The following is a 224,479-nucleotide window of genomic DNA, read 5'->3' as shown; positions in this document are numbered from 1 at the left end:
TCCGTAGGTCTCCAGCTCCTCGCGCGGGAGGTCCGGCGGGAAGCGCACGAAGAGGTCGATGTCGCGGTCGCCCGCGAGCCACGTCCCCCGCGCGGTCGAGCCCACCTGCACCACGTCCGCCTCGACCGGCAGGTCCGCGACCGCCTCCCGGGCGCGGTCGGACAGCGCCGCCGCGACCGACGCGAGCCGTTCCCGCTCCTCGGCGTCCGGAGTGACGCGCTCGCGGACCGACTCCAGCACCGCCGCGAGTTCCGCGTCGTCGGCCTCGCTCATGGGCCGGCTTCTCCGCGTCGGCGTGAAAGCGTGTCGGTCGTCGGGCTCCCGGTTCGATAACTGTACGCACGGTTCGTGGCGACGCGCGACGACGCCGTCGGGCGGAAACGAAAGCCCTATCAAAACGTCCGCGCTACGAATGGATGCGTGCCGAAGTAGCTCAGTTGGTAGAGCGCCTCGCTGTTAACGAGGCGGTCCCAGGTTCGAGTCCTGGCTTCGGCGTCTTCTTTCGATCTCACCCGGACAGTTCCGACCCTGTGTCTCCGGTCCGATACGCTAAAGGGACCGCTCCGGCTACCTCGGAGTGCGGGCCTTTAGCTTAGTCTGGCCGAAAGCCCCCCGCTCATAACGGGGTGAGCGCCGGTTCAAATCCGGCAGGGCCCATGCCTTCTCCAGTCGCTGCGCGTCCCGTCGCACGCCCGCTCCCCAGAAGGCTTATTGCCGGTACTCCACCTTCACCGGTAGAGATGGACCGCGAGCCACGGCCGACGAACGCGTGTGCGCCCTCCACCAGCCATGACCGGTGAGGACGCCCCCGGCGTCGACCGTCGGACGGTCCTCGGCGCGGTCGCGGGGCTCGGCGCCGCCTCGCTGTCGGGCTGTTCCGCGCTCGACCGCGGGGACGACGCCGAGACCACGCCCGCGGACGACGACCGCGCCCGCGAGCTCGCGGAGCGGTTCGCGCCGACGCTGTACTTCGACGCCCACGAACGCTGGTTCCCGACGGACCCGCGTCCCTACACGAGCGAGGAGGAGGGTGAGACGGTCGTGGACGGCTTCGACGCCTTCGACGGCTACCACGAGCGGTTCGACGGAAGCGCCGACGGCGAGGACGGCTCTCCGACCCCGCCGAACCCGACCGTCTTCTACCGCGCGGTCGAGTACGCGGACTCGCCGCTGTCGGTCGCCCAGTTCTGGTTCTACTCCGCGTTCGACCAGTTCACGACCAACTTCCACTGGCACGACTGGGAGGTGTTGCACGTCTTCGTCGACGACGAGGCCGACGAGCCGCAGCTGTTCGTCGCGAGTTCGCACTCCCGGAAGGTGCCGAACAACGAGTTCCTCGACCCGGAGCCGGACGCTGTCCCCCGGATCCTCCCCGAGTTGGGGTCACACTCCAGCACGCTCTCGATCAACGACGTGCCGGACCGGTTCCAGCGCCTGCCGGACGGCGACCTCCTCGCGGACGTCACGAACACCGCCATCGAGGGGATCGAGGACCTCTCGGAGGTCCCGCTCGCGTACGGGCTCCCCCGGGACGAGGGATGGCGGCTCCCCTACGTCGTCCCCGAGTACGAGGGCGCGCCGCTCCACGAACACGAACGGCTCCCGTCCGTCACCCGGGAGTCGCTGGTCGACGAGGCGCTCACCGTGCGCTCGCTCGACGCGCTGCAGTCGCCGCCGACCGACCTCCCCACGCGCGAGACGGGGCTGGTGTTCCGCCCCGCGGCGAGTGAGGGAGCCGGCGGAAGGAGCGACGCCGCGGGCTCCGAGGCCGACCTGGAAACGGACGTTGCCTACGACCTCGTCCCGACGAGCGAGATCGAGCACATCGCCGCCTTCACCGGTCCGCAACTGAGCTTCGAGTTCTCGGTCCCGGAGGCGGTCGAGGACGCGGTCGCCGGCCACATCACGACGACCGGCGTACCGTGGGACCAGCCCCGCTACGAGAACCCCGCGGCGGACATCACCGCCCGCAACCACCGGGCCGAGCTGGCCGACCGCTACGACGCCGTCGGCGAGGCGGGCGGGCTCAACGCGGTCGTCACGCGGGTCACCGAGGCGGTCACGAACGAGGACGCGCCCGACGGCGAGGGGCTGACCACGGTCGCCGGCGGCGTGGAGTCGGTCGTCCTGCTGGAGAGCGACCCCGAGGCCGTCCCGACGTTCGGCGGCGTCGCGGCCGTGCAGGACGTGGCCGCGGGCGAGCACCGCCTCACCGTCAACGGCGCCGGCCGCGCCCCGCACAGCGAGCGCGTGACGGTCGCGGACGAGGACGACGCGCCCACGGTCGCCGGCGTCGCCGGCGAGGTCCCGCTGGTCGCCCGCGAGAACGCGACGAAGCTGACGGTCGGCGGGGACGCCGGGAGCGACGACGGGGGAGCGGAGACGGCGACCGACGAAACGGCGACCGACGGAACGGCGACCGAAGCGACCGCGACGGAAGGAACGGCAACCGAGGAGACGGAGGGGGCGGAGAGCGCCTCGGGGGCGGCCGCGTCCCTCGCCGCGGTTGCGGTCGAGGACGACTTCGCCGGCCGGATCTACGACTCGCCCGCCGCGGGGAGCGACGCGCTCTACGTCCACGCGGGCGGCGCGTACACGACCGAGGTCCGCGACGTCGACGACGCGGTGGGGGCGTACCGCGTCAACCCCGACCCCGACTCGGAGGACGGAGTCAGCATCGACCGACCAGAGACCGGGAAGGCGCCGCTGGCGGCGTTCCTCGCCGACATCGCCGCGGAGACGCGGGCGGAGGTCGCGGCGCTGGTCGACGAGGACGGCGACGAGGATGACGACGACAACGGAACCGGTGGCACGGCCGGCGGCTCCGGGAACGCGGTGCAGGGGCTCGCTCGCGCGTTTCAGGCCGTGGTCGACGCGGCGGAGAAGGCGGCCGAGCGAGCGCAGGCGGGCGACCGCGGCGGCACGGACCGCCAGCTGGAGGTCGTCGCGGAGCGGCTTCAGCGGGCCGGCGACAGGCTCGCGGAGGCGAGCGACGACGTGCCGGACCCCTTGTCGCGGGCGGCCGAGCGCCGACTCGAACAGGCGGACCGGCGGGCGACGCAGGCGCGGGAGTCCGAGAAGCTCTGAGCCGGGCCAGGGCGGTCCGAGCCGGCCGGCCCTCAGAACCGGTCCGCGAGCTCGCCGCGCAGGTCGTCGAGGTCCACGTCCTTCATCGCGAGCAGCACCAGCAGGTGGTAGACCAGGTCCGCGCTCTCGGCGGTCAGCTCCTCGCGGTCGTCGTCCTTCGCGGCGAGGATTGTCTCGGTCGCCTCCTCGCCGATCTTCTCGAGCACCTCGTTTTCGCCCTTCTCGTGGGTGAACAGCGAGGCGGTGTACGACCCCTCGGGGAGTTCGCGCTTCCGGGCCTCGATGGTCGCGAACAGGTCATCGAGCACGGCGTCGGGGAGCTGCTCGGCCGCGTCCTCGGCGACCGTGGTTCCATCGTCGGCCCCCGGCTCCGGGTCGCTCACGCCTCCACCTCCGCGTGCTCGTCCGGGAAGAAGGCGAGCTCGTGGATCCGGTCGTCGCCCGTCAGTTCGGGGTGGAAGGAGGTACCGACGATCGGTCCCTGCCGGACCAGCACCGGTCGGTCCTCGACGGTCGCGAGCGTCGTCACGTCGTCGCCCACCTCGTCGATCAGCGGCGCGCGGATGAACACCGCGGGGAACGGCTCGTCGAGACCCGCCACGTCGATACGCGCCTCGAAGGAGTCCTTCTGTCGGCCGAACGCGTTGCGGTCGACGGTCACGTCGAGCAGGCCCAGGGGGTCGACCCGCTCGTCCTTCGCGTCCCGGGAGCAGACGATCAGGCCGGCACAGGTCGCCAGGACGGGCTTGTCGGCCGCGACGTGGTCGCGGATCTCCGGCGCGATCCCCTCGCGGTGGATCAGCCGGGAGATGGTGGTCGACTCGCCGCCCGGCATGCACAGCACGTCGCAGTCCGGGACGAGCCCCGCGGCCCGGATCTCCACGACCTCCGCCTCCTCGCCGTGCGCGGCGGCCGCGTGCCGGATCGCGTCGGCGTGCTCGCTCACGTCGCCCTGCACGGCGATGACGCCTGCCTTCATGTGCGAACGTGCGGCGGGGACGTGCAAAAAGGGCGCGCTCGCTGGCGGCGCTCACGGGAGACGCTCACGGGGAACGATCACGAGGGCCGCTCGACGACCCGGCGGCTCGCGAGGGGTCGCGGCCGCGTCGAAAAGGGAAGACTCAGACCGCCAGCGAGACGATCTGGACGAAGACGCCGAAGAGGACGGCGAACGCCAGCACCGTCTTGGGGTCGATCCTGATGGCGTTGCGGTCCTCGGACTCGAAGTAGCGGACGAGGCCCGCACTGGACATCAGGCCGCCGGAGTTCTGACCACTGCTCATACACGGCTCTGCGCCGCGCATCCGCCTAAACGTTTCGTCTCCGTCGAGTCGCGGCCGCCGCGGGCGGGGCCCTCGGCCGCTCGTGCAGGGGTCGTGGACGGGTGGGAAACCCTTATGCGCGCGCCGCGGTTACCCGTGTTCGCACAATGACCGTTCGACTCCTGGACTTCTACGCCGACTGGTGTGGCCCGTGTAAGACGCAGGACCCGATCCTCGAGGAGATCGTCGAGGAGCGCGGGGACGCCTTCGAACTGCAGAAGGTGAACGTCGACGAGGAGCAGGACGTCGCCAACCAGTACTCGGTCCGCTCGCTGCCGACGCTGATCGTCGAGAACGACGACGGCGTCGTCGACCGCTTCGTCGGCGTCACCCAGAAGGAAGACATCGACGCGGCGCTGAGCGAAGCCGGCGCCTGAAGTCGGTTTTTCGGCCCGTCTCGCCGGACTCGTCTCGCAAGCTTTTACAGCGCCCGCGCACTCTCACTCCACATGGCCAGTTTCGACGCCGCGGAACGACGCAACCTCGACCGACAGATCTGCATGCGCTGTAACGCCCGCAACGCCTCCGAGGCGAACCGCTGCCGCAAGTGCGGCTACACGAAGCTTCGCCCGAAGGCGAAGGAACGCCGCGCGGCGTAATCGGGCGACCGCGGCCGCGATTCTCCCGACACCGAACCTCGCCAGCGACCGCGTCGAGGCGACCGCTATCGACCGCTACTCCTCGGGGTACTTCGGCTCCCGACGCGCCGCGCGCTCGCGGGCTCGGGCGATGACCTCGCGGACCGTGTCGCCGCCCTCGCTCTCGCGGTAGGGGTCGCCGTGGCCCGGATACATCGCCGTCACCGACTCCGGAAGCCGGTCGAGGATCTCGTCGAGGCTCTCGATGAGGCGCTCCCGGGACTGGCCCGCCATGTCGGTGCGGCCGAAGGAGCCGTCGTCGAACGCGCCGTCGTTGTACACGACCACGTCGCCGCTGTAGACCCGTCTCTCGCCGAGGAACGCGACGTGGTCGGTGGCGTGGCCCGGCGTGTAGACGACCTCGCAGGCCTCGTCGCCGATCAGGACCTCGTCGCCGTCGTCGAGCGCGACGTCGCGGCGCGGATGGTCGCCGTAGGCGTACAGGTCGGCGTCGAACGCGTCGAGCACCGCGTCGAGTTCCCCGACGTGGTCGCCGTGCTGGTGGGTCAACACGACGCGGTCGAGGTCGGCGACGTGGTCGGCGACGACCGCCTCGACGCCCGGCATCGTTCCGGCGTCGACGAGCGTGGTTGCCTCGCCCTCGGCGAGGTACGCGTTGCAGGTGAACGCCTCGGCGTCCGCGGTGACGTTTCGCGGTTCCATGTCGCGTCTTTGGCGCGGCCGTCGTAAAAGTGGACGCGGTCGTGGGGGCGCAGTCGTGAAGGCGCGGTCGTGGGGGCGCAGTCGTGAAGCGCGGTCGTGGGGACGCAGTCGTGAAGCGCGGTCGTGGGGGCGCAGTCGTGAAGGCGCGGTCGTGGGGGCGCAGTCGTGAAGCGCGGTCGTGGGGACGCAGTCGTGAAGCGCGGTCGTGAGGGCGCAGTCGTGGGGCGCGGTCGTGGGGCGTGTTCACATCGTCCCGGGGGTTTTTCCGTGCTGATCGTCTATACGCAAGTGTATGGGCTTTGGGAGCTACGATGAATCCGAACAGGAGAACCAGGACCTCGACGCCGACTTCGAGAACGACGACGGCGTCCGAACGTCTCAGGCCTCCCACGAGGGAGACATCAACTTCGAGAACGGCGCCTCGAACGACGAACTCCTCGACAGACTGGCGGACATCAAGTCGGACGAATAGGTGAAACCGGGTAGCCGCTCGCTCGGGGTCGCCTTCCGCGACGCCGACGAGCGGAGCCGCATCGCGGGCGCCGTCGTCCGTGCCGACGGCGTCCTCGACGGACTCGCCTACGGCGGGTGCTCCGTGGGCGGTCGCGACGCGACCGCGAGCGTCGCCGCGCTTTTCGACAGACTCGACCGCGAGGACGTTCACCGAGTCCTCTGTGCGGGCGTCGCGCCCGCGTGGTTCAACCTGATCGACCTCGAGGCGCTTCACGAGACCGTGGACCGCCCGGTTCTCTCGGTCTCCTTCGAGGAGAGCGAGGGGCTGGCGGGGGCGCTCCGCGAACAGTTCTCCGGTGACGCGCTCGAGGACCGACTGGCGGTCTACCGGTCGCTGCCGCCGCGGCGGGCGGTCGCGGTCGGCGACCGGACGCTGTACGTCCGCGCCGTCGGACTGGCCGACGCGGACGCGGCTGCGGTCGTCCGCGAACTGACGCGGGAGGGGCGCCGACCCGAACCGGTGCGGGCCGCCCGCATCGCCGCCCGGGCGTACCACGACGCGCCGGAGCGGTGACGTCCACCGGCGGCGGCCGCGCTCCCGAACCAACCCCGTTTTTGAGGCTCGGCCGCGCTCGGTCGAACATGAGCGACGACGCCCCCGCCCGAGGCCTCGACGACGACCTCTGCGTGCGCGAGTGCGAGCGCTGCCCAGCGCTCGTCGACTCCCGGAGCCGCATCGTCAACGGCGTCGGACCGACCGACGCGGCCCTGCTGTTCGTCGGCGAGGGGCCGGGCGCCACGGAGGACGAGGAAGGGGAGCCGTTCGTCGGCCGCTCCGGCGACGTGCTCGACGAGGCGCTCCGCGAGGCGGGGCTGGCGCGCGCGGACGTGCGGATCACCAACTGCGTCCGGTGCCGCCCGCCGGAGAATCGCGACCCGCGGAGCGAGGAGCTCGCGAACTGCCGGGGCTACCTCACCGAGGAGATCGACCGCGTCGACCCCGAGCTGATCGTTCCGCTCGGAAAGGTGCCGAGCGAGCATCTGCTCGACCGCGACGTGGCGATCACCTCGACGGCCGGCTCGGTCGTCGAGGCGCGCGTCGGCGGCGCGGCGCGGCGCGTCCTGCTGTGCGTCCACCCCGCGGCGACGCTGTACGACCGGAGCCAGCGCGAGGGGTTCTTCGAGGCGGTCGCGGAGGCGGCCGACCTCGCCGGCGCGACCGAAGGGACCGGCGGGCAGTCGCGACTGGGTGACTACTGATCCCGAGCCGTCGATCAAAAACGGCGGTTCCCGATCCGCCGACCGAAAGCCGCGGCTCCCGATCCGCCGACCGAAAGCCGCGGCTCCCGATCCGCCGACCGAAAAGATCTTTATAAACAGCACGCGGCCGCTCCGTCCCGTTTGATCGTCGGTCGAGGGAGTATTGAGACGTACGTTCGGCTCCGCTACAAACATAGAAAAGACTAAAAATGGTGCGTCGCTCTCAACACCCATGTCCGACAACAGGTGGTCGGCGAATCGGCGCACGTTCCTCAAGACGACTGGCGTTGCCGGAGCCGTTGGGCTGGCGGGCTGTACCGGCGGCGACGACGGGTCCTCCGGCGGGACCGAGGACGGCTCGGGTGGCGGGACCGAATCCGGCGGGACGACCGGCGAGGTCGCGGACACGCCCACCGCGCAGTTCATCCTCAACCCGGCCGAGGCGGACGTCGAGATCGAACAGCAGTACCAGCCGATGTTCGAGTACCTCGAGTCCGAGGTCGACGTGGAGATCGAGTCGGAGCGCGCGGCCAGCTACACCGCGACGCTTCAGTCGATGCGCAACGACCAGGGCGAGATCGCGGACATCTCCCCCTCGGCCGTCATCGCGGGCGAAGGCGTCGTCGACGTGGTCGGCATCCGCATCGCGTACGGTGCGGCCCAGTACTTCTCGACGATCACCACGACGCCGGACAGCGGCATCGGCGGACTCGCTGACCTCGAGGGCGAACAGATCAACTTCGGCGACATCCTCTCGGTCTCCGGGACGCTCGTGCCGCTGACGATACTGCAAGACGCCGGCCTCGACGTCGGGACCGCACCGGACGGGGACGCGGAAGACTTCGAAGCCGCCTACTCGGATCACACCACCTCCCGCACCCAGATGGTCAATCGCGAGGACGTGGCGGCCGCGTGTACGGGCGCGTTCTCCTCGGCGCCCTACGTCCCGCAGGAACAGTTCGAGGAGATGTCCCAGGACTTCGTCGACATCTCCGCGGAGTACAGCGGTGCCGGCGACGCGATCGAGGAGGAGGGCGTCGAGCTCGAACTCCTCGCCGTCTCCGACCCCATCCCGCGTGCGCCGCTCGTGACCCGGAGCAACTGGGATAGCCCGGTCAAAGCCGAGATCGAGGAGGCGATCCTCAACGTGACCGAGGAGGACCTCAGCCACGGCGAGGACTACGAGGGCGAGCCGCTATGGTTCACCGGCGTCGAGGACGGGTCCATCGAGGACTACGAGATGATCCGGACCGTGATGGACGAACTCGGTCTCGAGTTCGAAGACCTTTCCTAACCCCTCGATTAACCCCTCTTACACCCTACATGAGTCGTATTACAGTCGACGGTCTCACCAAACATTACGGTGAAACTGTCGCGTTGAACGACGTCTCTTTCGAGATCCCGTCCGGCGAGTTCGTGATCGTCCTCGGCGTCTCGGGATCGGGAAAGTCGACCCTGCTGCGGTGTATGAACGGGTTGACCCCGATCACCAGCGGCGAGGTACGCATCGACGGAACACCGGTCACGCAGCCCCGTAACGACACGGCGATGATCTTCCAGCAGCACAACATCATCGGGCAGCTCAGCGCGTACGGTAACGCGTTGACCGGCGCGCTCAACCGAAACGGGTTCCTCCAGAGCCTCCTCCAGTTCCAGCCGAAGGCCGACAAGTATCAGGCGCTCCAGGCGCTCGAGACCGTCGGCCTGCTCGACGAGGCGCGTCAGCGCGCCAGTCAGATGTCCGGCGGACAGCAGCAGCGCGTCGGCATCGCCCGCGCGCTCGTTCAGAACCCGGACATCATGCTGGCCGACGAGCCGGTCGCGAGCCTCGACCCGGGAAGCGCCCAGCAAGTGATGGGCTACCTCCGGACCGCGGCCGAGCGCCGCGGGCTCACCTCCGTCAGTAGCCTCCACCAGGTGAACCTCGCCCGGAAGTTCGGCGAGCGATTCATCGGACTCCGCGACGGCGAGAAGGTGTTCGACGGCTACCGCGACGAGGTGACGATGGACGTGATCGACGAGATCTACGGCGACATCGACACCGAGGGCATGTTCGCGGAGACGGACGAGGACACGGAATCGGAGGCGACAGCATGAGCGGCGAGAGCGCGGCCGACGCGGCCGACGACCCGACCGATCCCGAGGACATCGACGCGAGCGACGTCAGCGGCGCCGTCACGGAGCAGTACGAGCGGATCGTCCGCGCACGCAAGGTGCGGGCGCTGCTGGCCGGCCTCCTGATCCTCGTGGTCGGCTACTTCTTCGCGAACGCGCTGTACGCCGTCGAGCTGTTGCAGGCGAACCTTCCCCAGTACTTCGGCACCTTCCTCGAGGCGCTGCAGGACTTCTTCCCCTTCCTCGTCAGCGTCGAGGGGTTCCCGTGGATCACGTTCAATCCCGGCGGGTTCCTGGAGTACTGGGCGTTCATCCAGGAGCGCAACCTCATCTACAACCCGGAGGCGTCGCTGACCGACCCCAGCACGGGCGGTCCGCTGGCGCTGTTCGGTGAGGCCGGCATCACGCTCTCGATGGGCTTTGCCGGCACGATCATGGGCTTCCCGCTCGCGCTGCTGTTCGGCATCCTCGGCTCCGGCCGCGTGACGCCGTTCCCGTTCAACTTCATCTTCCGCGGCGTGATGTCCTCGATCCGCGCCATCCCGGCGCTGGTGTGGGCGCTCATCTACGTCCCCCTCGGCGGGATCGGCCCGACGACCGCGACGCTGGCCATCGCCACGGACACGATCGGGAACCTCGGTCGCCTGTTCACCGACGAACTGGAGGAGATCGAGGACGGTCCCATCGAGGCGATGCGCACCACGGGCGCGAACAAGCCGCAGATCATCGTCTTCGGGATGCTCTCGCAGGTGACGACGCCCTTCATCGCGTGGACGCTGTACATCTTCGAGATCAACGTCCGGATCGCCGTCTCGCTCGGGATCATCGGCGGCGGCGGACTCGGACAGGTACTCAACGTCCAGCAGGGGCTGTTCGCGTTCACCAACATGATGGCGACCATCCTCGTCATCCTCGTGTTGATCATCTCCGTCGAGATGTTCTCCCAGCGGCTCCGGTCCCGCCTCCGCGGCGAGGACGAGACGCAGGGGTTCATCGACCTACTGCTCGGCTTCCCGCAGCGGATGGCCGAGTCGCTGCTCAAGTAGGTCGCCGCGGTCACGTTTTCTACCTCCTTGCGCCTGGTCGGCGAGTCCCGACGCCCCGCCGACTGCCCGAAGGGAAACCGCTTTTTCCCCGCTCGCCCGAGTATCGGTATGAGCATCCCCGAGCCTCCCGCGGAGGCGCTCGCGGACGTGGTCGTGGTCGACTACGGCCTCGGCAACCTCCGGAGCGTCACCCGCGGGCTGGAGCGCGCCGGCGCGAGCGTGGAGATAACCGACGACGTCGACGCCTTCGCGGCCGCGGACGGCGTCGTCCTCCCCGGCGTGGGCGCGTTCCGCGAGGGGATGGAGAACGCCGGCCCCTACCGCGAGGCGCTCGTCGAACACGCCGAGGCCGGCCGCCCCCTGTTCGGCATCTGTCTCGGCATGCAGATGCTGCTCACCTCCAGCGAGGAGGCCGACCGGGAGGGGCAGGGCGACGTGGAGGGGTTAGACCTCATTCCGGGCACCAACCGCCGCTTCGAGGTGGACGAGAAGGTGCCCCACATGGGCTGGAACGAGCTCCGCGTCGAGCGCGAACACCCCCTCGTCGCGGGCGTCGACGGCGAGCACGCCTACTTCGTCCACTCCTACTACGCGGACCCCGCGGCCGACGACGCGGTGGTCGCCGCGACGGACTACGGCGTCCGCTTCCCGGCGGTCGTCGCCAACGAGACGGGCAACGTGTTCGGGACGCAGTTCCACCCCGAGAAGAGCGGCGAGACGGGGCTGCAGATTCTGCGGAACTTCGTCGAGTACTGCGCGGAGCAGTAGGGTTCGACGAATCGGGGCGGCGAGCGCGGCCCGTCAGGCGCCGGACCCGGCGTCGCCCGTCTCCGCGATGCGGCGCTCGTACTTCTCCATCGACTCCGCGAGCGCCGCGTCAGCGTCCACGTCCGCGGCCGCCGCGACCGACAGCAGCGCGAACAGCGCGTCCCCGACCTCGTCGCTGGCGAGGTCGACCCCGTCCGGCGCCGCGCCGTAGTCGGTCGAGACGGTCGCCTCCTTCGCGAGCTCCCCGACCTCCGACTGGAGGTCGAGCAGGCGGTAGGCGAGCGGCGCGTCGAGGTCGTGCTCGTCGAGAAACGCGGCGACGCGGTCTTGCTGATCCATGTCTCCGAGCGTGTGAGCCGGGAGTGATGAATGTTCGGTGCTGACTGATTCCGATACTGAGTGTTGCAGACCGATTCAGACACATCGCTTTTCTGAGACTCGCGGCGGTGCGGTGCAGTCGCGGAGCGTTGCGGTTGCGGTTGCGGTGCCGTACTGTCGGCGCGCGCCGCGGCGCCCCTGTGGCGCCGCGACCGCGCGAGGGAGGCGGCGGCGCGGCCGCCTGCTGTGCGGTGTCGCGGCCGCGCCGCCGCCGAGGTTGGGGAGGTGCGAGGCTGCTGTGCGGGGCGGTTGCGGTGCGGTGGGTGGGACTGAAAGGGGCAGCCGGCTCGAGCCCGCCCCGACGACGTAAGCACCGCAGCGGGCGGTGCTGAGAGCGAGGAGCGCAGCGAGGCGCGGCGCGGTCGAGCCGGCTGGGGCTTTCTGGATGGTGTTGTTCCACGCAGCAGGATCTGCAACAGAAACAAAAACCGCGTCCAGAGAGCCGGCTGGGGCTTTCTGAGTGTTGCCGTCCCGATCAGCACGATCGACAGCAGCCACAAAAACACCGCCCAGTGACACAAAAAAGACACAAACACGCCGCTATACCCAGTATCGCTGTCGAGGGATCTACCGAGACACGACCGAGGTATCGCGTTACTCGAAGCGGACGCCGAGGTCGTGCATGCGGTCGTTGTTCATCGCGACGTTGACCAGAAGCGGCGTCAGCGCCTCCACCTCGGGCGCGTTCGCGAGACCGCCGGCGTCGAGCGGGCGGAGCCCCTCGATCCCCTCGGCGAGCAGGCGGACGATGTCCTTCGCGTCCTCGTCGTCGCCGACGAGCAGGGTGTCGATGCCGAGGTCGGCGTCGAGGTTGGAGAGGCGGTCCGCCGAGAGGTTGTGGAACCCGCCGATCACGGGCGTCCCCTCGGGCGCCGCCTCGGCCACGATGCGGGTGACGCTGCCCGCGCCGGGCTTGTGGTAGTGGAACCCCTCGTTGTCGCGCTTCATCCCCACCGCGGGCGAGACGAGGACCGTGTCGTCGTCGAGCCCGTCCGCGACCGCCTCGACCGTGTCGCCGACGTGGTACGGCGGGACGGCGAGCACGACGGCGTCCGCGCGGTCGGCGGCCATCGCGTTGTCGAAGCCGAGCACCTTCGCGTCGACGCCGCGGCTGTCGAGTTCCGTCTCGTACTCCTCGGCCTTCGTGCGGGCCTTCTCGGGGTCACGCGAGCCGATCAGCACCTCGTGGTCCGTGTCGTGAGCCCACCGGAGCGCGAGGCCGCCCCCCACGTCGCCGGTGCCGCCCAGTAGCGCGATTCGCATACGGACAGTGCGCCCGGCCGCGCCTTAGGGGTTGCGCGACCGGCGGGGTTCGCCTCGGTTCACTGCCGGCTCTCGTCGTCTCCCGCGTCGGCGTCACCCTCTTCGGCCGGCGGGAGCCCCAGCGCGCCCCGGAGGCGGTCCTCGCCGCCGCGGTAGACGGTCAGGTACGCCGCGACCGGCGCGAGCACGAAGACGGGGCCGACGACGTACGGCTGGAGCGAGGGGTCCCCGGCCGCGACCGCGCTCCCGACCGCGAAGCCGAGGAAGTCGAACGCGAGCATCCAGACGACGAAGCGGCCGGTCGGGGTCACGGACGCGCCACCTCAGGGCGCCTCCAGCAGGTCGGGGAGGTCGTTGACGCTGTCGACGACCGCGTCCGCCCCCGTTTCGGTGTACTTGCGGCGGCCCTCATCGCCCGTGAGCCCGCCGGTCAGGACGCCGACGCCGTAGTAGACGCGCCCGGGGTCGGCCTCGTCGGCGTTGCGCGCGGTGCGGACGTCGTCGAGGGTGTCGCCCGCGAACGCCACGCGGTCGGCGTCGAACCGCTCCGCGAGCGTTATCAGCGCCTCGGGGTCGGGCTTGCCGGGCGCGGGGTCGTCCATCGTGAACCGGTGCTCGTCGGGGACCTCGAGCCCGACGCGTTCGAGCGCGATGTCGGCCTCCGCGGCCGGGCGACCGGTCACCACGCCGACGTCGTGGCGCTCCTGAAGGCGCTCGATGGTCTCCGGCTCCACGAGGACCGGCTCGTCGTTGATGTAGCCGTCCGCCTCGATCGGCGGCTCCCCGCCCTCCAGCTCCCCGTAAAGGTCGCTGCCGAGGTACAGCGCCTGGAACACCTCTCGAAGCCGGTCTGGCTCCCACTGGTCGCGGACGCGGGCCTGCGGGACGCTCGGGAGGGCGGCGACGACCGACTTGGCGGCCTCGAGTCCGCCGCCCTCCTCGGCGATCCGGCCGGTGAACTCCGCGACGCTCATCCGGAGCCCCTCGCGGCTCGCGAGCACGTACAGCGCCGCGGCGTCCGTCAGCTCCCAGTCGTTGTTGAACCCGCCGGCGTCCTTGAACGCCTGCACGTCCGCGCGGTCGATGGTTCGCCCGTAGACGTGCCGCACCGACTCGACGATGGCCCGCCGGTAGGAGTCGGCCACGTCGACGAGCACCCCGTCGATGTCAAGCACGACAGCGTCGACCTGCATGCCTTCGGAGGCGGCGCGTGGGAGAAAAAACGTTCCGGGTCGCCGGGGCGTCTCCCGACGAGGGAGCGATCAGTCCGAACCGATCCGACCGCGGACGACGTACAGCGTGTCGCTCCCGACCGCGTGCCGGCGGCAGATCGGAACGACCGGCTCCTCGAAGCCGAGCGTCGTGAACGCACAGACCGCGTCCAGCCGCTCCGCGAGCCGCAGGGTCGGCCGCTGGAGTTCGGCGGGGAGGTTGCAGGCGTACACGACGCCGGGCGCACGCGGCAGTGCCAGCGCGGCCATGGGGTCCGCGGCCGCCGCAATCTCGGTCACGTCCGCGCGGCGGAAACGGACGCCCTCGGGCGCCGCCTCGGCCGCGGCGTCGCTCACGTCCATCGCGGTTACGTCTCGACCGCGCGCGCGGAGGGCGGCGGCGACCGCGCCGTTCTCGCCGATCCCGACCTCCAGGGACGCCTCGAAGTCGGAGAGGCGGTCCGCGATCCGACCGCGGGCTGTGGGGTTCACGCCGTGCGATTTATGCGCGCTGACTTCAAACGACTTTCCATGCTCGTTGACGTTGTGCCGGTGGGGGAGGTCTCCGCGCGTGTCAAGCGGGAAGCCTCCGGCGCGCTGCGGTCGGTCTACGACTGTGAGGTCACGATCCACGACGAGCAGCCGGTCCCGGCCTCGGCCTACGACGAGGGGCGCGACCAGTACCGCGCCGAGGACCTCATCGAGGTCGTCAGCCGGGCTGGCACCGGCGAGAAGAACATCGGCATCACGCCGCGTGACCTGTTCTACCGCCGGCGCAACTACGTCTTCGGACTGGCGTACCTCAACGGCGGCGGCTCGGTCATCTCGACCCACCGGCTCAAGACCTCCTCGGACGGCGGCATCTCCACGAAGCCGACCGACGAGGTGTTCGCCGACCGCGTCCGCAAGGAGGTCGTCCACGAGATCGGCCACACCGTCGGCCTCGAGCACTGCGACAACTCCAAGTGCGTGATGTCCTTCTCGCCGACCGTCCGCGAGGTCGACGTGAAGGAGGAACACCTCTGCGGCTCCTGCTCGCGGCTGCTCCGGTGAGCACCGCCTCCGGCCACCGAACACGCCGCCGTACCGACCGCGCTCGCGTTCCACTACATCTATCTCCATCCCCACCGTACGTTCGGTCATGCACCGTGAGCCGGCGGACCCGGACCTCCTCAACGACGCGCTCGACCTCCTCAACGTTGCGCTGGGCACGCCCTTCGCGGTCGCCAGCCGGATCGAGGACGGCCGGTTCACCGTCGTCGGACTCGACGACCGGATCGACACCGGAATGAACGTCGGCGACGAGTTCGACACCGCCGAGACCTTCTGCCGGACCATCTCCGCCAGCGGCGGCCCGGTGAGCATCCCCCACGCGTCGAGCGACGAGCGCGTCGCCGGCATCTACGCCAACGCCGAACTGGGGCTGGAGGCGTACCTCGGCCTCCCCATCACGGTCGGCGGCGAGCAGTACGGCACCATCGCGGTCTGCGACTCCGAGCCCCGCGCGTTCGACGAGGAGGACCGCCGCCGCGCCGAGGCGGCCGCGCGCCTCGTCGAGGTCGGCGTGGCCGAAGCGGTCTGATTCCGTCGGACTTTCCGTCGTCGTCCGGTTTTTCTGTCAGCGGCCGGCTCTTCTGTCGGCAGCCGAGTCTTCTGTCAACAGTCGGGTTTTCTGTCAGCGATCGGATTTCCGACCGCCGGGTCGCAAAAAGGAAAACCGCGGTCCGACCGGCGTCCTACTCCGCGATGTCGATCGCCGGGCGGCCGGGGTCGGCCTTGTTCGCGACCGCGTCGTCGGCCTCGTCGGCGGTCAGCACGCGGACGGGCGCGTCGAACTCCCGCTCGATCAGCCACGCGGCCGCCTCCAGCGCGTCGTGTTCCGCCTCGGGCGGCAGCGTCTCCGAGAGCGCCTCGCGCTCGGCCTGCAGGTCCTGTCCGTAGGCGGCCGCGGCGTCGCCCTGCTCGCGGATGTGGGCTTCCTGCATCAGCTCCGAGATCAGGTTGTCGGCGTCGCTCTCGATGGCGATCGCCAGCGCGTCGTACTTCCACTCGGGGGCGACAACCACGTCGACGCGCTCGGGGTCCTCGATCCCCGCCACGTCGACGATCTGGCGCACGTCCTCGCGGGTGTTCTCCACGAGCCGGCGGCGCATCTCCGCGGCCTCGCGGTCGACCGACGCGGTCGGCCAGTCGGCGTCGAGGACGAACTCGGGCGCGTCGCCCGACTCGTCGGCCGCCCCGCCCACGGCGGCCGCGTCCGCCTCTGCGAGGTCGGCGTACAGCTCCTCCGCGAGGTGCGGCGCGACCGGGGCCAGCAGCCGCACCGCGACGGAGAGCCCGCGTGCGAACGTCCCGGCGTGGGGGTCGGCGTACTCGCGGTACTGCCGCAGCGTCTTCACGAGGTCCTGCGCCTCCCGGAGCGCGACGTTGAACGTGAGTTCGTCGTACTCCTCGGTGGCGACCGCGACCGCGGCGTCGGTCTCGTCGCGGACGTAGCCCGCGACCGCGTCGTCGTCGCCGTCGGCGTCGATGGCGCCGTCCGGGTCCGCGAACGCCTCGACGGTCTCCGAGAGGCGCGTCAGGAACCGGTAGGTGGACTTGACGCCCTCCTCGGACCAGTCGAAGTCCCGCTCGGGCTGGGCCGCCTGCATCATGAACAGGCGCGCGGTGTCGGCCCCGTACTCCTCGACGATGCGCTGGGGAGAGACGACGTTGCCCTTCGACTTGGACATCTTCGACCCCTCCAGCTGGACCATCCCCTGCGCCAGCAGGTTGGTGAACGGCTCGCGGTGCTCGAGCCCCTCCTCGTCGGCCAGCACCTTCGTGAAGAAGCGCGAGTAGAGCAGGTGCATCACCGCGTGCTCGATGCCGCCGACGTACTGGTCGACGGGCATCCAGTCGTTGGCGCGCTCCAGGTCGAACGGGGCGTCGGCCACGTCGGGCGAGACGTAGCGCAGGAAGTACCACGAGGAGTCGACGAACGTGTCCATCGTGTCCGTCTCGCGGACGGCGTCCGCGCCGCAGTCGGGACACGTGGTGTGCTTCCACTCCTCGGCGGCGTCCAGCGGGTTGCCCGTCGTGTTGACGAACTCCGGCAGCTCGACCGGCAGATCCTCCTCGGGGACCAGGACGGGGCCGCAGTCGTCACAGCGCACGACCGGGATGGGCGTCCCCCAGTAGCGCTGGCGGGAGATGCCCCAGTCGCGCAGGCGGTACTGGGTCGTGTGCTCGGCGCCCTCGGTATCGGCGGTGATGCGCTCGCGGGCCTCGGCGCTCGAGAGGCCGTCGTACGCGCCGGAGTTGACGAGGACGCCGTCCTCGGTGTAGGCTGACTCGGAGACGTCCGGGACCTCGGGGGCGGTCCCGGCCGCGTCGTCGTCCGGCTCGGGAGCGATGACGGGCTCGATGGGGACTCCCATCTTCTCGGCGAAGACGTGGTCGCGGTCGTCGTGGCCCGGCACGCCCATCAGCGCGCCCGTCCCCACGTCCGAGAGGACGAAGTCCGCCACGAACACCGGGAGCTCCGCGCCCGTCACGGGGTTGGTCGCGGTCAGGTCGGTGGCGACGCCGTTCGGCTCGTCGCCGTCGGGGTCGGCCTCGTGGTGGACGAACTCGTGGACCGCCTCGTCCTCCTCAACCAGTTCCCGGCTGATCGGGTGGTCCGGCGCGAGCGCGAAGAAGGTCGCCCCGTGGACGGTGTCCGCGCGCGTCGTGAACGCCTCGACGGTGCCGTGGCCGTCGATCTCGAACTCCAGCGTCGTCCCCTCCTGTCGGCCGATCCAGTTGCGCTGCATCTGCCGGACGGAGTCGGGCCACCCCTCCAGGTCGTCAATGTCCGAGAGCAGTTCGTCGGCGTATTCGGTGATCTTCAGGAACCACTGTTCCAGCTCGCGCTGCTCGACGGGCGTGTCACACCGCCAGCAGAGCTCGTCGTCGCCCTCGACCTGCTCGTCGGCGAGGACGGTCTCACAGGAGGGACACCAGTTCACCTCGTCGTCGCGGCGCTCTACGAGGCCCTCCTCGTGGAACCGGCGGAACAGCCACTGGTTCCAGCGGTAGTACTCCGGCGTGCAGGTGGTGACCTCGCGGTCCCAGTCGTAGCCGAAGCCCATCGACTTCATCTGGCCCCGCATCGTGTCGATGCAGTCGAAGGTCCAGTCGCGGGGGTTGGTGTCGCGCTCCTTGGCGGCGTTCTCGGCCGGGAGGCCGAACGCGTCCCACCCCATCGGGTGGAGCACGTCGTCGCCACGCAGCCGCCGGTAGCGGGCGTACGCGTCGGTGATCGTGTAGTTGCGGACGTGACCCATGTGGAGCTTCCCCGACGGATACGGGTACATCCCCAGCACGTACGTCGGGTCCTCGACGTCGTCCGGCGTCCGGTACGCGTCCGCGTCGTCCCACGCCTCCTGCCAGCGTCGTTCGACCGCCGCGTGGTCGTAGCCCTCTTCGGTCATCTCTTGGATAGGCGTGGTAGGGTCGGAGCCCTATACCTTTCCATCCGACAGCCGCGGTCGCTCGCGGCCGCGTGACAAAAGTGGGGCCGCCGTCGTTCGCAGCCGCGTGACAAAAATGGAGCCGCAGCCCCCGGTCAGGACCGGTCGCGTCCGGTCAGCCGAGGACGTACCGGAGCCGCGGGTATTTCTCGACGAGCGGTTCGCCGTCGACCTCGTACCGCTCGATGGAGGCGTCGAGGCCGTAGGTGCGCCCGGCGGCCATCGCGGCGACCGCGAGGAACACCGCGACGTAGATCAGCTCCGAGGTGGCAAAGCCCATCAGCACCTCGTAGGCCCCGCTCATGTCCCAGTTGCCGAAGTAGAACGCCGTGGCCTGGAGCGCCCCGAAGAACGCGGCCAACCGGAGCAGGGTCCCGGTGATCAGCCCGAGGCCGATCATGACCTGTCCGACCGGAACGGCCACGTCGACGACCGCGATCACGGTCGGGCTGGCGGCCATCGCCCCGTAGAGCCCGCTCAGGGGGCTCGCGGGGTCGACGTTGGCGAGGTAGCCCTGCGCGGTGAACCCGCCGAGGAGCTTGCCGAGCCCCGCGCTCAGGAACACCCACCCGATCAGCACCCGCAGGCCGACGCTGAACCACTCGACTCCCGGACCGACGTCTTCGAGCACCGGACGCGCCGCGCCGCGCTCGAGTTGTGTGGACATAGGTGGCACCTCCTTACAGGTGTATCTCCGGCCGGCGACCCCTTATAAACAGGACCGCGGTCCCACGGCACAGGAACGGCGGCGGCTCCTCAAGTGTCCGGAACGAGTAGCAAAAAGTACGGAAGCCGACCCGTTCCGTCCGCGGTGGCGCCGGGGGACGGTCCCCCCGGCGTCGTCGGCAGCGCCTACGCGTACGTCTCCTCGAGGTACTCGACGATGTCGTCGGACTCCGGCATCCCCTCGACGCCGTGCGCCTCGTCGACGAGCACGGGGACGCCGGTCTGACCGCTGACCGCCTTCACCTCGTCGCGCTCGCCGTGCGAGCGCGGGACCATCACCGAGTCGTACTCCAGCCCGAGCTCCGCGAGCTTGTCCTTCACCTTCGCGCAGTACGGGCAGCCCTCCAGTTCGTAGAGCGTGATGTCCGTCATCGCCGGAACGTAGGGTGGTGTCGACAAAGAAGGCGTTGGTGCCGTGCGTCGCGCACGCGAACGCGCGCCGGTGCCGTCCGGACAGTCGGAAGGGAGCGCGGAAGCGGTGGGAACCCGCCGGGAACGGAGCGGGGTCGCGTTCAGAACACGAAGCCGCCGGTCTGGAGCACGTAGTAGCTCACCAGCACGACCGCGAGCACCCACTGGCCGAGGCGCACGTCGTCGGCCTCACCGATCGCGGCCTTCACGAGCGGGAAGGCGACGATGCCGGCCGCGAGCCCGTCGGCGATCGAGTAGGCGAACGGCATGATCGTGATCGTCAGCGCGCCGGAGACGGTCCAGGCCGGGTGCGACCAGTCGATGTCGGTGACGCCCTGGAACATCATCACGCCGACCACGACGACCGCGATGTAGGAGGCGTACGCCGGGATCGCCGCCACGACCGGGACGGCGACGAGCGAGACGGTGAACAGCGCGGCGACGACCAGCGCGGTGAGGCCGGTGCGGCCGCCCTCCTCGACGCCCGTGGAGGACTCGATGTAGGTGGTCACCGTGGAGGTGCCGAGCATCGCGCCCACGGTGGTCCCGACCGCGTCGGCCATCAGCGGCTTCTCGGCCTCGGGGAGGTCGCCGTCCTCGTCGAGGAAGTCGCCGAACTGCCCGACGCCGATCAGCGTGCCGGCGGTGTCGAAGAAGTCGACGAAGAAGAACGTGAACACGACGAAGGTGAACGTCACGGGGTCGATGTCCGCGAGTCCCTCGAGGAACGCGCCCGCCAGCGGCGTGATGTCGTACTGCGCCGCGGGGAGCGTCTCGGGGGTTATCGTCCCGCGGTCGAAGAGCCCGCCGAGCGTGAGCGCCCAGCCGGTCACCGCGGTCGCGAGGACGCCGAGGATGACCGAGCCGCGGACGCCGCGGGCCCACAGGAGCAGCGTGAGCGCGACGCCGACGACGCCGAGTATCGACCACGGGTCGGAGGCGATCGGGCCGAGCTGGACGAGCGTCGCGGGCTCGTCGACGACCACGCGCATCTCCTGAAGCCCGATGAACAGCAGGAAGCCGCCGATACCGGCCCCGACCGCGTACTTCACCGGCTCGGGGAACAGCTCGATGATGTACTTGCGCGCGCCGACCGCCGTCAGGACCATGAAGATCACGCCCTCGACGAACACCGCCGCGAGCGCGGTCTGCCACGGGATCCCCAGGATTCCGACGACCGTCACCGCGAAGAAGACGTTCAGCCCCATCCCGGGCGCGAGCGCGAACGGCCGGTTGGCGTAGACGGCCATCACCAGCGTCGCGACCGCGGAGGCGATGATCGTCGCGATGGCGATCATCTGGACCACCTCGATGAACTCGTACCCCTCGATCTGGATGGCCTCCGCGAGGATGAACGGGTTCACGACGATGATGTACGACATCGCCAGGAACGTGGTGAATCCCGCGAGCACCTCCGTCCGGAGGTCGGAGTCGTGTTCGTCGACGTCGAAGTACGCGTTCAGGGAGTCTGTCAGCCCCATGTGGATGTCTGTGCATACACCTGATAACCCACATAAGCGTTGCTGTCGGAGATACGCAGATATACACAGAAATGGATCGGAACTCCCGGGACGTGTGGTGCGACCGTCAGAAAACGGCGCGAACGTGCCTATCCGGCTACTCGAAGGTGGCCAGCGCGCCGACGGGCGCGTCCACGATCTCCCGCGCGCGGTCCATCCCCTCGTCGCCGACGGCGATCAGCGTGAAGACGCCGGTCACGTCCGCGTCCGCCTGCACGGCGATGTCCAGCAGCAGTTCCTGCGTCTCCCCCGACCGGATCAGGTCGTCGACGACCAGCACCGTGTCGCCCGCGGAGACGGCGCGGGCGGGCAGGTAGTAGGTGAGTTCGATGCCGGACGCGAGCCGCTGGCGCGACTCGATGAACTCCTCGACGGCGGTCTCCTTGGACTTCTTGGCGTACGCCAGCCGCGCGTCGAAGAAGGAGGCCATCGCGGCCCCGAGGGTGATCCCGTCGGTCGCCGCGGTGAGCACCACGTCCGGGCTCTCGAAGTCGAACGACTCCGCCGCGACCGGCGCGACCAGGTCGAGGAACGACTGGTCGAAGACGACCGCGGAGTTGTCGACGTACCCCTCCTCGTCGAACTCCACGCGGGCGTCCAGCTCCTCGGCGAGGGCGTCGCGGCCGACGCCCTCGACCACCTCCCGAGCGCGCTCCGCGCCCGGAAGGACGTGCCCGTTGACGTACCTGTTGAGGTCGCCGGCGGGGAGGCCGGTCACCTCGGCCAGTTCGTCGTACGTGCGGGTCTCCTTCAGCATCCGGAGGACGGCGACCGCCTGCAGCTGCAGGGCGGCCTTCTCTGCGCGGTTCATGCCCCGGATTACGTGGTTGCACAAGTATGAACACGTCGATGCGTACCGACGCGATTCCTGCACACGTCCGTGTGCTGCGTTGGCACCGCCGAGGACGGTGGTGCGACCGGCCGGGTCAGCGCTCCCGCACGACGACGAACTCCGCGAGGTCCCGCAGGTAGCCCATCGCGGCGGTCTCGTCGAGTTCGGTCGCCGAAAGCGCCGCGAGCGCCTCGTCGGACTGCTCGCGGGCGCGGGCGTTCGCCTCCTCCGGCGAGAGGCCGGTGACCTGCACGACCGAGGGGCGGTCCATCTGCTCGTCCTGTCCGGTTGGCTTGCCGAGCGCCTCGGCGTCGGCGGTCGCGTCGAGCACGTCGTCGCGGATCTGGAAGGCGACGCCGACGCGCTCGGCGTAGTCGCCGAACGACTCCACGACGAACGGGTCCGCGCCGCCCGCGACCGCACCCAACTCCGCGGCCGCGCGGAACAGCGCGCCCGTCTTCCGCCGCGCGAGCGTCATGTACTCCGGCTCGCTGGCGGGGCGGTCCACCAGTTCGGTCGCCTCGCCCTCGCCGAGTTCGACGAGCGCCTCCGCGACGATACGCATCGCGCGCTCGTCGGCCGAGAACAGCGCGAACGCCTCCCCGAGCAGGCCGTCGGAGGCGACGATGGCGGGGCCGTAGCCGTACTCCGCCCACGCGGAGGGGGTCCCGCGGCGCACGTCCGAGCGGTCGATGATGTCGTCGACCACCAGCGAGGCGTTGTGGACGAGTTCGACGCCGACCGCGAACTCGACCGCCTCGTCGGGGTCGCCCCCGACCGCCTCGCAGGCCAGCACCGTCACCGCCGGCCGTACCCGCTTACCGCCCGCGAGCACGACGTGGGAGAGCCGCTCCGAGAGCGCGTCCGGCTCGACCTCCTCGATGAGGGCCTCAAGCCGCTCGTCGACGAGCGCGACCCGGCGCTCCAGATACTCCATTGCGTATAAAAACGGGACCCCGGCGCAAAGGTGTGACGGAAACGCGCGGATCGGCGCCGCTCCTCCCGGGCCAGTTGCGAGGGCATTCGCGAGGAGGTCGGCAGTAGCCGGGTTTTGATCGGTTCGTCCCGCAGCGGTGCGGTTGCAGGGCGAGCGCGGTGCTGTGCGGGGCGGTGCTGTGCGGGGCGGTGCTGTCCGGCACGGTAGACTCTGCGGCAGAACACGTTCCGTATCAGCGAAAACCGGCCGGGGCGCTCCGAGCGGGACGGTTCCGGCCGAGGAGATCCGCAGAAGGACCAGCGCCGCGATCGGCCCGACCACGAACCCCTACTCGTCCGCGCGGTCGGCGAAGCCGAACTTCGGCTTGATGTCGTCGACGACGACCTCCACCGTGTCGCCGGCCTCCGTACCGGGGACGAACAGGGTGTACCCCTCCACCTTCGCGATGCCGTCGCCCTCGCTGCCGACGCTCTCGATCTCGACCTCGATCCGGTCGCCCTCCTCGACGGGCGCGGTGATCTGGCCCTTGCCGACGAGGAACACCTCGGAGGAGGAGTCGCGGGAGGCCTCGGGGGAGACGGTGCGGACGTACTCGAACGCCTCGCCGACCTCCTCGCGGAAGTCGTCGAGGTCGCGGCCCTGGAACACCTTCACGACGAAATCGCCGCCGGGCGCGAGGACCTCGCGGGCGGTCTTGAACGCCTGTCGCGCGAGATGGACCGAGCGGGCGTGGTCGAGGTCGTACTGACCGGTCATGTTCGGCGCCATGTCCGAGACGACCACGTCGGCCTGTCGGCCGTCCATCCGGTCGCGGAGTTTGTCCCGCGTCTTCTCCTCGGTCATGTCGCCGCGGAGGGTCTCGACCGCCTCCGACTCCAACTCGTCGATGCGCTGGAGGTCGACGCCGATCACGGTCCCGCCCTCGCCGACCTCCTCGGCCGCGACCTGCAGCCAGCCGCCGGGGGCCGCGCCGAGGTCGACCACGGTGTCCCCGCGGTCGAAGAGGTCCGCCGTCTCGTCGATCTGCTTGAGCTTGTAGGCGGACCGGGCGCGGTACCCCTGCTGTTTGGCCCGGTTGTAGTAGTCGTCCTTGCGAGTCATTTCCCCGTGTTTGGCGGCCGCGGCGTTTATGAGCGTCGCTCGGAGCGGCCGTGTGCGGGGACGTGACGCGGCGGCGCGGGCTATCCCGACCGCTCGCCCTCGCAGCCGTGTCCGCCCGCCGGGAGCGGACGGATCCCCCGGAGGCGGTCGGCGTCGGCCCCCTCCTCGTCGCTCGCGCCGTCACTCGCGCCGTCGCCGGCGTCGTTTCCCCCGCTCTCATCGCGCGATTCGCCGCCCCGCTCGCCGATCGGTGTGGCGGAGAATCCCAGGTCCGCGTAGAACTCGCGGAGCGACGCGTCGTACGCGGCCGTCATGCGGTCGTGACCGGCCGCGGCGGCGTCCGCGAGCGCCCGGGCGACGAGCGCGGTGCCGACCCCGCGACCGCGTCTCGACCGCCGGACCGCGACCGCGTCGAGGTGAGCGGCGTCCGCGTCGCCGACGGCGGTGACGACCAGCGCGCCCGCGACCGCGGGGTCGCGGTCGCTGCCCCGCTCCGCGAGCGCGACGAGCGCGGTACCGGCGGCGAGCGCGGTCGCGAGCGCCTCGTCTGCCACCTCCAGCATCGCGCCGTCGAGCACGCGCCGCACGTCGAGTTCGTCCGCGGGGGTCGCGGTCCTGAGCCGAACGCCGTCGGGCGGCTCCGGATCCGGAAGGGCGGGCGCGTCCGTGGGGCCGCCCGAGCCGCCGGTCACGCGAACTTCCGGAGTTCGTCGAGCAGGTCGTCCACGTCGGGCCGGTCGACCGGCGTGTCGCCGGCGTGGCCCCACAGCAGTTCGGGCTCGCGCCGGAGGTCGACGAGCGCGGCAAGCGGCATCCGCCCGAGCAGGTCGAACCGCCGACCGAGCGGGCCGAACTTCACCGGCTGGCCGTATCGGGTCGCCAGCTCGCTGTCCGGGTCCGCGACGATCGGGTAGGGCGCGTCGTGGTACACCACCCACTCGGCCGCCTTCTCGCGCGGTTCGGGGAGCACCGAGACGACCTCCGCGTTCAGCTCGGCGAACTCCTCGTAGCGGTCACAGACCGCCTCGACCTGCTCGCGGCAGTTGCCGCAGAGGAAATCGCGGTGAAACAGCAGTACCGCCACGTCCGCGTCCAAGTCTGTCAGGGAGAGCGGGTCGGGACCGGGGCCGGGATTCGGCAGCGAGAAATCGAGGTCGTTGGGGTCGGTCGAGGGCTGGTCCCCGGCGGACGTGGCGTCCTCCGCCCCGCCCTTGATCAGCCGGAGGAGGGTGACGCGCTCGGCCTCGACCGGGCTGTCCTCGGGGACGGGCGAGCCGTCGACGAGGACGGACGCCTCCTGCGGGCTGTATCCGGCCTCGCGGATCACGTCGCCGTAGGTGGCGTCGTCCGCGAGCGCGAGGTCGCGGTCCCCTGCACCGACGACCTCCACGGTCACGTTCATACGCGTGACTGGGGCGGCGCGCCGTTTAAGCGGTCTGGTGGCGCGTGGCTACCGCTTCTCCAGGGTCCCCTCACAGGTGGGGCAGCGTTCGTGGGACGTGCCCGCGAGCTCGATGGTCCGGCGCTTGAAACACTCCGAGCACAGCAGCGCCCCGCACCGGGTACACTCGTAGCCGTCCCGCCCAGCCAGCCCGATCTTCGCGAGGAGTCCCTCGCTTTTCGGGTCCATCTCCGTGTCGCAGCGCACGCACCGTGGCATCGATCGATCGCCGACAGGGACGCACGCCGAAAGAGTGTGTCGGTCGTCACCACGGAATCGGTCCCCGGGCCGTGCTCACGAGCGCGGTCACGCCCTGCGCTCGGTCACCCGAACGCGTAAACCGTCCGCGGGCGAACCGCGGCCGTGGCCTACGCAACGAACGACGGCGCGCGGATCCGGTACGAGACGGACGGCGACGGCCCGGCGGTCGTCTTCTGTGGCGACGCCGGGCTCGGCGCGTGGCAGTTCGGGTGGCAGCACGGCGCGGTGGCGGGACCGTACACCACGGTCACGATCGAACCCCGCGGGATCGGCGAGTCGGACCCCCCGGAGGGTCCTCTCGACGCCGCGACGCTCGCGGCGGACGTGGACGCGGTGCTGGCCGAGGCGGGGATCCGCAAGGCGCACCTCGTGGGCTACGGGCTCGGCGGGATGGTCGCGCAGGCGTACGCGCTCGCCTCCTCGCGCCCGCGGAGCCTCTTCCTCATCGGGACGGCCGCGACCGGCGACGCGTACGACCCGGACGCGGTCTGGGCCGACCCGAACGATCCGGCCGCGGTCCGCGCCTCGCTGGAGGCCGCCTTCTCCCCCGGCTTCCGCGAGCGCCACCCGGACGTGCTCGACCGGATCACCGACTGGCGGATCGCGGAGGACGCCGACCCGGAGACGTTCGCGGCCCACCGCGCGGCCGTAGAGGCGTTCGACGTCGGCGACCGGCTTCACGAGCTAACGACGCCCGCGCTCGTGGTCCACGGCGACGCCGACGACGCCTGCCCGCCCCACTACGGCGAGACGCTCGCGGAGGGCCTGCCGCGCGGGGAGTTCCGGTCGGTCGCGGCCGGCCACCTCGCGGGGGTCGAAGCCTCCGCGGCCGTCAACGACGAGCTCCGCGGCTGGCTCGACACGCAGACCGATGAATAGGCGAGATACGTAGCCAGTTCTGGTGGAGACGTTGCTGATCGGGACGCCAACACTCAGAACGTCCTACCCGGCTGTCCGTACGACGTTTTTTGTGTTTCTGTTGCAGATCCTGTTGATCTGGACAGTAACGTCCAGAAAGCCCCAGCCGACTCGTTCTCATACGGTTTTTCTGTATCTGCTGTCGATCCTGCTGTTCGGAACACTAACGCCCAGAAATCCCCAGCCGGCTCGACCGGCCGCGGCACGCTCTGCGCGCTCGCGCCTCTCCACACCGCCCGGCGCGAGTGCTTGCGGCGCCGGGGCCGGATCGAGCCGGCTGTCCCTTTCAGTCCCCCCACCGCGACCGCACAGCACCGCAACCGAACCGCAGCCTCACACCTCCCCAACCTCGCCGGCGGCGCGGCCGAGGCTGGGGAGGGACGAGGCCTCGGTTGCGGTGCCGTGCGGTACCGTGCGGTGCCGTGCGGTACCGTGCGGTGGAGTCGCGGCGCAGTCGCGGTGCGGTCGCGGTACAGTCGCGGTACGGTGCCGGGATCTCCGAACGTCGCCGTCCCGAGAAGCCGGATCTGCGACCGAGACAGAAAGCTCGGGCACGGCGCACCGAGAGCCGGTCGGAGCGTCCGGAAGGGCCGGCCGCGATCGGCGGAGCAGCACGGGGTCGAACCTGGGCGGCGGTCCTCCGTCACCGTCCGACTCACCCGAGCACGACCCACGCCCCGAGTCCGATCAGCACGGCGCCCGCGACGCGGTCGAGCAGGACGCGCGTCGAGCGCGCGCCCACGAGCGAGGCGGCGGCGTCCGCGGCGGTCGCCACGGCCGCGAGGTAGCCCGCGGTCAGGACGGCGTAGGTGCCGCCGAGCACCGCCATGCCGAGCGTCCGGTCCGGCCCCTCGATGAACCCCGGCAGCAGCGCGAGGAAGAACAGCGCCACCTGCGGGTTGGCGGCGTTCACGAGGAAGCCGCGGCGGAAGCCGCCTGTGGCGGTCGCGCCCGCGGCGCGGTTCTCTGGCTCACTGTCCCCGACCGCTCTCTCGCCCGCGTTCCGCAGCGTGGCGGCGCCCAGCAGGGCCAGATACGCCCCGCCGAGCAGTCGGACGGCGTCCGCGGCCGCGGGGACGGTCCGGTAGACCGCTGCGAGGCCGAGCGCCGCGAGCGCGGTGTGGAACAGCACGCCGACCGCGACGCCGAGCGCGGCGCGGACGCCGAGCCCCCGCGACTGGACGCCCTGCGAGAGCACGAACAGCGTGTCCGGTCCGGGTGCGAGGATCAGCGCGACCGCGGCCGACAGGAACAGCAGGTACGTCGCCGGGTCGGGGAGCACCATCGAGGAGGGGTGCGGCCGGCGGCGGTTTCAGCGCGTCGGTGCCGGCAGGGAGCGCTCGCGGCCGGCCGGCGGCGTCCCGCCCGCGCGAACGCGACGAACAAAGCCTTTACCGCGTGGACCGCCAAGGTCGGGCAAATGGTACTGGACGACCTCGGGAGCTCCCTCCGCGGCAGCCTGAACAAGCTGCAGGGGAAGTCCCGACTCAGCGAGGACGACGTCGAGGAGATCGTCAAGGAGATCCAGCGCTCCCTGCTCTCCGCCGACGTCGACGTCTCCCTCGTGATGGAGCTGTCGGACGCTATCGAGACGCGCGCGCTGGAGGAGGAGCCGCCGGGCGGCACGACCGCGAAGGACCACGTCCTCAAGATCGTCTACGAGGAGATGGTCGACCTCGTCGGCGACTCCACGGAGCTCCCGCTGGAGCCGCAGACGATCATGCTCGCCGGTCTGCAGGGGTCGGGGAAGACCACCTCCGCCGCCAAGATGGCGTGGTGGTTCTCCAAGAAGGGGCTCCGCCCCGCCGTCATCCAGACGGACACCTTCCGGCCCGGCGCCTACGACCAGGCCAAGCAGATGTGCGAGCGCGCCGAGGTCGACTTCTACGGCGACCCGGACAACGACGACCCGGTCGACATCGCCCGGAAGGGACTCGAGGAGACCCAGGACGCCGACGTGCGCATCGTCGACACCGCCGGTCGCCACGCGCTGGAGGACGACCTGATCGACGAGATCGAGCAGATCGAGGCCGAGGTGGCCCCCGACCGCTCGCTGCTCGTGCTCGACGCCGCCATCGGCCAGGGCGCGAAAGATCAGGCCAGCCAGTTCGAGTCGTCGATCGGCATCGACGGCGTGATGATCACCAAGCTCGACGGGACCGCGAAGGGTGGCGGCGCGCTGACGGCGGTCAACGAGACCGACTCCTCCATCGCCTTCCTCGGCACCGGCGAGACGGTGCAGGACATCGAGCGCTTCGAGCCGTCGGGGTTCATCTCCCGGCTGCTCGGGATGGGCGACCTCAAGCAGCTCTCCGAGCGCGTCGAGCGCGCGATGCAGGAGACGGGCGAGGAGGAGGACGACTGGGAGCCCGAGGACATGCTGCAGGGGAGCTTCACCCTGAAGGACATGCAAAAGCAGATGGCGGCGATGAACAAGATGGGGCCGCTCGACCAGGTGATGGACATGATCCCCGGCATGGGCGGCGGGATGATGGACCAGCTCCCCGACGACGCGATGGACGTGACCCAGGACCGGATGCGCCGGTTCGAGGTGGTCATGGACTCGATGACCGACGAGGAGCTCGAGAACCCCCGCACGGTCGGCCAGGAGCGCGTCCGCCGCATCGCCCGCGGCTCCGGCACCGACGAGGAGACCGTCAACCAGCTGCTCGAACAGCACCGGATGATGGAGCGCACCATCGAGCAGTTCCAGGGGATGGGCGACGGCGACATGCAGCGCATGATGAAGAAGATGGGCGGCGGTGGCGGCGGCGGCCTCGGCGACCTGATGGGCGGCGGCAAGGGCCCGTTCGGCTGAGCTACTCGTCGTCGAGCGTCGCCGCGTCGACCGTCTCCCCCGTCTCGGGGTCGCGCTCGGCGGTCCCCGCGAGGACCTCGCGGACCGTCTCCGCGGCCCTCTCGACGGGTGCGTCGAACGACGCGGCCTCCAGCCGACCGAGCGCCAACTCGGCGCCGGTGCCGAGCGCGATGGGCGACTCCGCGAGCCGGCTCCCGTCCGCGCGCACCGCGGCCACGCGCGCCGCCCCTTCGTCGTCGCGGGCGGCCACGACGAGGTCGGCGTCCGCGGCGGCCGCGACCTCCGCGGCCAGCCGTCCGAGCGGCTCGATCCCCGGCGTGTAACCGCGCTCGGTGCGGTACTCCTCGACGGCGACCGCCAGTCGGTCGCGCACCCGGTCGACGTCCCCGGACGCGACTCCGAGCAGCCAGCCGTCGAACGAGAAGACGCGCCGCCGGTCGCGGCTCCGGACGCGCCCGTCGCGGGTCGCCAGCCGGTCCGCCGCGACGACGGCACCCCCGGCCGCCCGAACCGCGATCACTGTCGGCATGCGTCACCGTACGGCACGCGGGGGCAAAACGGCGGCGGCGGGGAGAGCCCCGTCCGGTCGGGCGGGAAGTTGTCGGAGGACGCCGCGTTCACCGATCCTACGACTCGGCGGCGCTGGCCTCGCGGGAGCCGTCGAACTTGAACTCGAAGCGGGCGCCCCCGTCGTGGCCGGTGAGCGCGCGAACGTCCCAGCCGTGGGCCTCCGCGATGTGCCGCGTGATGGCGAGGCCGAGCCCGGTTCCGGACTCGTCGCTCGAGTACCCCGTTTCGAACACTTTCTCGCGCTCGCTCTCGGGGATGCCCGGGCCGTCGTCCTCGACGTAGAACCCGGTCCCGTCGCCGCCCCGGTACTCGACGGGCCCCACCCGGACCGTGGGGGCGGCTTCGACGGCGTCGACGCTCGGTCGGGTGGCAGGCCCGCTGGCGTCAGCGTCTCCACCTCCACCCCCACCGTCGCCGGCGGTGGAGCCGTGTTCGACGGCGTTGCGGAACAGGTTCTCCAGCAGCTCCGTTGCCCTGTCGGGGTCGACGTTCAGGGTCCGGTCCTCCTCGACGACGAGCTCCGCGTCCTCGGTCGAGACGTTCCCCCACGCGCGCTCCGCGAGCGCGCGCAGCGAGGCCTCCCGCCGCTCGCCGACGACCTCGCCCTTCCGCGCGAGCGACAGCAGGTCCTCGACGAGGTGATCCATCCGGTCGAGCGCGCCGTCCACGCGGTCGAAGTGCTCCTTCTCTCCGGTCTCGCGGGCGAGCTCGAGGTAGCCGGTCGCCACCGAGAGGGGGTTCCTGAGGTCGTGCGAAACGATGGAGGCGAACTGATCGAGCCGCTCGTTCTGCCGCTCGAGGCGCTGTTCGTACTCGCGGCGCTCGGTCACGTCGGTGTAGATGGCGTAGCCGGAGATGTTCTCGGCGTCGAGCTGGACGGGGATCACGTGGATCAGGAAGTACCGGTCGCCGTCGGCGGTCCGCCGCCGCACCTCCTCGCGGACGTTCTGTCCCCGGCGGAGCTGGTCGTTGAGCCGGTCGGCGGTCTCCCTCACGGCCGTCTCGTCGGGGAGGATGTAGTCGTCGATGCTCTCGTCGACGACGGTACCGGCGCCCCAACCGAACACCTCCTCGAAGGCGGGGTTGACCTGTCTGACGACCGGTTCGTCGTCGACGTACTCGTAGGCGACGGCCGCGTCGGGGATGTTCTCGAACAGCGCCGAGAAGCGGTCGCGCTCCCGGCGGAGCCGCTCGTGAGCCTCGATGCGCGTCAGCGTCTCCGCGGCGTGAGTGGCCAGAAGCTCCGCGAGCTCGAGGTCGCGCTCGTCGAAGGCGTCGCGCTCGGTGGAGACGGCCTGGAAGACGCCGTGGTCGCCCATCGGGACGCTGATCCCCGACCGGTACTCCGGCTTGGCGGGGTCGGCGTCCTCGTCGGCGGCCACGTCCTGGACGAGCCGCGACTCGCCGGTCCGGATCGTGAGCCCCGCGAGCGTCGAGCCGTCGATCGGCATCCGGTCGCGAACGTCGTCCGGCTTCGATCCCTCCGACAGCGCCGCGGCGTGGAGGTACTCGCCCTCCGCACGGAGCGTGCTGCTGCGGTCCAGGTCGAGCACGCGCTGGGCGATCTCGACGGTCTTCGCGAAGACGGCGTCGGTCGAGCGGAGCCCCGTCAGCTCCGTCACGCCCTCGTGGAGGTCGGTCACGCGTCGGCGGCTCGACCGGAGCTCGGTCTCGGACTCGATCCGCGCGAGCGTGTTCTCCGCGTACGACAGCAGCAGCCGGAGCAGCTCGAGGTCGCGCTCGTCGAACGCGTTCGCCTCGTCGGAGGCCGCCTGGAACACGCCGCGGTCGCCGAACGGGACGCTCAGCGCCGAGCGCATCTCCGTCCATCGTGGGTCGGCCGCCTCGACGTCGCTCACGTCGTCGATGATCTGCGGCTCCCCGGTTCGGTACGTCTCGCCGAGGACGCCGAACTCGACGTCGAATCGCTCCTGCCACGCGTGACTGGGGGCGGCGGGGACGAACTCGTCGCCCTCCGCGATCCCGATGTAACAGAAATCGTACCCGAGGAGGTCGCGAGCGATCCGCGCGACCGACTCGTAAACCGCCTCCTCGTCCGAGACGCCGACCAGCTCCGCGGTCCCCTCGTGGAGTCGTTCCAGCCGCGACCGGGAGTCGTCGGAGTCGTCGTCGACCGTCGAAACCGGCGTCGCGGCCGCCGCGGAGGCGTTGAGTGCCGCACCACGGACCACGTGCGGGAGCGCGTCGAGGTCGTCGACGCGTGTCGCGACGACCTCGTCCGCGTCCACGCCGTATCCGACGATCGGGGTCGCGGGGCGCGCGTCCGCGAGCACGTCGCGGGCGGACCTGTCGGTCACGACGATGGTGTCCGCCTCGATCAGGGGGTCGAACCGCTCGGCGATCGTTGCGGGGGACCGATGGTTGACCGATCCCACCGACGACAGCCGCTCCACCAGCGGCGCGGGCGGCTCCTCGCCGACGACGAGCAGCCGTGTCGCTTCAGTCACGTCTCACTCTCCTGTTTGTTTTACCATGGCGATCAGGGGTGATAACCCTATCGCCATTCTGCCTGAATATTTCGACGCGATCGGACCACGGGGACGCCACGGGGATCGGTCCGACGTGGCCGACTGCCGCGCTGCCGTCGCGCCGCTGCCGGTCACGCCGCGGTCGGCCCGGAACCCTTTTGCACGAACACGGGCCACAGTCGGGTAATGAGCGATCTCGAAGCGGAGTACCGCCTCGACTACTTCGAAGAGGAGGGGTTCCACCGACGGGAGTGCGACTCGTGTGGGGTACACTTCTGGACCCGCGACGCCGACCGCGAGGTGTGCGGGGAGCCGCCCTGTGCGGACTACAGCTTCATCGACGACCCGGGGTTCCCCGAGTCGTACACGTTAGAGGAGATGCGCGAGGCGTTCCTCTCCTTCTTCGACGACCACGACCACGAGCGGATCGACCCGTACCCGGTCGCCGCGAACCGCTGGCGGGACGACGTGCTCCTGACGCAAGCGTCGATCTACGACTTCCAGCCGCTCGTCACCTCCGGACAGACACCGCCGCCGGCGAACCCGCTGGCGATCTCCCAGCCCTGTATCCGGATGCAGGACATCGACAACGTGGGAAAGACCGGCCGACACACGATGGCCTTCGAGATGATGGCCCACCACGCGTTCAACGTCCGCGAGGACGCCGACGCGGAGTACGCCTACGAGGGCGAGGTGTACTGGAAGGACGAGACGGTCGAGTACTGCGACGAGTTCTTCGAGCACCTCGGGGCCGACCTCGAGGAGATCACCTACATCGAGGACCCGTGGGTCGGCGGCGGTAACGCCGGCCCCGCCATCGAGGTCATCTACAAGGGCGCCGAGCTGGCCACGCTCGTGTTCATGTGCATGGAGCAGGATCCCGACGGCGACTACGAGATGAAGGACGGGAACACCTACTCGTTCATGGACACGTACATCGTCGACACCGGCTACGGGCTGGAGCGGTGGACGTGGATGAGCCAGGGAACCCCGACGGTCTACGAGGCGATCTACCCCGACGCCATCGACTTCCTGAAGGAGAACGCCGGCATCGACTACACCGACGAGCAGCAGACGATCGTCAACCGCGCCGCGAAGCTCTCGGGTCGGCTCGACATCGACGACGTGGACGACGTGGAGGCCGCCCGCGGCGACATCGCCGAGAAGCTCGGCGTCGACGTGGCGGAGCTCCGCGAACTGGTGGAGCCGCTCGAGGACATCTACGCCATCGCCGACCACTCGCGGACGCTCGCGTACATGCTCGGCGACGGCATCGTCCCCTCGAACGTGGGGACGGGCTACCTCGCTCGGATGGTGCTCCGCCGGATGAAGCGGCTCGTGGACAACGTCGGCGTCGACGCGCCGCTGGACGAACTCGTGGACATGCAGGCCGAGCGCCTCGGCTACGAGAACCGCGACACGATCCGCGACATCGTCCGCACCGAGGAGCGCAAGTACCGCAAGACGCTCGAGCGCGGCTCCCGGAAGGTCGAACAGCTCGCGGACGAGTACGCCGGCACCGGCGAACCGATCCCGACCGAGAAGCTGCTGGAGCTGTACGACTCCCACGGCATCCAGCCCGACATGGTCGCGGAGATCGCCGCGGAGCGCGACGCCGAGGTCGCGGTCCCGGACGACTTCTACTCGCTCGTGGCGGACAGACACGAGGGCGTCGACGACGCCGACGAGGACGACCGCGACGAGCGGTTCGCCGACCTCCCGCCGACGGAGAAGTTGTTCTACGACGACCAGGAGCGCACGGAGTTCGAGGCGGTCGTCCTCGACGTCTTCGAGCGCGAGGACGGCTACGACGTGGTGTTAGACCAGACGATGTTCTACCCGGAGGGCGGCGGCCAGCCCGCCGACCGCGGCACCCTCACCGCCGGCGAGACGACCGTCGAGGTCGAGGACGTCCAGGAGGTCGACGACGTGGTGCTCCACCGCACCGACGCCGACCCCGGGACGGGCGAGTTCGTCCGGGGGCAGGTCGACGGCGAGCGCCGCACGGCGCTGATGCAGCACCACACCGCCACCCACCTGATCGGCCACGCGGCCCGCGAGGTGCTCGGGGACCACGTCCGGCAGGCGGGCGCCCAGAAGGGGACCGACTCCGCACGCCTCGACGTGCGCCACTACGAGCGCATCACTCGCGAGGAGGTCAAGGAGATCGAGCGCGTCGCCAACCGCCTCGTCGCCGAGAACGTCGCGGTCCGTCAGGAGTGGCCCCACCGCCACGAGGCCGAGGCCGAGCACGGCTTCGACCTGTATCAGGGGGGGATCCCCCCGGGAACCAACGTCCGACTGATCCACGTCGGCGACGCCGACGTGCAGGCCTGCGCCGGCACGCACGTCGGGCGCACCGGCGACATCGGCGCGGTGAAGGTGCTGAAGACGGAGCCCGTTCAGGACGGCGTCGAGCGCATCGTCTTCGCGGCCGGCGACGCGGCGGTCCGCGCGACCCAGCGCACCGAGGACGCGCTGTACGACGCCGCGGACGTGCTCGACGTGGACCCGCAGGACGTGCCCGAGACCGCCGAGCGCTTCTTCGAGGAGTGGAAGGCGCGGGGCAAGGAGATCGAGCGGCTCACCGAGGAACTCGCCGAGGCCCGCGCCGGCGGCGGCGCCGACGCCGAGGAGGTCGACGTCGACGGGACGCCCGCGGTGGTCCAGCGGCTCGACGGCGACGCCGACGAGATCCGCGCGACCGCGAACGCGCTGCGCGAGGAGGGGAAGATCGCGGTCGTCGGCTCCGGCGCCGACGGCTCCGCGCAGTTCGTCGTCGGCGTGCCCGAGGGGTCGGACCTCAACGCCGGCGAGGTCGTGGGGCAACTCGCCGCCCGCGTCGGCGGCGGCGGTGGCGGCCCGCCGGACTTCGCACAGGGCGGCGGTCCCGACGTCGAGGCCCTCGACGAGACGCTCGAGGAGGCGCCCGAGATCCTGCGGCAGGCGCTGGCGTGAGCGGCGGCCGCTGCTGATAGACGACCGGCTCCGCTGGCGGGACTTTCCGTCTCTCGCGGAGCGTTCTGTCGGCGGCGGGGTTTTTCCGCCCCTCGTGGACGGGTTCCGTCACTCGCGAGCTATCGGGCGGGGCAGAGAAGGTCGGCGGCGCGGTCGGGCGTCAGTCGGCGCAGGTCGCTTCTTCGGAGTCGGCGGTGAACTCCTGGGCGGGCTCGGTGAGCTGGTAGAGGTTCTGTCGGGCGTCGGCGAAGTAGACGTCCTCGTCGACGACGTCGATTCCCTCCAGCCGTTCGAGCGCGTAGCGGACCGTGCGCGCGGACAGCATCGATTCCTGGACGATCCCTTTCTGGGTCAACGGTCCGTTGTACTCCAGTACCTTGAAGACGAGCTTCGCGCTCGGGGGGAGGTCGTCGAGACTCTCCTGTTCGGTTCCAGCCATCGTTACGATTCGAAACGGTACACACCCATAAAGGTTGATGGAAGCCCCCCGGATCACCCCCCGTTTATCGGCTTTATTCCGCTGTTCTCGGCGTGTTGCGGCAATATCATCCCACAACTGCGCCCGTAAACTGACCGGTCAGTCAGGTTCGCGGCTCGCGCGCGCCCCGTCCAGTCGCGGCCGCGGTTCGCGGCCGGAACGAACCGCTTTTCACGAGCGCAGGCGGACGGGACGTATGAGCAACGACTCGGGAATCACGGGCCACGCCCGCGGCGTGGTCGTGACGACGGTCGCCTGCCTCGCCGGCATCGCGGCGGCGCTGGCCTCGGCGATGTACGTCGGCACGACGGCGGCGGCCGCCGGATCGACGACCGCGCTCGTCGTCCTCGCGGCCTTCGTCATCGTCCAGTTCCCCGTCCTGAAGGGCCTCGGCGTCGCCGTCGAGGAGTTCGGCGTAAAGGACAACCTCTACGTGACGTTCATGACGTTCACGCTCTGGTTCATCAGCTACACCATCCTCCTCGTGGGGAGCGTCTCGCTGTAACCATGGCGGACGACAGCATCGCCGTGGTCGATTTGGACCGCTGCCAGCCCGACCGCTGCAACTACGAGTGTGCCAACTTCTGTCCGCCCAACCGGACGGGCAAGGAATGTATCACCCAGCGCGGGGAGGACGCGGTCGACGGCGACCCCGACCAGATCCGCATCTCCGAGGAGATCTGTCTGGGCGAGACCTGCGGCATCTGCGTCGAGAAATGTCCGTTCGACGCCATCGAGATCATCAACCTCCCCTCCGAGCTGGAGGAGGACCCGGTCCACCGCTACGGCGAGAACGCCTTCTCGCTGTACGGCCTGCCGTACCCCGAGCCGGGCACCGTGACCGGTATCCTCGGACCGAACGGAATCGGGAAGTCGACCGCGGTCCACGCGCTCGCGGGCGAGATGACGCCGAACCTCGGCGACCACGATGACGAGCCCGAGTGGGAGGCGGTGCTCGACCGCTTCCGCGGCACGGAGCTCCAGAACTACCTCGGCAAGCTCGTCGAGGGCGAGGTGACCGTCGCGCGCAAGCCGCAGTACGTCGACCAGATCCCCAAGCAGTTCGACGGCAACACCCGCGAGCTGTTGGAGCGCACCGACGAGCGCGGCGCGCTCGAGGACCTGATCGACCGGCTCTCGATCCGGCCCGTGATGGACCAGCCCATCGACTCCATCTCGGGCGGGGAGCTCCAGCGCGTCGCCATCGCGGCGTGTCTGGCCCGCGACGCCGACTTCTACTTCCTCGACGAGATCACCCCCTACCTCGACATCGGTCAGCGGATGACCGCCGCGCGGCTGATCGCCGAGTTGGCGGAGGACGAGGCGGCCGACCGCTCGATGCTCGTCGTCGAGCACGACCTCGCGATCCTCGACATGCTCGCGGACACGCTCCACGTCGCCTACGGTGAGCCGGGCGCGTACGGCGTGATCACGGACTCGAAGTCCGTCCGCAACGGCATCAACGAGTACCTGAAGGGCTACCTCGACAACGAGAACATGCGGATCCGGCCGAACGCGATCACCTTCGAGGAGCACGCACCGCGCGTCTCCTCGAAGGGGATGCCGCTGGTCGACTACCCCGACCTGCACAAGTCCTACGGCGAGGGGGAGTTCTCCCTCGACGTGGAGGCCGGCACCATCTACGAGTCCGAGGTGCTCGGCGTCGTCGGGCCGAACGGCATCGGGAAGTCGACGCTCGCGAAGATGTTCGCGGGCTCCGTCGAGCCGGACGAGGGCGACCTCGACTTCGAGCTGGACATCGCCTACAAGCCCCAGTACGTCGAGATCGACCAGCCGATGCGCGTCGACGCGTTCCTCTCCTCGATCACCGACGAATTCGGCAGCTCCTACTGGAACACGGAGGTCGCCCAGCCGCTCCAGCTCGAGCGGATCATGGAGCAGAACCTCACGGACCTGTCGGGCGGGGAGCGCCAGCGCGTCGCCATCGCGGCGTGTCTCTCCGAGGACGCGGATCTCTACGTGATGGACGAGCCCTCCGCGCACCTCGACGTGGAACAGCGCGTGCAGGCCACCTCGGCCATCCGGCGCTACGCCGAGAACCACGACGCGACCGTGCTCGTCATCGACCACGACATCTACATGATCGACCTGCTGGCCGACCGCCTGATGGTGTTCGACGGCGAGCCGGCCCACCACGGGCACGCCAAGCCCCCGCAGGAGATGCGCGCGGGCATGAACGACTTCCTCGCGGACCTGGACATCACCTTCCGGCGCGACGAGCGGACCGGCCGCCCGCGGATCAACAAGCCGGACTCCCAGAAGGACCGCCAGCAGAAGCGCGAGGGCGAGTACTACTACTCCGTCTGACCGTCGGTCGTCGGCGACGAGCGCGGCCGGGGTCGTGACGACCCCTCGTCAGTCGTCGGCGGGGACCGGCTCTCGCTCGCCGTCGATCCGACCGTCGCTAAAAACGCTTTCGAGCCCCACTCCGAGCGTCTCGTCCGTCCGCGCGGTCGACTCCGCGGCGTCGACGTCGGTCGCCATCGCGCGGACGGCGTCGACGTTCTCCGGCACCACGTCGGCCTCCTGGTGGACGTTCTGGAACAGGTACAGGTCCCGTCCCGCCACGTTTATCGACTCGCCCCAGACGCAGTTCTCCCAGAGGTCGCCGCGCGGGCGCCCGGCGTCCAGCGCGTAGTCCTTCAGCCGTCCGGCGCCGTCGATGGCGGCCGTCTCGGGGATGACGAACACGCGGGACTCCTCGGCCAGCAGCTCGCGGACGGCCTCGGGGTCGGGCGCATCCTCGAGCGTGACGTTGACGCTGTGGGTGTGCATCTGGGTCGTCGGCGCCTTCAGCGCGGCCGTGTCGACGGTGAGGTCGGGCAGCACCGTCGACACGTCGGGACCGTGGTGGGAGGGGATCCCCACCGGGTCCGGGACCACGTCGTTGATCGGGCCGCGCGAGGTCTCGCCCGGGTCGCCGCCGCGCCGGACGAGCGTGACCCGCGCCTTCTCGACCCCGAACCGCTCCTCGAGGGGCGCGAGGAGCCGCGAGAGCCCGGTCGTGTTACAGGAGACGACGCGGACGTAGTCGGCGTCGCGAGCGTCCTCGAAGTTCGCCCGGGAGTTGAACGAGACCTCGGCCACGTCCGCGTCCTCACCGCCCTGGAACACCGCGGGCGTGTCGCGGGCCTCGTAGAGCTCCCGGTTCTCCGCGCCGATGCCGGCCGGACAGCAGTCCACGACCACGTCGCTGGCGTCCACGAGGTCGGCCACCCCACCGGCGAGGTCCACGCCCGCGGCCGCGAAGGCGTCCGCGCGGTCGGGGACCGCGGCGTAGAGGTCGTAGCCGCGGCGGACGGCCGCCTCCGCCTCGTAGTTGGGGCTCGTCTTGGCGACGCCGACCAGTTCCATGTCGGGCTGGGCCGCGACCGCGTCCGCGACGCGCTTCCCGATGGTGCCGTACCCGTTGACGCCGACGCGTATCATACCCGAGTCTCCTCGTGTGCGGGTATAATCGTTTCGAAGGGCTCAAAAAGAAATTAACTACGCCACGAGTAACTGGTGAGTTAATTCGCGTGACGAGAGCGTGTAACTCCGTTTCGAAACGGAGTAATCTCGGCGGTGGAACGCCCCGCAGGGGGTTCACGATCGGAGCGACGGTTCGTGGGGCAGCCAACCAGGGTGCCCGGAGGAGGGCCGGAGGAACGGATCGGACGGCCGCGATGGCAAGGCCTAACGCCCGGTCGGCCGAACTCGGGTCCATGACCGACGAGGCAATCGCGGCGGCGGCCCGCACCGCCATCGAGCAGTGTCTGGACCTCGGTGCCGAGGAGTCGGCCGTGGTCGTCACCGACGAGAAGCGCCGCGCCATCGGCGAGGCGCTCTACGAGGCCGCGAGCGCGGTGACCGACGACGCCTCCATCGTCCGCTATCCGCCGGGCGAACAGCACGGCGCGGAGCCGCCGGAACCGGTCGCGGCGGCGATGGCGGCCGCGGACGTCTTCCTCGCGCCGACGACGAAGAGCCTGAGCCACACCCGCGCCCGCGGCGACGCCTGCGCGGCGGGCGCCCGCGGCGCCACGCTCCCGGGGATCACCGAGGAGGTGTTCCTGACGGGGCTGGACGCCGACTACGCCGCCATCGCCGCGCACTGCGACGACGTGCTCGATCAGGTCGCGGACGCCGAGGCGGTCCGCGTCACCACGCCCGCGGGCACGGACGTCACCTTCGAGCCGGGCGACCGCGAGTGGCTCGCGGACACCGGGATGGTCCACGACCCCGGCGACTTCTCGAACCTCCCCGCCGGCGAGGTGTTCGTCTCGCCGGAGACTGCGAACGGCACCTACGTCGTCGACGGGACGATGATGCCCCACGGGCTGCTCGCGGAGGGGGAAGAGCTCACCTTCGCGGTCGAGGACGGCTACGTCACCGACATCTCGGACGACGACGTGCGCGAGCAGGTCGAGGCCGGCGCGGAGGCGGTCGGCCGCGACGCGTACAACCTCGCGGAACTCGGCATCGGCACGAACGTCGGCGTCACCGACCTCGTCGGCTCCGTGCTGCTCGACGAGAAGGCCGCGGGCACGGTCCACATCGCCATCGGCGACGACGCCGGCATCGGCGGCGACACCGACGCGCCGCTCCACCTCGACGGCATCCTCCGCGAGCCGACCGTCTACGCGGACGGCGAGCCGGTCGAGCTTCCCTCGCCCTGATAAGGAGACGCCGTTTGGGACCGGACCGGTCGGGGATTTTCCGTCGGCTCTTTGTACGATATTTCCGTGTCTGTTGCAGATCCTGCTGATCTGGACAGCAACACCCAGAAAGCTCCAGCCGGCCCTCGCTACTGATCTGGATCTAGTTCCGATCCTGCTGATCTGGACAGCAACACCCAGAAAGCCCCAGCCGGCTCGACCGGCCGCGACACGCTCTGCGCTCCTCGCTCTCAGGCTGGCGAGACAAACTGCATCTCGCCGCTCTCCAGCGTGCAGTGGCGCGCTGGAGACACCGCGCGCTGCGGTGCTTGAGGCGTCGGGGCCGGATCGAGCCGACTGCCCCTTTCAGTCCCACCCACCGCGACCGCTCCGCACCGCCACCGCCCCGCAGCCTCGCACCTCCCCAGCCTCGGCGGCGGCGCGGCCGCGAAACCGCAGCGCGGGACAAACCGCGTCCCGCTGGCCTCCAGCGTGCAGTAGCGCGCTGGAGACACCGCAAGGCGGCCGCGCCGCCGCCTCCCTCGCGCGGTCGCGGCGACACGCGTTGCGGTCGCCGCGGCGCGCGCCGACCGCACAGCACCGCAGCCGCACCGCGGCCAGACGAACGTTTTTCTCGGAGCCCGCAGAACTCCCGCCGTGAGTGCAGTCTGATCGGTCTGGCCCCGGCGCGGCGCCTCGCCGGCTGTCCAACGTCCGGCGTGCGCGACTCCGACGCGCGCGAGGTCGCCAGCGCGCTACCGCATGCAGGCTGCTCGGAAATCTTCGATTTCCGGTGGAACCCGACCGCGGCCGGAGCACCGCGGCCGCGGGCGGCTGAGGCCGGGGAGGCGTGAGGCCACACTTGCCTCGACAGCCGAGGTAGCGACTCACCGAGCAACCGGCTTCGATGACCAACTCCACGAACCGGCCCTGGCGGACTGAAAGGGCGAGGCCGGTCGCGGGCGCTCAGACGACCCCTATCGGCGCCGGGCGTGGCGGAGAGGCGCCGATATGTCGCTGAGCGCCCGCGAGCGGTCGAGGGCTTTCTGGGTGTTGGCGGCAAGCGCAGCAGAACGCTCGACTGATACAGAAAAAGCGTAGAGCGAGCGGCGAGGGATTTCTGGGTGTGGGCGGCAAGGACAGCAGGACGCTCGATCACGCAAAACCCGGCGTCCCGCGAACATTCACCGAATTGCGTTCACTCGGATCCATCCATTCACCGATCCACCTCGCAAGCCACTCCGTACCGCACGCAGATGGACAAACGCGGCTTTTTACGCCCGCGTCGGCTACGCCCGCCAATGAGCGATCACGAATCCGGCGACCGTGTCGGTCTCGCCTGTCCCTCCTGTTCGGACGGCGCCGAGACGGTCCACGAGGTGCTGAAGCCCGGCGGGCAGGCGACCGTCCGCTGCACGGAGTGCGGCCACACGCACAAGGCCGAGATCCCCGAGGAGGAGACCGCGGAGCTGAAGGTCGTCGTCTCGCAGGACGGCGAGTCGTTCACCACCCGGATGGAGGTCCCGGCGGACACCTACGCCGAGGAGGGCGAGGAGTTCGTCGTCGACTCGCCGGACGCGCTGATGCAGGTGCGGGTCACCGGCATCGAGACCGCGCCCGAGACGCGCGTCGAGGAGGCCGACGTCGAGGAGATCGAGACGCTGTGGACGCGCGCGGTCGACAACGTGACGGTGAAGGTGTCGATGCACCCGAACGACGGCAACCGCGACCACACGGAGTCGTTCTCGATCAGCGTCCCCGGCGACTACGAGTTCACCGTCGGCGAGGTCGCGGAGTTCGGCGACCGGAAGTTCACGGTCGAGGGGGTCCAGATCCGCGAGAACGCGCCCAAGTACCGCTTCGACAAGCTCGACCACGAGGGCGACATGGCGTACGCGAAGGACGTGAAGCGGCTGTACGTGCGCGACGAGACGTCGACCGCGTGGTCCGCGTGGTAGGGGGCTTCGTTCGACGCCCGGCTGTGGGGTCCCGCGCCACGCAGCGATGACCGGCCACTCCGCCGCCCCGCAGCGATGACCGGCCACTCCGCCGCCCCGCAGCGATGACCGGCCGCCCCGCCGCCCCGCAGCTATAACCGGCCGCCCGCGAAAGCGGGGCCATGGTCACGGAATCGCTCGCGGTCGCGGGCGCGGTCATCGCGGGGCTGCTCTGTCTGAGCGCCTTCTTCTCCGCCAGCGAGATCGCGATCTTCTCGCTGGAGAGACACCGAACCGCCGGCGCGTCGGACGACGACCCGCGTGCGGCCGCGCTGGCGCGACTGCGCTCGGACCCCCACCGCCTGCTGGTGACGATCCTCGTCGGGAACAACCTCGTCAACATCTCGATGGCGAGCCTCGCGACCGCGACGCTCGCGGTCGTCTACGGGCCGGGAGCGGGCGTCACCATCGCCACCGCGGTGATGTCCGTCCTCATCCTCGTCTTCGGCGAGATCGCCCCCAAGTCCTACGGCGTGGCGAACGCCGACCGGCTGGCGCTGCGCGTCGCCCGGCCGATCGTCGCGCTCCAGTACCTGCTGTACCCCCTCGTGGTCGTCTTCGAGACGGTCGTGGACGTGATCAATCGACTCGCAGGCTCCGACCCCGCGGACGCTCCCGAACTCACGCGCGCGGAGCTGACCCGACTCGTCGCGACCGGCGAGCGCGTCGGCGCCATCGACCGGCGCGAGCGGGAGATGGTCGAGGGGATCTTCGGCCTCGGCGAGACGACCGTCCGCGAGGTGATGGTCCCGCGGCAGGACGTCGTCGCGGTCGACGCGGAGACGCCCCTCGCGGAGATCGTCGGCGTCTGCGCCGAGGCGCGCGTCTCCCGCGTGCCCGTCCATCGCGGCGACCTCGACGACACGGTCGGCGTCGTCGACATCCGCGACGCCGAGCGCGCACTGCGGGAGGGGCTGTCGCTCGAGGACGTGCTCCAGCAGACGCTCGCCGTCCCTGACTCCCGGCGCGTGGACGCGCTGCTCGCGGAGATGCAGGCGGAGCGGCTCTCGCTTGTCACCGTCGTCGACGAGTACGGCGAGGTCGAGGGGATCGTCACCGTCGAGGACATCGTCGAGGAGATCGTCGGCGACGTCTTCGAGGTCGGCGAGGAGCGCCTCCTCGACCACACCGACGACGGCCTGCTCGTGAAAGGGGAGGTGACCGTCGGCGAGGTGAACGACGTGCTCGGTACCGCGCTCCCCCGCGGACCGACCTACGAGACGGTCGCGGGGCTGATAAACGCCGAACTCGGTCGGCTCGGCGAGGCGGGCGACCGCGTCGACCTCCCCGAAGCCGGCGCCTCGCTGACGGTGGAAGCGGTCGAGCGCAACCGGATCCGCACCGTTCGCGTTCGGCGGAGTGCGCGCGACGACGCCGATACCGGCGACGGCACCGCGCGCGACGACGCGGACGGTGCCGCCGAGTGAGGTCGCGTCGCCGCCCGCGTCGCGGTTCTCACTCCCCGCCCTCCCACTCCTCGCGCAACAGGCCGTAGAACACGCGATCGACGTGCTCGCCGTCGACGTAGTAGTGGTCGCGCTGGCGCCCCTCCTCGGTGAACCCCGCGGTCTCCACGATCCGGCGCGAGGGTTCGTTGTCGGCGCGGGCGCCGGCGTACACCCGGTGGAGGCGACGCTCCTCGAAGGCGTACGCGAGCAACAGTTCGACCGCCTCGGTGCCGTACCCCTGTCCCTGCCGCTCCGGGGGGAACCACGCGGCGACCTCCGCGCGGCCGGCGTCGGGCGCCACGTCGAGCAGCGAGGCGAACCCGACGCGCTCCCCGTCGGCCCGGACCACCAGATCGGCGTCGCGGTCGTCCCCGAGGTAGCGCTCGGCCACCACGTCGCCCTCCGGCGTCGCCGGCGCGTTCGGCCGCACGCTGGACATCCAGCGGCGGACCGCGGGGTGGTTGTGGCCGCGCGCGAGGAACGCGCGGTCGTCCGCGGTCGCGACGTGGAGGTCGACGCGGTCGCCACGCAGGAAGATCGGACCGGTCATGCCCGGGGGCACGGGCGAGAGCCGGAAACCGGTGGCGGCCGTCCGGGTCCCGCGCGGGCGGTCGAAAGGGGGCCGCGGCAGCAAGACCCAAACCCGCCGCGGTCCAACGCCGGGTATGGCCACTCCACGGCTCGTCTACGACGACGACTGCGGCTTCTGCATGTGGTGTGTGCGCTGGGCGCTGCGGTTCGGCGAGTTCGAACCGGTGGGCTTCTCGGAGCTCTCCCCGGACCAGCAGGCCCGCCTGCCGGACGACTACGAGAACTGCATGCACCTGCTGACCGACGACGCCGCCTACTCCTGCGGCGAGGCGCTGGCCCAGGCGGCGGAACGCTGCGGGCCGGTGCCGCGAACCGTCGTCGGCCTCGCGCGGAAGCTCCCCCGATGGGAGGCGATCCGCGAGAAGGGGTACCGCTGGGTCGCCGACCGCCGCGCCATCTGGGGACGGTACGCCTCGGCGGAGTGCCCACAGTAGAGGCGACGCGGTCGACCGGCCGAGCTACGCGCTCGGCGGCCGGCCGCGGATCGCGGCGTTGACGCTTCTGAGCGCGGCGCGGCCGGGCGCCCGGTCGCGCAGCGGCGCGTCGCCCAGATACGTCACCAGCGCGTCACGGAGGAGCCGCAGCTCGTCGCCGTCGAACAGCCCGTCGCCCTCGAGCGTGGCGAGCGCGTCGAGTTCGGGTGGCGATTCCGCCCCCGCTTCGACCGCCTCCTCCGTCGCGGCCAGGAGGGCGACGTGGGCGACCCACGCCTCCTCGCGGCCGAGATCGGGAGCGGTCGGATCGTCGTGCGCTGGTGGGGTCACGGATGAGGGTACGCGACCCAGCATATAAATCTATGCCCGTTGTTGTCACACGTCACGAACGCTGGCTACTCGAACGCGGGGATGCCCGTCAGGTCCTCGCCGAGGATCAGCGTGTGGATGTCGTGTGTCCCTTCGTAGGTGTAGACGGTTTCCATGTTCGCCATGTGGCGCATCGGGGGGTAGTCCGTGGTGATCCCGTTGCCGCCGAGCATCTCGCGGGCGATCCGCGACTGGTCGCGGGCAGTCCGCACGTTGTTCCGCTTGGCCATCGAGACGTGCTGTGGCCGGAGCTCGCCCCGCTCCTTCAGGGCCGCGAGGCGGTGGGCGAGCAGTTGCGCGGTCGTGATCTCGGTCGCCATCTCCGCGAGCTTCTCCTGCTGGAGCTGGAACCGCGCGATCGGACCGCCGAACTGCTCGCGGTCGGTGGCGTACGCGCGGGCCGTCTCGAAGCAGTCGCGGGCCGCGCCGACCGCGCCCCACGCGATGCCGAACCGCGCCTGCGTCAGACACGACAGCGGCCCCTTCATCCCCTCCACGCCCGGGAGGACGTTCTCCTCGGGGACGCGGACGTTCTGGAGGCTTATCTCGCCGGTGATCGACGCCCGCAGCGAGAGCTTGTCGTGGATCTCCGAAGTCGTCACGCCGTCGCGGTCCGTCTCCACGAGGAACCCGCGGACGGTGCCGTCGTCGCTCGCGCCGTCCGCGGCCGAGCGGTCCTTCGCCCAGACGACCGCCACGTCCGCGATGGGGGAGTTCGTGATCCAGGTCTTCGAGCCGTTCAGCACGTACTCGTCGCCGTCCCTCTCGGCGTGGGTCTCCATCGCCGAGGGGTTCGAGCCGTGCTCCGGTTCGGTCAGCCCGAAACAGCCGACCGCCTCGCCGCGGCCGAGCGCCGGCAGCCACTCCTCCTTTTGCGCCTCGCTGCCGAACGCGTGGATGGGGTACATCACCAGCGCGCCCTGGACGCTCGCCATCGAGCGCAGGCCGGAGTCGCACGCCTCCAGTTCCTGCATCAGCAGGCCGTAGGCGGTCTCGGAGACGTTCGGCAGGCCGTAGCCGTCGAGGTTCGGCGCGTAAAAGCCCATCTCGCCCATCTCGGGGATTATCTCCGTCGGGAACGTCCCCGCCTCGAAGTGGTCGCCGATGTCGGGCCGGACGCGCTCCTCGACGAACTCCCGCGCCGTGTCGCGGATCAGCCGCTCCTCCTCGCCGAGGTCCGCCTCCAGACCCACGTAGTCGAGCATGATCGTTCGTGGGGGTGGTTCCCACAAAAGGTGTTCGCAACGTCGCGTCGGTCCGCCGCTCCGCCGGCTCGACCGTCCGAGGCCGTCGGCGGTCGGCAGTCGTCGCGATCGTCAGTCGTTGTGGTCGTCAGTCGTCCGCGGCCGCCGCGGTCCGCTCCGCCTGCAGGTCGCGGACGTGCGCGACGAAGTTGTCGAACACCTGCTTCGCCTCGCAGGCGGCGTCGTGCTTCTCGGCCGAGATGGACGCCAGCACGTCGTCGACGCGGGCGTCCCCGAGCCGCTCGCGCTTCCCGTCGGCCACCTCGCGGGCGGTCTCGATGTCGTACTCGGGGTGGAACTGCAGGCCCCAGTTGTGTCCCGCGCGGAACGCGTGGACGCCGTACTCGTTCTCCGCGAGGAGTTCGGCCTCCGGGGGGAGCTCCACGACGGCGTCGCCGTGGGAGGCGAAGACCGTGAACGCCTCGTCGACGCCGTCGAAGATCTCGTCGCCGTGGTGGGTGACCTCCGCGTATCCGAGCTCGAAGTCGTCCATGCCGGCGACGCGGCCGCCCAGCGCCTCCGCGAGCACCTGATGGCCGTAACAGACGCCGAGCGCGGGGACGCCGCGGTCGGTCGCCTCGGCGACGTAGTCGATCAGGTCCGGGATCCACGCCTCGTCCCAGTAGACCGACGAGCGCGAGCCGGTGATCACGAGCGCGTCGAAGTCGTAGTGACTCGGGAGGTCGCCGTCGCTGGCGTCGAACTCGACGAGGTCGGCGTCGATCTCTCGGCGGAAGTTGCGTCTGGTGTTCTCGCCCTCGTGGGCCGCGTTGAGCAGGGCGAAGCGGAGCCGCGTCATGGACGTAGGGAGTCGGCTCAGCCTCAAAACGGTTGTGTCGCCGCGAACGACTGCCGGGGACGCGGAGGCGGTGCCGAGCGGTTCGGCGCGGGCGGTTCAGTGCCGCGGTTCCGTCGGGCGAAAACGTCTCAGTCGATGTCGATCCGGTGCCCCTCGTCGTCCTCGGGGGCGTCCTTGGGGAGCGTCACGGTCAACACGCCGTTCGTGTAGGTCGCGGTCGCCTCCTCGTCGCGGACGGCCGCCGGCAGGTCGACCCGCCGGCTGACCGACTCGCTGCGCCGTTCGCGGCGCAGGTACCGGCCGTCGTCGCCGTCGCTCGCGTGCTCGCGCTCGGCGCGGATCGTCAGGTGCCCGTCGTGGACGGACACGTCGATGTCCGCGCGATCGAACCCGGGCAGGTCGGCCATCACGACGAGCTCGTCGTCGTAGTCGGCCACGTCGACCCCGCCGCGTCCGCTGTCGCCGCTCCAGCCCCGGTCGCCCCAGGTCCGGTCCTCGAACCGGGTCATGCGGTCGAACAGGCGCTCCATCTCCTCGAAGGGGGTTCGTCGATTCATCTGTCTATTCACCATCCACCGGAAAGCGCCGTGAGGTATTAACTGTTTCCTCAGAAAGGACAGATTTGGGGAGAGCCCGACAACGGACGAGAGAATTGGTCGCGAAAGCGGTCGGTGAGCCACCGGTCGAGACGGTGACGCACGTCAGTCGATGTCGATGCTGTGACCGCCCGCATCCCCGGTGGCCTTGGGTAGCTCGACGGTGAGGACGCCGTGCTGGTACGTCGCGGACGCCTCGTCCTCGCGGACCTCGGTCGGGAGCCGGAGCCGGCGGGAGACGGAGCGGCGGCGGCGCTCGCGGCGGTGGTACTGGGTGTCCTCGTCGTCCGCCTCGTCGGTCTCGGCGTGTTCGGCCGCGATAGTGAGCGTTCGGTCCTGTACCGTGACCTCCACGTCGTCGCGGTCGTAGCCGGGCAGGTCCGCGGTCACCGTGACCGTCTCGTCGTCCTCCGCCACGTCGACGGAGATGCCCTCGCCGACGCGCGACTCGATGCCGCTGCCGAACTCCTCGAACTCGCGGCTCATCCGGTCGAACAGCTCCTCGATGTCGCGGAAGGGGTCACGTCGCGTCATACGGTCGAAGGATCGGCGGCGAGGCTCTTGAACATTGTCGCCGGTTCGCCGGCTTCCCTTGCGTGGCGCGTGTCGAACCGGCCCCCTCGCGCCCTCGCGGACGGGGCGGACGATCAGACGACGTGTTGAGTGTCGTAGGAACCGAGCACGCGCACCCACCCGTCCGCGGCCACGAGCTCGCGGAGCGCCGCGACCGCCTCCTGCGTGCGCGACTCGTAGAGGCCCGCCTCCACGTCGAAGTGGAACAGGTAGTCGCCGAGTCGGTCGCCGCTCGGGCGCGACTCGATCCGCGAGAGGTTCACGTCCCGGTCCGCGAACGCCTCCAGCATCTCCAACAGCAGGCCGGGGTAGTTGGCGTTCGGGTAGACGACGATGGTGGTCTTGCCGCCGGCGTCCGAGCGCGCCGCCTCCGGGGCGACCACGAGGAACCGCGTCGCGTTCGAGGAGCGGTCCTGGATGTCCTCCGCGAGCACCCGGAGGTCCGGTTCGCCCTCGCCGCCGGCCGCGTTGTCGGGGTGGCCGATGCCGGCGACGCGGGAGTCCTCGCGGGCGCGCTCGACGCCCCGGGCGGTCGAGGCGACCGCCTCCTGTGTCACGTCGGGGTAGTTCGCCTCCAGATAGCTCCGGCACTGCGCGAGCGCCTGCGCGTGGCTCGCCACCACGTCGAACTCCTCCGCCTGCGCCAGCAGGGCGTGTCGGATGGGCGTGACGACCTCCTGGACGACCGCGACCTCGCGGTCGGCCAGCGCGTCGAGGCTCTCCGTGACCGAGCCCTCGATGCTGTTCTCGATGGGGACCACGCCGCGGTCGAACTCGCCCTCGTCGACGGCGGCGACGATGGCGGTGACCGACTCGCGGAACGACACCTCGTCGGCGACGGCGCGGGCGGCGCGGTGCGAGTAGGTGCCGGCCGGCCCGAGCGTGACGACGTTCATGGACCCGCGTACCCGACCGACTGTCAAAAGGATGCCGGGAGACTGCCCGGTCACGAACGGCCCGCCAGAACTCCGGCCGCCCGGCCGGACTACCCCTCGAACTCCTCGATGAGCTCCGGCACCACGTCGAAGAGGTCGCCGACGATGCCGTAGTCCGCGATGTCGAAGATGGGCGCGTTGGGGTCGGTGTTGATCGCGACGATGGTCTCGGAGCCCTTCATGCCCGCGACGTGCTGGACGGCCCCGGAGATGCCGACCGCGATGTACACCTTCGGCGTGACGACCTTGCCCGACTGGCCGACCTGCCGGTTCTTCGGCAGCCAGCCGTTGTCGACGATCGGTCGCGAGGAGGAGAGGGTCGCGCCGAGCGCGTCCGCGAGGTCGCGCACGAGGTCGAGGTTCTCCTCCTCCTCGATGCCGCGGCCGACGGAGACGAGCACCTCCGCCTCGCTGATGTCCACGTCGCCGCCGCCGACCTCCTCGAAGCCCTGCACGCGGGCGCCGAGCGCCGCCTCGTCGATCTCGAGGTCGAACGGCTCGACCGCGGCGTCGCCGGTCCCCTCCGCGGCCGGCCACTCCCCGCCGCGAACCGTGAGCGCGAAGCGGTCGCCCGCCACGTCGACGGTCGTCTCGACCTTCGAGCCGTACATCTCGCGCGTGACCGAGAGCCCGCCGTCGTACGCGAAGTCGACCGCGTCAGTGACGAGCGGCAGGTCGAGCGACTCGGCGACCGCGGGCGCGTAGTCGAGCCCGTTGACGGAGTTGGGCATCACGACCGCGGTCGGGGAGAGTTCCGCCTCGAGCGCCTCGAGTGCCTGCTGGTAGACGCCGTGGTCGAACTCCTCGCCGTTCCGTACGGTGTGGATCGTCGCCACGCCGGGACGGTCGAGCTCCTCGGCGAACCGCTCCACGTCGCCGGAAACGACCGCGAGGTGGAGTTCGCCGCCGAGCGCCTCGGCCAGTTCGCTCCCGGCGGTGATCAGCTCGAAGGAGACGTCGCGGAGGTCGCCGCGCCGGTGGTCGACGACCGCGAGCACGTCGCCGCCCGCGCCGCCGTCCGTCGCCAGGCCGTCGGCGTTCATGCGCCCACCCCCTTCTCGCGGAGGACCTCGGCGAGCCGCCCGGCCGCCTCCCCGGCGTCGCCCTCGATCATCTCGGCGTCGGACTCGCTCTCGGGCTCGTACATCTCCGCCAGCGTCAGCGCGCTCGCCACCTCCTCGGACGAGAGCCCGAGGTCGGAGAGATCCTTCGCGGCGATCTCCTTGCGCTGCGCCTGCCGGATGCCGCGCAGGCTCGCGTAGCGCGGCTCGTTGAGCCCGGTCTGGACCGTCAACACCGCGGGGAGGTCGACCTCGGTCAGCTCCTCGACGCCGCCCTCCAGCTCGCGGTGGACGTTCGCGACGCCGGCGTCGGCGTCCACCTCGAGGTCGTTGACGACCGCGGCGTGCTCGAAGCCGATCCGGTCGGCGAGCGCGACGCCGGTGGCGCCGAAGGAGTCGTCGGCCGCCTGCACGCCCGACAGAACGAGGTCCGGCTCCTCCTCGGCGACGACCGCCTCGAGCAGGCTCACCTTGCCGGCCACGTCGAGAAACTCCTCGGTCAGCGCGTCGTCCCACACGCGGACGGCGCGGTCGGCGCCCTTCGCGAGCGCCATCCGGATCGTCTCCTCGGACCGCTCCGGTCCGATCGTGACGGCGACCACCTCGTCGGCCACGTCGGCCTCCGCGAGCTGGACGCCCGCCTCGACCGCGTAGTCGTCCCACTCGTTGAGGTCGTACTCGAGGTCGCTCTCGGCGATCCCGGTCCCCTCGATCGCGAAGTCGTCGCCGACCTCCGCGACCTCCTTGACGGTCACGAGAACCTTCATGGTCGACCACTACTGGACACCCGAGGTAAGAGCTTTCGGAAGCGGCCGGCGCGGCCCGGAACGCCCGCACGCGATCGGAATTCGACCGGAGGGGTCACCCGTCACGGCGGCCGCGGGCGCCCGGGATCAGGCTTCGTCGTCCGCGTCCTCGCCCCTCGGGTCGTTCTCGGGCAGCGAGATGAGGTTCTCGCGGCCGAGCCGGAGCTTCTCGATGCGTCCCTCCTCGGCCATCGCCGAGAGCAGCTGTGAGACCTTGGCGTCCGACCAGCCGGTCTCCTCGACCACGTCCGCCTGCCGCATCCGGCCGCCGTTCCGGTCCAGCAAGCGCTCGACGCGCTCCTCATCAGAGAGCAGCGAGAGGTCTTCGGTCGGCTTCTCCGGCTCCTCCTCGCCGCCCGCCGGCTCCGGCGGCTCGGACGACCGTTCCGTCTCCGCCGACGGACCGCTGGCCCCTGACTCGGCGGCCGGTCCCTCACCGGTGCCGTCGCCAGCGCCAGCCCCGGGCTCGCGGCGCCGATAGGCGTAGAGCCCCCCGCTGATGATCGCGGCCGCCAGCACGACCGCGCCGGCGAGGAGTCCCCACGGCGGCGCGTCCGCGACGTTCGACGAGTAGACGACGCCGATCCGCTCCTCGGAACCGAAGCTCCGCGGTCCCTCGATCACGACCGCGTTCTCCTCGAAGTCGACGGAGACGCCGGGCGTCGAGGAGACGGCGTACCCCTCCGGCGTCCGGATGACCATTCGCTGGTTCGGGCCGAGCGACCGGAGCCACGACTCGCCGTCGGCGGTCCGGAACGCGTCGTCCATCACCAGCTGGTCGCCGTTCGCCTCCAGGAACGCGGTCCAGACGAACGACAGTTCGAGCGTGCCGACGGCGACGACGCTCTCGTCGTCCACGGCGGGCTCCTCGTCGACCGAGGCGGCGCGCTCCACGTTCGTGATCGACATCTCGCGGCCGGCGTACTCGCTCGCGCCGGCGGCGTAGTTCCGGTAGAGGTCCGCGCCGGGGCCGACCTCCTCCTCGCGGAAGCGCTCGGCGACGCGCCGGAACGTCTCCGTCTCGTTGGCGTTGCGGAGCCGGTACGTCACGGTGACCGTCCACGCGGCGTCGCGGTCCGGCTGTAACACGACGTGGAACTCCGTCGACGGAGCCGACTCGAAGTCGACGGCCGGGCGCGCGGCGCCGTCAGTGAGCGCGGGCGCGCGGACCGCGGTGGCGGCCGACCCGGTCGAAGCGGTCGGTCCGGAGGTGGCGGCGCCGTCACTCGAAGCGACGGCACCGGTCGCCACCCCCGCCGCCGGAACGACCGCCGCGCCGAGGAGGAGGGCGAGCGCGAGCAGGGCTGAGAACGCGGGGTGCCGCATACACGAGGGAGTCTCGGCCGCCCGGCAAAACGCTTTCCATCGTTCGGTTTCGGGCCGTTCGGTCCGGCCCGGTGTCGGATCCGCGGCCGGTCGCCCGGTCGCTGTCGACCGCCCGTGCCGGCCGAGTCGAGCCGCCGGAAACGGGCGTGTCAATGCGTTTTTTGTGACCCGGCCACCACGTGAGAGCCATGAGAGCCCTCCCGCTGCTGCTCGCGGCGCTGCTGCTCGCGGCGCCGGTCGTCGCCGGCGTCGCCCCCGACCGGCCGTCGGCCGCACCCGCCGACGCGGTCCGTGTCAACGACGGCGGCGCACTCCAGCAGTCCGATCCGGACGACACCGCCCGGGTTCCCGTCCTGTCGCATCCGGCCGACGCCGCCGTCCGGGCCGACATCGGTCGCCATGGTTCGAACCTCGGTCCGGCGAGCGGCCTCGAGGTCTCCGCGACGACGGCGGCGATGGAGACCGCCTCGGTCGTCGCCCACGTCGAGAGCGCCGGAACGAACGACGAGCGGATCCGCCGGCTCATCGAGGCCGAAAGCGGGCTCCAGCAGGACGAGCTCGCGCTACACAGCCGACAGCGGTCGGCCATCCAGGCCCACGCGGCGGGCGAGCTGACCGACGAGGAGCTCGTCGTCGAACTCGCCCGGATCTCCGCGGCCGCGGAGGCGCTCGACCGGCGGCGCGTGGAACTGGAGACCCTCGCGGAGGAGACGGAGGACTTCAGCATCTCGACGGCGGAGCTGCAGCTCCGGCTCGGCGTTTACTCCGGCCCCGTTCGCGAGCTGGCGACGGACGCGCTTCGCGGCGAGGTCTCCTCTGACCGCATCTACGTCGCATCCGGCGACAACGCGGTCGTGCTCGCCGCCGTCGTCGACGGGCAGTACGTCCGCGAGGTGTACCGCGGCGACCGCTGGGACCGCGGCGCCAGCGGCTTCGGCGACGGGAGCGAGGAGGCGATCAACGCCACCGCCGAGGCGTACGGCGAGGCCCTCGACGACCAGAGCGCCAGCACCCTCGAGTCGAACACCATCGTCCGCGTGGACACGCCCCTGACCGACGAGCGCGGCCGCGTCCGCACGTACGTCAGCTCCGGCGACGGCGGCGTGTTCGTCGAGCATCAGTACCGGCCGCTCGACCCCTTCGCCGAGGCCGAGTCGGTGGCGGTGACACAGGACGGGTACAACCTCACCGTCAACCGGACGTACCCCGGCGGCCCGGTCCGCGTCAGCGTCGTCGACGTGGAGGAGGAGGCGCCCGCCGCGGGCGTGACGGTCACGGTCGCCGGCGACGGGGCGGAGAGCGAGGAGGTCGGCACGACGAACGAGGAGGGCGTCCTGTGGACGCTCTCACCGAGCGAGCCGTACCAGGTGACCGCGGTCGAGGAGCCGCGCGTGGCCCGGATCAGCGGCATCGAGCCGACCGCGATCCCGCGAACCGACGGGAACGTCTCGACGACCGACGGCTGACCACGGCGGCCGGCGGAGCGGCGTCGCGGCGTGTGGAGAACTCGGCGAGCGACGACGCCCCGGCCGGCGAACCCTTTTGAACGATAGCGCGCCATCCGGCGCATGCTCGGAGATCCGGACCGTCTCGACTCGCGGGCGTCGGCACCGGTCGGTGCGGCCCTGCTCGTCGCGCTCGCGGTCGTCCTCGCGGCGGGCGTCGGCGGCGCGACGCTCGGTGCCGGCGAGGCGCTGCCGGCCGGAGACGGTCCGCCCGCGGTCGCGCTCGGGATCGAGGCGGCCGGCGATCGCGTGACGATCACGCACCGCGGCGGCGAGGCGCTGGACGTGCGCCCGCTCCGGCTCGTGGTGCGCGTGGACGGCGAGCCGCTCGACCGCCAGCCGCCGGTGCCGTTCTTCTCCGCGGCCGGGTTTCGTCCCGGGCCGACGGGCGCGTTCAACAGAGCGGGGACGACGACGCTCCGGGCGGGCGAGTCGGCCGCGTTCCGCGTCGCGGGGACCAACGACCCGACGCCGGAGCCGGGCGCGACGCTGACCGTGCGAGTGTTCCTCCGCGGGACGCTGGTCGCCACGCTGGAGACGCGCGTCGCCCCCGGCTGATCTGCGGTCGCCCGGGGAACACCGGCTCGAACCGGCCGCACGGGCCGGAGACGCGCCTTTCTTAACCCGGGACTGGCAACGTCCGCCCATGGCAACGGAAGCCACGGAAACCGCCGACGACGTCGACGCGCCCGACGCCTACGAGGCGTTGCTGGACCGCCGCCGCCGCTGGAGCGCGGTCGACAGCGCGTCCGGCGTGCTCGGCTGGGACCAGCAGGTGATGATGCCCGAGGGCGGCACTCCCGCCCGGTCGAAGCAGCTCTCCACGCTCTCGTCGGTCAAACACGAGATCCTCACCGACGAGGCGACCGGCGATCTGCTCGACGAGCTCGCGGACGCCGACCTCACGGACGAGCAGGCCGCGGTCGTCCGCGAGATCCGTCGCGAGTACGAGCGCGCGAACGCGGTCGACGCGGAGCTCGTCGAGGAGATATCCGAGGCGAGCACCGAGGCGCTGGCCGCGTGGGAGGAGGCGAAAGCGGCGGACGACTTCGAGGCGTTCGCCCCCTACCTGGAGCGCAACGTCGAGCTCAAGCGGGAGTACGCCGAGCAGATCGACCCCGACCGCGACCCCTACGAGGTGCTGTTCGAGGACTACGAGCCCTGCCTCCCGCTCTCGCAGGCCGAGGACATCCTGACGGAGCTCCGCGAGGCGCTCGTCCCCGTCATCGACGCGATCCGCGAGTCGGACGCCGGCCTCGCGGTCGACACCTTCGAGGGGACCTTCGACACCGACGAGCAGGAGGCGCTCTCCCGGGACGTGCTCGACCTCGTCGACTACGACTGGGACCGCGGCCGGCTCGACGTCTCCTCGCACCCGTTCACCTCCGGCAACCAGTTCGACTGTCGGATCACTACCCGGTTCGACGAGTCCGACCCCCTCGGCGCGGTCGGCTCGACGGTCCACGAGTACGGCCACGCGCAGTACAACCTCGGCCTCCCCGAGGCGGAGTTCGGCACGCCGCTGGGCGAGTCGCGCGACCTCTCGGTCCACGAGTCGCAGTCCCGGCTGTGGGAGAACCACGTCGGGCGGAGCCGCGCCTTCTGGGAGCAGCTGCTGCCGACCTTCCAGGAGCACTTCCCGAGCACCGCGGACGCCACGATCCAGGACGCCTACGAGGCGTTCAGCCAGGTGTACGAGGACAACCTCATCCGCGTCGAGGCGGACGAGCTCACCTACCACATGCACATCGTCGTCCGCTTCGAGATCGAGCGCGACCTGATCCGCGGCGACCTCGACGTCGAGGACGTGCCCGAGGTCTGGAACGACAAGTACGAGGAGTACCTCGGGATCCGGCCAGAGAACGACGCCGAGGGCTGCCTGCAGGACATCCACTGGAGCCACGCCAACTTCGGCTACTTCCCCACCTACTCGCTCGGCTCCGTGATGGCCGCGCAGCTGTTCGCGGCCGCCGAGGAGGACATCGACGACCTCGAGGGGAAGATCGCCGCCGGCGAGTTCGACGACCTCCACGCGTGGCTCGGCGAGAACGTCCACCAGCACGGCTCGCGCTACGAGACGAACGAACTCGTGAAGCGCGCGACCGGCGAGGACTTCGCGGCCGACGACTTCCTCGCGTACGTCGAGTCGAAGTACGGCGACCTCTACGACCTCGATCTGGACCTATAGGCGGGTCCGGATCGTCGTCGTGGGTCGGGCGCTGACCGCCCGCGATACGTTTGCGTTTTTGTGTGTGCAAGCGTCCTGCTGCGTTTACTGCCGACACCCAGAAGGCCCTCGACCGCTCGCCCTTTCAGTCGGCCGCGAGACAAACCCCGTCTCGCGAGCCTCCAGCGTGCAGTAGCGCGCCTGCGACGCCAGGTGTTGGACAGCCGACATTTCGATGCGCCGCAGTCGGCTCGATCGGGTTGCACTCACGGCGGGAGTTCTGCCCCATCTGGCAAAAATGCACATCCAATGTGCGGTGCTGTCGGCGCGCGCGTTCCTCGCGCGCGCCGGCGTGACGTGTTCGGACGAGCAACCCCGCCGGCGGTGAGGGACGGAGCGCGCCCGTGCCCCGCCGCCATTTATGCGTTCGCCGTCCCTGTCGCCGGTATGCTCCGGCTCGCCGTCGCCTCGCGCGCGGAGACGTTCGACCGCATCCGGGACCCCCTCGCGGATCGCGGGGTCGAGGTCGCCCACCTGCGGGCGAAGGAGCGCGCGATCCGGCTGACTGGCGAGGGTGCCGACCCCTCGCTCGACGGCGACTCCGACTTCGACGCCGGCTTCGTCTACCCCTCGCGGCTCATGGAGGCCGCGGCGCTGGACGCTCGCCTCGACCTCCCGTGGGTCAACGACCGCGCAGCGGTGGCGGCCTCGCGCAACAAGGCCGGCGTGATCGCGGCGCTGGACGCCGCCGGCCTGCCGGTCCCGGAGACGACGATGGTCTCGAACCCCGTCGACGAGGCGACCGTCCTCGACGCGGTCGAGCCGTTCTCGTTCCCGGTCGTCGTCAAGCCCAACTCCGCGACGCGCGGGGTCGGGGTGGCGAAGGCCGGCGACGTGGACGACCTGCTCGGCATCGTCGACTACCTGAACCTGGTCCACGACTACCGGGCGACCGGCGACAAGTCCTACCTGATCCAGGAGTTCCTCCCCGACGCCCGCGACTACCGCGCGATGGTGCTCGCGGACGCCGACGGCGCTCCGACCTCCGCCGGCGCCGTGGAGCGCCGCCTTCCCGACGAGCGCCTGCGGGAGGGGCGCTGGAAGCACAACGTCCACCGCGGCGCGGAGGCGGTCGGCGTCGACCTCCCCGACCGCGCCCGCGAACTGGCGGAGGGGGCGGCCGCGGCGCTGGGGATCGACTACCTCGGCGTCGACCTGCTGGAGGCCGGCGACGGTCGGCTGGTCGTCAACGAGACGAACGCGCGCCCGACCGTCGACGCGGCCACGAAGTACGAGCCGGAGTTCTACGACCGGCTGGCGGGGCTGATCCGGCGGACTGCGGACGCCGAGTGAAAGAGCGGGAGCCGACGGTGCCGCCTACTCCACGTCGATGGCGGCGGCGTCGTCCGCGCGGTCGAACGTCACCTCGAGGACGCCGTTGTTGAACGTCGCGGACGCGGAGTGCTCGTCGACGCGGGCCGGGAGCGTCACGCGCTCCTCGTACTCGCGCCGGTCGGAAACGGCCGAGATGGTGAGCGCCTCGCCGTCGCACTGCAGGGAGAGGCCCTCCTTCGAGACGCCCGGGAGGTCCGCCACGAGTCGCACGGTGTCGTCCTCGACGTACGCGCTGACGTGCGTCTCGGTGCCGAACCCGGACTCGTCGGCCGGCTCGCCGCCGGCCATCCCGTTCATCATCCGCTCGATCTCGTCGAAGATGTCCCCGAACGGATCGTCGCGGTCGTCGCGGTCCATACGCGAGACGTGGGCGCTAATCTGCATAAGGCTTCTCCCCGCGCCGGTTCTGGCCGCTGTCGGCCCGTCGACCCGAACAAAAAATCGGCCGCGGCCGCGCCCGGTGGCGCCCTCGCCGCCGGCTCAGAAGGTGATGATCTCGTAGTCGTCGTCGACGAGCGACCGGATGCTCGGGTGCCCGTCGTAGTCGTCGAGCGTCACGAGGCCGGCGTCCGCGACCGCGTCCTCGACGCCGAACGCGCCGGAGCAGTAGTCACAGACCGCCGCGTCCTCGCGGACGGCCTGGTACAGCTCGTGGTAGTCGCTCTCCGGGTCCTCCAGTTCCGGGATCCACTGCGTCCCGGCGCCGTCGAAGATCAGCTCCAGCTCGTCCCCGTCGTTCTCGGCGAACTCCTTGGCCGCCTCCAGGGCGTTCGCCATGCGACCGTAATCGGCGTGCGACTCGTTACCGGCGAGAATCACGATTGCTGCTTTTGCCATCACCCGTCGTTGGGCGGGCCGGTACTAAACCCGCCCGCGGCTGTGTGTCCGCAACGCCGAGGCGATCAGCCGTGGTGGTGCCCGCCGGCGCGGCCCGCGTCCCCGCCGCGCGAGAACTGGCCGGTGAACGCGCGGTCGACGACCTCGGAGAGCGCGGGATGGATGTGGACCGACTCGCGGATGTCCGCGACGGTCCCCGACCCCGCGGTCATCGCGACGACGACCTCCTCGATCAGGTTCGACGCCTCGGGGCCGATGATGTGACAGCCCAGGATCTCGCCGTCGAGGTCGATGAGCACTTTCACGAACCCCTCGGCGCCCATCGCGTCGCCGCGGGCCGTCTCCTCGTAGCGGTAGGTGCGCGTCGCGTACTCGCGGTCCGCCTCCCGGAGGTCACTCTCGGTCGCGCCGACCCCCGCGACCTCGGGCGAGGCGAACACCGCGAACGGCATCGCGGCGTAGTCCACCGGCTCGGGCTCGTCGCCCAGCAGGTTGCGGATGACCGCCTTCGCCTCGTGGTTCGCGCTGTGTTTCAGCAGATACTCGCCGACCACGTCGCCGAGCGCCCAGACGCCCTCCGCGCTCGTCCGCAGGTACTCGTCCGTCTCCACGAACCCGCGGTCGTCGGTCTCGATCCCGGCCGCACCGAGGCCCAGCGCGTCGGTGTTCGGACGCCGCCCCGCCGCGACCAGCAGCGCGTCGCCCGTCACGGTCACGTCGTCCGCGTCGGCCGGGTCGTCGATCCGCTCGCCACCGGCCCGGACCGTCGGGCTCTCGGGGTACGGGCGCGCCTCGACGGTCACCTCGCCGTCCGCCTCCGCGGCCGCGACCGCCTCGTAGCCCGCGTACACGTCGAACCGGTCGGCGTAGCGGTCGGTGAACGCCGCCCCTACCTCGGGGTCGGCCTCCGGCAGGAGGTGCTCGCGTCGGCCGACGATCGTCACGTCGCTGCCGAACGTTCCGAAGAAGTGGCCGAGCTCGGCCGCGATGTAGCCGCCGCCGACGATCACGAGATGGTCGGGCGGCGTCTCCAGCTGGAGCGCCTCGGTGCTGGTGAGGTAGTCCACGTCCTCGATCCCGTCGATGTCCGGGATCGACGGGCGCGCCCCGGTCGCGACGAGAACGGTGTCCGCGCGGAGCGTCGCCCCCTCGTCCGCGCCGTCGACGACCTCAACGGTCCGCTCGTCGACGAACTCCCCGGTCCCCTCGAAGAGGTCGTGGCGGTTCGAGGACTTGAGCCCTCGCCGGATCGAGTCCGAGCTCTCCGCCACGTCCGCGTTGACCTCGCGGACGATCTCCGCGAAGTCGACGCCGGTCACGTCCGCGTGGATCCCGAACTCGTCGGCGCGCTCGACCGTCTCCAGCACCTCCGCGTGGTAGAGCAGCTTCTTTGAGGGGATGCAGCCGCGGTTCAGACACGTCCCGCCGAGCGGCCCCTCCTCGACGACCGCGACCGAGTTCTCCCGGCCGGCCATCGCGTTCGCCACGTCCAGTCCGGATCCCGAGCCGATGACGAGGAAGTCGAACTCCTGCATGGGTGGACCAACCGCGGCCACGGACAAGAAGGGGGGCCGCGCCGACGCGTCGCGCGCACGACCGATGCCGGTCCGGGCGACCGCGCGCTCGCGTCACCGTCCGCAGTCCGGGAGCGTCCCGATGGTCGGCGCCGGGGGCGCGCCGGCCGGAACGCGCCGCTACTCGGACGCCCTCGCGTACAGCACCGCCAGCGGGACCGCGTAGACGACGTGGCCGACCGCCGAAACGATCGTCGCCGGGATGCCGAAGTTCGGGAACGGCGGCGCGTTGGGGAAGCCGACCGCGGAGAGCCAGATCGGCATCACGAGCACGGCGAGCACCGCGGTCGTGAGGACGCCGTACGCGACCGCCAGCCCGAGCGCGCCCGGCAACTCGCGCGCCGTCTCGCGGAGCGCCGGCGCCTGTACGAGCGCGACGTAGGTCAGCCCGAGCACGACGCCGTGGAACTGGTGGATCGCCCACCCCGCGACCAGCGCCGGGCCCTCGATGCCGTACATCGCGGGGATCACGACCTCCAGTAGCGGCGGCGGCATCACGTACAGCATCATCAGGCCGAACGGAATGCTGCCGATGAAACCGCCCGCCGCGCCCGCGATCCACTGTTTCGACGTGACGCCCGCGGTCGCGGACGCCGTCGCAGTCTCGGTCTCTGTTGCCATGAGTAGTTACCTCACGTAACTCAATAGCACGCGTGTTATTAGCCGTAATCGAACGTCGCGGTAACCCGATTACCTGCGACTCACCGCCCGAGCACCCGCCACTCACCGCCGAACTGACGCGTCCTCGAACGGCCGTGTGTCCGGGGCGCACGCGGAGCGGCGCTTTATGAACTCGGCCGCCGTCGACCGGAGCATGCCGTTTCCGGTCGCGCTCGCGGGGTCGGTCGCGTCGCCGCTCCCGCTCGGAACCCTCGCCGCGGTCGCGGTCGTCGTCGCGCTGGCCGGCGCGGTCAACGGCGTCGCCATCCACGACGACATCGTCGCGGAGTACCCCGACACTCCCGCCGGTGTTCGGAACCGTGGCGACGTCGAATTCGCGCGGAACTACATCGAAGAGGGCAGTTTCGGTTCCGCACCGGACACCATCCACGAGAAGGCGTATCACCTCCTCCGGCTCCTCGTCGCCAATCACCCCTTCGTCGATGCGAACAAACGTACCGCGCTCAACGTGGCGGCCGTCTTCTACGTTCTCAACGGGTATCGGTTCGAGTACGACGACGAAATCAGGACTGTTCTGAAAAGCTTCGGGACCGATGAGTCCGCCGTCGATGAGGGGGACACCACCGAGTATCTGCGATCCCACACCGAGGAGTTGGATCTGGCCGGTGAGATCGAGGAGTGGAGAGACGAACTCGTCCGGTACGGGTTGGACCGGCTGACCGGCGATTCGTCGGACCCGAACGATTAACGGCGTTCGAAGCGTCGGTTCAGGCATGGCCACCGAAGACGGCGCGGAAACGACCGCTCCGCTCGACGACGTGATGGAGGACATCCGGCGGGAACTGGTTCGACGGGTCGCGGCGGACGACCGAGATTCGAACCGGGACATCTACGACGCTCTCGAGGACGAATAACCGGACTGTACTGAGCAATTGGTAGTCGGATCCGGCCAGAGCGATCGATCTGCGAGTGGTTCCCTCTATCGAATCCAGCTCTGCCTGTACGCACCCCCACCGAGACACCAGTAGACGGCCACCCGTCGAACGAAAGCACGCGTCTCGCAGTATTACTGCATCTACCCCGCCGCAGTCATCGATTAGAACGGAACGGGCGCGACGGGATCCCCGCGAGCGAAGCGAGCGGGGGTCAGTCGCGGCCGTGACCGAACGAAGTGAAGGAACGGGCGCGACGGGATTTGAACCCGCGGCATCTTGGTCCGGAACCAAGTGCTCTGTCCGCTGAGCTACGCGCCCTCACGTACGCGTTTCCCGGCGGGCGGTTTAACGCTTCTGAAAGCTCGAATCGGGGGCGGGGTCCGTGGTCCCGGGCGCGATGGCGGCCGCGGGCGGATCAGTCGTCGACAGGGGATTCGCGGCCGGCGTCGGCCGGGGCCGCGGTCTCTCCGCGGTCGGACAGCAGGCGGCCGACCCACAGCAGGCGGGGCTCGCGGTCGACGACCGCGACCCACACGACGAGCGCGGGCGGGAGGACGACCAGCGAGGCGACGTACGCGAGGAAGATGCTTGCGGCCGTCAACAGCCCGAACTGGCCCAGAAGCGGCGTGATCGCCAGCACCAGCACGCCGGTGCCGACGACGGTGGTGAGCATCGTCCCGGTGAGCGCGCCGCCGGTCCCGCGCAGGGTGCGCTCGAGCGCGCGGTCCACGTCGCCGCTGGCCTCGTACTCGTCGTGGAAGCGGTGGGAGACGTGGACGGTGTAGTCGACCCCGAGCCCGATGGTGATCGAGAGGATCGTCGCCGTGAGCGCGTTGAACGGGACCCCGAACGCGCGCATCGTCGCGGTCAGGGCGGCGATGGAGACGACCACGGGGACGAGCGTGACGGCGCCGAGCGTCGGCCGCCCGAGGAACAGGCCGTAGAGGACGACGAGGAACACCGCCGAGAGGCCGACCGCCGCGGTCAGCGACCGGATCGCGGAGGTGAAGATCGTGTCCGCGACCGCCTGGAAGACGACGATCTCGCCGGTCGCGGTGGCGTCGCCGCGGTAGCGGTCGGCCACCGCGCGGGCGTCCGCGGTGATCGCGGCGTCGGTGGCGTCCGACTCCACCTCGTAGACGATCCGCGTCGCGCGGCCGTCGTCCGTGAGGTACTCCGCGGTGAAGTCGGCGTAGCCCGAGTCGCGCAACGCGGCGTAGATCCGGTCGAGGTTGCGGTTCGGCGGTCCCTCGTCGAGGCTCGACTCGTCGACGAGGGCGTCGAACTCGGGGTTCTCGTCGGCGTAGCCGTCGATAGCGTCGCGGACGCTGGTGGTGCGCGCGCGGCCGTCCTCCTCGATGAACGTCGGCGGCGGGTCCCGCTCGACGCGGGCCTGCTCGCGGAGGGCGTGGTCCTCGCGCATGCGCGTCTCGACATAAACCGTGACGGTGTCGTCCTGCCCGGTCGCGAACTTCTCCTCCAGTAGGCTGATCCGGGCGTTGACGGTGTAGTCGGCGGGCTGCATCGGTCCCGGGAGGTACTGGACGTACGCGGGCTCCTCGGAGGGCGGCAGGAAGTCCTCGTCGTCGAAGGTGGTGTCGACGCCCGCGCCGTAGACGCCCGCGCCGGCGGTCAGGAGGAGCACGACCGCCAGGAAGACCGCGGGCGCGGGTCGGGAGAGGTCCGACAGCGAGGGGAGCAGACGGCCGAGCGCCGAGTCCTCCGAGCCGAGCGGCCGGGTGCCGAACGCGGGGAGGTCGGTCGTCTCGCGCCAGCGGTCGAGCTCCAGCTTCGCGGCCGGAAGGAAGCCCGCGAAGATGATCAGGGTGAAGACGATCCCGATCCCCGCGACGATGCCGAACTCGCGGATCGGCTCGAGCCCGCTCGCGAGGTTGGCGAGGAAGCCGATGACGGTCGTGCCCGCGATGACGGTGTAGGCGACGACGAGTTGGCGCAGACACGTCCGCATCGCGGGGCCGGGGGCGGCGCCCGCCTCCGCCCGCTCCTCGCGGTAGCGGTTCACCGTGTGGATCCCGAAGTCGATGCCGATGGCCAAGAGGAGCACCGGCACCGCGATCAGCATGTCCGAGAAGGGGATGCCGGCGTAGCCGGTGAACCCGACGGTCCAGACGACGGTCATGAGCAGGGCGACGCCGCCGAGCGCGAAGTCGAAGGGGTCGCGGTAGGCGTACGCCAACAGGCCGAGGATCGCCGCCAGCGCCGCCGGGACGACGATGAACAGCGAGTCGAAGATGACGCTCTCGAACTCGTCGTCGACGATGCCGCTCCCGAAGACGACCACGTCGCCCTCGGTGCGCTCGACGACGTCCTCCACGCCGCGTTGGACCTCGGTCGCGTCCGCCTGCGCGGGGAACTCGTGAGTGACGACGCCGATGGCGGCCGAGGCCTCCCGGCTCTCGGGCCGGAAGTCGTCGCTCAGCAGGGTGTCGAAGCTCGGGTCCTCGGCCGCGGCGTCGACCGCGGCGCGGACCTCCGCGTCGGTGGCCGACTCGACCGCCTCGCGCTGCGCCTCGGCGGTCTCCGCCTCGGGGTCGAGCTCCTGGGCCACCGCCGAGGCCGGGCTCCGGGTGCTCTCGACCCGAAGCGACCCGCGCTCCTCGACGCGCTCCTGCGTGCGGAGCATCGTCACCAGCCCGGCCTTATCGAGCACGTTCGTGTCCCGCTGGATCAGCTGCGTGGTCTGTGACTCCTCGTCGAAGGCGGGCTCGAACCGCCGATTCACCTCCTCGAGCGCGTCCGCCTCGGGGACGTCGTCGACGAACTGGCTGGTCCCGGTCTGCGTCTCGACGAACGCCATTCCCGGCGCGAACAGCACGGTGACGAGCAGGCAGGCGACGACGACCCGGCGCGGCCGCTCCACGACGCGGTCGGCGACGGCCTGAAGGACCCGCTCGGCGCGGCGCATCTACTCGGGACCGGATCCCCCGCGGAGCCGGCCGACCCGGGCCGCAAGCGTCTCGCGCTTCCAGTAGCCGACCCCGGCCAGCAGCGCGAGCAGGACGACCGCGGCGACCGCGATCAGCGTCGTCGCGTTGCCGTTCTCCGGTTCGGCCACGTCGACCGGGAGCCGGTAGGCCTCGCTGAGTTGGGAGTCGCCGCCGGCGTCGTCGTACCGGAAGTCGACCGAGACGGAGTAGGCCTTCGTGGCGGCGCCGTCGCCCACGTCGACGGTGAACGCGAGCGTCGCCGTCGCGTTGGGTGCGAGCTCCGAGACGAACGCCTCGTCGTCGGTCGCGTCCAGCGGGTCGGTCGCGAACAGCTTCGCCTCCACGTTGCTGACGGGCTCGTCGTTCAGGTTCCGGACCGCGACCTCGTAGGTCGTCTCGCCGCCGCGCTCCGCGACCGGATCGACCGCCTCGACCGCGAAGGCGTCCCGCTCCGGGGCTACGTCGACGACCACGTCGAGCGCGTCGGAGGTGGCGACGTCTCCGGCCGCGTCGCGGTACCGCGTCGCCACGTTGAGCGTCCGGTTGCCCGCGCGGGCGTCCTCGCGCACGCCGGCCTCGAACGTGGCGGTGGCGTTCTCGCCCGGCGCGAGGTCGCCGACGCGGACCCGGTTGTCCCGCGGGACGACGTTCTCGTCGAGCGGCACGGTCTGGCCGCCGCCGAGCGCGCCCCCGGCGCCGCCCCCGCCTCCGCCGCCCGTCGGCGCCTCGTTCTCGAAGACCACGACGACCTCCTCGGCGGGCAGCGGACCGTCGTTTTCCACCTCGACGGTGAAGGTGCCGTCCTCGTTCACGCGCAGGTCGCTCTCGACGCCGCGCGCCGAGAAGGACTGAGCGGGGAGCGGAGTGATCCCGGACCGGATCGTTCGGGTCTCCGCCTCCGCGCCCTCCGCGTCGCGGATCACGGCCTCGAACTCGATGGTCGAGGGGCGGACGGTCGCCTCCTCGGCGGCCGTCAGCCGGTAGGTGACGGTCCGGTTCTCGCCCGGCTCCCACCGGTCGACGAACGTCTCCGTCGTGCCCGCTTCGGTGACGTACGAGAGGTCCGGGTCGGTCGGCGTCATCGACAGCGAGACGTTCCGGGCGGGGTCCTCGCCCACGTTGCGGAGCGTGACGTTCGCCAGCCCGTTCGTGCCCGCCTGCACGTTCGCGTCGACGTCCACGACCGCGAAGCGGGCGCGGTCGGTTACCTCCACGTCGACGGTGACGGTCTCGGTCACGTCGCGCTCGTCGCGGATCGTCGCGCCGTCCTCGATCTCGGCGCGGTAGGCGTGTCTGTACTCCAGCGTGAGCGGGACCTCGTAGGTGCCCGGCGTGACGTTCTCGTCCGGGACGACCGTGAAGTCGATGGGGCCGGTCTGGCCCTCGCCCACGTCGCCGATCGGCTGCTCGCCGGTCCTGACGGTGAACGGGATCGCCGAGTCGTCGATCCGCGCGGTCGCGGACTGGGCGGTGATCACCTCGCTCTCGAGGGAGTCCTGTCCGCGTTCGTCGAGGTCGCCGCGGTTGTTCAGCGTGATCTGCAGCGTCGCCTCCTCGCCCGGGACGAACGCGGTCTCCGGCGCGTACGCCTCGATATCGGGTTCGCCGCGCGCGGTGTCGGACTGCTGAGCGGCGACGATCGTCGCTCCCGAGGCGACCAGCAGGACCGAGACCAGAACGAGCGCGACGGTGCGTTTCCTGTCCATTCGGCTCGGCTCCGGCTACGGGCCTCGCGGGTAATAGGGTTGGCAAACATAGAGAAACATCGTGACCGTTTTCCGAGAATTTCGGAGGCCGACCCCGAGATCGCCGGTAGCGGACGGCCACCGGCTCACCAGCGAGGAGCTATCGGAGGGCCCGGGAGCGGGCGCCGGCCCGCCACGCGACAACTCTCCCGCGTTTCCCACGCGCTTATTTATAAATCACTCGTAGGCGGGGCATGGACTCGCTGTGTGACCTCGGGCTCACGAGCTACGAGGACCGGGCCTACCGGGCCCTGTTGTCGATCGGGACGGGGACGGCCGCGAGGGTCGCCGAGGAGAGCGGCGTTCCGAAGGGGCGGATCTACGACGCGCTCGGCGGCCTCCGATCGCGGGGGCTCGTCCGCGAGCAGACCGCCGGGGAGCCGAAGCGCTACGTCGCCGTGGAGCCGGAGATCGCGGTCGACCGACTGGTCGAGGCGCGGACGCGGGAGCTCTCCGAGCGCATCGAGACGATGGAGGACGAACGCGAGGACCTCGTGGACCGGCTCGCGGGGACGGGGACGCCGGAGGACGCCTTCTGGACCGCGGCGGTGGGCGCGGCCGACTCGCGGGAGCTGCTGTTCGAGCGCCTCGACGCCGCCGACGAGCGCGTCGTCGTCGCCGCCGAGGCCGTCTCCTCGCAGTTCGAGATCGGCGAGGAGGGCGACGCCGTCCTCGACCGCCTGCTGTCCGCGGTCCGGCGCGGCGTCGAGGTGTCGGTCATGCTCTCGCCGGGCGTGTTCGACGACGCCCGCGACGCCGTCGACGACGAGCGCGCGGCCGCGGCGCTGGGCCAGTCGCCCTTCGAACTCCGAGTGACCGACGCGATGTACGGGACCTTCCACCTGATCGACGGCACCGAGGTGTGTCTGGAGGTTCCGGACCCGCTGGCGCCCGACCGCCTGTTCGGCATGCTCGACCTCCGAGACCCGACGTTCGCCGCCCGCGTCGAGGAGGGGTTCGCGGAGGCGTGGGGCGACGCGACGCCCATCGCGGACGTCTGACGACCGACCGCGCGACTGAGGACGAAACGCGAGCGGGCGGGGAGGGTCCGCCGACGGAACCCGTCCGCACACAGGAACAGAAACCGGCCGCACACAGGAACAGAAACCGGCCGCACAGAAACGGCCTGCAGAGTGAGACACCGCGGCGAAACCGCGCAGTCGGACCGGTTACGGCGCTTCGCCGGTCTCGATGCTGAAGGAGTCGCGCGGGTACGCGACGCAGGTGAGCGTGTAGCCGTCGTCGATCTCGGCCTCCTCCAGCATCTGCTGGTCGTCGTGGACGACGAAGTCCTCGGAGGGGCCGTCGGTGATCTGTCCGGCACAGGAGACGCACTGCCCCTGCCGGCAGGCGTACGGCAGGTCCCAGCCCTGCTCCTCGCCCTGGTCGAGGATCGGCTCGTTGTTGGCGAGTTCGACCGTCTCGCCCTGCTTGACGAACTCGACCTCGTAGTACTCGACCTCGTCCTCGGGGATGTCGCCGGGACCGGACTCCTCCTCGGCGCCGCCCTCGGCGAGCTCGCCCTCCTCGCCCTCGGCGCCCTCGCCGACGGCCGCGGCACCGCCGCCACCGCCGATGGAGCGGTTCATCGGCTCCGGGAACTCCGTCTCCGGGACGGTCGACGCTCGGTGCTCCAGCACCTCCGCCGAGATGTCCGCGGCCGGCTCCCACCCGCTCCCCCGCAGGTTGGAGAAGAAGACGACGACGAGCACCATGCCCGCCGCCAGCGCAATCGCCAGTGGGTTATACATGAGCGACGCTACGGAGAGGGTCCTTAAGGCGGTTTTGATCGATCCGACGGGGCGAGAAACGGCCCTCGCGGCGAGCGTCCCTATCGCGGGTACTGCTTGCCGAGATCGAGCCCGTCAGTCGCGTCGTCGCTCGTCCCGCCCGCTTCGTCCCCGTTCGTCTCGTCCTGGCCAGCCTCGTTCCCCTCGCCTTCGGGACTCACGCTCCCGGTGCGATAGCCGGCCAGGTCCAGCGTCACGTGGTCGAACCCGAGGTCGGTGAGGTGCTCGTCGGCCGCGGCCGCGAAGTCGGGGTCGAGCGCGCGGTCGAGTTCCTCGCGGGCGACCTCCACCCGCGCCAGTCCGTCGTGGTCGCGCACGCGGAACTGCGAGAAGCCCCACTCCCGGAGCAGGCGCTCGGCCTTCTCGATCCGGGTGAGCCGTTCCTCGGTCACCTCGAGTCCCGTGGGGATCCGCGAGGAGAGACACGCCATCGAGGGCTTGTCGGCCACCGAGAGGCCGTAAGCGTCCGCGATGGCCCGGACCTCCTCCTTCGTGATGTCGTGGGCCAGAAGCGGCGAGTACACCTCCAGCTCCTCGACCGCGCGCAGGCCGGGGCGGTGTCCCTCGCCGGAGTCGGAGGCGTTCGTCCCGTCACACACCGTCCCGATCCCCAGTTCGCGGGCCTTCTCGTACATCTTCCCGAGCCGCATCGTGCGGCAGTGGTAACAGCGGTCCTCGCCGTTCTCGACGAAGTTCGGGTCGTCGAGCTCCGAGAACTCAACCACGGCGTAGGGGACGCCGATCTCGTCGGCGACCCGCCGGGAGTCGGAAAGCTCCGCGTCGGGCAGCGTCTCGCTCTTGGCTGTGCAGGCGACCGCGTCGTCGCCGAGCGCGTCGTGCGCCAGCGCGGCGACGACCGAGGAGTCGACCCCGCCCGAGAAGGCGACCACGACCCCGTCCCGCTCCGCGAGCGCCTCGCGGGCGAGTTCGGCCTTCCGCGCCGTCGCCGGCGCGAGCGCGTCCGTGTCCATGAACCCGGTTTCGCGGTCGGCGGAGAAAAGGCCGTTGTCCGCGGGGTCGCCTCCGACGCGACCCCGGCCGCGACCGCTCCGGCGTGATCCCGGACCCGCACCCTTTTTGCGGTGCCCGCGATACCCGGTCACGATGGATCTGGAGGCGATCCCGGGCGTCGGGGCGAAGACCGCCCGGGCGCTCGAGGAGCTCGACGACCCGGAGGCGGCGCTGGAGGCGGGCGACGTGGCCGCGCTGGCGCGTGCGCCGGGCGTCACCGAGGGGCGCGCCGCGCAGATCGCCCGCGGCGCGATCCGCCGGCGTCACGAGGAGGACGGTGGGCGGCTGCTGGCGACCGACCGCGCCCGCGAGGTGTACCGCGACGCGATCGACCTCCTGCGCGAGCGCACCGTCACCGACTACGCGGCCAAGCGGCTGGAGACGTTCTACCCCTCCGCGTCGGCCTCGCGGATCGAGGAGGTGCAGGCGTTCGCGCGGGCGGCGATGGCGCGCGACCCCGACCCTGCGGTGCGGGACGCGCTCGCGGACGTGGAGCCGCTCTCCGACCCCGGGACGCTCCGCGTCCGCGAGCGGTGTCTGGCGACCGCGGACGCCGAGCGGTACGCCGCCGCCGAGGAGGCGGTCCCGGAGCTCTCCGTCGAGATCGTGGAGGACGCGCGCGACGTCTCGGAGCTCGCGCGCTCGTACGCGACGGTGATCGTGATCGACGAGGAGTTCGCCGGCCTCGACGTGGACGGCGACGTGCGCGTGCGCCCGAACGCGCTGGCGGAGCCGGCCGAGACCGTCCCCGAGCGCCTGCTGGCCTTCTTCGCCGAGAACCGGGAGGCGCTGCTCGCGGCCGCGCGCGTCCACGAGGCCGCGGGGCTCGTCGCGGGCGGGATGAACCCGGCCGCGGACCTCGACGCGCTCCGGGACGCGCTCGCACGCGTGGACGAGGCGGGCGAGGTCGTTGGCGACGACGAGTACGACCGGCTCGCGGACGCGGTGGACGACCTCGACGCCGCGGTGAGCGCCGCGGAGTCGGTCGCGGACGACCACCTCCGGGCGGCGATCCGCGAGCAGGACGTGACCATCGAGGGGCAGGACTTCCTCTCGCTGGTCGAGCAGGGCGCCCGCGTCGACTCGCTGCTCTCCCGCGAGCTGGCTGACGAGTACGACGAGGCGCTCCGGAAGGCCCGCGAGCACTTCGCCGACGCGCTCCGGCTGGAGCCCTCGGAGGCGGAGTTCGCGGAGCGCATCTTCTCGGGCGACCCCACGTTTCCGGTCGAGCACGCGGAAGAGCCCGTCTCCCGGCTCCGGACCGATCTGACGGCCGCCCGCGACCAGCGCGCCGCGGCGCTGAAGGCGGACCTCGCCGCGGATCTGGGGGAACTTCGCGACCCGGTGGAGGAACTGGTCCGCGACGCGCTCGAACTCGACGTCGAGCTGGCGGTGGCGCGGTTCGCTCGCGACTTCGACTGCACGCTGCCCGAGTTCGTGGACGCCGACGAGGAGGGGACCGACGCCGCCGGGTTCGCCATCGAGGGCGGTCGCTCGCCGCTTCTGGACGTGCCCTTCGACGAGGTGGAGCCGGTCGACTACGCGGTCTCGGGCGCGACGCTGCTGTCCGGCGTCAACTCCGGGGGGAAGACCTCGACGCTGGACCTGGTCGCGCTCGTGGTCGTCCTCGCGGGGATGGGGTTGCCGGTCCCGGCCGAGCGCGTCCGGCTGGAGCGCTTCGAGGAGGTCCACTACTACGCCAAGTCGCAGGGGACGCTCGACGCCGGCGCGTTCGAGGCCACCCTCCGGGACTTCGGCGACCTCGTGGACGGCGCCGACGGTCGGCTGGTGCTGGTCGACGAGTTGGAGTCGATCACGGAGCCGGGGGCGTCCGCGAAGATCATCGCGGGGATCCTCGAGGCGCTGGACGGGCAGGACGCGACCGCGGTGTTCGTCTCGCACCTCGCGCGCGAGATCCGCGAGGCGGCCGACTTCGACGTCGCCGTCGACGGCATCGAAGCCGTGGGACTGGTCGACGGCGAACTGCGAGTGAACCGCTCGCCACAGAAAAACCACCTCGCGCGGTCGACCCCGGAGCTGATCGTCGAGAAGCTCGCGGACGACCGCGGCGGGGACTTCTACGCCGACCTCCTGGAGAAGTTCTGAGACGGCTGCTGATGCGGTGACGGTGCGGTCGCGGTGCGGTCGCGGTGCGGTGGCGGGGCGGTGGCGGGGCGGTGACGGGGCGGTGACGGGGCGGTGGCGGGGCGGTGACGGGGCGGTGACGGGGCGGTGGCGGGGCGGTGCTGTGGCGGGGCGGTTTTCTGTCGCGGTGGCGGTGCTGTGGCGGTACCGTTCCGTGTCGAGGACGTGGTACCGCGGCGGCGCGAGGGCGCGCAGCGCCCGCAGCGCCGACCGCGGCCCCTTTTTGATCGACATTTTTCAAGGGAGTGGTCAAGCCGGCGCTTCGCGCCGGCGCGACCCGACCGCAGAAAAAGGTCGGATATCAGTCCGCACCGAACCGCCGCACTGCGAACGCCTCGAACGGGGCGGAGTACTGCATCAGCGTCGTCCCGAGCACGCTCATCACGAGCACGTAGCCGACCGCGAAGGCGTAGATGTCGTCCGCGACGCCCGCAGCCAGCGTGGTGCCGGCTCCCGACAGCGCCAGCGCCGCGATGATCAGGGAGAACTCCCCGCGGGTGACCATCCCGAGCCCCACGCGGGCCGAGCGGCGCGGGCCGAGGTCGTAGACGCGCCCGCCGAGGTAGCCGGAGACCAGTTTCGTCGGCGTGGTCGCGACGACCGCGACCGCCACGGGGACCGCGACGCCGCCGAACACTGACGGGTCCGTGACCAGCCCGATCCAGAAGAAGAACACCGCGGCGAAGGTGTCCCGGACCGGCTCCAGCAGGTTCTCGAGGTCGTGGACGTGGTCCGTCGAGGAGAAGGCCATGCCGACGAAGAACGCCGCGACCGCCTCGCTCACGCCGAGCGCGAGCGCCGCGCCCGCGACGAGGACGGTCGTGCCGAGCGCCCGGAGGACGGTGAACTCGTTCGATCCCGTGTTCAGCAGGCGCGCGAACCACGCCGTTCCGAAGTACACCGCCAGCAGGAGGAGGAGGATGAACCCGATCGCGACCCCGACCGAGGTCACGGCCTCGCTCACGTCGCCGCCGCCGAGCACCAGCGCGGACGCGACCGCGAGGTACACCGCGATGAACAGGTCCTCGTAGACGAGCGTGCCGAGCATCGGCGCCGCCTCGTCGTTGGCGATCCAGCCGAGGTCGATCAGCGACTTGGTGATGATCGCCGACGAGGAGATGTAGACGATCCCGGCGGTCAGAAACGCCGCCAGCGGGTCGCGGAACAGCGCGAAGCCGACCAGCAGCCCGACGCCGAAGTTGATCGCGAGGTCGATCCCCCCCGCGCGGCCGATCCGCTCGCGGCTCTCGATCAGGCGGTCGAGGTTGAACTCCAGCCCGAGGAAGAACAGCAGCAGGACGATCCCGAGTTCGGCGCCCACCGCGATGAACTCGCTCTCCTGGATGTACACCGTTCCGACGACCGGTAGCGCGAGCTCCCCGACGACGTGCGGGCCGAGCAGCATGCCGACCACGATGTAGAAGGGGATCACCGACTGGCCGAGCCGGTTCGCGAGCGCGCCGACCGCCGCGACCGCACCGAAGAGGACGCCCACCTCCAACAGCAGCGCGTCAGCCATCGAGGGTCACCCCCGAGCGCCCCGCCTCACTCACGGTCCACCGGACGCGACAGCATCGTCTCGAGTTCCTCGACGCTCTCGCGGTCGCCGACGACGATGAGCGTGTCCCCCACCAGCAGTTCCGTCTCCGGACCGGGACTCGCGAGCACGTCGTCGCCGCGCTGAATGGTGACGACCGAGGCGCCGGTCTTCGCGCGCAGGTCGGCGTCGCCCAGGGTCTCGCCCGCGAGCGGCGACCCCTCGTCCACCTCGAACCACTCGATCAGCGCGCCGCCGGGCAGCAGCGCGTCGGGCGCGTCGGGCGACTCCACGGGCTGGAAGTAGGCCCCTTCGAGGATCGTCCCGACGGTCCGCGCGAGCTGGTCGGTCAGCTCGAACAGCTTCTCGGAGTCGGCGTCCGCGGACGCCCGTTTGTACACCTCGCGACGCCCGCTGTTGTGCGTGAGCACGACCAGCGTCTCGCCGCCCCCGAGGTCGATCTCGTGTTTCTTGCCGACCCCGGGCAGTTCCGTCTCGGTAACTGGCATGACGGATCGGTTTCGCCGCCCCGAGTATAAATCGGCCGGGCGCCGGCCGGGTCGACGTCCCGCGCCGAGGGATCGACTACGCGGCGTCGCTCGGCGCGCCCGCCTCCGCGTCGTCAACTGGCTCCGTGTCGTCGGCCGGCTCCCCGTCGTCGACCGCCTCGTCGCCGGAGTCGCCGGAGTCGCTGGCCCCCTCGTCCGGGCCATCGGGGGCGTCCTCGTCGGCCGGCGCGACCGACGCGTGGTCGAACCCCTGTTCGGCGAGCAGCTCCGCGGCCCGGTCGGTGACCGAGGGCGCCACCAGCACGCCGCGGACGGGCTCGTCGTCGCCGAGCTCGCGTTCGAGCGCCGCCACGTAGCGCGCGAGCTGGCTGGCCGCGCTCGGCCCGACCCGGCGCCGCTTCAGCTCCACGACGACCGGCCGGCCCGCCGCGTCGTAGCCGAACACGTCCATCGGGCCGGCCGCGCTGTCCCGCTCCGTCTCCACGGGGTCGAACCCCTCCTCGACGAGGTCGGGATGGTCGAGGACGCGGCGTTTGAGGTCAGCCTCGCTCCCGTGGACGTCGAGGTCGCGTCCGCCGGTGACGGCCATCGCCGAGAGCTGGTGGACGGCCGCGAACCGAACCGTCAGGCTCTCGTCGGGGTTCTCGCGCTCGGAGCGGACGCGGAGCCGACCGTCCCGCACCGCGGCGCGGTGCTCGGAGCCGGGCGGCTGCCAGTTGACCGGCGTGCGCTGCTCGTCGGTGTGGACCAGCGCCGCGCCGTCCGGCTTGAGGATCAGCAGGCGGTCGCCGGGGCCGAGCTCCGAGGCGGCCCGTCCCTCGTAGTCGACCTCACAGCGGCCGAAGACGGTGATCAGGTCGCCGCGCTCGAAGGCTGACTCCAGCTCCCACAGCGCCTCCCGGTGGCTCGGATCGTGGAGGGTCGTAACGCTCACTGACGGGGATACGCGGTCGAGCGGCAAAAGGGGCGTGACGGGGTGAATCCCCCGGATCCTCAGCGCCCGTCAGCTACAACCCGGTTCCGACCGCACCGGACGACATGGAGTGGGAGGAGTACGCCGCGCTGATGGAGAGCGCCGACTACCGCTCGAACGTCCCGAACGTCTTCGCCGACCCCGACCACTTCGCGGCCGCGGTTGTGGACATGCGGGACGCCACCGCGGTCGACCCGGACGCCGTCGCGGGCATCGACGCGATGGGCTTCATCCCCGGCGCGGCGCTGGCGCGCGCGTTCGACGCCGGCTTCGTCGCGGTCCGGAAGGGGGGCAAACTCCCCATCGCGGAGGAGCACCGCCTCGCGGACGACTGCGTCGACTGGACCGGGACCGAGAAGACGCTCGAACTCGACCGCCGCATGGTCGCGGACGGCGCGTCGGTCCTGGTCGTCGACGACTACGTCGAGACGGCCTCGCAGGTCGGCGTGGCGGCCGATCTGCTCGAACGCGCCGGCGCGTCCGTCGCCGGCGTCACCGTCCTCTGTGCGGTCGAGAACGAGGAGACGCGGTCGCTGGACGCGGAGTACGGTCTCTACTCGGTGAACCCGTGGAACGGCGACGCCGCTACCGAGTGAGAGAAAATCCGAAAACGTGTCAGTGTGCCGATTCGTCGGGCTCGACGCGCCTTACAGGCGCGTCAGGTTCGTCGCGCGCGGGCCCTTGTCGGCCTGCTCGATGTCGAACTCGACTTCCTGCCCCTCCTCGAGGTCCGGACCGCCAACGTCCTCCATGTGGAAGAAGACGTCCTCGTCAGCGTCCTCAGTGTCGATAAAGCCGTAACCGCCCGTGTCGTTGAAGAAATCAACCGTACCGGTTGCCATTGCAACCAAACAGATGCGGGTCACACGGATAAGGGTTCCGTGTTGGCTGCTAGCGAGAAAAGGGGGCGTTTCAGTCGGACGAGCCCGCGGATAGCGGCGCTTCACGGTCCGAACCCGTCGAGTCGGCCGCCTCCCGCGCCGTCGCGTCGGTCTCGAGGTCGGTCGGACCGACGCCCTGCTCGCTCGCGTCCAGCAGCCGCTGGACCGAGGTGGCCAGCGCCACCGCGACGACCACGTCGAAGTGGACCAGCCACATCGCGTCGGTCGCGACGCCGACCCAGCTCGTTCCGTACGCCAGCACGGCGGCGCTCGCGGCCGCCAGGTCGAGCGAGACCGACCGCTCCGCGAGCGCCGCGCGGGCGCCGTCGATCATCGGCTTGCCGGCGAAGAACAGCACGATACCCGCCAGCACGCCGATGTTGAGGTGATAGGCGAAGCTCCCGGTCGCCACCAGCTGTTCGTTGAGGTGCTCGGCGATCGTCGGTCCGAGCAGCCACTCGAAGCGCGCGGGGTACATCACGGCGCCGTACGACGACAGCGCCATCAGGCCGGCCATGATCCCCGCCGCGAACCGCGCGCCCGCCCACGCGGTCGCCCGCCGGTTCGCGAACGCCTCGCCGCGGCTCGCGACTGGATACCCCACCGCCGCGAACCGACGTTCCAGCGCGGCCGGTTCGACCGTCGCCGGGTCGTAGTGGACCTGCACGCTCGCGGTCGGCGCGCTGGCGGTCGCGGCGCTCACCCCCTCGATCGCCTCCACGCCCAGTTCCGCGACCGCCCCGCACCGCCGACAGCCGACGTCGCGCAGTTCGTACACGGTGCTGACGTGGTCGTCCGGAACCGCGGAGACGGAGGGCCCCCGCTCGCGGTCCCCGGTCGCGAGCGCGCCCGGGTCAGCGCCCGCCTGGGACAGGAGACGCTCGGCGTCCGCACACCGAGGACAGCAGCCGTCCCCGACGGCGGACGCCCGGTCCGACGTTTCCGAGCTCATGTGTGTTAGTCGTACCCACGCGCTCCACGATCTTCAAGCCATCGCCGCAGAGCGGACGGCGCGGTCGGCGGCGCCCCCGGGTCGACGCGGTCGGCGGTGCGTTGATGGTCGTGGAGCGCCACCCGGATCCGTGAGACGGCGACTCTCCACCTACCGGGATCGAACACGAGAGCGGCTCGAGGAGGCGTTCAGCGAGGACCATCCGCCGCGCGACGTGGCGGCGACGTTCTCGGTCGGGCTCTTCGTCGCCGCGCTCCCGAACTTCGGCCTCGCGCTGGTCTGTTTCGCGCTGGCCGCCCGGTACCTCGAGCGCGTCAGCAACCTCGCGCTGGTGGCGGTGCTGCTCGTGATGAACCCGCCGGTGAAGTGGGTCATCTACGGCGTCGGGTTCTGGCTCGGGTCGCGGCTGCTCGGTCCCGTCCCCGGCGTCACGGCCGGCGGCCTGTCGCTCGCGGTCGGGCCGGCGGTGCTCGTGCGGCTGTTCGTCGGCACCGCGGTCGTCGCGGCGGGCGTCGCGATCGCGGGCCACCTCGCGGCGCTGCGGTTCGTCAGGGAACTCCGGCGTCGCGACATCGAACTCGCCGAGGAGGTCGCGGACGCGGTCGCGGAGTGATCGGAAGTCGCGACGGGACGCCGGACGCCGACTCGGGCCCGTAGAGGGGGCCCAGTCGGAAGGATTTAGAGCGCCCCCGGGCTAGTTTACGTATGGCTAACTGTCCGCTCGCCGACGACTGCCCCCAGTTCGAGGAGCAAATTCAGGGGATGGGGTGTCAACACTACGGGAACAAGGGCGGCGCCGAGTGGTGCAACCACTACGACATGCCGATCTACGAGCTGAAGGAACAGCCCGTCCAGCCCGGCGAGCAGGTCGTCGTCGAGGTCGACGACATCCACGAGAGCGGCGCTGGCGTCGGCCGCACCGAGGACGGCTTCATCGTCCTCGTCGACGGCCTCCTCCCGCCCGCCCGCGCCGAGGTCCGCATCCACCGCGTCAAGTCCAGCCACGCCACCGCACAGGAGGTCGTCGAACGCCTCCCCGAGGAGGAGGAAGGGGACGAGGAGGGCGAGGGCGCCGACGAGGGCGAGGGCGACGAGGCGGAACGCGACGGTCCGAGCCGCCCCGACCGCGAACGCCTCGGCAGCCGCGAGGACTTCTGGGGCCAGTAGCGGCACCCGTACCCCCGACCCAGACCAGCGAACAGTTAGCACTCCGTTTTGCGGACCGGTCCGTCCACGACTCCCCACGCGAGGGTCCACGCGAAGTCGGAGCCGACCGGGCTATCAGTCGTGATACTCGCCGCGCTACCTTTTTATTACAGCATCGGCCCACCGAATCGTTATGGATCGATATCCCGATCCCGACGTTACGGAACTGGCCGGCGTCCTCGACCGACGCCTCGAAGCGCTCCTCATCGACGGCCTGCTGGTCGTCGGGGTCATCGGACTGCTCGGATACGTGGGCGGCGCGCTCCTGATCGAGGGCTCGTTCGGCGGCTTCGGCGGCTTTCTGGTCGCGGTGCAGTTCATCTCGCCGGTCGTCCTGCTCGGTTATCAGACGGTCTTCGAGGGGTACTACGGACAGACGCTCGGCAAGCGGTACCGCGACATCGTCGTCGTCACCGAGGACGGCGACGACTGCACGTGGGTGGCCGCGGTCGTTCGCAACCTCCTTCGGATCGTCGACGCCCTGCCCGCGTTCTACCTCGTCGGCGTCCTCGTCGCCTACGTCTCCGACGAACACCAGCGACTCGGGGACCTCGCGGCCGGTACGCGCGTCGTGAACGTCGACGAGTAGCTCGGCCGCGCCGTTTTATGCCGTCGCGCGGGCGCTCCGGCGACTACGCGCCTCCAACGTCCCGCCTCGTGTGCCACCACGCCCACAGGATCAAAACCCCCTGCAGCGGAAGCCGAACCCACGCCGCGACCCGGGCGAGGCCCGCGTAGCGGTCGGGGACGAGTTCGGCCGCCACGCCGTCGGTGGCCATGTAGACGTTCGCCGGAAAGACTGCCAGCAGCAGCGCGACGATGCCCCACGCCGACGCTCGGCGGGTTCGCCTGAACAGCACGCCGACGCCCAGAACGACCTCGGCGGCGCCGGAGAGGTAGACGAGCGCCCGCGGCCGCGGGAATCGCGGCGGGACGATCCGAGCGAACCGCCGAGGGGCGAGGAAGTGCGCCACGCCCGCGAGGACGTAGAGGAAGCCCATCAGGTAGCGGAGCGGGCGCTTTCGGCTCGCGGCGTCGGGGAGATCGGGGATCACGCCCCGAACGACGGCCCCCGGGATCAAGACCGTTACCCCGGCTCCGTCACCGACCGGCGAGCCCCACCATCTTTGGCCCGTCGTGACGTATGCAAACGCAGATCATGCCAACGGTACACTACCGCGGCGAGGAGATCGAGTGCGAGGAGGGAGCGGTGCTGCGCGACGTGCTACAGGAAGCGGGGCTCTCCGTCTACAACGGAAAGGCCGAGACGTTCAACTGCCGGGGGACGGGCTCGTGTGGCACCTGCGCGGTGCAGGTCGACGGGGAGGTGAGCGAGCCGTCACGCAAGGAGCGGATCCGCCTCTCGATGCCGCCGCACCACCCGAGTCACGACGTGCGACTCGCCTGTCAGACCCGGGTCGAGGGAGACGTGGAGGTGACGAAAGGGGACGGCCTCTGGGGTCAGCACGTCTGATCGAGCGAAAGCGCCCGCCCCTGCGGGGGTCGCGGTTTCCAGCGTGAACCGGTACGCTGTGCGGACGGCGACCGCTCGGCACCGCAGCGCGATGTCGACGGGGTGAGACGGAACCCTGCCAAAGTATAACTCGCTCGGGTCGCCAGTCGTCACAATGACGGACAGCGAGTATCGGGAGCGATACCGTTCTGTTTCGAACCGGTACCGGGACCTACGGGCGTTCGTGGAGAACTCGCGGCACGCCGACCGCGAAGAAGTCGTTTCGATCCTCGACACACAGTCGCAACTGCTCGAGACGATCGGAGAGATGCTCGAGGAGTACGAGGCGGTCGTCGAACTGGTCGACGACCACGACCAGAAGCTCGATCGGCTCGAAGCGAAGGCCGAGACGGTGAACGGGCTGTCGGACGAGAACCTCGTCGAAGCCGTCGAGACGGAACGGACGGAGTCCCGAGAGCTGGGGGCGATGGTCGAACGGGTCGAGCAACAGCTCGACCAGCGACTCGACGCCATCGATCAAAACGTCACCGACCTGGGCAAGACGCTCGCCACCACCGACGTGTACGACCCGACCGCGGGGTCGACGGACGACATCGATCCGACGGAGAAGGCGGACCTCGACGACATCCTTCAGGACGTGTCTCGCGAGGGCGACGACTGGCACGACCGCTGAGCATGGTCGACTACTACGGCCACCTCCAGTCGGGAATGGAGCCGATCGTCCGGGAGATCCTCGACAGCCATTTTTCCGGCTACGACGGCGAGTGGACGCCCGTCACCGTCGCGGCGGCGCTGCACTTCTACATCTACCGGAAGCTTCCGTACGAGCGACGCCACGAGGGCGGAACGCGGCCGTTCAGACCGCCGACCGAGACGTGGCGGACCGGCGGGAACTGCGAGGAGAAGACCGTTACGCTGGCGTCGCTGTACGATTCGCTTCGCGGCGTGGAAACGCGGATGCTGTCGGTGTTCAACGAGGCGGGGGACGGCCACCTGCTCGTCGAGGCGGGCGTCGACGCGAAGCCGGTGCGCGTCGACGACGCCCTCGACGAGTTCTACCGGCGACTGGCCGAGCGACACGACGCGTTCAGCGATAGCCACCGGTCGTACTACGTCACGGACGACACCGAACTCGTGTGGTACGTCTCCGACCCCGAGATGAGCGGCTATCTCGGCGACGCGGGGTCGCTGTCCCGGCAGGGGTTCGTGTCCGGACGCCGCCTCGACTGGGAGTGGGTCGACCTCCGGGAGTACATCTATCCGCGGGTGGGCCGGATCGACGGCCCGGCCGCCGAGACGTAGAGGTCCTGCCGGGACGGGGGACAGCTCTACTTCAGTCGAGACTCACGAATGCGGTCCGTGTGGAAAAGGAATGCCGCCTCCCCGATTTGAACGGGGGACAGCTCGATCTTCAGTCGAGTGCTCTCCCAATCTGAGCTAAGGCGGCTCGCATTCCGACCAACGCCGATGGAAGACAAAAGGATTTCGAAGCACGGCGGTCGGGTGACTCGGACCGCGCCCGCGGTCGTCCGCGGCGGGTCCGTGCCGCGCGTCGCGACGGGTCCGTGCCGCGCGTTGCGGCGCGAGTCCCGGCCCGAGTCAGGCGGCCTGCCGGCGCTCAGTGAACACTTCCTGCCCGTCGTCGAACTCGATCACCGTCTCGATCGTGACGTAGCCGTCGTTCTCCTGGATCTTCGCGCCGCCGCCATAGCCGACGTCGACCTCGCGCGTGGAGGTGTAGCTCTCGTTCGCGGGGAGCTCACCGATCTCCTCGGTGCCCTCCCAGACCACGTCGTCGTCCGCGTACATCGTCGTGTGGACGACGATCCCTTCGGCCGTCTCGCCGCCGTCGTTGACGATCGTCGCGGTCACGTCACGGCAGGTGTTTCCGCACTCCTCGATCTCGTCAATGGTGAACTGGAAGGAGGCGTTCGTGTCCTCCATCGCGGGCGTCGCGGTCGCCGCACCCGCATCGTCGCCACCGCTCCCGCCTTCGCCCCCAGCTCCGTCGCCAGCGAGCCCGCCGCCGTCGCCGCCCGGGGCCCCGCCGAGCACGAGGAAGCCCGCGGCGAGACCGCCGAGCACTACGACCGACAGGACGACCGCGATCGCTGCCGTGCGTCCGTTCATACGAACGGCTCGTGAGCGTCGGATAAGTGCTTGGCGGCCGACACGGTCGCGTCCGCACCGCAAGGACAGGATGCGAATCCGCGCCTCACACGCGGCGCTCGCAAAGTACTCGCGCCGCGAAAATGGGACCGCCCGGATTCGAACCGGGGTCACGGGCACCCAAGGCCCGAAGTATACCAGGCTAACCCACGGTCCCGCGTTTCTCTATATCGCTATCGCGCGCTAAAGCGTTTCGCTCGGCGTCGCCCGTGTGAACCGCCCCCTACCGCTCGTCCTCGCGGAGCTCCAACTCGGCGACGAGGTCGTACGGCGCCATCCCCTTCCGGATCCCGTCGAGGATCCGGAACGCCTCGTCGGGCGCGAGGAAGTGCCTGGTGATCACGCGGCCGAGCGGCGTCGGCTCGAAGCCGTCGATGAACTCCCACTCGAGCAGCTTGCCGATCGCGTGTTTGGTCGGCACGTCGCCGATCATGCGGTCGTTGAGCCGCTTGGCGCGCTTGCCCGCGACGGTGATGTTCGCGAGCGTCTCCTCGACCGCGGCGGTCTCGTCGTAGGCGGTCGCCACGTCCTCCATCTCGCCTTTCAGCAGCGTGAACGCCACCTCGTCCTCCGTGCGCTCCATGGAGTTGTGGTAGGTGCAGTCCGGCTCCACGAGGAGGTAGACGCGGCCGCGGTCGTGGTAGTCCGGCCGCCCCGCGCGCCCGAGCATCTGCGAGAACTCCTGGACGGAGAGCCACTCGATCCCCATCGCCAGCGAGTCGAAGACGACCTGCGAGGCGGGGAAGTCCACCCCGGCCGCTAGCGCAGCGGTCGTGACCACGGCGGACAGGTCCTGGTTCAGGAACTGCCGCTCGACCTGCTTCCGGCGGCCGTAGTCGAGCCCGGCGTGGTAGGGGGCCGAGGAGTACTCCAGCTTCCGCGATATCTCGTGGCACCGCCGCCGGGAGTTGGTGAAGATGATCGTCTGCCCGCGGTACCCCTTCGAGGACTTCGTGTCGAACTCCCGCTTCGCGAGCTTGTTCGCGATGCGGGCCTTCTCGCGGCCGTCCGCGAAGGTGACGTGGCGCTCGATGGGCACCGGGCGCTCCTCGAACTCGATGAGGGTGGCACGGAGCTTCCGGGCGAGCCACTCGGGGTTGCCCACGGTCGCCGAGAGGTAGACGAACTGCGTCCCGTCGAAGGATGGGACCTGCTCCTGTCGGCGCTCGCTGTAGTACTTCAGCCGGGAGATGAGCCCGTCGAGGCGGTGGCCCCGCTCGCCCTCCTTCAGGGTGTGGACCTCGTCAATGACGACCGTTCCCACGTCGCCCAGGTCCTTGCCGGTCCGGAGCGCGTGGTCGATCCCCTCGTAGGTGCCGACGATCACGTCCGCGTTCGGGTCGAAGCGATTGCCGTCGTCGTCGATGCGCGAGGAGCCGACCCGGATCGACACGTCCACGAGGTCGCCGTAGCGGTCCTCGAAGTCCTCGTGTTTCTGGTTGGCGAGTGCGACGAGCGGGACGAGGAACAGGAGTTTCCCCTCCCCCTTCAGCGCGCGGTCGAGCCCCGCGAGCTCGCCGACGAGGGTCTTCCCGGTCGCGGTCGCGCTCACCACGAGCTGGTCGTCGCCGTCGAGCAGGCCGTTCCTGACCGAGAGGCTCTGGACCGGCAGCAGCTCCTCGAAGCGGTCCTGGGTCAGCCGCGCGAGGTCGTCGTGGAGGTCGAGTTCGTCGGTCCGCACCGGCGAGACGTCCTCGACGGTGGCGGAGACCTCGTCGTACTTGGTCAGGTCCGGGTCGAGGCCGCCGGAGACGAGGGTCGCGATGCGGTCGAGGTCCTGCGTCTCCAGGAGCAGGTCCTCCAGCCGGTCCTCCGCGGCGCCCGTGAAGTTCCCCGTGAAGGAGAGCTCGCGGTCGAGCTCCCGCTTCGCGCAGTCGGGGCAGATGTGCTCGTCGTTGTGCTTGATCGCCGTCTCCTCGGTGATCGGCGAGTAGCGGCCGCTCGCGGCGCACTGCCGGCAGGTCCGCACGACGAGCGCGTCGAGCTGGTAGCCGGAAAGCGCCGCCTGCAGCTCCTCGCGGCCCGCCGGCGAGGTCTGCTGGGAGATCCGGATCCGCTTGGCCGCCCGCGCGAGGTCGACGAACTCCTCCGGGCGGCGCGGCTCCTCGTCGTCCCCGCGGACGGCGATGAACTTCCCCGGTCGGGGGCCGGCGCTCGTCTCCTTCAACTCGAGCCGCCCGCGGAGCAGCCGGGTGCCGTCCTTCACCGCGACGACGGTGTAGTCGCTCCGCGCCTCGTGGAGGAACAGCGTCTCGACGTCGGCCAACTGCTGTGACACTGGCGTGAGGTAGGCGGGTCGGGTATTTCAGCGGTTCGCCTGCGGAGCGGCGGGTATCCGGCGGTCGCTACTCCGGCGACTCTCCGCCCCGCGGCTCGCCCTCGAAGGTGAACTCCGCGGAGTTGTCCCGCGGCTCGTAGCCGAGCGCCTCCTTCGCGCGCTCGATGGAGTAGTACCGGCGGTCGTTCTCGGAGATGCCGTAGACGATCTCGAAGCCGTAGTCGGCCCGCAGACAGCGGTCGAACAGGTGCGCGCAGTCGCGGTGGGAGAGCCACATCGCCTGCCCGCGCTCGTACTCGCGGGGCGGATGGTCCTTCGTCAGGTTGCCGATGCGGACGCAGACGACCGAGAGGCCCGTCTCGTCGTGGTAGTAGCGTCCGAGAAACTCGCCGGTGGCCTTCGAGACACCGTAGAGGTTGCCGGGCCGGGGGAGTTCGGTGCCGTCGAGCCGGAAGTCGTCGTCCTCGCGGTAGAGGTCGGGCTTGCGCTCGGTCTCGTAGTGACCGACCGCGTGGTTCGAGGAGGCGAACGCGAACCGCTCGACGCCGGCCTCGACCGCCGCGGACATGAGGACCTGCGTGCCGTCGATGTTGTTGCGGAGCACGCTGTCCCAGGGCGCGTTCTTCCGGGGATCGCCCGCGAGGTGGATCACGGCGCCGACGCCCGCGACGGCCTCGCGGACCGCCTCCTCGTCGGTGATGTCGGCGACGTACACGTCCCCGTCGTCGACGCCCGCGGGGACCTTTTCGGCCGGCAGCGGCTCGCGATCCAGCAGGCGCCACTCGTAGGCGTCGCCGATGCCGTCGAGGATCGCCTGCCCGACGCGACCGCCCGCGCCCGTCAGCAGGACCGGCTCGTCCATTCGTGCGGCTATGCGCGAAGCGCGCGGAAATATCGTGCGGTTCGACGCCTCGTCCGCGCCGCGTTCGACGTCCTCGCCGCGTCGCGAACCACGCGCGATCGGCGGGGCGAGACCGGCGCTACCCCTCGGAGGGCTCGGGGGTCGCGCGCTCGCGCCAGCCGGTCACGTCGTCGGCCGCCTCCAGCTTCGTCTCGTAGTACGCGAGGGGGTCGGCGGCGACGCGCCAGTGCTCCTCCTCGTTGTGGCAGATGCCGTACGCCGAGAGCGTCTCGCAGGTCGGCGGCGGGTACTGGGTCCCCCTGTCGTCCCGGAGGTACTCGGTCTGATAGCGCACCTCCTCGGCGTCGAGGCTCGTGTCCGCACAGAAGGCGACCACCTCGTCGGCGTCCAGCCCGATACCGGTCAGGAACGCCATCAGCGCGAAGCTCTCCGGCGGCGACAGCTCGACCCCCCGCTCGGCCTTGTCGATCAGGTTGGTCATGCAGGGCGGGAACAGCTCCGGGACGACCACGTCGATGGGGCCGACGTGCGGCCGCTCCGAGAGCAGGCGCTTGAGGTCCGCCACCTGCGACTCCAGCTCCGTCGCGAGCTGTCCCTCCGCCTCCAGCTCGAACGGGAGCCCCTCCAGCACGCGCTCGCGGACCGCCGCGCGGAGCAGCCGGTAGAGTTCCTCGCGCTCGACGCGCACCTCGCCGCCCGCGAGTTCGCGGTTGACGAGGCGCCACGACTCCCCCCAGTCGGGCGAGGAGAGGGAGAGGTACGCGCCGACGCCGACCCGGAACCACTCCGGCTCCCGGTTCCCGGCCATCGGCTCGGCGCGGACGCGGTCCGCGAGGTCGAACTCCGCGAGGACCTGGTCGCGGTCGACCGTCACCGTCGTCGTGGAGCGGAGACCGTCGTCGCCGCGCTCGGCGTCGGCCGCGAACCGCTCGGCGGCGGTGGCGGCCTCCGCGGTCGCGTACTTCTCGACGGCGGCCGAGGAGTCGAGCAGCGAGACGAGGATGCGCGCGACCGGGTACGAGAGCAGTTCCGCGCGCGTGTCGTACTCCTCGGGCGTCTCGCTCTCGACGGTGCCCTCCATCAGCGCCCGCTCCACGCGCTCGCGGCCGCGCTCGACCGCCGGCGCGCCCGCCGCGACGAGTTCCGGCAGCGCGACCTCCGCCGCCGCGACGGCCTCGCGGGCCGCCTCGAAGAAGGGATAGCGCGCGTGGAGGGGGTCGGTGTCCATCTCGCCCGCTCCTTGCGAGCGCCTGTGAATAAGGAATGCGGTTGGACGCGCGAGTCGCGACCGAGGGCGACCGGCCCCGCAACCGCCGGGAACCGATCGGCCCGGTCAGCGCTCGGCGAGGATCGTCTCGCCGGCGCGGACGGAGTCGCCGACCGCGACCCTGAGGTCCTCGCGGTCCACCGCGGGCGGGAACAGCACGTCGGCGCGCGAGCCGAACGAGACGTGCCCGACGCGGTCGCCGCGGCGGACCTCGTCGCCGGCCGCGACCGAGGGGTGGATCCGGCGGGCGAACCAGCCGGCGATCAGGAACAGCTCGTAGTCCCCGCAGTCGACTACGACCTGTTCGTTGCGGTCGGAGTCCTTCGAGAACGCGGGCTTGTACGCGCCGGGGCGGTGGCGCACCTCGCGCACCTCGCCGGCCATCGGCGCCCGGTTGACGTGCACGTCGGTGACGTTCATGAACACGCCGACGCGGAGTCGGTCGCCCTCCTCGCGGACCACCGAGACGGTGCCGTCAGCGGGGCTGACGACGCCCGCGTCCGGGACCGCACGCGCGGGGTCGCGGTGGAACCAGAGCACGCCGAGCCCCAGCAGGAGCAGCGCCAGACCGGCGGGCGGAACGAGGGCGAGGAGCGCCGCGCCGGACAGGAATGGTGGGCGCGCGAGCCGCCACGCGTCGTCGACGACCGGGAACGGCAGGAGGCGGGCGAGCGGCGGGCCGGTGGCGGCGTCGTCGGGATCCGTGGGATCGGACATCGTCTACGCCTCCACGGGGTCGCGGAAGTCGGCGGCGAGCGTCTCGCGGCCGGCCGCCCACGAGGCGAGCAGGTGGGTGAGGTGGAGGCGGTCGTCGAGCCCCTCCGAGAGGTCCATGTCCGCCTCGCCGGCGAGCTTGTGGAGCCGGGCGAGCTGGGCGCCGTCGTACGCGGAGCCGGCCCGCGCGACCCGGAGGAGCTCCCGCAGGAGCCCCGGCCCGTCGTAGCCGCCCTCGTCGAGCAGGTCGTCGAGCGTCGACCGGGCGTCCTTCAGGTCGCCGGACTGAGCGGCCGCGAGCGCCTCGCGGATCGTCTCGTCGTCGCCCACGTCGCCGAGCGTCTCGTAGGCCGCCGACATCGTCACCTCGTCGGCCGCGACCGCGGTCGCCTGCGCCGAGAGGATCGCACGCCGGAGGTCCCCGCCGGCGGCGCTGGCGACGAACTCCAACCCGTCGTCGTCGTAGGCCACGTCCTCACGGTCGCAGATCGTCGCCAGCACGTCCATCGTCTCGTCGGTGGTCGGCGCACGCACCTGCACCGGGAAGCAGCGCGACCGGATCGGCGGGATGAGCTTGGAGGGCTGTCGGGTGGTGATCACGAACTGGGTGGTGCGGTGGTGCTTCTCCATCACGCGCCGGAGCGCCTGCTGGAAGTCCTCGCGGATCGCCTCCGCGTTGTCCAGCACGAGCGTCTTGTACTCGCCGGACATCGGCGCGTAGGCGGCCGACTCCTTCAGCACGCGGTTGATCATGTCGCGTTTGGCCATCCGGGAGCGGCCGGCGAGGAAGCTCTCGAAGCGGGGGTCCTGTCGAAGCTCCTTCTTCGTTCGCGAGAAGAAGTCCGCGACGTTGATCTCGATCAGGTCGTTGTCCGGGTCGGCGTGCGTCTCCCGGGCCAGCGCCCGCGTGGCCGCGGTCTTGCCGACGCCGGGCGGCCCCTGCACGACGAGGTTCATCGGCTCGTCAACCGCGCGCTCCAGCCGCTCGCGGGCCTCGTCCTGCCGGATCTCCCCGAGGTCGGGCGCGTGCGCCTCGGTCCACAGCGGTCCGTCCATTACCGGCTCGTCGGGGACGCGCGCTCAAGAATCGGTCGGTCGGGAGCGTCACGGGGACAAAAATGATTGACTCGAATTGGAGTGAACATACAATCATTAAGTATGTCCGGCCGAATCACCCTGACGGACATCCATGAACGATCACGAACGTGACGACGACGCGAATCGCCTCACCCGCCGCCACTACGTGGCGGGTGCGGGCGCCGCTGTCGCGGTCGGACTGGCCGGTTGCTCCGAGGACCCCGAGGGAGACGTCGGGATGACCGAGACCGAGGGCGGCTCCGGCGACACCGAGGACGGCTCCGGCGACGGCGGTGACGGCGGTGACGGTGGGTCGGAACTCGAGATCGTCCACTGGTGGACCGCGGGCGGCGAGCAGGACGCCTATCAGGCCCTGCTCGACGGCTTCCGCGAGGAGCACCCGGACGTCGAGATCGTCGACAACCCCGCGCCGGGCGGGGCGGGGTCGGCTATCGACGCGGTGATCCAGAACCGCGTGCTCGACGGCGACCCGCCGAGCACGTTCCAGATCTGGCCCGGCCAGGCGCTGACGCCGTACACCGAGGAGGATCTCCTCGAGGACATCGGCGACTCCGTCTGGACCGACGAGATGGAGGAGGCGTACCTGGGCGACATCGTCGACCTCGCGCGCCCCGCGGGGAACCTCGTCGCGGTGCCGATCAACATCCACCGGCTCAACAACCTCTTCTACAACGTCGAGGTCGTCGAGTCGGCGGGCGTGGACCCGACGGACATCAACGACCCGCAGCAGCTCGCGGACGCGCTCCAGACGGTCGCCGACGAGACGGACGCGACGCCGCTGGCCCACCAGACGCAGAGTCCGTGGTCCTCGCTCCAGCTGTGGGAGTCGATCTTCATCGGGATGCAGGGCGTCGACGCCTACCGGACGTTCATCGACGGCGACGTGAGTTCGCTTGAGACGGAGGTCCGCAACGGCCTCGAACTGCTCAACACCTACTCCGAGTACTTCCCCGAGGACGCCGGCTCGATCTCCTGGGACCAGGGCAACAGCGCGCTGATCGAGGGCGACGCCGCCTTCATCCACCAGGGCGACTGGGCGGCCGGCCAGTACCGCGCGGCCGACGGCTTCGAGTTCGGCGAGGACTGGGACATGGTGCCGTTCCCGGGTTCGACGAGCGTCTACCAGTCGGTCATCGACTCGTTCGTCTTCCCGACCAACAACCCGTCGCCGGAGGCGACCGAGAAGTTCCTCTCGTACGCCGGCAGCGTCGACGCGCAGGCGCGTTTCAACCCCGTGAAGGGGTCGATCCCGCCGCGTACCGACGTGCCGACCGACGACTTCGGGCCGTTCCTCTCCCGGCAGATCGAGGACTTCAACAACTCGAACACACAGCCGCCGTCGATCGCGCACGGGACCTCCGTCGCGCCGAGCGTCCACTCCTCGCTTGAGGAGGCGTTCGCCAACTTCAACGGCAACGGCGACGTCGACCAGGCCTACGAGGCCATCGCGAACTCCTTCTGAGCCTCGATGCTCGGAGGACTTTTCGGGCGAAGCGACCGCGACCCGGACGACGCCGAGAGCGACGAGGAGCGGCGGTCTCGGTCCGGCGGGGAGCGACAGTTGCGGGCCGACGGCGGAGCGACCGCGTCCGCCGCGACCGGGACTGACGCGTCGATCCTGACGCGTCTTCGGCGCAGCGAGTTCGTGGAGTCGCTCCCCTTCTGGGGGCCGCCCGCGGTGCTCGTGGGGATCTTCGTCTACGGCGCGGTGGCGTGGAACCTCGTCATCTCGCTGATCGGCTGGGACGGGCTCGGTCAGCCCGAGTACACCGACTTCTCGCTCGCCGCCTACGAGCAGCTGCTCGTCGACCCCTCCTTCACGAGCGCGTTCTGGAACACGCTGATCCTGCTGTTGCTGTTCACGGTGCTGTCGCTGGCCGTGGGGCTGTTGCTCGCGATCCTGATCGACCGCGGGATCCGGTTCGAGAACACGTTCCGGACGATATACCTGCTCCCGATGAGCCTCTCGTTCGTCGTCACGGCCATCTTCTGGTCGTGGATGTACAACCCGCGGATCGGGTTGATCAACACGGCGCTTCGGGGGGTCGGCCTCGACGTACTCACGACGGCGTGGCTCTCGAACCCCGACGTGAAGCTGTTCGCCATCATCTTCGCGCTGATGTGGCAGTTCTCCGGCTACTGCATGGTAGTGTACCTCGCGGGACTCCGCGCCATCCCGCGCGATCAGTACGAGGCGGCGCGCATCGACGGCGCCTCGACGCTCCGCGTCTACCTGCGGGTCATCATCCCGCAGTTGGGCGCGTCGACGATGTCGGCCGCGGTCGTGCTGATGGTGTTCGCGCTGAAGGCGTTCGACTTCCTGTTCGTGCTGTTCGGGGTCAACCCCGGCCAGTCCGCGGACATCCTCTCGGTGATGATGTACCGGGTCGCCTTCGACAGGCTGCAGTGGTCGTACGGCGCCGCCGTCGCCACGGTGCTTTTCGCGATGGCGCTGTCGGTGATCGGGCCGTACCTCTACGCGCAGTACCGGCGGGGTGAGCTGTGAGCCGCGTCGCCGACCTGCGTGCGGCGGTCGCGGCGGTCGACCGCTCGCGGGCCGCGCTGTACGCGGTGCTTTTCGCGATGGTCGCGTTCTACCTCGCGCCGCTGGAGTCCGGGCTCGCCACCTCGATCAAGACGGAGGCGGGCTTCCGGGCGACGACGCCGTTCGCGCCCCCGCCGCTCGGCGAGTTCACGCTGGCCGCGTGGCAGGTGGCGTTCGACCGGCTCTCGCAGGGGCTGATCAACAGCCTGCTGATGGCGATCCCCGCGACCGTGCTGTCGGCGCTGCTCGGGTCGCTGTCGGCGTACGGGCTGACGAACCTCGACTGGCGCGGCCAGACCGGCGTGCTGGTGCTGTTCGTCGCGGGCGTGTTCCTGCCGTACCAGTCCGTGCTGGTGCCGCTCCGGCAGTTCTGGTCGGCGGTCGACCTCCCGTCGCTGATCCCGCTCGGGTTCGTGGGGAGCTACGAGGGGCTCATCACGCTGAGTCTGACCCACGCCGCCTATGGGATCCCGATCTGTACGGTGCTGTTCCGGTCGTACTACGCGACGCTCGACGAGGAGATGATCGAGGCCGCGCGCCTCGACGGCGCCTCCGCGGCGACGATCTATCGGCGGATCGTCCTCCCGCTGTCGGTGCCCATCTTCGCGGTGACGCTGATCTACCAGTTCACGCAGGTGTGGAACGACCTGCTGTTCGCCATCGTGCTGGTCACCGACCCCTCGAACCAGGTGGTCACCGTCGCGCTCAACCAGCTGCAGGGATCGTTCGTCAACCAGTACAACCTCCAGATGGCAGGGGCGTTCGTCGCGGCGTTGCCCACGCTCGTCGTGTACGTCCTGTTCGGCGAACAGTTCGCGAAAGGCGTGGCAGGTGAAAGCTAATGGCACGACTCGAACTCGACTCGGTGACGAAACGGTTCGGCGACGGCCCCGACGCGGTGGTCGCCGTCGACGACGTGAACGTCGACATCGCGGACGGGGAGTTCCTCGTCCTCGTCGGTCCCTCCGGCTGTGGCAAGTCCACCACCCTGCGCATGGTCGCGGGGCTGGAGACGGTCACGGACGGGGAGGTCCGCCTCGACGGGACGCGCATCAACGAGCGCGGCCCCGCGGAGCGGGACATCGCGATGGTGTTCCAGAGCTACGCGCTCTACCCGCACATGACCGTCCGCGGCAACATGCGCTTCGGGCTCGAGGAGTCGACGGACCTCGACTCCGAGACCATCGACGAGCGCGTCGAGGAGACGGCGGCGATGCTCGACATCACCGACCTCCTCGACCGCAAGCCCGGCGCGCTCTCGGGCGGGCAGCGCCAGCGCGTCGCGCTCGGGCGCGCCATCGTCCGCGAGCCCGCAGCGTTCCTGATGGACGAGCCGCTGTCGAACCTCGACGCGAAGCTCCGGTCGCAGATGCGGACGGAGCTCCAACAGCTCCAGAACGACCTGGACACGACCACCGTCTACGTCACGCACGACCAGACGGAGGCGATGACGATGGGCGACCGCATCGCCATCCTCGACGCCGGCGAGCTCCAGCAGGTGGCGACGCCGTTGGAGGCGTACCACCGCCCCGCCAACCGCTTCGTCGCGGGCTTCATCGGCGAGCCGTCGATGAACTTCGTGGAGACGACCGTCGAGGACGGCACGCTGGCCGCGGGCGAGGGGCTCACCTACCCGCTCGCGGGCGACGCGGCCGACGCGGTCGCGGGCGCGTCCGCGGTCACGCTCGGCGTTCGCCCCGAGGACGTGCGCGTGAGCGCCGACGGCGACCCCGACGACGTGGCGAGCGAGCACGTCTTCGACGCGACCGTCGACGTGGTCGAGCCGATGGGCAACGAGAACGTCGTCCACCTGACGCTCCCGGACGGCCCCGACCTCACCGCGACGGTCGACGGCCTCCGACAGATCGCGGACGGAACCGACGCCCGCGTCGGCATCCCGGCGAACGCCATCCACCTGTTCGACCGCGACTCCGGCGAGGCGCTCCACAACCGCTCGCTGGACGAGGCCGAGATGGACGCGCCGAACGTCTAAGGCGGCGGAGAGAGTCGCGGCGTTCGAGTTGGGGGTACGTCCGGAGCGGTTCCGGATGTAGTCCTCGGCGTTTGCGTTTCGGTCATGGATCCTGCCGGTTGGAGCGTCAACATCCAGAGATCTCCAACCGGCCCTCTATACGGCGCTTGCTGATCCGGTTCTGCTGATCCTGCTGATCCGGACGGTACCACCCAGAAAGCCCCAACCGGCTCGACCGCGCCGGGTTCCGGCAGACGGTCCGGGCTGCCTGCAGTGGCGGGCTGCCGGGCTGCGACTGCCGTCGTCCCGCTCGCCGAGCTCGCGGGAGCCTCACCGCGCGCTCGCGCTTCTCCGCCGCGCGGGACAACCCGCGTCCCGCTGGCCTCCAGCGTGCAGTAGCGCGCTGGCGACCTCGCGCGGTCGCGGCGACACGCTTCGCGGTCGCCGCGGCGCGCGCCGACTGCACAGCACCGCAACCGCCTGCCGGATGAACGTTTTTCGCGGATACCGCACAACTCCCGCCGTGAGTACAGCCTGCTCGCGCTAGTCGCGGTGCATCGTCCTGCCGGCTGTCCAACGTTTGGCGCGCGCGACCCGACGCGCGCGAGGTCGCCAGCGCGCTACCGCACGCAGGCTGCTCGGAAATCTTCGATTTCCGGTGGAACCCGGCCGCGGCCGGAGCACCGCGGAGGCCGCGGGCGGCTGAGGCTGGGGAGGCGCGAGGCCACCCTTGACTCGACAGCCGGCGCCGAGGCTCACCGATCGACCGGCTCCAGCGGCCGAGCAGACGAACCACGCCCTGGCGGACTGAAAGGGCGAGGCCGGTCGCGGGCGTTCAGACGACCCCTATCGGCGCGGGCTGTGCTGAGAGCGCCGATATGTCGCTGAGCGCCCGCGACCGGTCGAGGGCTTTCTAGGTATTCACGGCGAGCACAGCAGGACGCTCAATCACACAAAAACCAGCGTACAGCAGGCCGTCAGTGAATCGCAGAACGGTCACAAAAGTTCGCGCGGCCGCTTACGACTGCTCTTCTTCCAGCTGTTTCCGGCCGGGCGCGATCAGGCGGTCGAGGTACTCCGCGAGCGCGCCCTTCGCGTCCGCGGGGTGGAGTTCGCCGGACTCCAAGTCCGCCTCCAGCGTGTCGTAGGCGTCGTACTCCAGGTCGCCGCCGTACTCGTCGGGGCGCTCGACGACGACCGCGTCGAAGCGCGGGAAGACGTGGTACTCGAAGATCTGGAGCACGGGGTTCTCGCGGTCGACGCCGTCGTCCGTCGGCTCGGGGTCCGCGGTCGGCGGACAGTACGCCTTGTTCACCTTCGTCTCGATGTCCTCGCGGGAGTCCTCCATCGAGATGGTGACGCCCGCGGAGGAGGACATCTTCCCCTCGCCCGACGCGAGGTCGGCGATCAGGGGGGTATGGAGGCTCGTGGGCGGCGCGCGGTCGATGCTCGGGAGCACGTCGCGCGCGAGCATGTGGACCTTGCGCTGCTCCATCCCGCCGACCGCGAGGTCGACGCCGAGGTACGGGATGTCCAGCGCCTGCATCAGGGGGTAGACGGCCTGCGAGACCTTCACCGAGTCGCCGGACTTGATCTCCGCCATCGCGCGCTCGGCGCGGGCGAGGGTCGTCTCCAGCTCCAGCGCGTGCAGGTCGAGCGTGTAGTCGTCGTCGAGCTGGAAGTCCGAGCCGAGCACGAACTGCGTGCGCTCCTCGTCGAGCCCGTAAGCGATGAACTGGTCGCGCATGCGCTCGGCGGTCCGCCGGATCTCCGCGAACGACCCCTTGTCGTTGAGGTAGGCGTGGACGTCCGCCAGCAGCACCGTGACCTCGAAGCCGGCCTCCTGGAGGTCGATCAGCTTGTTCGCGGTCAGCATGTGCCCGATGTGGAGGACGCCCGAGGGCTCGTAGCCGACGTACGCCCGCTTCCCGTCGGGGTCGTCGGCCAGCGCCTCGATCTCCTCTTCGGTGACCACCTCGGCCGCGTTCCGGGTGATCAACTCGTAGGCTTCCATACACCTCACTGTGGGCAGGGGTGGGATATGACTTCTGGAACGGTGGGAACCGTTCGCGCGGCCCGGGTGGGGAGCGGGCCGACGAACGATGGGGGCGCCCGAAGGTGGGGGTCGCGGCACCCCGGAGGTAGGGTCGCGCGACCGCCGGATGCCGACCGCGGGGTCGACTCGGCGGCGCGCGCCCGCGGGGAGCAGGACGGCCGGGGGTGCGACCGGCCGCCGCTCCCTCAACTATTACTCCGCGTTCAGGAGCCATAAATTTTCTTGCCGCGAGAGGGGAACCCGGGCGGCGGCCGTCCTCCGCGACCGGCTCGCGGCCGCCGGCCGGTCAGTCGCGGTCGGCGCGGTGCTCGGAGATGATGCGGTCGATCGTCTCCTCGGTCCGCTCCCGGTGCCACGACTCCGCGCGGTCGCGCCAGTCGGCGACCGCCTCGCGCACGTCCCGCTCGCTGGCGACCGCGAGCTCGTCGATCTCGCGGATCTCCACGTCATCGGCCGGCGCGACCGGAACGCCCGCCTCGAACAGCGTCTCCTCGGCGACCTCGGGGACGGTCCCCGCCCGGAGCACCAGCCGCGGCTCGGTCTCCGCGAGGCGCTCGGCGGTGCGGCGGCCGGCCCCGGAGGCGTCCCGGAGATAGACCACGTCGCCGGTCGCGAGCCCGTAGTCCGCCTCCGCGGCCTCGATCGCGTCCAGCGTGAACTGGGCGACCGGCTTGACGGAGACGAGGTTCCGCCCCTCCGCCACGTCGGTGAAGTCCGAGTGGTCGATCTTCCACAGTTCCTTCAGGCGGTCGAGCTTGTCCGCGAGGTCGTCGGCGCGCTCGACGGCCGCCTCGCGCTCGCGCTCCAGCCGCTCGTTCTCGCGCTGGATGCGGGAGACGGTGCGACGCTCCCGGGCCTCGATCCGCTCCTCGCGTTTGGCCTCGGAGAGCAGCTCTTCCAGCTCCGCGATCCGCTCGTCCTTCTCGTCCACTTCGTCCTCGAGGTCCGCCGCGTGGTCCTCCAGTCGGTCGACGCGCCGCCGGAGCCGCCTGATCTCCTCCTCCTCGGGAGTGCGGTCCGGCGCCGTCGGATCGCCCCCCTCGGGCGTTTCGCCGCCCTCCTCGCCGTCGTCCCCGTCTCCGCCGTCGTCGGTCAGGTCCGTCAGCGCCGCCTCGACCGAGGAGCCGCCGGCGACGACGCGGGCGATCACCTCCTCGCGGTCGACGCGGGCGGGCGTCTTTCGCGTGATCCGGTCGAACTGGTCGGCGTGGTCGTCGACCGCGTACAGCGCGGCCGCGAGCGCGTCCCGCTCGTGGTCGTTCTCGTAGGTCACCTCTCGCGTGCGGTGGAGCTTCTCGTCCACGGGGATGTCCGAGTCGGGCGTCCATCCCGCGGCGTCGAACGAGCGCCTGAACTTCTCGACCGTCTCGGGCATGCGCTCGACGTCGGCCGCGACGATGACCGGGCGCCCGCGCTCGATGATCCACTCGGTCACGTCCGCCGTGTCCGCCGTCCGCGAGGAGTAGAGGTCGTGGACCGTCCCGTCGAGGCCGACGACCGCGGCCGCGGTCGTGGTTCCGGGATCGATCCCCACGACGACCCGGTCGCGCCGCCGGACGATGGGCTCGTAGGTGATGCCGTCGCGGCGCTCGCGCTCGACCTCCACGCGCACGTCGCCCGCCCGGGAGTTCGAGACGGGGATCCCCTCCGGCCGCGCCTGCACGGTGAAGACCGCGTTTGCGTAGCCGCCGTATTTCTCGGTCACCTCGCGCTCGTACTCGAGGTTCGCGTCCTTCAGTTCGGACTCGACCTGCCGAGTCCGCTTCTTGACGTTGCCGTGGATCCGGCGCGTGTAGCGGTCCTGGCTCCACCCGCCCTTGCCGGTCGAGCGGCCGCGCGAGACCTTCACGGTGGTCTCGTCGGTGAACGCGGAGACGACGTGGCCGACGTTGGCGGCGGCCAGTCTGGCGGCCGCCTCCGCCTCCTTCATCGGCTCCTTGCCGTACGGGATGCCGTGTCTGGACGCGACCCGCGAGAGCGGTTCGGGCCGCTCCGCGCCGGTCACCTGCACCAGCCGCGTCCCGTCGGGCAGCGAGCGGAGCAGGCCGACGAGGTCGTTCGTGTCGGCGGCGAGCTCGTAGGCGTTGTCGGTGGCGACGCGGGAGGGCTGGCGCTCCTCGATGAGGCGCCTGAGCTTGCGGAGCGAGACCACGTCGCGCTCGACGCGGGCCATCGGGCCGTCCGCGTCCGGCGCGTCCGGGTCGTCGTCGGCCGGCGAGAGCACGACGAGCGCGTAGGAGGGCGCGTCTCCGCGCACGTCGCCGCTCTGGACGTCGACGCCGAACACCGGCGCGTCGAGCGCGCGGATCGTCCGGGCTGTCACGGCAGGAAGTAGGCCGCTCGCGTGTAAATACTCCACGCCGCACGCGGTCGATCCGGCGGTCCAACGCGTACACATTTATGTGATGCCGCGCAACGTCGGGGCGACCCGTGACAGCAGCCGCCGACCGCCCGCACGCGCTGAAGGCGCTCAACACCGTCGCCACGGAGCTGAAGGACTGTGAGACGCCCGAGGAGGTGTGCGAGCGGACGGTCGACGCCGCCGAGCGAATCCTCGATTTCGACCTCTGCGTGATCAACCTCGAGGAGGACGGCCGGCTCCCCATCGCCGCCGTTTCCTCGGGCGTCCCGCCGGACGGCGCGACGCCGATGTCGGTCGAGGAGGGGATCGTCGGCCGCGCCTATCGGTCCGGCGAGGCCTATGTCGTCGACGACATCGACGAGGAGCCCGACGCGAACCCGCAGGGCCCCTACGGCTCGGCGCTGACGATACCCATCGGCGACTACGGCGTGTTCCAGGCGGTGTCGGAGGAGACGCACGGCTTCGACGAGAGCGACCTCGAGCTCGGCGAGCTGCTGGTCGCCCACTGCTCGTCCGCGCTGGACCGCCTCGAACGCGAGGCGGAGATCCGCGAGCACGTGCACAAACTGGAGCGGCAGAACGACCGCCTCGAGGAGTTCGCGGACGTCGTCTCCCACGACCTCAGAAATCCCCTCTCGGTGTTGGAGGGGTACCTCGAGCTCGCTCGCGAGACGGGCGACCCGGAGCACTTCGACCGCTGCGAGGAGGCCGTCGAGCGTATGCACCGACTCATCGACGGCCTGCTGACGCTGGCGCGACAGGGGGAGAGCCTCGGCGAGACCGAGGAGCTCTCGCTGGCGTCCGTCGTCGAGCCGTGCTGGCGCACCGCCGACACCGACGCTGCCGACCTCGTCCTCGAAGGGGACGCGACGCTGTCGGGCGACCCCGAGCGCCTGCGCCAGCTGTTCGAGAACCTGTTTCGGAACGCTGTCGAACACGGCACCGGCGAGGAAGGTGCTCCGAACGACCTCACGATCCGGGTGGGCGTACTGCCCGACGGGGCCGGGTTCTACGTGGAGGACGACGGTGTCGGGATACCGCCGGCGGAGCGGTCGGACGTGCTCGAACCGGGGTACACGACGAACGAGGGGGGAACCGGGTTCGGGCTGGGGATCGTCAAGGGCGTCGCGGACGCCCACGGCTGGACGCTCCGGATCGACGAGAGCGAAGGGGGCGGCGCCCGGTTCGAGTTCCACGGTATCGAGAGCCTGCGAAGCGACGGAGCCGCGGACGAAAACGGGACCGGACGCGAGGAGAAGTCGGGAGGCGGGGTCGAGACGAACGGCGGCGCTGCCTGACTCCCCGGAGACCCGGCGTGGCAGGCGCGTCGACCGCTACGACTCGTCAGCGTCCGGGAAGGGAACCTCCAGTTTCCGTCCGTCGTCCGGAACGAAGCAGTCGCCGCCGAACACCGACCGAGCCTCCTCGACGATGGGGCTCGCGTCGCCGGCGTACCGCGAGGAGATGTGGGTGAGCGCCAGTCGGCGGGCGCTGGCGCGGGCCGCGATCTCCCCGGCCTCGCGACCGGTGGAGTGGGCGGTCGACCGCGCACGCTCGGCCATCTCCTCGGCGAAGGTGGCATCGTGGACCAGCAGGTCCGCGTCCGTCGCCGCCTCGACGGTCCGGTCGATCGGGCGCGTGTCGGCGGTGTAGACCAGCTTGCGGCCGGGACGGGGGTCGCCGACCACCTGCTCGGGGCGGACGACGGTGCCGTCCTCGAGTTCGACGGTCTCGCCGGCGTGGAGGCGGCCGAACTTCGGGCCGGCCGGGACGCCGAGCTCCTCCGCCTTCGGGCGGTCGAACCGCCCCGGTCGCTCGTCCTCGACGAGCGCGTACCCCTGCGACCGCGTGCGGTGTTCGGTCTCGAACGCGCGGACCTCGTACTCGTCGGTCCGGAGCGCGACCGACCCCGGCGTCGCCTCGTTGATCCGAACCGGGAAGCTCGGCTGGTGACCGCCGGCGTGGACCAGGTCCTCGAGGTCTCGCTTGCAGTTGGGCGGGCAGTGGATCGCGAGCGGGTCGGTCCACTCGGTGAAGTCGAGCGTCTGGATCAGCCCCGGGATCCCGAGGACGTGGTCGCCGTGGAGGTGCGAGACGAAGATGTGGTCGACGGTGAACCCCGTCCCGAACCGCATCATCTGGCGCTGCGTCCCCTCGCCGCAGTCGAACAGCAGGCGGTCCCCCTCCCGATTGACGAGCAGGGCGCTCGGCGCCCGCTCGGTCGTCGGGACGGCGCCGCCGGTTCCGAGGAACGTCACGCGCAGAGACATGGTGCAGTCTGGGAGGGCCGGTTTGAAACCCGCTTCGATGCGGCCGCCGTCCGACGCGACGGCGGCGTCGGGGCGGCGCGCCCTCGAACGGCGACGAAACGCTTTCGGGAGTCGCCGGCGTCCGCACGAGCATGACCGGTCCCCTCCGCCGCGCCGCCGGTAACCTCCGTCGCCGCTGGCGGCGGATCCTCGCGCTGTTGGTCGTCGGAGCGGGCGTCGTCGCCCCCATCGTCACGGGCCTCTGGTGGTCGCTACCGCTGGTCTGGTTCCTCGGCATCGTCGTCGTGCTCCCCGTCCTCCACACGCTCGCGAAGCCCCTCCCCGACGCCGACGGCGGGAGCGCGGGCTCCGACGACGAGGCCGACCCCGCACTCGACGCGCTCCGCGAGCGGTACGCCCGCGGGGAGATCGACGAGGAGGAGTTCGAACGCCGGCTGGACCGGCTCCTCGCGACCGAGGACGCGGAGACGCGCGACCGCGAGGGCGTGGCGGCCCGAGTCCGGGAGAACGCGCGACGCGAGGTCGAGCGGCTCCGACGATGAGCCTCCGCACCCTGCTCGCGTTCCCCGTTCGTGGCTCCCCTCGCCTCGACGCGCTGCTCGTCGGGAGCGGCCTGCACCTGCTTGCAGTGTGGGTCCCCCTGGTTCCGTTCGTCGCCGTGGCCGGCTACCTCGCTCGCATGCTCGCGGTCGCCAGCGACGGCGACCGGGTGGCGGAGGCGGAGCGACCCGGGTGGCGACCGCTCGGCCCCCTGCTGGCCGACGGCGTCCGGCTGACGGCGACCGCGGTGGCCTATCTCGCGGTGCCGACCGTCCTCGCGGTGGTCACCCTCGGCGGCCCACTCGGACGGCTCGACCCCTCGGGAACCGGCGAGGGCGGACTCCTGCTGGTCGGCTCGACGGTGACGCTGTTCACCGCCCTCGCGCTGGCGTACCCGCTCCCGGCCGCGCTGGTCGCGGTGGCCCGAACGCGACGGCTCCGGGCCGCGCTCGACCGGCGCCTGCTCGGGGTCGCCACCCGGGACGGCGGCTACCTGTTCGCGGTGCTGGTCGGCGGGGCGGGCCTCGGGCTCGCGGCCGCGGCCTACGACGCGCTGAACGCCGTCGCCGCCGGCTTCGTCGTCGCGTTCTACGTCGAGGTCGTCGCCGCGGCCGGGGTCGGTGCCGCCGCCGGCGCGGCGTGGCGTCGGGCCGGCGTCTCGCCGGCGCGGGCCGACGGAGCCGCCGGGACGCGCGCGGTCGACGCCGCCGACGCGGGCGCCTCGGCCGACCCGGACGGCACGGACGGCTGACCGCCGCGCTTTAGCCGCGCTCCGTCGAACGCCGACGCATGACACACGACGACCCGGCGGCGCTGCGCGCACGAGCGCTCGCGACGCTCCGGATCCAGTACCCGGACACGCTCGCCGTGAGCGGGATGGCGTCCGCCGGCTACCGACTCCTCCACCCGGTCTCCGGCGAACCGTACGAGTCCGACCGGCACCTCGTCGCCACCTGCCGAGGGATCGCGAACTTCGCGACGGGCGCGCTGCTGGACGGACCGGCGTGGTGCGGCGACGCCGCCGCGCACGGCGTGCGGTTTCTGCGGGAGGGGCATCGCGCGGATCCGGGCGACCTCGACGCGGGATACCGCCTGATCGTCTCCCCAGACGGCGAACCGGTCGACCGCACGCGCTCGGCGTACGCGCACGCGTTCGTCCTCCTCGCGCTCTCCCGGGCGGCCGACGCCGAAGTGGAGGGTCCCGACGGCGAGCCGGTCGCAGCCGAGGACGTGGCCGCGGCGGCCGACCTGCTCGCGGACCGGTTCGCCGAACCGAACGGCCTGCTCGCGAGCGACCGCGACGCGGAGTGGGGAGAGGTCGAGCCCTACCGGGGACAGAACGCCAACATGCACGCCTGCGAGGCGTACCTCGCGGCCCACCGCGCGACCGGCGACGCGCGGTACCTGAACCGGGCGCGGACGGTCGCCGCGCGCCTGACGGTGGAGCTGGCGGCCGAGACGGACGGGCTGCTGTGGGAGCACTACGACGCCGACTGGACGCACGCGTTCGGCTACAACGCGGACGCGCCGCGACACCAGTTCCGGCCGCCGGGGTATCAGCCCGGTCACCACGCCGAGTGGGCGAAGCTGCTCGCGCTGCTCGACCGCCGCGGCGCCGCCGTTCCGGACTTCGACGACGCGGTTCGGGGGGCCACGACCGCCACGGACTGGTTCGAGCGCGCGGCGGAGCTGTTCGACGCCGCGGTCGACCTCGGCTGGACGGGGGACGGCTTCGCGTACACGGTCGGTCGGGACGGCGAGGTGCTGGTCCCGGACCGCTACGGCTGGGCGGTCGCGGAGGCGCTCGGCGCCGCGGCGGCGCTCGCGGAACGCGCCCGGAGCCGCGGTCGCGACGCCGAGGCCGACCGGTTCCGTGACTGGCACCGCCGGCTGCTCTCGACCGCGGACCGCTTCCGCGGCCCCGCCGGGCTCTGGTACGAGAAGCGCGTTCCGGCCGAGTCGGCGGAGCGCGACGACGAGCCGGTCCCGCCCGAGCCGCCGGGGGTCGAGCCGGACTACCACCCGGTCGGCGCGTACGCGGAGAGCTATCGATCCTTCCGGGGGTGACACTGCGACTGCGGGGTAGTCGTGGAGGCCGTTGCGGTGCTGATACGGTGCGGTACTGATACGGTCGGCGCGCGCGAGCAACGCGCGCGAGGGAGGTCGCGGGCCGGCCGCCTGCTGTGCGGTTCGCGGCCGGCCCGCGGCCGAGGCTGGGGAGGCGTGAGGCTGCGGTACGGTCGCGGTGCGGTCGCGGTGCGGGGTGGGACTGAAAGGGGCAGCCGGCTCGATCCGGCCCCGGCGCCGTAAGCACCGCAGCGAGCTGTGCGGGGAGCGAGGAGCGCAGCGCGTGTCGCGGCCGGTCGAGCCGGCTGGGGCTTTCTGGGTGGTTCCGTCCCGATCAGCAGGGTCTGTAGCAGTCCCAAAAACCACGTAGAGAGAGCCGGCTGGGGCTTTCTGGACGATACCGTCCCGATCAGCCGGGTCGGCGACCGAGACAAAAATCCCCCCGGACCACCGGAACCGTCGTCAGGTTCCCGTTCGTCCGTCGATCCTCGATGCGTCCGGCCGCGCGTAGATCAGGCCATGCCGAACGCGCGCATCGCGGAGCCGACGAGCCCCTTCGCGACGAGCGCCACGCCCGCGAGCAGGATCATCAGGCCGGCGCCGATGACGGGGTCGCGCCACGTGACCAGCGCGATCGCGAACAGGACGAGCAGGAGGCCGGCGATGCCCTCGAGACCGAGCTTGTTTCGCATGGGCGGATGTGGCCGGGCCGGGCGGTAAAAGGTGGACGCTTCCGACCGCGGGACACGCGCCGGGGCGGAGACGCGGTCCGGTGACCCTCCACGGTCGGGCCGCCGTCCGCAGTCCGGCGGCCGTCCGCGGTCGGCGCTTTTAACGTATAGGACGTGTAACCGCCCCTGCGTATGAGCGACGACGACGGCAAGCGCGGGCCCGACCTCCGGATGCCCGACGACGACGAGGTGTTCGCCGAGGTCACCGAGATGCTGGGGGCCAACCGCGTGCAGGTCCGGTGTGCGGACGGCACCGAGCGCACCGCGCGCATCCCCGGCCGCATGCAGAAGCGCGTCTGGATCCGCGAGGGCGACGTGGTCCTCGTCGAGCCGTGGGACTGGCAGGACGAGAAGGCGGACGTGGCCTACCGCTACGAGGAGAGCGCGGCCGACCAGCTCCGCGAGGAAGGCCACATCAGGTAGCGCGGTCGCGTCGGCTCACTCCTCGCGTTCGTCCGCCTCTCCGTCCGCCTGCTGGCTCGGCAGCCGGGTCGGATCCGCGGGCTCCGCGCCGTGTCTGGCGTCGTCGCGCTCGAGCGCGTACAGCACCGGCCCGAGCGACGCCAGCACCAGCACGCCGGGCAGCGGCACGCTCGGAACGAACAGGAACAGCGCCAGCGCGCCGGCGTTCGAGGCGAGAACGAAGCCGCCCCACAGCCGGGGGCGTGCGACGCCCGCGCTCGTGGCGTCCCGATACACGAGGGCGGTCAGCGCGGCGACGGCGAGCGCACCGACGACGGCGGGGACGGTCGCGACCATGCCCGAGGTTGCGCCGAGGCGGCGAAAAGGGTTCCGCGACGGGCCGAGGGCGCAAGCCGCGGCGGCGCGGCCGCCGGCCCGGTCCAGTCCGGTCCGGAGACGGCACCGCCGGTCCCGTGACCTCCGGGCTTATACGTCCCCGTCGCCAACGTCTCACGAATGAGTGGCGAGTTCGGCCTGCTCGACCCCGCGGACGACCCCGCAGAGGAGTGGGAGCGGATCGACGTCTCCGACACCGAGGCGGACCGCATCGCCCGCGAGCGCGACCGCGAGTTCGAGCAGTTCCGCGACCGGATCACCGACGCCGACCAGTTCAAGGTCGAGGGCGCGGTGTTCGACGACGCGACGCTGGCGGCGCTGTACAAGCTCGTACAGGACGGGTACATCGCCGCCTTCGGCGGCCCCGTCTCCACGGGCAAGGAGGCGCACGTCTTCGAGGCGCTGGGCGGCCGACGCGCGGACCCCGACACCGCCGACGACGCCGCCGCGACCGACGACCGCGGCGAGGGACGGGGCGGCGACCGCGAAGTGGCGGTGAAGATCTACCGGATCAACGCCTCCGACTTCCGGCAGATGCGCGAGTACCTGGAGGGCGACCCTCGCTTCGAGGGGATCGGCTCCGACAAGAAGGCGACCGTCCTCGCGTGGACGCGCAAGGAGTTCGCCAACCTCGAACGCGCCCGGAAGGCGGGCGTCCGCGTCCCCGAACCGCTGGCCGTCCAGCGGAACGTCCTCGTGATGGAGCTCGTGGGTCACGCGGACGACCGCGCACGGCGGCTCTCCGAGGTGAGCGTCGAGAACCCCGAGACCGCTTACGAGGTCGTCCGCGAGTACATGCAGCGGCTCTACCGCGCGGGCCTGATCCACGGCGACCTCTCCGAGTACAACATGATCATCCACGACGGCGAACTGGTGATCATCGACCTCGGGCAGGCGGCGACGGTTCATCACCCGAACGCCGGCGAGTACCTCGACCGCGACTGCGAGAACGTGGCCGCCTTCTTCCGCCGACAGGGGCTGGACGTGACGGCCGCCGACCTCCGGGAGTACGTCACCGCGGTCGAGCCGGCGCCGGCGGCCGACGCGGCGGACCTCCCGGGCGACGTGAACGGCGGAGACGAGTAGCGGTCGGCGGCCGCCGCCTCGCGTCGAGCGGCGCCCCTCGAAGCATCGATCCCGCTACACCGAGAACTCGAAGAGGTCGTCGCCGACGTGGTGGATCGACTCGACCACCTTCCCGCTGTCGCCGGCCATCTCGTCGCCGTCGACGAGCGCGCGGCCGATCGCCAGCACCTTGCCGTGCGTCTCCTCCGCGACGGCGACGAGGTCGCCCGCCTCGATCCCCTCGTCGGCGGTCGTGATTCCCGGCCGCATCACGTCGGCGCCGTCGGAGACGAACGAGATCGCGCCCGCGTCGACCGTGACGACGCCGGACTCGAGCTCGTGCTCGTTGGCGCCGCGGACGGTGAGGAACGGCTCGTCGTCGACGTAGAAGACCAGCGGCTCGCCGTCGACCAACACGAGGTCGAACGCGGAGTCGGCAAGCTCCACGAGTTCGAAGGAGTCACCCGAGAGCTCGACGCCGAGCCCGTCGCGGAGCGCCGCGGCGATCTCGTCGATCTCGTCGCTTCGGAGGTGGTGGCGGGACTTCACCTGCATACCTCCTCTCTCGGCCGGCCGGCGGATAAATCGCCTCATTCGGGGGACGGGGGAACCGGGTCGGACGGGGTGCAGCGAGGAACGCGCGAGGCCGGGCGGAGCCGACGCACGACCTGCGTCGGACGTGCGTCAGCCGCCGCACCAAACGCTAAGTGCCGGGCTCCCCTGCTCCCGTCTATGTGGCGCTCCGGGCGGTCCCGGGACCGGACGACGGTGGTGTGTATCGCCTGTGGAACGGTCGTGCTCCGCGAGGAAGCCCGCGAGTACGATAAGGAGGGCGACCGCTGGGACCGAACGGACAAACAGTTCGAGCATCTCTGTACGGACTGTCACGACGAGTTGTGCCTCCAACCGCGGGACGGGCTGGAGTCGCTGCTCGTCGCCGTCGAGGCGGACGGTCTCTCCCGGGCGGAGTTCTGTCGGCGGTACGCGGAGGCGGTGCGCGACCGCGCCGACGCCGCGGAGTCGGAGTCCGACCGGTAGACCGAACGCGATCGGCCGCTCCCCCGCGTCGTCCCGGGAGCCTGGGCCAGAACCTGCCCCCCGACACGCCTTTCTACCCGACGCGCCTTGACCCGGTATGAGCGACGACGAGGAGCCGAAACAGGGCTCCGCGGAGGACCAGGGTCCGGTGACCGTGACGCCGGAGCTGGCCGAGCAGCTGGCGGAGAAGCGCGAGGAACTGTTCGAGGAGTTCGGGATCCGGGACGAGTTCCCGGCCGAAGTGCTTCGCGAGGCCGAAACGCGCACCGAGGGCGTCCAACAGGAGATCCAAGACGAGGTCGACGAGCGGCGCGACCTCCGCGATCTGACCACGTGGACGACCGACCCGGTCGACGCACAGGACTTCGACGACGCCATCTCCATCGAGCGCGAGGAGGACGCCTACCGGCTGTGGGTCCACATCGCGGACGTGACCCACTACGTCAACCCGGACACGTCGATGTGGGAGGAGGCGGTCCAGCGCGCCAACACCGTCTACCTGCCGGCCTACACCATCCACATGCTCCCGCCGGTGCTCGCGGAGACGGTCTGCTCGCTGGTCCCCAACGAGGACCGGCTCGCACACACCGTGGAGATGGAGATCGACGACGAGACGCTCTCGTTCGAGAACATCGAGATCTACAAGTCCGTCATCAACTCCGACGAGCGGCTCACCTACACCGAGTGTGAAAACCGGCTCGAAGACCCCTCGCTCCCGCTCGGCGAGGAGAACCAACTGGCCTTCGAGCTCGCCGACCGCATGCACGAGCAGCGCAAGGCGGACGGCTCGCTCGTCCTCAACCCGCGCCGCGACCGCGCCCACACCATCATCGAGGAGTCGATGCTGAAGGCGAACAAGGCGGTGACGCACACCCTGATGTGGGACCGCGGCGTCGAGGCGATGTACCGCGTTCACCCCCAGCCCACGCCCGACCAGTGGAACGACGCGCTCAAGGAGATACAGGAGCTGAACGGCGTCTCCATCCCCGGCGAGGCGTGGGGCGACGACCCCCGCAAGGCGGTCAACGCCGCCTTGGAGGAGTCCCCCGAGCGCCAGCTCAACAAGATCCAGCGCGCCGTGCTCAAGGTGATGCCGCGAGCGAAGTACATGAACGACCCCTTCGGCGGCCACCACGCGCTCAACTTCGACATCTACGGTCACTTCACCTCGCCCATCCGCCGGCTCTCGGACCTGATCAACCACTGGATCGTCCACGAGAACGACGTGCCCGAGAACCTCGTGGAGCTGTGCGACCGCGCCTCGGACAAGCAGAAGGACGGCGAGACGGCCGAACGGCTCTACAAGCAGTTCATGGAGGAGCTCGGCGTCGACGCCTACGCGGTCAACAACCGCGGCCTCGAAATCGTCGAGGACCCGGAGGACGCGGATTACGCGGTCTGACGGGGCCACTCGTCGACCGAGCCAGCTGTCGCCCCGCGAAGCGCCGCGAAGGGCAAATCTATGGTGATCGCGACAAAGGTATTTACTGAATGAAACGACTCCAGGAACGCCGGTCACGCGCCAGTAGCGGACCGGCGGCCGGAGTCGGACTCGTCGGCGTCGCGTTCCTGCTCGTCCACGGCTATCACGTCCTGATCCACGGGGGCGCGCTGCTCCCGACGCTCACGGCGGCCCTGTTTCCGGTCACCGTCTCGGTCGCCATCGTCGGCGGCGCGGTCTGGTTCGGCCGGCAGGGGTACGCCCGCCCGTACGGGCGGCGCGTGCTCGGCTGGACGGTCGTGGGGAGCGTCGCGACGGCGGTGTTGACCGCGTTCGTGTTCCTGCACCAACTCCGGGAAGGGGAGGTGCTCGACGAGGCGTTCTTTCTGACGGTCGACCTGGCCACGCTGGGCGCGGCCGCCGGGCTGGTGGTCGGCGTCCACGACGTCCGCGGGCGGCGGCGCGCGGACCTGATCGCCGCGCTCCAGCGCGCGACGGACGAACTGCTCAAGGGGGGAACCCACGAGGAGGTGTGCGATCGCGCCGTCGACATCGCCGCGGACGTGCTCGGCCTGTTCATCACGGGGATCTGGCTCGTCGACGAGCGCGGCGAGCGGCTGGAGCCGGTCGCCGTGACCGCGATCGGCGGCGAGCTGCTGGGCGACCCCCCGACCTACACCCACGGGAACAGCCTCTCGTGGGAGGTCTACGAGAGCGGGACTGACCGCTGGTACGACGACCTCCGAGAGGTTCCCGACCGTCACAACGAGACCACCCAGATCCGCAGCGAGCTGATCCTCCCGATCGGCGACCACGGCGTGATGAACGTCGGGAGCCCGTCCACGAACGCGTTCGACGAGCTCGACCTCACGGTCGCGCGGCTGCTCGCGCAGACCACGGCGGTGGCGCTCGACCGCACCGACAGGGAGGAGCGGCTCCAGCGCCGAACCGACGAGCTGGAGCGGCAAAACGACCGCCTCGAACGCTTCGCCTCCGTGGTCTCGCACGACCTCAGAAATCCCCTTTCGGTGGCGAGCGGGAACGTCGAGCTCGCGGGCGCGGCGCTAGAGGAGGGCGACCCGGCGGCCGCCAGCGAGCGGCTCGACGCCGTCGCCTCCGCCCACAACCGCATGGACCGGCTGATCGCGGACCTCCTCGAGCTCTCCAGACAGGGCGAGACGGTCGGATCGCCCGAGACGGTCGCCGTCGAGGCGGTCGCGAAACGCGCGTGGGAACACGTCGACGTGGGCGACGCCAGCCTCCGGGTCGCGGCGGCGCCGACGGTCAGGGCGGACCCCGACCGGCTCCAGCAACTGTTCGAGAACCTCTTCCGGAACAGCATCGATCACGCCGGCCGCGACGTCACGGTCACCGTCGACGCGCTCCCGGACGGCTTTGCCGTCGCCGACGACGGCCCGGGGATCGCCATCGAGGACCGCGAGTCGGTCTTCGAGTTCGGCCACACCACCGACGCGGAGGGGACCGGGCTCGGGCTCGCCATCGTGCGCGAGATCGCCCACGCTCACGGCTGGGAGGTCGCGCTGACCGCGGCCGAGGACGGCGGCGCACGCTTCGAGTTCCGCGGCGTCGAGCACGCCTGAGGGGCGCCCCCGGCGACACCCCCCAGAACCCGAGGCCGACCGCACGGGACCGGGATATATACGCGTCCGCCCCCATCCGAGGTGCGTGAAACGAGACGCCGCACGCACGCTCACCCGGTACTGCCGCGAGCGCCTGGACCGGCAGCTCCGGGCGGTGTTCGTCTACGAACGCGACGACCACGAGGTGGTGCACATGCGCGAGGACCTGCGCGGCGAGTACGAGACGGGGGACTTCGACCGGTTCGCGACCGCCGCGTGGGACATCCACGAGAGCCTGCACACGAGCGGGATGAACCAGTCGACCCTCGGCCGCCAGCTCTCGACCGTGCAGGTGTTCGAGAACGCCTACGCCTTCCAGTTCCCCGGCTGGGAGGGCGGCGGCGTCGTCGCCACCTTCGACCGCACCGTCGGCACGCAGCTCCACTCCTTCATCGAGGACTGCTGGAAGGAGATCGTCGGCGAGCGGCAGTAACGCGCGATGACCACGGTCCAGACGCTCGCGAACTTCCTCGAGGCGATCCGCCTCGAGGAGCCGGACGCGGTGCTCGTCGACGACGCCGTCGAGCACGTCCTGCGACTCCGCGACGCGGCGGACGGCGACGCCGGGATCCCGACGACGCCGGACGGCCGAACGCGACCGCGACTGCCGGACCTCGTTCGTCGCGGCGTCTGCACGTACACGCCCGCAACGGGCGCGCTACACCGGTTCGCCGGCTTCGACTGCGACCGGCTGGAGGGAGGAGACGCCGACGCGCTGGCCGCGACACTCGCGGACTGGGTGGATCCGGCTGCGGTGAGGGAGGTGTCCGTCGCCGTCGACCGCTACAACGGGTTCTCCGTCCGGATCCCGCAGCGAGGCTACTGCGCGGAGGCGGACTTCGAAGCCTTCCGCCGCCGAGTCGACTACGACACGACCGCCGGGGTCGTCGGCCCCACCGACTCGACGTACAGGCGACTCGACGGTGAGGAACTCGACGAGGAGAGCGCCGATACGAGACCAGCCGAATTGCGGGACGATAAGTAGCGATCGCCGGACGGGCGTCTAGTTCCTTCGAAGCCACCGAAAACGTTAGTGGACTCGCGGGGATTTGAACCCCGGGCCTCTTCCTTGCGAAGGAAGCGATCTGCCACTGATCTACGAGCCCGCGCTGCGTTTACAGCAAATCGACCGCCGTACTTGTACCTTACCTTTCGCCACGCCGTGTGCGACTCGGCACCGCACGGCGGTCGGGGGCGGGGACGCGACGCGGCCGCCATCGTATCTCGCGACCGCGGACGGGACGACGTGCGGGCGGGGAGACTTGCAGGTGAGGCGACCGCCGGCAGCGCAACCGCTGGCGAGTGCGAAAACAAAGAGGAAACGAGACGCGAGCTGCGCCCTAGCGCTTAGTCTTCGAGAACGATCTCGATGCTGACGTCGTTCGGAACCTGGATGCGCATGAGCTGGCGAAGCGCCCGCTCGTCCGCGTCGATGTCGATCAGACGCTTGTGGACGCGCATCTCCCAGTGCTCCCACGTTGCCGTCCCCTCACCGTCGGGGGACTTGCGGGACGGGATCTCCAGCGTCTTCGTCGGCAGCGGGATCGGGCCCGACAGGGAGACCCCCGTCGAGTCCGCGATCTCGCGGACGTCGTCGCAGATGTCGTCGAGGTCCTCGGGGCTCGTGCCGGCGAGGCGGACGCGTGCCTGCTGCATCGATTATCGCTCGTTGACGCTGAGCACCTTGCCGGCCGCGATGGTCTGACCCATGTCGCGGATGGCGAAGCTGCCGAGCTCCGGAATGTCGCCAGACGGCTCGATGCTGAGGGGCTTCTGCGGGCGGACGGTGACGACCGCGGCGTCGCCGGACTTGATGAAGTCCGGGTTCTCCTCGGCGACCTCACCCGAGGACGGGTCGATCTTCTGGTCGATCGACTCGATGGTACACGCGACCTGCGCCGTGTGCGCGTGGAAGACCGGCGTGTAGCCGGCCGTGATGACGCTCGGGTGCTGCATGACGACGACCTGCGCCTGGAAGGTCTCGGCGACCGTCGGCGGGTCGTCGGCCGGACCACAGACGTCGCCGCGACGGATGTCGTCCTTGCCGATGCCGCGGACGTTGAACCCGACGTTGTCACCGGGCTCGGCCTTGGGCACTTCCTCGTGGTGCATCTCGACCGTCTTCACCTCGCCGCCGACGTCCGACGGCTGGAAGGAGACGTTGTCGCCGGTCGCGAGAACGCCGGTCTCGATACGGCCGACCGGGACGGTCCCGATGCCGGAGATGGTGTAGACGTCCTGGATGGGGAGCCGCAGCGGCGCGTCCGTCGGCGGCTCGGACTCCGGAAGGTTGTTGAGCGCTTCCAGGAGGATCTCGCCGTCGTACCAGTCCGTGTTCTCGGACTCCTCCGCGATGTTGTCGCCCTCGAACGCGGAGATGGGGATGTACTTGGCGTCGTCCGCGTTGAAGCGGACCTGCTTGAGGAGGTCCTGCACCTCGGACTTGACCTCCTTGTACTTGTCCTCATCGTAGTCGACGATGTCCATCTTGTTGACGCCGATGATGAGCTCGTTGATACCGAGGGTACGAGCCAGGAAGACGTGCTCCCGGGTCTGGGGCGCGACGCCGTCGTCGGCCGCGACGACGAGCACCGCGTTGTCGGCCTGCGAGGCGCCCGTGATCATGTTCTTCACGAAGTCACGGTGGCCCGGACAGTCGACGATGGTGAAGTAGTACTTGTCGGTGTCGAACTCCTGGTGGGCGATGTCGATGGTGACACCACGCTCGCGCTCCTCGGCGAGGTTGTCCATCACGTAGGCGAACTCGAAGCCGCCCTTGCCCTTCTCTTCGGCTTCTTCGCGGTGCTGCTCGATGACGTGCTCGGGGACGCTCCCCGTCTCGTAGAGGAGTCGGCCCACGAGCGTACTCTTGCCGTGGTCGACGTGGCCGATGATGGCCAGATTCTGGTGCGGTTTGTCACTCATGGGTAATCACGCGCTAAGGCGCTCTGTGAGGATGTTTTCGGTTGATTCCACTAAAACGGTTTCGATACGCACCACAGCCCATCCCGACCACGTCTGGCGGTTTATGCCAACACGACACACGATGCCGGCAAACACGTCCCCGTCGAGGCGGCAGAATGCGGCGACGACGGCCGCGAGACGGGGGGTCGCGGGGCGCGCGCGTGCCGTGACCCGTACCGCTCCGCCTACTGCAGCCGGCCCACGTCCGTACCGCTCCGCCTACTGCAGCCGGCCCACGTCCGCCAGCACCGCGCTCGCGGTCTCGGGTCCGCCCGCGCCGCGACCGGAGACGTTCAGCCGGCCGGCGTGGCTCGTCTCGATCTGGACGATGTTCTGGGTCCCCGTCACTGCGAGCGTTCCGTTCTCGGGAACGAGTCGCGGCCCGACGCGGACGCCCTCGCGGGTCGCCTCGCCCACCAGCCGGACGGTGCGGCCGTCCTCGGCCGCGAGCTCCAGCGCGCTCCCGGGGACGTTCCGGATCCCCTCAACCTCCGCGTCCGCGAGCGCGAAGTCGTCGGCGTCGGCCGGGTCGTCGACCGCACCGAACGAGAGCACGTTCGCGAGGATGACGCACTTCAGCGCCGCGTCCGTGCCGTCCACGTCGAAGGTTGGGTCCGCCTCCGCGACGCCCAGATCCTGCGCCTCGGCGAGGACGTGCTCGTAGTCGAGCCCCTCCGCCGCCATCCGGCTGAGGATGAAGTTCGCGGTGCCGTTGAGCACGCCGCGCGCGGCGGTGACGTGTGCGGGGCCGCAGTCCTCGACCGTGGAGACGATGGGGATGGCGCCGCCGACCGTCGCCTCGAACCGCACCGATCCGCCGGAGTCGGCCTCGAGCGCCGCCAGTTCGCGGAACCGCTCGGCGACCGGCCCCTTGTTCGCGAGGACGGCGTGCCGGTCGCGCTCCAGCGCCGTGCGGACGTGCGAGAAGCCCGGCTCCGCGTCGCCGAGCGTCGTCGGCGTCGCCTCCACGAGCGCGTCGTAGTCGGCCGCGAGCGCGTCCGCCGGGTCCGCCCCGCCGACGACGCCGGTCTCGTCCTTCTCGGCGAGGGCGTCCGCCACGGCGAGGCCGTCCTCGTCGACCGCGGCGCCCCGCGAGTCGGCGACGGCGACGACCTCGTGCCCGTAATCGCCCGCGAGTTCGGCGACCGAGCGCCCCACGGCGCCGCAGCCGACGACGGCGAGTCTCACGCCTCACCTCCCGCGAGCGGCTCCACGACGTGTAAGCCCTTCTCGTCGGCGACCGACCGGACCGCGTCCAGCGCCGCGGTCGTCTCTCCGGCCCGGGTCTGGAGCCGGAGGCGCGCGCTGGACGCCTCTTCGGTCCCCTTCGGCGCCGCGAGCGACACGTCCGCGACCGACGCGGACGCACACTCCTCGATGCGCTTGAGCGTGTCCGAGAGGTCGGTATCGATGATGTGGCCGACCAGGAGCAGGACGAGCTCCTCGGCGTACCGCTCCGTGCCGGCCTGCATCACGTTGATCCCCTCGGCGCGCAGCGCGTCGACGATGCCCTCGAAGCGCTCCTCGGTCGCCTCGAAGTCCACTTCGACGGGGATGTGCCCGCGCGGGGTCTTGTTGCCCCGCTCGTGGTAGATGGACAGCAGGTTCCCGCCGTTGTCGGCGATCGGGTGGAGCGCGGCCAGCAGCTGTCCGGGCTCGTCGACGAGCTCCAGTCGGACGGTGTGGGTCGAGACGGCCGCCCGCCCGCCGTCCGTTTCGGCGTCGGGGCCGCGCTCGACGGCGTCGGACCCGTCGGCGCTCACGCCGCCACCTCCGGGGGGAGCGTCGCTCGAAGCGGTCCGCGCCGTCCGTGCCGGGCGGGCCGGCGGGCACGCGTTCCTGTTGTTGTCGGCGCGGAGCGGTCGCTCGTTGGCTCCGTGCCGACGCACCGAACGGGAGTCGTGCCCGTGTGCATACTCGAACCGTCGGACGGCAGGCGGGATAAAGCTTCGACCTGGGCATGCGTTGCCTCCCCCGAAGATCGGTCACACACGCGGTCGGCTCGGTCCCACCACGACTCGAGGAATGGCGGTCACGGCGGGCCGACGACGAACGACGACGACGAAACGCGAACCGGAGAGAAACGCTCGAGGAACGGGTTTCTGTCCGAACCGATCGACGGTGGCCGCCGCGCGGGAGCTTTTCTGTACCCGCGGTCGCGGTGCCGGGCGATTGCGGTGCTGGGCGATTGCGGTGCTGGGCAGTCGCGGTGCTGTGTGGTCGAGCACGAGGAACCGCGGCGCGAGGGCGAGAAGCGCCCGCAGCGCCGACCGCGGCCCCTTTTTGATCGACATTTTTCAAGGATGGGTGAGCGCGCCGCCTGCGGCGCGCGAACCCGACGCAGAAAAAGGTCGAGGTGCTGTGTGGTCGAGCACGAGGAACCGCGGCGGCGCGAGGGCGAGAAGCGCCCGCAGCGCCGACCGCGGCCCCTTTTTGATCGACATTTTTCAAGGACGGGTGAGCGCGCCGCCTGCGGCGCGCGAACCCGACGCAGAAAAAGGTCGACTCTAGATGTAGTCGATGGACTGCGGCAGCTCGAGCTTCATGCCCTTGCGCTCGCGGATGTCCATGATCTGCTCGCGCTGGAGGTTGTCGGCCATGACGCGGAAGCCGGCGTTCTCCGTGTTCCAGGAGGCGCGACCCTCGGTCGCGGAGCGGATGTCGGAGGAGAACCCGATCATCTCCTCGACGGGCGCGATGCCCTCGACGACCATGAGGTCGCCCTCCTGGTACATGTCGTCGACGCGGCCGCGGCGACCCTGAATCTCGCCGGAGGCAGCGCCCATGTGCTCGGAGGGCACGTCGATGCGGACGTCCTGAATCGGTTCGAGCAGGCGGACCTCGCCGTCGATCAGCGCGCGGTGGACCGCGTCGCGGACCGCCGGGATGACCTGCGCGGGACCGCGGTGGATGGTGTCCTCGTGGAGCTTCGCGTCGTGGAGGCGGAACAGGGCGCCCTGGACCGGCTCGGCCGCGAGCGGGCCGTCGTCGAGGGCCTCCTGCAGGCCTTCGAGGACGAGCTCCATCGTCTCGTTGAGGTGCTGGATCCCCTTCGTGTCGTCGATGAGGATGTTGGTCCGGTGGATGTCCTCCACGTTCTGGGAGGTGTCCTTGTCCATGCCGGCCTCCTGCAGCGCCTCGCGGCGCTCCAGTTCGGGCATGTCCATCGAGACCTCGCCGAGCTGGATCGCGTCGACGATGTCCTCCGAGAGGGGCTCGACCGTGATGTAGAACTTGTTGTGGCGGTTCGGCGACTGCCCCTCGACCTCGCGGGACTCCTGCTGGGGCTGCTCGCGGAACACGACGATCGGCTCGCCGGTGATGACCGGGATGCCCTGGTTGTCGCGGATGCGCTGGGTGATCACTTCGAGGTGGAGCTCGCCCTGCCCGGAGATGAGGTGCTCGCCCGTGTCCTCGTTGATCTCGATCTGGATCGTCGGGTCCTCCTTGGCGACCTGCTGGAGCGTCTCGATGAGCTTCGGCAGGTCGTCCATGTTCTTCGCCTCGACGGACTTCGTGATGACCGGCTCGGAGATGTGCTCGATCGACTCGAACGGCGTCATCTCCACGGAGGAGACGGTCGAGCCCGCGATGGCGTCACGCAGTCCGGTGACGGACGCGATGTTGCCGGCGGGGACGCGCTCCACTTCCTCGCGCTCGGACCCCATGAAGAGGCCGACGCTCTGGAGGCGGTTCTTGCCCGCCGTCCCGGAGACGTACAGCTCCTGGCCCTTCTCCAGCGTCCCGGAGAAGACGCGGCCGGTCGCGATCTCGCCGGCGTGCGGGTCCATTGAGATGTCCGTGACCATGAAGACGACCTCGCCGTCCTCGTTGACGAGGCGCATGTCCTCGGCCAGCTCGGACTCCGCGTCGCCGCGCCAGATGCGCGGAACACGACGGGGCTGGGCGTCGACCGGGTTCGGGAAGTGCTCACAGACCATGTCGAGCACGACGTCCGACAGCGGCGTCCGCTCGTGGAGCTCGTCGCGCTTGTCGGCCTGCTCGAGGTCGATGATGTCGCCGAAGTCCATCCCCGTGCGCTGCATCGAGGGCATGGAGACGCCCCACTTGTAGAGGGCGGACCCGAAGCCGACGGTGCCGTCCTCGACGGAGACCGTCCAGTCGGTCGGGATGTCGTCCATGTTCTCGGCCATGCCGCGGATCAGCTCGTTCACGTCGCTGATGACCGCGAGCAGGCGCTCCTGCATCTCCTGGGGCCCCTCCTGGAGCTCGGAGATGAGGCGGTCCACCTTGTTGATGAACAGGGTCGGCTTGACGCCCTCGCGGAGCGCCTGCCGGAGGACCGTCTCGGTCTGGGGCATGGCGCCCTCGACGGCGTCGACGACCACCAGCGCGCCGTCGACCGCGCGCATCGCGCGGGTGACGTCGCCGCCGAAGTCGACGTGGCCGGGGGTGTCGATCAGGTTGATGAGGTGGTTGGTGTCCTCGTACTCGTGGGTCATCGAGACGTTCGCCGCGTCGATGGTGATCCCACGCTCCTGCTCGTCCTCCTTCGTGTCCATCGCGAGCTGCTCACCCGCGGTGTCCTCGGAGATCATGCCGGCGCCGGCCAGCAGGTTGTCCGAGAGCGTCGTCTTGCCGTGGTCGACGTGAGCGGCGATGGCGATGTTCCGGATGTGCTCCGGATTGTCCATCAGCCGTTCACATTCCTGCACGATCTTCTTTCGTCGGCCCATTATGCGTTCCACTACCGTTAGCGGGGTCAAAAGGGTAGTGTTTCGTTCCCGGCGATTCGGCCGGAATCGCCCACCTCGCGGGACGTATCGTGAGTATCGCTCGCACGGCGACGGATACATCCCGGCGCAGTTCCGTGGTACACGTATGCACGGATCACGGGGAAGCGCCAGGGTCCCGCTCCCCTCCCGTACCGCCGCGCTCGTCGCGGCGTGTGCCGGCGCGGCCGCGGTCGCGGGCTCCTTCGCCGTCGCGGGAGTTTCCGAGGCGTTCGTGGGCGCCGCGGTCGCCGACCGACTTCTCGGCGTGCTCCCCGACGCCGTCTTCGCGTACGGGATCACGACGCTCGGGAACGCCGCGCAGCCGCTCCTGCTGATCGGTGCGACGGTGCTGGCGGCGGTCGGGCTGACGCTGTCGGCGCTGTTCGCGACGATCGCGGTCGATCGGGCGTGGCCGGGGACGGGGCAGGACGACCGGACCGGCCGGAGCGTCTCGCGGGTCGCCCGCGCCGTCGCCGCCCTCGCGGTCGGACTCCTCGCCGGCGGACTCGTCGTGCTGGGTGCCGGGTCGGTCGGCTCCGGGGCGGGAGCCGGGATCGCGGCCGCGGCGACGACCGCCGCGGGCCGGAGCGCGGTCGCCGGCGGAGCGGGGTCGGGCGCCGAGGACGGTCCCGGGGCGAACGATCACGGCGCGGAGACGAGCGCCTCGGAGCGGAGACCGGTCCTCCGCTCGGCCGGCGTCCTCGCGGGCACGCTCGCCGCGAGCGGGCTGGCGGCGTCCCGACGCGGCGACTTCGCGCCCGCCGACCGGTCGCCGAACGACCCGCGGAACGGCGTGGACGATCCGCTCGTACTGGCGCTTCTGGACCGCGCCGAGCGGCGGAGCTTCGACTTCGACGCGGTCGACCCCCTCGTCTCCCGGGGGTTCTACAAGGTGGACATCAACCTGACCGACGATCCGGAGATCTCCGAGGCGGAGTGGTCGCTGTCGGTCGGGGGTGCGGTCGACGAGCCGACGACGCTCGACTACGCGGACGTGACCGGCCGGCCGACCGAGCACCGGTTCGTCACGCTTCGGTGTGTCGGCGACGGGTTGAACGGGTACAAGATAGACACCGCGCTCTGGACCGGGACGCCCCTCGCGCCGATCCTCGACGAGGTCGGGACGGGCGAGGAGTGCTGCGTCCGGCTGGAGGCCGCCGACGGCTACTACCACGCGTTCCCGCGTGCGGCGCTGGAGCGCGGCTTCCTCGCGTGGGGGATGAACGGCAAGCCGCTCCCGCAGGCTCACGGTGCGCCCGTCAGGGTGCTGATCCCGGGCCACTGGGGCGAGATCAACGTCAAGTGGGTGACCGACATCGAGGTCCGCGAGGAGCCCGCGACGGGCTACTGGGAGGAGCGTGGCTGGCACGGGAGCGGTCCGGTGGAGACGGTCGCGAAGATTCACACGGTGACGCGCGACCCCGACGGTCCCGGCCGCGACGACGCCGAAGGCGAGGACGGCGGCGGAGACGCGGACGCCCGCGTGCTGGTCGGTGGTCACGCCTACGCCGGGACGCGCGGCGTCGACCGCGTCGAGGTGTCGACCGACGGCGGCGAGACGTGGACGACCGCGGACCTGTCCGAACCGCTCCCCGGAGCGACGCCCGCGAGCGGGGCGCCCGCCTCGGACCCCGCCGACGACGCGTGGCGGATGTGGCGCCACGAGTACGCCGACCCGAGCGAACACGCGGTGACCGCCCGGGTCGTGGAGGCCGACGGCACCGTCCAGTCAGCCGAGGAGTCGGGCGCGTTCCCGCGCGGCGCGACCGGCTGGGTCTCCCGTGACGTGTACGCGGCCCGGGAGTGATCGACGCAAGAGACTTATTCGCCCCACCCATGCCAACATCACACATGGACATACGCGTGCAGGGGGACGTGCCCCCGGACCCCTTCCTGAGCGCGGCCGACCTGTTCGAGACGGAGTTCTCGCTGTCCGACCCGGTACACGTCCGAGTGCGCGAGGACCCCGACGAGCGGACGTGGGCCGGCCACTACCCGGACCATCACGTGCTCAACGTCTCCAGACGCGCGGCCACGAGCGCGATGGCGCGCGAACTGGCGGTCCACGAGTTCGCCCACATGGCGCGCCACGAGGAGGACCACCCCTCCCACGTCCAGTCGACGGAGGAGGCGCTGTACCTGGGGCTCGCCGGCGAGTCCGTCGAGCGCCGGAAGCTCGCGCACTGCTACCAGATCGCGAACCACATGAAGGACATCTACGCCGACGACATCACTCTCGCGGTGACCCCGCCGGACAAGTTGCTCGGCTTCCTCGAGTCGACGCTCGCGACCGCGGTCGCCGACCGGCCGACGCCGCCGCGTCCCGGCACCGAACCGGCGGGCGAGGGCGCAGACCCGGAGATCACCGCCGTCAACGCCGCCTTCGCGCTCGCGCTCGTCGAGCGGCACGACCTCGCGGACCGCGACCACCGCATCTACGACCTCGCGCGCGCGGCCGGCAGCGACGCGCCCGGCGTCGACGTGGCGGCGTTCAAGCGGCGGTTCCGCGCGCTCGGCCCGGACCCCTCTACCAGCGACTACAGAAAAGCGCTCGTCGACGCGACGCGAGCCTACGCGGTCTGACGGGTCCCTCAGAGCGCCGTGTCCACTTTCCGCGCACGTCCATCGCTCAGTCCGGCCCGATCCGCACGAGCCGGTCGTCGCCCGGCCGCGGGAACCGGTCCTGGTGGGCCCGACCGTCCCGGTTCGAGGTGATCGCGTACAGCGCGCCGTCGGGACCCTGTTCGACGTGTCGGATCCGACCGAGTTCGTCTGCCAGCGCCCGATGAGCGACGGCGTCGTAGTCGCCGTCCATCCAGTCGGCGTCGTAGCGGACGCCCTCCGTCCCCCCGTCCGCGGTCGCGGTCGGAGGCGTCTCGGCGCCCGCCGAGTAGACCGTCACGAGGTTGATCCGCTGTGAGGAGAGCCCGCCGACGACCAGCCGGTTCCGCCACGACGGGACCGCGTCCCCGGTGTAGAAGACGCAGCCGGGAGGGGCCCACGTCTCCGAGGGGCCGGTGTTGACGACCGGGCGCGCGTAGTCGGTCTCCGGATAGGTGTCCCCGTCGCGGGCGAACGAGCCCCCCTCCTCGGGGCCCCAGCCGTGATCCGCGCCGGGGCGGAGCACGTTCACCTCGTCGCGGGAGCCGGGGCCGTGCTCCGTGATCACCGGCGTCGCGTCCGGCAGGAAGGTGATCCCCTGCGGGTTCCGGTGCCCGTAGGTGAACACGCGAGGGTCGCCGCCCTCGATTGCCGGGTTGTCCGCGGGGGCGCTCCCGTCCGGTTCGAGCCGGAGCACCGATCCGGCGAGGCTGTCGGGGTCGGCCGCGAGTCCGCGGTCGCCCGCGTCGCCGGTGGTGACCCAGAGGTAGCTCGCCGGCCCGAACGCCAACCGGGCGCCGTTGTGGACCGCGTCGTCGGCCGGGATGTCGTCGATCAGTACGGTCTCGGTCGCGGTCGGGTCCGGCGCCTCCACGTCGAAGTGCGAGAGCCGGTTGGCGACGCCGTCGTCGGTCTCGCGCGTGTAGAAGGCGTAGACGAGCGGCACGTCGGGGTAGTTCGGGTGGACCGCGATGCCGAGCAGACCGCCCTCACCGCCGGCGTCCCACCAGCCGCCCTCCTCGCCCGGCGCGACCGCGTCCGCCCGCGAGAGCACGTCCGCCGACGCGACCGTCTCCAGGTCGTCGGCCGAGTACCGCGCGATCCGCCCCGTCCGCTCGGAGACGAAGAGGTCGCCGTCCGGCGCGAACGCCAGGTCCCAGGGGATCTCGAGGTCCTCGACCACCGTCTCCACCGTCACGTCGAGGTCGGGCGGCGCCGTCGGCGGTTCCCAGTCGAGGTCGTACCGCGTCCAGGCCTCGCCGTCGTGTGTGACCGCGCGGTCGTAGCTCGGCTCGTCGTCGATCGGCGCGACACCCGCGCCGTCGTCGAGGCAGCCGGCGGCCGGGAGGCCGACGAGTCCGGTCGCGGCGAGGAACCGACGGCGGCTCGTGTCCATGTCCGACCCTGCATCAGCAGCGGCTAAAGCGTACTGTTCGACCGCGGTCGAGCGACCGGAGCCGAGGCTCTCGGCGTGTCGAGAAGGGATCGAAGGGAGAAGATCGCCCGCGTTAGCGAGCCGCGGCCGCGACGCGTTCCCGCTCTTCCTTCTGGGAGATCGGGTACGCCTGCATGTCGTAGTCGGCGGCGCCGGTGAGCTGCTGGGCGAGCGCCTCCGCGGCGGGGGTCGCGGACTTGTAGGTGGCGTTCTGGACGCCGTCCGCGATGAACTTCAGGGCCTGGTCGACGCGGCGCTGGGGCGCGACGTCGACGGCCTTCGGGACCGAGATGCCGCCGTACTTCAGGCGGACGGTCTCCTCGCGCGGGGCCGCGTTCTCGACGGCCGTGACGAGCACCTGCGCGGGGTTCTCCTCGGTGCGCTCGTGGACGATCTCGAAGGCGTCGCGCACGATACGCGTCGCCTGCTGCTTCTTGCCCGTGTTCTCCTCGGTCTGCATCAGGCGGTTGATCAGCCGCTCGACGATGGAGATCTCGGACTTCTTGAACTGCTTGGCGGCGTGACGGCCCATCGTGTGCGCGATGGGGGTCACGTTGATGTAGCGCTGGGTGCTCGGGTCCTCGTAGGCGATCTCCGAGACGTCCCACTCGCCGAACAGCAGGGCGTTCTCCGTGGCCTGCTCGCTGGCGGCCGGCGCGTCCGGCTCGGGTTCCTGCGCCTCGACGTCGGCGCTCTCCTCGCTCTCGCTCATCTGACGGGCTTCTCCGCGTTCCCGCGAACCAGTTCGAGCATCGCGACGCCGTTGACCTTCTCCACCTTGTAGTTCACGCCGGAGAGGTCGCCCATCGCGCGACCCTTCGCACCGCCGATGCCGGCGATGGTGACCTCGTCGTGCTCGTCGATGAACGAGATGGCGCCGTCACCGGGACAGAACGCGGTGACCTGCTTCCCGTTCTTGATGAGCTGGACGCGAACACACTTTCGGATCGCAGAGTTCGGCTGCTTTGCCTCGATACCGACCTTCTCCAGCACGATCCCGCGACCCTGCGGGGCGCCCTCGAGGGGGTCGGACTTCTTCTTGAGCCCGCGCTCGCGCCGAGCGTACTCGGTGTCGGACCAACGACGCTGCTGTCGGTCCTTTTTGAGCTGACGGGCCGCGTATTTGCCGTTCGCCATCGTACCCGTACTTCCGAACGGAGCTACTTAAACGCCCTCATTCCCGTCCAGCGAGACGGTCTCAAAAGCCGCGAGCGGTACCTCTCGACGGATCTGCGGCCGTCCTTTTCCCGTTCGACGGTCGCTCCGTGCCGCTTGGACGATAAGCCGCGCGGAGAATCCGTCTCGACCGGAAACGGAGGGGTCGTTACCGGAACGAGCCGTCGCCGCGCACCCGCGCGGACTCGGTCGCGGTCCCGCCGTCGCTCCCGCCGGTCGCGTCCCGCGCCTCGTCGAGCCACCCCGGCTCCGCGACGGTCGTGTCGCCGATCCCCTCGAACTCGATGGTGATCGTGATCGTCGCGTCCTCGCCAGCGTGGGTCCCCGCCCACGTCTGCTCGATGTGGCGGACGACCCCGTCAGCGTCGACCAGCACCGTCGCCGCCGCCGACTCGACCGTCTCGGGAATGGTGCGCTCGGGCTCGTACGCGTCGGCCGTGAAGCGCGTCACCGCGACGCCGTCTCGGGTGGTCGCGCCGTCGACGGTAAGGTTCCAGCCGTCGAGGCCGCCGACGCCCGCCAGCGCCTCGCGGCGCATCTCCGCGTCGAACTCCGCGGTGGTCCGGTCGACCGACTCCGACTGGTAGCGCGTCTCCGCGTCCGTCGCGAGCCGGTAGTAGGCGGTCCCGTCCGCGATGTAGGCCGTGGTCGTCTCGTCGACCTCGGTGATGTCCTGTTCGAGGAACTGCCGCTCGCGCTCGCGCTCGAACCGGGCGTCGTACGTCTGCGAGAAGAGCCACTGGTCGGGGCGCTCCTCGCCGCCGTACTCCGTGTCCGCCTCCGAGAAGACGCGGACGCTCCCCGCCTCGACGACCGCGTCGCCGTGGACCTCCGCCAGCGTCTCGGCCGCGAGCGCGTCGCCGTCGCGCCACTCGACGTCCTCGGCCGGAACGGGCGTCGGCGACGGGGTCGCCGTCTCCGGCGGCTCGACGGTCCCGTCGTCTTCGCCGTCCCCGCCCTCGCTCGAACAGCCAGCCAACCCGGTCGTCGCGAGCGCGGCCGCGCCCGCGAGAAGCCTGCGTCGGTGCATGGCTACGGCGATGCCCCTCGGAGCTAAAAGGGGCCGGGTCCGTTCGCGGTCGTAAACCGGTCGAACGATCCGAACGCGGGCGTCAAACGCTAACCGCCATCAACACCAGGGTGACGACTCGGCGTGGAACCGCACCACTGCGGTGCTGTGCTGTCGGCGCGCGCGAGTAACGCGCGCGAGGGAGCCCGCGGCCGCGGTCGCGCAGCGGTGCAGTGCGGTTCGCGCGACCGCGGCCGCGGCGAGGCTGGGGAGGCGTGAGGCTGCGGTGTAGTTGCGGTGCAGGGCGGGTCGGTACGGGGCGGGACTGAAAGGGGCAGCCGGCTCGATCCCGCCCGGACGACGTAAGCACTCGCGCCGGGCGGTGCTGAGAGGCGCGAGCGCGCAGCGAGGCCCGGCGGGTCGAGCCGGCTGGGGCTTTCTGGGTGGTGCTGTCTCAAGCAGCAGTCACAGAAATGGACGCAGCAGCGTAGTAGCGAGAGCCGGCTGGGGCTTTCTGGGTGGTGCTGTTCCAAGTGACAGGCTCTACAGCAGTTTCAACAACATCGTACAGAGAGCCGGCTGGGGCTTTCTGGACGTTACTGTCCAGCTCAGAAGGATCAGCAACAGAAACGAGAACTACCCAAAGGCCACAACGGAAAGCTGGATCAAAAACGTCCGCGTCTAGGTCAGCTGGATGTCGTCCACGTCGTAGTGGCGCTTCGCCAGCGTGCGGGCGGTGTCGATGTTGCGCCCCTCCTTGCCGATGGCGACGCCGCGGTCCTTCTCTGCGACCTCGACGTACGCCACGCGGTCGTTCTGCTCGGAGAGCGTCACCGCGCGGACGGCCGCGGGCGAGAGCGCGCTCGCGACGAACGACTCCGCGGTGTCGGCGTCCTCGACGAGTTCGACGGTCCTGCCGAGCTCGTCCTCGACGCGCTCGACGGTCTGTCCGGCCTGGCCGATCGCCTCGGCCATCTCCCCCGCGGGGACGAGGAAGACCAGCCGGTCGCCCTCCACGAGGCAGTCCTTCGGCGTGACGCCGGTCAGCTCGTCGAACCGGCCGATGTACCGCCGTGCCTCGTCGGAGAGCTCGACCCGCATCAGTCGTCGGCGGGCTTCGAGCCCGTGACCCGCGAGCCCATGCGCAGGTCCACGTCGCCGGTGCCGATGGAGACCGGCTTCCCGACGATGACGTTCTCGATGACGCCGTCGAGGTCGTCGCGCTCGCCGTGAATGGCGGCGTCGAGCAGGTGGTTCACCGTCACCTCGAAGGCGGCGCGTGCCAGCACCGAGTCCTTGTTGCCGGAGATGCCGTGCCGGCCGATGGACTCGATCTCGCCGTTGTTGGTCATGATGTCCGCGACCAGCATCAGGTGGCGGACGTTCACGTCGTCGAGGCCCTGCTCTTCCAGCGTGTCCATCGTCTCGTTGATGATGGCCTCGCGGGCGGCCTCGATGCCGAGGTTACGGTGGATCTCGTGGATGTTGTTGCAGGTGGAACGGCTGGCGTCGACGCCCTCGATGCCGAGCACGTCGCCGAACGCCGACCCCTCGGTGTAGAGGACGAACTCCTCGCCCTCGTCGGTCTGCTCCTTGCGAATGACGACGCGGGTGACGTCCTCGATGCCCTTGAACACCACGTCGCGGAGCTGCTCGACCAGCTGGAGCAGCTCGCGGTAGCTCGGCTGGTCCGGGCCGAACTCGATGGCGGTGCCCGCCTGACGCGCGTCGACGCCGAGCGCGTCCTCGATGGTCTCCGCGACGATGCCGGCGACCTCGCTCGGGTCGTCGTGGGTGGGCCACCGCTCCAGCAGCGTCTCCTCGTTGAGGTCGATGCGGACCAGCATGTCCGCGACGTTCGTGGAGACGTCGCCGAGCGCGAGGATCTTCGTGGACTCGATGGACCAGACGACCTCGTGGGCCTTCTCGCGGTTCTCGGCGTACTCGTCCTCCAGGTACACCGTCATCATCGGCGTGTCCGGCGTCTTCCGGGCGTCCACCAGCTCGATGAGCCGTGGCAGCCCCTGGGTCACGTCGATCTCCGCGACGCCCGCGTAGTGGAACGTGTTCATCGTCATCTGCGTCCCCGGCTCCCCGATGGACTGCGCGGAGACCGTGCCGACCGGGTCGAGGGGGTCGACGCGCGTCTCGAGGTAGCGGTTCTCGACGCCGGTGACGATGTCGGTCGCCTGCTCGTTGGAGATCCCGCCGTATTCCTCGGCCTTCGCGTCGAGGGTCTCGTACACGTCCTCCTTCAGCCGCCGCGGGAGGTCCGTGTCCTCGACGATGGCCTCGATGTCGTCGGTGACGTGGTCGTACTCAGTCATCGGAGTCCACCCCCAGTCCCTGCGCCTTGTTAAGGCCCGGCCCGGCGTGTTCGGAGATGTTGGTCGGCTGCTGTTCGCGGCCGATGAACCGCTCCTTCTCCTCGTCGTCCGCGAACTCCGCGGAGAGGACGCGGTCGGCGATCCCCTCGACGTCGAGGGCGCCCTCGTCGCCGGAGGAGACCTTCACCGGCGAGGTGCCGTCCTCGCCGAACTCGAACTGCACGATGGTGTCGGAGGTGTCCCGCACCGTGCCGTCGTACTGCGCCTCCAGCTCGGAGAGCGCGTTGATGAGCCGACGCTGCAGGTAGCCGGACTTCGACGTCCGGACCGCCGTGTCGACCAGGCCCTCGCGGCCGCCCATCGCGTGGAAGAAGAACTCACGCGGCGTGAGCCCGTTGCGGTAGGAGTTCTCCACGAAGCCGTGTGCCTCCGCGGAGAGGTCCCCCTCCTGATAGTGGGCGAGCGTGCGGCCCTCGTAGCCGCGGTTGATGCGCTCGCCGCGGACCGCCTGCTGACCGACGCAGCCGGCCATCTGGGTGAGGTTCAGCATCGAGCCACGGGCGCCGGACTGGGCCATGATGACGGCCGGGTTGTCGTCGCCGAAGTGCTCCTCGGCGATCTCGCCCGCGGAGTCGCGGGCCTTCCCGAGCGTCTGCATGATCTTCATCTCCAGCGTCTCGTCGACCGTCCGGCCCGGCAGGCTCTCCAGCTCGCCGGCCTCGTAGGTCTCGATCAGCTCCTCGATGCGGTCGTAGGCGCTGTCGATCGCCTCGTCGACCTGCTCCTCGGCGAGCGGCGGGATGGACTCGTCGTCGATCCCGATCGAGAAGCCGAAGTGCATGATCGCGCGCATCGCCAGCGCCGCGATCTCGTTGATGAACACGCGGGCGCGCGTCTCGCCGTACGCCTTCGTGATCGTGTCGACCACGTCGCCGCCGAACGCGCCGACCGCGTCCTCGTCGACGGTCCCCTCCACGAGCTGGCCGTCCTCGATGAGCACGCGGTCGCCCGTCGAGGAGGTGAACTCCAGGTCGAGGTCGTCCGGCAGCAGCTCCGAGAACAGCGTCCGGCCGGTCCAGAACGGCCCCTGCTCGTTCTCGCCATCCGCCTCGGGCAGCTCGTCGACCCGCGTGGCGCGCAGCAGGTCCAGCGCCTGCGTCTCCGTGAACTCGGGGTTCGTGTGCGTCAGCAGGTACGTCCCCGAGATGTGGTCCTGGATGGCGCCGATGATGTTCTCGCCGAACCGCGGCGAGAGGATCTGCTCTTGCACGCGCATGAGGACGCGCGCCTCCGCGCGGGCCTCCTCGTTCTGGAGCGCGTGCATGTTCATCTCGTCGCCGTCGAAGTCCGCGTTGTACGGCGGGCAGACGACGGTGTTGAGCCGGAACGTCTTGTACGGCATCACCACGACCTCGTGGGCCATGATGGACATCCGGTGGAGCGAGGGCTGCCGGTTGAAGATCACGATGTCGCCGTCGATGAGGTGGCGGTTGACCTCCCACCCCTCCTCGACCTTCTCGGCGAGCTCCTCGCAGTTCTTCTCGGTCACCTTCAGGCGGCGCCCGTCGGGGCGGCGCACGTAGTTGGCGCCCGGGTGGCTCTCGGGGCCGTTCCGGACGTACTGGCGCGCCTCGTCGAGGTTGCGCTCGGTGACGTTGAGCGTCTGCGTCATCTCGGTGGCGACGCGGTCGGGAACGCCGACCTCGTTGAGCGAGAGGGTCGGGTCCGGCGAGATGACGGTCCGGGCGGAGAAGTTGACGCGCTTCCCCGAGAGGGAGCCGCGGAAGCGGCCCTCCTTCCCCTTCAGGCGCTGCGAGAGCGTCTTGAGGGGGCGGCCGGAGCGGTGCCGGGCCGGCGGCGTGCCGGAGATCTCGTTGTCAACGAACGTCGTGACGTGGTACTGGAGCAGCTCCCAGAGGTCCTCGATGATCAGCTGGGGGGCGCCCGCCTCGCGGTTCTCCATGAACCGCTGGTTGATGCGGATGATGTCGACCAGCTTGTGCGTGAGGTCGTCCTCGGAGCGCTGGCCGTTGTCCAGCGTGATCGACGGCCGCGTGGTCACCGGCGGGACCGGGAGCACGGTCAGGATCATCCACTCGGGACGGGAGTCCTCGGAGTCGATGCCGAGCGCCTCGAGGTCCTCGTCCGGGATGTCCTCGAACCAGTCGCGGATGTCCGAGGGCATCAGCTTGTTCATGTCCTCCTCGGTGAGGTCCACGTCGAGTGCACGTTCGATGGCGCGGCGGTCCTCCTTCCGCGGGCGGAACTCGCCGGCCATGATGTCGTTGACGCGCTCCAGCGAGATGTCCGTCTTCTCGGCCAGCTCCTTCGGCGTGGTGCCGGGCTCGTCGTTCTCCTCGTCCGGCTGCATCGCCTGCGCGATGCGCTCGGAGTAGTCGCCCGAGAGCACGTCCTGCACCTCGTAGTAGGTGGTCGGCTTCTCGTGTTTGATATCCGCCTGCGGCTCGCCGCAGTACGGGCACGAGGAGGCCTTCCGGGCCTGCCGGACGGCCGCCTTCAGCACGTCGTGGGGGTCGTCGCCGAGCTCCTCTGCGCGCTCGAAGCGGTCCGCGAACTCCGCGCGCTCCTCCTCCGTGAGCGAGAGCTTGCCGCACTCCCGGCACGTCGAGCGGAGGAGCCGCCGGATGAGCTTCGTGAAGCCGACGTGGATGACCGGCGCCGCCAGCTCGATGTGGCCGAAGTGGCCGTTACACGAGCCCGAGTGGCGACCGCAGGTCCGGCACTCCAGCCCGGGGTCGATGACGCCCAGTCGCGGGTCCATCAGCCCCATGTCGATGGGGTAGCCGTCGTCGTCGTAGGTGTCCGCCGTGATGACCTTCGTCGCGGACATGTCGCGATACGTCTCCGGGTCCATCAGCCCGAAGTTGATGCCGCCGAGTTGTTTGGGTGTCTGCATTGACATTCGTGAGACCTCCTAGACCGCGTCCTCCAGTTCGAGCCGGGGGCGGATCCCCAGGGCGATCATCTCGTCGAGCAGGAGCTTGAACGCGTAGCTGACCTCCAGCTCGTGGATGTCGTCCTCGTCGCCGGTCACCGGGTCGTAGATCCGGCGCTGCTCGCGGTCCTCGACCGCGACCAGTCCGGTCTCCGCGGAGACGTGGACCGTCTCCGCGTCCGACGACTCCAGCAGGCGCTCGTTGAGCACCATCGCCGCGCCGTGTCCGATGACGGTGTCGCGCTCCATCTCCCCGACGCGGAGGCCGCCCTCGCGGGCGCGCCCCTCGGTGGGCTGGCGCGTGAGCACCTGCACCGGCCCGCGCGAGCGGGCGTGGAGCTTGTTCGACACCATGTGGTACAGCTTGTGGTAGAAGATCGTCCCGACGAAAATCTCCGCCTCGATCTTCTCGCCGGTGACGCCGGAGTACATGACCTCCTTGCCGGAGGACTTGAAGCCGTGGTCCTCCAGCTGGCCGCGGAGCTCCTCCTCGTCCTCGCCCTGGAACGGCGTGCCGTCGACCCGGCTCCCGCGGAGGGAGCCGACCTTGCCGCCGAGCATCTCCAGCACGTGGCCGACCGTCATCCGCGACGGGAGCGCGTGCGGGTTCAGGATGAGGTCCGGAACGACGCCCTCCTCGGTGAAGGGCATGTCCTCCTGCGGGGCGAGGTGGCCGACGACGCCCTTCTGGCCGTGCCGGGACGCGAACTTGTCGCCCAGCTCGGGGATCCGCTCGTCGCGGACCTTCACCTTCGAGAGCTTCGAGCCGTCCTCGCCCTCCATCAGCGTCACCGTGTCGACGACGCCGTCCTCGCCCGAGCGCATGGTGACGGAGGTCTCGCGCCGCTTCTGGGGCGAGAGTCCACCCATGTCGTCCGGCTCCTCGAGGAAGCGCGGCGGGGAGGTCTTGCCGAGCAGCACCGAAGACTCGTCCACCTTCGTCTCGGGGTTGACGAGGCCGTCCTCGTCGAGGTGGGTGTACGCGTCCTCGCCGCGGGCGCCGCGGACGTCCTGACTCGGGATCTCGAAGCGGTCCTCCTGTCCGCCGGGGTAGCGCCGCTCCTCGCCCTCGTAGGTCCGGAAGAAGTGCGAGCGGGCGAGCGCGCGGTCGACCGACCCCTGGTTCATCACCAGCGCGTCCTCGATGTTGAACCCCTCGTAGGACATGACCGCGACCGTGAAGTTCTGGGCGGCCGGCCGCTCGTCGAAGTTGATCTGCTCGGTGGTCTGGGTCTTGACCATCGACAGCTGCGGGTAGTGCATCAGGTGCTGCCGCGTGTCCGGCCGGATCCGGTAGTTGGCCGACGGAATACCGAGCGACTGCTTCATCATCCCCGCGCCCATGGTAATGCGGGGACTGGCGTTGTGCTCGGGGTAGGGGATCATCCCCGCGCCGATGCCGAAGATCAGCTGCGGGTCGATCTCGAGGTGGGTGTGCTCGTCGGTGACGTCCTCCTCGTCGACGGCCACGTAGATGTCCTCCTCCTCCTCGGCGTCGATGAACTCGACGTAGCCGCGGTCGACGAGGTCCTCGAAGTCGAGTTCGCCGTTCTCGACGGCCTCGACGTCCTCGTCGGACAGCAGGGGCTCGCCGTTCTCGACGACGATGAGGGGGCGCCGGGCGCGTCCGGCGTCCGCGTTCACGATGACCTCGCGGGTGCGCTCTTTCACCGAGACGTTGACCATCTCGGAGACGTCGCCGCGCCGCCGCGCCTCTCGGATCTGTTCTGCGAGCTCGTTCGGGTCCGGATGGGTCCCGACCAAGCTCCCGTTGACGTAGACTTTCGCCTCGCGTTCTGCCTGAGCCATTGTTAGTCGTCCGCCGTCTGTCGGTCGACGCCCTCGATGCCGGGGATCCCCTCGACACCCATCGACGCCAGTTCTCGTTTGAGTCCCTGTTCGTCCTCGACGTTCTGGGAGAGCTCCATCGCCTGCGCGAAGTTCTTCACCAGACCGCAGTTCGGCCCCTCCGGCGTCTCGGAGGGACAGATGCGACCCCACTGGGTCGCGTGGAGGTCACGCGCCTCGAAGTGCGGCTGGCTGCGCGACAGCGGACTGCGCAGCCGGCGCAGGTGCGAGAGCACGCCCATGTAGTCCGTGCGGTCGACCAGCTGAGAGACGCCCGACCGGCCGCCCACCCAGTTGCCCGTCGCGATGGGGTGTTCGAGCCGCTCGGTCAGCACGTCCGAGCGGACCACCGTGTTGACGGTGAGGTCGCGGTTCCGCATGTTGGCGCGCTCGAGCTGGTACTTCACGTCGCGGGCCAGCTTGTTGAGCGCCGTCCGGAACAGGTCCTTCATCAGGTCGCCCGAGACCTTCAGCCGCTTGTTGGCGTAGTGGTCCTTGTCGTCGGACTCGCGGCGGTCGAGCGCCAGCTCGAAGCACGCCTCGGCCATCCGACAGAGGTAGTACGCCTTGTTGATGCGCACGTCCTCGTCCTCGACGCCCTCCTCGTGGAGGTGCGGGAGGAGGTAGCGGTCGATGACGTAGTTGGCGCGCTTGAGCTGGTAGTTCTTCCCCTGCCCGGAGGCGACGCGCTTCCCGAGCTCCTCGATGGCCCCCTCCTCGGTCTGGACCTCGGCCTCCTCCAAGTTCTCCAGCATGTACTTCACGATCTCCGGGTCGTCGGAGACGCGGTGGACGATCTCCTCGTCCGACTCCAGCCCGAGCGCACGGACCAGCGTCACGAAGTCGATGGAGCCCGAGACGGAGGGGAACGAGACCTCCAGCAGCCCCTCGCGGTTCCGCTCGCAAAGCACCAGCGCGCGGTACCCGCGGCGCTGGGAGAACGTCTTGGCGACCTGAATCTCGTCGCCGTACTTGGTGTCGTACTCCGCGAGGATCTTGTTCGGCGCCAGGTCCTCCGAGGTCATCAGCACGCGCTCGGAGCCGTTGACGATGAAGTAGCCGCCGGGGTCGACCGGGTCCTCGCCGATGTCGATGAGCTCCTCGTCCGAGAAGCCCGCCATGTTACACTTGTCCGAGCCGACCATGACCGGCATGCGGCCGACCTTCGTCTCGGTGGAGTCGACGACCGTCTCCGGTTCGTCCTCGCCGCCGCGGACGATGGACATCTCCATGAAGACGGGCGCCGAGTAGGTGATGTTGCGGAGCCGCGCCTCCTGCGGGTAGAGTAGCTCCTCCGAGCCGTCGGCCTCGCGGACGCGGGGCGTGACCATGCGGACGTCCCCGAGTTCGACGTAGACGGGCTCTTGCCCCTCCTTGTCGCCGATGTCGGTCTCGATGCGCTCCTTCTCGTCGACGACGTCCTGCATCCCGCGACCCAGGAAGTTGTTGAACGATCGGAAGTGGTGCTCGGCCAGTCGGTCGTCCGAGAAGTACTCCCGGGAGACCGTGCGTAGGTCTTGTCTGTTCATGAGATGACGAGTCGGTACACGACGGCCTGGTCGGCCGTTCGCGACTCTCGAACGATCTTGATCACGTCACCCACCTCCGCGGCGTCCGGTACCGCGGGGTCGGTGCGTTTGATCTTCGGCAGGTTCGTCTTTTTCACGTTGTACTCCGCCAGGACCTCCTCGACTTCCTCCGGGTCGTCGAGCAGGACGTGGTCCGGGACGAGTTCGTGTTGGCTTACGTCTACCATGGGTGCTGGTGGTTGGGAGAAGCTATCACGAGATACTACAGTTCTCTATCTCGCGCACGCTCATAAGAGTTGTCAAGCGCGGCGGGGCGCGCCGCTAACCGGGACGAGGGGCGAGTGACACTCGGGAACACGCCGGGGGAGGATAAAAGCATGACGCCAGTCGTCACCCGACGCTCGAGCATCGGACCCCCCGAGCGGCGCCGCGGGACGGTGAGACCGCACCACACGACGGGGACGGATGATAAGCCTTATCTGCGAGTCACGGTTACGCCTGAGTGCAGCAAGCCCGGATGGTGTAGTGGCCCATCATACGACCCTGTCACGGTCGTGACGCGGGTTCAAATCCCGCTCCGGGCGTTCCCGTTCTCTCGGGACCGCTGCCTGTTAGCCCGGATGGTGTAGTGGCCCATCATACGACCCTGTCACGGTCGTGACGCGGGTTCAAATCCCGCTCCGGGCGTTTCCGTCGCCGCCAACCGACGAGCGCAGCGAGTCGAACTCGGCGGCGACGAGAGGCCGACGGGATTCTGAATCAGGGAGTGACGCGAGCCCCGGCGAGCGAACGACCGTGGTTCAAATCCCGCTCCGGGCGTTTTCGATTTCTCGACCGCCGAGCGACGCGGCCGCGGTTTCTCGCCTGCGGATGCTTCGACGCGCGGAGAACGATCGACCGCGATCGACCGGCTACGCCTCGATCCCCAGCAGGTCGTCCACGAGTTCCTGCACCGCGAGCGCCGTCTCGAAGTCGACCAGGTCCGCGTCCGCGCCGTCCATCGCCGCGACCACCTCGCCGACGAGCGTCAGCGTCGTCTCGCCGTCCGCGTCCGTGACCACGCGCTCCTCGTCGGTCCCGGGAGCGGCCACGAGCGTCCGCCAGTCCGCGAGCGCGAGCGCGCCGTCGGTCCCCTCCACGGTCAGCGAGTTCTCCTGCTCGCCGACACAGTCCGTCAGCAGGTCGACGGCGCCGGCGACGCCGTCGGCCTCGAGCCGCGCGAGGATCGAGGTCTCGCACGCCTCGGGCCCGCCGAACTCCCGGGTCGCGTCGACGACCGCGACGTCGTCGAACAGCTCCAGCGCGCCGAACAGGAAGTGGCTCCCCACCTCGCGGGTTGGTCCGCCCTGCTCGCGTCCCTCCAGCCACTCAACGTCCTGCCACGGGCGGGGCCACTTCGGGAAGCGGAACCGGAGGGAGAGCCGCCGGGGATCGCCGACCTTCCCGGCCGCCACGCGGTCGACCAGCTCCCGGAACCCGGGCGTGTAGCGGAACGGGAAGTTGATCGCGGTCACGCGGTCGCTCTCGGCCGCGCGGGCGGCCAGTTCGCGGCCCTCGGCGGCGGTGGGCGCGATGGGCTTCTCGCAGATGACGTGCGCCCCGGCGGAGAGCGCCGCGTCGACCACCTCGGCGTGCGCGACCGGCGGCACCCCGACGTGGACGAGGTCCGGCGACGCCTCCGCGAGCATCGCGTCGAGGTCGGTGTAGGCGGTCGCGTCGTGCGCCTCGGCCAACGCCGCGGCCGCGTCCGCGTCGAGGTCGCAGGCGGCGACGAGGGCGGTCCGGTCGTGCTCCGCGAACGCGTCGGCGAGGCGCCGGCCGATCACGCCACAGCCGACGACGGCGGCGTCGTACATGCTCCGACGAAGGGAACGGCGACTGAAGACCGGTTCGTTCCCGAGACGCGGTCGGGAGAGACGGCCGGGAGCGGCCTCAGACGCCCCAGAAGAACGCGATCCCGAGCGTCGTCACGACCGTCAACAGGACCTGCAGCGGCGCGCCCACCCGGAAGTAGTCGGTGAACTTGTAGCCGCCGGGGCCGTACACCATCAGGTTCGTCTGGTAGCCGATGGGGGTGAGCATCGCGGTCGAGGCCGCGAAGGTGACCGCGAGCACGAACGAGAAGGGGTTCGCGCCGAGCGCCTCCGCGGCGTCGACCGCGACCGGGATCATCAGGACGACGCTGGCGTTGTTGCTGATCACGTTGGTGACCAGCGCGGTGAACAGGTAGAACAGGCCGAGCACCGCGAGCGGTGGAAGCGTCCCGGACGCGAGCACCACGACCTCCGCGAGCCACGCCGCCGCGCCGGAGCGCTCCATCGCGACGCCCAGCGGGATCAGGCCGGCCAGCAGGACGATCACGCTCCAGTCGACGGCGGGGTACACCTCGTTGGGCTTCACGCAGCCGGTGACGACCATCGCGACGATGCCCGCGAGCGCGCTGATGACGATGGGGAGGACGTCGAGCGCCGCGACCGCCACCACCGCACCGACGATGCCGAGCGCGACCGGGATGCGCTCGGTGCGGAAGTCGGGCCGGGTGAGTTCGCGGGCGACCACGAAGTCGCGGTCGTTCGCGAACCGGTCGATCGTCTCCTCGGTCGCCTGCAGGAGGAGGGTGTCGCCGCCGCGGAGCCGACGTTCGTCCATCCGCGCGTGGATGATCCGCCCGCCGCGCCGGATCGCGAGGACGGTCGCGTCGTACCGGCCGCGGAAGTTGAGCGACTCCAGGGTCTCTCCCACCACGGTCGCCTCGGGCGAGACCACCACCTCGACGAGGCTCTGGTCGACCGCGGGCTCGACCTCGCCGGTCTCCGCGTCGAGAACCTCGTCGGTCACCTCGGCGTCCGGAGCCAGGTCCAGCCCCTCCGCGTCGATGAGGTCCAGCAGGCTCTCGCGGTCGGTGCGGAGCACCAGGATGTCGCCCGCGCGAACCTCCTTGCGCGCCAGCGGCTCGGTGAACGCCTGGTCGCCGCGGATCAGCTGGACGATGTCGGCGTCCACCTCGAGGTCCGCGAGGCTGTCCTCGACCGTCCGCCCGACCAGCACGGAGTCCTCGCGGACGACGACCTCCGTGAGGTACTGAGTCATCTCGAACTCCTCGACGAGCCGGTCGGTCACCTTGATGCGCTCGGGGATCAGCAGCCGGCCCACCGTGGCCATGTAGATCCCGCCAACCACCAGGACGACGACCCCGAGTTGCGTGAACTCGAACATCGAGAACGGGTGGTCTATCAGGCGAGCCGACAGGTCCGACGCGAGGATGTTCGTCGAGGTGCCGATCAGCGTCAGCGTGCCGCCGAGCATGGCGACGAAGGAGACGGGCATCAGGAGCTTCGACGGCGAGACGCCGGTCCGCTTCGAGATGGTCGTCACCATCGGGATCATGATGGCGACGACCGGCGTGTTGTTGATGAAGCCGGCCGTCCCCCCGGAGAGCCCGAGCACCGCCAGCAGTTGCTTGAACGGGCTGTCGCCGTAGCGCTCGGCGATCCGGTCGCCCACGATGTTGACCAGTCCCGAGCGCCGGATCCCCTCGCTGAGCACGAACATCGCGAGGACGGTGACGGTCGCGGTGCTGGCGAACCCGCCGATGCCCGTCGTCGCGTCGACGCCGGTCCACGGCTCCAGCGCGACGAGCGCCACCAGCACGCCGATGGCGGCGATGTCGATGGGCACCGGCTCGGTCACGAACAGGACCAGCGCGGCCGCGACGACCGCGAAGACGACCAGCATCGACGGCGACAGCGGCGGCACGGCGCCGAGGCCGGTCGCTCCCTGTGCGGCGATCATTCGCCAAGACCGACCGCAGGGCCGGACAAAAGTCTGCCGGGGAGACGCCGAAAGACGGACGGCGGTCCGGACGCGTCGCGGTCATCGCACTATGCGTCGCGGTGCTGATGCGGTCGCGGTGTTGTCGGCGCGCGCCGCGGCGACCCTGTGTCGCCGCGACCGCGCGAGGGAGGCCGCGGGCCGAGCGCCTGCGGTGCGTTGCGGTTCCGCGCTCGGCCCGCGGCCGAGGCTGGGGAGGCGTGAGGCCCGCGGTCGCGGTGCGGGGCGGGACTGAAAGGGGCAGTCGGCTCGATCCGGCCCCGGCGCCTCAAGCACCGCAGCGAGCGTTGCGGGGAGCGAGGAGCGCAGAGCGTGCCGCGGCCGGTCGAGCCGACTGGGGCTTTCGAGGCGTTGCTGTCCCGAACAGCAGGATCCACGACAGACACGGAAACCCGAGTTCCCGACGAACAGCCGTCAGCAGAAACGCTCCGATCACCCGCCCCATCCGAGTGCCGTACGCTCAAGTAGCCGGCCGCCCGAGCACGGCCATGCTCTCGAAGCGGCTCGCCTCGACGGTCGCGACCGGTCTCTGGGTCGCGGGGGCGCTGTTGGTCGGACAGGCGCTCCACGTCTCGGTCGTCGCCGGCGAGGTGCCGATAACCGCGCCCGCACCGGTGTTCTACACCGTCGCGGGCGTCGCGCTGATCCTCGTCGCGCGGAACCTCGACGCGCACCCCTCCGAGTACCTCGACTACGTCTCCGGCCCGGACGAGGACGGCACGGAGACCGGCGAGGCCCCGGACGCGGAGCCGGACGCCGGCTTCGACCCCGCGGCCTCCCCGCTGGACGACGAGGCGCTGGAGAACCTGGAGGCGCGCGAGCGCGAGAACCAACAGGAATAAATCGTGGGAATCGGTAGCACCGCCAACGCATGAGCACGATCAAGGAACGTCTGCCCGCCTCGGCGCTCCAGCCCGTCGGGATCGGCTCGCTGCTGCTCGGCGTCGCGGGACTGACGATCGGCTACATCCTCCTGATCCTCGGGATCACGTTCGTCTACGGCCTCGCGCCCCACGAGCTCCCGCTCGTCGATAGCCTCCTGGTACTGGCGACCGGACTCGTCTCGGCGCTTCTCGGATACGCGGGCCTGAAGGGCTTCATGCACTTCTCGTACTGATGTACGAGATCCGCGAACACCCCGACGCGCCGGACCTGGAAGCGCTCGGCGAGTTCGTCGTCGAGCCCGTGGCCCCGGACGCGATCCGCGACCGCCGCGAGGCGGGCGAGGAGCTCCGCGAGGTGAACCTGCTGGACGCCGACGAGGTGGACGCCTACGTCGAGTTGAACCCGGACCCGATGGCGCCGGGCGACACCGACATCGGCACCGCGCTCTACCGGTTGGTCCAGCTGTTCGGCACGCCGCAGTTCGAGGAGTACGCGGCCGGCGAGGACATCTCGTGGCGCGACGACGAGACGTTCAAGTACCTCTTCCAGGTCACCCGCGAGGACGAGCCGGGCGAGTGGCTGATCACCGTCCACGACTGGCGCGTCCGGCTCGGCGTCTCGCTGGCGGCGTGGTCGGGCGACCTCGACGCGGAGGCGCCCGCGGTCGACCCCGGCGAGGCCGTCTCGCTGCTCGCGCTGGTGACGAACCTCGTCACCGAGCCGGTGTTCTGCGAGTACGAGGAAGTCCCCTACTGAGGTGTCCCTCCGCTCGTCGCTCGCCGCGGTCGGACGGCGCGCCGTCGCCGCGGGCCGCTGGACCCTCGCGGTCGGCCGCCGCGTCCTCGCGGGAGCGACGAGCCGACGCGCGAAGCTGTACGCCGCGCTCGGCCTCCCCTACCTCGCGACGCTGATCAGCATCGGGAGCTACCTCTCCCGCGGCGGGACCGGGACGCCGACCGCGGTCGAGGTCGGACTGCTGGCGGGCACGCTCGGCGCGCTGTTCCTCTACGCGCTCGGGGCCGACGCCCGCGGGCGGTGAGCGGGCGGTGAGCGGGCGCCCGGGCGCCGCGTCAGCACTCCGCCACCGCCTCACCGCCCCGTCAGCACGTGCATCAGGCCGAACGTGACCGCGAGCAGCGCCACGAGCAGCCCGCCGAACGCCGGGACCACCGCGCCGTAGCCGTACAGGCCGAGCCAGTAGCCGCCGAACGACAGCAGGAGCAGCGTCGGCACCGACAGCACGTACAGAAGCGAGGAGAGGTAGCTCGGGAGCGTGGGGTCCTCGTTCCGACGCGCGAACATGCCCCGGTCCTTGGCGTCCTTCTCCTCGGTCGGGAGGTCCCGTGCCATGCGCGAGCGTTGGAAACGTCGGGGAAAGAGGGTTTCGGGCCGTCCGCCACTCCGTGACGCGAGCGCTCGTCTACTCCGTGACGCCCTCGACCGTCACCGCCGCGAGGTAGCCCCCGCCGAAGACGAGCAGTTGGATCGTCAGCACGTCCACGACGGCGTCCCGGAGCCGCGGGGCGCCCACGAGCTCCGCGACCGCACCCGAGTAGCCGAGCGCGTAGACGGGCCAGAGCCACGCGCCGATACACACCGCCGCGCCGACGACGAACGCCACGCCGGCCGCGGCGACGCTCTCGCGGAGCCCGTTCGTGAGCAGGTGCGCGTACACGCCCGCGAGCGCCACCGCGGCCAGCGCGACCCGGTGGTCGCCCGCCGGCATCAGGTCCTCGTGACCGGCCATGAACGTCGCCAGCCCGACGACGACGCCCGCGAGCGTCCCGACGGCGGCCGCTCGGACGATAAACGCCGTCCGGCGCTCGACGTAGAGGTCGCCGACCAGCCGCTCGCGGCCGAGCGTCTCGTTACGCATCGCTCCCTCCGTCCGTCCCGTCGGTTCCGGTCGTGTCGTTGCCCCCGGTCGTCCCGTCGCTCCCCCCCGCGCCCGCCCGGTCGTCGGTGACGTCCACGTTTACCGTGCGGTCGACGATGGTCCCGGTCAGTCGCCCGTCGGCCGAGAGGCGGTCCGCCTCGGCCGCCGCGTGGAGCCGCTCGGTCGAGACGTCCTCGCCGGTGGCGCGGATCCCGAACGTGACGGTCTCGCCCGCGGGCACCGCGACGGGGTCGATGCTCCGGCCCGCGGTGCTGGCGACCACGTCCTCGCCGTCCGAGACCGGGAGCCACGCCGCGTGGAACCGCATGTCCGCCTCGGTCGGGTTCGCGACGCGGAGCCGGACGGTGACGGCGTTGCCCTCCGCGGGATCGATCCCGACGACCTGTGCCTCGACCGACGTGGACGCCTCCATGTGGGCGGTGACGGCCGCGCTCGTCGACAGCGCGCCGCCGACGGCCAACGCGACCAGCAGCGCGAACGAGCCGACAAGCAGGAGGGACCGCGGCGAGGGGGACCGATCCATCTCAGTCGTCCGCGGGGGCGGACGCGGGTCCGTCCTCCGGCGGCCGACGGTCCCCCTCCGTGTAGAGGTGACACGCCGCCTCGACGCTTCGGCTGGCCGAGCGCAGGTCCGGTCGGTCCGTCTCGCACTGCGAGACGAACTCCGACCGGATCCGGTCGGCGGCCGCCTCGGCGTCGCCCGTCACCAGGTGGTCGGCCGTCTCCTCGATGGTCGCCATCGCGTCGTTGGGGATCTCCAGCGCGGAGACGTCGACGCCGCCCTCCCCCATGCCGAGTTCCGACTCGTGTCTGTACTCCTCGGGGAGCTGGTCGAGCGTGAGCCCCTCGCTCAGCAGGCGGTCGCGGACGCGGTCGTCCGGTTCCGCCCCGGGGTCCACGTCGAGGTCTTCGACCGAGAGGCCGTTCAGCACGCGGCGCTTGAACGTGCTCACGCGACGGAAGGCGTTCTGGCTCCCCTGCCACCCTTCCGGGGGGATGATCTCCGCACAGCGGGTGTGGAACTTGCAGCCGCTCGGCGGGTTCCGGGGGCTCGGGATGTCGCCGGTGACGTTCGCTCGCTTGCGGTCGCGAGTCGGGTCCGCGACCGGCACCGCGTCGAACAGCGCCTCGCTGTAGGGGTGTTTCGGGTCGTCGACGATCTCGCCGGTCGGCCCGTACTCGATCATGTCCCCGAGGTACATGATCGCCGTCTTGTTGCACATGTACCGGATCAGCGAGAGGTCGTGGCTGATGAACAGGTACGTCAGCCCGTACTCGTCCTGCAGGTCCTTCATCAGGTTGAGCACGCCCGCGCGGATGGAGACGTCGAGCATCGACACCGGCTCGTCACAGACGACGAAGTCCGGATCCACCACCATCGCGCGCGCGATGGCGACGCGCTGGCGCTCGCCCCCCGACAGCTCCTGCGGGAACGAGTCGAGGTAGGCGTCGCCCGGCGCGAGCCCGACGTCGTTGAGCGTCTCCACGACGCGGTCGCGACGCTCCTGGTAGGAGTCGTACATCTCGTTGATCCGGAGCGGCTCCGAGACGGTGTCGTACACCGTCATCCGCGGGTTCAGGCTCTCGAAGGGGTCCTGGAAGATCATCTGGACCCGCTGGCGGAACTCCGTCTCCTCCTCGCGGGTCATGTCGGTCACGTCGAAGGTCGCGTCGTCGAAGTGGAAGCGGATCGAGCCCTCGGTAGGGTCGTACAGCTTCACCAGCAGCTTGCCGAGCGTGGTCTTCCCGCAGCCGGACTCCCCGGCGACGCCCATCACGTCGCCGCGCTCGATGCCGAAGGAGGCGCCGTCGACCGCGCGGACCGGGTCCGTACCGGTGCCGAGCAACCGCTCGACGACGCCCTCGCTGGTGTCGAACCACTTCTTGAGTCCCTCTACCTCGACTAGTGGGTCGTCTGCTGTAGCCATGTTTCCTCCTTTGCGGCGTCTTCCTGCACCTGTTCGAGGTCGTCGAGCCGGTAACAGGCCGACTCGTGAGCGACCTCGCCCGTCGCCTCCCCGAGCGCGCGGTCCACGTCGTACATCGGCGGGTGGGAGTCGCGACACTCCTCGACCGCGAACGGACAGCGGTCGACGAACCGACAGCCCGGGTCCGGGTCGCGCAGCGTCGGCGGCGTCCCCGGAATGGAGACGAGTTGCTCCTGGTCCTCCTCGACGGTCGGGAAGGAGTTGCGCAGCCCGAGCGTGTACGGGTTCGCGGTCCGCTCGAAGATGGACTCGGTCGTCCCCGACTCCATCATCTTCCCGCCGTACATGACGCCCATGCGGTCGCACGTCTCCGCCATCACGGAGATGTCGTGACTCACGATGAGCATCGCCACGTCGAACTCGTCCTGCAGGCCCTTGATCTCGTCGAGCACGCGGTCCTGGATGATCACGTCGAGCGCGGTCGTCGGCTCGTCGGCGATCAGCAGATCTGGACTGCACGCCATCGACATCGCGATGACCGCGCGCTGTTTCATGCCCCCGGAGAACTCGTGGGCGTAGTCGTCCGCGCGCTCGCGGTCGATCCCGACGCGTTCGAGCAGGTCGCGGGCGCGGCCGCGGGCCTCCTCGACGTCGGTTCCCGGCTCGTGGCGAGTGATCGCCTCGACGATCTGGTCGCCCACCTTGTAGACCGGGTTGAGCGCGTTCAGCGCGCTCTGCGGGATCAGCGCGACGTTCCGCCAGCGGACGTCGCGGATCTGCTCGAGGGAGAGCTCGGCGAGGTTGGTCATGCCGTCCTCGCGGACCGGGTACTGCGGATCGTCGACCACGTCGCGGCGCACCTCACCGCGCTCGTCGGTCCAGGCCGGCAGCGTGCCGTCGAACCAGATCTCGCCGCTCTCGACGTCGCCGTTCGAGTCGAGCAGCTGGATGATCGACTTCGCGAGCGTCGTCTTCCCGCAACCGGACTCGCCGACGAGCCCGAACGTCTCCCCGTGGTCGACGGTCATCGAGACGCCGTCGACCGGGTGGACGTCCGGCCCGTCCATGCGGTACCGTACGTTCAAGTCGTTGATTTCGAGTAGATGGTCAGCCATATGTCACCTCTGGGGGTTCGCCACGTCCTCCATCGAGAAGCCGATGAAGTAGAACGCGCCCGCGATCATCGTGATGGCGATGCCCGGCGGCAGCAGCCACCACCAGGCCTCGAACACGAAGCCGCGGTTCTGTATCTGTTCGAGCATGATGCCCCACGAGTACGCCGTGAAGTCCGACAGGCCGAGGTACGCGAGCGACGCCTCCGCGAGGATGGCGCCGGCCGCGTCCTGCGCGAGGTAGACGAACGTCAGCGGCAGGACGTTCGGCAGGATGTGTCTGAAGATGACGCGCGTGTCGGACGCGCCCGCGACCTTCGCGGACTCCACGTAGGAGCGCTCCTTCAGGCTCAGCGTCTCACCCCGGATGATGATGCAGTTGTTCACCCACGACTTCACGACGATGCCGAGGATGATGTTGGTCGTGCTCACGCCGCGGATCGCCACGAGGACGATCAGCAGCGGGAGGAACGGCAGGCCGTAGGTGATGTCCGCGAGCCGCTGGATCGACTCGTCGATCCACGTGTCGCCGTAGTAGCCCGAGATGAGCCCGAGCGGGACGCCGACGAGGCTGGACAGCAGTCCGGCCGCGAGCGCGATGTACATCGCGTTCTGGGCGGAGTAGACCAGCTCGGTCATCACGTCTTTCCCCTGGTCGGTCGTCCCCATCGGCGCGAAGAAGGGGTCACCGAACGCCGGCGGGTGCGGCAGCGAGTCGATCTGCTGTGGCGTCATGCGTCCCGGCTCGGTGCCGAGGTACGCCGTCCACTCGGTCGAGTGCGGGGCGAACCAGCCGGGCACGATCGCCCACAGGACGTACATCACGAGGATGAACAACCCGATCACGCCGAGTCGGTGCTGTGCGAATCGGCCCCAGACCCGCTTGTAGCGGTCGATCTTGGGGCCCCACTTCTCCTTGTACGCCTCCACGCGCGAGTTCGAAGATCCAGTAGCCATGATCATTCACCCCCCTCGAAGCTGATCCGGGGGTCGAGATAGGTGTACGCGATGTCCGTCAGCAGCCGCATCACGACGATGAGCACGCCCAGGATGAAGAAGACCGCCTGCGCGGTCGGGTAGTCGCGGCGGAGCACGGTGTCGACGATGAGCGCGCCCATCCCGGGCCACGAGAAGACGTACTCGATGATCACCGCGCCGTCGATGATGAACGCGACGCCCACGATGGCCTGCGTCGCCACCGGGATCAGCGCGTTGCGGGCAGCGTGTTTGATCATTACCGTGCGCTCCGAGAGCCCCTTCGCCTTCGCGAGGTAGACGTAGTCGGAGTCGACGACCGTGTTCATCTGCGTCCGCATCACGAGCATCGCCCCCACCCATCCGACGGAGATGATGCTGAAGAGCGGCAGGGCGATGTGGTGGAGCACGTCCACGATGGCGCGCCACCACGTCCACTGCTCGAACGGCGCAAGCAGGGAGGGATCGTCGGGGTACTGCGACATCATGTAGGAGCTGGGCAGCCAGCCGAGCTCGTAGTTGAACAGCCAGATGAGCAGCCACGCGATCCAGAAGGCGGGCATGGAGTACGCGACGAGCCCGGCCGCGAAGACCGACTTGTCACGCTTGGTGCCGCGCCACCAGCCGAGGTACATCCCCACCAGCGGGCCGATGATGTACCCGAAGATGAACGACGCCCCGAAGAGAACGAGCGTCCGCGGGAGCCGCCGCTCGATGAGCGACCACACCTCGGTCCCGTAGGTGGGCGACCAGCCGAACTGGCCGGTCTGGTAGTTCACCATGAACGAGAGGTACTGTCGCCACAACGGTTCGTTCAGGTCGTACTGTTCGATTATCGCCTGCCGTGCTTCGCGCGGCATATCCGGCGACACCAGCGCGTCCGCGAACGTCCCCGGCATGAGCCGCAACAGCAGGAAGGCAAGCGTCATGATCCCGAGAATAACGAAGTACGAGACGACCAATCGATACGCGAGGTATCGGAGACTAATTCTGGCCATTTGGGTCTGTGTAGGGTGTTGCTTGTGGTTATTTGTGTGAGGGTTAAGTTTTGCTCTTCTCCGTCCGAGGCGTTCCGGCGCGGAAAAGTGAAAACTCGGACAGGGACGGCGGGTTACTCGGCCTGGTGGATCTGCGAGAACTGGACGCTCACGTACGAGTCGCCCGGGCTCGGGATCCCCGAAACGTAGCCCTCGAAGTCGGCCTCGTTGACCGGCCACTGCGGGATCTCGTGGCTGTTGATCTGCGAGGGCGCGTCCAGATAGATCTTCTCGACGACCTGTCGCGCGACCGAGTTGCGCTCCTCCGTGTCCATCGTCTGGAGCGCCTCGTCGATGAGGTCGTCCGCGCCCGGCAGGCCCTCAGTGCCGTAGCCCATCGCGTTGTTGGCGTCGGTTTCGCCGATCTCGTCCGGGCTGTGCGCCTGACTGCTGTGGAACAGCGCCTCGAGCGACGGCGCCGCGAACGGCGAGAGGTTGGTCCACGACATCGGGAACGCGCCGAAGTTGACGTTCGTGTACACCTCGGTGAGCATGGTGTTGAACGTCATCACGTTTCGCTCCACCGGGATGCCGAGGGCCTTCAGCTTGCTCACCCAATCCTCGAGCATCTGCGTGCCGAGCGGCGAGTCCTGCGGCGGGTACATCAGGATCTGAAGCGGCTGGCCGTTGATCTCGGTGATCGTCTCGCCGTTGACCCGGATCTCCTCCTCGACGCCCGGCTCGTCGGCGAGGATGTCGGACTCGACCGAGCCCCACGTGTACTCGTGACGGGCCTCCATGTCGTCCGTCGTGACGCCCGTCATCGAACCGGGGTAGTCGCGGCCGGGGATGACCTGATTGTCCCCCTCGGCAGCCTCACCCGTGATCGGGACGCCGCCGCGGAGGAAGTCCTTGATCGCGGCGTAGTCGGGGACGCCGGGCTGGTCCTCGAGGAAGTCGAACGCCTTCGAAGCCGGGTGCTCGTTGATCTCCGCGTCGATCTCCGTCTCGGGACGGACTGCGGTGTACCCCGGCGGCATCGTGAACGCACCGCGCTGGACCGTCCCGCGGTTCAGCTGGTCGATCCAGTAGATATGGTCGTACACCAGCCCGACGGCCTGCCGGAAGATCGTGTCGTCGAACGGCGTCGTCCGCATCTCGAAGGAGTAGTGCGCGTAACCGGTGTCGGAGCCGGTGACGATGCGGGCCCCCTCCTTCTCCTCGACGTCCGGAATGTTCGCCGGCAGCACCGAGCCGTACAGCGCGTCGATGGCGTCCTCGGAGATGAACGCCTGCTGGAGCGCGTCGGAGGAGCCGTAGATGTTGAAGCGGACGTTGTCGAGGAACGGACCGCCCGCGCGGAGGTTCTCGTGCTCCTGGTACCACTCGAGGTCGTTGAGCGTGTAGTCGTCGCGGTACTCGATCTCGACGGACGTGTCGGGCTCGTAGCGGGTGAGCCGCCCCGGACCGAGACCGACCGGACCGAGGTACTCCTGGCCGTCGACCTCGTAGGTGTTCTCCTGCGGCTGGTACTCGGTGAAGTTCTCCGGGGAGACGTCGCTCCAGCGGTGCTCGGGGAGGAGCGGGAGCTGGAGCTGCTGGCTGTCGTAGGTCCCGACCGGGTTCGCGAGCTTGAGGTGGACGTCCCAGTCGTTGTCCGCCTCCTCGACGGTCTCGACGGGCGCGATCGTCGAGGCGTAGCGGCCGGGGTTCGCCTCCATGATGAAGTTGTACGTGAAGAGCACGTCGTCGACGGTGAACTCCTCACCGTCGCTCCAGGTGATCCCTTCCCGGATGTTGAAGTAGACGTCCGGCTCGCCGCTGTCGACGTTCTCCACCGTCCAGTCGGTGTACGCGCTCGGGTGGACGTCGAACGTGACGGGGTCGAGCGCCGTCCCGTAGCCCATGATCTCGCTGAGCACGGTCCACGAGTACGAGGAGGACGTCGCCATCGGGTTGACGCCCTCCGGCGGGTTGCTCATCCCGAAGCGGAAGGAGCCGCCCTCCGGGACGTCCCCTTCGCCGACCTCCTCGGGCGTGGACTCGGTTATCTCCTCGGTCCCCTGCGGTTCGGTTTCGGTCCCTTCCCCGCCTTCGTCGCCGGTACACCCGGCGAGCGAGACGGCGACCGCGCCGGCGCCGGCCTTGAGGAACGGACGTCGCTTGCTACTGGTGGCAGTGGTGTCATCGTCTGACATGCCTTGCCTTTCGCTGTAATTCTGGAACTAAGTACCTTTCGATGATACCCCGGACCCGGGATTGTTTCTTTTCGGTTGTTTTTGAATAAAGACGTGTGAACTGCCGGATCGTCACCGAATTCGCCGATTAGCTGTCGAATGCTTCCTCGCTGTTTCTCGCGCGCACGCCGAAGTAGAGCGCGAACGCCAGCCCGGTGACGAGGAGGCTCGCGTACAACTGCGGCGTCATCGCTCCTTCCGGACCGTTCTGATGAGTCCAGACGACCCCGAGCCCGGCCCAGCCCGCTGCGGCCGCGAAACTGATGGTCAACAGCCACGCGGCGAGGGTACCGTTCCCCCGGCGCGAGACGACCATCGAGACCGTCATGAGTACTACGACGATCACCGCGAGTACCCCTCGAGTCGTCATGTCCATAGCCGAGACTCGAGGTGCGCGACGCAAAAACCGTCGGATCGAACCGTCACTCCGGGTCCCAGACCGCCGGTGCGACGCCGAGCAGCCGAGTCACCGTCGGGTATCCCAACGCGACGACGACCACGAGAAGCACCGACTCGAGGAAGCTCGGATCGCCGTGCACGCTTCGCACGACCGCCAACAGGCCGTACATGACGACGAACATGACGGCCCAGTGCGGAGCGAGCTGTCGGACCTTCTCCGAGGTCGAAACCATACGGTCCCGTAGTCCGGAGACCAAATGGGACTGTCGGTCGAGAAAACGGACCGGGCGCTCAGTAGCGCGACGGAACGAACGCCAGGCCGACCAGCAGCAGCGACGCGACGCCGTTGGCGATGATCACGCGCCAGAGCGCGTCCGTGGTCTCACCGAACTCGCTGATCTCCGCGAGCTGCGCTTGGTACGCCGCCTGATCGCTCGTGAGGACGACCTCTTCACCGGAGGTGAAGTAGGCCAGATACGTGGTGTCGCCAACCGTCACGTTCTCCTCGTGCCCGAAGCCGGCCGACCGCGTCACCGTCGCCTCCCAGGTCAGCGTCGCGGCGTCCGCGGAAACCGCATCGACCGTCGCCTCGTGACCGTCGTACTCGAGCGTGTCGCCCGTCGCGAACTCACGTTCCTCGGGGTCCGGGAAGTACTCGTCCGCGGGAACCAGCGTGGCCTCACCGTCCTCCTCGACGATGACGTACTCCTCCCCGTCGCGCTGGACCGTCTCGTTGTCGGCGTCCTCGTCCGACTCCAAGATCGCCTGCCGGTCGATCTCCTCGCGGAGCGTGAACGTGTCGGGGTCGTCCCCCTCGATGACCACAGTCCACTCCGCGCCGTCGTACGTCACCGTGCTGCCGTTCGCCCAGTCCGCGGACTGGTCCGCCGTCTCGTTCCACTCGATCGTTCCGGAGTACGACACGGTTACCGCGCCGTGGTCCTCCTCCTCGCTCCGGGACACTTCCGTTACTGTGTAGGTCACGCCGTTCTCCTCAAACTGCTCCCCCGCTGAGAGCCGATGGTCGGGGTCCTCGAAGGACACCTCCGGCGCGTCCGCGGTGGCGACGAGAGCACCCGCTGCGGCGCCGACGAGAACGAAGAGCGCGACGTAGACGGCTACAGCGCGTCGTTGCATGATTCGAGCATGGGCCACCCCGCGTATAACAATTACTTTCCCTCCCCGGTTTTGGGAACCCCCGTTCGGGCACGCATCGACCGCGCAGAACACGACCGAAAACGAAAGCCAAGGGCCGGCTATGTGGCTAAGGGTTAAAGCCCAAGAATATAAAATTGATAAATAGAGCATGTCCACCCGGTCGCGAATTGAGAACCTGAGAACCCGCATCAAGACGCGGTCAAGTCTCTCTGACGATGAACCAGAGGAGGAAGACGCACCGACAATAGCAGAGGATGACGCAAACAAGCTTCTGGAATTCTCCAAACAGCTCGACCTCCTGAATTCCGAGTACAGCGACTACCGTCACGAGAAGTTGCTGCGGCACTGCACTATAATGGCCGAGCAGATCGGCGGAGTCGCCGATGCTCTAGAAAGCCGCGAAGATGCTGAGCGTGTCGTAGCGTGGATCAACACTGAAAGGAATACGGAAGATTACAGCGAAGAGACCAACCAGGACTACCGAATCGCTCTTCGTATCTTCGGAAAGAGGACTCTGAAGCTTGACGAGGTCCCCGACACACTAGCGTGGATTCCGACCGGGACCAGCAACAGCTACGACCCGGTGCCCAGCAGAGCGGACATGCTGGAGTGGGAAGAGGCGGTGAAGATGTCTGAGGAGGGCGCACTAAACTCACGGGATGCAGCACTGTTTCCTGTCGCCCACGAACTCGGACCAAGAGGAGAAGAAATGCACGAGGTCAAGATGCGACAGGTGCAGGATGCCGATCACGGACTGCAAATCCACCTCGATGGCAAGCAAGGTGAACACTCGGTAACGCTGATCAACAGCGTTCCATACCTCCAACAATGGCTCTCTGACCATCCTGCCCCAGATGACCCCTCGGCGTATCTCTGGTGTAAAATCGACGACCCGCATGACAACGCATCCTATCATTCGTTCCTTGGTAGGTTCAAAGACTGCGGTAGACGAGCTGAAATCGACAAGCCGGTAACGCCGACAAACTTCCGAAAGTCGAACACCTACTGGCTCGCCAAGCAGGGGGCAAAAGAATCAATCATTAACCAACGTCAGGGGCGGAAACAGACCTCAGACCACGCGCGCCGCTATCTGGCGAAGTTCGGCCCAGAAAACGAGAACAACATGTATGCCGAACTCCAAGGCATGGAGGTCGAGACAGAGAAAACCGAAGACCGAACTCCACTCACCTGCCCGCGCTGTGGAAAAGAGACACCTCGCAACGAGTCATTCTGTGTCTGGTGCCACCAAGCGATGGAGCCCGAAGCAGTCGACGAACTGGAAGCCGAAGAGAAGGAACATCGGCGTAAGCTCCTGAAAGTCGCAAAAGAGAACCCTGAGCTACTGGATACGTTAGAAGAACTGGAACCGTTGATCAGTTCGCTGGGTGGGGATGCAGACGTGATCAGTGCCGCAAAGGAGTTCACTGAAGCGACTGAGTAGTAGAACTACCAGCAATTGCTCTTGCAATAGGGGCGTTTTATGTGGCGTTGTTGAAACCCTGGGTAGAAGACAGGTTTCAGAGGTAGTGCTGAATACAGCACATGATCGAGAAATGGGATGGCAATGGGTCACGTGAAACCCGTGACTGGCGGATGCTGTATACGCCGTACGGGTACTGTTCCACAATCGGATCGCACACGTCGGGGAATGACTCGGACACCACCTTGCTTCAGGCTCAGACCGGTGTCACCCTCGCCGAGGAAGCGATACACTTCGTACTGCGGATTACTGAGGTGGCTGAGGGACAGGGCATGCAACTGGACCGGTGGGTTGTTTAACTCCCCTCGTCCTGCTGGTTCTCGCGGTGGGCTTGGAGGATGTCCTCGAGCGTGACGTCGTCGTGCTCTTCGACGCGATCCTCGACCCGGATGAGAACCTCCCGAGGGATCTCCACACCCGCCTCGTCACCGAATGTCTCCCTGGTCAAGGCGCTTTTCACGGTCTCGGCGCTTCGACTGATCTCTTCACCGACCTGGTTCGCGGCCTGAGTGAACCGGTCCTGTGGCGTCCGCTCGGTCCGGAGCATGAACGCTCGGGCCATCTTCGCCCATTTCTCGCCGCGTTTCTCAGTCTTGTCCCAGTAGTAGTCGTCCGGGATGACCTCGTCGAGGAGGTCGGGGATGATTTCGTGCTCGTCGTAGTCGCGCGTGGGCCGGAACTGTCCTAATCCCATATTCGGTGTGTGGGGCGTGTGGGTATTAGTGCCAACGGAAATAAGGGTTATTTCTAGCGTTAGGACGTCTAGGACGGCAGTATGGACTAGGACAAAGTATGATCATTCTTTTTGCTCAGTTTTCTAGGAGCAGTGCCTAGTCTGGATCATGAGAGGTATTCGAATATCTGGAGAAAGCGAAAGGCGAGATCGTTCGTCTGTGCGTTCTTTGAGGAAGCGAGGTCTTGGAGGTCCTGAATCCTCTCGGCATAGTCGTCATTCATCACCAGTTCCAGTTCGTAGCCGGTTTCGTCCTCAAACTCGTCGGCCAGTTCTGAGAGCGGAGTTACCAGTCCTTTCGGCGTGTTCAGACTCCAGAGCTGGAAGGTGAACGTCTCGGCGGTGTCGTATTCGGTGGTCACCAGCTTCTCGGCCCGTTTGAATTTCCGATCTAGGCGGTCACGGTTCTCCTTGTAGGAGCCGTAGCCCATTCCACCGAGGTGGGTCACGACCTCGCAGGCGTAGATTTCCTGCTCGCCATCTAAGTTGACGCCGACCACGTCAACCTCCGTCTGAGTGTCAAGGGCAGTCTTCTGGTAGGTGACGAAGTCGCAGTCTCCGATATATTTGTGATGGGCTCCGACCAGCATTTCTCCGGCTTTCGCCTGTGTTGACATGGCCGAGCGTTCTCTGGGGTCCGAAATAAAGCGTCCGTCCACGGGGGTCATGGTCCGAACCCTCGGAGCCAGCGTTGGTTCTGGATTCTTCGGCAGCACGGTGAGGGTGCCCAGCCTTGTGGTCGTTTTGGTCCTTGCGGCCCTGAAACTGTGGCCGTTCAGGTAGTCAGCCTTTTTCTCGGCGGGCTTTGAATGGGCAGTATGATCCCGCCTAATGAACTTGCTCTAAAGGTGACCGGAGAATGGACTGAAGAGAGGCTGGACCCGGAGTCAGAAGTCACACCGAGAAATCCTCGCGCATACGCCCAGTTCAAGTCGGCGACAGTGTACTCTAAGGGTGACGTGGCATCGGTTGAAGAGGATGTTAAGATGCCAGGGGAGACCGAGATGAACGCCTTGGCAAGTTCGATGAAAGACAGTGCATTCAACGACGGCCGGTTCGTCACCAAGACCACTATCCACCGCGTGTACCGGGAGATTACAGACCTCGTTGAGAGCTACGAGGATTTAACCCAGAATATGACGGCCCAGTTGATCATCGAGGAACACGATCTCGAACAAGAATGCGAAGAGTTCCCGATGGAGGTGGATCCAGATCATCTCAAAGCATCGATCCGCGGGTTTTTCCAGATGAGTGTACCGCAGGCGTACGCCGAAGCCTACTTTGAGATTCAGCTCGCGAACCGGGTGCTGCCGTTCCTCACCTTGGCCCAGGTCGTGATCGAGGATTACTCAGTGAGTTTGCTCCACGACAAGATCATTGACGAGGACTACCGGGGTTCGAATACGACGAAAAGAAAACTCGAGAGGAAGCTGTCTCAGCCGGGGCGTGAGATGCTCCTTCAACGTACAGGGCTGGTGTCGGGGGACCTCAGGAGCGATATGCAGGATGTCCGGCAAACACGGAACGATTTGGTCCACAATCTTCGTGAAACGGATTATTTCGAGGAAGTGGTCGAGGCGGCTGAGGCGGTTGAGACGTGTGCAGAGGTTATCGAGGAGTTCGAGGAGCGGTACGACGAAGGTAGTTTCTCCTGGTGAGACCGCATACACTTCTGTATCGGTCACGGTGCTTGTATCAATTACTGGGAGTTCAATTAACCCGTTTTATGTAGAATTTTCCCATCATAACATCTTATTGAGACCCAGTTGCAATCGGCAGAACGCTATTAGAAGAGAGGCGGACTACTGATCGAGTGATTCACGAAGCTGATCGAGGCGGTTGATGTCTTTCTCGACGACTGCTTCAGGAGGCTCTTCGCCGTACTTAACGAGAGCAGCCAAGCAGAGTGCTCGAACGAACTCGTCGTTGCTGTGTTTGATGACTCGAACAAGTGACTCCTTGTTTTGGCGGACGTAGACATCAGGATCGGTAGATTCACTCATCCGCCTCACCACCACTGTAGAACGCCGCGGCAGTTTGGAGTGCTGCGAGTATAGTAGAGTCCTCCTGAACATTCTGGAAGAACTTCCGTGCGTCTCGAGGGGTGGGGGTATCCCCTCGAAGAGAAACTCCCGCACGCCCCGCAGCAGCCTTGAACCACCGACGGATTGTCTCAGTTGTTACATGGCTACGTCCCGCCTCATGGCTTTCAAAGACGTACGAATCCTCGTTGAGTCGTCGTTTGATTGCTTCGGCATTTTTCTCGACGGGAATCAAGGAGTTTGCCCGTCCTTCGATACAGAATCCAACCTCATCTAGACCCTCGTCCAGATCAGTGAACTGGACCCGGTCAGTCCGCAGAGTTGCACAGTCACTGGTAGAGAGACCACACCCCGCTGTGAGCAACACAACAAGCTGTTCATCAAGGGATGCTGTATGGTGGTAGATTCCCGCAACTTGACTCGCATCGAGGTTTCCGGGGTCGGAAACATCGTGGTCCTGCCACTCCACTTCGGAGAGTAGGGTGGCAAAAGGATTGTTGTCGTCATCATAGAAGAAGTCGTAGAACGCCTTCAATGTCAGCGCATACTTCTGTTTGGACCCCTGGCTGCCAAGCTCTCGATCCAAATCGGACAAAATCGGTTTCCAATGGTCTCGAAGTGAAGAAGGCCCCTCATCGGCGATGCTGACAATGTCTACATGGCCGTGTTCCTCTTGATAGAGCCGGAGGAGTGTAGAAAGCCCGTACTGGTACGTCTCGATTGTTGTCTGGGTCAGGCCGGACTGAGCAAGTGACTCTAGGTACAGGTTCAATGCATCATGCGTGGCCTGATGATCGCCCTGCCATTCGAATGTGGAACCACTAGGCGAAGAGAGACCGACATGTTCAGCAAAGAAACCGGCCAACGTCATATTGTGGGAGTTCTGCTGGCCGCTGAAGGGGTACCGAAAACCACGGTACCCGTGTTCAACGAGCCACTGATAGGAGGGATACTCAGTGGTTGGATCGTAGCCGTCGTCGCGGAACTCGGGTGCAATCTCCTCCCAGTACATCTCCTCGAGTTCCTCAAGCGATTTATTTGCCCATTTCATTCTTCACCCGACGATAGTGGTATGCTGGTAAAAGGGGTAATGTCATATGTTGGTTTCTTGCTTGAGGTGGAGACCTAGAGCGAGATCAACTGTTCTCAATGTCTTAGCAAGCAAAAATCATCAACAGTAACTGTCATCACATCTGCGGGTGGTGCGTCGTTGGTAACCACACCGGGTGTTGGTCATCGACGTGAAATTGCTATAGAAATAACCGGAAAACAAGATCAAACAGAGTAGTAAAACTCCTACAATCACCTGCTCCAGTTAACGCCGCCGCTATCGTTTTGCTGGGAATCCGAGACTGCGAGAGTGATTCTTCCTTTACCTGGGATTCTGGGGGGCTCTTTACTGAGAGTGATTTTGCCGTCCTGTTCAAGTCCACTTACGTAACGACGGGCTGATTCGGTGGCACAAGCAAACTTGTCGGTGTTCCGGGTTACATACTGACTGAGTTCAGACTGAAGGTGATCCCATACCTCTCGCCCATCCGAAAATCCCCAGCGGTCGGATAACTGTCCGTTTGATGTGGGTTGTTGCTCTACAATGTCGATCACCCGTCGGTCAAACGTATCTATACTTCTGTCTTGAATCGTGATTTCGAACGGTCGCCAATCCGTCGATCCGCCTGGCCAGAGATTTCCGTACAGGCATCGATAGAGAATCTGCCCCCCCTGTGTAACTAACTCTCGTAGCTGGCTGTCGTTCTCAATTGACGCATATTCGCTAACATCCATCAGAAACAGACTAAATGATTGAAATGCACCCAGTGAAGGATTACGTCGGCAACGAGATTTGTGGAAGCTAATGCTCTTTTTAACGCTCTGGACTGTATGCTGTTTCCTGCGGTAACTGTCCTCAGTGCTCTGGAACCGCTCTACAACCCGTTCTGTGTCCGACAAATCGCTAATAACCGGCAGAGGTCCGAGGGTTGATTTTGCGAATCCGACTTGATCATCAAGATCCATCGTCAGCTCGTCTTCTGGGATTCCCCAGTAATCGGTTGCTTGATCTACGTATTCATCCCAAGAAGTAGGACTGCGCTTCGTTGTGATTTCAGGACGGGAAATCGGACACCGATCGTTAGCGTCTAACAAGTATCCACTTAGAGTTGGGTCAACACACCGTGCCGAAAATGGTATGGCTTCTACAGTATAGACATATTCTGCACCCTCCGTATCCACGACCCTCAGTACACCGAAATGGCCCGTGAGAAGATCCATTGGCTCATACTTCATCCAATTGAACAAATCGTCCAGCTCTTCCTTGTCAATAGGGAAGTCTGGAGCGAGTTCATTTGCGGTGTATCGGGCACCCTTGAGGCGATCGACAACGAGATCGGTGACCGGTTCCTCAAAAACGTGAATTCCGCCACGTCTGTTTGAAGGTACTGTTTCTGCAATCTTGCCGTCGGTTACGACGTGGCCCGCGTCCACAAGCTCTTGCCTTTCCATCTCGGGTTTGTCATAGAATTCGTCTGTTGGAATCATAGCTTTCGCGTGTATTGGTTGGTTATTCTCTGATCCAGTTCGTACATTATTGGTATTCGTGCCGGTGAGTGCTTAGGTAGATTCAATCAATCGGCTGATGAGTGAGTTCCGTTCCAAAGTTTCTCGATCGCCAACTAATGTAACGTCTTGTGCGCAGTTGAAGCAGGTGTAGAGTTGCTCAATATCACTCACGGGCGGAGTGACCACTCGTTCTTCGCCTGTAACAGCGAGACTGACTACAGCCGAGTCTACATGAGTTCCAGATAGCTGATCGGGGAGACGAACCGCTATGCCTTCTCCGGTTTCTTCCAACTCTTCTCGAATTGCATTTGCATGGGCGACAAAGGGAGTGACAACCAAATCTGGAGAGACGTTTGCACAAACTTCAGCTACCTTCTCGGCTTCAGTTTTATTTTGCGTCAGGCGCTGATGGAGATATGGTGTCGCATGTACGGGGATACTGACCTTCAGACGATGATGATCGCTATCAATAGGATTACTGGTACGGACTTTGAATCTGATGTCCTGGATTGTGTATGTCTCACCGAACGTTAGTGCGCTCGCGTCAAGGGTTCTAAGCTGTTGTAGAGACTGAGAGATATGGACTGCATCAACTTGTTTGACCGGTTCCAGCCGGATGAAACGGGTTTCGTTTTCTTCAGTGGACGGTGGTACTTGATATTCTAGCGAGGTTTCGCCGATGGCCGTTGCTATCGCTCCATCCGTATCTCTAAATTCGAAACTTCCGTCAATAGTCTCTGCGTCAAGTTCCAGTCCCGAAAATGCAGATTCCATTGCAGGGGTGAGTTCTGCTTTCACCCGAATGCTCTGACTGTCGTCGCTCTCAACGTTCGCGAACCGCCGGTATAGACGGTTGAAATACGCCTCGTCAAGACGGGCGTCTCTAGCCTCTCCACTGACAATCTCAGGACCAGACCGTCGAGTGTCACCAATTGCTGCTACTCGATCGCCAAGAACCTGGAGGAAATGGAACTGGGGTTCTGCGAGACTTTCAGCACCCACAATCACGATCGTGTCAAAGAATTTGTCAGTATGGGGCCGAACCGACTCATCACCATCTCGCATAGCGTGGAATACCTGCTCACTAAGCGCATAGCGCGCCGACGAAATCACGATAGATGCGTCACGAAGTGCCTCATAGATTTTGTGTCCATCAGACGTTCCAGTGAGACCCGTCGTTGCTCCACCAGCGAATCCGTCCATTCTAGTTGCCCCTTCGACTGAAGATAGTCGCTCCTCGACTGAGTCGGTCATTTCAGGCCGCGTACAGAGAATTAATGTGCGTTGCTCATCGTCAGGTATCTCTTCGCCACTAGTGGGGCTTGGATACTGCTGCGTGGCAAGTTTTGTAACAACGTCAGTAACGAGCGTAGTCCGGTCACGACGGACTGGAACATCCAGATACAGTTCCTTTGCGTCAGCGTACTCGGAAAGAGAATTTAGGTCCGAAGGGTCGAGACTGTCTTCGTTATCGCCGGCCTTTCCTGTCGTTTCAAGAAGGGGAGAGACCTCTCCTCGCTGAGCGTAGTCCAGTTGTGACAATAGCTCACGTGGTAGAGAATCAGCCGCGATGGTACGGACGGCTTCATATGTCTCCGTGGGATCGAGGAATGCTGAATTTGGCGTTGATTTCAGTTGGAAGACGTACTTGTTCTCAATCTGGCCATAGTATGTGGCTTCTTGATAGTATTCCGTGCCGGTCTGCTTGAGACGTACGCCCGAACCTGGAGTAAAGGATGGAACTAGCCCTGTATCTGACGTGAAGACCATCCTTCGTTGGCCCTCTAAGGCTTTAAGTTCGAGATCAGGGATTCGCAACCCTGCTTCGGACAGTGTTTCTGGAGCTAATTGCTCAAGTTCGTAGCCTAATCGTTTCCGATGGTCTCGTTCACTGTTCAATGCCTGACGAAGACCCGTGTAATGGTCGGTGACAGAGGGGTCTCGGAATTCGAGTCGTTGCTCACACTCGTCGAAGAGCGGACACTGGGATATGATATTTCCCTCATCGTCTGATTCAAAACACGGCCACCGGCGCTCAGATTGACAGTAATATTGACAAGGTGACGGTAGAATCTCATTTTTCTCTTGATCGGTTGTTGGCGACTTGAACGTACAGCCAGCACAATCTCGACCGTAAGTCGTCGGCACACCGAATCCATCGCGAAGAACAGATGCCTCGTTCCGGAGAGAGAGGATGTCTTCTACATCGCCGCGCCGCAATTCGACTTCCTCCAACACGACGCCCGATTCGTTCGCTAAGTTCGGATAAACGAGATAGCCGCTAACTCCTTCGTCAATCCGCTTATGGAGACGCTCTCCTGTCTGAAGAGTTTCGAGGAGGAACGCTAGGAGATAGACCCGGAGTTGAAATCGGTGCTGATTCCGTCTTTTATCCGTCAGGTTGTAGTTAGTTTTGAGATCATAGGGGACCCCGTCGACGATCAGGTCAACGCGGCCATTAAAGCCGACTGAGGCAGAGAGGCCTACTTCTGCACTGACATCTGTTGCTGAAGCGATCCGATTTGTAAATTCGTCGTCTGTCAGAAGACGAGTAGCAGCATTCAACGCGTTCTCCTGAATTCGGTTGGGACTTACCCATGCTAACCGACACAGAGCCATCTCGATAGAATACTCCGACTCAATTAATTCTTCAAGGGACGCCTCAACTTGTGCTTCCGACCAACCACCTTTGAATTGAGGTTGGCCCCCTTCTTCGATTGCCCGTTCTACTAATTTATGGACTATTCTACCTTTGATTGCTCCAGGAGAAAGATCGTATCGACCAGGCGAATACACGTTCTTCTCGTAAAGAAGGTCGTAAATACGGGGGCACTCGCTAGCGGAGCGCATCTCACTTTTGCCGATTGCGGTATCCGGGTCACGAATTATGATGCCGGTGACGTTGAAATACCACTTGTCGTTGTGTGTGTTGGGAATCCCCCTGACGATGACCGACTCGTCTTGCTGTAAAGGCACCTCGTCGATTATTTCGCGAAGATACGACGCGGTTCGCCCGAACGAGTCCGTCCAAGCAGGATCCTCATGCCAGATCGAGAGGAAGGCATCATCTTCGAACTGACCAGACGCCCTAACTGGATAAAGTGTCTTGTCGCCGCCTTGTTGCCCCCTTCTTGGGTCACCAACGACTGTACATCGGATAGTGACTTCGCGGCCATAGTGCGTCTCGTCGTCAACGATGTCCTGAATTGGATAGATCATTTTCACTTACCTCCATCAAGTGCCGCTAGTGAGCGTGCGAGGAGACGGCGGTCAAGCATCTGTTCTTGATACCGATACTGGTGTGTGCAGGAGTCCCGTTTTAGACAGTCCGGACATGCATGAATACACTGCTTGGTCACCTCTTCTATTCGTTCAGCCAGTTCACTAAGATCGCGACGCTGAGAACGCCTATTCGCAAATCGCCGGTACGTCTCTCTGACCCGAGTGTCGAAGAACGTTCGGTCCTCCAAAGCAAATACCAAGTCTACCGGTCGTGGTGTGCGGTTTAGTTGTTCCTTCGTTGTCGTATATGTCTCAGCAACAACGCTATAGAAGCGGGCCATTTCCCGTGTCTCAGCAATACGGTTAAGGCGTCGGTGAAGTAGCGGTTTGACGTCGTCGTACCGAGCGTACGAGAAGTCGGCTCCCAAGCTCTGAAATGCATCATTGAACTCGGGTATATCGCGCCCAGATGTAATTTCGCTCGTTTGGGCAAGGTCAAACACGTACTCTCCAGAGTATTCCTTCAGCAAGGAAACCAACGTCTCTTCTGTAGCACCAATATGGCAGCTCGCCTGTCTAGCAAGCCCGCTTAGCAGTTCAGTATCGGAGAGCTCACGTAAGTCATCGAAGACTTCACGGCTTACACCAGCACCGCCTTGAATTGAGTCATAGATACCGATCTCAACGGTTTCGCCGTTCGTCTCTACGAAGTTCACGTCGTACCAAGCTTCGAAGTCGCCACCACCGGCACTGTATTCTGCCGCCCACGAAGCAAGTCCATGTTTGAGTGAATGGACGAAGACATGCTCAGCAAATTGTCTCACTGAATCGTCATCAGCGCACTCCTCAATAATGGCTTTCAACGAATCTCCATATTCATCCAGAAGCGTTTCATAAGTCGAGATTTTCCCGTCATCGTAATCAAGCAACCCTAACCTCCTGTCCCTGGACGGTAGGAGGCTTGGAAGACATGCTTCAATGTCGTTAACACTGGCTTCAAATAGCGAGTCTGGCCCGTCAGACCCCATCGAAAAGAGATAGTCGACCGCAATTAGGGCACGATAGAACGGGGTAACGCTAAATGCGTGTTCGAGGGCCTCTTCTTGGAAGAACAGTCGGTCCCATAATCGGCGATATAAGAGCGAAAATTGGAGGTCTCGGAAAAGCGGCGTTTCTTTCTGGAAGACTTTGTCAAGTAACTCGGTGACCATCGACCGGTCTATATCAAACATCAGAACCTGGCTTTCCTCACGGCTACCGACGAATGCCGTGACGTCATCTTCCTCATGACGATAGCGAATTACTTCAGAGAATGTCCTTTCTTCGCCGTATAGAGTCAACAGGGTGGCATAGTACGCTTTAAGGAATGTCGCGTCGCTGTTGAACTCTCCCTGCTCAATGAGGCCACCGGTCATCGTCGACAAATCCAGTGACTCTGGACTGTCGCCTCGTCCAAGGGGATGCTTGAACCAGAGGAACTGCGAGGTCGGATCACTTTTCAACTTCGTGAGTTCCTCCTCTGAGACGTCCTCTGGTTTCTGATTCCTTACAACCCCGTTCGCAGAATCCCAATAGTAGTGCGTATGCTCTCCGTTCTCACCCACGCTCGGATTCCAGACGATGAACTGCTGGGGAATGTAGACGCTTACGTCGTCTACAGGGTGTTCAAACGGGGTGTACCGCTCTTCTTCACTCTGTGTTAGGATCTCGGATAGTTGACTGGATGTTCGAATGCGCAGCCCGTCGTTAATATCTGCAAATCCTCTTCTCGATGAGGGCCCGAAATCGCCAGTCCATAGGTCGAATTCCCATCGACGTTTGTAGCCGCCGGGCAAAAAGCTCCCCAACATAAGATCGAGAGTCTCATTCGCTAAAAAGCCGCCATTCGCGTTGACAACACTGATGTTACCACCGACCTGCTCAGAAATGAATGTACCCGGAACGCTAAATGGCCTTGTTGCCTCTGGATCAAGCTCAAAGAGGTCTGGTATATGGCAATATGGACGGAAACGATTGCGCTGGACCTTATCAAGGAGGTCAGATTGGTATTGAATCAGGCCATTAAGTCGTGCCAGCAATCGCTCTTCTTGTGTCAGGTCATCTGCTTCCGAGAGAGGAGTTTGATCGCTCATTTGTTGGAAGTATTCTCCAAGTCGAGGTTCCCAGCCGCAATCTCCTGGAAAAGCCGTCGCTTGAATTTCAGATCATCAAGACTCTCTTCGAGATCGGCCTGACGAGTCCCTCTAGGGAACCGTGCTGCCTCCCAGAATTCTTGGATGTCTCCCCCACCGACGCTTGCGGGTGTTAACGGGGCCTGTGTTAGATTAATGTAATCTCCAATTTCGTTGATCACGGCAGTAATCTGCTCCTCAGGCACCATCGGGAACGCCTTTCGGAGCCAGTTAGCGATCTCATCTTGCTCATGTGTGAATTTCTCATCTAACTCCTCGATGTCTAATCTTCGGTATATTTCGTCTGCGGTCTCGTTATCAGTGACGTTCAAGTAATCGAAGATCGCAGAGACGAGATGCTCTGTTCGAACGAACCTATTCTCTTCATCCAGATTGATTTCGAGGTACCGCTCATCTGGGTCGGAGAGGAGGTTTTCATGGTGGAAGTAGAATGCATCTTCAGGACGTGAACCGAGAACAACTACTGAAATCGGTTGGTCATCAGGATCACGGCCTCCCCTACCTTTCCGTTGTACGAATCCAGGGATGTTCATCGGTGCTCGATACTGGAAGGTTCCAATTATGCCGGGATGGTCGAATCCAACTTCCAGTGCGCTAGTAGTGACCATAAGATCCCAATTGTCGTCTTCAACACGAGTACCATCCGGAGTCTCAGTTCGGCCACTCTTGTGCAGGTAGACATCCATCGGCTCGAGATCCAGTTCGTCGGTCATCGTCCACCAGCACTCACCGGCCTCATAGACAGGACACGGATTCAGATTCTTGTTCGGAGGGAGTGGTTCGCAGACCGCCCGTTCATGTGATGCTGCATTCGATCGGAACTGGTGCTTAGGGCAGTCTGGATTGGTCCCTGGTTCATCTTCGTCTCGCAGGAAAGCATCAGGGGTACGGAGAGTGAATAACTCCTGACCCTCGACACCTCGTCCAGACTCTGCGTCTTGGATATAATCACCTAGTCGTTTGACAGAGTCGATAGAGTCAACGAACCCCAGAATTTTGTTCTTTAGTTGCCCCTCATCAGACTCCTGTTTGAGGATCGTATGGTACATCGTGAAGGCGACCTGAATCATAGACGAGAGATTCGTTACGTTCGTCTCTTCGAAATCCTCTGGTCCCCATTCACGCCGAGGTTTGTACTTGGCTTCTCCCTGTGGAACCTGGACCTCACGGGGGTCTGTAGCTTTTATAAATACGAGATATTCCCACCCGATTTCTTCAATCTCACTCTCTTTTCTAAATTCCTTACTCGTCTCCTTCCATGGGATGTCTTCGTTCTTACCTCGGGGGGTGATCTCTCTAGCATCGGGAGTCCCAAAGATTGCCTCTGTGAACTGTTCAGCGTTTGATATAGTTGCACTGGAGGCAACCAAGTTGGGTTGTTGGTCAGGATCGACTTCCCGCATTGCTGCTTGGAACCGCCGCATTACGTTTGCGACGTGCATTCCGTACTGGTTCGTATAGACGTGAACCTCGTCGAGGACAACGAACTTTGGCGGTGACGCGTGTCTCCAGAACTGATCGTAGCCCCGGTGATCCATCAATCGTCGATGAAGCGTATCGGGGGTAACTACGATGATGTCGGCTGTGGCCCCCTTATCTGATCGGGCAAAGTCAGCCTTATGCGCGGGATCCTTGTCACAGACCATGTCATCCGTCGGCATTCCTCCATCACAGCCGTCGACGGGACAGCTGATCTCAGATTGGCTTGCACTACCGTGTTGGAGGGCCACTGTTATCGGGAGCGAATCATAGGGCAGTTCGTCGTCCGCAGCGATAATTTGTTCAATCTCGTAGAGATACTCGACGATACGCTCAAACTGGTTATCACACAGGTCTTTTCGGGGGTATGCAAGAACAGCGTCAACACCGCCTACCCGAATATTGTCATGGTTCGCCGTCAGGCTGTATGCGAGTATCGGGAACAAGAAGGCCTCTGTCTTACCACCACCGGTACTCGCTGTGATAATGTGGGCTCGTTCTTCATCCCGTTCGGTAACCGCCCGGCGATAGAGTTCATCGAGGGATCTGCCCTGGAATGCAGCTAACCCGGTCATACCTCGGCGCTTACACAGCCTGTATATCAGAGTGAGCGCATCGTTCGTGGCGTCTCGCCAGTCTGCACGTCCGACAGACCCAAACTCAGAAGCAGGTTCGCCGGTTCTTGAACGTTGTAAAATCTCTCTGATTTTGTCACCCAAGTCAATTCCTTGGTCACCCCATTTAGGCTTCTCACGGGACTGTATGTCCATCTTGACCATCTTCGTGAGACTGGGAGCGTGCTCGTATCCACTCTGATCAGCGAACCGCTGGCGAAGCAGCGCGAAGTACCTAGTGACTTCTGCTACACGACTCCGAACGCGTTGTTTGTCGTAGACGTAGAGTAGAACATCCCTTTCGACAAGTTTGTCGATGACATGCTGAAAAAGTAGTTGGCTGGCCGTCTTAGTAGATAGCTGAGCAGGGAATGCGTAGGTAATGTCGATATTTTCGCCAGTATCCGGTTCATCTTCACCGAGTACGAATGTTCGGTGGAACCGATCGAATAGGTCTGACAGTGCTACCGTAGCATCGTAGTTACCGGCGTTGATCTGCTGCTTACAGGCATTATCGACCCATCGAAGAACGTGTTGTTGTAGGTCATCATGATCTTTCCCGTCGACAAGAACCTCCCACATCTCCTTGACAGCATCGAGGTGCTCATGCTGTCTCATCGCTGTATTACTCATTAGCCATCACGACCGTTATGTCCTCAATGTCACTCGTAGAGTCCGAGTAGACATCTTTGAGTTGACTAAACGCTTCTGCCTCATCGAAGTCTGTCTCAGTGACGAGCTTCCTGAAACTTCCATCGTACTCACGCAAGGCAGCGACAAACTGCTCACGTCGGGTTGGCCCTTTTGCTCGTTCACGAAGGTCGTCAATGAGTGTCGGTGCCGTGGCGAAGTCGCCCTTCTTTACGGTTTTCCGTGCTTCTTCGAGCAGTTCTTTCCCTTCCTCATCGGAGATTTCCGGATCGAGATCCTCGAGCTGTTTTAGATACTGTTGTTGCTGCTGCTCAATCCCTTGCGCCTGCTCTTTGAGAGATTTGAGGTCTGGTTCAATCTCTTCGAGGGTGCTGAGGGCAACTTTGAATTCGCCACTATTGAACTGATCTCGATAATCGTCAAATCGAGATTCAATTGCCTCAAGTTCCGCTTCCAGTTCCGTGTGCGAAGAGTTCTCTGCTGCAATAGCGTCGATGTGGTCCCCCGCGCTGTCTGCTACATCACGCAGTTGCTTGAATTTCTCAGTACATTTCGACTTGACTCCCAGTAGCTTTTCAACCTCATCGTCTATCGTATCTACCCGGTCATCGATGCTCCCGGCTCGTTTCGCAAGCCGCTCATACTGCTCGTTATCTATGAGCGACTCGAGTTCCGTATCCAGTTCTCCCAACTCCTCATCGTAATCATCAAGCTGAGACCCGAATGAACCCTCTACATCAGACTTCGAAATCTTCCGTCGAAGATCGTCAATATCGTCTCGAACTGAAACTGCGTCACCGACAATCTTCTCTTTGCGGTCAGAGACAGCATCTTCCAAGTCTTCCTCCAGTTCCACGATGTCATCGATGAGGCCACGAACCTCGTTCAGATCGTTGTGGGTCGGGTTGAAAACTTCATCAAACTGTTCGAGTCGGGTGGAGTGGTCCTCAATCCGGTTCTTGTAGCTATTGACGCTCTTGGCGTCAAGCGAAACCGCTTCGTCGTAGAGCTCCTGCGCCGCATCCAGTCTGGATTGGGCTCGGGATCTGGCTTCATTATACTGGTCCTCAACACTAACGATGTCGTACGCGTCGTGAATCTCTCCCTCCCGTTCTACTGTGGTGGGCTCCACGTAGTTCTGTCTCTGGAGATGGTCCAAATACCACTGAATCATCGCATTCTCGTCACCACGTGAACAACCCAGAGCGAACTCAGTGGTTAGCTGATCCTGGATCTCATCTACGGTGAGAGCGCCGCGCTCGTTAAGACGGCGGTAAATCTCATACCACGGCGGCTTGTCGTTCTCGATGTCCGGATAGACCCAGCGATTTCCTGATTTCGCTACGAGATTTTGATCTCGTAGCCCACCCATTATGTCCCCATTCAGGTTATAGCTTTGAATGTCGAGCTCGTCCTTTAGGTCACCAATTGTGAACTCTCGTGCATCATTTTTCTCCAGATACTCGATGACGTCACGGTGAACCTTGTCGGGATACGGAAGGATCGTCTCTGTGAAAGTTTCCTGCAAGCCACCGATTATGCCGATTTCAGAGATCAGCGTGTGGCCATCGACCATCCCCTCTGCTTGAATCTCAGAATCGCCAAGAGCCAATAGCCTACCGTAAATGAAGTTGTCACGTTGTTCGGTAGAGAGATTGACCTCTATGATGCGGTCGGTGACAAACTGTCGTTCTTCGCTGTCTAGCCCGTTAACGTACTTATTTGCCTCCGCAGATTGCTGCTGGTTTTGTTTTACCAACGCACCGAAGGTGGCACCACGAGATTGGTAGGCCTCGACGTAGAGTTTGAGTAATTCTGCGGGTATTTCCTGACCGTTATACACACCAACGACGACAGTTTGTTCTCGCCTCCCCGGCCCTCGGTCAACATCGATTAAGTGAAGGGCGTATTCATATCGACCGGCAGCGATGGTGACTGGATCCTTGTGCAGACTTCCTTTGCCCATCGATTGAACAGCCAGGGCTAGCCCACGTGAAAGGTCTCCTTGGTATTTGTCAGGGGCATTTGTCGCTTGGAGATCCAACTTCTGTATTTCCGTTCCTTCGTCACCCTTTCCGCGGAAGAGGAAGTCCTTGGCCTCTTCACTCAAAACGTAATAGTATCGACCGTGCCGGTCACGTTTTTCAAGTACACGAATTTCACCAGCGTCCTCCCCTTCAACAGTAATCGGACTCATGAGAGTGCCAGGAACGTCATCCGAGAAGGAATTCTCTGGAATCGCATCTCCTTCTCCAATAAGGCGCCCCTCCAAGCGCTCGAAGTCATCTCGTGCGTCCGGGTGTGCATCCTCGAGCCCCTTCTTGAGTGTGGTGAGTGCTTCTCCACTTAGGAGATCCTCGTCACGCACAAGAGAGGTGAAATCTCTAAGAGCGTAGACGATAGCATCGCCATCAATCCGGTCCGCATCCACCTTCGCCGCGTAGTTGAGGGCCTCAGAGTATATTTGAAGAATCGATCGTGGGTGGCCGCCCGTAACCTCAGTTACAACATCGACCGTGTCTTCCACAATTGGTGAAATTTCACCACGGTTAGAGGTACGGTGGACGTCCATCCGGTCAATTAGCATATCCTTGACGTCCGATTCAGTAAGATCACCAAGATAAATATCGTCTCCCTGGAATCTTTGAACCAACGCATTACCAAGCGAGTCATCGTCGTCCTCGTATTGGGTAATCGCCATTCGTGCACCTTGAGAGAACCCGAGAAGAATGTGCAGTCCCGAGGTGTTCAGTTCGTTAACTAAATGAAGGAACGAACGAATAAACCGCTGTACCTTCTGCTCATCATTTTCCGCCTCAATGTCTTCTGCTTCGTCGATGAAGAGGTAGACTGAGCGGTATTCTAATTCCTCCCTAGCATGTGTGACGATTTTCCGAAGGTTCGTGGCAACGTTGTCTTGCAGACGTTCATATTGATAGGCCTCGTCAACACTACTGTCCGGTTCGACATCAGGAAGTGACTCCACGTAATCCTGAAGACCAGGTTCGTCTTCTAATATCTCCTCGACGATTTTCTCATACAACCGACGAATACTCAGGCCTAAGTTGCCGACGTATACTGCTAATGCTTCGTACGTTTCCCCATCGACTTCAACGCCTTCTCTTACCTCGTCCCGCAGTTCGATGAGATGGTGGGACTTACCTGTCCCATATTCTCCGAAAATCAGCCGACGTTTCATCAGATCGGGTTCACGAATGCCCGATTGGACAAATTCACGTAGGCGGTATTCTTGGTCATCTCTTCCGACCAAATCATACTGTGCCGCGATCTCCTCATCCGCGATAGTCGTCGAGAATGGGTCTCGTTCCAACCCTAGTTCGTCGAATTTGCTTGCTGGTTCACTCATGGATTTTAGCTCCTTCAAGGACGTCCTCGTTGAGGATCAACTGTTTGTAGCTACCTTCAGAAACGATACCGGCAGTGTGCAGTCTCGTAATGTAGTTATCGAACGTGCTTCGAGGGATACCGTACAATGTTTCTAATCTCTCGAAGAGTTCCGGTTCTCGAACGCTTCCTCCGTCACCAATTAAATCGGAATATTCTTTGTAGATAATGTGTGCGAACAGGCGAACAGGCCACCTCTCCTGGATGTAGCCATTCTCAACCGGTTCAATAACGTCGGCATCCTCCAGTAGATTGAGCCCCATGTCAATTGTGAATTGGTTCATCTTGTCACCAATGAACGCATCGCCATCAAATTCCCGCATCACCTCGTAGTCCTTGACCGGGCCTTTCCGGTAGATGAATTTCGAGAGGACGAGTAACATCGGGTGTTGATACATGATATTCGCGAGTATTCGGTCTGCTTGCGCTCGCTGATCTTCTGCACCAACGACTTCCTCACCTGAATAGGTCAACACAACCCGATTGTCGTTAAATTCCTCTTCGGATGTTAGTCGATAGCCCTCTTCGCTATTTTTTATGAGATTTGCGTCACGAAGCTGCTCGATTATATCGTCTGCTCCTTCCGTAGCGGTTTCATCAGCATCGATCGTTTTCCGTTGTCTGAGTGCTTCTATAAGCTCCTCCTTGGACATCGGACCAGATTCTGCAATCAGTTGAATGCCGGCCCGTAGTTGGAAGAGGCGCGCATACTGAAGGGTCATTCGAGAAGATATTGTTGGTCTCGCTCATAAGTAGATAAAGGCTTCCCCGATTACTCCCACGTTTTCCCCTGTCGTTGGAAATACTGAGATGTCGACTCCTCGTTCTTTTTACTGATAACACCTGTATTGGCCAATCGTTCTAGAACTGCCTTGACTTCTGACTGATCCGTTCCCAATTGAACATCACGAGGGAGCGCATCGTGTATCTCGGCAGGAGTTCGGGGTTTCTCCGGGAGGATTAATTGTATTTCATCCCGGAGATTGATTTCTGCATCTTCCATCGAATCGTCGACATCCATAGCTGGTTCATCGGGATGAAGCGATCGGGCTATTTGTTCTACCAAATCCCGGATTTCGTTGTGAAGGGCATGGTCGCCAGACTGGTCCACATACCACTCAAAATCAGCAAAATCGATACTCATTACTTGATAAGTAGCTATCCCCGCTTGGTTCTGTTCGACGCGACCCATGAATTCTTCACCGACTTCCTGGACGTGGTCTGAAGTTCCACGAAACATACGGTAGACCTCCTCAACCTGTCTAAACCGACAAGAAACGCGCTCATAATGCTCGTCTTCTTCGATATAAGGTAGTGGAAGTAATGATGTATCGACATATGCGCGGTCAAACTCAGTCAGGTATTCGAATACTTCCTCCGGGTCAATGTTCCAGTATTCACCGATCACGAAGGCGTAGTCTTCATCCAGTTCAGTAGCTTTTCCACTAGGAATATGTTCAGCGATGTGAGGGAGTGTATCGACATACTCGTCCAGTCCCAATAGAGAAAACATCAACGTTGGATCTACAACACGGGCAAAGAATGGGATTGTTTGGAGAGTATAATAGAGTGACCTCCCATCACTGTCGACACCACGTATCACACCGTGCCGCTCCTCAAGAAGGTTCAGTTTGAAATTCTCGTTCGTAAAGTCGTCTGACCCACGTCGGCGATACTTATGGAGTATACGTCGAACATCGGCGGGTTGTACGCTAAAGCGGTTCGCCAATTCTTCGATAGTGTATTGACTTTGTTCCAGTTGATCCAACACTAATTGGTCGAGGGAGCGTTCAAATATCCGAACCGCAGGCTTTCCCTCTGGTAGTTCCTTTAGCAGCTGGTCAGTAGTCGCAACGCGCTTGTTATGAACCAAGCGTCGTCGTTTGGTTTCGGAGAGGGAGTAGAAATCGACATTGTCAGCATACATATTGATGTCTGACTCTCGCTGACAGATATTTCTGTTCCTGTCTTACTCGCACCAACAGCGTACTGGTCCTGTGTTCCCCTCCTCCCCCTCTGATTCGATGTCACAGACAAAGGCCTCGCCGTCAGGATGCATAATGAACCGATCTTCGTCGATATTCTCGACTGAATCCACATCCTCAATCTGCCAATCAGCGTCCTCATTACCGTCCCACGTGTAGTAGTCGTCCTCCCCCTCTACTGCGAAGTCCAGCATCCCAGACCCACTACCAACGATATGCTGGACCCGATCTAATCGGGTCGACTGCGTGATCCTGGCCATGAATAACTCTCATTCAGCGATGATAATCAATGTCCGCCACTTCAGAGAAGGGAGTAGTGCCACCGATGGAGCTAGCAACTCCCAAGCATCCCAGGTGGAGGACGACGGGCACTTCCACCACCGCGCATCCCACTACGCGGCGCTTCGTCGTCCGACTGGACTAACGGGAGAGACAATCATAGATATTCGCAGGCTAGATCCCTTGGTTTAGCATCAGGTTCTGCGCTTAGACAACCCTCCCAGTCGAGAGGACGAACTGCACGAGTGTCGTGAGGACAATATACCGTTCAATCGACTCTTCTACCGTCACTGTCTTTCGCCGTTCGTCGTACTGAACGAGGCCCCGCTGGTCTATTTTCGGGAGATGCGTCTGTATCAACCCGTTGTACGCGGATTCGTAATCAGCAGTCCCGACGTTCCTAGGTGGACTCCCTGTCTCGACGCCTCGGATGACACGTGCTAAGTGGCGCACCTCAATAGTGGTCCCCGGCTCGAACAGAGCGAGGTACTGGAGTGTGAGCAAACGTCGTCGGTTGCCGAGGAAGTTGAGCACGTCAGCGACCCCTGGAGAGTCACTATCAACTGCGCTCAAATGGACCACCTCTTCCTCGAAGCTTTCGGAGGCAACGATGCAACATGACCGTCGAACTTTTGCGAATCGTCGTCGTTAGTACACATGCTGTCTATTCAGGCAGCGCGGGGTCGGTGTCTTCACCACCGGGCCCACTCTTCGTGGACCACCCGCGTCAAGGAAAATTAGCGGTGGAACCGACTTAACCGTAGGTAAATCGGCTCAGCGGGGTCTACGATTCAGTGTAGTCTGGACGCTCGGCGTATTCAATCGGATCTCGCTCGCCCAGGTTCTGGAATGCCTGGAGTCGGAACGCGCACGCGTCGCAGGTACCACAAGCCGGTGCTTCGTCGCGATAGCAGCTCCAAGTATGTTCGTAGGGAACATCGAGTTCGAGGCCGCGTTCGGCAATGTCTGTCTTTGAAGCCTCGACGAACGGCGCCTCGATACTGATCTCTGTCTCTGGTTTCGTTCCGACATCGACAACCTGCTGGAACGCCTCGAAGAACTCTGGCCGACAATCTGGGTATCCCGAGAAATCCTCGCTATGCGCGCCGATGAATACGGCCACACAGTCGTTGGCTTCAGCGTACGAGGTCGCCATCGACAGTAGGTTGGCGTTCCGGAACGGTACATAGCTTGATGGGATCTCGTCACTCTCGAGGTCCGCCTCCTCAACATCCATCTCGTCGTCGGTAAGACTTGACGCGCCGATTTTCGAGAGGTGGTCCGTCGTCAAGTGGAGGAAGTCAGCGGCGTCGAAGGCCTTGGCCTGAGCCTTCGCGCATTCGTATTCCTTTGTCTCTGTTTGCTGTCCGTAGGACGTGTGCAGCATGTACAACTCGTAGCCAGCGTCTTGGGCGACAGCCGCGGCCGTCGCACTATCCATCCCGCCGGATGCCAGAATGACCGCCCGCTTCTTGCTCATTCTCGATCCTCCGAACGGATGACCGCTGCTTGGAACCGCTCACGTTCGGCTTCACTTGGTTCGCCGACGGTCGCTCTGGTGGTGGTCGTACTCTTGGTTTCGATGCCACGCATCGCTTCACAGAGGTGTGTTGCGTTCATTTCTACAAGGACCGTGTCTGCGTCGAGTTCCTCTTGGAGGCCTGATGCGATGTTGTTCGTCAGCCGTTCCTGCATCGTGAGTTGCCGTGACTGCCAGCGAACGTACCGCGTTAGCTTGGAGAGCCCCACCACTTCGTCGGTCGGCCTATACGCGAGGTGAACCGTACCGAAGAACGGCAGCAAATGGTGCTCACACAGGGAGTATACGGGAACCCCAGTTTTCACTATTAGGTCAGTTGTCTCGGCGTCGAAGGTTCGCATCGTCGGCTTCGCGATCTCACGTTGGCCTTCAGTGAGTGTTGCGAATGCGTTCGGAACGCGCCGCTGCCAAGTCTCAGCGAGCGCGTCGCTGTCCGGATCTTCGCCGACAGCCTCCAGCAGGAGTCGGATACCTCGCTGGGCTTTCTCATGGTCGATGTCCGATTCAGCGTCTTCGGTCGCAAGTTGCGAGTGCGTGCTCGTCATATTATGTTTCGGGAGCGTCGTTCCACAAATCGACGTGTAACCGCGGCGTGTATCGGTAGCCGTATTCCATCGCAAGGTCAGCGACCTCGTTCCGTCTTGCGTCGAGTTCATCCCGGGTCGTCCCCTCCGGCATCAGTAGCACGTCTGAGTCTGGGATATGCCTCGATGCTGTCGAGCGGACGTCGGCGAGGAGAGATTCGATCTCAGGCATATCTTCGGGGCCGGTGACGACAAACTTGAGTTGGGCGTCATAGTCGTCCACGAGCGAACCGAGTGCATTCAGGTCTATGCGACGCGCTTCGTGTCGGTCTTCCCACTCACCGTCGCCCTTGGGGTCCTTCTCCGGGGTAGGTGTACTTGAGGCAAGTTTCGGGCTGATGCTCGCCAGATCGATAGGAGCGTCGCGGTGGATGGTGCCGTTAGTTTCGACGGTAATGTGGTAGCCGAGGTCGGCCAGACGTTCGAGGAGAATGTCTGCCTCGTCGTGGATGAGTGGTTCCCCACCAGTGAGGACGACGTGGTCAGCGTCGTCGTGTGACTGGACTTCCTCGACGATGTCGTCGATGCTCATGGTCCCGTGAGTCGGCTCCCAGGAAGTGTGATAGGAATCACAGAACCAGCACCGAAGATTACACCCACTCGTACGGACGAACACAGAGGGGGTCCCGGTGAGTTTACCCTCTCCCTGAAGCGAGTAGAAGAGCTCGTTGACCGGCAGTGCCGCGCCGTCGACGTCGTCCGTAGACTGCTCGTCGGTAGTTGAGCTGACCGGCATTAGTGAGTCCCCCCCGCACAGAGTTCCGAGGTCTCTCGAACGGTAGCCGAGATGTCTGAGACCGAGTCAGGGAGTACCTCCGAGAGTTTCTCCTCAAGGAGGAGGCCCATTATTTCTGCGGTCGGAGGGTGTTCGAGAACGACTAGTGAGTCACTGTCGCCGCTTTGTTCGAAAGCCTCAATGAGGGGATCTCCTTGTTCGAGAAGAAATCGGTGGTCCCATTCAGATATTACTGAGGTAATATCTCCTTTGTCGACAATCCAGCCCTCCTCAGTAAGCGTCCCAGTTATCTCTACCGAAATTTCGTAGTTATGACCGTGCGGCCGACTACACTTGCCATCATGGTGAAGTAGTCTATGGCCTGCGCTGATGCGAATCGGGTTATCTTTTCCTACGATTAGCATCCGTTCATCTGACTCAGTGAGATTAGAGATCGATTCTTCCTCGGAGTACATATTAAACAGGCTCTCTCGGTATTCACTAAGTATTATCGGTAGCATACTCATAGATGGTCAAATCTCTGGGGAAATTATATTTTAGTTGCCAGATTAATGCTAACAGTGTCGGAAATTTCGTCAGTTAGCTATTTAGAGACAATCCAACCGGATTGGGATGATCTTCCGCTGACTTGCGAATTGCTTGAGCTACGTCGTCGTGAGCCGAGCGATGATTTGAGGACCTTAGCTCTAAACAGAGGTGGTGTAGGGTCGAGAAAAGTTCAGCACGTAACTCGACTTCTGCACCTACTCGAACTATTGGAAGACGATGAGTTGACTGACCGAGGTCGATGGCTGGCCGAAGCGTATGAACCTGCTATGCAGCAGAGTCGACCAAGAGCAACGTTAGGTATCGGGGTGAAAGATACGCTCTCGCACCGCGAGCAGATCCTCCTCTGGATGGTCATATATCACGAACACCGTTTGCCAATGCTGGCGGTTCTCCACCAGCTTTCTGTCGAGAGCGTTCCCGTAGCACAAGACTCACCGGCAGCACAGAGACTCGCAGAGCGAATCGATCATCTCTATCCCGGTGTCGATAGTGAGAGTTCCTGGGTACCGCGTGCAAAAGTCCATTATAAGTGGCTAGTTCACATGGGATTCGCGAAGGTTCGCTCAAACAGCTACATATTAACAGATATGGGTGACAGTATCTTCGAGCAAGTTGAGACGGAGTGCCCTGACCAGTGGGATACTATACAGATCCACACGGGCCCGACACTGTCGGACTTCAGCTAAAAAGTGTCATTTACCAGTATAGCTCTGAGTCAGGTGCTTCAAACGGATTTATACGATGCCCTCCCATCGCTACTACTGGTGACTATCTAACGTGCGGTTCTATGTTCCCGAGTGGGATGACGCAGTCGACGCCCACTACGATTTTGAGCACGATGAACTCTCTACACTGGACCGTCAAGAACGCGATTTAGATTACATATGGGATATTTTCGAGCCGGAAACAACACCAGTCGATGGGGTTCTCATCTCTCGTGAGCAGGTCGAAGAAACGGACCGTAAAGCCGAACGGCTCGCGAAGCACGGCGTCTACGACGACCCGGTTCTTTCTGTCCCGAATTGGCTGCCCACGATTAGTGACTGCGGGGCCTGGGGCTACAAGTCTCTCCCCTTCCCGCCGTACGGGAACGAACATATGCTTGACTTCTACGAGACGCTGGACGTCACTGTCGGCGTCACCATCGACCATCTCGTCCTGGGGTCGGGCAAGGACAAGGGCCGACTCTACCTTGATGAACGAGCGTTCGCCGAAGAGCTCAACAAAAGCGATGTCCCTGATGCCATCGCCGATGTCGTCGACGTAATGGTTGATGAATGGCCCGAAGAATGGCCCTCATACGTCGACGAGTATGAGCCTACGATTCGTACCGGTTCCGACACAGACGTTGAGTCGTTTGGTGCAGAGGACTTCCAAGGAGATATTGACGCAGTTCTAGCTCGTCTCGCAGAGGATCCACGTGCGGTCTACCGTAAACACGACGCCGAGTTCCGCTACGACCTGACGTTACGGAACGCCCAAGAGATGTATGACCTCTACCAGCGTCGTGACTACCCGTTCCGGCTGATGGTTGCCATCCAAGGGTGGAACCCCGCCTCATACAGCAAGGCCGCCGAGGAGGTGCTTGATATTGGCTACGACTACCTCGGAATTGGAGGGGTTGCAGGTAGTCCAACTCACGACGTCCGTGGAATCGTTAAGAGCGTCGGAAAGACGATCAAGCAGTTCGAACGAGAGCACAACACTCGCATCGACTCTCACGTCTTCGGCTTCGCGAAGACTGAGGCGTTTGAGACGATCGGTCGCTCGGGGATGACTAGTTTCGACAGCGCCAGTATGCTTCGTTCGGCGTGGACGGGTGGACAGAACTATCGCCTTGATAACGGCGAACGCTACGATGCCATTCGAGTCCGCTATCCATCAAGCCGAGACGATCTCGACGAAGCTGTCGAGAAATCCCTACGCGGTCGTGAAACACTAGTGGCGCTCCGAGCATACGATGCAGGAGATTCGATTCGTGATGCTCTCGAGAGTTGGTACGAGCGGGCCAAGGAGGTGCTACCAGCAACGAGAGAATATCTGCTGGAACACCGCCACGATGAGCAGTACGACGAGTCGCTCCTACAGGATATAGAAAGAGCGTTTCGAGAGGACTTCAAGTATGGACGCGAGCTTCAGGCGAGCTTCAGCGACAATCTCCGTAGTAAGCTAGTCAAACTTCTGCGGGAAGACACCTCGACCACTCCAGTACCGTTCGAGGAGTACGACGAACTACTGAATACGGCGACAGACGTATTTGAGGCATTCCCACACGCGAAGACCGTTTTAGACGAACCGCACGATGTCAGTGACTATGATCGTGTCTGGGCGATTGTCCGGGAGTACGCTACTTGGATTGGCGACGACGATCTCCTCCAAGAGTACCAAGAAACTCTTCGAAATCGCCCGTGGGAGAAATGCGACTGTCCGATCTGTAGAGACCACAGTATCGAGGTGTGCATCTTCCGGGGGAACGATCGGAATCGGAGACGGGGGTTCCACAACACACGACGCTTCTACGATGAATTCGAAGAAGACCTTCCGAAGATCCTCGTCGCGACCCAAGGTGGTGCGGCCCTCAGTCGCTACGAAACTGTTGAAGACTATCTGCGCGACAAACACTCCTCGTTCTGGACCCAGACACACGATCTTCCGGTCGCAGAGATCGGTGTGCTAGATGCGAACGGAGTGAGCGAGTGGTGGGAAGAAACTCCGTCGCTCGTCTCGTTCGCCCCAGACCGTATGGCAGCAAACGTCGGCGAACAAGCAGCGAGGTACCAACACCTCTTCGTGCACACACTGGACGGCGAACTTGACGAAGAAGTCGTAGCGGCAGCCCGTGAACATGATTGCGAGGTTCACACCAATAGCAATCCCCGAGACCTGCGAGATGAAATACTCGAGGTCTGCGGGCAGAACTATGCCGCCGGTGAAGACTTCGTACCTCATCCACCTGAGCTCGATACCGAAAATGGATTGGACATCCTTGTCATCGACCAGTGTTCAGGTTCGAAGGAAGTACCAGACGACGCACCAACCTTCGGTGAGGAGGAAACTCTTCAGTTCTCTCGCGAAGACCTCCTCGCTCGTGACAATGTGCCAGGTATCGCGGCACGGGATCTATACACTGGACGCCAGCAGAACCACGTCAAGAGTGCAGTTAGATGGCTCATGCGACAAGGCCACGACGTCGATCGCTACTTCATAAGTGCAGGATTCGGACTTGTCGCAGAAGACGAGTATCTCCCACCCTACGACGTAACGTTCAGCTCAATGAACGTTAGCAATATAAGAGAGCGATCTTCGAAACTCGACATTCAAAAAGAGCTACAACGACTTCTGCAAGAGGCCGACTACGATGTCGTCTTCTTTACCCTCGGGAAGGACTACTACACCAGCATCGACATCGACGAAATGGTTCAGGAAGTGCGTTCCGACCGGATTGGTGTGGTGTTCAACCGCGAACTCGTCGAGGATCAGTTTGACAACATCGAGTCCATCCCCGCCCGGACAGAAGATGCAAAAGAACATGGCACGATTGTTGTTGGACTCAAAGGACACTATATGAAGAACTTCGCTCGATACATCGACAGCGTCGATACTCTTCGGCCGGAAACTATCGAAGAACTATGTCGGCGGGTAGAGGAAATCCCACCACAAGCGGAATTCGAGTCTGAGTGAGCCTCCACTACCGACATGACATAACGTATTTTTTATATCTACGATTAATTTCCGCTTATATTCTTGAATTAAACATATTGCCCCATTCTCTATATAATAGGCCAGCCTATCCGAGCGGGAGGCATGTTGTATCGACGCCGAAAACTCGACCTCCCCCGAGGAGAACTGGACACCCCCGTTCTCTTTCCCGTCAGAAACATCGGGAAACGGTCGAGTGACAATACACCGACGTACGTCGGCACGATCCCAGAGTTCTCGGCAGCGATGATCAACGCAAGGTCAATCCGCAACCGGGACCCCATGTGGCAGAGAATATCGAATGGTGTAACCCTACGAGAGGAGATGGGTGTTCCCGAGGATACCATCGTTTTTGCGGACAGCGGTGGGTTCGACTTCGCAAACGAAGAAGTGGACACTACCCCAGCAAAAACGCTTGACACCCAGAGCAAATTAGACGCCGACATCCTCGGTACAGTCGACATCCCTCTCTCAAGAGACAATCGGGCAGCAGAAAATCAGCGGCGAATCGATCAAAGTATCGAGTACGCACTCAAAGCGAGCGACCACCACGATGGAGATGGACTTCTCTTCGCGAGTGTCCATGGTTACGATCCAGAGACAGTTCGGAATAACATACAATACCTGGAGAAGAACGGCGAATTCGATGGGTATGCCCTCGGAAGTATGGTTCCGATACGAACCGATTATAAAAAAGTAACAAAGCTGATACTATCTGCGCGAAACGCGACAGACAAGCACCTGCACGTGTACGGCCTCGGGGGACTCGTCTATCAACCACTTCTGCTCTACTTGGGGGTCGACAGTTTCGACTCTTCAGCCTTCATTCGTAGTGCGGGCAATCGGAACTACCTGATTCCGGGCTTCGGCGGGGAGGAACTACGGAATATCGAGGAGTTAGATAGGCTCCCCTGTCCCTGCCCAGTGTGTGGACAAAGAGAACTCGAGGAGATTCGCGAAGACCGAGTTGCCCTGACTCAGCATAATCTTTGGGCGCTCGCGACCGAACTGCGTCGCTTCCGCTATGTCGCCGAATCCAATCGAGACATCGAGGAGTACCTCGACTTGCGCTTCAGTGGGAACGAGGTCACCAAGCGTGCATACGAAACCGCGAAGCAACAGGTGCGGAGGCTCACATGAGCGACGAGAGACCAACTGTAAGGCCAGTCACTCTCAGCCGGATGGCTGAACTGACCCACACCTGCGAAGCAGCTAGCAGGTCCACTGACGATCTCGAAGACGAATTGGACGTGAGTCATCGACGTGCGCGGGAAACCATCCTCGAAGCGAAGCGCATCTCTTTGCTCGACGAAGACGACTCCGGCGAGGAACCAGTCTACACGACGACTGATGTCGGCTTGTCGTTCCTCAGTGCAATTCGCGACGAGGACTGGAGTCAAGTAAGTACAATTCTCGAGACACGGAGTCCACACTACGGGACCTTCATCGAGGTTCTCGAAGACGTCGAAAACGCGGGGTTAGACACGCTTCTGACACAGTTGGAAGAATCTCAAGAGTTCAGTCCATATTCGTATAACCAAACGAGCGTGGAGGTGCTCGGAGACTGGGCAGAGAGGCTGGGTCGGGTCCAACGAAACGCGTTCACGGGAAACTACTACTTGACAGATGAGGCGGCGATACCCACTAACTTCCACTACCTGCTCTTGGACGTGTACGACGACCTCGAAGAGAAAGCAGGCGTCGACCTGCGCCAGCGCTACCTGTCAATCCCACGTCTCCGTGAGGAGACCTGTGAACGACTCGGCTGCACTCGTGGTGATTTCAACCAAGCGCTGCTCGGGCTCTGCCAACAGAATGTCGGTAAACTCGAGCTATCGGGGGCACCGATGGATACGGCTGCAAAGGATGCCGCACTCGGCATCAAGCGTATTGCGCTCTCCGAAGAGGACGGTTTAGTTAGCACCTCGCAGTCCACTCAGCAGGTCATGGCCGGTGTCGAACAGTTCGGTAAGAAATACTACTACCTCGCAGTGCACGACCGCGACATCGAATACACACAGGAGGCTACATAATGTCCGACGCATTCACGATCACCGACGAGCAGCAAGACTACTCACAGTACAACTTGAACGCGAACCCATTCCCGTACAGTCCAGTACCCGCTGAAGATCCCGAGATATACTGTGGCCAGCAGCACGTCTCGGACAAGATCAGCTCAACTGTCTCGTCAATGCTCTCTACCGGCAAGTCCAAGCACCTGGTAGTCACTGGGAAGTATGGCAACGGGAAGTCACACACGCTCAAGTACACCCGTTCGCTCCTCCGTGATCGCGATGACGTCGTCGTAGGGTACGTTGCCCAGCCAGGGGAGGGATTCCTCGACATCTACCACGAATTCATCTACGATCTGGGCTTCAACCGCCTCCAAGAGCTCGCGTACGAGTTCCTCGCATCGGTTGCAAGAGATGTCACCGACACGAACCCGATCGGTGCCAGTGCGATGAAGTCGCTGATAGACGACGGCGACGTACTGCTCTCGGAAATTGTTCCCGAGGCGATTCGCCGACTCAGCGATGTGACGAAGTTTGCCGACTTCGCGCGTGCCATCATCCACATGGTGTACGAGGACACGAATCTCTACGCGTGGCAGTGGCTCACCGCCGAGGGGATTCGATACGAGCAGCGCAAGGAAATGGAGATTCATAGTGCCCTCGACGACGATACGATGGGTGTTCGAGCCTTCACCGCGCTCAAAAATATGCTGCTCGAACTCGGCTATACCGGTGTTTTCGTCTTCGTCGACGAGTTCGAGAGCATTGCACGACTCTCACCCAAGAACGAGCAGGCGACGCTCAACAGCATCCGACATCTGATGGACCAGAACAGTTCTGGGCTGTGTATGTTGTTCGGTTGTGCTCCCGAAGTCTGGCAAGACGTTATGAGTGAATATCATGCCTTCAGCGAGAGAATCGGTGAAGAAGTCGCTCTGAAACCGCTCACGAATGAGCATCTGAAGGAATTGGTATCGAACTATCTCGATCGAGAGCGTGATGAATCAAACGAAGGTTCTTCGATAGTCCCGTTTACTGATGAAGGGTTGGACGTGATTCTACAACGTTCGCAGGGCAATATTCGTCAAGCTCTCGCTATCTGTAGCCGAGTGTTAGATGCCGCTGTCGAGGAAAGCCAAGAAGTGGTTACTCCCGAGTTCGTCCAAAAAGCGATGTGAACACACCGTGTACTGAGTGAACATCCCACTAGTTATGGGATTTCCACCCCTCAAAACAACACGCCCGCGTCGAGTACGAGCCGCCTCAAAAGAGGCGATACATCCACGCTAGGCCCGTGGATGCTCAGACCTCGATGCGGTCAGACCAGACCGACCGCATGATCCGATACATACTCACACGTCCTGAATCCTGCGCTCAACCGTGGACGCATCGCAATCAGAAGACTACCAGGCAGGAGGGCTCCGATGACGCCTGATGATGAAGACGAGTCCAGACAGTTTGGAGAGGACCGACAACACTTCGACGACAGTGCCCATGTCATCGCTGATAAGGCCAAGCTATGGACTAACGCCCGCCGTCAACACGTCGTACGGCAAGTGTTGGCCGCTCCGAACAGGGAGCTGTCGCTCAGAGAACTCGCTCTGACTCTTCGCGATCATATTGACCAACACTCCGATCAAGACCCCGATTACGATCACGTTCGGCAGACGTTGCGCCGACGTCATCTTCCGCGCCTCGCAGAACACGACGTCGTCAGGTTCGAAGACAATACGATTCGTCCCGGCCCGGAGTTCGAGACAGCAATAGGACTGTTAGTTCGCAGCGATCCTCGAATCTAACGACTGAGCTGGGCAGCAATCGCTGTAGTTAGACTTCAAGCCCTTTCATCGCGAGCATGCGGCCTTGCTTTTCAGAACAACCTCTCGTTGTGGTAGTTAGACTCCGGTAGGTTCTGTTGGCGCCACCAGATTTCGAATTGGCTGTTTCGTATCGTTTCGGGGCATAGAAGCGTGATATTGTCGAGCAGAGACTGTGGACGCCGCTGTTAATGCTACTTCGTTCCACCATCCAGTAGCGGAGTGCCGAAGTTAGCCCTCCACTCCAATCATTCGACAATGACACAGGCAACGCAATCACCGGCTCCCGACGACCGACAGTACGACTATCCGAAGGTGAGGATTTACTCCATCTTGGGAGATACCGAACACCGGATCATCCTACGAGTTCTTGCAGACGCCGATGAACCGCTATCTCTCAAGGAACTCACCCGTGCGACACTTCTTGACGAGGAGTTCGATCAGGAAATCAGTGCATCGGTGCTGAGAGGGCTGATGTTGGATATTTATTTGCCAGTTTTAGACTCCGCCGGTGTCATCGATACTGACGCAGGTTACAACAAGATCGCACCGGGAGAGCACCACGAGGGGTACCTTGAGATAGCTACGGCGGTTGACGAGCTCTACGACAGTCACTTTGGGGGTCGCTGATGCTCGCGACGCCTATCGGACTCTACGAGTTGTCGGATGTCCGCCTTGACGTAGACGAGTTTGGTATCAATATCGACGATCCGGTCGTCCTCATCGGGACACGATCTGCTGGACCAACCCGCCGTGAGCGGGGGACAAAAACAGTGGTCGAACTCGGCCCTGTCCGCTATCCTGCGTCGATCTTCCAAAGAGATGGCTGTGACGTCCTCGACGCCTCACACGATATACTGTACGGAACCGTTGTCGTGTCGGCGGACGACCTCTCAGACGATGCGATCACCGCTCTCCGAGAGAGTGGTGGTTCCGTGTTCTCCGACATCACTAGCCCAAATGCGCTCTACTGACTTCAGACCAGATTTTCGATCGTGAGCGTACGCCAATATGGGCTTCAAAGAATTTGTCTCCACCATCGATAGCGTATTTGACCGATTCGAGGTGGTGAAGAGCTCTCTTTCCGAGTTGGAACGACCACTTGACGAACTGTTTGACGATCCGATTGTGGTCATTTATTGGTCCGCCACGTCCGAGGATGAGATACCGGACATCTCTCCGGTACTAAAGCTTGCTGCACGGGAAGACATGGTTCTCGTCGATCGAACTCTTGAATATATAGGGGCCGACGAAAGCTCGACCAAGGCGCGTCAACTGAGCGAGCACTTGGAGTTCGAACATCGCCCATGACTGCTGCCGGTCAAGGAGTCCCCTCTTCGAGAGTTTCGAACAGTCACTATACAATATCTACCCTATCTTATTCTTCCGCCCATTCAGTGCTACTTCGATGAAATAGTTAATCGAACTGAGTGATCATTGTCGTGGACCTGTGAGTAGCCGAGTCCAACTGGCACCTGAAGTTGCCGCCTCAGTGACAACAGAACGTCTACTCGCCTTAATGGCTCATAGGCATGGGTTCTTACGGACTCAAATCGACCCTCACGCCGTACCATTTCATCATATCACACCACCAGATTCGTTAAGAACATCTCTAATGCTGAGAGAAAGCGTGAGAGTTTTCGGCCGTTTCCCACAATATCCATCTCACGCTTTCTCAGAGTGCCAGAGAACCCAAAGCGGTGATTAGATATTTCTTTCTCTAATTATCTACCGTATACGCCAGACTGGGCCGAATATACCCTCTCGGGATGATATAAATGTGGGCAAACTGCCCACACCGGTTTTGAAATCGCAAGACAACAGCCGAGTGTCGAAATCACTTTTTTGATACGCACTACGCCACTCCAGTGATAAGAAAAATTGACCAGAATCAGCCGGGAGAGCCTGCACCACACACATCGGTTCGATTATAAGAATGTGGGCAAACTGCACACATCGATTTGAGAATCACATGGCAGAAGTAGAATCTCCATATCAGATAAGAGATAACCGCATAGTCAGTAAAGTGAGAGTCCTGAATTTCCGGCATCCACCACCGATTTGTGACTGGTGAATGAGTTTGTCCAATTATGGAAATGTGGGCAAACTGCCCACACTAATTTTGAAATCGCACGAAGAGACTTGATTCTCTATCTCGGTTTTCTGATAACCAGTATCTATTCGTGCTGATATAGGTCTCGAAGGACGAATTGGTGTACAGAGTGTCTGATTTCGTATAGAATGGTGGCTCGGACGGGGTTCGGTCAAGCAGTCAACCGCTTCGATTGGGAGAGGTGGACGTACACGTCAGCGTTGTTTTCAGGCCGATACTCACTTCGAAGTCAGGTCTTCACCGCGGTACGCGCCCGCATGTTTCGCAGCCTGTAGCGTGAGGGAACCTCCTCAAGTCGCTACACTCCGAGTCGATCTCGTGGATCGTCGGAGAGTTCATGCGGCATCAGAGGCACCCACCTCCGTACTCGGTGTCATCGGGTAGGGTTGGTTCCTCGACGAATGACGCAGAACGCCTCGCCGTCAGTTTCGAAGCATACGAGTACGACGGCGAGGTCCACAGAACACCAATCGGCACCTTAGGGATGTTCTGGAGCGAAGATAGGTAAATAAAAACCGGGTGCCGGTTCAGCACCATCACGGCACAAAGATCCCACTAGGTAATGTCGTTTTGGGATTTGGGGTAACGGGTGTAAGCCAAGGGCCGGATTTGAACCGGCGTTGGGCGGCTCTGCAGGCCGCTGCGTCTGACCGGACTCTGCCACCTTGGCGCGCATCGGTCGTAGTGCCGTGGTGCGCTTAAGCCTAGCGGTCCGCTAAACGATCGAGACCGGATGTCACGGGCGGGCCGGCTGACGGGCGCGCGCCGAACCGCACGGCGCGGCCGCTATCCAACGCACCTCGCCTCACAGAACCACCTTACAACACGACTTCTACAGCACTGCCGCTCGCCACTGAATGTATCCGCGTATGAATGTGCGTATGAATGGGCAGACGGCGAACCGGTACTCCCAGAGGGTCTCCCACTCCAGTACTACCCGGCACGCAGGTGGGCTTCACTTCCGTGTTCGGAATGGGTACGGGTCTTTCCCCACCGCTATGGCCGTCTTTATGCCGACTCCCGGAATCGAACCGAGATACGCCAACGTCGGTGTGACGCTAAACTACCGTGTATACGTGCGATCCAGCTACCGCCTGAACCCAATACCGAACCGTGGCATGAGTGTGGCTCGGTCTGTTAGTGCTCGTGGACTACAACGCCTCGTTGCCTTAGCGCGTACATCCCGAGTCTATCTAACTCGTCTTCTACGAGTGACCTCCGCGGTGCCTCGTTTCCATGTGGGTTTCGAGCTTAGATGCGTTCAGCTCTTACCCCGTGTCGCGTGGCTACCCGGCATTGCTCTTCCGAACAACCGGTACACCAGTGGCGACCAAACGTAGTTCCTCTCGTACTATACGTTCGTTCACGTCAGGCACCTTCAACACCCCCAATAGATAGCAGCCGACCTGTCTCACGACGGTCTAAACCCAGCTCACGACCTCCTTTAATAGGCGAACAACCTCACCCTTGCCCGCTTCTGCACGGGCAGGATGGAGGGAACCGACATCGAGGTAGCAAGCCACTCGGTCGATATGTGCTCTTGCGAGTGACGACTCTGTTATCCCTAAGGTAGCTTTTCTGTCATCTACGGGTCCCATTCCGGAACCTCGTAGGTTCGCTAGACCACGCTCTCGCGTCAGCGTCGCTCGTTGGGAACGACACTGTCAGACCATCTTTTGCTCTTGCACTCTTCGCCGGATTCCCGACCCGGCTGAGATGATCTTCGGGCGCGCTCGATATCTTTTCGAGCGCGTACCGCCCCAGTCAAACTGCCCGGCTACCGGTGTCCTCCGCCAGGAGTGAGAGTCGCAGTCACCGACGGGTAGTATTTCACTGATGCCTCGGTGGCCCGCTAGCGCGGGTACCTGTGTAACGGCTCCTACCTATGCTGCACATCGGCGACCACGTCTCAGCGACAGCCTGCAGTAAAGCTCTATAGGGTCTTCGCTTCCCCTTGGGGGTCTCCAGACTCCGCACTGGAACGTACAGTTCACCGGGTCCAACGTTGGGACAGTGGCACTCTCGTTTATCCATTCATGCAAGCCGCTACTGAAGCGGCAAGGTACTACGCTACCTTAAGAGGGTCATAGTTACCCCCGCCGTTGACGGGTCCTTCGTCCAATTGTACTTGGTGTTCAGATACCCGCACTGGGCAGGATTCAGTGACCGTACGAGTCCTTGCGGATTTGCGGTCACCTGTGTTGTTACTAGACAGTCGGAGCGCCCGAGTCACTGCGATCTGCTCCGCTGAGAGCAGACATCCCTTCTTCCGAAGGTACGGGACTAACTTGCCGAATTCCCTAACGTCGGTTCTCCCGACAGGCCGTGGCTTTCGCTGCCAGAGCACCTGTGTCGGATCTCGGTACGGTCGTCACACTTGCCTTTTCACGGGCCCTAGGTACCGTTGACTTGCGCTATCTCGGACTTCTCTCGCTTCTTGCCATGACGGCATCCACGAGGTTCTCCGATTCGACCGGACGATGGTCCGGCTCAACGTTTCCCACGGCGTCGGCGTTTGCTGTGTGACGGCACTGGAATCTTAACCAGTTTCCCGTCGACTACTTCGAGTTGCGAGTAGTCTCAGGACCGGCTCACCCTCGGCTGATTGACAGTGCCGAGGAACCCTTGCTCTTGTGGCCGTCGAGGTTCTCACCCGACTTTCGCTGCTACTGTGACCAGGATTTTCGTTACTGAACGGTCCACGCGAGTTCTCACCCGAGCTTCCATCCGAACAGTATGCCGACCTACGCGGTCACCCTATAACGGGTGCGGCCAGGTCTCGGTGGTGGATTTGAGCCCCGATCATTTTGGGCGCCTCAAACCTCGGCCGGTAAGCTGTTACGCTTTTCTTAGAGGGTAGCTGCTTCTAAGCTCACCTCCCGGCTGTTTAGGGCTTGAGACCACCTTCCAATCGCACTTAATCCACACTTTGGGACCTTAACCCAGCTCTGGGTTGTTCCCCTCATGGTGCACAGGCTTACCCCGCACACCGGACTCCCTTCGTCAACGGCGCACGCAGGTTCGGAGTTCGACAGGGTGGCCGACTCCTCTCGGAGGCGGGTCACCCAATCGGTCGCTCTACCCCGCATGCTACCTCAAAAGAGGTCATGCTTCGACATGTTTCGGTCGGAACCAGCTGTTGCCAGGCTCGATGGGCCTTTCACCCCTATACACGAATCACGGGAGGGTATTGTAGGACACCACCCCTAACGGGCCTCCACGTGGCTTTCGCCACGCTTCACCCTGCTCGTGCATAGATCGCCTGGTTTCGGGTCGTACCGGAATGACTCCCCGCGCTTGAACACGGTGGCCCTCGCAATGCTGCGGCCATATCGGTTTCCCTGCGCCTCCCCCGATGAACGGGTTAGACTCGCCATTCCAGGACACTCCCTGGGTCGTTTTTCAAAACGTACGACACGACGTCGGCTCGTCTCACGTCCTACTACGGGATCGCTCCCAGCTCGTTTTGTGAGACGCCTTTGACGCCCTGTCGCTCTATCGCCAACTGATTTCAGGCCCTATTGCACCGCCCTTCTCGGGGTGCTTTTCAGCGTTCGCTCACGCTACTTGTTCGCTATCGGTCTCGAGGAGTGTTTAGTCTTCTCAGGGGATGCCTGAGTCGTTCACAGAGAATATCCGATCCCTGCTACTCGGGTACTGACGCACGTCCTACCGCCATATCTTACGGGGTTATCACCCTGTCTCACGCTCCGTTCCAGGAGACTTCAGATACGGTGTCGGACGCTGCAAGTCAGCCCACACACCACATTGCCCGTGAGGGCTTCGGTTTGGACTGTGTCGCGGTCACTCGCGGTTACTAACGACATCGCTATTGCGTTCTCTTCCTTCCCCTACTGAGATGTTTCAATTCGGGGAGTTCCCTATTGCGCGGAGCAATTGTAATGGGATTCCTATTCGGAAATCTCGAGTTCTTTCCCTCCATGCGGGTCCCTCGAGCTTATCGCAGCTTGGCACGTCCGTCGTCGGCTCTCGAGCCGAGCCATTCACCAGCTGGCACAGTAGCCAGTTGAATACGTCCACGAACTCGGTACTGAGTTCAGTGGGCGTCTGGATCGCACGTATACACGGTCGTCATCGAATCGGCCTGTGACATCAGGCCGTTCGTCGAACCCTTCCCACCCGCGGTTTCCCGGGGTGGTGCATCGGTCGTCGTCTACTCCAACCCACCGCCGTCCCACACTTAAGGGGCGCGGTTCGGTCGGAGCCTGACATGGACTCACTGGGATTCGAACCCAGGGCATCCTCCTTGCAAAGGAGGCACTCTCCCACTGAGCTATGAGCCCAACCCGCCTGCGCGGGTACTGCTGTCTGCAACGTGAGCCAACGACGTTCCAAAGTGCCCGCTCTCGCGAGTGACCGAACACGACACCATATGAGTGAAAGGTGAGGGCCTGAGGCCCTCGGGTCAGTAGGAGGTGATCCAGCCGCAGATTCCCCTACGGCTACCTTGTTACGACTTAAGCCCCCTTGCGAAGCCCAGATTCGACTCCCTCTCGGGAGCCTCATCCGGACCTCACTCGGGTGCTTTGACGGGCGGTGTGTGCAAGGAGCAGGGACGTATTCACCGCGCGCTTCTGACACGCGATTACTACCGAATCCAGCTTCATGTGGACGAGTTTCAGTCCACAATCCGAACTACGACCGAGTTTCTGAGATTACCGTCCCCTCTCGGGGTTGGAACCCTCTGTCTCGGCCATTGTAGCCCGCGTGTTGCCCAGCACATTCGGGGCATACTGACCTACCGTTGCCCGTTCCTTCCTCCGCTTTAGCAGCGGCGGTCTCCCTACTGTCCCCAACCATCTCGCGATGTTGCTGGCAAGTAAGGATGCGGGTCTCGCTCGTTGCCTGACTTAACAGGACGCCTCACGGTACGAGCTGACGGCGGCCATGCACCTCCTCTCTGAAGCTCGGATAAGGTCATCAACCTGATCGTCATTACTACAGTCGATGCTGGTGAGATGTCCGGCGTTGAGTCCAATTAAACCGCAGGCTCCTCCGGTTGTAGTGCTCCCCCGCCAATTCCTTTAAGTTTCATCCTTGCGGACGTACTTCCCAGGCGGCCTGTTTAGCGGCTTCCCTACGGCACAACACCCACTCGTAGTGGGAGTCACACCTAACAGGCATCGTTTACGGCTAGGACTACCCGGGTATCTAATCCGGTTCGAGACCCTAGCTTTCGTCCCTCACTGTCGGATCCGTCCTCGTGACGTGGTTTCCCCATCGGCGGTCCGTCCAGGATTACAGGATTTCACTCCTACCCCGGACGTACCCGTCACGCCTTCCGGTCCCAAGCTCTTCAGTTTCCGCCGGACGCCTCCCCGTTGAGCGGGGAGATTTCCCGACGGACTTGAAAAGCCAGCTACGGACGCTTTAGGCCCAATAAGATCGGCCATCACTCGAGCTGCCGGTATTACCGCGGCGGCTGGCACCGGTCTTGCCCAGCTCTTATTCGTACACCTCCCTACGGTGTACAAAAGCGTAGGCTCTATGCCTACGCACTCGGGGTCCCCTTATCGCACTGTCGTGCAGTGTAAAGGTTTCGCGCCTGCTGCGCCCCGTAGGGCCCGGAATCTTGTCTCAGATTCCGTCTCCGGGTTCTTGCTCTCACAACCCGTACCGATTATCGGCACGGTGGGCCGTTACCCCACCGTCTACCTAATCGGCCGCAGCCACATCCTTCGGCGCCGGAGCGTTTCTGTCCGTCCCACATTCCAGTTGGGACGGCGTATGGAGTATTAGCCTCAGTTTCCCGAGGTTATCTTCCTCCGAAGGGTAGTTTGGCCACGTGTTACGGAGCTATATGCCACGAGTCTGAACTCGTGCAACTAGCATGGCTAAATCGGACCCCGATAGCAATGGCCTCCGGCAGGATCAACCGGAATGGTTCCTTCACACCTGGTTCCCGGTGTGAAGGGGGTATGGCGGATTGAACCAGTTAGACTGGTTCGCACCATTGCATGGTCCGTGTTCGGGTCACACGCGAAAGCGGGTGACACCGAACGTCGTTGGCTCACATCAGATCCCGTCTTACGGCGGACCGCAGGGACGGGGTCCTCATCTCTTCGGATCTAACAGTATCGCCGGGTTTCTATTAAACCCGTCGAACGAGTTCCGCTGAGGCACGGGGTCACACGCCGCATCGTCGGGGGGACCTCGCGGACGCGGACCGGGAACGAAAGCGGCGGGCAGCGTCCGCGGCCGTCGAGCGGCCGACTCCGCCTCCGCAGTATCAGCCCCGATATCGGCGGACGGCCGATTTCGCCGGGGAATCGGGGTATCCAGTATACTTTTGGCGAGGGGAATCAAAGTAGATATTCACGAATGGAGGGGGAGGAGCTGATCTCGATCCTCGGGAACAAGTACAACACGGAGATTCTGAGCGCCGCCGGCGAGCCCAAGTCCGCCAAGGAGTTCAGCGAGCAGCTCGACGTCCCCATCGCGACGTGCTACCGGCGCATCGACGAGTTGGAAGAGGCCGAACTGCTGGAGCTTCACGACCGAACGCTCTCGGAGGACCGCCGGCGTGTGAAGGTGTATCGGCGATGCGTCGACGAGATCGACCTGGACTTCCGGAGCGGACTGACCGTCGAGGTGACCGAACGGACCACGGTCAAAGACCGGCTTGACGACGTGTGGCGGCAGCTCTCTTCGGAGTCGGACTGAGTCAGAGTGAATCCTCGGACCGCCCCATCATCGAGAAGCCGCCGGCGCGGTCGTGGACCGTGATCCCCCCGTCGCCGATCTCCATCGGGAAGATGTCCGTGTCGATGGCCTGTTTCCGCATCTTCGCCACCCAGACGTATCGGTTGACCCCGGAGTCGGTGGGCGTCTGAATGAAGTAGATGTTGCCGTCCGTGAGGAAGTTCTCCAGCCCGACTTCGGTGTCCGGGAAGACGGCGCCCTGCTCGTTTATCAGCAGCGAGGTGAGGCCGTTCGACTTGAGGATGTCCGAGAACTTCAGCAGGGAGGTCCGTTGCTCGCGTTCGCTCTCGAAGAACAGCTGAAACATCGACAGCGAGTCGAGGACGAGGCGGTCGAAGGAGCCGTCCGCGACCGTCTCCAGCAGCTTGTCGACCGCCTCCGAGAAATCCTCCTCACGGAGCATCTCGCGTTTGTCGTGGATCACGATCTCCCCCGCGTCCACGAGGTCGGAGAAGTCGTCGAACCCGACGGACGCGGCCGCTTCCTCGATGTCCGAAGCGTTCTCCTCGAAGGAGACGTAGACGCCGCGTTCGTCGTGTTCGGTCGCGCCCGCGTGGAGATACTGTATTCCGAAGATGCTCTTTCCGGTGCCCGGGTTCCCGGAGACGAGCACCGTCGAGCGTTTCGTGATGCCGCCGTTGAGGATCGCGTCCAGCCCGTCGACCCCCGTCGAGACGAGTTCACTCATTCGGTCTCACCTGTGGGGGCGACGTACATAAGCCCATGCCGCGCCGGCCCTGGCGACGGTTCGGTCCCGGTCTTCGGCGGGACGGACCGGCCGTCGTCCTCAGCCGAGTTGCTCGCCCACCAGCTCGTCGGCGGCGGTGAGGAAGCCGCGGCGCTCGCCGGTCGGGATGGTCGCGCCCGCGGCCACGTCGTGGCCGCCGCCGTCGCCGCCGACGGACCGGCTGGCCTCCCGCATCACCGCCGAGAGGTCGAGGCCCTGGCGAACGAGTCGGTGGGAGCCGCGGGCGGAGACCTTCAGCTCCTCGTCGTTCTTCTCCGCGAACGCCACGATGGGCTTGGAGCTATCGACGGCCGGCGACCCCACGGCCATGCCGGCGACGATGCCGACGATCGTCTCGCGGATGCGGGTGCCGGCGTCGAACCACTGGAGGTGGTCCTCGTGCGTGACGCCCTCCGTCTTCACCCACTGGAGCCCCTCGGAGAGGTTCCGGCGGTGGTTCCGGAGGAGGCTCCGGGCCTCCGCGAGCGCGTCGTCGCGATCGCCCAGACACACCGCAAGCCCCACGTCGCCCCGCTCGTAGCGGGCGGTGGCGTTGAGCAGCGTCGAGAACTCGCTCACGTCGCGGAGCTCGGTGCCGCGCTCCTCAGCGACCAGCGTGTAGGAGGTGCCGACGAGGTCGTTGACGCGGTCGGCGGGGACGCCCGACGAGACCGCGCGCTGCATCAGCGCGGAGACGAGGGTGCGCCGCTCCTCGTCGTCTAAGTCCACCCACCGCCGCCAGTCGCCCCCCTGCTTCAACTGCAGGTCGAGGCCGGAGAGGAAGGAGATAGCGCCCGCCTCGTCGTTGGAGACCCCCGGGATCCCAGCGTCGGTGGCGTACTCCAGCAGCTTCGGGAGCGGGCGAGTCTGGCGGCCGTACAGCGCGAGGTCGGTTCGCGTCTCGAGCACGCCGGCCTCGACGGCCTCGGCGACGATCCCTTCGTTGGCGCCGGTGAGGCCGTCGTCGCCGTCCTGCATGTCGCCGACCGCGCCGACGACGGCGAGCGCGGCGAGGTCGCGGTTGTCGCCGCCGTCGGGTTCGAGCGCGCGGGCGAGCACGTAGCTCGCGCCCGCGCCGGACAACTCCGAGGAGCCGTCGAGGCCGACCAGCAGCGGGTTGAGGTGGAACTCGGTCGCGGCGTCGGCCGGCTGGTGGTGGTCGGCGATGACGGGGGTGAAGTCGCCGGCCGCCTCGTGGGCGGCGATGACGTCGAGCTGTCCCGACCCGAAGTCGGTGAACAGCACGGTGTCGTAGTCGCGGGCGGCGATCCCCGCGATAGAGGCCTCGTCGAGCTGCTTCTCGAAGACGACCTCGTGGTCGATCCCGGCCCGGGCGAGCGCGGTCGTGGCGACCGCGGCGCTCGTGATCCCGTCCGCGTCGATGTGGGAGGCGAGCAGCACGCGGTCGGCCTCGCGGAGCCGATCCGCGCAGGCGGCCGCGTCGGCGGCGAGTTCGGGAACCGGGGGACCGGCGACGGACATGAGCGGCAGTAGGCGCGTCACCGGGGATAAACCCACGCTTCGGCGGAGGCGAGCCGGCGCGGCCGACCGCGTTCCGTCACCGCGGGCGGCAGGCGTTGCCGTAACTGACGGTTATAGACGTGTGGAGATATATGCGTACTACACATGACCAGAGGGTTCAGGACCCGGAGCCTCCACGCCGGGACCGATCCGGATCCGTCCACGGGCGCGCGAGCGACGCCGATTCATCAGACGACGTCGTTCGTCTTCGAGGACGCGGACACGACCGCGGAGATGTACGCGCTGCGCGCGGACGGCCACATCTACTCGCGGCTCTCGAACCCCACCGTGGGGGCGCTGGAGGACCGGCTGACGGACCTGGAGGGCGGGTCGGGCGCGGTCGCGACGGGGTCCGGGATGGCGGCCATCGACGCCATCACGACGGTACTCGCCCGCGCGGGCGACAACGTGGTCGCCAGCTCGGAGATGTACGGCGGCACCTCGGCGTACCTCACCTCGATCGCGAGCCGGCGCGGCGTGGAGGCCCGGCTCGTCGACACCCTCGACTACGACGCCTACGAGGCGGCGATCGACGAGGACACCGCCTACGTCCACGTCGAGACGATCGCCAACCCCTCGCTCGTCACGCCGGACTTCGAGCGCCTCGCCGACATCGCCCACGACCACGCGGTCCCGCTGGTGGTCGACAACACGTTCGCGACCCCCTACCTCTGCCGGCCGGTCGAGCACGGCGCGGACGTCGTCTGGGAGTCGACGACCAAGTGGATCACGGGCAACGGAACGACCGTCGGCGGGGTCGTCGTGGACGGCGGGACCTTCCCGTGGGACCACCCCGAGGCCGACTACGACGAGCTGTCGGGCCAGTCGCCCGCGTTCCCCATCGACTTCACGGAGCAGTTCGGCGACGCCGCCTTCGCGAACGTCGCCCGGCAGCGCGGCGTGCGTCCCACGGGCGGCCAGCAGTCGCCGTTCGACGCGTGGCAGACGATCCAGGGGCTCAACACGCTCCCCCTGCGGATGGACCGCCACTGCGAGAACGCCCGGGAAGTCGCCGAGTTCCTGCGTTCGGACGACCGCGTCGACTGGGTCACCTACCCCGGGTTCGAGGACCACCCCACCCACGAGAACGCGAGCCGGTACCTGGAGGGCTACGGCGGCATGGTCACCTTCGGCGTCGACGCCGGCTACGAAGCGGCCAAGACGCTGTGCGAGTCGGTCGAGCTGACGAGCTTCCTCGCGAACGTCGGCGACGCGAAGACGCTGATCATCCACCCCGCCTCCACGACCCACGCGCAGATGACCGAGGAGGAGCAGGTCGCCGCCGGCGTCTACCCCGACATGCTCCGGCTCTCCGTGGGCATCGAGGACCCCGAGGACGTGATCGCCGACCTCGACGCGGGGCTCGCGGCCGGGGAGGAACGGCCGGAGACATGAGCGCCCCGCACGCGGATCGCGGCGTCGCGGCGCTCGGCGAGTTCGAGTTCGCCTGCGGGCAGTCGGTGCCGAACCTGCGGGTCGCCTACGAGACCTACGGCGAGTTCACCGGCGACAACGCAGTGTTGGTCTGCCACGCCCTCACCGGGTCGCAGAACGTCGCACGTACGCCGAGCGCGGCCGGGCGCGGAGCGGACGAGGACGCGGACGCTGCGAACGGCACCGCGAGCGAAGACGGCGACGGCAAGGCCGGACAGGCCCGCGCGTGGTGGGACGACGTGGTCGGCCCGGGCAAGGCCATCGACACGACCGAGTACTACGTGGTCTGTGCGAACGTCCCGGGCTCCTGTTACGGCTCCTCCGGCCCAGCCAGCGAGCGCCCCGCGGACCTGGACCTGGGCGACGACGAGCCGGACCACGACCGGTGGGGGGCGCGGTTCCCGCCGGTGCAGGTCGAGGACTGGGCGCGCGCGCAGCGGGAACTGCTCGACCACCTCGGCGTCGGCCGCCTGCACGCGGTCGTCGGCGGGAGCGTCGGCGGGATGAACGCCTTGGAGTGGGCCAAGCGCTACCCGGACGACGCCGACTATGTGGTGGCGCTGGCGGCCGCGGCCCGGCTCGACCCGCAGTCGCTCGCGCTGGAAGCCATCGCGCGCCGCGCCATCCGCGCGGACGACGCCTGGAACGGCGGCGACTACTACGGCGACGACCGGCCCGACCCGGACGACGGCCTCGCCATCGCCAGACAGATCGGTCACGTGATGTACCTCTCGAAGGCCTCGATGGCGCGGAAGTTCGGCCGGCGGTCCGCGGGCCGGGACTCCCTCTCGCGGGAGGAGGGCGGCCTGGGGCTCCCCGAGAACCCGGCCGCGACGTTCTTCCCTTACCGCGAACTGGAGTCGTACCTCGACTACAACGCGGCGGGGTTCGTGGAGCGCTTCGACGCGAACAGCTACCTCTACCTCACCAGAGCGATGGACGAGTACGACCTCGCGGCGGGGTACGGCTCCGACGCGGACGCGCTGGCCGCCTTCGAGGGCGAGGCCCTCCTGGTCTCCTTCACCGGCGACTGGCACTTCACCGTCGGCCAGAGCGCCGAGGTCGCGGACGCCTTCCGCGCCTCCGAGGTCCCGGTCGCGCACCACGTGGTCGACTCGGACCACGGCCACGACGCGTTCCTCGTCGAGCCGGAGTCCGTCGGTCCCCCGGTCGCGGACTTCCTCGAGGAGGGCGTCGAGGGGCGGTCCGTGACCGATGCCGCGGAAGCCGACGAGCCGGCCGACGCGACGGAGGAGAACCCCCACGCGCCGGTCCACTCCAGCCTGTTCGGCAGTCCGGACTGACCTGTTCGAGAAAAATCCCCCCCCCCCCCGGCTGTCCCACGTCCGGCGCGCGCCGCGGCGACCGCGGAGCGTGTCGCCGCGACTGCGCGAGGGAGGGGCGGGCGCGGCCGCGATGCCGTGCGGGGCTGTGCGGTCCCGCGGCCGCTCCCGGCCCGAGGTTGGGGAGGTGAGAGGCCACGCTTGCCTGACAGCCGGTGTGACGAATCACCGAACAGCCGGCCGCGACGACTTCTCGGACAGAAACCGCCCTGGCGTCTCCGGCGCGCTACTGCACGCCGGAGGCTCGCGAGACGCGGTTTGTCTCGCGGCGGACTGAAAGGGGGAGGCCGGTCGCGCCGAAGGGGAGTCGCTGCGTCGACCCCTATCCGCGCCGGGCTGTGTGGAGAGGCGCGGATATGTCGCGCAGCGACCGCGAGCGGCCGAGGGCTTTCTGAGCGTTACCGACGAGCGAAGCAGCACGCTCGATCACTCAAAAACCAGCGTACAGCGAGCGGTCAAGACGAAAAGCCGCGAACGGCGAACGGTCTACGCGATCTCGTCGTACTGCTCGGAGAGCTTCTCGGCCGCGTCGTCCATCAGGTCGCGCTCGTAGTCGTCCAGCTCCCACTCGACGACCTCCTCGATCCCGTTCGCGCCGAGCTTCGCCGGCACGCCGAAGGCGGTGTCCTCGTAGCCGTACTCGCCGTCGAGCACCACCGAGCAGGGGAGCACCTCACCGGTGTCGCGGACGATCGCCTCCACGGTGTGGGCGACGCCGGTCGCGGGCCCCCACTGCGTGGCGCCCTTGCGCTCGATGACGTCCATCGCGGACTCCTGGAGGTCGCCCAGGATCGCCTCGCGCTCGTCCGCGTCGAACGTCGGGTCGCGACCGTCGACGCGAACCTTCGAGAACATCGGCACCTGCGCGTCGCCGTGCTCGCCGAGGATCGTCGCCTCGACGTTCCTGACGGGCGCGTCGAAGCGCTCGGAGAGAACGTAGCGGAAGCGCGCGGAGTCGAGGCGGCCGCCGAACCCGACGACCTGGTGGCGGTCGCGGTCGCCCGCCTCGTAGAGGTGGCGGTTGAGCAGGTCGACGGGGTTCGAGGTCGTCACCGTCACGAAGTCGTCGTTGTACTCGGCGAGGCGAGCGCCGATGTCCTCCATGATCGGCGCGTTGTCGCCCGCGAGGTCGATCCGGGTCTGGCCCGGCTGGCGGGGGATGCCGGCCGTGATCACGACCACGTCCGAGCCGGCGGTGTCCGCGTACTCGCCCTGCCGGACGGTCGTGTTCGAGTCGTAGGCGACCCCGTGGTTCGCGTCCGCGGCCTGCCCGACCGTCGTCTCGCGCTGGTCGGGGATGTCCACGAGCACGAGCTCGTCCGCCACGTCCCGGAGCGCGAGGTTGTACGCGGTCGCTGCTCCCACCGTGCCGGCGGCGCCGACGACGCTCACTTTCGTCATGTGCGTGAGAGGTGGGGCGCCGGTAGTGTAACCGTTTCGCCGCCGCCGTCGAGCGCTTCCGCCGCCGTCGAGCGCTTCCGCCGCTGTCGCACGCTTCCGCCGCTGTCGCACGCTTCCGCCGCTGTCGCACGCTTCCGCCGTCGCGCAGTTACTCGGTCGCCGCCGCGATGGCCGCGTCGAGGTCCGCGAGGATGTCCTCCGGGTCCTCGATCCCGACCGAGAGCCGAACCATGTCGTCGGTGACGCCCGCGGCCTCGAGCTCCGCGTCGGTGAGCTGCTGGTGGGTCGTCGAGGCGGGGTGGATGATCAGCGTCTTCGCGTCCCCGACGTTCGCCAGCAGCGACGCGAGCTCCGCGTGCTCGACGGTCGCCTTCGCGGCGTCGTAGCCCGCCTCCAGCCCGAAGGTGATCATGCCGCCGTAGCCGCCCTCGAGGTACTCGCTCGCCGCCTCGTGGGTCTCGTGGTCGGAGAGGCCGGGGTAGTTCACCCACGAGACGTCCTCGTGGTCCGCGAGGAACTCCGCGACGATCGCCGCGTTCTCGCAGTGGCGGTCCATCCGCAGGGGAAGCGTGTTGAGCCCCTGGATCGTCTGCCACGCGTCGAACGGCGACTGCTGGTTCCCCAGGTCGCGGAGACCGCGGGCGACCGCGGCGTAGGTGAACGCGGCGTCGCCGAACCGCTCCGCGAAGTTGACGCCGTGGTAGGCCGGGTTCTCCGCGGCGATCTCCGGGTAGTCGTCGGCGTGTTCGGCCCAGGGGAACGAGCCGCCGTCGACGAGCACGCCGCCGATGGTGGTCCCGTTGCCCGTGATCCACTTCGTCGTCGACTCCCAGACGAGGTCCGCGCCGTGTTCGAGGGGGCGACAGAGCGCGGGCGTCGCGAACGTGTTGTCGACGAGCAGGGGAGCGCCGTGCTCGTGGGCCACCTCGGCGATCGCCTCGATGTCCGGCGTCACGAGGGCGGGGTTGCCGATCGTCTCCAGGTGGACGTAGGCGGTGTCCTCGTCGATGGCCTCCGCGTACGCCTCGACGTCGAGCGTGTCGACGAACCGCGTCGTGACCCCCCGGCGCTCGACGGAGTGGGTGAGGTAGGTGTAGGTCCCGCCGTACAGCGACGACGCGGAGACGATGTTGTCGCCCGCCGAGGCCAGGAGGAACGTCGCGAGGTTGAGCGCGGCCATCCCCGAACTCGTCGCGACCGCGCCGACCCCGCCCTCGAGCGAGGCGATCCGCTCCTCTAAGACGCTGTTCGTCGGGTTCATGATCCGCGAGTAGATGTTGCCCGGCTCCTCCAGCGCGAACAGCCGCGCCGCGTGGTCGGCGTCGTCGAACGCGTAGGAGGTCGTCTGGTGGATGGGCGTCGCCCGCGACCCGGTCGTCGGGTCGGGCTCGGCGCCGGCGTGCAGGCTGCGCGTCGCGAACCGCTGGCTGTCGTCTGCCATGTCTCCCGCATGGGTCGCACGGGTCCTAAAGGCGCGCTCGCCGCCATTCCCTGCCGGTGGCGCGGAGATCGCCGAACCGGTTCGGTCGCGACCGGAGGCGCCGGCGGCGACGGACCGCGGACCGGGCGTTCGGTCCGCTTAAACGCCTCACGCGCGTACGGAGGGATCAATGACCGAGTCCCGCGAGTTCTGTCCCCGCTGTGGCGACGCCGTTCCGGAGCGCGCGGAGCCGCTCCCCGGCGCGCCCCGCGAGCGGGACGCGAAGCTCTGTGACGACTGCTACTTCGACGACTTCGAACTTGTCGACGCCCCCGACCGGCTGGAGGTGCTGGTCTGTTCCGGCTGCGGCGCGGTCCACCGCGGCAACACGTGGGTCGACGTGGACGCCCGCGACTACACCGACGTGGCCGTCGAGGAGACCGCCGAGGCGCTCGGCGTCCACCTGAAGGCCCGCGAAGTGGAGTGGGGCGTCGAACCCGAGCAGGTCGACCAGAACAACATCCGGATGCACTGCCACTTCTCGGGGATCGTCCGCGGCGAGCTCCGCGAGGCGGACGTGACGGTCCCGGTGAAGATCTCGCGCGGCACCTGCGACCGCTGCGGGCGCATCGCCGGCGGCTACTACGCCGGGATCGTGCAGATCCGCGCGGACGAGCGCGAGCTCACCCCCGAGGAGCGCGCCGAGGCCGTCGAGATCGCGGAGTCGTACGTCGCCGACCAGGAGGGCGACGGCGACCGCGAGGCGTTCATCACGGAGATCAAGGAGACCGACGAGGGGCCGAACATCAAGGTCTCGACCAACCGCATCGGCCAGAACGTCGCCTCCCGGATCACCGACGCGCTCGGCGGGTCCTTCGAGTCGTACCCCACGCTCGTCACCGAGGACGGCGACGGAAACGAGGTGTACCGCGTCACGTTCGCGGTCCGGCTCCCGCGGTTCGCGCCCGGCGAGATCGTCGACCCGGACGACGGCGACGGCCCGGTGCTCGTCACCGGCGTCTCGGGACGACTGAAGGGTGTTCGGCTCGACTCCGGTGAGGCCTACGAGTCGGCCTTCGACGAGGGCGAGGCGCCCGAGGCCGACCGCCTGGGCGAGCACGCGGACGCCGAGGAGACGACCGTCGTGACCGTCGAAGACGAGAACGCGGTCCAAGTGCTCGACCCCGAGACCTACGAGGCGCGGACGGTCGCGAACCCCGAGTTCGTCGACGAGGACGCCGACACCGTGCGGGCGTTCAAAACGCGCGCCGGCGACCTCCACCTCGTCCCCGAGAACGCCGAAGAGTAGGTCGCCGACGCCGTCGCTGTCCGACGCGAAAGAGGAAAAACCGCCTACCGGCGCTCCGACCGATCCGGTCCTCCCAAAACCCCGATCGGGAGCGTCAGCGACGCTCAGTCCGCGCTCGCGGGCGAGGTGTCGCCGCCCAGCGCGCGGGCGCGCTCGGACTCGGCGACCTCGATGCCGTGCCGTTCGAGTTGCTCCACGAACTCCGCCTCCGAGAGGCCCGCCTGCGCGGCCGCCTGCGAGAGCGTCAGCGTTCGCGCCCCGTACAGCGTCATCGCGCTCGACAGCCCGTTGGATGCCATATCCACCGGTCGAGCGTGAGGGAACATGAAGGTTACTATCCCCTTGAGGGGGTTCAAACACCTATTACGATAATAGGTGACAGACAAGAACCGCGGACTCGTTGGCTCGGGTATAAGGTCGCGGCCGGGGGCACGACACAGGAGTTATGCGTCTCCTCGGCGGTAGGTGGCGCATGGACAGACAGCAGATCATCGCGCTGTTCTTCGCGTTCCTGATGGTCAGTTCGATGGTCGCGTGGGGCGTCTCGGTGCTGTAGCGGCGGGTCCCGCGACGGCGGCCGGTCGCGGACGGGCAAGAGTGCCCTCGCCACTCCCGCCGAATCGAGCGGCGTGATAGTGAAACCGGACTTCCCTCCCTCGCGCGATTCGCGGCGTCGATCGGCCAGTTTTACTTCCGCCCCGGGCCCGGGGAACGGTTAAGTGCGCGGCCGGACGTGGTGTAGGTGATGACCGGCGACCCCGACGACGGGATGCTCTCGTGGGACGAGTCCGTCTTCCGCGACGAGCACGTCTTCGAGATCGACTACATCCCGGAGACGTTCAAACACCGCGAGAGCCAGCTGGAGAGCCTCAAGTACGCGCTCCGGCCGGCCGTCCGCGGGTCGCGGCCGCTCAACACGATGGTCCGCGGGCCTCCCGGAACTGGGAAGACGACCGCCGTGCAGAAGCTGTTCGGCGAGTTGAGCGCCCAGACCGACGTGCGAACCGTCCGCGTCAACTGCCAGGTCGACTCGACGCGCTACGCCGTCTTCTCCCGCCTGTTCGAGAGCGTCTTCGACTACGAACCCCCCTCCTCGGGCATCTCCTTCAAGAAGCTGTTCGGGCAGATAACCGACCGCCTCGTGGAGGACGACGAGGTGCTCGTGGTGGCGCTCGACGACGTGAACTACCTGTTCTACGAGAACGAGGCCTCGGACACCCTCTACTCCCTGCTCCGCGCCCACGAGGCGCACTCGGGCGCCCGCATCGGCGTCATCGTCGTTTCCTCGGACCTCTCGCTCGACGTGATCGAGGAACTCGACTCCCGCGTGCAGTCGGTGTTCCGGCCCGAGGAGGTGTACTTCCCGGTGTACGACACGACCGAGATCTACGACATCCTCCGCGAGCGCGCCGACCGCGGCTTCCACGAGGGCGTCATCGACCGCCCCGAGCTGGAGCGCGTCGCGGAGCTCACCGGCGAGAGCGGCGACCTCCGGGTCGGGATCGACCTGCTCCGCCGGGCGGGGCTCAACGCGGAGATGCGCGCCTCCCGGACGGTCGCCGAGGAGGACGTCGAGGACGCCTACGAGAAGTCGAAGTTCGTCCACCTCTCGCGGTCGCTGCGGGGGCTCTCCGACTCCGAGCGCGCGCTCGTGGAGACGCTCGCGGAACACGACGGGAAGCGCGCCGGCGAGGTGTACGAGGCGTTCCACGAGGCGACGGACCTCGGCTACACGCGTTACTCCGAGATCATCAACAAGCTCGACCAGCTCGGCGTCATCGAGGCCGAGTACGCCGAGGTCGAGGGGCGCGGCCGGTCCCGCGAACTCTCCTTAGCGTACGACCCCGACGCCGTCCTCGACCGCCTGCGCTGAGTCGCCGCCGGCGGGGACCACCCGCCGCCCGCCGCTCGCCCGCCGCCCTTTTTGAACCCCGACGCCGTCCGCGGACGTATGAAGACCACCGGCGGCACCGAGGCACAGAAGCGCCGCGCGGGCGAGTCGGCCGCTGAGCAGGTGCGCGACGGGACCGTGGTCGGACTCGGCACCGGCTCGACGGCGGCCCACGCCATCCGCGCCATCGGCCGACAGGTCGACGCCGGCCTCGACGTGCGGGGCGTCCCGACCTCCTTCGCGGCCCGCGAGCTGGCGCGCGAGTGCGGAATCCCCCTGCTCGACCTGGACGAGGCGGTTGGCCCGGACGCGCCCGGCATCGACCTCGCCATCGACGGCGCCGATCAGGTGGCGTTCGGGGAGGGCGCCGAGGACGGTGCGGACAGTGACGACGAGAACGCCGGCGGCGAGGATGATGCGGACGGCGCCGATGACGACGCGAACGCCGCCGACGCCCCGGCGCTGATCAAGGGCGGCGGCGCGGCCCACGCTCGCGAAAAGTCGGTCGACGCCGCGGCCGACCGCCTGCTGATCGTCGCGGACCCCTCGAAGGTGACCGACGCGCTCGACCGGTCGGTCCCGGTGGAGGTGCTCCCGGCCGCGCGGACGACCGTCGCGACCGCGGTCCGGGCGGCGGGCGGCGAGCCGGCCCTTCGGACCGCCGAGCGCAAGGACGGCCCCGTGGTGACCGACAACGGCAACTTCGTGCTCGACTGCGAGTTCGGCACGATTTCGGCGCCCGACGACCTCGCGACGACGCTCGCCCGAACTCCCGGCGTCGTCGAACACGGCCTGTTCGTCGGCCTCGCGGACGAGGTCCACGTCGGCACCGACGAGGGCGGCGAGGTGCGGCGATACGCGCGATCGCGCGACCGATAGCGAGACGGGGTCCCGCGAGTCGATCAGCAGGTGTCCGGTCGTCGAGCGAGCGTGCTCCCGGGTTTGCGTCCATCACCCAGAAAGCCCCCGCCACCGGCGGGTTCTCAGCGGGATGTCCGCGCCTCTCCGGCGGACGAGACGACACGCCTCTCGCTGGCCTGAGGGTGAGGAGCGCAGCGAAGCCCGGCGCGGTCGAACCGGCTGGGGCCTTCTGGATGGCGCTGAGCAGCAGAGTCCGCGTTACAGTCCGAGTTTGCGGCGGAGCGACTCGAAAAATCCGGGGCCGTCGTCCTCGTTCGCGTCGGGGTCGGGCACCACGCGGTCGTGGGGGTAGATCCGGAGCCGTGAGTCGCCCTGCTCGACCGTGATCAGTCGGTCCTCCTTCAGCGCGCTCAGCGCCTCCTCGACCCGGTCGATGTCGGCGTCGACGGCGGCCCGGAGCTCGAACACCGTCATGCCCTCCTCACCGCGGTCGACCAGCGCGTCGAGGAGCGCGACCTCGACGTCCGGCCGGTCCCGGAATTCCGCCTTCGCAGCCATGGTCGGGGTATCGACGCGACGGGGTTTACGTGTACCGGCGAGAGCACGCGGCCGATACCTCGACCGCTCCCGGCCGGTCGCTGCGGCTGATCCACGACAGAACCCTCGGCCGGACCGCGGGTCGGAGCAGCCGAGGTCACCGACCGCGAGCGAAGCGAGGCGGAACTGGACGCCCCGCGGGCCGACTCCCACGTATCCGGGCCCCTACCGCCCGTTTTTACTTCCGATTTCGGGGTCGGCTTTAAACCCCCGCGGTACGACGTGCCACGCATGAGTCAGGCGACGTTCGACGACGACGACCTGTTCGGCGAGGCGGCCGCGGAGGTCCGCGACGAGGTGGAGGGCCACCTCGCGGAGGCCCGCGCGGAGCTCCCCGGCGCGGACGAGGTGTGGGAGACCGACGCGGACAACACGCTCGGCGTGCTCAACGGCCTGAAGTCCGCCCTCGACGTGGGCGACGCGGCCGAGCACGTCCGACAGGCCAAGAAGAGCTACGTCCTCGGCGAGCGCGCGGACGCCTTCGAGGACGCCGACGACCTCGGCGCCGAGATCGACGACCTCTCCGAGCTGATCGCCGACATCGAGGACGCCGCGGACGCGGTCGGCGAACTCGCGGGGACCGTCCCCGAACTCCGCGGGTCGCTGGCGGACGCCGCCGACGCCGCCGACGCTGCCGGCGAGGACGACGACGAGGACGAGTCGGACGACTGACGACAGCCCCCCGTTTCAGCTCCGCGACGACCGCTCGACGACCGCCGCCGCCAGCTCCGCGAGCGCCTCGCTCGCGAGGTCCAACAGCTCCTCGCCGCGCGCGGCGTCCCCCTCGCGCGGGTCGCCGACCGTGCCGTTCGCCGTGAACTCGTCGCTGTCGTGCGCGAGGTTGACCCCGGAGACCCACTCGCCCCAGCGGTCAGACCCGCCCGCGGCCGCGTCCGCGACGCGCTCCTCGCGCACGAGGTCGGGATGCGTCGCGCGCAGGAGCGCGGTCTCCAGCGGGCCGGCGTGGCCCATGTCGCTCCCGTGCTCGCCGACCGCCTCGAACCAAGTGAACGCGACCGCGTAGCCGGGGTGACCGTCGTCGCGCGAGAAGCGCCGCGCGACCTCGGCGAGCGCCTCGACGTTGCCGCCGTGACCGTTGACGAGCACGACGCGGTCGACGCCGTGGTGAACCAGCGACTCCGCGGTCTCGCGCACGTACGCGCGAAAGGTGTCCGGACTGACCCACAGCGTGCCGTCGAACGCGCGGTGTTCCTCGGCGACGCCGACCGCGACCGGCGGGGCGACGAGCGCCTCGCCGCGGTCCTGATCCGAAGAGAAGGCGTCCGCGGCCGCCTCCGCCACGGAGACGGCGTTCAGCGTGTCCGTCCCGAGCGGCGCGTGCGGGCCGTGCTGTTCGGTGCTGCCGACCGGGAGAAACGCCACGCCGACGTCGGCGTCGCGGGCGTCGGTCCAGGTCGCGTCCGCGAGGTTCATAGCGGCCCTGCGCGGGCCGGCGAGTTAAAAGGCGGCAGTCGAGAAGCGCTCGACGGAACGAACGGGAATTCGGTGTGACGACGGGTCCGGGGACCGCTGCGGTGGCGCGCGCGAGAAACGCGCGCGAGGGAGGCGGCGGCCGCGGTCGCGCTGCGGTGCGTTGCGGTCGCGCGACCGCGGCCGCGGCGAGGCTGGGGAGGTGCGAGGCTGCGGTTGCGGTGCGGGGCGGGGCGGGGCGGGACTGAAAGGGGCAGCCGGCTCGATCCCGCCCGGCCGACGTAAGCACTCGCGCCGGGTTGTGCGGAGAGGCGCGAGCGCGCAGCGAGGCCCGGCGCGGTCGAGCCGGCTGGGGCTTTCTGGACGTTGCTGTCCTAAGCAGCACGATCTGCAACAGAACCGTTTCTGTATGCGGGAGAGCCGGTTGGGGCTTTCTGGACGGTACTGTCCCGAGTAGCAGGATCAACAGCAAAAACCAAAAAAGCGCCGTACAGAGTGACGACAGTGACGTTCGAGGCAGTCGCGTATCAGTCGTCGTCCGTCTCCGCGTCGACCTCGGCGGTCCGCTTCGCGGCGCGCTCGATGAACTCCTCGGGGAGCTGGTCGATCTCGCCGGCCTGCACGCCCCAGAGGTGCGCGTAGAGGCCGTCCTCGTCGATCAGCTCGTCGTGGGTGCCGCGCTCGACGATCTCGCCGTCCTCCAACACGAGGATCGTGTCGGCGTCCTTGATCGTCGAGAGGCGGTGGGCGATGGCGAAGGTGGTGCGGTCCTCGGTGAGCCGGTCCAGCGAGCGCTGGATCAGCATCTCCGTCTCCGTGTCCACGTCGGAGGTCGCCTCGTCGAGCACGAGGATATCGGGGTCCTTCAGCACCGCGCGCGCGATGGTGATGCGCTGGCGCTGGCCGCCGGAGAGCTTCACGCCGCGCTCGCCGACCATCGTGTCGTAGCCGTCCGGCAGGTTCTGGATGAACTCGTGGGCCTCCGCGGCCTTGGCCGCCTCCACGACTGACTCGTGGTCCGCCTCGAAGCTCCCGTAGGTGATGTTCTCGCGGACGGTGCCGTAGAACAGGTACGACGACTGCCCCACGTAGCCGACCGCGCGCCGGAGCGAGGGGAGGGTCACGTCGCGGACGTCCTGTCCGTCGATGCGGACCGCGCCCTCGTCCACGTCGTACATCCGGAGCAGGAGCTTCAGGACCGTCGACTTGCCGGCGCCGGTGGGGCCGACGAGCGCGAGCGTCTCGCCGCCCGGGACGGTGAAGTCCACGTCCTCGATGATCGTCTCGTCGCCGTAGCCGAAGGTGACGTCGTCGTACTCGACCTCGCCCTCGGTGACCTCCAGTTCCGCGGCGTTGCGGTCCTGTTCGAGCTTCGAGGGCTCGTCCATCAGGCCGAAGATGCGCGCGGAGGAGGCGCGGGCGCGCTGGTACATGTTGATGATCTGTCCGAACTGCGCCATCGGCCAGATGAACCGCTGCGTGTAGAGGATGAAGACGACGAACATCCCCTCGGAGAGCTCGCCCGAGAACGGGCCGGGCGGCCCCTGGAACACCCACAGCCCGCCGACGATAAACGTGAGCACGAAGCCGATACCCGCGAGCACGCGGAGGCCGGGGAAGAACTTGATCCGCGTCTCGATGGCGTCCCAGTTCGCGTCGAAGTAGTCGAAGGAGACGTCGTCGACGCGGTCGGACTCGTACGCCTCGGTGTTCGAGGACTTGATCACCTGAATGCCGCCGAGGTTGTTCTCCAGCCGCGAGTTCATCTTGCCGACCGTCGAGCGCACCTCCGCGTACTTCGGCTGGATAATGCGGATGAACGCGTACGTGAACACGGCGATGATCGGGACGGGCAACAGCGCGACGAGCGCGAGCTGCCAGTTGATCCACACCAGCAGGACGCCGATGCCGAGCACCATCACCGACATCCGGAACAGGGAGTTCATCCCGTCGTTGAGGAACCGCTCCAGGCGGTTCACGTCGTTCGAGAGGATGGACATCATCTCCCCGGTCTGCTTGTCGGAGAAGAAGTCCATGTTGAGCCGCTGCATCTGGTCGTACGTGTCCGTCCGAACGTCGTGTTGGATGTTCTGTGCGAACGCGTTGAACCCCCAGTTCCGGAGCCAGTGGAACGCGGCCCCGAGCGCGAACGCGCCGGCCAACACCGCGATGGTGAACCAGAACTGGGCGGTCTGTCCGGTCGGCAGCCACGCGTCCGGGAGGAGCACGAGCGGGATCTGCTCGTCGAACGCGGCCTCGTTGCGAAAGATCGCGTCGATGGCGATGCCGAGCATCAGGGGCGGAAGGAGGTCGAGGAGCCGGGCGAAGACGCTCGCGAGGATCCCGACGCTCACGGGGAACGTGTAGTCGCGCCCGTAGGTGAGGAACAGCCGCTTCATGGGGTTCTCGATCTTGTCCCGCTGCTCCTCGAACGGGTCGTCCTTCTCCCAGTCGGGACTACTCATCGTGCCGTGGTTTCCCGTACCGATGAATGAACCTTTCCTTCGAACCGAAACGAAGCGGAACCGTTTGCCGACGGATCCTCACACGCTGCGTTTCTCGACCGCGGGGTCCACGTTCGCGGCCTCGAGGTCCCGGCGGACGCGCCGCCTGAGCGGGTCGGGGACGGTCGCGCGCGGCACCGGCTCCGCGGTCGCGCCGTCGGACGGCACCCGCCAGTAGAGCACGCGTTCGGCGTCGGCGTAGTACTCGACCGCGTATCGGTCGTCGTCGGTCGCGCCGGCGTAGTGCACGCGAGCGGCGCCGCCCTCGGCGCGCCAGCTCTCCCGCGTCGTCAGCGCGGCGATGGCGTCGTCCATGGGACACCCTCACGGCGGGAGACGCATAAGCCCCGGCCGCTCCGGCCCGACTCGGCACCGGGCGGGCCAGCCAAGTGGCCTACCTACTCGGACCGCGCCTCCGTCACGAGTTCGCCGTCGTGGCGGACCTCGACGGTCGCGGGGACGCCCCCCTCGAAGCTCGCGGTCGCCTCGTAGGCGCGGTACTCGATCGCCTGCGTGCACGCCTCGTCCGGGTCGCTCTCGTCGACGCCCTCGACGGCGACCACGAACGCGTCGTCCTCGTAGCCCGCGGACGCCAGCTCGGGGTAGATACAGCCGTTCGCTGCCTCGAGACAGCCGTCAACGGTCACGGCATCGTCGGCGAACGCGACCGTCGCAGCCGTGCCGGGCTCCGAGCAGTCGCCGCGCCGCTCCAGCGCGGCGTCGACCAGCGCGGGCGCGTCGGCGTCGGTCGGTGTCCCGTCGCCGCCGTCGGAGTCCCCGCCCGAGCCGCCGGAATCCCCGTCCGCGTCGTCCGAACCGTCGCCGGCTTCGGTCGTCCCGTCCTCCGAGTCGGTCGGATCGTCGCCGGGCGTCGAGTTCTCGGCGCAGCCGGCGAGCGCCGTCGCGACGCCCGCGGCCGCGCCGCGCAGGATGGTGCGTCGGTGCATGCCTGCTCGGTGGCTCCCGCGGAGAAAAGGCCTTCTGTAGGCTCAAACGGCCGTTTGTCCAAACCCCCGTTCCGCGACCGCCCGCCGCCGACCGGGCGAACGCAGTCGCACGCGTGCCGACCGCGCGGCGCGCGGACGGACGCGGCGACCGAAGCCGATACGTTGATTGTCCGCGATGGCGCATGACCGGACATGGTCGAGCCCATCTTCGCCGTCGCCGTCGCGGCGACTATCGCGACGCTCCTCATGATGGCGGCGATGCTGTCGTTCGTTCGCGGTGCGATGCACAGCGACGCCCACTCCCCGTCCCCCGATCCGGGCAACGACCCGGTTCCCGAGGACGAGTAACGCGCCCGAGCCGCGGCGGCCGACCGGCCGACTGGCCGGGCGACACAGCGTGGCGCTCGGCGACGACGAGGCGTTTCTGCCACCGACTCCGGGGGTGTGTGACCGGCTGACGGCGGGGAAACTTATACCTGAGCGACGCATAGCCGGGCGACAAGCCGATGGAAGAGAGCATCTCCGGGTTCAAGGTGCGCGGGGACTGGGGCGACGTCGTCGAGCACGGCGAGCGCATCACGCAGGCCCTGCGCGAGGCCGGCGCCGAAGGCGACGCCTACCACGAGTGGGAGGAGTGGCGCCCGAAGTCCCACGAGCGCATCGACGAGGACGTCTCGGAGAAGACCGCCGAGCAGGCCTCCGTCGCGGAGGGCGAAGGCGAGAAGGCCGGCAAGAGCGCCGGTGAGGACCTCCAGGCCGCCGGCGAGAAGCTCTCGGAGTCGTACGAGAAGGTCGAGGAGGGCGACAGCGACGAGGCGCTCGACCGCTGGAACGAGTCGATCGGCCACGTCGCCCGTGCGGCCGACTCCGCGGGCCGCAAGGCGATCCGCAAGGTCGAGGACACCGTCTACCGCAAGGTGATGACGCAGCTCGCGCCGTACTACTTCGACAACGACCTGATCAGCGCCAACGTCCAGCAGGTCGGCCGCGGCGAGGAGGCCGACGAGTTCGTGCTCGAGGTGAACGTCAACGACGACGAGTTGAAAGCCGAGGTCTCGGACATCCTCGCGGAGTACGAGTCGGAGGTCGACCGCTGGCACGTCGAGACCGAGAAGGACCTCGGCAACGCGGCGGCCGCGGAGGGCGTCGAGGTCACCGAGGAAGAGGAGGCGGGCGGCGGCTCCGAGTCGACGCGGACGTAGAGGGCGATAGGTTCGGCGACTGATCCGTTTCTGTTTCGGCTGTTGATCCTGCTGCTCGGGACAGCAACATCCAGAAAGCCCCAGCCGGCTCTCCGTACGATGTTTCCGTCGCAAACTCTGCTGATCTGGACAGCAACATCCAGAAAGCCCCAGCCGGCTCTCCGTACGATGTTTCCGTCGCAAACTCTGCTGATCTGGACAGCAACATCCAGAAAGCCCCAGCCGGCTCTCCGTACGATGTTTCCGTCGCAAACTCTGCTGATCTGGACAGCAACATCCAGAAAGCCCCAGCCGGCTCTCCGTACGATGTTTCCGTCGCAAACTCTGCTGATCTGGACAGCAACATCCAGAAAGCCCCAGCCGGCTCGACCGGCCGCGACACGCGCTGCGCTCCTCGCTCTCCGCACAGCCCGCTGCGGTGCTTGCGGCGCCGGGGCCGGACCGAGCCGGCTGCCCCTTTCAGTCCCACCCCGCACAGCACCGCAACCGCCCCGCGACCGCACAGCAACCTCGCACCTCCCCAGCCTCGGCCGCGGGCCGGGCGCGGAACCGCAACGCCGCGCGAGAGACAAGCTCTCGCTGGCCTCCGGCGTGCGGTAGCGCGCCGGAGACACCGCATCGCGCCCGGCCCGCGACCTCCCTCGCGCGGTCGCGGCGACACGCAAAGCGGTCGCCGCGGCGCGCGCCGACAGCACAGCACCGCTACAGCATCGCGACCGCACAGCACCGCAACAGCACCGCACCGGACTCAAAAAGTGGTCGGAGCGGTTACGACTCGTCCTCGTCGTCGTCGTTCTCCTGCTCCTTCTCGTCCTCGTTTTCTCCGGCGGTCAGGCCGTCGTTATCGTCGCGGTCGAGCGCGCGCGGCGCGTCGTGGTGGTCGGAGTAGCCGTCAAACCAGCGAGCGATGCGCTCGATGCGGTCGACGATGTGACCCGGCTCGCCCGACCGCGAGAGCTCGTGCCCCTCGCGGGGGTACCGGACCATCCGCGTCTCCACGCCGTTCTTCCGGAGGATCCGGTGGTACAGCTCCGCCGTGCAGATCGGCGTCCGCGTGTCGTCCTCCGAGTGGATCAGCAGGGTCGGCGTGTCGACCTCGTGGGCGTGGCCGGTGGGCGACTGCTCCCAGAGCCAGCCCGGCTCCTCGGAGGGGGTCGTGTCGAAGTCGCCCTCCAGCAGCTTGTACGCGCCGTCGGTCGAGCCGTAGAAGCCGGTGAGGTCGTAGACGCCGCGCTGGGCGACCGCCGCGCGGAAGTAGTCGGTGTGCCCGACCGCCCAACCGGTCATGAACCCGCCGAAGGAGCCGCCGGTGAGGAACGCGTTCGAGTCGTCGACGTAGTCGCGGTCCGCGACCTGCTCGACGCCAGCCATCACGTCGGTCAGCGTCACCTCGCCCCAGTCGCGCTCGATGGCCTGCATGAAGTCGGCGCCGTAGCCGGTCGACCCGCGCGGGTTCGACCAGAAGACGACGTAGCCCCGGGCCGCGAGCGTCTGGAACTCGTGCCACATCGTTCCCGAAGTCGTCCACATCGCGTGCGGGCCGCCGTGGACCTCGACCGCCAGCGGGAACTGGCCGGGGTCGTCGGCCTCGGGGTCGAAGCCGGGCGGGGTCAGCACCCACCCCTGCACCTCGACGCCGCCGCCCGCGGACTCGAACCACAGCTCCTCCGGCTCCCCGACGTGCCGCTCCTCGAGGTAGTCGGCGTTCAGCTCCGTCAGCCGGGTCGTCTCGTCGGCCGCCGCGTCGTACGCGAACACGTCGCCGGGGTGGTCCCACTCCGAGAGCGCGAGCGCGACGAGAACCTCGTCCGGCCCCGCCCCGTCGCTCCCACCGACGTGTCCGCCCGAGATCGCCCCGCGCCGGACCAGTCGCTCCGGGTCCGCGCTCCCGTCGCCGGGTGCCGACCACACCGCGGTCTGCCCCTCGTCCGGCGTCGCGAAGTAGACCGTCTCCGCGTCGGGGCCCCACTGCGGCGGCACGTCGTAGCTCACCGACCGGTCGATCCCCGCCGTCAGGTCCGTCACCGCGCCCGACGCGCGGTCGATGACGTGCAGGTCGGTCGGCTGGATCGAGGCCTGTTCGGGCTCCGTGCGGAGGAACGCCACGCGACCGTCCGCGGTCGCCGCGAGCGCGGTGCCCCAACCGGTCGTGACGTGGACGCGCTCGACCGCGTCCGCCGCGAAGTCGTGCGCGTGGATCGCGATCTCCTCGGAGTCGTCGGGGTCCGCGCCGCGCTCCTCCGCGATCTCCTCGGTGTAGTAGAGCGTCTCCGCGTCGCCCCACTCCGGCGCGCCGAAGTCCGCGTCGCCGTCGGTGAGCCGGGTGACCGCCTCCCCCGCGTCCGCGTCTCCCCCCGTCCCTGCCCCACTCGCCGGGGCGTCGGGGTCGGCCGCGTCGACGTCGACCACGTAGACGTGCGAGCGGCGCCCGTCGAAGTACGACTGCATCGAGCGGTAGACGGTCCGGTCGACCACGCGCGGGTCGGGGTGGTCCTCCGGCTCGTACTCCTCGGGGACCGACTTATCCCGCCCCTCCTCGCGGTCCTCCGCGGTCACCGACTGGACGAACGCGATCCGGTCGCCGGAGGGCCCCCACGCGATCTCGGAGACGCCGCCGACCACGTCCGTCACCTGCCGGGCCTCGCCGCCGTCGACCGGCAGGATCCAGAGCTGCTGGCGGTCGTCGGCCGCGCCGCGCGTGGCGGTGAACGCGATCCGGTCGCCGGAGGGGCTCCACCGCGGTTCGGCGTCGGTTCCCTCCGCGAGCGAGAACCGCCGGTGGCCCGAGCCGTCGACCGCCGCGACGTGGACCGTCGCCGCGTACTCCTCGTCCCCGTCCGCCTGCCTGCGCACGAACGCGACCCGCTCGCCGTCCGGCGAGAGCCGCGGATCGGCGGGCTTCGCCAACTCGTGGAAGTCGGCCGCCTCGATGGGCTGCTGCATACCGGCGGGTCACGGGCCGCGACCAAAAGGGGCCCGGAGCCGGAAGGCGCCGCCCCGTTCCTTATCTCCCATACCGAGCCAGCCCGCGCGTGGTCTGAGCCACGCCCGGAGCGAACGAGGCGGTCGCGCGGCGCACCGCTCCGGGAGCGACCGCGCCGCCTGCTCGCAACCCGACACGCCGCTGCCACCACCGGCCCGGCCGCCCGGCCGGACGGGCAGTCAGAACCGCGCCGGCCCGAACCCGTCGAGCGCCGTCGGCGCCTCGCCCAGCACCGCGTCCGCGACGAGTTTCCCGCTGTAGGGACCCAGCTGGAGCCCGGTCGCGCCGTGCCCGGTCGCGAGGTGTGCTCCCTCGACCGACGGCACCGGTCCCAGCACCGGAAGGCGGTCGGCCGAGACCGGCCGGAGGCCGACTTTCGTCTCCGCGTGCCGCGCCTCCGCCAGCCCCGGGGCCACGCGCAGCGCCTCCCGGGACACCTCCGCGATGCCGCCGAGCGTCGCGTGCGGCGCGAACCCCGCACCCTCCTCGCGGGTCGCACCGACCGCGATCCGCTCGCCGGGCCACGGCACCATGTAGTGCCCGCGGAACCCCTTGACCACCGGCCAGTCGTCGGTCCCCGACAGCGACGGCGCCGTCGAGACGTCGAGGTGAGCGATCTGCCCGCGGTGCGGCTCGATCGGGACCTCGATCCCCAGATCCGACGCGAACGCGCCGGACCACGCCCCGCCCGCGACCACCACGTCCGACGCGTCGATCCGCTCGCCGTCGGCCAGCGTGACGCCCGTCACGGAAGCCCCGTTGGTCCTGATCCGGCCCACCTCGCCGTCGCGAACGGTCAGTCCGCGTTCCCGGCCGACCGCCCGGAGGGCGGTCGCGAAGCGGCGACCGTCGACTCGCCCCGCGTTCGCGAAGCGGAGCGCCCGGGCGCCGTCCGCGACCGGCGGGAACGCCTCCTGGAGCGCATCGCCCGCCAGCGACGCCACCGATCCCGGCTCGGGGCGGCCGTACTCAGCGGTCCGTCGCTCCGCCCGATCGCGTACGGCGTCGAGTTCTGCGTGCTCCTCCTCGTCCGCGGCGACGACGACCACCGACGTCTCGGAGTAGCCGTGGTCGTGGCCGGCCGCCGAGAGCTCCGCGGCCAGATCCGGGTAGTAGTCCGCGGCGGCGAGCGCGAACTCGAACCACGCCGTCGAGTCGGTGCGACTGCTCGTGGCGGGCGAGACGATACCCGCTCCCGCGTCCGTCGCGCGCCCCTTATCGCGGCGGTCGACCAGCAGCGCGTCCGCGCCTGCGTCCGCGAGGTGGTACGCGACCGCGGAACCGACGATGCCGCCGCCGACCACGACCGCGTCGAAGTCGCTCATGGATCGGGGAGGGTCCGTCGCCGACAAAAGCGTTCGCGGAGTCGAGCGCCAGAACAGGATAGTGTTACCACTACCCGGGTGCAGGACCGGATTCTGCCACTTACCGCGGGCGTTTACAACGGGAGTCGTAACGCCACCCATGTCACACGAGTTCAACTACTCGCGACGACGACTGCTCGGCGGTGTGGCCGCGGGCGCGACCGCGACGACACTCGCCGGCTGTGCCGGAGACGGCGGCTCGTCGGGCGGCGAGGGATCGGCGGAGGGCACCGCGACCGGCGCCGAGTCGACCGCGGCGTCCCGGGACGGCGGCGAGTTGGTCTACTCCCAGCAGGTGTCGCCGATCGAGTTCGACCCGCTCGTCGTCAACGACATCTACTCACAGCAGGTCTGTTCACAGGTGTTCGAGCCGCTGTACGCCTACGACGAGGGGACCGACCCGGTCCCGCACCTCGCCAGCGAGGAGCCGACCGTCGAGCGCGACGGCACGCGATACATCGTGCAACTCCGCGACGGACCGCGCTTCCAGAACGGCGACCCCGTGACCGCGGAGGACGTGCGTTACTCGCTTCTCACGCCCATCGAGGAGGAAACCGCGAACAAGCCCGACGTGGACATGATCGACACGGTCGAGGTCGTCGACGACCGGACGGTGCAGATCGACCTCCAGTACGGCTACGGGCCGTTCTTCACGCTGGCGCTGACCCGCAACGTCGTGCCGAAGGCGGTCCGCGAGGAGGACCCGGAGGCGTTCAACCTCGACGCTCCCGTCGGGTCCGGTCCCTTCGAGTTCGTCGACTGGAGCGAGGGCGAGTACGTCGACCTCGAGCGCTGGGACGACTACTGGGGGGAGCCCGCGCCGCACCTCGAACGCCTGCGCTTCGAACCGGTCGAGGAGAGCACCACGCGCGTCGTCTCGCTGGAGACGGGCGAGTCCGACGTGGCCGACGGCATCACGCCCCAGACGTGGGAGACGGTCCGGGAGGCCGACAACATGAGCCTCCAGTCCGAGCCGGGTATCTCCTACTACTACCTCGCGTTCAACTGCAACGAGGGCCCGACGACGGACCCCCAGGTCCGCGAGGCGATCGACTACGCCGCCTCGATCGATCAGGCCGTCGAGAACTTCATCGAACCGGCCGGGGCCCGGAACTACGGGCCGGTCCCGCTCCCGGTCGCCGAGTCGTGGGACCTCCCGACCGAGGAGTGGGCCGACATCGCCCACGACCGCGACGCCGACCGCGCGGCCGAGTTGCTCGCCGACGCCGGCGTCGAGGAGGACTACGGCTTCCGGATCATCGTCCCGCCGGACGACCTGCGCGAGCAGATCGGCATCTCGGTGTCGAACGGCCTGAACGAGGCCGGCTACGACGCGGAGGTCCGCCGGCTCGACTGGGGGACGTTCCTCGACACCTACGACACCGGCAGCGAGGACGACTACAACCTCTACGCGCTCGGCTGGCTCGGCGGCCCCGACCCCGACTCCTACGTCTACAACCTGTTCCACGAGGAGCAGATCGGCGCCACCAACGGCACCTACTACGAGAACGACGCGGTGATGGAGGACATTATCGCCGCCCGCCGCTCCAGCGACATCGACGAGCGGCGCGAGCTCTACGAGTCGATCATCCCGACGCTGCTGGAGGACCGCGTCCACCTGCCCGGCTACAGCATGCGCGTCTCCATCGGGCTCCGCGACCACGTTCAGGACTTCGTCGCGCACCCGCGGTCGCAGTACAACCCGCGGGTCGTCAGCGACTACAACAACGTCTGGCTCGACCGCTGACCGGGGATCGCCGGCCGCCGACCGCCGGCCGCCGCCCCCGCAAGGCGATCACTCCGGGTCGACGCGCCCGCTCGTCGCGCTCCGAAGGCGGTCGGCCAACGCCGCCGCCTCCGCGACCGGGACCCTTATCTCGAAGGTCACGTCCTCCCCGTACTCCGCCTCGAACGAGACGTCCGCGGACTCGACGATCCCCCTGACCGTCCCCGAGTCGTCGTAGGCGGTCGTGACGACCATCGTCCGGTGGGGGCGCTCCTCGACGACGCCGGCCGCGTCAAGGGCGTCCTGCACCGCGCGGGAGTACGCGCTCACCAGTCCCCCGACGCCGAGGTTCGTCCCGCCGTAGTAGCGCGTGACCACGGCGGCGACGTTTCTGACCTCGCGGCCCTGCAACACGTTGAGCGCCGGCTTTCCCGCGGAGCCGCTCGGCTCGCCGTCGTCGCTGGCGTACTCGCGGAGCATGACCTCGCCGTCCCCGGGCCGTCGCTCGGAGGGCTCGCCCGCCGGGACGCGGTAGGCCGGGACGTTGTGCGTGGCGTCCGCGTACTCCTCGCGCACCGTCTCGACGAACGCCTCGGCCTCGTCGACGGAGGCGGCGGGGGAGACGTGGCCGAGGAACTCCGACCCGCGCACCTCGAAGGTGGCGGTCGCGCGCTCCGCGACGGTCAGATACGCGTCCGTCACGGGTCGGGTCCCTCCGTCGGGTTCGTCTCCGTCTCCCCGTCCACGCCGCCGGCCGCCCGGTCGTCCGTGCGGCGCCGCTCCACCACCGCGCTCGTCGGCGGGGCGCGGCGGTAGAGGGCGAGAAACGCGACGACGCCGACCGCTTCGGCGAACTTGGCGACGACCGCCAGCGGGTCGGCGGCGAGCGCGGCCGGTGCCGACGCCCCGTGCCAGCCGACGTACCCGATCAGCAGCGCGGCGAGCGTTCCGGCCCCGAGCGCGTAGAGCCGACGGTACTCCTCGCTGGCGCGGAGGACGGCTGCGCCGACCAGCGCCAGCAGCACCGCGACCGCGAGGAAGACGTACGGACGCGGATCGGACGCGCCGATCAGGGGCCACGCCCACAGCGCGTGGGCCGCGCCCGACAGGAGGGCCGTCTGCACGGCGACCGCGCGGAGGACGCCCGCGGTCCGGCCCCCGTCGCTCGAGTCACTCATCGGGAAGGGGTTGGCCGCGGGCGGTAAAGTCGGTGTCCATCCGCGTCGCTACGCGCGACACTCCAGCAGGGCCCCCTCGCGCGGGTCGACGTCGTCGCCGTACCCCTCCGCCCGCCGGAGCAGGCGGGGAGTGAGCAAGTAGTGCGCTCGAACCGCGTTGTCGGCGTGTTCGACGACCGCCCGCAGCGTGACGCCGACGGTCGTCCCGTCCGCGACGAGGAACCGCGTCCCGTCGCGCTCCGGCGCGTCGGCGAGCGCCTCCCGAACCGCCTCCGAGTCGTCGAACAGGCGCCGCTCTATCGTCTCGCCGGACGCCGCGGCCTCGCGAACGACGCCCGGGAGCGTGTCGAGCTCGTCCGGGAGGTCGTCGACCGGGAGGGGGTCGGTTCCCTCGGGGGGCTCGGCCGGCTCCGCGACCAACTCGACCTCGACGACCCGTTCCTCGTACCACGTCGTCTCCGCGGTGACGGTCCAGCCTCCTGCAACGGAGCCGCTCCCCGGGACCGCGGTCGACCCCTCGATCCGGGGACGGACCGTGCCGACTTCGTCCGCCCCGTGATTCACCGCGGTGGCGTTCAGGTGAGCCGTCTCGTACGCGGCGACGAACGTCTCTACCGCGGCCCGGTCCTCCGTGTCCGGCGGGAAGCCGACCCCGTAGCCACGCGTCGTGGGGCAATCGTCCGGGAGGGCAGCGTCCGGCGTGTCGGTGTCAGTCGGCTCCGAACCGGAATCGGTACGGTTCGAGGGGTCTGTCTCGGTCGGTGCGTCGGCGGCACAGCCGGCGAGCGCGAGGCTCCCGCCGACGGTCGCGAGGAGGGCACGGCGGCGCATGTCGGGTGGTCAGCGGACGCCGGTAAGTGTCTTCGGGCGCTACTCCCAGGGATGACCGCTGGCCGCGTCCGGCCAGAGGGGATACCAGTACGCCTCGTCGTCCTCGATCTCGAGTTCGCCGTCGAGCACCGACCGCAGCTTGAACTCCGTCCGGTTGTCACGCTCGTGGTCGCCGTCGGGGACGAAGGGGTAGTAGGCGCCGCGGCGGAACGAGTAGACCCAGTAGGCGCCGCGGTCGTCCTTCTCGAAGCCGAAGACGGCCGCGAGCAGGCGGGAGCCGAACCCCTGTTCGACGAAGGTGTCGGCCGCGAAGTGGACGCTCGTCACGAGGTCCTCCGGGTCCGTGTCCTCCAGCACGAACCAGCGGTAGCCGTGGTCGTCCTCGTACTCGTGGTAGCCCGTCCCGGTCTCGAGTTCGCCGGCCTCGAGGATCGCCTCCACCTCGTCGACGGTGTCCTCGAAGGCGGTCGAGTCAACGCCGGAGAAACAGAGCGCCGCCTCGCCGCAGTGGTCGTAGCCCAGGTCCGCCTCCATCGTGACGTAGGCGGTGGACATCCCGAACAGGTCCTCCGGGTCCGCGTCCCGGGTCGCGTCGGTCTCCGCGCTGGTCCCGAGGACGGAGCGGAGCGTGTCGAACAGGCCCATTGACTGGTCGATGGTAGGGGGGCCGGGGATTAGGGCGTTTCTCCGTCCGCGGGGCGGAAGGGGTCCCGCGGCCGACCGCGTCTCAGGCCGTCTCCATCTCGGCTTCCAGCTCCCGAAGCCGGTCGACGCGCTTCTCCGTGCTCGGGTGCGTGGAGGCGATCTTCCCGATGAACCCCTTCCTGATGGGGATGATGAAGAATGCGTTCATCTCCGCCTCGTCGCGGAGGTCCTCGGTCGGCACGCGGTCCATCGTCCCGTCGATGGTCAACAGCGCCGAGGCGAGCGCGCCGGGCTTGCCCGTGATCGACGCGGCGCCGCGGTCCGCGGCGAACTCCCGGTAGCGCGAGAGCGCGCGGATGAGCAGGAACGAGACCACCCAGACCAGCAGCGAGACGGCGACCGCGACCCACACCGGCGGGGCGTTCCTGTCGTTGCCGGCGAAGAGCCAGCCCCAGCGCACGATGAAGAAGGCGATGGTGGAGAGGAACGAGGCGATGGTCATCACCATCACGTCGCGGTTCTTGACGTGGGCCAGCTCGTGGGCCATCACGCCCTCCAGCTCTTCCTGATCGAGACTCCGCATCAGACCAGTCGTCACGCAGACCGTCGCGTTCTCCTGGTTGCGACCGGTTGCGAACGCGTTCGGAACCTGCGTGTCCGCGACCGCGACCGTCGGCTTCGGCAGGTCCGCCTGCTGGCTCAGCCGGTCGACCATGCGGTGCAGTTCCGGCTCCTCGTCGGGCTCCACCGTCCGCGCACCCATGCTCCGCAGCGCGAGCTTGTCGCTGAAGAAGTACTGCGCCAGCGAGAAGCCGCCGAGCAGCAGGAGGGTCACGAAGATCCCCGCGTCGAAGACGGAGATGAGGACCCCGACGAACGCCAGATAGAGGGCGAACAGCAGGAACATGGTGAGCGCCATGCGCCCGCGTAACCCCCAGTCGGTGCTCCATTGCATACGCGAGGGTAGCGGCCCGGAGCGGTAAAGCCTGCCGGAGGGGCCGCCCGGTGCCGGTTCCACCGGCTTATAACCCGCCTCCGACACACCTCCGCGCATGGAGACAGTCATCGTCACCGGCGGCCTCGGTCGCTCCGGACGCTGGATCGTCGACCGCCTCGCGGACCAGTACGAGGTGGTCTGCGTCGACCTGCACCATCCCGGTTTCGAGGCGACGGCGGCCGAGAACGTCGACTTCCGCGCCGCCGACCTGGCCGACCGCGGCGAGACCTACGACCTGATCGACGCCGTCGACCCCGACGCCGTCGTCCACTGGGCCGCGATCCCCTCCCCGACCCGGCACGCCGGCGGCCGCGTCTTCGAGACGAACGTCCTCGCCGCGTACAACGTCCTCACCGCCGCCGGACGCGCCGGCGCCCGCGTCGTGCAGGCGTCGAGCGAGTCCGCCTACGGCTTCGCCTTCGCCGAGGAAACCCCCCTCCCGGACGCCCTCCCGATCACCGAGGCTCACCCCCGGCGACCCGAGGACCCCTACGGGCTCGGCAAGGTCGTCGCAGAGGACGTCGCCGACACCGTCGTCCGCAAACACGACGTCTCCGTGACCTCCGTCCGCCCGTCGTGGATCCAACAGCCCGGCGAGTACAACTGCCGGAGCGAGGCGACGCTCGCCGACCTCTCGAACGGCGCCGGCAACTGCTGGTCGTACGTCGACGCCCGCGACGTGGCCGACCTCGTCGCCGCCGCCCTCGCCGACCCCGTCGACGGCCACGAGGCGGTCCACGCCGCCGCGGCGGACACCTACCTCGACGGCTCCGTCGTCGACGCGTGTCTGGCCTTCTGGGGCGAGGTCCCCGACGACTGCGGCCTCGACGCCGACGGCGACGCGTCCGCGCTCTCGACGGCGAAGGCCGAGCACCTGTTCGACTGGACGCCGAGCCACACCTGGCGCGACGCCGCGACCGCCGACGTGGACGCCCCCTCGCTGACGGAGCCATGAGCGGCGAGCGCGAGACCGTCCTCGTCACGGGCGGACTGGGGAGCTCCGGCCGCTGGGTCGTCGACCGCCTCCTCGACGACTACGACGTGGTCTGCGTCGACCTCGACCACCCCGGTTTCGAGGCGACGCCGCGCGAGGGACTCGACTTCCGCGCCGCCGACCTGACCGACCGCGGCGAGACGTTCGACCTGATCGAGGAAGTCGATCCCGACGCCGTCGTTCACTGGGCCGCCATCCCGGTCGCCGGCGAGCACCCCGACGGGACGACGTTCGAGACAAACACCCTCGCCGCGTACAACGTCCTCACCGCCGCCGGGCGCGCCGACGCCCGCGTCGTACAGGCGTCGAGCGACGGCGCCTACGGCTTCTTCTTCGCCGACCCGACGCCCCTCCCCGACGCGCTCCCGATCCCGGAGTCGCACGACCTGCTGGCGGAGGACCCCTACGGGCTCTCGAAGATCGCCGCCGAGCGATGCGCCGACCGGACCGCGCGTCGCGACGGCGTGTCAGTTACCTCGATCCGCCCCTCGTGGATCCAGTTCCCGGGCGAGTACCCGTGTCGAGAGCCCGAGTACGTCGAGGACCTCGGTGCGGGCGCCGGGAACTTCTGGTCCTACGTGGACGTCCGCGACGTGGCCGACCTCGTCGCCGCCGCCCTCACCGACCCCGTCGACGGCCACGAAGCCGTCAACTGCGTCGCCGCCGACAACGCGCTCGGACGACCGCTCGTCGACCTCCTGCGTCGCCACTACGGAGCGATCCCCGACGACTGTGCGGTCGCCGCCGACTCCGACCGCTCCGCGTACGCGATCGAGAAAGCCGAGCGCCTGTTCGGCTGGACGCCGAGCCGCTCCTGGCGCGACGCCGCCGACGAGCGCGTCCACGCGCCCGACCTCCTCGAAGGCTAAGCGAGGAACGCCCGACGGCGCTGCCGCTCGCCGAGTTCACTCCTCTCCGATCTCACAGCGTCGCCACTCGCCAACCGGACCTTCTCGAAAACACCTCTTCCCGCGTCACACAGCACCGCCGCTCGCCACTAAATGTATCCGCGTATGAATGTGCGTATGAATGGGCAGACGGCGAACCGGTACTCCCAGAGGGTCTCCCACTCCAGTACTACCCGGCACGCAGGTGGGCTTCACTTCCGTGTTCGGAATGGGTACGGGTCTTTCCCCACCGCTGTGGCCGTCTTTATGCCGACTCCCGGAATCGAACCGAGATACGCCAACGTCGGTTACGACTACCGTGTATACGTGCGATCCAGCTACCGCCTGAACCCAATACCGAACCGTGGCATGAGTGTGGCTCGGTCTGTTAGTGCTCGTGGACTACAACGCCTCGTTGCCTTAGCGCGTACATCCCGAGTCTATCTAACTCGTCTTCTACGAGTGACCTCCGCGGTGCCTCGTTTCCATGTGGGTTTCGAGCTTAGATGCGTTCAGCTCTTACCCCGTGTCGCGTGGCTACCCGGCATTGCTCTTCCGAACAACCGGTACACCAGTGGCGACCAAACGTAGTTCCTCTCGTACTATACGTTCGTTCACGTCAGGCACCTTCAACACCCCCAATAGATAGCAGCCGACCTGTCTCACGACGGTCTAAACCCAGCTCACGACCTCCTTTAATAGGCGAACAACCTCACCCTTGCCCGCTTCTGCACGGGCAGGATGGAGGGAACCGACATCGAGGTAGCAAGCCACTCGGTCGATATGTGCTCTTGCGAGTGACGACTCTGTTATCCCTAAGGTAGCTTTTCTGTCATCTACGGGTCCCATTCCGGAACCTCGTAGGTTCGCTAGACCACGCTCTCGCGTCAGCGTCGCTCGTTGGGAACGACACTGTCAGACCATCTTTTGCTCTTGCACTCTTCGCCGGATTCCCGACCCGGCTGAGATGATCTTCGGGCGCGCTCGATATCTTTTCGAGCGCGTACCGCCCCAGTCAAACTGCCCGGCTACCGGTGTCCTCCGCCAGGAGTGAGAGTCGCAGTCACCGACGGGTAGTATTTCACTGATGCCTCGGTGGCCCGCTAGCGCGGGTACCTGTGTAACGGCTCCTACCTATGCTGCACATCGGCGACCACGTCTCAGCGACAGCCTGCAGTAAAGCTCTATAGGGTCTTCGCTTCCCCTTGGGGGTCTCCAGACTCCGCACTGGAACGTACAGTTCACCGGGTCCAACGTTGGGACAGTGGCACTCTCGTTTATCCATTCATGCAAGCCGCTACTGAAGCGGCAAGGTACTACGCTACCTTAAGAGGGTCATAGTTACCCCCGCCGTTGACGGGTCCTTCGTCCAATTGTACTTGGTGTTCAGATACCCGCACTGGGCAGGATTCAGTGACCGTACGAGTCCTTGCGGATTTGCGGTCACCTGTGTTGTTACTAGACAGTCGGAGCGCCCGAGTCACTGCGATCTGCTCCGCTGAGAGCAGACATCCCTTCTTCCGAAGGTACGGGACTAACTTGCCGAATTCCCTAACGTCGGTTCTCCCGACAGGCCGTGGCTTTCGCTGCCAGAGCACCTGTGTCGGATCTCGGTACGGTCGTCACACTTGCCTTTTCACGGGCCCTAGGTACCGTTGATTTACACTATCTCGGACTTCTCTCGCTTCCTGCCATGACGGCATCCACGAGGTTCTCCGATTCGACCGGACGATGGTCCGGCTCAACGTTTCCCACGGCGTCGGCGTTTGCTGTGTGACGGCACTGGAATCTTAACCAGTTTCCCGTCGACTACTTCGAGTTGCGAGTAGTCTCAGGACCGGCTCACCCTCGGCTGATTGACAGTGCCGAGGAACCCTTGCTCTTGTGGCCGTCGAGGTTCTCACCCGACTTTCGCTGCTACTGTGACCAGGATTTTCGTTACCGAACGGTCCACGCGAGTTCTCACCCGAGCTTCCATCCGAACGGTATGCCGACCTACGCGGTCACCCTATAACGGGTGCGGCCAGGTCTCGGTGGTGGATTTGAGCCCCGATCATTTTGGGCGCCTCAAACCTCGGCCGGTAAGCTGTTACGCTTTTCTTAGAGGGTAGCTGCTTCTAAGCTCACCTCCCGGCTGTTTAGGGCTTGAGACCACCTTCCAATCGCACTTAATCCACACTTTGGGACCTTAACCCAGCTCTGGGTTGTTCCCCTCATGGTGCACAGGCTTACCCCGCACACCGGACTCCCTTCGTCAACGGCGCACGCAGGTTCGGAGTTCGACAGGGTGGCCGACTCCTCTCGGAGGCGGGTCACCCAATCGGTCGCTCTACCCCGCATGCTACCTCAAAAGAGGTCATGCTTCGACATGTTTCGGTCGGAACCAGCTGTTGCCAGGCTCGATGGGCCTTTCACCCCTATACACGAATCACGGGAGGGTATTGTAGGACACCACCCCTAACGGGCCTCCACGTGGCTTTCGCCACGCTTCACCCTGCTCGTGCATAGATCGCCTGGTTTCGGGTCGTACCGGAATGACTCCCCGCGCTTGAACACGGCGGCCCTCGCAATGCTGCGGCCATATCGGTTTCCCTGCGCCTCCCCCGATGAACGGGTTAGACTCGCCATTCCAGTACACTCCCTGGGTCGTTTTTCAAAACGTACGACACGACGTCGGCTCGTCTCACGTCCTACTACGGGATCGCTCCCGACTCGTTTTGTGAGACGCCTTTGACGCCCTGTCGCTCTATCGCCAACTGATTTCAGGCCCTATTGCACCGCCCTTCTCGGGGTGCTTTTCAGCGTTCGCTCACGCTACTTGTTCGCTATCGGTCTCGAGGAGTGTTTAGTCTTCTCAGGGGATGCCTGAGTCGTTCACAGAGAATATCCGATCCCTGCTACTCGGGTACTGACGCACGTCCTACCGCCATATCTTACGGGGTTATCACCCTGTCTCACGCTCCGTTCCAGGAGACTTCAGATACGGTGTCGGACGCTGCAAGTCAGCCCACACACCACATTGCCCGTGAGGGCTTCGGTTTGGACTGTGTCGCGGTCACTCGCGGTTACTGACGACATCGCTATTGCGTTCTCTTCCTTCCCCTACTGAGATGTTTCAATTCGGGGAGTTCCCTATTGCGCGGAGCAATTGTAATGGGATTCCTATTCGGAAATCTCGAGTTCTTTCCCTCCATGCGGGTCCCTCGAGCTTATCGCAGCTTGGCACGTCCGTCGTCGGCTCTCGAGCCGAGCCATTCACCAGCTGGCACAGTAGCCAGTTGAATACGTCCACGAACTCGGTACTGAGTTCAGTGGGCGTCTGGATCGCACGTATACACGGTCGTCATCGAATCGGCCTGTGACATCAGGCCGTTCGTCGAACCCTTCCCACCCGCGGTTTCCCGGAGTGGTGCATCGGTCGTCGTCTACTCCAACCCACCGCCGTCCCACACTTAAGGGGCGCGGTTCGGCCGGAGCCTGACATGGACTCACTGGGATTCGAACCCAGGGCATCCTCCTTGCAAAGGAGGCACTCTCCCACTGAGCTATGAGCCCAACCCGCCTGCGCGGGTACTGCTGTCTGCAATGTGAGCCAACGACGTTCTACAGTGCCCGCTCTCGCGAGTGACCGAACACGGCACCATATGAGTGAAAGGTGAGGGCCTGAGGCCCTCGGGTCAGTAGGAGGTGATCCAGCCGCAGATTCCCCTACGGCTACCTTGTTACGACTTAAGCCCCCTTGCGAAGCCCAGATTCGACTCCCTCTCGGGAGCCTCATCCGGACCTCACTCGGGTGCTTTGACGGGCGGTGTGTGCAAGGAGCAGGGACGTATTCACCGCGCGCTTCTGACACGCGATTACTACCGAATCCAGCTTCATGTGGACGAGTTTCAGTCCACAATCCGAACTACGACCGAGTTTCTGAGATTACCGTCCCCTCTCGGGGTTGGAACCCTCTGTCTCGGCCATTGTAGCCCGCGTGTTGCCCAGCACATTCGGGGCATACTGACCTACCGTTGCCCGTTCCTTCCTCCGCTTTAGCAGCGGCGGTCTCCCTACTGTCCCCAACCATCTCGCGATGTTGCTGGCAAGTAAGGATGCGGGTCTCGCTCGTTGCCTGACTTAACAGGACGCCTCACGGTACGAGCTGACGGCGGCCATGCACCTCCTCTCTGAAGCTCGGATAAGGTCATCAACCTGATCGTCATTACTACAGTCGATGCTGGTGAGATGTCCGGCGTTGAGTCCAATTAAACCGCAGGCTCCTCCGGTTGTAGTGCTCCCCCGCCAATTCCTTTAAGTTTCATCCTTGCGGACGTACTTCCCAGGCGGCCTGTTTAGCGGCTTCCCTACGGCACAACACCCACTCGTAGTGGGAGTCACACCTAACAGGCATCGTTTACGGCTAGGACTACCCGGGTATCTAATCCGGTTCGAGACCCTAGCTTTCGTCCCTCACTGTCGGATCCGTCCTCGTGACGTGGTTTCCCCATCGGCGGTCCGTCCAGGATTACAGGATTTCACTCCTACCCCGGACGTACCCGTCACGCCTTCCGGTCCCAAGCTCTTCAGTTTCCGCCGGACGCCTCCCCGTTGAGCGGGGAGATTTCCCGACGGACTTGAAAAGCCAGCTACGGACGCTTTAGGCCCAATAAGATCGGCCATCACTCGAGCTGCCGGTATTACCGCGGCGGCTGGCACCGGTCTTGCCCAGCTCTTATTCGTACACCTCCCTACGGTGTACAAAAGCGTAGGCTCTATGCCTACGCACTCGGGGTCCCCTTATCGCACTGTCGTGCAGTGTAAAGGTTTCGCGCCTGCTGCGCCCCGTAGGGCCCGGAATCTTGTCTCAGATTCCGTCTCCGGGTTCTTGCTCTCACAACCCGTACCGATTATCGGCACGGTGGGCCGTTACCCCACCGTCTACCTAATCGGCCGCAGCCACATCCTTCGGCGCCGGAGCGTTTCTGTCCGTCCCACATTCCAGTTGGGACGGCGTATGGAGTATTAGCCTCAGTTTCCCGAGGTTATCTTCCTCCGAAGGGTAGTTTGGCCACGTGTTACGGAGCTATATGCCACGAGTCTGAACTCGTGCAACTAGCATGGCTAAATCGGACCCCGATAGCAATGGCCTCCGGCAGGATCAACCGGAATGGTTCCTTCGTGCCTGATTCCCGGCACGAAGGGGGTATGGCGGATTGAACCAGTCAGACTGGTTCGCACCATTGCATGGTCCGTGTTCGGGTCACACGCGAAAGCGGGTGACACCGAACGTCGTTGGCTCACATCAGATCCCGTCTTACGGCGGACCACAGGGGTGGGATCCTCATGGGTCGAGTCGGAGTGCGCCGCCCGGGGGTAGCCCCGCGGACGACGTCGGCATGGAAACCGGGCCGACTCTGCGAAAGCGGACCGGGTTGAACGGTCCGAGTTCGCGTCGCGTTCTTCGCATTACGTTCCGAATCGGCGCCCACACATAAGGGCGTCGGAACGCTCGCCCGAGACCCCGAAGGGTCCCGGTCGCCCCCTCGCGGGAGCGTTCTTCGCATTCATTCGAATGGCAGGCCAGTACTTAACCCCGTCGAAGCGATCGACGTACGGCATGCGGTTTCACGCGCCGCGGACGACGATCGATCGTGAGAGTCGAGCACCGCGAGCGCCGCAGCTCGCGGGCTCGGCCATCGGCGAAAGGTATCGCGCGGTCGGAGGTCGAGCGGTCATCCCGTGCTCGCACAGCGGGTCCCGCCGAATGACTGGCCGCGCGACCGGGCGTAGCGACTCGTCGGTCGTATAAGCGTCGAAAAACGCGGATCGGTGCGGCCCGGGAATTACTCTTCGAGGTGTTTGATGCCCTGCTTGGAGACGTTCGCTTCGGTGATCTCCTCGGGCATCCAGTCGGGGCTGTTGTCGGGTGCCGTCTCCTCCCACGCCCAGCCCTCGTAGATGTGGACCTTGTCGGTCCCTTTCTCCCGAAGCTTGAGCTCGGTCTTGTCGGCCGCGGACTCCGAGTTCGCGGGGTCCAGCCGACGGGCCGCCTTCAGCGCCGCCTGCCGCGGCGTGTTACCCGAGTAGACGCTCGACTCCGAACCGTCGTCTTCGCGCAGCGCGAAGTTCCGCTTACCGTCTTCACGTACCATGGTTTTTGACCTCCATGGCAATCCAACACACAATCTGTTATAAATATATCGGGCAGATAGGGGGACGGCGGCTCCTTCTATTTATAACCTTGTGGTGGTTGCGGGCTCGACCGCCCCCGAAACGCCGATAATTCGGCACAGGTCCGGTGCAAAATCCGCGGTGTGACGGGTCATCTCGCTCGCCCGCGGTCGGTTCCGGCCGATGAACGAGGGTGTGGAACGGGCGGTCGGACCGGATCCTCAGGGGTGCGCGCGTCGCGATGGCCGCGAGGCGTCCGTCGATGTCTGCGGCGCCTACATCGCGTAAACAACACTTATGTATCTCGTGCGGCGAGGTTGGGGCAGACAACCGCGATGGTTCGCAAGAAGAAGCTCAGTCCGAGTGGCGCCAAGGACGAGGACGGCGAGTACCACAACGTCCACGTGAACCTCCACGAGGACGAACTCGCCGTCGCCGGGATGGACATCGGCGACGAGGTGTTCGTCCGCGTCCGCGACGGCAAGATCATCATCCAGAAGGCCGAGTCGGACCCCGAAGACCTCGAACACGACTTCTGACGCCGCGCTTTTTTACCGCCTCCCGTCGGTGACCCCGATCGAGTCGCTCGGGTCCGGCGGCTTCATGGGCGTTCGCTCCGAGGGACCGACAATGACGAGCGCGTACGATCTCTGCAAGCCGCTGTTGTTCGCGCTGCCGCCCGAGACCGCCCACCGGGCGACGCACGGGCTCCTGCGAGCGGTACAGGGCACGCCCGCGACCGACCTGCTCCGTCGCCGGTACGTCGTCGAGGACGAGCGGCTGGAGACGGAGACGTTCGGCTGCGCGTTTCCGAATCCCGTCGGCGTCGCGGCCGGCTTCGACAAGAACGCGGAGGTGCCGCGAACGCTGGCGGCGCTCGGCTTCGGCCACGTCGAGGTCGGGGGCGTCACCGCGGAGCGCCAACCCGGAAATCCTCGGCCCCGGATGTTCCGGCTGAAGGAGGACCGCGCGCTGATCAACCGGATGGGGTTCAACAACCACGGCGCGGACGCGGTCGGCGAGCGCCTCGACGCGGAGCCGCTCCCGGACGTGCCCGTCGGCATCAACGTCGGCAAGTCGAAGTCGACCCCCCTCGAGGAGGCGGCCGACGACTACCTGTACACCTACGAGCGCGTCGCGGACGCGGGCGACTACTTCGTCGTCAACGTCTCCAGCCCGAACACGCCCGGACTGCGCGAGTTACAGAACAGGGAGGCGCTCGAACGCATCCTGGGAACGCTGTCGGACGCCGGCGCCGCCCCCCTGCTCGTGAAGTTCTCGCCGGACCTCCCCCGGCCGGCCGTCGAGGAGGCGCTCGCGGTCGTCGACGACCTCGAACTGGACGGCGTCATCGCGACCAACACGACCACCTCGCGGCCCGACTCGCTCCGGAGCCCGAACCGGGCCGAGCGCGGCGGCCTCTCGGGCGCACCCATCGAGGGGACCGCCACGGAGATGGTCCGGTTCATCGCGGAGCGCACGGACGTGCCGGTCGTGGGCGTCGGCGGCGTCTCGGACGCCGCGGGCGCGTACGCGAAGATCAGGGCGGGCGCCTCGCTGGTCCAGCTATACACGGGGCTGGTCTACGAGGGGCCGAGCCTCGCCCGCGAGATAAACGAGGGGC

At 67.0% G+C, this 224,479-nt stretch carries 205 protein-coding genes, 11 tRNA genes, 6 rRNA genes and 1 pseudogene (2 of these 223 running past the window's edge); 85 read left to right on the top strand and 138 right to left on the bottom strand.

Annotated elements, in window-relative coordinates:
- Nucleotides 1–273 carry the beginning of a CCA tRNA nucleotidyltransferase gene (gene cca, locus ACZ432_RS09020; protein WP_426962621.1) on the bottom strand. It extends 1,101 nt beyond the left edge of the window, so 273 of the gene's 1,374 nt are visible here — the first part of the coding sequence; the start codon lies at nt 271–273; its stop codon lies off the left edge, out of view.
- A gap of 149 nt (nt 274–422) precedes the next feature.
- On the opposite strand from cca, the gene ACZ432_RS09015 reads away from it, so the two are divergent.
- The 3 genes from ACZ432_RS09015 to ACZ432_RS09005 all read left to right on the top strand — a co-directional run bounded on the left by ACZ432_RS09015 (nt 423) and on the right by ACZ432_RS09005 (nt 3,087).
- A tRNA-Asn gene (locus ACZ432_RS09015) sits at nt 423–495 on the top strand.
- Nucleotides 496–581: 86 nt separating this feature from the next.
- A tRNA-Ile gene (locus ACZ432_RS09010) sits at nt 582–657 on the top strand.
- Between the two features lie 132 nt (nt 658–789).
- Nucleotides 790–3,087 (top strand): hypothetical protein, encoded by a 2,298-nt coding sequence (locus ACZ432_RS09005; protein ID WP_426962622.1) that lies wholly within the window; start codon nt 790–792, stop codon nt 3,085–3,087.
- Nucleotides 3,088–3,119: 32 nt separating this feature from the next.
- On the opposite strand, the gene hisE is transcribed toward ACZ432_RS09005, so the two are convergent.
- The 3 genes from hisE to ACZ432_RS08990 form a co-directional block, all read right to left on the bottom strand.
- Nucleotides 3,120–3,470: a phosphoribosyl-ATP diphosphatase gene (gene hisE, locus ACZ432_RS09000; protein WP_426962623.1), complete on the bottom strand. Its 351-nt coding sequence runs from the start codon at nt 3,468–3,470 to the stop codon at nt 3,120–3,122.
- Nucleotides 3,467–4,066: a pyridoxal 5'-phosphate synthase glutaminase subunit PdxT gene (pdxT, locus tag ACZ432_RS08995; RefSeq protein WP_426962624.1), complete on the bottom strand. Its 600-nt coding sequence runs from the start codon at nt 4,064–4,066 to the stop codon at nt 3,467–3,469. The genes hisE and pdxT overlap by 4 nt, the downstream gene beginning before the upstream one ends.
- 142 nt (nt 4,067–4,208) lie before the next feature.
- Complete coding sequence (locus tag ACZ432_RS08990; protein ID WP_058366464.1) at nt 4,209–4,370, bottom strand: preprotein translocase subunit Sec61beta; 162 nt, start codon at nt 4,368–4,370, stop codon at nt 4,209–4,211.
- A gap of 146 nt (nt 4,371–4,516) precedes the next feature.
- Here ACZ432_RS08990 and trxA point away from each other — a divergent pair, with 146 nt between their 5' ends.
- Together trxA and ACZ432_RS08980 are read left to right on the top strand one after the other, a co-directional pair.
- Nucleotides 4,517–4,786, top strand: coding sequence for a thioredoxin (gene trxA / locus ACZ432_RS08985; protein ID WP_058366463.1), 270 nt, complete (start codon nt 4,517–4,519; stop codon nt 4,784–4,786).
- Nucleotides 4,787–4,858: 72 nt separating this feature from the next.
- The gene (locus tag ACZ432_RS08980; protein ID WP_058366462.1) at nt 4,859–5,008 is read left to right on the top strand and encodes a 50S ribosomal protein L40e; all 150 of its coding nucleotides are present in this window, start codon (nt 4,859–4,861) and stop codon (nt 5,006–5,008) included.
- Nucleotides 5,009–5,083: 75 nt separating this feature from the next.
- Here ACZ432_RS08980 and ACZ432_RS08975 read toward each other — a convergent pair whose 3' ends face one another.
- Nucleotides 5,084–5,710, bottom strand: coding sequence for an MBL fold metallo-hydrolase (locus tag ACZ432_RS08975; protein ID WP_426962625.1), 627 nt, complete (start codon nt 5,708–5,710; stop codon nt 5,084–5,086).
- A 292-nt stretch (nt 5,711–6,002) separates the two neighbouring features.
- Here ACZ432_RS08975 and ACZ432_RS08970 point away from each other — a divergent pair, with 292 nt between their 5' ends.
- The 7 genes from ACZ432_RS08970 (at nt 6,003) to hisH (ending at nt 11,352) form a co-directional block, all read left to right on the top strand.
- Complete coding sequence (locus ACZ432_RS08970; RefSeq protein ID WP_426962626.1) at nt 6,003–6,182, top strand: DUF5786 family protein; 180 nt, start codon at nt 6,003–6,005, stop codon at nt 6,180–6,182.
- Nucleotides 6,183–6,737 carry an endonuclease dU gene (locus ACZ432_RS08965; RefSeq protein WP_426962627.1) on the top strand — a complete coding sequence of 185 codons (555 nt, stop codon included), beginning with the start codon at nt 6,183–6,185 and terminating at the stop codon, nt 6,735–6,737.
- A 68-nt stretch (nt 6,738–6,805) separates the two neighbouring features.
- Entirely contained in the window at nt 6,806–7,423 is a 618-nt protein-coding gene (locus ACZ432_RS08960; protein ID WP_426962628.1) for a uracil-DNA glycosylase, read from the top strand.
- Nucleotides 7,424–7,655: 232 nt separating this feature from the next.
- Nucleotides 7,656–8,717: a substrate-binding domain-containing protein gene (locus ACZ432_RS08955; RefSeq protein ID WP_426962629.1), complete on the top strand. Its 1,062-nt coding sequence runs from the start codon at nt 7,656–7,658 to the stop codon at nt 8,715–8,717.
- 29 nt (nt 8,718–8,746) lie between these two features.
- A complete protein-coding gene (gene phnC, locus ACZ432_RS08950) occupies nt 8,747–9,520 on the top strand; it encodes a phosphonate ABC transporter ATP-binding protein (RefSeq protein WP_426962630.1) in 774 nt (257 codons plus the stop codon).
- Nucleotides 9,517–10,584, top strand: a complete 1,068-nt coding sequence (phnE, locus tag ACZ432_RS08945) for a phosphonate ABC transporter, permease protein PhnE (RefSeq protein ID WP_426962631.1) — start codon at nt 9,517–9,519, stop codon at nt 10,582–10,584. The genes phnC and phnE overlap by 4 nt, the downstream gene beginning before the upstream one ends.
- Before the next feature lie 108 nt (nt 10,585–10,692).
- A complete protein-coding gene (gene hisH / locus ACZ432_RS08940) occupies nt 10,693–11,352 on the top strand; it encodes an imidazole glycerol phosphate synthase subunit HisH (RefSeq protein ID WP_426962632.1) in 660 nt (219 codons plus the stop codon).
- Between the two features lie 33 nt (nt 11,353–11,385).
- Here the strand turns inward: hisH and ACZ432_RS08935 are convergent, their stop codons facing one another.
- The 5 genes from ACZ432_RS08935 to ACZ432_RS08915 all read right to left on the bottom strand — a co-directional run bounded on the left by ACZ432_RS08935 (nt 11,386) and on the right by ACZ432_RS08915 (nt 14,696).
- Nucleotides 11,386–11,691 (bottom strand): MazG-like family protein, encoded by a 306-nt coding sequence (locus tag ACZ432_RS08935; RefSeq protein WP_426962633.1) that lies wholly within the window; start codon nt 11,689–11,691, stop codon nt 11,386–11,388.
- Between the two features lie 633 nt (nt 11,692–12,324).
- Entirely contained in the window at nt 12,325–12,993 is a 669-nt protein-coding gene (npdG, locus tag ACZ432_RS08930) for an NADPH-dependent F420 reductase (protein WP_426962634.1), read from the bottom strand.
- 59 nt (nt 12,994–13,052) lie between these two features.
- The gene (locus tag ACZ432_RS08925) at nt 13,053–13,304 is read right to left on the bottom strand and encodes a DUF7534 family protein (protein WP_426962635.1); all 252 of its coding nucleotides are present in this window, start codon (nt 13,302–13,304) and stop codon (nt 13,053–13,055) included.
- Nucleotides 13,305–13,316: 12 nt separating this feature from the next.
- Entirely contained in the window at nt 13,317–14,186 is an 870-nt protein-coding gene (locus tag ACZ432_RS08920; protein ID WP_426962636.1) for a TIGR01548 family HAD-type hydrolase, read from the bottom strand.
- Between the two features lie 69 nt (nt 14,187–14,255).
- Nucleotides 14,256–14,696 (bottom strand): UPF0146 family protein, encoded by a 441-nt coding sequence (locus ACZ432_RS08915; RefSeq protein WP_426962637.1) that lies wholly within the window; start codon nt 14,694–14,696, stop codon nt 14,256–14,258.
- A gap of 39 nt (nt 14,697–14,735) precedes the next feature.
- Between ACZ432_RS08915 and ACZ432_RS08910 the strand changes: the two genes are divergently transcribed.
- Entirely contained in the window at nt 14,736–15,257 is a 522-nt protein-coding gene (locus ACZ432_RS08910; protein ID WP_426962638.1) for an archaemetzincin family Zn-dependent metalloprotease, read from the top strand.
- A gap of 88 nt (nt 15,258–15,345) precedes the next feature.
- Nucleotides 15,346–15,786, top strand: coding sequence for a GAF domain-containing protein (locus ACZ432_RS08905; protein ID WP_426962639.1), 441 nt, complete (start codon nt 15,346–15,348; stop codon nt 15,784–15,786).
- 154 nt (nt 15,787–15,940) lie between these two features.
- Here the strand turns inward: ACZ432_RS08905 and leuS are convergent, their stop codons facing one another.
- From leuS to ACZ432_RS08850, 11 genes and pseudogenes are all read right to left on the bottom strand, one after another.
- Entirely contained in the window at nt 15,941–18,658 is a 2,718-nt protein-coding gene (gene leuS / locus ACZ432_RS08900; RefSeq protein WP_426962640.1) for a leucine--tRNA ligase, read from the bottom strand.
- Between the two features lie 154 nt (nt 18,659–18,812).
- A complete protein-coding gene (locus tag ACZ432_RS08895; protein WP_426962641.1) occupies nt 18,813–19,364 on the bottom strand; it encodes a DoxX family protein in 552 nt (183 codons plus the stop codon).
- Nucleotides 19,365–19,549: 185 nt separating this feature from the next.
- Nucleotides 19,550–19,795: a glutathione S-transferase N-terminal domain-containing protein gene (locus ACZ432_RS08890; RefSeq protein WP_426962642.1), complete on the bottom strand. Its 246-nt coding sequence runs from the start codon at nt 19,793–19,795 to the stop codon at nt 19,550–19,552.
- Between the two features lie 140 nt (nt 19,796–19,935).
- Nucleotides 19,936–21,315: an NCS2 family permease gene (locus ACZ432_RS08885; protein ID WP_426962643.1), complete on the bottom strand. Its 1,380-nt coding sequence runs from the start codon at nt 21,313–21,315 to the stop codon at nt 19,936–19,938.
- 136 nt (nt 21,316–21,451) lie between these two features.
- A complete protein-coding gene (locus tag ACZ432_RS08880; protein WP_426962644.1) occupies nt 21,452–22,165 on the bottom strand; it encodes a phosphoribosyltransferase family protein in 714 nt (237 codons plus the stop codon).
- 115 nt (nt 22,166–22,280) lie between these two features.
- A complete protein-coding gene (locus ACZ432_RS08875; RefSeq protein ID WP_426962645.1) occupies nt 22,281–23,123 on the bottom strand; it encodes a polyprenyl synthetase family protein in 843 nt (280 codons plus the stop codon).
- 327 nt (nt 23,124–23,450) lie between these two features.
- A complete protein-coding gene (locus ACZ432_RS08870) occupies nt 23,451–24,224 on the bottom strand; it encodes a 23S rRNA (uridine(2552)-2'-O)-methyltransferase (RefSeq protein WP_426962646.1) in 774 nt (257 codons plus the stop codon).
- An 80-nt stretch (nt 24,225–24,304) separates the two neighbouring features.
- Entirely contained in the window at nt 24,305–24,916 is a 612-nt protein-coding gene (locus ACZ432_RS08865) for a GNAT family N-acetyltransferase (RefSeq protein ID WP_426962647.1), read from the bottom strand.
- Nucleotides 24,913–25,440, bottom strand: a complete 528-nt coding sequence (locus ACZ432_RS08860) for a peroxiredoxin family protein (RefSeq protein ID WP_464378863.1) — start codon at nt 25,438–25,440, stop codon at nt 24,913–24,915. The genes ACZ432_RS08865 and ACZ432_RS08860 overlap by 4 nt, the downstream gene beginning before the upstream one ends.
- Nucleotides 25,420–25,626: pseudogene (samp2, locus tag ACZ432_RS08855) on the bottom strand (ubiquitin-like small modifier protein SAMP2); the annotation flags it as partial. The pseudogene samp2 and the gene ACZ432_RS08860, both read right to left, overlap by 21 nt.
- A gap of 48 nt (nt 25,627–25,674) precedes the next feature.
- Complete coding sequence (locus ACZ432_RS08850; protein WP_426962648.1) at nt 25,675–25,884, bottom strand: hypothetical protein; 210 nt, start codon at nt 25,882–25,884, stop codon at nt 25,675–25,677.
- Nucleotides 25,885–26,028: 144 nt separating this feature from the next.
- On the opposite strand from ACZ432_RS08850, the gene ACZ432_RS08845 reads away from it, so the two are divergent.
- A complete protein-coding gene (locus ACZ432_RS08845; protein WP_426962649.1) occupies nt 26,029–26,805 on the top strand; it encodes an alpha/beta fold hydrolase in 777 nt (258 codons plus the stop codon).
- Nucleotides 26,806–27,499: 694 nt separating this feature from the next.
- On the opposite strand, the gene ACZ432_RS08840 is transcribed toward ACZ432_RS08845, so the two are convergent.
- Nucleotides 27,500–28,129 (bottom strand): LysE family translocator, encoded by a 630-nt coding sequence (locus tag ACZ432_RS08840; RefSeq protein WP_426962650.1) that lies wholly within the window; start codon nt 28,127–28,129, stop codon nt 27,500–27,502.
- Nucleotides 28,130–28,264: 135 nt separating this feature from the next.
- On the opposite strand from ACZ432_RS08840, the gene ACZ432_RS08835 reads away from it, so the two are divergent.
- Entirely contained in the window at nt 28,265–29,662 is a 1,398-nt protein-coding gene (locus ACZ432_RS08835; RefSeq protein WP_426962651.1) for a signal recognition particle protein Srp54, read from the top strand.
- A 1-nt stretch (nt 29,663) separates the two neighbouring features.
- Here the strand turns inward: ACZ432_RS08835 and ACZ432_RS08830 are convergent, their stop codons facing one another.
- Together ACZ432_RS08830 and ACZ432_RS08825 are read right to left on the bottom strand one after the other, a co-directional pair.
- Nucleotides 29,664–30,191, bottom strand: coding sequence for a hypothetical protein (locus ACZ432_RS08830; protein ID WP_426962652.1), 528 nt, complete (start codon nt 30,189–30,191; stop codon nt 29,664–29,666).
- Nucleotides 30,192–30,288: 97 nt separating this feature from the next.
- Entirely contained in the window at nt 30,289–32,700 is a 2,412-nt protein-coding gene (locus ACZ432_RS08825) for a GAF domain-containing protein (protein ID WP_426962653.1), read from the bottom strand.
- 207 nt (nt 32,701–32,907) lie between these two features.
- Between ACZ432_RS08825 and alaS the strand changes: the two genes are divergently transcribed.
- Complete coding sequence (gene alaS / locus ACZ432_RS08820) at nt 32,908–35,679, top strand: alanine--tRNA ligase (protein ID WP_426962654.1); 2,772 nt, start codon at nt 32,908–32,910, stop codon at nt 35,677–35,679.
- A 160-nt stretch (nt 35,680–35,839) separates the two neighbouring features.
- Here the strand turns inward: alaS and ACZ432_RS08815 are convergent, their stop codons facing one another.
- A complete protein-coding gene (locus ACZ432_RS08815) occupies nt 35,840–36,118 on the bottom strand; it encodes a MarR family transcriptional regulator (RefSeq protein WP_058367355.1) in 279 nt (92 codons plus the stop codon).
- A 235-nt stretch (nt 36,119–36,353) separates the two neighbouring features.
- On the opposite strand from ACZ432_RS08815, the gene ACZ432_RS08810 reads away from it, so the two are divergent.
- Nucleotides 36,354–36,662 carry an EMC6-like membrane protein gene (locus tag ACZ432_RS08810; RefSeq protein WP_426962655.1) on the top strand — a complete coding sequence of 103 codons (309 nt, stop codon included), beginning with the start codon at nt 36,354–36,356 and terminating at the stop codon, nt 36,660–36,662.
- A 2-nt stretch (nt 36,663–36,664) separates the two neighbouring features.
- Nucleotides 36,665–38,485, top strand: coding sequence for a ribosome biogenesis/translation initiation ATPase RLI (locus ACZ432_RS08805; protein ID WP_426962656.1), 1,821 nt, complete (start codon nt 36,665–36,667; stop codon nt 38,483–38,485).
- Nucleotides 38,486–38,533: 48 nt separating this feature from the next.
- Here the strand turns inward: ACZ432_RS08805 and ACZ432_RS08800 are convergent, their stop codons facing one another.
- Nucleotides 38,534–39,607, bottom strand: coding sequence for a type II glyceraldehyde-3-phosphate dehydrogenase (locus tag ACZ432_RS08800; RefSeq protein ID WP_426962657.1), 1,074 nt, complete (start codon nt 39,605–39,607; stop codon nt 38,534–38,536).
- A gap of 275 nt (nt 39,608–39,882) precedes the next feature.
- Here ACZ432_RS08800 and ACZ432_RS08795 point away from each other — a divergent pair, with 275 nt between their 5' ends.
- From ACZ432_RS08795 to ACZ432_RS08785, 3 genes are all read left to right on the top strand, one after another.
- Nucleotides 39,883–40,836 (top strand): aminopeptidase, encoded by a 954-nt coding sequence (locus tag ACZ432_RS08795; RefSeq protein ID WP_426962658.1) that lies wholly within the window; start codon nt 39,883–39,885, stop codon nt 40,834–40,836.
- Between the two features lie 1,280 nt (nt 40,837–42,116).
- A complete protein-coding gene (locus ACZ432_RS08790; protein ID WP_426962659.1) occupies nt 42,117–42,773 on the top strand; it encodes an HVO_0476 family zinc finger protein in 657 nt (218 codons plus the stop codon).
- 161 nt (nt 42,774–42,934) lie between these two features.
- Complete coding sequence (locus ACZ432_RS08785) at nt 42,935–44,239, top strand: hemolysin family protein (protein ID WP_426962660.1); 1,305 nt, start codon at nt 42,935–42,937, stop codon at nt 44,237–44,239.
- Nucleotides 44,240–44,267: 28 nt separating this feature from the next.
- On the opposite strand, the gene ACZ432_RS08780 is transcribed toward ACZ432_RS08785, so the two are convergent.
- Nucleotides 44,268–44,810, bottom strand: a complete 543-nt coding sequence (locus tag ACZ432_RS08780) for a GNAT family N-acetyltransferase (RefSeq protein WP_426962661.1) — start codon at nt 44,808–44,810, stop codon at nt 44,268–44,270.
- 115 nt (nt 44,811–44,925) lie between these two features.
- On the opposite strand from ACZ432_RS08780, the gene ACZ432_RS08775 reads away from it, so the two are divergent.
- On the top strand, nt 44,926–45,285 hold the full coding sequence (locus ACZ432_RS08775; protein ID WP_426962662.1) for a thiol-disulfide oxidoreductase DCC family protein: 360 nt from the start codon (nt 44,926–44,928) through the stop codon (nt 45,283–45,285).
- A gap of 24 nt (nt 45,286–45,309) precedes the next feature.
- On the opposite strand, the gene ACZ432_RS08770 is transcribed toward ACZ432_RS08775, so the two are convergent.
- From ACZ432_RS08770 to ACZ432_RS08730, 9 genes are all read right to left on the bottom strand, one after another.
- Nucleotides 45,310–45,615: a DUF7853 family protein gene (locus ACZ432_RS08770; RefSeq protein ID WP_058367372.1), complete on the bottom strand. Its 306-nt coding sequence runs from the start codon at nt 45,613–45,615 to the stop codon at nt 45,310–45,312.
- A 65-nt stretch (nt 45,616–45,680) separates the two neighbouring features.
- Nucleotides 45,681–46,859: an acyl-CoA dehydrogenase family protein gene (locus tag ACZ432_RS08765; protein ID WP_426962663.1), complete on the bottom strand. Its 1,179-nt coding sequence runs from the start codon at nt 46,857–46,859 to the stop codon at nt 45,681–45,683.
- A gap of 127 nt (nt 46,860–46,986) precedes the next feature.
- Nucleotides 46,987–47,697, bottom strand: coding sequence for a type 1 glutamine amidotransferase (locus ACZ432_RS08760; RefSeq protein WP_426962664.1), 711 nt, complete (start codon nt 47,695–47,697; stop codon nt 46,987–46,989).
- A 128-nt stretch (nt 47,698–47,825) separates the two neighbouring features.
- Nucleotides 47,826–48,254 carry an archaeal heat shock protein Hsp14 gene (hsp14, locus tag ACZ432_RS08755; RefSeq protein WP_426962666.1) on the bottom strand — a complete coding sequence of 143 codons (429 nt, stop codon included), beginning with the start codon at nt 48,252–48,254 and terminating at the stop codon, nt 47,826–47,828.
- 144 nt (nt 48,255–48,398) lie between these two features.
- Nucleotides 48,399–48,827, bottom strand: a complete 429-nt coding sequence (hsp14, locus tag ACZ432_RS08750) for an archaeal heat shock protein Hsp14 (RefSeq protein WP_426962667.1) — start codon at nt 48,825–48,827, stop codon at nt 48,399–48,401.
- A 113-nt stretch (nt 48,828–48,940) separates the two neighbouring features.
- Nucleotides 48,941–49,762 carry a prephenate dehydratase gene (gene pheA / locus ACZ432_RS08745; protein WP_426962668.1) on the bottom strand — a complete coding sequence of 274 codons (822 nt, stop codon included), beginning with the start codon at nt 49,760–49,762 and terminating at the stop codon, nt 48,941–48,943.
- An 89-nt stretch (nt 49,763–49,851) separates the two neighbouring features.
- A complete protein-coding gene (locus ACZ432_RS08740; RefSeq protein ID WP_426962669.1) occupies nt 49,852–50,844 on the bottom strand; it encodes an electron transfer flavoprotein subunit alpha/FixB family protein in 993 nt (330 codons plus the stop codon).
- The gene (locus ACZ432_RS08735) at nt 50,841–51,629 is read right to left on the bottom strand and encodes an electron transfer flavoprotein subunit beta/FixA family protein (RefSeq protein WP_426962670.1); all 789 of its coding nucleotides are present in this window, start codon (nt 51,627–51,629) and stop codon (nt 50,841–50,843) included. The genes ACZ432_RS08740 and ACZ432_RS08735 overlap by 4 nt, the downstream gene beginning before the upstream one ends.
- A gap of 126 nt (nt 51,630–51,755) precedes the next feature.
- Nucleotides 51,756–52,994 carry a helix-turn-helix transcriptional regulator gene (locus ACZ432_RS08730; protein ID WP_426962671.1) on the bottom strand — a complete coding sequence of 413 codons (1,239 nt, stop codon included), beginning with the start codon at nt 52,992–52,994 and terminating at the stop codon, nt 51,756–51,758.
- Nucleotides 52,995–53,182: 188 nt separating this feature from the next.
- Here ACZ432_RS08730 and ACZ432_RS08725 point away from each other — a divergent pair, with 188 nt between their 5' ends.
- The 4 genes from ACZ432_RS08725 to ACZ432_RS08710 all read left to right on the top strand — a co-directional run bounded on the left by ACZ432_RS08725 (nt 53,183) and on the right by ACZ432_RS08710 (nt 58,019).
- Nucleotides 53,183–54,460, top strand: a complete 1,278-nt coding sequence (locus ACZ432_RS08725) for a DUF7094 domain-containing protein (protein ID WP_426962672.1) — start codon at nt 53,183–53,185, stop codon at nt 54,458–54,460.
- Nucleotides 54,461–54,562: 102 nt separating this feature from the next.
- Complete coding sequence (locus ACZ432_RS08720) at nt 54,563–55,057, top strand: type IV pilin domain-containing protein (RefSeq protein WP_426962673.1); 495 nt, start codon at nt 54,563–54,565, stop codon at nt 55,055–55,057.
- A gap of 88 nt (nt 55,058–55,145) precedes the next feature.
- On the top strand, nt 55,146–56,687 hold the full coding sequence (locus ACZ432_RS08715) for a carboxypeptidase M32 (protein WP_426962674.1): 1,542 nt from the start codon (nt 55,146–55,148) through the stop codon (nt 56,685–56,687).
- Nucleotides 56,688–57,113: 426 nt separating this feature from the next.
- Complete coding sequence (locus tag ACZ432_RS08710) at nt 57,114–58,019, top strand: ATP-grasp domain-containing protein (RefSeq protein ID WP_426962675.1); 906 nt, start codon at nt 57,114–57,116, stop codon at nt 58,017–58,019.
- A 24-nt stretch (nt 58,020–58,043) separates the two neighbouring features.
- Here ACZ432_RS08710 and ACZ432_RS08705 read toward each other — a convergent pair whose 3' ends face one another.
- From ACZ432_RS08705 to ACZ432_RS08690, 4 genes are all read right to left on the bottom strand, one after another.
- Nucleotides 58,044–58,418, bottom strand: a complete 375-nt coding sequence (locus ACZ432_RS08705) for an Hsp20/alpha crystallin family protein (RefSeq protein ID WP_426962676.1) — start codon at nt 58,416–58,418, stop codon at nt 58,044–58,046.
- Between the two features lie 123 nt (nt 58,419–58,541).
- Nucleotides 58,542–58,898, bottom strand: coding sequence for a DsrE family protein (locus tag ACZ432_RS08700; RefSeq protein ID WP_426962677.1), 357 nt, complete (start codon nt 58,896–58,898; stop codon nt 58,542–58,544).
- A gap of 65 nt (nt 58,899–58,963) precedes the next feature.
- Nucleotides 58,964–60,433: a dihydrolipoyl dehydrogenase gene (locus ACZ432_RS08695; RefSeq protein ID WP_426962678.1), complete on the bottom strand. Its 1,470-nt coding sequence runs from the start codon at nt 60,431–60,433 to the stop codon at nt 58,964–58,966.
- A 159-nt stretch (nt 60,434–60,592) separates the two neighbouring features.
- The gene (locus ACZ432_RS08690) at nt 60,593–61,093 is read right to left on the bottom strand and encodes a hypothetical protein (RefSeq protein WP_426962679.1); all 501 of its coding nucleotides are present in this window, start codon (nt 61,091–61,093) and stop codon (nt 60,593–60,595) included.
- 193 nt (nt 61,094–61,286) lie between these two features.
- On the opposite strand from ACZ432_RS08690, the gene ACZ432_RS08685 reads away from it, so the two are divergent.
- Nucleotides 61,287–61,841 carry a type II toxin-antitoxin system death-on-curing family toxin gene (locus ACZ432_RS08685; protein WP_426962681.1) on the top strand — a complete coding sequence of 185 codons (555 nt, stop codon included), beginning with the start codon at nt 61,287–61,289 and terminating at the stop codon, nt 61,839–61,841.
- A 25-nt stretch (nt 61,842–61,866) separates the two neighbouring features.
- The gene (locus ACZ432_RS08680) at nt 61,867–62,007 is read left to right on the top strand and encodes a hypothetical protein (protein WP_426962682.1); all 141 of its coding nucleotides are present in this window, start codon (nt 61,867–61,869) and stop codon (nt 62,005–62,007) included.
- Nucleotides 62,008–62,273: 266 nt separating this feature from the next.
- Here the strand turns inward: ACZ432_RS08680 and ACZ432_RS08675 are convergent.
- From ACZ432_RS08675 to ACZ432_RS08665, 3 genes are all read right to left on the bottom strand, one after another.
- Nucleotides 62,274–62,346 (bottom strand) — tRNA-Arg (locus tag ACZ432_RS08675).
- 97 nt (nt 62,347–62,443) lie between these two features.
- Nucleotides 62,444–64,954: an efflux RND transporter permease subunit gene (locus ACZ432_RS08670; RefSeq protein WP_426962683.1), complete on the bottom strand. Its 2,511-nt coding sequence runs from the start codon at nt 64,952–64,954 to the stop codon at nt 62,444–62,446.
- Nucleotides 64,955–66,682, bottom strand: coding sequence for a COG1361 S-layer family protein (locus ACZ432_RS08665; protein ID WP_426962684.1), 1,728 nt, complete (start codon nt 66,680–66,682; stop codon nt 64,955–64,957). It lies immediately after the preceding gene.
- A 233-nt stretch (nt 66,683–66,915) separates the two neighbouring features.
- Between ACZ432_RS08665 and ACZ432_RS08660 the strand changes: the two genes are divergently transcribed.
- On the top strand, nt 66,916–67,722 hold the full coding sequence (locus tag ACZ432_RS08660; RefSeq protein ID WP_426962685.1) for a TrmB family transcriptional regulator: 807 nt from the start codon (nt 66,916–66,918) through the stop codon (nt 67,720–67,722).
- 168 nt (nt 67,723–67,890) lie between these two features.
- Here the strand turns inward: ACZ432_RS08660 and ACZ432_RS08655 are convergent, their stop codons facing one another.
- On the bottom strand, nt 67,891–68,472 hold the full coding sequence (locus tag ACZ432_RS08655; RefSeq protein WP_426962686.1) for a 2Fe-2S iron-sulfur cluster-binding protein: 582 nt from the start codon (nt 68,470–68,472) through the stop codon (nt 67,891–67,893).
- Between the two features lie 80 nt (nt 68,473–68,552).
- Nucleotides 68,553–69,482, bottom strand: coding sequence for an ATP-dependent sacrificial sulfur transferase LarE (larE, locus tag ACZ432_RS08650; protein WP_426962687.1), 930 nt, complete (start codon nt 69,480–69,482; stop codon nt 68,553–68,555).
- 133 nt (nt 69,483–69,615) lie between these two features.
- On the opposite strand from larE, the gene ACZ432_RS08645 reads away from it, so the two are divergent.
- Nucleotides 69,616–71,628, top strand: a complete 2,013-nt coding sequence (locus tag ACZ432_RS08645) for a helix-hairpin-helix domain-containing protein (protein ID WP_426962688.1) — start codon at nt 69,616–69,618, stop codon at nt 71,626–71,628.
- 340 nt (nt 71,629–71,968) lie between these two features.
- On the opposite strand, the gene ACZ432_RS08640 is transcribed toward ACZ432_RS08645, so the two are convergent.
- From ACZ432_RS08640 to nucS, 3 genes are all read right to left on the bottom strand, one after another.
- Entirely contained in the window at nt 71,969–73,186 is a 1,218-nt protein-coding gene (locus ACZ432_RS08640) for a cation:proton antiporter (RefSeq protein WP_426962689.1), read from the bottom strand.
- A 26-nt stretch (nt 73,187–73,212) separates the two neighbouring features.
- Entirely contained in the window at nt 73,213–73,713 is a 501-nt protein-coding gene (locus ACZ432_RS08635; protein ID WP_426962690.1) for a cation:proton antiporter regulatory subunit, read from the bottom strand.
- A gap of 76 nt (nt 73,714–73,789) precedes the next feature.
- Nucleotides 73,790–74,647 carry an endonuclease NucS gene (nucS, locus tag ACZ432_RS08630; protein WP_426962691.1) on the bottom strand — a complete coding sequence of 286 codons (858 nt, stop codon included), beginning with the start codon at nt 74,645–74,647 and terminating at the stop codon, nt 73,790–73,792.
- Nucleotides 74,648–74,751: 104 nt separating this feature from the next.
- On the opposite strand from nucS, the gene ACZ432_RS08625 reads away from it, so the two are divergent.
- The gene (locus ACZ432_RS08625; RefSeq protein ID WP_426962692.1) at nt 74,752–75,282 is read left to right on the top strand and encodes a phosphoribosyltransferase family protein; all 531 of its coding nucleotides are present in this window, start codon (nt 74,752–74,754) and stop codon (nt 75,280–75,282) included.
- A gap of 51 nt (nt 75,283–75,333) precedes the next feature.
- Here ACZ432_RS08625 and ACZ432_RS08620 read toward each other — a convergent pair whose 3' ends face one another.
- Both ACZ432_RS08620 and ACZ432_RS08615 read right to left on the bottom strand, forming a co-directional pair.
- On the bottom strand, nt 75,334–75,528 hold the full coding sequence (locus tag ACZ432_RS08620; protein WP_058367336.1) for a cold-shock protein: 195 nt from the start codon (nt 75,526–75,528) through the stop codon (nt 75,334–75,336).
- Between the two features lie 70 nt (nt 75,529–75,598).
- On the bottom strand, nt 75,599–76,519 hold the full coding sequence (locus ACZ432_RS08615; protein WP_426962693.1) for a hypothetical protein: 921 nt from the start codon (nt 76,517–76,519) through the stop codon (nt 75,599–75,601).
- 130 nt (nt 76,520–76,649) lie between these two features.
- On the opposite strand from ACZ432_RS08615, the gene ACZ432_RS08610 reads away from it, so the two are divergent.
- From ACZ432_RS08610 to ACZ432_RS08600, 3 genes are all read left to right on the top strand, one after another.
- The gene (locus ACZ432_RS08610; protein ID WP_426962694.1) at nt 76,650–77,132 is read left to right on the top strand and encodes a DUF2062 domain-containing protein; all 483 of its coding nucleotides are present in this window, start codon (nt 76,650–76,652) and stop codon (nt 77,130–77,132) included.
- Nucleotides 77,133–77,224: 92 nt separating this feature from the next.
- A complete protein-coding gene (locus tag ACZ432_RS08605; protein ID WP_426962695.1) occupies nt 77,225–77,686 on the top strand; it encodes a TRAM domain-containing protein in 462 nt (153 codons plus the stop codon).
- Nucleotides 77,687–77,858: 172 nt separating this feature from the next.
- Nucleotides 77,859–78,314, top strand: a complete 456-nt coding sequence (locus tag ACZ432_RS08600) for an RDD family protein (protein ID WP_426962696.1) — start codon at nt 77,859–77,861, stop codon at nt 78,312–78,314.
- 43 nt (nt 78,315–78,357) lie between these two features.
- Here the strand turns inward: ACZ432_RS08600 and ACZ432_RS08595 are convergent, their stop codons facing one another.
- The gene (locus ACZ432_RS08595; RefSeq protein WP_426962788.1) at nt 78,358–78,726 is read right to left on the bottom strand and encodes a DoxX family protein; all 369 of its coding nucleotides are present in this window, start codon (nt 78,724–78,726) and stop codon (nt 78,358–78,360) included.
- Between the two features lie 158 nt (nt 78,727–78,884).
- Between ACZ432_RS08595 and ACZ432_RS08590 the strand changes: the two genes are divergently transcribed.
- The 3 genes from ACZ432_RS08590 to ACZ432_RS08580 all read left to right on the top strand — a co-directional run bounded on the left by ACZ432_RS08590 (nt 78,885) and on the right by ACZ432_RS08580 (nt 80,501).
- Complete coding sequence (locus ACZ432_RS08590; RefSeq protein ID WP_426962697.1) at nt 78,885–79,199, top strand: 2Fe-2S iron-sulfur cluster-binding protein; 315 nt, start codon at nt 78,885–78,887, stop codon at nt 79,197–79,199.
- 154 nt (nt 79,200–79,353) lie between these two features.
- Complete coding sequence (locus tag ACZ432_RS08585) at nt 79,354–79,872, top strand: hypothetical protein (protein WP_426962698.1); 519 nt, start codon at nt 79,354–79,356, stop codon at nt 79,870–79,872.
- A gap of 2 nt (nt 79,873–79,874) precedes the next feature.
- Nucleotides 79,875–80,501, top strand: coding sequence for a hypothetical protein (locus ACZ432_RS08580; protein ID WP_426962699.1), 627 nt, complete (start codon nt 79,875–79,877; stop codon nt 80,499–80,501).
- 71 nt (nt 80,502–80,572) lie between these two features.
- Here the strand turns inward: ACZ432_RS08580 and ACZ432_RS08575 are convergent.
- The 8 genes from ACZ432_RS08575 to ACZ432_RS08540 all read right to left on the bottom strand — a co-directional run bounded on the left by ACZ432_RS08575 (nt 80,573) and on the right by ACZ432_RS08540 (nt 87,545).
- Nucleotides 80,573–80,646: transfer RNA gene (locus tag ACZ432_RS08575), tRNA-Phe, on the bottom strand.
- A gap of 152 nt (nt 80,647–80,798) precedes the next feature.
- The gene (locus tag ACZ432_RS08570) at nt 80,799–81,329 is read right to left on the bottom strand and encodes a hypothetical protein (protein ID WP_426962700.1); all 531 of its coding nucleotides are present in this window, start codon (nt 81,327–81,329) and stop codon (nt 80,799–80,801) included.
- 123 nt (nt 81,330–81,452) lie between these two features.
- Nucleotides 81,453–81,525, bottom strand: a tRNA-Pro gene (locus tag ACZ432_RS08565).
- A gap of 66 nt (nt 81,526–81,591) precedes the next feature.
- The gene (locus tag ACZ432_RS08560; RefSeq protein WP_426962701.1) at nt 81,592–83,646 is read right to left on the bottom strand and encodes a DEAD/DEAH box helicase; all 2,055 of its coding nucleotides are present in this window, start codon (nt 83,644–83,646) and stop codon (nt 81,592–81,594) included.
- 67 nt (nt 83,647–83,713) lie between these two features.
- A complete protein-coding gene (azf, locus tag ACZ432_RS08555) occupies nt 83,714–84,508 on the bottom strand; it encodes an NAD-dependent glucose-6-phosphate dehydrogenase Azf (protein ID WP_426962702.1) in 795 nt (264 codons plus the stop codon).
- 118 nt (nt 84,509–84,626) lie between these two features.
- On the bottom strand, nt 84,627–85,736 hold the full coding sequence (locus tag ACZ432_RS08550) for a DNA primase (protein WP_426962703.1): 1,110 nt from the start codon (nt 85,734–85,736) through the stop codon (nt 84,627–84,629).
- Nucleotides 85,737–85,841: 105 nt separating this feature from the next.
- Nucleotides 85,842–86,492, bottom strand: a complete 651-nt coding sequence (locus ACZ432_RS08545) for a protein sorting system archaetidylserine decarboxylase (RefSeq protein WP_426962704.1) — start codon at nt 86,490–86,492, stop codon at nt 85,842–85,844.
- 3 nt (nt 86,493–86,495) lie between these two features.
- Nucleotides 86,496–87,545 (bottom strand): AAA family ATPase, encoded by a 1,050-nt coding sequence (locus ACZ432_RS08540; protein ID WP_426962705.1) that lies wholly within the window; start codon nt 87,543–87,545, stop codon nt 86,496–86,498.
- Nucleotides 87,546–87,678: 133 nt separating this feature from the next.
- On the opposite strand from ACZ432_RS08540, the gene ACZ432_RS08535 reads away from it, so the two are divergent.
- The 4 genes from ACZ432_RS08535 to ACZ432_RS08520 are packed head-to-tail and all read left to right on the top strand — an operon-like array spanning nt 87,679 to nt 92,125.
- Entirely contained in the window at nt 87,679–89,049 is a 1,371-nt protein-coding gene (locus ACZ432_RS08535) for an ABC transporter substrate-binding protein (protein ID WP_426962706.1), read from the top strand.
- A gap of 6 nt (nt 89,050–89,055) precedes the next feature.
- On the top strand, nt 89,056–90,093 hold the full coding sequence (locus ACZ432_RS08530; protein ID WP_426962707.1) for a carbohydrate ABC transporter permease: 1,038 nt from the start codon (nt 89,056–89,058) through the stop codon (nt 90,091–90,093).
- Complete coding sequence (locus ACZ432_RS08525; RefSeq protein ID WP_426962708.1) at nt 90,090–90,974, top strand: carbohydrate ABC transporter permease; 885 nt, start codon at nt 90,090–90,092, stop codon at nt 90,972–90,974. The genes ACZ432_RS08530 and ACZ432_RS08525 overlap by 4 nt, the downstream gene beginning before the upstream one ends.
- On the top strand, nt 90,974–92,125 hold the full coding sequence (locus ACZ432_RS08520; protein ID WP_426962709.1) for an ABC transporter ATP-binding protein: 1,152 nt from the start codon (nt 90,974–90,976) through the stop codon (nt 92,123–92,125). Before ACZ432_RS08525 ends, ACZ432_RS08520 begins: the two co-directional genes overlap by 1 nt.
- Before the next feature lie 997 nt (nt 92,126–93,122).
- Here ACZ432_RS08520 and ACZ432_RS08515 read toward each other — a convergent pair.
- Nucleotides 93,123–94,118, bottom strand: a complete 996-nt coding sequence (locus tag ACZ432_RS08515; protein WP_426962710.1) for a tyrosine--tRNA ligase — start codon at nt 94,116–94,118, stop codon at nt 93,123–93,125.
- 328 nt (nt 94,119–94,446) lie between these two features.
- A complete protein-coding gene (locus tag ACZ432_RS08510) occupies nt 94,447–96,483 on the bottom strand; it encodes a DUF460 domain-containing protein (protein ID WP_426962711.1) in 2,037 nt (678 codons plus the stop codon).
- A 107-nt stretch (nt 96,484–96,590) separates the two neighbouring features.
- Between ACZ432_RS08510 and ACZ432_RS08505 the strand changes: the two genes are divergently transcribed.
- Nucleotides 96,591–97,820: a sensor histidine kinase gene (locus ACZ432_RS08505; protein WP_426962712.1), complete on the top strand. Its 1,230-nt coding sequence runs from the start codon at nt 96,591–96,593 to the stop codon at nt 97,818–97,820.
- A 36-nt stretch (nt 97,821–97,856) separates the two neighbouring features.
- Here ACZ432_RS08505 and rnz read toward each other — a convergent pair whose 3' ends face one another.
- Entirely contained in the window at nt 97,857–98,792 is a 936-nt protein-coding gene (gene rnz, locus ACZ432_RS08500) for a ribonuclease Z (RefSeq protein ID WP_426962713.1), read from the bottom strand.
- A 131-nt stretch (nt 98,793–98,923) separates the two neighbouring features.
- Here rnz and ACZ432_RS08495 point away from each other — a divergent pair, with 131 nt between their 5' ends.
- From ACZ432_RS08495 to ACZ432_RS08485, 3 genes are read left to right on the top strand one after another with little or no spacing between them, the layout of a single operon-like run.
- On the top strand, nt 98,924–99,334 hold the full coding sequence (locus tag ACZ432_RS08495) for an SHOCT domain-containing protein (RefSeq protein ID WP_426962714.1): 411 nt from the start codon (nt 98,924–98,926) through the stop codon (nt 99,332–99,334).
- Entirely contained in the window at nt 99,331–100,083 is a 753-nt protein-coding gene (locus ACZ432_RS08490) for a DUF4013 domain-containing protein (RefSeq protein WP_426962715.1), read from the top strand. Before ACZ432_RS08495 ends, ACZ432_RS08490 begins: the two co-directional genes overlap by 4 nt.
- A 38-nt stretch (nt 100,084–100,121) precedes the next feature.
- A complete protein-coding gene (locus tag ACZ432_RS08485) occupies nt 100,122–101,399 on the top strand; it encodes an AGE family epimerase/isomerase (RefSeq protein ID WP_426962716.1) in 1,278 nt (425 codons plus the stop codon).
- 512 nt (nt 101,400–101,911) lie between these two features.
- Here ACZ432_RS08485 and ACZ432_RS08480 read toward each other — a convergent pair.
- On the bottom strand, nt 101,912–102,091 hold the full coding sequence (locus tag ACZ432_RS08480) for a DUF7470 family protein (RefSeq protein ID WP_058367386.1): 180 nt from the start codon (nt 102,089–102,091) through the stop codon (nt 101,912–101,914).
- Between the two features lie 171 nt (nt 102,092–102,262).
- On the opposite strand from ACZ432_RS08480, the gene eif1A reads away from it, so the two are divergent.
- Entirely contained in the window at nt 102,263–102,553 is a 291-nt protein-coding gene (gene eif1A, locus ACZ432_RS08475) for a translation initiation factor eIF-1A (RefSeq protein ID WP_058367387.1), read from the top strand.
- A 15-nt stretch (nt 102,554–102,568) separates the two neighbouring features.
- On the opposite strand, the gene ACZ432_RS08470 is transcribed toward eif1A, so the two are convergent.
- Entirely contained in the window at nt 102,569–102,889 is a 321-nt protein-coding gene (locus ACZ432_RS08470; protein ID WP_426962717.1) for a hypothetical protein, read from the bottom strand.
- Between the two features lie 159 nt (nt 102,890–103,048).
- Here ACZ432_RS08470 and rio1 point away from each other — a divergent pair, with 159 nt between their 5' ends.
- Nucleotides 103,049–104,014, top strand: a complete 966-nt coding sequence (rio1, locus tag ACZ432_RS08465; protein ID WP_426962718.1) for a serine/threonine-protein kinase Rio1 — start codon at nt 103,049–103,051, stop codon at nt 104,012–104,014.
- Between the two features lie 54 nt (nt 104,015–104,068).
- Here the strand turns inward: rio1 and ACZ432_RS08460 are convergent, their stop codons facing one another.
- Complete coding sequence (locus ACZ432_RS08460; RefSeq protein WP_426962719.1) at nt 104,069–104,548, bottom strand: RNA-binding protein; 480 nt, start codon at nt 104,546–104,548, stop codon at nt 104,069–104,071.
- Between the two features lie 177 nt (nt 104,549–104,725).
- On the opposite strand from ACZ432_RS08460, the gene ACZ432_RS08455 reads away from it, so the two are divergent.
- The 5 genes from ACZ432_RS08455 (at nt 104,726) to ACZ432_RS08435 (ending at nt 109,097) form a co-directional block, all read left to right on the top strand.
- Nucleotides 104,726–105,031: a DUF7562 family protein gene (locus tag ACZ432_RS08455; RefSeq protein ID WP_426962720.1), complete on the top strand. Its 306-nt coding sequence runs from the start codon at nt 104,726–104,728 to the stop codon at nt 105,029–105,031.
- Between the two features lie 97 nt (nt 105,032–105,128).
- Nucleotides 105,129–106,433 carry a ribonuclease catalytic domain-containing protein gene (locus ACZ432_RS08450; protein ID WP_426962721.1) on the top strand — a complete coding sequence of 435 codons (1,305 nt, stop codon included), beginning with the start codon at nt 105,129–105,131 and terminating at the stop codon, nt 106,431–106,433.
- Between the two features lie 89 nt (nt 106,434–106,522).
- Complete coding sequence (locus ACZ432_RS08445; RefSeq protein WP_426962722.1) at nt 106,523–108,073, top strand: sensor histidine kinase; 1,551 nt, start codon at nt 106,523–106,525, stop codon at nt 108,071–108,073.
- Nucleotides 108,074–108,158: 85 nt separating this feature from the next.
- Nucleotides 108,159–108,545, top strand: a complete 387-nt coding sequence (locus tag ACZ432_RS08440) for a DUF7522 family protein (protein WP_426962723.1) — start codon at nt 108,159–108,161, stop codon at nt 108,543–108,545.
- Nucleotides 108,546–108,551: 6 nt separating this feature from the next.
- Entirely contained in the window at nt 108,552–109,097 is a 546-nt protein-coding gene (locus tag ACZ432_RS08435; protein ID WP_426962724.1) for a hypothetical protein, read from the top strand.
- A gap of 49 nt (nt 109,098–109,146) precedes the next feature.
- Here the strand turns inward: ACZ432_RS08435 and ACZ432_RS08430 are convergent.
- From ACZ432_RS08430 to ACZ432_RS08405, 6 genes are all read right to left on the bottom strand, one after another.
- A tRNA-Ala gene (locus ACZ432_RS08430) sits at nt 109,147–109,218 on the bottom strand.
- A gap of 241 nt (nt 109,219–109,459) precedes the next feature.
- The gene (gene rpsJ, locus ACZ432_RS08425) at nt 109,460–109,768 is read right to left on the bottom strand and encodes a 30S ribosomal protein S10 (protein ID WP_058367404.1); all 309 of its coding nucleotides are present in this window, start codon (nt 109,766–109,768) and stop codon (nt 109,460–109,462) included.
- A gap of 3 nt (nt 109,769–109,771) precedes the next feature.
- A complete protein-coding gene (tuf, locus tag ACZ432_RS08420; RefSeq protein ID WP_426962725.1) occupies nt 109,772–111,037 on the bottom strand; it encodes a translation elongation factor EF-1 subunit alpha in 1,266 nt (421 codons plus the stop codon).
- Nucleotides 111,038–111,295: 258 nt separating this feature from the next.
- Nucleotides 111,296–112,264 carry a homoserine dehydrogenase gene (locus ACZ432_RS08415; protein ID WP_426962726.1) on the bottom strand — a complete coding sequence of 323 codons (969 nt, stop codon included), beginning with the start codon at nt 112,262–112,264 and terminating at the stop codon, nt 111,296–111,298.
- A complete protein-coding gene (locus tag ACZ432_RS08410; RefSeq protein WP_426962727.1) occupies nt 112,261–112,839 on the bottom strand; it encodes an amino acid-binding protein in 579 nt (192 codons plus the stop codon). Before ACZ432_RS08410 ends, ACZ432_RS08415 begins: the two co-directional genes overlap by 4 nt.
- Nucleotides 112,840–113,583: 744 nt before the next feature.
- The gene (locus ACZ432_RS08405; protein ID WP_426962728.1) at nt 113,584–115,773 is read right to left on the bottom strand and encodes an elongation factor EF-2; all 2,190 of its coding nucleotides are present in this window, start codon (nt 115,771–115,773) and stop codon (nt 113,584–113,586) included.
- A 145-nt stretch (nt 115,774–115,918) separates the two neighbouring features.
- Here ACZ432_RS08405 and ACZ432_RS08400 point away from each other — a divergent pair, with 145 nt between their 5' ends.
- A complete protein-coding gene (locus tag ACZ432_RS08400; RefSeq protein ID WP_426962729.1) occupies nt 115,919–117,619 on the top strand; it encodes a molybdopterin-dependent oxidoreductase in 1,701 nt (566 codons plus the stop codon).
- Between the two features lie 44 nt (nt 117,620–117,663).
- Nucleotides 117,664–118,395 (top strand): DUF5781 family protein, encoded by a 732-nt coding sequence (locus ACZ432_RS08395; RefSeq protein ID WP_426962730.1) that lies wholly within the window; start codon nt 117,664–117,666, stop codon nt 118,393–118,395.
- A gap of 46 nt (nt 118,396–118,441) precedes the next feature.
- On the opposite strand, the gene ACZ432_RS08390 is transcribed toward ACZ432_RS08395, so the two are convergent.
- The 10 genes from ACZ432_RS08390 to ACZ432_RS08345 all read right to left on the bottom strand — a co-directional run bounded on the left by ACZ432_RS08390 (nt 118,442) and on the right by ACZ432_RS08345 (nt 130,920).
- Entirely contained in the window at nt 118,442–119,809 is a 1,368-nt protein-coding gene (locus tag ACZ432_RS08390; protein WP_426962731.1) for a PQQ-dependent sugar dehydrogenase, read from the bottom strand.
- A gap of 112 nt (nt 119,810–119,921) precedes the next feature.
- Entirely contained in the window at nt 119,922–120,560 is a 639-nt protein-coding gene (locus ACZ432_RS08385) for a 30S ribosomal protein S7 (protein ID WP_426962732.1), read from the bottom strand.
- Nucleotides 120,557–120,985 (bottom strand): 30S ribosomal protein S12, encoded by a 429-nt coding sequence (locus tag ACZ432_RS08380; RefSeq protein ID WP_058367409.1) that lies wholly within the window; start codon nt 120,983–120,985, stop codon nt 120,557–120,559. Before ACZ432_RS08380 ends, ACZ432_RS08385 begins: the two co-directional genes overlap by 4 nt.
- Before the next feature lie 187 nt (nt 120,986–121,172).
- Complete coding sequence (locus tag ACZ432_RS08375) at nt 121,173–122,054, bottom strand: DUF7537 family lipoprotein (protein WP_426962733.1); 882 nt, start codon at nt 122,052–122,054, stop codon at nt 121,173–121,175.
- 660 nt (nt 122,055–122,714) lie between these two features.
- Nucleotides 122,715–123,134: a NusA-like transcription termination signal-binding factor gene (locus ACZ432_RS08370; RefSeq protein ID WP_426962734.1), complete on the bottom strand. Its 420-nt coding sequence runs from the start codon at nt 123,132–123,134 to the stop codon at nt 122,715–122,717.
- Complete coding sequence (gene rpoA2, locus ACZ432_RS08365) at nt 123,134–124,360, bottom strand: DNA-directed RNA polymerase subunit A'' (RefSeq protein WP_426962735.1); 1,227 nt, start codon at nt 124,358–124,360, stop codon at nt 123,134–123,136. Before rpoA2 ends, ACZ432_RS08370 begins: the two co-directional genes overlap by 1 nt.
- Nucleotides 124,353–127,277 carry a DNA-directed RNA polymerase subunit A' gene (locus ACZ432_RS08360; protein WP_426962789.1) on the bottom strand — a complete coding sequence of 975 codons (2,925 nt, stop codon included), beginning with the start codon at nt 127,275–127,277 and terminating at the stop codon, nt 124,353–124,355. Before ACZ432_RS08360 ends, rpoA2 begins: the two co-directional genes overlap by 8 nt.
- Before the next feature lie 18 nt (nt 127,278–127,295).
- On the bottom strand, nt 127,296–129,125 hold the full coding sequence (rpoB, locus tag ACZ432_RS08355) for a DNA-directed RNA polymerase subunit B (RefSeq protein WP_426962736.1): 1,830 nt from the start codon (nt 129,123–129,125) through the stop codon (nt 127,296–127,298).
- Between the two features lie 2 nt (nt 129,126–129,127).
- Nucleotides 129,128–130,693 carry a DNA-directed RNA polymerase subunit B'' gene (locus ACZ432_RS08350; RefSeq protein WP_426962737.1) on the bottom strand — a complete coding sequence of 522 codons (1,566 nt, stop codon included), beginning with the start codon at nt 130,691–130,693 and terminating at the stop codon, nt 129,128–129,130.
- A complete protein-coding gene (locus ACZ432_RS08345; RefSeq protein ID WP_058367416.1) occupies nt 130,690–130,920 on the bottom strand; it encodes a DNA-directed RNA polymerase subunit H in 231 nt (76 codons plus the stop codon). The genes ACZ432_RS08350 and ACZ432_RS08345 overlap by 4 nt, the downstream gene beginning before the upstream one ends.
- Before the next feature lie 284 nt (nt 130,921–131,204).
- Here ACZ432_RS08345 and ACZ432_RS08340 point away from each other — a divergent pair.
- Nucleotides 131,205–131,277 (top strand) — tRNA-Asp (locus ACZ432_RS08340).
- 30 nt (nt 131,278–131,307) lie between these two features.
- A tRNA-Asp gene (locus tag ACZ432_RS08335) sits at nt 131,308–131,380 on the top strand.
- 224 nt (nt 131,381–131,604) lie between these two features.
- Here ACZ432_RS08335 and ACZ432_RS08330 read toward each other — a convergent pair.
- Together ACZ432_RS08330 and ACZ432_RS08325 are read right to left on the bottom strand one after the other, a co-directional pair.
- Nucleotides 131,605–132,549, bottom strand: a complete 945-nt coding sequence (locus ACZ432_RS08330; RefSeq protein WP_426962738.1) for a Gfo/Idh/MocA family protein — start codon at nt 132,547–132,549, stop codon at nt 131,605–131,607.
- Between the two features lie 76 nt (nt 132,550–132,625).
- On the bottom strand, nt 132,626–134,428 hold the full coding sequence (locus ACZ432_RS08325) for an SLC13 family permease (RefSeq protein ID WP_426962790.1): 1,803 nt from the start codon (nt 134,426–134,428) through the stop codon (nt 132,626–132,628).
- Between the two features lie 584 nt (nt 134,429–135,012).
- Here ACZ432_RS08325 and ACZ432_RS08320 point away from each other — a divergent pair.
- From ACZ432_RS08320 to ACZ432_RS08305, 4 genes are read left to right on the top strand one after another with little or no spacing between them, the layout of a single operon-like run.
- Entirely contained in the window at nt 135,013–135,366 is a 354-nt protein-coding gene (locus ACZ432_RS08320; RefSeq protein ID WP_426962739.1) for a hypothetical protein, read from the top strand.
- A 29-nt stretch (nt 135,367–135,395) separates the two neighbouring features.
- Entirely contained in the window at nt 135,396–135,641 is a 246-nt protein-coding gene (locus ACZ432_RS08315) for a hypothetical protein (protein ID WP_058367419.1), read from the top strand.
- Nucleotides 135,641–136,165 carry a hypothetical protein gene (locus tag ACZ432_RS08310; protein WP_426962740.1) on the top strand — a complete coding sequence of 175 codons (525 nt, stop codon included), beginning with the start codon at nt 135,641–135,643 and terminating at the stop codon, nt 136,163–136,165. Before ACZ432_RS08315 ends, ACZ432_RS08310 begins: the two co-directional genes overlap by 1 nt.
- 1 nt (nt 136,166) lies before the next feature.
- Nucleotides 136,167–136,448: a hypothetical protein gene (locus ACZ432_RS08305; RefSeq protein ID WP_426962741.1), complete on the top strand. Its 282-nt coding sequence runs from the start codon at nt 136,167–136,169 to the stop codon at nt 136,446–136,448.
- 50 nt (nt 136,449–136,498) lie between these two features.
- Here the strand turns inward: ACZ432_RS08305 and ACZ432_RS08300 are convergent, their stop codons facing one another.
- From ACZ432_RS08300 to ACZ432_RS08250, 11 genes are all read right to left on the bottom strand, one after another.
- A complete protein-coding gene (locus ACZ432_RS08300) occupies nt 136,499–136,759 on the bottom strand; it encodes a hypothetical protein (RefSeq protein ID WP_426962742.1) in 261 nt (86 codons plus the stop codon).
- 70 nt (nt 136,760–136,829) lie between these two features.
- The gene (locus tag ACZ432_RS08295; RefSeq protein ID WP_426962743.1) at nt 136,830–137,285 is read right to left on the bottom strand and encodes a hypothetical protein; all 456 of its coding nucleotides are present in this window, start codon (nt 137,283–137,285) and stop codon (nt 136,830–136,832) included.
- A complete protein-coding gene (locus tag ACZ432_RS08290) occupies nt 137,278–137,829 on the bottom strand; it encodes a hypothetical protein (RefSeq protein ID WP_426962744.1) in 552 nt (183 codons plus the stop codon). Before ACZ432_RS08290 ends, ACZ432_RS08295 begins: the two co-directional genes overlap by 8 nt.
- A 1-nt stretch (nt 137,830) precedes the next feature.
- Nucleotides 137,831–139,234, bottom strand: a complete 1,404-nt coding sequence (locus ACZ432_RS08285) for an ABC transporter ATP-binding protein (RefSeq protein ID WP_426962745.1) — start codon at nt 139,232–139,234, stop codon at nt 137,831–137,833.
- Nucleotides 139,210–140,349, bottom strand: a complete 1,140-nt coding sequence (locus tag ACZ432_RS08280; protein ID WP_426962746.1) for an ABC transporter ATP-binding protein — start codon at nt 140,347–140,349, stop codon at nt 139,210–139,212. The genes ACZ432_RS08285 and ACZ432_RS08280 overlap by 25 nt, the downstream gene beginning before the upstream one ends.
- A 3-nt stretch (nt 140,350–140,352) precedes the next feature.
- Nucleotides 140,353–141,303 carry an ABC transporter permease gene (locus ACZ432_RS08275; protein WP_426962747.1) on the bottom strand — a complete coding sequence of 317 codons (951 nt, stop codon included), beginning with the start codon at nt 141,301–141,303 and terminating at the stop codon, nt 140,353–140,355.
- Nucleotides 141,304–141,305: 2 nt separating this feature from the next.
- The gene (locus ACZ432_RS08270) at nt 141,306–142,319 is read right to left on the bottom strand and encodes an ABC transporter permease (protein WP_426962748.1); all 1,014 of its coding nucleotides are present in this window, start codon (nt 142,317–142,319) and stop codon (nt 141,306–141,308) included.
- A gap of 113 nt (nt 142,320–142,432) precedes the next feature.
- On the bottom strand, nt 142,433–144,496 hold the full coding sequence (locus tag ACZ432_RS08265) for an ABC transporter substrate-binding protein (RefSeq protein WP_426962749.1): 2,064 nt from the start codon (nt 144,494–144,496) through the stop codon (nt 142,433–142,435).
- Nucleotides 144,497–144,623: 127 nt separating this feature from the next.
- Nucleotides 144,624–144,911 (bottom strand): hypothetical protein, encoded by a 288-nt coding sequence (locus ACZ432_RS08260; RefSeq protein ID WP_426962751.1) that lies wholly within the window; start codon nt 144,909–144,911, stop codon nt 144,624–144,626.
- 46 nt (nt 144,912–144,957) lie between these two features.
- Nucleotides 144,958–145,167 carry a hypothetical protein gene (locus ACZ432_RS08255; RefSeq protein WP_426962752.1) on the bottom strand — a complete coding sequence of 70 codons (210 nt, stop codon included), beginning with the start codon at nt 145,165–145,167 and terminating at the stop codon, nt 144,958–144,960.
- Between the two features lie 58 nt (nt 145,168–145,225).
- The gene (locus ACZ432_RS08250; protein WP_426962753.1) at nt 145,226–146,071 is read right to left on the bottom strand and encodes a hypothetical protein; all 846 of its coding nucleotides are present in this window, start codon (nt 146,069–146,071) and stop codon (nt 145,226–145,228) included.
- Nucleotides 146,072–146,240: 169 nt separating this feature from the next.
- Between ACZ432_RS08250 and ACZ432_RS08245 the strand changes: the two genes are divergently transcribed.
- The gene (locus ACZ432_RS08245) at nt 146,241–147,533 is read left to right on the top strand and encodes a tyrosine-type recombinase/integrase (RefSeq protein ID WP_426962754.1); all 1,293 of its coding nucleotides are present in this window, start codon (nt 146,241–146,243) and stop codon (nt 147,531–147,533) included.
- A gap of 334 nt (nt 147,534–147,867) precedes the next feature.
- Here ACZ432_RS08245 and ACZ432_RS08240 read toward each other — a convergent pair whose 3' ends face one another.
- Entirely contained in the window at nt 147,868–148,266 is a 399-nt protein-coding gene (locus ACZ432_RS08240; protein ID WP_426962755.1) for a hypothetical protein, read from the bottom strand.
- Nucleotides 148,267–148,412: 146 nt separating this feature from the next.
- Nucleotides 148,413–148,922, bottom strand: coding sequence for a hypothetical protein (locus ACZ432_RS08235; protein WP_426962757.1), 510 nt, complete (start codon nt 148,920–148,922; stop codon nt 148,413–148,415).
- Between the two features lie 201 nt (nt 148,923–149,123).
- Between ACZ432_RS08235 and ACZ432_RS08230 the strand changes: the two genes are divergently transcribed.
- Nucleotides 149,124–149,963 (top strand): hypothetical protein, encoded by an 840-nt coding sequence (locus tag ACZ432_RS08230; RefSeq protein WP_426962758.1) that lies wholly within the window; start codon nt 149,124–149,126, stop codon nt 149,961–149,963.
- A 144-nt stretch (nt 149,964–150,107) separates the two neighbouring features.
- On the opposite strand, the gene ACZ432_RS08225 is transcribed toward ACZ432_RS08230, so the two are convergent.
- From ACZ432_RS08225 to ACZ432_RS08155, 15 genes are all read right to left on the bottom strand, one after another.
- Nucleotides 150,108–150,308, bottom strand: a complete 201-nt coding sequence (locus ACZ432_RS08225) for a hypothetical protein (RefSeq protein WP_426962759.1) — start codon at nt 150,306–150,308, stop codon at nt 150,108–150,110.
- The gene (locus ACZ432_RS08220) at nt 150,301–151,398 is read right to left on the bottom strand and encodes a hypothetical protein (protein WP_426962760.1); all 1,098 of its coding nucleotides are present in this window, start codon (nt 151,396–151,398) and stop codon (nt 150,301–150,303) included. The genes ACZ432_RS08225 and ACZ432_RS08220 overlap by 8 nt, the downstream gene beginning before the upstream one ends.
- A 251-nt stretch (nt 151,399–151,649) precedes the next feature.
- Nucleotides 151,650–152,885 (bottom strand): DUF5797 family protein, encoded by a 1,236-nt coding sequence (locus ACZ432_RS08215; RefSeq protein ID WP_426962761.1) that lies wholly within the window; start codon nt 152,883–152,885, stop codon nt 151,650–151,652.
- A 72-nt stretch (nt 152,886–152,957) separates the two neighbouring features.
- Nucleotides 152,958–156,125 (bottom strand): PD-(D/E)XK nuclease family protein, encoded by a 3,168-nt coding sequence (locus tag ACZ432_RS08210; RefSeq protein ID WP_426962762.1) that lies wholly within the window; start codon nt 156,123–156,125, stop codon nt 152,958–152,960.
- 2 nt (nt 156,126–156,127) lie between these two features.
- Nucleotides 156,128–158,260 (bottom strand): hypothetical protein, encoded by a 2,133-nt coding sequence (locus ACZ432_RS08205; protein ID WP_426962763.1) that lies wholly within the window; start codon nt 158,258–158,260, stop codon nt 156,128–156,130.
- The gene (locus tag ACZ432_RS08200; protein ID WP_426962764.1) at nt 158,257–161,046 is read right to left on the bottom strand and encodes a DEAD/DEAH box helicase; all 2,790 of its coding nucleotides are present in this window, start codon (nt 161,044–161,046) and stop codon (nt 158,257–158,259) included. Before ACZ432_RS08200 ends, ACZ432_RS08205 begins: the two co-directional genes overlap by 4 nt.
- Nucleotides 161,039–164,431: a hypothetical protein gene (locus tag ACZ432_RS08195; RefSeq protein ID WP_426962765.1), complete on the bottom strand. Its 3,393-nt coding sequence runs from the start codon at nt 164,429–164,431 to the stop codon at nt 161,039–161,041. Before ACZ432_RS08195 ends, ACZ432_RS08200 begins: the two co-directional genes overlap by 8 nt.
- Nucleotides 164,424–165,191, bottom strand: coding sequence for a hypothetical protein (locus ACZ432_RS08190; protein ID WP_426962766.1), 768 nt, complete (start codon nt 165,189–165,191; stop codon nt 164,424–164,426). Before ACZ432_RS08190 ends, ACZ432_RS08195 begins: the two co-directional genes overlap by 8 nt.
- Before the next feature lie 50 nt (nt 165,192–165,241).
- On the bottom strand, nt 165,242–166,396 hold the full coding sequence (locus ACZ432_RS08185; protein WP_426962767.1) for a hypothetical protein: 1,155 nt from the start codon (nt 166,394–166,396) through the stop codon (nt 165,242–165,244).
- 42 nt (nt 166,397–166,438) lie between these two features.
- Nucleotides 166,439–166,714 (bottom strand): hypothetical protein, encoded by a 276-nt coding sequence (locus ACZ432_RS08180; protein WP_426962768.1) that lies wholly within the window; start codon nt 166,712–166,714, stop codon nt 166,439–166,441.
- 226 nt (nt 166,715–166,940) lie between these two features.
- Nucleotides 166,941–167,267 carry a DUF7344 domain-containing protein gene (locus ACZ432_RS08175; RefSeq protein WP_426962769.1) on the bottom strand — a complete coding sequence of 109 codons (327 nt, stop codon included), beginning with the start codon at nt 167,265–167,267 and terminating at the stop codon, nt 166,941–166,943.
- Nucleotides 167,268–167,517: 250 nt separating this feature from the next.
- Nucleotides 167,518–168,213 carry a 7-cyano-7-deazaguanine synthase QueC gene (queC, locus tag ACZ432_RS08170; protein ID WP_426962770.1) on the bottom strand — a complete coding sequence of 232 codons (696 nt, stop codon included), beginning with the start codon at nt 168,211–168,213 and terminating at the stop codon, nt 167,518–167,520.
- Nucleotides 168,210–168,818, bottom strand: coding sequence for a GTP cyclohydrolase I (gene folE / locus ACZ432_RS08165; RefSeq protein ID WP_426962771.1), 609 nt, complete (start codon nt 168,816–168,818; stop codon nt 168,210–168,212). Before folE ends, queC begins: the two co-directional genes overlap by 4 nt.
- Before the next feature lies 1 nt (nt 168,819).
- Nucleotides 168,820–169,593: a 7-carboxy-7-deazaguanine synthase QueE gene (locus ACZ432_RS08160; protein ID WP_426962772.1), complete on the bottom strand. Its 774-nt coding sequence runs from the start codon at nt 169,591–169,593 to the stop codon at nt 168,820–168,822.
- The gene (locus tag ACZ432_RS08155) at nt 169,593–170,048 is read right to left on the bottom strand and encodes a 6-pyruvoyl trahydropterin synthase family protein (RefSeq protein ID WP_426962773.1); all 456 of its coding nucleotides are present in this window, start codon (nt 170,046–170,048) and stop codon (nt 169,593–169,595) included. The genes ACZ432_RS08160 and ACZ432_RS08155 overlap by 1 nt, the downstream gene beginning before the upstream one ends.
- A gap of 871 nt (nt 170,049–170,919) precedes the next feature.
- Here ACZ432_RS08155 and ACZ432_RS08150 point away from each other — a divergent pair.
- From ACZ432_RS08150 to ACZ432_RS08115, 8 genes are all read left to right on the top strand, one after another.
- The gene (locus ACZ432_RS08150) at nt 170,920–173,823 is read left to right on the top strand and encodes a DUF6884 domain-containing protein (protein WP_426962774.1); all 2,904 of its coding nucleotides are present in this window, start codon (nt 170,920–170,922) and stop codon (nt 173,821–173,823) included.
- A 123-nt stretch (nt 173,824–173,946) separates the two neighbouring features.
- On the top strand, nt 173,947–174,981 hold the full coding sequence (locus tag ACZ432_RS08145) for a tRNA-guanine transglycosylase (RefSeq protein WP_426962775.1): 1,035 nt from the start codon (nt 173,947–173,949) through the stop codon (nt 174,979–174,981).
- Nucleotides 174,978–175,874, top strand: a complete 897-nt coding sequence (locus tag ACZ432_RS08140) for a hypothetical protein (RefSeq protein WP_426962776.1) — start codon at nt 174,978–174,980, stop codon at nt 175,872–175,874. Before ACZ432_RS08145 ends, ACZ432_RS08140 begins: the two co-directional genes overlap by 4 nt.
- Nucleotides 175,874–177,031: a BREX system ATP-binding domain-containing protein gene (locus ACZ432_RS08135; RefSeq protein WP_426962777.1), complete on the top strand. Its 1,158-nt coding sequence runs from the start codon at nt 175,874–175,876 to the stop codon at nt 177,029–177,031. The genes ACZ432_RS08140 and ACZ432_RS08135 overlap by 1 nt, the downstream gene beginning before the upstream one ends.
- Nucleotides 177,032–177,277: 246 nt before the next feature.
- A complete protein-coding gene (locus ACZ432_RS08130; RefSeq protein WP_426962778.1) occupies nt 177,278–177,652 on the top strand; it encodes a DUF7344 domain-containing protein in 375 nt (124 codons plus the stop codon).
- A 276-nt stretch (nt 177,653–177,928) separates the two neighbouring features.
- Nucleotides 177,929–178,300: a hypothetical protein gene (locus ACZ432_RS08125; protein ID WP_426962779.1), complete on the top strand. Its 372-nt coding sequence runs from the start codon at nt 177,929–177,931 to the stop codon at nt 178,298–178,300.
- Nucleotides 178,300–178,644, top strand: coding sequence for a hypothetical protein (locus ACZ432_RS08120; RefSeq protein ID WP_426962780.1), 345 nt, complete (start codon nt 178,300–178,302; stop codon nt 178,642–178,644). Before ACZ432_RS08125 ends, ACZ432_RS08120 begins: the two co-directional genes overlap by 1 nt.
- Before the next feature lie 37 nt (nt 178,645–178,681).
- Nucleotides 178,682–178,981, top strand: coding sequence for a hypothetical protein (locus tag ACZ432_RS08115; RefSeq protein WP_426962781.1), 300 nt, complete (start codon nt 178,682–178,684; stop codon nt 178,979–178,981).
- A gap of 1,396 nt (nt 178,982–180,377) precedes the next feature.
- Here ACZ432_RS08115 and ACZ432_RS08110 read toward each other — a convergent pair.
- From ACZ432_RS08110 to ACZ432_RS08090, 5 genes are all read right to left on the bottom strand, one after another.
- Nucleotides 180,378–180,453, bottom strand: a tRNA-Cys gene (locus ACZ432_RS08110).
- A 218-nt stretch (nt 180,454–180,671) separates the two neighbouring features.
- Nucleotides 180,672–180,793 (bottom strand): 5S ribosomal RNA (rrf, locus tag ACZ432_RS08105).
- A gap of 109 nt (nt 180,794–180,902) precedes the next feature.
- Nucleotides 180,903–183,815 (bottom strand): 23S ribosomal RNA (locus tag ACZ432_RS08100).
- Between the two features lie 200 nt (nt 183,816–184,015).
- Nucleotides 184,016–184,087: transfer RNA gene (locus ACZ432_RS08095), tRNA-Ala, on the bottom strand.
- Nucleotides 184,088–184,214: 127 nt separating this feature from the next.
- Nucleotides 184,215–185,686: ribosomal RNA gene (locus tag ACZ432_RS08090) — 16S ribosomal RNA — on the bottom strand.
- Together the 16S, 23S and 5S rRNA genes with 2 tRNA genes alongside form the textbook arrangement of a ribosomal RNA operon.
- A 439-nt stretch (nt 185,687–186,125) precedes the next feature.
- Between ACZ432_RS08090 and ACZ432_RS08085 the strand changes: the two genes are divergently transcribed.
- Complete coding sequence (locus ACZ432_RS08085; RefSeq protein ID WP_426964668.1) at nt 186,126–186,467, top strand: helix-turn-helix domain-containing protein; 342 nt, start codon at nt 186,126–186,128, stop codon at nt 186,465–186,467.
- Between the two features lies 1 nt (nt 186,468).
- Here the strand turns inward: ACZ432_RS08085 and ACZ432_RS08080 are convergent, their stop codons facing one another.
- Together ACZ432_RS08080 and ACZ432_RS08075 are read right to left on the bottom strand one after the other, a co-directional pair.
- Nucleotides 186,469–187,194: an RAD55 family ATPase gene (locus tag ACZ432_RS08080; protein ID WP_426964669.1), complete on the bottom strand. Its 726-nt coding sequence runs from the start codon at nt 187,192–187,194 to the stop codon at nt 186,469–186,471.
- 99 nt (nt 187,195–187,293) lie between these two features.
- The gene (locus ACZ432_RS08075; RefSeq protein ID WP_426964670.1) at nt 187,294–188,715 is read right to left on the bottom strand and encodes a DHH family phosphoesterase; all 1,422 of its coding nucleotides are present in this window, start codon (nt 188,713–188,715) and stop codon (nt 187,294–187,296) included.
- A gap of 144 nt (nt 188,716–188,859) precedes the next feature.
- On the opposite strand from ACZ432_RS08075, the gene ACZ432_RS08070 reads away from it, so the two are divergent.
- Nucleotides 188,860–190,149 carry an O-acetylhomoserine aminocarboxypropyltransferase/cysteine synthase family protein gene (locus tag ACZ432_RS08070; RefSeq protein ID WP_426964671.1) on the top strand — a complete coding sequence of 430 codons (1,290 nt, stop codon included), beginning with the start codon at nt 188,860–188,862 and terminating at the stop codon, nt 190,147–190,149.
- Nucleotides 190,146–191,492, top strand: a complete 1,347-nt coding sequence (gene metX, locus ACZ432_RS08065) for a homoserine O-acetyltransferase MetX (protein WP_426964672.1) — start codon at nt 190,146–190,148, stop codon at nt 191,490–191,492. The genes ACZ432_RS08070 and metX overlap by 4 nt, the downstream gene beginning before the upstream one ends.
- Nucleotides 191,493–192,017: 525 nt before the next feature.
- On the opposite strand, the gene mdh is transcribed toward metX, so the two are convergent.
- Together mdh and ACZ432_RS08055 are read right to left on the bottom strand one after the other, a co-directional pair.
- Complete coding sequence (gene mdh, locus ACZ432_RS08060) at nt 192,018–192,932, bottom strand: malate dehydrogenase (protein ID WP_426964673.1); 915 nt, start codon at nt 192,930–192,932, stop codon at nt 192,018–192,020.
- A 148-nt stretch (nt 192,933–193,080) separates the two neighbouring features.
- Nucleotides 193,081–194,373, bottom strand: a complete 1,293-nt coding sequence (locus ACZ432_RS08055) for an O-acetylhomoserine aminocarboxypropyltransferase/cysteine synthase family protein (RefSeq protein WP_426964674.1) — start codon at nt 194,371–194,373, stop codon at nt 193,081–193,083.
- Between the two features lie 169 nt (nt 194,374–194,542).
- Here ACZ432_RS08055 and ACZ432_RS08050 point away from each other — a divergent pair, with 169 nt between their 5' ends.
- Nucleotides 194,543–195,661 carry a 60S ribosomal export protein NMD3 gene (locus ACZ432_RS08050; protein WP_426964675.1) on the top strand — a complete coding sequence of 373 codons (1,119 nt, stop codon included), beginning with the start codon at nt 194,543–194,545 and terminating at the stop codon, nt 195,659–195,661.
- Nucleotides 195,662–195,765: 104 nt separating this feature from the next.
- Here ACZ432_RS08050 and ACZ432_RS08045 read toward each other — a convergent pair whose 3' ends face one another.
- The gene (locus tag ACZ432_RS08045) at nt 195,766–195,960 is read right to left on the bottom strand and encodes a UPF0175 family protein (RefSeq protein WP_426964676.1); all 195 of its coding nucleotides are present in this window, start codon (nt 195,958–195,960) and stop codon (nt 195,766–195,768) included.
- 446 nt (nt 195,961–196,406) lie between these two features.
- Here ACZ432_RS08045 and ACZ432_RS08040 point away from each other — a divergent pair, with 446 nt between their 5' ends.
- Entirely contained in the window at nt 196,407–197,534 is a 1,128-nt protein-coding gene (locus ACZ432_RS08040; protein ID WP_426964677.1) for an ORC1-type DNA replication protein, read from the top strand.
- Between the two features lie 78 nt (nt 197,535–197,612).
- Nucleotides 197,613–198,431 carry a ribose 5-phosphate isomerase A gene (gene rpiA, locus ACZ432_RS08035; RefSeq protein WP_426964678.1) on the top strand — a complete coding sequence of 273 codons (819 nt, stop codon included), beginning with the start codon at nt 197,613–197,615 and terminating at the stop codon, nt 198,429–198,431.
- Nucleotides 198,432–198,671: 240 nt separating this feature from the next.
- On the opposite strand, the gene ACZ432_RS08030 is transcribed toward rpiA, so the two are convergent.
- Entirely contained in the window at nt 198,672–198,971 is a 300-nt protein-coding gene (locus ACZ432_RS08030; protein WP_426964679.1) for a DUF6432 family protein, read from the bottom strand.
- 270 nt (nt 198,972–199,241) lie between these two features.
- On the opposite strand from ACZ432_RS08030, the gene ACZ432_RS08025 reads away from it, so the two are divergent.
- Nucleotides 199,242–199,682, top strand: a complete 441-nt coding sequence (locus ACZ432_RS08025; protein ID WP_426964680.1) for a DUF5790 family protein — start codon at nt 199,242–199,244, stop codon at nt 199,680–199,682.
- Between the two features lie 15 nt (nt 199,683–199,697).
- Here the strand turns inward: ACZ432_RS08025 and ACZ432_RS08020 are convergent, their stop codons facing one another.
- The 4 genes from ACZ432_RS08020 to ACZ432_RS08005 all read right to left on the bottom strand — a co-directional run bounded on the left by ACZ432_RS08020 (nt 199,698) and on the right by ACZ432_RS08005 (nt 203,892).
- Entirely contained in the window at nt 199,698–200,444 is a 747-nt protein-coding gene (locus tag ACZ432_RS08020) for a creatininase family protein (protein WP_426964681.1), read from the bottom strand.
- A 524-nt stretch (nt 200,445–200,968) separates the two neighbouring features.
- On the bottom strand, nt 200,969–202,906 hold the full coding sequence (locus ACZ432_RS08015; protein WP_426964682.1) for an ABC transporter ATP-binding protein: 1,938 nt from the start codon (nt 202,904–202,906) through the stop codon (nt 200,969–200,971).
- 78 nt (nt 202,907–202,984) lie between these two features.
- A complete protein-coding gene (locus ACZ432_RS08010; protein ID WP_426964683.1) occupies nt 202,985–203,260 on the bottom strand; it encodes a DUF7538 family protein in 276 nt (91 codons plus the stop codon).
- Between the two features lie 83 nt (nt 203,261–203,343).
- Complete coding sequence (locus tag ACZ432_RS08005; protein WP_426964684.1) at nt 203,344–203,892, bottom strand: hypothetical protein; 549 nt, start codon at nt 203,890–203,892, stop codon at nt 203,344–203,346.
- A 192-nt stretch (nt 203,893–204,084) separates the two neighbouring features.
- On the opposite strand from ACZ432_RS08005, the gene ACZ432_RS08000 reads away from it, so the two are divergent.
- Together ACZ432_RS08000 and ACZ432_RS07995 are read left to right on the top strand one after the other, a co-directional pair.
- On the top strand, nt 204,085–204,240 hold the full coding sequence (locus ACZ432_RS08000) for a hypothetical protein (protein ID WP_426964685.1): 156 nt from the start codon (nt 204,085–204,087) through the stop codon (nt 204,238–204,240).
- Between the two features lie 158 nt (nt 204,241–204,398).
- Nucleotides 204,399–205,094, top strand: coding sequence for a DUF5828 family protein (locus ACZ432_RS07995; protein ID WP_426964686.1), 696 nt, complete (start codon nt 204,399–204,401; stop codon nt 205,092–205,094).
- Nucleotides 205,095–205,862: 768 nt separating this feature from the next.
- Here the strand turns inward: ACZ432_RS07995 and ACZ432_RS07990 are convergent.
- Together ACZ432_RS07990 and ACZ432_RS07985 are read right to left on the bottom strand one after the other, a co-directional pair.
- Nucleotides 205,863–208,037: a S9 family peptidase gene (locus ACZ432_RS07990; protein WP_426964687.1), complete on the bottom strand. Its 2,175-nt coding sequence runs from the start codon at nt 208,035–208,037 to the stop codon at nt 205,863–205,865.
- A gap of 219 nt (nt 208,038–208,256) precedes the next feature.
- The gene (locus ACZ432_RS07985) at nt 208,257–209,402 is read right to left on the bottom strand and encodes an NAD(P)/FAD-dependent oxidoreductase (RefSeq protein WP_426964688.1); all 1,146 of its coding nucleotides are present in this window, start codon (nt 209,400–209,402) and stop codon (nt 208,257–208,259) included.
- 139 nt (nt 209,403–209,541) lie between these two features.
- Here ACZ432_RS07985 and ACZ432_RS07980 point away from each other — a divergent pair, with 139 nt between their 5' ends.
- Nucleotides 209,542–211,188, top strand: a complete 1,647-nt coding sequence (locus ACZ432_RS07980; protein WP_426964689.1) for an ABC transporter substrate-binding protein — start codon at nt 209,542–209,544, stop codon at nt 211,186–211,188.
- Between the two features lie 48 nt (nt 211,189–211,236).
- Here ACZ432_RS07980 and ACZ432_RS07975 read toward each other — a convergent pair whose 3' ends face one another.
- From ACZ432_RS07975 to htpX, 5 genes are all read right to left on the bottom strand, one after another.
- On the bottom strand, nt 211,237–211,869 hold the full coding sequence (locus ACZ432_RS07975) for an IMPACT family protein (RefSeq protein ID WP_426964690.1): 633 nt from the start codon (nt 211,867–211,869) through the stop codon (nt 211,237–211,239).
- Nucleotides 211,866–212,345 (bottom strand): hypothetical protein, encoded by a 480-nt coding sequence (locus ACZ432_RS07970; protein WP_426964691.1) that lies wholly within the window; start codon nt 212,343–212,345, stop codon nt 211,866–211,868. The genes ACZ432_RS07975 and ACZ432_RS07970 overlap by 4 nt, the downstream gene beginning before the upstream one ends.
- Nucleotides 212,346–212,393: 48 nt before the next feature.
- Nucleotides 212,394–213,176: a hypothetical protein gene (locus ACZ432_RS07965; RefSeq protein WP_426964692.1), complete on the bottom strand. Its 783-nt coding sequence runs from the start codon at nt 213,174–213,176 to the stop codon at nt 212,394–212,396.
- Between the two features lie 39 nt (nt 213,177–213,215).
- Nucleotides 213,216–213,821 (bottom strand): PspA-associated protein PspAB, encoded by a 606-nt coding sequence (gene pspAB / locus ACZ432_RS07960; protein ID WP_426964693.1) that lies wholly within the window; start codon nt 213,819–213,821, stop codon nt 213,216–213,218.
- An 82-nt stretch (nt 213,822–213,903) separates the two neighbouring features.
- Nucleotides 213,904–214,776 carry a zinc metalloprotease HtpX gene (gene htpX / locus ACZ432_RS07955; protein WP_426964694.1) on the bottom strand — a complete coding sequence of 291 codons (873 nt, stop codon included), beginning with the start codon at nt 214,774–214,776 and terminating at the stop codon, nt 213,904–213,906.
- A gap of 97 nt (nt 214,777–214,873) precedes the next feature.
- Between htpX and ACZ432_RS07950 the strand changes: the two genes are divergently transcribed.
- Both ACZ432_RS07950 and ACZ432_RS07945 read left to right on the top strand, forming a co-directional pair.
- Nucleotides 214,874–215,773 carry an NAD-dependent epimerase/dehydratase family protein gene (locus ACZ432_RS07950; protein WP_426964695.1) on the top strand — a complete coding sequence of 300 codons (900 nt, stop codon included), beginning with the start codon at nt 214,874–214,876 and terminating at the stop codon, nt 215,771–215,773.
- Nucleotides 215,770–216,681 carry an NAD-dependent epimerase/dehydratase family protein gene (locus tag ACZ432_RS07945; protein ID WP_426964696.1) on the top strand — a complete coding sequence of 304 codons (912 nt, stop codon included), beginning with the start codon at nt 215,770–215,772 and terminating at the stop codon, nt 216,679–216,681. Before ACZ432_RS07950 ends, ACZ432_RS07945 begins: the two co-directional genes overlap by 4 nt.
- A 163-nt stretch (nt 216,682–216,844) precedes the next feature.
- Here the strand turns inward: ACZ432_RS07945 and rrf (ACZ432_RS07940) are convergent.
- From rrf (ACZ432_RS07940) to ACZ432_RS07920, 5 genes are all read right to left on the bottom strand, one after another.
- Nucleotides 216,845–216,966: ribosomal RNA gene (gene rrf / locus ACZ432_RS07940) — 5S ribosomal RNA — on the bottom strand.
- Between the two features lie 103 nt (nt 216,967–217,069).
- Nucleotides 217,070–219,982 (bottom strand): 23S ribosomal RNA (locus ACZ432_RS07935).
- A gap of 200 nt (nt 219,983–220,182) precedes the next feature.
- Nucleotides 220,183–220,254, bottom strand: a tRNA-Ala gene (locus ACZ432_RS07930).
- A gap of 127 nt (nt 220,255–220,381) precedes the next feature.
- A 16S ribosomal RNA gene (locus tag ACZ432_RS07925) occupies nt 220,382–221,853 on the bottom strand.
- A gap of 674 nt (nt 221,854–222,527) precedes the next feature.
- Nucleotides 222,528–222,836, bottom strand: a complete 309-nt coding sequence (locus ACZ432_RS07920) for a non-histone chromosomal MC1 family protein (protein ID WP_426964667.1) — start codon at nt 222,834–222,836, stop codon at nt 222,528–222,530.
- A gap of 354 nt (nt 222,837–223,190) precedes the next feature.
- On the opposite strand from ACZ432_RS07920, the gene ACZ432_RS07915 reads away from it, so the two are divergent.
- Both ACZ432_RS07915 and ACZ432_RS07910 read left to right on the top strand, forming a co-directional pair.
- Complete coding sequence (locus tag ACZ432_RS07915) at nt 223,191–223,394, top strand: hypothetical protein (protein WP_426964666.1); 204 nt, start codon at nt 223,191–223,193, stop codon at nt 223,392–223,394.
- A gap of 91 nt (nt 223,395–223,485) precedes the next feature.
- Nucleotides 223,486–224,479: the 5' portion of a quinone-dependent dihydroorotate dehydrogenase gene (locus ACZ432_RS07910; RefSeq protein ID WP_426964665.1), read on the top strand. 65 nt of this gene lie beyond the right edge of the window; the window shows 994 of its 1,059 coding nt (coding positions 1–994); the start codon lies at nt 223,486–223,488; its stop codon lies off the right edge, out of view.

The organism is Haloparvum alkalitolerans (genome assembly GCF_055381565.1).
Note: the sequence above shows the minus strand (reverse complement) of the source record. Positions and strands in the feature narration are given on the sequence as shown.

What these genes read in the sequence shown, in the direction of transcription:
- ACZ432_RS08300 (WP_426962742.1), bottom strand. Translation starts at nt 136,759, where the DNA reads ATGGCACGGGACCTCCCGACCGAGGAGAAGGACGCCAAGGACCGGGGC.
- metX (WP_426964672.1), top strand. Translation starts at nt 190,146, where the DNA reads ATGAGCGCCCCGCACGCGGATCGCGGCGTCGCGGCGCTCGGCGAGTTC.
- rnz (WP_426962713.1), bottom strand. Translation starts at nt 98,792, where the DNA reads ATGTCTCTGCGCGTGACGTTCCTCGGAACCGGCGGCGCCGTCCCGACG.
- ACZ432_RS08215 (WP_426962761.1), bottom strand. Translation starts at nt 152,885, where the DNA reads ATGATTCCAACAGACGAATTCTATGACAAACCCGAGATGGAAAGGCAA.
- ACZ432_RS08760 (WP_426962664.1), bottom strand. Translation starts at nt 47,697, where the DNA reads ATGACGCGGCTCCGCTTCGCCCTGCTCAACGCGGCCCACGAGGGCGAG.
- pdxT (WP_426962624.1), bottom strand. Translation starts at nt 4,066, where the DNA reads ATGAAGGCAGGCGTCATCGCCGTGCAGGGCGACGTGAGCGAGCACGCC.
- ACZ432_RS08030 (WP_426964679.1), bottom strand. Translation starts at nt 198,971, where the DNA reads ATGGCTGCGAAGGCGGAATTCCGGGACCGGCCGGACGTCGAGGTCGCG.
- ACZ432_RS08020 (WP_426964681.1), bottom strand. Translation starts at nt 200,444, where the DNA reads ATGAACCTCGCGGACGCGACCTGGACCGACGCCCGCGACGCCGACGTC.
- queC (WP_426962770.1), bottom strand. Translation starts at nt 168,213, where the DNA reads ATGAGCAAGAAGCGGGCGGTCATTCTGGCATCCGGCGGGATGGATAGT.
- ACZ432_RS08075 (WP_426964670.1), bottom strand. Translation starts at nt 188,715, where the DNA reads ATGTCCGTCGCCGGTCCCCCGGTTCCCGAACTCGCCGCCGACGCGGCC.
- ACZ432_RS08550 (WP_426962703.1), bottom strand. Translation starts at nt 85,736, where the DNA reads ATGGACACCGACCCCCTCCACGCGCGCTATCCCTTCTTCGAGGCGGCC.
- hisH (WP_426962632.1), top strand. Translation starts at nt 10,693, where the DNA reads ATGAGCATCCCCGAGCCTCCCGCGGAGGCGCTCGCGGACGTGGTCGTG.
- rpiA (WP_426964678.1), top strand. Translation starts at nt 197,613, where the DNA reads ATGAAGACCACCGGCGGCACCGAGGCACAGAAGCGCCGCGCGGGCGAG.
- ACZ432_RS08765 (WP_426962663.1), bottom strand. Translation starts at nt 46,859, where the DNA reads ATGCTCGACTACGTGGGTCTGGAGGCGGACCTCGGCGAGGAGGAGCGG.
- ACZ432_RS08270 (WP_426962748.1), bottom strand. Translation starts at nt 142,319, where the DNA reads ATGGCCAGAATTAGTCTCCGATACCTCGCGTATCGATTGGTCGTCTCG.
- ACZ432_RS08625 (WP_426962692.1), top strand. Translation starts at nt 74,752, where the DNA reads ATGGAGTGGGAGGAGTACGCCGCGCTGATGGAGAGCGCCGACTACCGC.
- ACZ432_RS08910 (WP_426962638.1), top strand. Translation starts at nt 14,736, where the DNA reads ATGCTCGTTGACGTTGTGCCGGTGGGGGAGGTCTCCGCGCGTGTCAAG.
- ACZ432_RS08970 (WP_426962626.1), top strand. Translation starts at nt 6,003, where the DNA reads ATGGGCTTTGGGAGCTACGATGAATCCGAACAGGAGAACCAGGACCTC.
- folE (WP_426962771.1), bottom strand. Translation starts at nt 168,818, where the DNA reads ATGACGAGCACGCACTCGCAACTTGCGACCGAAGACGCTGAATCGGAC.
- ACZ432_RS08905 (WP_426962639.1), top strand. Translation starts at nt 15,346, where the DNA reads ATGCACCGTGAGCCGGCGGACCCGGACCTCCTCAACGACGCGCTCGAC.
- ACZ432_RS08700 (WP_426962677.1), bottom strand. Translation starts at nt 58,898, where the DNA reads ATGGCAAAAGCAGCAATCGTGATTCTCGCCGGTAACGAGTCGCACGCC.
- mdh (WP_426964673.1), bottom strand. Translation starts at nt 192,932, where the DNA reads ATGACGAAAGTGAGCGTCGTCGGCGCCGCCGGCACGGTGGGAGCAGCG.
- eif1A (WP_058367387.1), top strand. Translation starts at nt 102,263, where the DNA reads ATGAGCGACGACGACGGCAAGCGCGGGCCCGACCTCCGGATGCCCGAC.
- ACZ432_RS08005 (WP_426964684.1), bottom strand. Translation starts at nt 203,892, where the DNA reads ATGCACCGACGCACCATCCTGCGCGGCGCGGCCGCGGGCGTCGCGACG.
- ACZ432_RS08265 (WP_426962749.1), bottom strand. Translation starts at nt 144,496, where the DNA reads ATGTCAGACGATGACACCACTGCCACCAGTAGCAAGCGACGTCCGTTC.
- ACZ432_RS08785 (WP_426962660.1), top strand. Translation starts at nt 42,935, where the DNA reads ATGGTCACGGAATCGCTCGCGGTCGCGGGCGCGGTCATCGCGGGGCTG.
- ACZ432_RS08640 (WP_426962689.1), bottom strand. Translation starts at nt 73,186, where the DNA reads ATGGCTGACGCGCTGCTGTTGGAGGTGGGCGTCCTCTTCGGTGCGGTC.
- alaS (WP_426962654.1), top strand. Translation starts at nt 32,908, where the DNA reads ATGAGCGATCTCGAAGCGGAGTACCGCCTCGACTACTTCGAAGAGGAG.
- ACZ432_RS08395 (WP_426962730.1), top strand. Translation starts at nt 117,664, where the DNA reads ATGGACATACGCGTGCAGGGGGACGTGCCCCCGGACCCCTTCCTGAGC.
- ACZ432_RS08370 (WP_426962734.1), bottom strand. Translation starts at nt 123,134, where the DNA reads ATGCGGGTCGAGCTCTCCGACGAGGCACGGCGGTACATCGGCCGGTTC.
- ACZ432_RS08690 (WP_426962679.1), bottom strand. Translation starts at nt 61,093, where the DNA reads ATGGCAACAGAGACCGAGACTGCGACGGCGTCCGCGACCGCGGGCGTC.
- ACZ432_RS08450 (WP_426962721.1), top strand. Translation starts at nt 105,129, where the DNA reads ATGAGCGACGACGAGGAGCCGAAACAGGGCTCCGCGGAGGACCAGGGT.
- ACZ432_RS08580 (WP_426962699.1), top strand. Translation starts at nt 79,875, where the DNA reads ATGGTCGACTACTACGGCCACCTCCAGTCGGGAATGGAGCCGATCGTC.
- ACZ432_RS08955 (WP_426962629.1), top strand. Translation starts at nt 7,656, where the DNA reads ATGTCCGACAACAGGTGGTCGGCGAATCGGCGCACGTTCCTCAAGACG.
- ACZ432_RS08360 (WP_426962789.1), bottom strand. Translation starts at nt 127,277, where the DNA reads ATGCAGACACCCAAACAACTCGGCGGCATCAACTTCGGGCTGATGGAC.
- ACZ432_RS08530 (WP_426962707.1), top strand. Translation starts at nt 89,056, where the DNA reads ATGCTCGGAGGACTTTTCGGGCGAAGCGACCGCGACCCGGACGACGCC.
- ACZ432_RS08145 (WP_426962775.1), top strand. Translation starts at nt 173,947, where the DNA reads ATGTTGTATCGACGCCGAAAACTCGACCTCCCCCGAGGAGAACTGGAC.
- ACZ432_RS08840 (WP_426962650.1), bottom strand. Translation starts at nt 28,129, where the DNA reads ATGGTGCTCCCCGACCCGGCGACGTACCTGCTGTTCCTGTCGGCCGCG.
- ACZ432_RS07920 (WP_426964667.1), bottom strand. Translation starts at nt 222,836, where the DNA reads ATGGTACGTGAAGACGGTAAGCGGAACTTCGCGCTGCGCGAAGACGAC.
- ACZ432_RS08735 (WP_426962670.1), bottom strand. Translation starts at nt 51,629, where the DNA reads ATGAAGGTTCTCGTGACCGTCAAGGAGGTCGCGGAGGTCGGCGACGAC.
- rio1 (WP_426962718.1), top strand. Translation starts at nt 103,049, where the DNA reads ATGAGTGGCGAGTTCGGCCTGCTCGACCCCGCGGACGACCCCGCAGAG.
- ACZ432_RS08960 (WP_426962628.1), top strand. Translation starts at nt 6,806, where the DNA reads ATGAGCGACGACGCCCCCGCCCGAGGCCTCGACGACGACCTCTGCGTG.
- ACZ432_RS08490 (WP_426962715.1), top strand. Translation starts at nt 99,331, where the DNA reads ATGAGCCTCCGCACCCTGCTCGCGTTCCCCGTTCGTGGCTCCCCTCGC.
- ACZ432_RS07915 (WP_426964666.1), top strand. Translation starts at nt 223,191, where the DNA reads ATGGTTCGCAAGAAGAAGCTCAGTCCGAGTGGCGCCAAGGACGAGGAC.
- ACZ432_RS08135 (WP_426962777.1), top strand. Translation starts at nt 175,874, where the DNA reads ATGTCCGACGCATTCACGATCACCGACGAGCAGCAAGACTACTCACAG.
- ACZ432_RS07990 (WP_426964687.1), bottom strand. Translation starts at nt 208,037, where the DNA reads ATGCAGCAGCCCATCGAGGCGGCCGACTTCCACGAGTTGGCGAAGCCC.
- ACZ432_RS08720 (WP_426962673.1), top strand. Translation starts at nt 54,563, where the DNA reads ATGCTCGGAGATCCGGACCGTCTCGACTCGCGGGCGTCGGCACCGGTC.
- ACZ432_RS07945 (WP_426964696.1), top strand. Translation starts at nt 215,770, where the DNA reads ATGAGCGGCGAGCGCGAGACCGTCCTCGTCACGGGCGGACTGGGGAGC.
- pspAB (WP_426964693.1), bottom strand. Translation starts at nt 213,821, where the DNA reads ATGGGCCTGTTCGACACGCTCCGCTCCGTCCTCGGGACCAGCGCGGAG.
- ACZ432_RS08190 (WP_426962766.1), bottom strand. Translation starts at nt 165,191, where the DNA reads ATGACCCTTCAGTATGCGCGCCTCTTCCAACTACGGGCCGGCATTCAA.
- ACZ432_RS08345 (WP_058367416.1), bottom strand. Translation starts at nt 130,920, where the DNA reads ATGGTAGACGTAAGCCAACACGAACTCGTCCCGGACCACGTCCTGCTC.
- ACZ432_RS08665 (WP_426962684.1), bottom strand. Translation starts at nt 66,682, where the DNA reads ATGGACAGGAAACGCACCGTCGCGCTCGTTCTGGTCTCGGTCCTGCTG.
- ACZ432_RS08515 (WP_426962710.1), bottom strand. Translation starts at nt 94,118, where the DNA reads ATGGAAGCCTACGAGTTGATCACCCGGAACGCGGCCGAGGTGGTCACC.
- ACZ432_RS08350 (WP_426962737.1), bottom strand. Translation starts at nt 130,693, where the DNA reads ATGAACAGACAAGACCTACGCACGGTCTCCCGGGAGTACTTCTCGGAC.
- ACZ432_RS08710 (WP_426962675.1), top strand. Translation starts at nt 57,114, where the DNA reads ATGCTCCGGCTCGCCGTCGCCTCGCGCGCGGAGACGTTCGACCGCATC.
- ACZ432_RS08250 (WP_426962753.1), bottom strand. Translation starts at nt 146,071, where the DNA reads ATGCAACGACGCGCTGTAGCCGTCTACGTCGCGCTCTTCGTTCTCGTC.
- ACZ432_RS08685 (WP_426962681.1), top strand. Translation starts at nt 61,287, where the DNA reads ATGCCGTTTCCGGTCGCGCTCGCGGGGTCGGTCGCGTCGCCGCTCCCG.
- ACZ432_RS08615 (WP_426962693.1), bottom strand. Translation starts at nt 76,519, where the DNA reads ATGAGCTCGGAAACGTCGGACCGGGCGTCCGCCGTCGGGGACGGCTGC.
- ACZ432_RS07950 (WP_426964695.1), top strand. Translation starts at nt 214,874, where the DNA reads ATGGAGACAGTCATCGTCACCGGCGGCCTCGGTCGCTCCGGACGCTGG.
- ACZ432_RS08850 (WP_426962648.1), bottom strand. Translation starts at nt 25,884, where the DNA reads ATGCCACGGTGCGTGCGCTGCGACACGGAGATGGACCCGAAAAGCGAG.
- leuS (WP_426962640.1), bottom strand. Translation starts at nt 18,658, where the DNA reads ATGACCGAAGAGGGCTACGACCACGCGGCGGTCGAACGACGCTGGCAG.
- ACZ432_RS08210 (WP_426962762.1), bottom strand. Translation starts at nt 156,125, where the DNA reads ATGATCTATCCAATTCAGGACATCGTTGACGACGAGACGCACTATGGC.
- ACZ432_RS08000 (WP_426964685.1), top strand. Translation starts at nt 204,085, where the DNA reads ATGGTCGAGCCCATCTTCGCCGTCGCCGTCGCGGCGACTATCGCGACG.
- npdG (WP_426962634.1), bottom strand. Translation starts at nt 12,993, where the DNA reads ATGCGAATCGCGCTACTGGGCGGCACCGGCGACGTGGGGGGCGGCCTC.
- ACZ432_RS08325 (WP_426962790.1), bottom strand. Translation starts at nt 134,428, where the DNA reads ATGCTGGTCGTCTTCGCGGTCGTCGCGGCCGCGCTGGTCCTGTTCGTG.
- ACZ432_RS08570 (WP_426962700.1), bottom strand. Translation starts at nt 81,329, where the DNA reads ATGAACGGACGCACGGCAGCGATCGCGGTCGTCCTGTCGGTCGTAGTG.
- ACZ432_RS08890 (WP_426962642.1), bottom strand. Translation starts at nt 19,795, where the DNA reads ATGACGGACATCACGCTCTACGAACTGGAGGGCTGCCCGTACTGCGCG.
- ACZ432_RS08620 (WP_058367336.1), bottom strand. Translation starts at nt 75,528, where the DNA reads ATGGCAACCGGTACGGTTGATTTCTTCAACGACACGGGCGGTTACGGC.
- ACZ432_RS08830 (WP_426962652.1), bottom strand. Translation starts at nt 30,191, where the DNA reads ATGCCGACAGTGATCGCGGTTCGGGCGGCCGGGGGTGCCGTCGTCGCG.
- ACZ432_RS08180 (WP_426962768.1), bottom strand. Translation starts at nt 166,714, where the DNA reads ATGGCCAGGATCACGCAGTCGACCCGATTAGATCGGGTCCAGCATATC.
- ACZ432_RS08455 (WP_426962720.1), top strand. Translation starts at nt 104,726, where the DNA reads ATGTGGCGCTCCGGGCGGTCCCGGGACCGGACGACGGTGGTGTGTATC.
- ACZ432_RS08310 (WP_426962740.1), top strand. Translation starts at nt 135,641, where the DNA reads ATGTACGAGATCCGCGAACACCCCGACGCGCCGGACCTGGAAGCGCTC.
- ACZ432_RS08590 (WP_426962697.1), top strand. Translation starts at nt 78,885, where the DNA reads ATGCCAACGGTACACTACCGCGGCGAGGAGATCGAGTGCGAGGAGGGA.
- ACZ432_RS08290 (WP_426962744.1), bottom strand. Translation starts at nt 137,829, where the DNA reads ATGGATCGGTCCCCCTCGCCGCGGTCCCTCCTGCTTGTCGGCTCGTTC.
- ACZ432_RS08670 (WP_426962683.1), bottom strand. Translation starts at nt 64,954, where the DNA reads ATGCGCCGCGCCGAGCGGGTCCTTCAGGCCGTCGCCGACCGCGTCGTG.
- ACZ432_RS08810 (WP_426962655.1), top strand. Translation starts at nt 36,354, where the DNA reads ATGAGCAACGACTCGGGAATCACGGGCCACGCCCGCGGCGTGGTCGTG.
- tuf (WP_426962725.1), bottom strand. Translation starts at nt 111,037, where the DNA reads ATGAGTGACAAACCGCACCAGAATCTGGCCATCATCGGCCACGTCGAC.
- ACZ432_RS08990 (WP_058366464.1), bottom strand. Translation starts at nt 4,370, where the DNA reads ATGAGCAGTGGTCAGAACTCCGGCGGCCTGATGTCCAGTGCGGGCCTC.
- ACZ432_RS08780 (WP_426962661.1), bottom strand. Translation starts at nt 44,810, where the DNA reads ATGACCGGTCCGATCTTCCTGCGTGGCGACCGCGTCGACCTCCACGTC.
- ACZ432_RS08775 (WP_426962662.1), top strand. Translation starts at nt 44,926, where the DNA reads ATGGCCACTCCACGGCTCGTCTACGACGACGACTGCGGCTTCTGCATG.
- hsp14 (WP_426962667.1), bottom strand. Translation starts at nt 48,827, where the DNA reads ATGACGCGACGTGACCCCTTCCGCGACATCGAGGAGCTGTTCGACCGG.
- ACZ432_RS08790 (WP_426962659.1), top strand. Translation starts at nt 42,117, where the DNA reads ATGAGCGATCACGAATCCGGCGACCGTGTCGGTCTCGCCTGTCCCTCC.
- ACZ432_RS08010 (WP_426964683.1), bottom strand. Translation starts at nt 203,260, where the DNA reads ATGGACGACGCCATCGCCGCGCTGACGACGCGGGAGAGCTGGCGCGCC.
- ACZ432_RS08315 (WP_058367419.1), top strand. Translation starts at nt 135,396, where the DNA reads ATGAGCACGATCAAGGAACGTCTGCCCGCCTCGGCGCTCCAGCCCGTC.
- ACZ432_RS08025 (WP_426964680.1), top strand. Translation starts at nt 199,242, where the DNA reads ATGAGTCAGGCGACGTTCGACGACGACGACCTGTTCGGCGAGGCGGCC.
- ACZ432_RS08875 (WP_426962645.1), bottom strand. Translation starts at nt 23,123, where the DNA reads ATGGAGTATCTGGAGCGCCGGGTCGCGCTCGTCGACGAGCGGCTTGAG.
- ACZ432_RS08070 (WP_426964671.1), top strand. Translation starts at nt 188,860, where the DNA reads ATGACCAGAGGGTTCAGGACCCGGAGCCTCCACGCCGGGACCGATCCG.
- ACZ432_RS08520 (WP_426962709.1), top strand. Translation starts at nt 90,974, where the DNA reads ATGGCACGACTCGAACTCGACTCGGTGACGAAACGGTTCGGCGACGGC.
- ACZ432_RS08870 (WP_426962646.1), bottom strand. Translation starts at nt 24,224, where the DNA reads ATGACTCGCAAGGACGACTACTACAACCGGGCCAAACAGCAGGGGTAC.
- ACZ432_RS09005 (WP_426962622.1), top strand. Translation starts at nt 790, where the DNA reads ATGACCGGTGAGGACGCCCCCGGCGTCGACCGTCGGACGGTCCTCGGC.
- ACZ432_RS08205 (WP_426962763.1), bottom strand. Translation starts at nt 158,260, where the DNA reads ATGAGCGATCAAACTCCTCTCTCGGAAGCAGATGACCTGACACAAGAA.
- ACZ432_RS08040 (WP_426964677.1), top strand. Translation starts at nt 196,407, where the DNA reads ATGACCGGCGACCCCGACGACGGGATGCTCTCGTGGGACGAGTCCGTC.
- ACZ432_RS08320 (WP_426962739.1), top strand. Translation starts at nt 135,013, where the DNA reads ATGCTCTCGAAGCGGCTCGCCTCGACGGTCGCGACCGGTCTCTGGGTC.
- ACZ432_RS08055 (WP_426964674.1), bottom strand. Translation starts at nt 194,373, where the DNA reads ATGGCAGACGACAGCCAGCGGTTCGCGACGCGCAGCCTGCACGCCGGC.
- ACZ432_RS08835 (WP_426962651.1), top strand. Translation starts at nt 28,265, where the DNA reads ATGGTACTGGACGACCTCGGGAGCTCCCTCCGCGGCAGCCTGAACAAG.
- ACZ432_RS08535 (WP_426962706.1), top strand. Translation starts at nt 87,679, where the DNA reads ATGAACGATCACGAACGTGACGACGACGCGAATCGCCTCACCCGCCGC.
- ACZ432_RS08385 (WP_426962732.1), bottom strand. Translation starts at nt 120,560, where the DNA reads ATGAGCGAGAGCGAGGAGAGCGCCGACGTCGAGGCGCAGGAACCCGAG.
- trxA (WP_058366463.1), top strand. Translation starts at nt 4,517, where the DNA reads ATGACCGTTCGACTCCTGGACTTCTACGCCGACTGGTGTGGCCCGTGT.
- ACZ432_RS08120 (WP_426962780.1), top strand. Translation starts at nt 178,300, where the DNA reads ATGCTCGCGACGCCTATCGGACTCTACGAGTTGTCGGATGTCCGCCTT.
- ACZ432_RS08460 (WP_426962719.1), bottom strand. Translation starts at nt 104,548, where the DNA reads ATGCAGGTGAAGTCCCGCCACCACCTCCGAAGCGACGAGATCGACGAG.
- ACZ432_RS08260 (WP_426962751.1), bottom strand. Translation starts at nt 144,911, where the DNA reads ATGGACATGACGACTCGAGGGGTACTCGCGGTGATCGTCGTAGTACTC.
- ACZ432_RS08245 (WP_426962754.1), top strand. Translation starts at nt 146,241, where the DNA reads ATGTCCACCCGGTCGCGAATTGAGAACCTGAGAACCCGCATCAAGACG.
- ACZ432_RS07985 (WP_426964688.1), bottom strand. Translation starts at nt 209,402, where the DNA reads ATGAGCGACTTCGACGCGGTCGTGGTCGGCGGCGGCATCGTCGGTTCC.
- ACZ432_RS08935 (WP_426962633.1), bottom strand. Translation starts at nt 11,691, where the DNA reads ATGGATCAGCAAGACCGCGTCGCCGCGTTTCTCGACGAGCACGACCTC.
- ACZ432_RS08740 (WP_426962669.1), bottom strand. Translation starts at nt 50,844, where the DNA reads ATGAACGCCGACGGCCTGGCGACGGACGGCGGCGCGGGCGGCGACGTG.
- azf (WP_426962702.1), bottom strand. Translation starts at nt 84,508, where the DNA reads ATGGACGAGCCGGTCCTGCTGACGGGCGCGGGCGGTCGCGTCGGGCAG.
- ACZ432_RS08435 (WP_426962724.1), top strand. Translation starts at nt 108,552, where the DNA reads ATGACCACGGTCCAGACGCTCGCGAACTTCCTCGAGGCGATCCGCCTC.
- ACZ432_RS08885 (WP_426962643.1), bottom strand. Translation starts at nt 21,315, where the DNA reads ATGGGGCTGACAGACTCCCTGAACGCGTACTTCGACGTCGACGAACAC.
- ACZ432_RS08380 (WP_058367409.1), bottom strand. Translation starts at nt 120,985, where the DNA reads ATGGCGAACGGCAAATACGCGGCCCGTCAGCTCAAAAAGGACCGACAG.
- ACZ432_RS08680 (WP_426962682.1), top strand. Translation starts at nt 61,867, where the DNA reads ATGGCCACCGAAGACGGCGCGGAAACGACCGCTCCGCTCGACGACGTG.
- ACZ432_RS08715 (WP_426962674.1), top strand. Translation starts at nt 55,146, where the DNA reads ATGGCAACGGAAGCCACGGAAACCGCCGACGACGTCGACGCGCCCGAC.
- ACZ432_RS08130 (WP_426962778.1), top strand. Translation starts at nt 177,278, where the DNA reads ATGACGCCTGATGATGAAGACGAGTCCAGACAGTTTGGAGAGGACCGA.
- ACZ432_RS08540 (WP_426962705.1), bottom strand. Translation starts at nt 87,545, where the DNA reads ATGGACGGACCGCTGTGGACCGAGGCGCACGCGCCCGACCTCGGGGAG.
- ACZ432_RS08275 (WP_426962747.1), bottom strand. Translation starts at nt 141,303, where the DNA reads ATGGCTACTGGATCTTCGAACTCGCGCGTGGAGGCGTACAAGGAGAAG.
- ACZ432_RS08445 (WP_426962722.1), top strand. Translation starts at nt 106,523, where the DNA reads ATGAAACGACTCCAGGAACGCCGGTCACGCGCCAGTAGCGGACCGGCG.
- ACZ432_RS08895 (WP_426962641.1), bottom strand. Translation starts at nt 19,364, where the DNA reads ATGTCCACACAACTCGAGCGCGGCGCGGCGCGTCCGGTGCTCGAAGAC.
- rpsJ (WP_058367404.1), bottom strand. Translation starts at nt 109,768, where the DNA reads ATGCAGCAGGCACGCGTCCGCCTCGCCGGCACGAGCCCCGAGGACCTC.
- ACZ432_RS08800 (WP_426962657.1), bottom strand. Translation starts at nt 39,607, where the DNA reads ATGATACGCGTCGGCGTCAACGGGTACGGCACCATCGGGAAGCGCGTC.
- ACZ432_RS08795 (WP_426962658.1), top strand. Translation starts at nt 39,883, where the DNA reads ATGACCGACGAGGCAATCGCGGCGGCGGCCCGCACCGCCATCGAGCAG.
- ACZ432_RS08405 (WP_426962728.1), bottom strand. Translation starts at nt 115,773, where the DNA reads ATGGGCCGACGAAAGAAGATCGTGCAGGAATGTGAACGGCTGATGGAC.
- ACZ432_RS08480 (WP_058367386.1), bottom strand. Translation starts at nt 102,091, where the DNA reads ATGCGAAACAAGCTCGGTCTCGAGGGCATCGCCGGCCTCCTGCTCGTC.
- ACZ432_RS08605 (WP_426962695.1), top strand. Translation starts at nt 77,225, where the DNA reads ATGGCTAACTGTCCGCTCGCCGACGACTGCCCCCAGTTCGAGGAGCAA.
- ACZ432_RS08390 (WP_426962731.1), bottom strand. Translation starts at nt 119,809, where the DNA reads ATGGACACGAGCCGCCGTCGGTTCCTCGCCGCGACCGGACTCGTCGGC.
- ACZ432_RS08255 (WP_426962752.1), bottom strand. Translation starts at nt 145,167, where the DNA reads ATGGTTTCGACCTCGGAGAAGGTCCGACAGCTCGCTCCGCACTGGGCC.
- ACZ432_RS08225 (WP_426962759.1), bottom strand. Translation starts at nt 150,308, where the DNA reads ATGAGTGAATCTACCGATCCTGATGTCTACGTCCGCCAAAACAAGGAG.
- ACZ432_RS08285 (WP_426962745.1), bottom strand. Translation starts at nt 139,234, where the DNA reads ATGGCTACAGCAGACGACCCACTAGTCGAGGTAGAGGGACTCAAGAAG.
- ACZ432_RS08980 (WP_058366462.1), top strand. Translation starts at nt 4,859, where the DNA reads ATGGCCAGTTTCGACGCCGCGGAACGACGCAACCTCGACCGACAGATC.
- ACZ432_RS08185 (WP_426962767.1), bottom strand. Translation starts at nt 166,396, where the DNA reads ATGTATGCTGACAATGTCGATTTCTACTCCCTCTCCGAAACCAAACGA.
- ACZ432_RS08085 (WP_426964668.1), top strand. Translation starts at nt 186,126, where the DNA reads ATGGAGGGGGAGGAGCTGATCTCGATCCTCGGGAACAAGTACAACACG.
- ACZ432_RS08115 (WP_426962781.1), top strand. Translation starts at nt 178,682, where the DNA reads ATGGGCTTCAAAGAATTTGTCTCCACCATCGATAGCGTATTTGACCGA.
- ACZ432_RS07995 (WP_426964686.1), top strand. Translation starts at nt 204,399, where the DNA reads ATGGAAGAGAGCATCTCCGGGTTCAAGGTGCGCGGGGACTGGGGCGAC.
- ACZ432_RS08330 (WP_426962738.1), bottom strand. Translation starts at nt 132,549, where the DNA reads ATGTACGACGCCGCCGTCGTCGGCTGTGGCGTGATCGGCCGGCGCCTC.
- ACZ432_RS08815 (WP_058367355.1), bottom strand. Translation starts at nt 36,118, where the DNA reads ATGGCTGGAACCGAACAGGAGAGTCTCGACGACCTCCCCCCGAGCGCG.
- ACZ432_RS08805 (WP_426962656.1), top strand. Translation starts at nt 36,665, where the DNA reads ATGGCGGACGACAGCATCGCCGTGGTCGATTTGGACCGCTGCCAGCCC.
- ACZ432_RS08240 (WP_426962755.1), bottom strand. Translation starts at nt 148,266, where the DNA reads ATGGGATTAGGACAGTTCCGGCCCACGCGCGACTACGACGAGCACGAA.
- ACZ432_RS08400 (WP_426962729.1), top strand. Translation starts at nt 115,919, where the DNA reads ATGCACGGATCACGGGGAAGCGCCAGGGTCCCGCTCCCCTCCCGTACC.
- ACZ432_RS08585 (WP_426962698.1), top strand. Translation starts at nt 79,354, where the DNA reads ATGACGGACAGCGAGTATCGGGAGCGATACCGTTCTGTTTCGAACCGG.
- ACZ432_RS08725 (WP_426962672.1), top strand. Translation starts at nt 53,183, where the DNA reads ATGAGAGCCCTCCCGCTGCTGCTCGCGGCGCTGCTGCTCGCGGCGCCG.
- ACZ432_RS08295 (WP_426962743.1), bottom strand. Translation starts at nt 137,285, where the DNA reads ATGCGTAACGAGACGCTCGGCCGCGAGCGGCTGGTCGGCGACCTCTAC.
- ACZ432_RS08155 (WP_426962773.1), bottom strand. Translation starts at nt 170,048, where the DNA reads ATGTACTCCGAGGAAGAATCGATCTCTAATCTCACTGAGTCAGATGAA.
- ACZ432_RS08975 (WP_426962625.1), bottom strand. Translation starts at nt 5,710, where the DNA reads ATGGAACCGCGAAACGTCACCGCGGACGCCGAGGCGTTCACCTGCAAC.
- pheA (WP_426962668.1), bottom strand. Translation starts at nt 49,762, where the DNA reads ATGAACGTCGTCACGCTCGGGCCGGCCGGCACCTACTCGCACCGCGCC.
- phnC (WP_426962630.1), top strand. Translation starts at nt 8,747, where the DNA reads ATGAGTCGTATTACAGTCGACGGTCTCACCAAACATTACGGTGAAACT.
- ACZ432_RS08470 (WP_426962717.1), bottom strand. Translation starts at nt 102,889, where the DNA reads ATGGTCGCGACCGTCCCCGCCGTCGTCGGTGCGCTCGCCGTCGCCGCG.
- ACZ432_RS08160 (WP_426962772.1), bottom strand. Translation starts at nt 169,593, where the DNA reads ATGCCGGTCAGCTCAACTACCGACGAGCAGTCTACGGACGACGTCGAC.
- ACZ432_RS08660 (WP_426962685.1), top strand. Translation starts at nt 66,916, where the DNA reads ATGGACTCGCTGTGTGACCTCGGGCTCACGAGCTACGAGGACCGGGCC.
- ACZ432_RS08705 (WP_426962676.1), bottom strand. Translation starts at nt 58,418, where the DNA reads ATGGACCGCGACGACCGCGACGATCCGTTCGGGGACATCTTCGACGAG.
- ACZ432_RS07980 (WP_426964689.1), top strand. Translation starts at nt 209,542, where the DNA reads ATGTCACACGAGTTCAACTACTCGCGACGACGACTGCTCGGCGGTGTG.
- ACZ432_RS07965 (WP_426964692.1), bottom strand. Translation starts at nt 213,176, where the DNA reads ATGCGCCGCCGTGCCCTCCTCGCGACCGTCGGCGGGAGCCTCGCGCTC.
- ACZ432_RS08230 (WP_426962758.1), top strand. Translation starts at nt 149,124, where the DNA reads ATGATCCCGCCTAATGAACTTGCTCTAAAGGTGACCGGAGAATGGACT.
- htpX (WP_426964694.1), bottom strand. Translation starts at nt 214,776, where the DNA reads ATGCAATGGAGCACCGACTGGGGGTTACGCGGGCGCATGGCGCTCACC.
- ACZ432_RS08235 (WP_426962757.1), bottom strand. Translation starts at nt 148,922, where the DNA reads ATGTCAACACAGGCGAAAGCCGGAGAAATGCTGGTCGGAGCCCATCAC.
- ACZ432_RS08140 (WP_426962776.1), top strand. Translation starts at nt 174,978, where the DNA reads ATGAGCGACGAGAGACCAACTGTAAGGCCAGTCACTCTCAGCCGGATG.
- ACZ432_RS08645 (WP_426962688.1), top strand. Translation starts at nt 69,616, where the DNA reads ATGGATCTGGAGGCGATCCCGGGCGTCGGGGCGAAGACCGCCCGGGCG.
- ACZ432_RS08125 (WP_426962779.1), top strand. Translation starts at nt 177,929, where the DNA reads ATGACACAGGCAACGCAATCACCGGCTCCCGACGACCGACAGTACGAC.
- ACZ432_RS08220 (WP_426962760.1), bottom strand. Translation starts at nt 151,398, where the DNA reads ATGAAATGGGCAAATAAATCGCTTGAGGAACTCGAGGAGATGTACTGG.
- ACZ432_RS08080 (WP_426964669.1), bottom strand. Translation starts at nt 187,194, where the DNA reads ATGAGTGAACTCGTCTCGACGGGGGTCGACGGGCTGGACGCGATCCTC.
- ACZ432_RS08495 (WP_426962714.1), top strand. Translation starts at nt 98,924, where the DNA reads ATGACCGGTCCCCTCCGCCGCGCCGCCGGTAACCTCCGTCGCCGCTGG.
- rpoA2 (WP_426962735.1), bottom strand. Translation starts at nt 124,360, where the DNA reads ATGACTGAGTACGACCACGTCACCGACGACATCGAGGCCATCGTCGAG.
- ACZ432_RS08880 (WP_426962644.1), bottom strand. Translation starts at nt 22,165, where the DNA reads ATGAACCGCGCAGAGAAGGCCGCCCTGCAGCTGCAGGCGGTCGCCGTC.
- ACZ432_RS08015 (WP_426964682.1), bottom strand. Translation starts at nt 202,906, where the DNA reads ATGAGTAGTCCCGACTGGGAGAAGGACGACCCGTTCGAGGAGCAGCGG.
- ACZ432_RS08595 (WP_426962788.1), bottom strand. Translation starts at nt 78,726, where the DNA reads ATGGGCTTCCTCTACGTCCTCGCGGGCGTGGCGCACTTCCTCGCCCCT.
- ACZ432_RS08280 (WP_426962746.1), bottom strand. Translation starts at nt 140,349, where the DNA reads ATGGCTGACCATCTACTCGAAATCAACGACTTGAACGTACGGTACCGC.
- ACZ432_RS08635 (WP_426962690.1), bottom strand. Translation starts at nt 73,713, where the DNA reads ATGCCAGTTACCGAGACGGAACTGCCCGGGGTCGGCAAGAAACACGAG.
- phnE (WP_426962631.1), top strand. Translation starts at nt 9,517, where the DNA reads ATGAGCGGCGAGAGCGCGGCCGACGCGGCCGACGACCCGACCGATCCC.
- hsp14 (WP_426962666.1), bottom strand. Translation starts at nt 48,254, where the DNA reads ATGAATCGACGAACCCCCTTCGAGGAGATGGAGCGCCTGTTCGACCGC.
- ACZ432_RS08485 (WP_426962716.1), top strand. Translation starts at nt 100,122, where the DNA reads ATGACACACGACGACCCGGCGGCGCTGCGCGCACGAGCGCTCGCGACG.
- ACZ432_RS08050 (WP_426964675.1), top strand. Translation starts at nt 194,543, where the DNA reads ATGACCGAGTCCCGCGAGTTCTGTCCCCGCTGTGGCGACGCCGTTCCG.
- ACZ432_RS08375 (WP_426962733.1), bottom strand. Translation starts at nt 122,054, where the DNA reads ATGCACCGACGCAGGCTTCTCGCGGGCGCGGCCGCGCTCGCGACGACC.
- ACZ432_RS07970 (WP_426964691.1), bottom strand. Translation starts at nt 212,345, where the DNA reads ATGAGTGACTCGAGCGACGGGGGCCGGACCGCGGGCGTCCTCCGCGCG.
- ACZ432_RS08200 (WP_426962764.1), bottom strand. Translation starts at nt 161,046, where the DNA reads ATGAGTAATACAGCGATGAGACAGCATGAGCACCTCGATGCTGTCAAG.
- ACZ432_RS08045 (WP_426964676.1), bottom strand. Translation starts at nt 195,960, where the DNA reads ATGGCATCCAACGGGCTGTCGAGCGCGATGACGCTGTACGGGGCGCGA.
- ACZ432_RS08920 (WP_426962636.1), bottom strand. Translation starts at nt 14,186, where the DNA reads ATGCAGGTCGACGCTGTCGTGCTTGACATCGACGGGGTGCTCGTCGAC.
- ACZ432_RS08195 (WP_426962765.1), bottom strand. Translation starts at nt 164,431, where the DNA reads ATGAGTGAACCAGCAAGCAAATTCGACGAACTAGGGTTGGAACGAGAC.
- ACZ432_RS08600 (WP_426962696.1), top strand. Translation starts at nt 77,859, where the DNA reads ATGGATCGATATCCCGATCCCGACGTTACGGAACTGGCCGGCGTCCTC.
- ACZ432_RS08545 (WP_426962704.1), bottom strand. Translation starts at nt 86,492, where the DNA reads ATGTCCGATCCCACGGATCCCGACGACGCCGCCACCGGCCCGCCGCTC.
- larE (WP_426962687.1), bottom strand. Translation starts at nt 69,482, where the DNA reads ATGGACACGGACGCGCTCGCGCCGGCGACGGCGCGGAAGGCCGAACTC.
- ACZ432_RS08695 (WP_426962678.1), bottom strand. Translation starts at nt 60,433, where the DNA reads ATGCAGGAGTTCGACTTCCTCGTCATCGGCTCGGGATCCGGACTGGAC.
- ACZ432_RS08655 (WP_426962686.1), bottom strand. Translation starts at nt 68,472, where the DNA reads ATGTATAACCCACTGGCGATTGCGCTGGCGGCGGGCATGGTGCTCGTC.
- ACZ432_RS08730 (WP_426962671.1), bottom strand. Translation starts at nt 52,994, where the DNA reads ATGCGGCACCCCGCGTTCTCAGCCCTGCTCGCGCTCGCCCTCCTCCTC.
- rpoB (WP_426962736.1), bottom strand. Translation starts at nt 129,125, where the DNA reads ATGGCTCAGGCAGAACGCGAGGCGAAAGTCTACGTCAACGGGAGCTTG.